The sequence below is a fragment of the Citrobacter sp. Ct235 genome (assembly GCF_030332305.1).
GTDB classification, from domain to species: Bacteria; Pseudomonadota; Gammaproteobacteria; order Enterobacterales; family Enterobacteriaceae; genus Citrobacter_A; species Citrobacter_A telavivensis.
In genome coordinates this window covers 346,029-508,998 of record NZ_JAOWIC010000047.1, presented here as the reverse complement: position 1 = coordinate 508,998, position 162,970 = coordinate 346,029, and the positions used below count along the sequence as shown (strand labels likewise).

At 54.6% G+C, this 162,970-nt stretch carries 152 protein-coding genes and 12 tRNA genes (1 of these 164 running past the window's edge); 96 read left to right on the top strand and 68 right to left on the bottom strand.

Annotation, left to right across the window (positions count from 1 at the left end; genetic code table 11):
* Window positions 1–130: 130 nt before the first annotated feature.
* From OGY35_RS15460 to cydA, 16 genes are all read right to left on the bottom strand, one after another.
* A tRNA-Lys gene (locus tag OGY35_RS15460) sits at window positions 131–206 on the bottom strand.
* A 46-nt stretch (window positions 207–252) separates the two neighbouring features.
* Window positions 253–328, bottom strand: a tRNA-Lys gene (locus OGY35_RS15455).
* A gap of 59 nt (window positions 329–387) precedes the next feature.
* Window positions 388–463, bottom strand: a tRNA-Lys gene (locus OGY35_RS15450).
* 3 nt (window positions 464–466) lie between these two features.
* Window positions 467–542: transfer RNA gene (locus tag OGY35_RS15445), tRNA-Val, on the bottom strand.
* Between the two features lie 136 nt (window positions 543–678).
* Window positions 679–754, bottom strand: a tRNA-Lys gene (locus OGY35_RS15440).
* 164 nt (window positions 755–918) lie between these two features.
* Window positions 919–1,713, bottom strand: coding sequence for a cell division protein CpoB (gene cpoB / locus OGY35_RS15435; protein ID WP_152405410.1), 795 nt, complete (start codon window positions 1,711–1,713; stop codon window positions 919–921).
* A 9-nt stretch (window positions 1,714–1,722) separates the two neighbouring features.
* Window positions 1,723–2,241, bottom strand: a complete 519-nt coding sequence (gene pal, locus OGY35_RS15430) for a peptidoglycan-associated lipoprotein Pal (RefSeq protein ID WP_006685431.1) — start codon at window positions 2,239–2,241, stop codon at window positions 1,723–1,725.
* Between the two features lie 34 nt (window positions 2,242–2,275).
* Window positions 2,276–3,568 carry a Tol-Pal system beta propeller repeat protein TolB gene (tolB, locus tag OGY35_RS15425; protein WP_152406370.1) on the bottom strand — a complete coding sequence of 431 codons (1,293 nt, stop codon included), beginning with the start codon at window positions 3,566–3,568 and terminating at the stop codon, window positions 2,276–2,278.
* 131 nt (window positions 3,569–3,699) lie between these two features.
* On the bottom strand, window positions 3,700–4,932 hold the full coding sequence (gene tolA, locus OGY35_RS15420; RefSeq protein ID WP_286632717.1) for a cell envelope integrity protein TolA: 1,233 nt from the start codon (window positions 4,930–4,932) through the stop codon (window positions 3,700–3,702).
* 62 nt (window positions 4,933–4,994) lie between these two features.
* A complete protein-coding gene (gene tolR / locus OGY35_RS15415; RefSeq protein ID WP_046477596.1) occupies window positions 4,995–5,423 on the bottom strand; it encodes a colicin uptake protein TolR in 429 nt (142 codons plus the stop codon).
* Window positions 5,424–5,426: 3 nt separating this feature from the next.
* Complete coding sequence (tolQ, locus tag OGY35_RS15410) at window positions 5,427–6,119, bottom strand: Tol-Pal system protein TolQ (RefSeq protein WP_178823566.1); 693 nt, start codon at window positions 6,117–6,119, stop codon at window positions 5,427–5,429.
* Window positions 6,116–6,520, bottom strand: a complete 405-nt coding sequence (ybgC, locus tag OGY35_RS15405) for a tol-pal system-associated acyl-CoA thioesterase (RefSeq protein WP_152405413.1) — start codon at window positions 6,518–6,520, stop codon at window positions 6,116–6,118. The genes tolQ and ybgC overlap by 4 nt, the downstream gene beginning before the upstream one ends.
* Window positions 6,521–6,727: 207 nt before the next feature.
* A complete protein-coding gene (gene ybgE, locus OGY35_RS15400; protein WP_152405414.1) occupies window positions 6,728–7,021 on the bottom strand; it encodes a cyd operon protein YbgE in 294 nt (97 codons plus the stop codon).
* Window positions 7,021–7,134 carry a cytochrome bd-I oxidase subunit CydX gene (cydX, locus tag OGY35_RS15395; RefSeq protein WP_042320599.1) on the bottom strand — a complete coding sequence of 38 codons (114 nt, stop codon included), beginning with the start codon at window positions 7,132–7,134 and terminating at the stop codon, window positions 7,021–7,023. The genes ybgE and cydX overlap by 1 nt, the downstream gene beginning before the upstream one ends.
* A 15-nt stretch (window positions 7,135–7,149) precedes the next feature.
* Entirely contained in the window at window positions 7,150–8,289 is a 1,140-nt protein-coding gene (gene cydB / locus OGY35_RS15390; protein WP_152405415.1) for a cytochrome d ubiquinol oxidase subunit II, read from the bottom strand.
* Window positions 8,290–8,304: 15 nt separating this feature from the next.
* Window positions 8,305–9,873, bottom strand: a complete 1,569-nt coding sequence (cydA, locus tag OGY35_RS15385) for a cytochrome ubiquinol oxidase subunit I (protein WP_286632727.1) — start codon at window positions 9,871–9,873, stop codon at window positions 8,305–8,307.
* 1,282 nt (window positions 9,874–11,155) lie between these two features.
* On the opposite strand from cydA, the gene glmS reads away from it, so the two are divergent.
* The 10 genes from glmS to cobO all read left to right on the top strand — a co-directional run bounded on the left by glmS (window position 11,156) and on the right by cobO (window position 22,370).
* A complete protein-coding gene (gene glmS / locus OGY35_RS15380) occupies window positions 11,156–11,605 on the top strand; it encodes a methylaspartate mutase subunit S (RefSeq protein WP_152405416.1) in 450 nt (149 codons plus the stop codon).
* Window positions 11,605–12,993, top strand: a complete 1,389-nt coding sequence (gene glmL / locus OGY35_RS15375) for a methylaspartate mutase accessory protein GlmL (protein WP_152405417.1) — start codon at window positions 11,605–11,607, stop codon at window positions 12,991–12,993. Before glmS ends, glmL begins: the two co-directional genes overlap by 1 nt.
* 18 nt (window positions 12,994–13,011) lie before the next feature.
* Window positions 13,012–14,457 carry a methylaspartate mutase subunit E gene (locus OGY35_RS15370; RefSeq protein ID WP_046477584.1) on the top strand — a complete coding sequence of 482 codons (1,446 nt, stop codon included), beginning with the start codon at window positions 13,012–13,014 and terminating at the stop codon, window positions 14,455–14,457.
* A complete protein-coding gene (locus tag OGY35_RS15365; protein WP_046477582.1) occupies window positions 14,457–15,698 on the top strand; it encodes a methylaspartate ammonia-lyase in 1,242 nt (413 codons plus the stop codon). The genes OGY35_RS15370 and OGY35_RS15365 overlap by 1 nt, the downstream gene beginning before the upstream one ends.
* Before the next feature lie 3 nt (window positions 15,699–15,701).
* Window positions 15,702–17,072 carry an acyclic terpene utilization AtuA family protein gene (locus OGY35_RS15360; protein ID WP_046477579.1) on the top strand — a complete coding sequence of 457 codons (1,371 nt, stop codon included), beginning with the start codon at window positions 15,702–15,704 and terminating at the stop codon, window positions 17,070–17,072.
* Complete coding sequence (locus tag OGY35_RS15355) at window positions 17,069–17,386, top strand: DUF4387 domain-containing protein (RefSeq protein ID WP_042320615.1); 318 nt, start codon at window positions 17,069–17,071, stop codon at window positions 17,384–17,386. The genes OGY35_RS15360 and OGY35_RS15355 overlap by 4 nt, the downstream gene beginning before the upstream one ends.
* Window positions 17,387–17,556: 170 nt before the next feature.
* Window positions 17,557–18,864 carry a dicarboxylate/amino acid:cation symporter gene (locus OGY35_RS15350; RefSeq protein WP_102602246.1) on the top strand — a complete coding sequence of 436 codons (1,308 nt, stop codon included), beginning with the start codon at window positions 17,557–17,559 and terminating at the stop codon, window positions 18,862–18,864.
* A gap of 126 nt (window positions 18,865–18,990) precedes the next feature.
* Window positions 18,991–19,992: a glutaminase A gene (glsA, locus tag OGY35_RS15345; RefSeq protein ID WP_286632716.1), complete on the top strand. Its 1,002-nt coding sequence runs from the start codon at window positions 18,991–18,993 to the stop codon at window positions 19,990–19,992.
* Between the two features lie 113 nt (window positions 19,993–20,105).
* Window positions 20,106–21,758, top strand: a complete 1,653-nt coding sequence (locus OGY35_RS15340; RefSeq protein WP_286632714.1) for a class I fumarate hydratase — start codon at window positions 20,106–20,108, stop codon at window positions 21,756–21,758.
* Between the two features lie 9 nt (window positions 21,759–21,767).
* Window positions 21,768–22,370: a cob(I)yrinic acid a,c-diamide adenosyltransferase gene (gene cobO / locus OGY35_RS15335; protein WP_152405421.1), complete on the top strand. Its 603-nt coding sequence runs from the start codon at window positions 21,768–21,770 to the stop codon at window positions 22,368–22,370.
* Between the two features lie 61 nt (window positions 22,371–22,431).
* Here cobO and OGY35_RS15330 read toward each other — a convergent pair whose 3' ends face one another.
* Complete coding sequence (locus OGY35_RS15330) at window positions 22,432–23,340, bottom strand: LysR family transcriptional regulator (RefSeq protein ID WP_152405422.1); 909 nt, start codon at window positions 23,338–23,340, stop codon at window positions 22,432–22,434.
* Between the two features lie 405 nt (window positions 23,341–23,745).
* Here OGY35_RS15330 and cobA point away from each other — a divergent pair, with 405 nt between their 5' ends.
* Window positions 23,746–24,525 (top strand): uroporphyrinogen-III C-methyltransferase, encoded by a 780-nt coding sequence (gene cobA / locus OGY35_RS15325; RefSeq protein WP_286632713.1) that lies wholly within the window; start codon window positions 23,746–23,748, stop codon window positions 24,523–24,525.
* Here cobA and OGY35_RS15320 read toward each other — a convergent pair.
* Entirely contained in the window at window positions 24,504–25,397 is an 894-nt protein-coding gene (locus OGY35_RS15320) for a PocR ligand-binding domain-containing protein (RefSeq protein WP_152405424.1), read from the bottom strand. The two genes, cobA and OGY35_RS15320, sit on opposite strands and share 22 nt — an antisense overlap.
* Before the next feature lie 372 nt (window positions 25,398–25,769).
* Here OGY35_RS15320 and otnK point away from each other — a divergent pair, with 372 nt between their 5' ends.
* From otnK to OGY35_RS15280, 8 genes are read left to right on the top strand one after another with little or no spacing between them, the layout of a single operon-like run.
* Window positions 25,770–27,035, top strand: a complete 1,266-nt coding sequence (otnK, locus tag OGY35_RS15315; RefSeq protein ID WP_286632711.1) for a 3-oxo-tetronate kinase — start codon at window positions 25,770–25,772, stop codon at window positions 27,033–27,035.
* Complete coding sequence (otnC, locus tag OGY35_RS15310) at window positions 27,032–27,676, top strand: 3-oxo-tetronate 4-phosphate decarboxylase (protein WP_284554212.1); 645 nt, start codon at window positions 27,032–27,034, stop codon at window positions 27,674–27,676. Before otnK ends, otnC begins: the two co-directional genes overlap by 4 nt.
* Window positions 27,677–27,682: 6 nt before the next feature.
* The gene (locus OGY35_RS15305; RefSeq protein ID WP_174349147.1) at window positions 27,683–28,492 is read left to right on the top strand and encodes a DeoR/GlpR family DNA-binding transcription regulator; all 810 of its coding nucleotides are present in this window, start codon (window positions 27,683–27,685) and stop codon (window positions 28,490–28,492) included.
* Window positions 28,473–29,249 (top strand): hydroxypyruvate isomerase family protein, encoded by a 777-nt coding sequence (locus OGY35_RS15300; protein WP_152405433.1) that lies wholly within the window; start codon window positions 28,473–28,475, stop codon window positions 29,247–29,249. Before OGY35_RS15305 ends, OGY35_RS15300 begins: the two co-directional genes overlap by 20 nt.
* A gap of 36 nt (window positions 29,250–29,285) precedes the next feature.
* A complete protein-coding gene (locus OGY35_RS15295) occupies window positions 29,286–30,095 on the top strand; it encodes a beta-keto acid cleavage family enzyme (protein WP_286632708.1) in 810 nt (269 codons plus the stop codon).
* 24 nt (window positions 30,096–30,119) lie between these two features.
* Window positions 30,120–31,466, top strand: a complete 1,347-nt coding sequence (locus tag OGY35_RS15290) for a bile acid:sodium symporter family protein (RefSeq protein ID WP_286632707.1) — start codon at window positions 30,120–30,122, stop codon at window positions 31,464–31,466.
* Between the two features lie 6 nt (window positions 31,467–31,472).
* Window positions 31,473–31,892, top strand: coding sequence for a GlcG/HbpS family heme-binding protein (locus OGY35_RS15285; protein ID WP_178823495.1), 420 nt, complete (start codon window positions 31,473–31,475; stop codon window positions 31,890–31,892).
* Window positions 31,889–32,545, top strand: coding sequence for an aspartate/glutamate racemase family protein (locus OGY35_RS15280; RefSeq protein ID WP_152405437.1), 657 nt, complete (start codon window positions 31,889–31,891; stop codon window positions 32,543–32,545). The genes OGY35_RS15285 and OGY35_RS15280 overlap by 4 nt, the downstream gene beginning before the upstream one ends.
* Window positions 32,546–32,741: 196 nt before the next feature.
* Here OGY35_RS15280 and sucD read toward each other — a convergent pair whose 3' ends face one another.
* The 8 genes from sucD to sdhC all read right to left on the bottom strand — a co-directional run bounded on the left by sucD (window position 32,742) and on the right by sdhC (window position 42,490).
* The gene (sucD, locus tag OGY35_RS15275) at window positions 32,742–33,611 is read right to left on the bottom strand and encodes a succinate--CoA ligase subunit alpha (RefSeq protein WP_152405446.1); all 870 of its coding nucleotides are present in this window, start codon (window positions 33,609–33,611) and stop codon (window positions 32,742–32,744) included.
* Window positions 33,611–34,777 (bottom strand): ADP-forming succinate--CoA ligase subunit beta, encoded by a 1,167-nt coding sequence (gene sucC / locus OGY35_RS15270; protein ID WP_042320639.1) that lies wholly within the window; start codon window positions 34,775–34,777, stop codon window positions 33,611–33,613. The genes sucD and sucC overlap by 1 nt, the downstream gene beginning before the upstream one ends.
* Window positions 34,778–34,921: 144 nt before the next feature.
* Window positions 34,922–36,142, bottom strand: a complete 1,221-nt coding sequence (gene odhB, locus OGY35_RS15265) for a 2-oxoglutarate dehydrogenase complex dihydrolipoyllysine-residue succinyltransferase (protein ID WP_286632706.1) — start codon at window positions 36,140–36,142, stop codon at window positions 34,922–34,924.
* Between the two features lie 14 nt (window positions 36,143–36,156).
* Entirely contained in the window at window positions 36,157–38,958 is a 2,802-nt protein-coding gene (sucA, locus tag OGY35_RS15260) for a 2-oxoglutarate dehydrogenase E1 component (RefSeq protein ID WP_195506045.1), read from the bottom strand.
* Between the two features lie 288 nt (window positions 38,959–39,246).
* Window positions 39,247–39,963 carry a succinate dehydrogenase iron-sulfur subunit SdhB gene (gene sdhB / locus OGY35_RS15255; protein ID WP_286632703.1) on the bottom strand — a complete coding sequence of 239 codons (717 nt, stop codon included), beginning with the start codon at window positions 39,961–39,963 and terminating at the stop codon, window positions 39,247–39,249.
* 15 nt (window positions 39,964–39,978) lie between these two features.
* Window positions 39,979–41,745: a succinate dehydrogenase flavoprotein subunit gene (gene sdhA, locus OGY35_RS15250; RefSeq protein WP_152405450.1), complete on the bottom strand. Its 1,767-nt coding sequence runs from the start codon at window positions 41,743–41,745 to the stop codon at window positions 39,979–39,981.
* Complete coding sequence (gene sdhD, locus OGY35_RS15245) at window positions 41,745–42,092, bottom strand: succinate dehydrogenase membrane anchor subunit (RefSeq protein ID WP_046477550.1); 348 nt, start codon at window positions 42,090–42,092, stop codon at window positions 41,745–41,747. The genes sdhA and sdhD overlap by 1 nt, the downstream gene beginning before the upstream one ends.
* Window positions 42,086–42,490 (bottom strand): succinate dehydrogenase cytochrome b556 subunit, encoded by a 405-nt coding sequence (gene sdhC, locus OGY35_RS15240; protein WP_043001371.1) that lies wholly within the window; start codon window positions 42,488–42,490, stop codon window positions 42,086–42,088. Before sdhC ends, sdhD begins: the two co-directional genes overlap by 7 nt.
* A gap of 695 nt (window positions 42,491–43,185) precedes the next feature.
* Here sdhC and OGY35_RS15235 point away from each other — a divergent pair.
* A complete protein-coding gene (locus OGY35_RS15235) occupies window positions 43,186–44,469 on the top strand; it encodes a citrate synthase (protein WP_152405451.1) in 1,284 nt (427 codons plus the stop codon).
* A 187-nt stretch (window positions 44,470–44,656) separates the two neighbouring features.
* Window positions 44,657–45,703: an AbrB family transcriptional regulator gene (locus tag OGY35_RS15230; RefSeq protein WP_286632701.1), complete on the top strand. Its 1,047-nt coding sequence runs from the start codon at window positions 44,657–44,659 to the stop codon at window positions 45,701–45,703.
* On the opposite strand, the gene nei is transcribed toward OGY35_RS15230, so the two are convergent.
* From nei to OGY35_RS15175, 11 genes are all read right to left on the bottom strand, one after another.
* Window positions 45,700–46,491: an endonuclease VIII gene (nei, locus tag OGY35_RS15225; protein ID WP_286632700.1), complete on the bottom strand. Its 792-nt coding sequence runs from the start codon at window positions 46,489–46,491 to the stop codon at window positions 45,700–45,702. The two genes, OGY35_RS15230 and nei, sit on opposite strands and share 4 nt — an antisense overlap.
* 23 nt (window positions 46,492–46,514) lie before the next feature.
* On the bottom strand, window positions 46,515–47,159 hold the full coding sequence (pcp, locus tag OGY35_RS15220) for a pyroglutamyl-peptidase I (protein WP_286632699.1): 645 nt from the start codon (window positions 47,157–47,159) through the stop codon (window positions 46,515–46,517).
* A gap of 9 nt (window positions 47,160–47,168) precedes the next feature.
* Entirely contained in the window at window positions 47,169–48,164 is a 996-nt protein-coding gene (locus OGY35_RS15215) for a DUF979 domain-containing protein (RefSeq protein WP_046477541.1), read from the bottom strand.
* Window positions 48,161–48,889: a DUF969 domain-containing protein gene (locus OGY35_RS15210; RefSeq protein ID WP_046477539.1), complete on the bottom strand. Its 729-nt coding sequence runs from the start codon at window positions 48,887–48,889 to the stop codon at window positions 48,161–48,163. The genes OGY35_RS15215 and OGY35_RS15210 overlap by 4 nt, the downstream gene beginning before the upstream one ends.
* Window positions 48,890–48,964: 75 nt before the next feature.
* Window positions 48,965–49,699 (bottom strand): 5-oxoprolinase subunit PxpA, encoded by a 735-nt coding sequence (gene pxpA / locus OGY35_RS15205; protein ID WP_286632698.1) that lies wholly within the window; start codon window positions 49,697–49,699, stop codon window positions 48,965–48,967.
* Entirely contained in the window at window positions 49,689–50,621 is a 933-nt protein-coding gene (pxpC, locus tag OGY35_RS15200) for a 5-oxoprolinase subunit PxpC (protein WP_286632697.1), read from the bottom strand. The genes pxpA and pxpC overlap by 11 nt, the downstream gene beginning before the upstream one ends.
* Window positions 50,615–51,271, bottom strand: coding sequence for a 5-oxoprolinase subunit PxpB (gene pxpB, locus OGY35_RS15195; RefSeq protein ID WP_152405458.1), 657 nt, complete (start codon window positions 51,269–51,271; stop codon window positions 50,615–50,617). Before pxpB ends, pxpC begins: the two co-directional genes overlap by 7 nt.
* A 162-nt stretch (window positions 51,272–51,433) precedes the next feature.
* Entirely contained in the window at window positions 51,434–52,177 is a 744-nt protein-coding gene (ybgI, locus tag OGY35_RS15190) for a radiation resistance protein YbgI (RefSeq protein WP_286632726.1), read from the bottom strand.
* Window positions 52,178–52,352: 175 nt separating this feature from the next.
* On the bottom strand, window positions 52,353–53,771 hold the full coding sequence (gene phrB, locus OGY35_RS15185; protein WP_286632696.1) for a deoxyribodipyrimidine photo-lyase: 1,419 nt from the start codon (window positions 53,769–53,771) through the stop codon (window positions 52,353–52,355).
* A 20-nt stretch (window positions 53,772–53,791) separates the two neighbouring features.
* The gene (locus OGY35_RS15180) at window positions 53,792–54,745 is read right to left on the bottom strand and encodes a YbgA family protein (RefSeq protein WP_178826788.1); all 954 of its coding nucleotides are present in this window, start codon (window positions 54,743–54,745) and stop codon (window positions 53,792–53,794) included.
* 94 nt (window positions 54,746–54,839) lie between these two features.
* A complete protein-coding gene (locus OGY35_RS15175) occupies window positions 54,840–55,046 on the bottom strand; it encodes a YbfA family protein (RefSeq protein ID WP_152405461.1) in 207 nt (68 codons plus the stop codon).
* A 308-nt stretch (window positions 55,047–55,354) separates the two neighbouring features.
* Here OGY35_RS15175 and kdpF point away from each other — a divergent pair, with 308 nt between their 5' ends.
* The 10 genes from kdpF to OGY35_RS15125 all read left to right on the top strand — a co-directional run bounded on the left by kdpF (window position 55,355) and on the right by OGY35_RS15125 (window position 67,982).
* Window positions 55,355–55,444 carry a K(+)-transporting ATPase subunit F gene (gene kdpF / locus OGY35_RS15170; RefSeq protein WP_042285393.1) on the top strand — a complete coding sequence of 30 codons (90 nt, stop codon included), beginning with the start codon at window positions 55,355–55,357 and terminating at the stop codon, window positions 55,442–55,444.
* Window positions 55,444–57,123 carry a potassium-transporting ATPase subunit KdpA gene (kdpA, locus tag OGY35_RS15165; protein ID WP_286632695.1) on the top strand — a complete coding sequence of 560 codons (1,680 nt, stop codon included), beginning with the start codon at window positions 55,444–55,446 and terminating at the stop codon, window positions 57,121–57,123. The genes kdpF and kdpA overlap by 1 nt, the downstream gene beginning before the upstream one ends.
* A 20-nt stretch (window positions 57,124–57,143) precedes the next feature.
* Window positions 57,144–59,192 (top strand): potassium-transporting ATPase subunit KdpB, encoded by a 2,049-nt coding sequence (gene kdpB / locus OGY35_RS15160; protein ID WP_152405463.1) that lies wholly within the window; start codon window positions 57,144–57,146, stop codon window positions 59,190–59,192.
* An 8-nt stretch (window positions 59,193–59,200) separates the two neighbouring features.
* On the top strand, window positions 59,201–59,767 hold the full coding sequence (gene kdpC / locus OGY35_RS15155) for a potassium-transporting ATPase subunit KdpC (RefSeq protein WP_152405464.1): 567 nt from the start codon (window positions 59,201–59,203) through the stop codon (window positions 59,765–59,767).
* A complete protein-coding gene (kdpD, locus tag OGY35_RS15150; RefSeq protein ID WP_286632694.1) occupies window positions 59,767–62,454 on the top strand; it encodes a two-component system sensor histidine kinase KdpD in 2,688 nt (895 codons plus the stop codon). Before kdpC ends, kdpD begins: the two co-directional genes overlap by 1 nt.
* On the top strand, window positions 62,451–63,128 hold the full coding sequence (gene kdpE, locus OGY35_RS15145; protein WP_152405466.1) for a two-component system response regulator KdpE: 678 nt from the start codon (window positions 62,451–62,453) through the stop codon (window positions 63,126–63,128). The genes kdpD and kdpE overlap by 4 nt, the downstream gene beginning before the upstream one ends.
* Before the next feature lie 278 nt (window positions 63,129–63,406).
* Window positions 63,407–63,511 carry a leader peptide SpeFL gene (gene speFL, locus OGY35_RS15140; RefSeq protein WP_114149115.1) on the top strand — a complete coding sequence of 35 codons (105 nt, stop codon included), beginning with the start codon at window positions 63,407–63,409 and terminating at the stop codon, window positions 63,509–63,511.
* A 256-nt stretch (window positions 63,512–63,767) separates the two neighbouring features.
* The gene (gene speF, locus OGY35_RS15135; RefSeq protein WP_286632693.1) at window positions 63,768–65,966 is read left to right on the top strand and encodes an ornithine decarboxylase SpeF; all 2,199 of its coding nucleotides are present in this window, start codon (window positions 63,768–63,770) and stop codon (window positions 65,964–65,966) included.
* Window positions 65,963–67,282 carry a putrescine-ornithine antiporter gene (gene potE, locus OGY35_RS15130; protein ID WP_286632692.1) on the top strand — a complete coding sequence of 440 codons (1,320 nt, stop codon included), beginning with the start codon at window positions 65,963–65,965 and terminating at the stop codon, window positions 67,280–67,282. Before speF ends, potE begins: the two co-directional genes overlap by 4 nt.
* 268 nt (window positions 67,283–67,550) lie before the next feature.
* Entirely contained in the window at window positions 67,551–67,982 is a 432-nt protein-coding gene (locus OGY35_RS15125; protein WP_152405469.1) for a nuclear transport factor 2 family protein, read from the top strand.
* A 149-nt stretch (window positions 67,983–68,131) separates the two neighbouring features.
* Here OGY35_RS15125 and pgm read toward each other — a convergent pair whose 3' ends face one another.
* Both pgm and seqA read right to left on the bottom strand, forming a co-directional pair.
* Window positions 68,132–69,772, bottom strand: coding sequence for a phosphoglucomutase (alpha-D-glucose-1,6-bisphosphate-dependent) (gene pgm, locus OGY35_RS15120; protein ID WP_152405470.1), 1,641 nt, complete (start codon window positions 69,770–69,772; stop codon window positions 68,132–68,134).
* 23 nt (window positions 69,773–69,795) lie between these two features.
* On the bottom strand, window positions 69,796–70,341 hold the full coding sequence (gene seqA / locus OGY35_RS15115) for a replication initiation negative regulator SeqA (protein WP_152405471.1): 546 nt from the start codon (window positions 70,339–70,341) through the stop codon (window positions 69,796–69,798).
* Window positions 70,342–70,531: 190 nt separating this feature from the next.
* Between seqA and ybfF the strand changes: the two genes are divergently transcribed.
* From ybfF to tcuC, 8 genes are all read left to right on the top strand, one after another.
* Window positions 70,532–71,305: an esterase gene (gene ybfF, locus OGY35_RS15110; RefSeq protein ID WP_152405472.1), complete on the top strand. Its 774-nt coding sequence runs from the start codon at window positions 70,532–70,534 to the stop codon at window positions 71,303–71,305.
* Between the two features lie 128 nt (window positions 71,306–71,433).
* Entirely contained in the window at window positions 71,434–71,727 is a 294-nt protein-coding gene (ybfE, locus tag OGY35_RS15105; RefSeq protein ID WP_044326665.1) for a LexA regulated protein, read from the top strand.
* A gap of 149 nt (window positions 71,728–71,876) precedes the next feature.
* Complete coding sequence (gene fldA, locus OGY35_RS15100; RefSeq protein WP_046477502.1) at window positions 71,877–72,407, top strand: flavodoxin FldA; 531 nt, start codon at window positions 71,877–71,879, stop codon at window positions 72,405–72,407.
* Window positions 72,408–72,687: 280 nt separating this feature from the next.
* Entirely contained in the window at window positions 72,688–73,134 is a 447-nt protein-coding gene (gene fur, locus OGY35_RS15095; protein WP_046477500.1) for a ferric iron uptake transcriptional regulator, read from the top strand.
* 130 nt (window positions 73,135–73,264) lie between these two features.
* Window positions 73,265–74,191: a tricarballylate utilization LysR family transcriptional regulator TcuR gene (gene tcuR, locus OGY35_RS15090; RefSeq protein WP_286632690.1), complete on the top strand. Its 927-nt coding sequence runs from the start codon at window positions 73,265–73,267 to the stop codon at window positions 74,189–74,191.
* Between the two features lie 97 nt (window positions 74,192–74,288).
* On the top strand, window positions 74,289–75,692 hold the full coding sequence (gene tcuA / locus OGY35_RS15085; RefSeq protein WP_286632689.1) for an FAD-dependent tricarballylate dehydrogenase TcuA: 1,404 nt from the start codon (window positions 74,289–74,291) through the stop codon (window positions 75,690–75,692).
* Entirely contained in the window at window positions 75,679–76,818 is a 1,140-nt protein-coding gene (tcuB, locus tag OGY35_RS15080) for a tricarballylate utilization 4Fe-4S protein TcuB (protein WP_152405476.1), read from the top strand. The genes tcuA and tcuB overlap by 14 nt, the downstream gene beginning before the upstream one ends.
* Window positions 76,819–76,871: 53 nt before the next feature.
* Window positions 76,872–78,167: a tricarballylate/proton symporter TcuC gene (gene tcuC / locus OGY35_RS15075; RefSeq protein WP_286632688.1), complete on the top strand. Its 1,296-nt coding sequence runs from the start codon at window positions 76,872–76,874 to the stop codon at window positions 78,165–78,167.
* A 52-nt stretch (window positions 78,168–78,219) separates the two neighbouring features.
* On the opposite strand, the gene OGY35_RS15070 is transcribed toward tcuC, so the two are convergent.
* The 4 genes from OGY35_RS15070 to nagE form a co-directional block, all read right to left on the bottom strand.
* Window positions 78,220–78,552, bottom strand: coding sequence for a ChiQ/YbfN family lipoprotein (locus tag OGY35_RS15070; protein WP_125368863.1), 333 nt, complete (start codon window positions 78,550–78,552; stop codon window positions 78,220–78,222).
* A gap of 49 nt (window positions 78,553–78,601) precedes the next feature.
* The gene (chiP, locus tag OGY35_RS15065) at window positions 78,602–80,008 is read right to left on the bottom strand and encodes a chitoporin ChiP (protein ID WP_152405478.1); all 1,407 of its coding nucleotides are present in this window, start codon (window positions 80,006–80,008) and stop codon (window positions 78,602–78,604) included.
* Between the two features lie 428 nt (window positions 80,009–80,436).
* Window positions 80,437–82,104 (bottom strand): glutamine--tRNA ligase, encoded by a 1,668-nt coding sequence (gene glnS / locus OGY35_RS15060; protein WP_286632687.1) that lies wholly within the window; start codon window positions 82,102–82,104, stop codon window positions 80,437–80,439.
* 189 nt (window positions 82,105–82,293) lie between these two features.
* Window positions 82,294–84,309 (bottom strand): N-acetylglucosamine-specific PTS transporter subunit IIBC, encoded by a 2,016-nt coding sequence (gene nagE / locus OGY35_RS15055; RefSeq protein WP_286632686.1) that lies wholly within the window; start codon window positions 84,307–84,309, stop codon window positions 82,294–82,296.
* Between the two features lie 326 nt (window positions 84,310–84,635).
* On the opposite strand from nagE, the gene nagB reads away from it, so the two are divergent.
* From nagB to OGY35_RS14995, 12 genes are all read left to right on the top strand, one after another.
* A complete protein-coding gene (gene nagB / locus OGY35_RS15050; protein WP_178827892.1) occupies window positions 84,636–85,436 on the top strand; it encodes a glucosamine-6-phosphate deaminase in 801 nt (266 codons plus the stop codon).
* A gap of 59 nt (window positions 85,437–85,495) precedes the next feature.
* The gene (gene nagA, locus OGY35_RS15045) at window positions 85,496–86,644 is read left to right on the top strand and encodes an N-acetylglucosamine-6-phosphate deacetylase (RefSeq protein WP_286632685.1); all 1,149 of its coding nucleotides are present in this window, start codon (window positions 85,496–85,498) and stop codon (window positions 86,642–86,644) included.
* 8 nt (window positions 86,645–86,652) lie between these two features.
* On the top strand, window positions 86,653–87,873 hold the full coding sequence (gene nagC / locus OGY35_RS15040) for a DNA-binding transcriptional regulator NagC (protein WP_286632684.1): 1,221 nt from the start codon (window positions 86,653–86,655) through the stop codon (window positions 87,871–87,873).
* Between the two features lie 46 nt (window positions 87,874–87,919).
* A complete protein-coding gene (nagD, locus tag OGY35_RS15035) occupies window positions 87,920–88,672 on the top strand; it encodes a ribonucleotide monophosphatase NagD (protein WP_046477474.1) in 753 nt (250 codons plus the stop codon).
* A 255-nt stretch (window positions 88,673–88,927) separates the two neighbouring features.
* Complete coding sequence (gene asnB, locus OGY35_RS15030) at window positions 88,928–90,592, top strand: asparagine synthase B (RefSeq protein WP_152405485.1); 1,665 nt, start codon at window positions 88,928–88,930, stop codon at window positions 90,590–90,592.
* A 224-nt stretch (window positions 90,593–90,816) separates the two neighbouring features.
* Window positions 90,817–90,893 (top strand) — tRNA-Met (locus OGY35_RS15025).
* A gap of 8 nt (window positions 90,894–90,901) precedes the next feature.
* Window positions 90,902–90,986, top strand: a tRNA-Leu gene (locus OGY35_RS15020).
* A 23-nt stretch (window positions 90,987–91,009) separates the two neighbouring features.
* Window positions 91,010–91,084, top strand: a tRNA-Gln gene (locus OGY35_RS15015).
* Between the two features lie 36 nt (window positions 91,085–91,120).
* A tRNA-Gln gene (locus tag OGY35_RS15010) sits at window positions 91,121–91,195 on the top strand.
* Between the two features lie 19 nt (window positions 91,196–91,214).
* A tRNA-Met gene (locus tag OGY35_RS15005) sits at window positions 91,215–91,291 on the top strand.
* 47 nt (window positions 91,292–91,338) lie between these two features.
* Window positions 91,339–91,413: transfer RNA gene (locus OGY35_RS15000), tRNA-Gln, on the top strand.
* Window positions 91,414–91,465: 52 nt separating this feature from the next.
* A tRNA-Gln gene (locus OGY35_RS14995) sits at window positions 91,466–91,540 on the top strand.
* A gap of 99 nt (window positions 91,541–91,639) precedes the next feature.
* Here the strand turns inward: OGY35_RS14995 and ubiF are convergent.
* On the bottom strand, window positions 91,640–92,815 hold the full coding sequence (gene ubiF, locus OGY35_RS14990) for a 3-demethoxyubiquinol 3-hydroxylase (protein ID WP_286632683.1): 1,176 nt from the start codon (window positions 92,813–92,815) through the stop codon (window positions 91,640–91,642).
* A gap of 145 nt (window positions 92,816–92,960) precedes the next feature.
* Here ubiF and miaB point away from each other — a divergent pair, with 145 nt between their 5' ends.
* From miaB to rihA, 10 genes are all read left to right on the top strand, one after another.
* Window positions 92,961–94,385: a tRNA (N6-isopentenyl adenosine(37)-C2)-methylthiotransferase MiaB gene (gene miaB, locus OGY35_RS14985; protein WP_061076834.1), complete on the top strand. Its 1,425-nt coding sequence runs from the start codon at window positions 92,961–92,963 to the stop codon at window positions 94,383–94,385.
* A 210-nt stretch (window positions 94,386–94,595) separates the two neighbouring features.
* A complete protein-coding gene (locus tag OGY35_RS14980; protein WP_042320685.1) occupies window positions 94,596–95,642 on the top strand; it encodes a PhoH family protein in 1,047 nt (348 codons plus the stop codon).
* The gene (ybeY, locus tag OGY35_RS14975) at window positions 95,639–96,106 is read left to right on the top strand and encodes an rRNA maturation RNase YbeY (RefSeq protein WP_152405488.1); all 468 of its coding nucleotides are present in this window, start codon (window positions 95,639–95,641) and stop codon (window positions 96,104–96,106) included. The genes OGY35_RS14980 and ybeY overlap by 4 nt, the downstream gene beginning before the upstream one ends.
* Window positions 96,107–96,204: 98 nt before the next feature.
* On the top strand, window positions 96,205–97,083 hold the full coding sequence (gene corC / locus OGY35_RS14970; protein ID WP_152405489.1) for a CNNM family magnesium/cobalt transport protein CorC: 879 nt from the start codon (window positions 96,205–96,207) through the stop codon (window positions 97,081–97,083).
* 23 nt (window positions 97,084–97,106) lie between these two features.
* Entirely contained in the window at window positions 97,107–98,645 is a 1,539-nt protein-coding gene (gene lnt / locus OGY35_RS14965; RefSeq protein WP_286632681.1) for an apolipoprotein N-acyltransferase, read from the top strand.
* Between the two features lie 426 nt (window positions 98,646–99,071).
* Window positions 99,072–99,980: an amino acid ABC transporter substrate-binding protein gene (locus OGY35_RS14960; RefSeq protein WP_046477456.1), complete on the top strand. Its 909-nt coding sequence runs from the start codon at window positions 99,072–99,074 to the stop codon at window positions 99,978–99,980.
* 163 nt (window positions 99,981–100,143) lie between these two features.
* Window positions 100,144–100,884, top strand: a complete 741-nt coding sequence (gltJ, locus tag OGY35_RS14955) for a glutamate/aspartate ABC transporter permease GltJ (protein ID WP_286632679.1) — start codon at window positions 100,144–100,146, stop codon at window positions 100,882–100,884.
* The gene (gene gltK / locus OGY35_RS14950) at window positions 100,884–101,558 is read left to right on the top strand and encodes a glutamate/aspartate ABC transporter permease GltK (protein WP_152405492.1); all 675 of its coding nucleotides are present in this window, start codon (window positions 100,884–100,886) and stop codon (window positions 101,556–101,558) included. Before gltJ ends, gltK begins: the two co-directional genes overlap by 1 nt.
* Window positions 101,558–102,283 (top strand): glutamate/aspartate ABC transporter ATP-binding protein GltL, encoded by a 726-nt coding sequence (gene gltL, locus OGY35_RS14945; protein WP_286632678.1) that lies wholly within the window; start codon window positions 101,558–101,560, stop codon window positions 102,281–102,283. Before gltK ends, gltL begins: the two co-directional genes overlap by 1 nt.
* A 116-nt stretch (window positions 102,284–102,399) precedes the next feature.
* Window positions 102,400–103,335, top strand: a complete 936-nt coding sequence (rihA, locus tag OGY35_RS14940; RefSeq protein WP_286632677.1) for a pyrimidine-specific ribonucleoside hydrolase RihA — start codon at window positions 102,400–102,402, stop codon at window positions 103,333–103,335.
* A gap of 90 nt (window positions 103,336–103,425) precedes the next feature.
* On the opposite strand, the gene OGY35_RS14935 is transcribed toward rihA, so the two are convergent.
* Complete coding sequence (locus OGY35_RS14935; RefSeq protein ID WP_042320694.1) at window positions 103,426–103,908, bottom strand: zinc ribbon-containing protein; 483 nt, start codon at window positions 103,906–103,908, stop codon at window positions 103,426–103,428.
* A 235-nt stretch (window positions 103,909–104,143) separates the two neighbouring features.
* On the opposite strand from OGY35_RS14935, the gene leuS reads away from it, so the two are divergent.
* Genes leuS through nadD form a run of 4 tightly spaced genes read left to right on the top strand, consistent with a single transcriptional unit; the run spans window position 104,144 to window position 109,005 of the window.
* The gene (gene leuS, locus OGY35_RS14930) at window positions 104,144–106,726 is read left to right on the top strand and encodes a leucine--tRNA ligase (protein ID WP_152405494.1); all 2,583 of its coding nucleotides are present in this window, start codon (window positions 104,144–104,146) and stop codon (window positions 106,724–106,726) included.
* Between the two features lie 14 nt (window positions 106,727–106,740).
* On the top strand, window positions 106,741–107,331 hold the full coding sequence (gene lptE, locus OGY35_RS14925; RefSeq protein WP_152405495.1) for an LPS assembly lipoprotein LptE: 591 nt from the start codon (window positions 106,741–106,743) through the stop codon (window positions 107,329–107,331).
* A complete protein-coding gene (gene holA, locus OGY35_RS14920; protein WP_152405496.1) occupies window positions 107,331–108,362 on the top strand; it encodes a DNA polymerase III subunit delta in 1,032 nt (343 codons plus the stop codon). Before lptE ends, holA begins: the two co-directional genes overlap by 1 nt.
* 1 nt (window position 108,363) lies before the next feature.
* On the top strand, window positions 108,364–109,005 hold the full coding sequence (gene nadD, locus OGY35_RS14915) for a nicotinate-nucleotide adenylyltransferase (protein WP_152406375.1): 642 nt from the start codon (window positions 108,364–108,366) through the stop codon (window positions 109,003–109,005).
* On the opposite strand, the gene cobD is transcribed toward nadD, so the two are convergent.
* Window positions 108,980–110,065 (bottom strand): threonine-phosphate decarboxylase CobD, encoded by a 1,086-nt coding sequence (cobD, locus tag OGY35_RS14910; RefSeq protein WP_286632676.1) that lies wholly within the window; start codon window positions 110,063–110,065, stop codon window positions 108,980–108,982. The genes nadD and cobD overlap by 26 nt on opposite strands.
* Before the next feature lie 97 nt (window positions 110,066–110,162).
* On the opposite strand from cobD, the gene OGY35_RS14905 reads away from it, so the two are divergent.
* From OGY35_RS14905 to lipA, 11 genes are all read left to right on the top strand, one after another.
* Entirely contained in the window at window positions 110,163–110,774 is a 612-nt protein-coding gene (locus tag OGY35_RS14905; protein WP_286632675.1) for an adenosylcobalamin/alpha-ribazole phosphatase, read from the top strand.
* 257 nt (window positions 110,775–111,031) lie between these two features.
* Entirely contained in the window at window positions 111,032–111,349 is a 318-nt protein-coding gene (rsfS, locus tag OGY35_RS14900) for a ribosome silencing factor (RefSeq protein WP_012904988.1), read from the top strand.
* Between the two features lie 3 nt (window positions 111,350–111,352).
* Window positions 111,353–111,820: a 23S rRNA (pseudouridine(1915)-N(3))-methyltransferase RlmH gene (gene rlmH / locus OGY35_RS14895; protein WP_003022725.1), complete on the top strand. Its 468-nt coding sequence runs from the start codon at window positions 111,353–111,355 to the stop codon at window positions 111,818–111,820.
* A gap of 29 nt (window positions 111,821–111,849) precedes the next feature.
* Entirely contained in the window at window positions 111,850–113,751 is a 1,902-nt protein-coding gene (gene mrdA / locus OGY35_RS14890) for a peptidoglycan DD-transpeptidase MrdA (protein WP_152405499.1), read from the top strand.
* 2 nt (window positions 113,752–113,753) lie between these two features.
* Window positions 113,754–114,866: a peptidoglycan glycosyltransferase MrdB gene (mrdB, locus tag OGY35_RS14885; protein ID WP_152405500.1), complete on the top strand. Its 1,113-nt coding sequence runs from the start codon at window positions 113,754–113,756 to the stop codon at window positions 114,864–114,866.
* A 10-nt stretch (window positions 114,867–114,876) separates the two neighbouring features.
* Window positions 114,877–115,992, top strand: a complete 1,116-nt coding sequence (gene rlpA, locus OGY35_RS14880; RefSeq protein WP_152405501.1) for an endolytic peptidoglycan transglycosylase RlpA — start codon at window positions 114,877–114,879, stop codon at window positions 115,990–115,992.
* A gap of 148 nt (window positions 115,993–116,140) precedes the next feature.
* Window positions 116,141–117,352, top strand: a complete 1,212-nt coding sequence (dacA, locus tag OGY35_RS14875; protein ID WP_152405502.1) for a D-alanyl-D-alanine carboxypeptidase DacA — start codon at window positions 116,141–116,143, stop codon at window positions 117,350–117,352.
* A 107-nt stretch (window positions 117,353–117,459) separates the two neighbouring features.
* Window positions 117,460–117,723 carry a DUF493 family protein YbeD gene (ybeD, locus tag OGY35_RS14870; RefSeq protein WP_042320704.1) on the top strand — a complete coding sequence of 88 codons (264 nt, stop codon included), beginning with the start codon at window positions 117,460–117,462 and terminating at the stop codon, window positions 117,721–117,723.
* Between the two features lie 102 nt (window positions 117,724–117,825).
* Window positions 117,826–118,467 carry a lipoyl(octanoyl) transferase LipB gene (lipB, locus tag OGY35_RS14865; RefSeq protein ID WP_152405503.1) on the top strand — a complete coding sequence of 214 codons (642 nt, stop codon included), beginning with the start codon at window positions 117,826–117,828 and terminating at the stop codon, window positions 118,465–118,467.
* Window positions 118,468–118,768: 301 nt separating this feature from the next.
* Window positions 118,769–119,722: a YbeF family transcriptional regulator gene (locus OGY35_RS14860; protein ID WP_178823503.1), complete on the top strand. Its 954-nt coding sequence runs from the start codon at window positions 118,769–118,771 to the stop codon at window positions 119,720–119,722.
* A gap of 208 nt (window positions 119,723–119,930) precedes the next feature.
* The gene (gene lipA / locus OGY35_RS14855) at window positions 119,931–120,896 is read left to right on the top strand and encodes a lipoyl synthase (RefSeq protein ID WP_042320707.1); all 966 of its coding nucleotides are present in this window, start codon (window positions 119,931–119,933) and stop codon (window positions 120,894–120,896) included.
* A gap of 97 nt (window positions 120,897–120,993) precedes the next feature.
* On the opposite strand, the gene tatE is transcribed toward lipA, so the two are convergent.
* Both tatE and OGY35_RS14845 read right to left on the bottom strand, forming a co-directional pair.
* Window positions 120,994–121,197: a twin-arginine translocase subunit TatE gene (gene tatE / locus OGY35_RS14850; protein WP_152405505.1), complete on the bottom strand. Its 204-nt coding sequence runs from the start codon at window positions 121,195–121,197 to the stop codon at window positions 120,994–120,996.
* A gap of 129 nt (window positions 121,198–121,326) precedes the next feature.
* Window positions 121,327–122,115 carry a deaminated glutathione amidase gene (locus tag OGY35_RS14845; protein ID WP_286632672.1) on the bottom strand — a complete coding sequence of 263 codons (789 nt, stop codon included), beginning with the start codon at window positions 122,113–122,115 and terminating at the stop codon, window positions 121,327–121,329.
* A gap of 91 nt (window positions 122,116–122,206) precedes the next feature.
* Here OGY35_RS14845 and crcB point away from each other — a divergent pair, with 91 nt between their 5' ends.
* A complete protein-coding gene (crcB, locus tag OGY35_RS14840; protein ID WP_152405507.1) occupies window positions 122,207–122,590 on the top strand; it encodes a fluoride efflux transporter CrcB in 384 nt (127 codons plus the stop codon).
* Between the two features lie 53 nt (window positions 122,591–122,643).
* Here the strand turns inward: crcB and cspE are convergent, their stop codons facing one another.
* Window positions 122,644–122,853, bottom strand: coding sequence for a transcription antiterminator/RNA stability regulator CspE (gene cspE / locus OGY35_RS14835; RefSeq protein ID WP_000034826.1), 210 nt, complete (start codon window positions 122,851–122,853; stop codon window positions 122,644–122,646).
* Window positions 122,854–123,026: 173 nt separating this feature from the next.
* Window positions 123,027–123,605 carry a lipid IV(A) palmitoyltransferase PagP gene (pagP, locus tag OGY35_RS14830; RefSeq protein WP_152405508.1) on the bottom strand — a complete coding sequence of 193 codons (579 nt, stop codon included), beginning with the start codon at window positions 123,603–123,605 and terminating at the stop codon, window positions 123,027–123,029.
* Window positions 123,606–124,048: 443 nt separating this feature from the next.
* Here pagP and dcuC point away from each other — a divergent pair, with 443 nt between their 5' ends.
* Window positions 124,049–125,434, top strand: coding sequence for an anaerobic C4-dicarboxylate transporter DcuC (gene dcuC / locus OGY35_RS14825; protein WP_152405509.1), 1,386 nt, complete (start codon window positions 124,049–124,051; stop codon window positions 125,432–125,434).
* A gap of 54 nt (window positions 125,435–125,488) precedes the next feature.
* On the opposite strand, the gene dpiA is transcribed toward dcuC, so the two are convergent.
* Together dpiA and dpiB are read right to left on the bottom strand one after the other, a co-directional pair.
* Window positions 125,489–126,166, bottom strand: a complete 678-nt coding sequence (gene dpiA / locus OGY35_RS14820; protein WP_286632670.1) for a two-component response regulator DpiA — start codon at window positions 126,164–126,166, stop codon at window positions 125,489–125,491.
* The gene (gene dpiB / locus OGY35_RS14815; protein ID WP_286632669.1) at window positions 126,135–127,796 is read right to left on the bottom strand and encodes a sensor histidine kinase DpiB; all 1,662 of its coding nucleotides are present in this window, start codon (window positions 127,794–127,796) and stop codon (window positions 126,135–126,137) included. Before dpiB ends, dpiA begins: the two co-directional genes overlap by 32 nt.
* A 389-nt stretch (window positions 127,797–128,185) precedes the next feature.
* Between dpiB and citC the strand changes: the two genes are divergently transcribed.
* From citC to rna, 8 genes are all read left to right on the top strand, one after another.
* Window positions 128,186–129,262 (top strand): [citrate (pro-3S)-lyase] ligase, encoded by a 1,077-nt coding sequence (gene citC / locus OGY35_RS14810; protein WP_178823942.1) that lies wholly within the window; start codon window positions 128,186–128,188, stop codon window positions 129,260–129,262.
* Window positions 129,259–129,555 carry a citrate lyase acyl carrier protein gene (gene citD / locus OGY35_RS14805; protein WP_152405512.1) on the top strand — a complete coding sequence of 99 codons (297 nt, stop codon included), beginning with the start codon at window positions 129,259–129,261 and terminating at the stop codon, window positions 129,553–129,555. Before citC ends, citD begins: the two co-directional genes overlap by 4 nt.
* Window positions 129,552–130,460 (top strand): citrate (pro-3S)-lyase subunit beta, encoded by a 909-nt coding sequence (citE, locus tag OGY35_RS14800; protein ID WP_046477264.1) that lies wholly within the window; start codon window positions 129,552–129,554, stop codon window positions 130,458–130,460. Before citD ends, citE begins: the two co-directional genes overlap by 4 nt.
* A gap of 10 nt (window positions 130,461–130,470) precedes the next feature.
* A complete protein-coding gene (gene citF / locus OGY35_RS14795) occupies window positions 130,471–132,003 on the top strand; it encodes a citrate lyase subunit alpha (RefSeq protein ID WP_286632668.1) in 1,533 nt (510 codons plus the stop codon).
* A gap of 3 nt (window positions 132,004–132,006) precedes the next feature.
* Window positions 132,007–132,558: a citrate lyase holo-[acyl-carrier protein] synthase gene (citX, locus tag OGY35_RS14790; RefSeq protein ID WP_286632667.1), complete on the top strand. Its 552-nt coding sequence runs from the start codon at window positions 132,007–132,009 to the stop codon at window positions 132,556–132,558.
* Complete coding sequence (gene citG / locus OGY35_RS14785) at window positions 132,530–133,438, top strand: triphosphoribosyl-dephospho-CoA synthase CitG (RefSeq protein ID WP_286632666.1); 909 nt, start codon at window positions 132,530–132,532, stop codon at window positions 133,436–133,438. Before citX ends, citG begins: the two co-directional genes overlap by 29 nt.
* Before the next feature lie 25 nt (window positions 133,439–133,463).
* A complete protein-coding gene (citT, locus tag OGY35_RS14780) occupies window positions 133,464–134,927 on the top strand; it encodes a citrate/succinate antiporter CitT (protein ID WP_152405516.1) in 1,464 nt (487 codons plus the stop codon).
* A 111-nt stretch (window positions 134,928–135,038) separates the two neighbouring features.
* Complete coding sequence (gene rna, locus OGY35_RS14775; protein ID WP_152405517.1) at window positions 135,039–135,845, top strand: ribonuclease I; 807 nt, start codon at window positions 135,039–135,041, stop codon at window positions 135,843–135,845.
* Window positions 135,846–135,883: 38 nt separating this feature from the next.
* On the opposite strand, the gene OGY35_RS14770 is transcribed toward rna, so the two are convergent.
* Together OGY35_RS14770 and OGY35_RS14765 are read right to left on the bottom strand one after the other, a co-directional pair.
* Window positions 135,884–136,507 (bottom strand): flavin reductase family protein, encoded by a 624-nt coding sequence (locus tag OGY35_RS14770; RefSeq protein WP_286632665.1) that lies wholly within the window; start codon window positions 136,505–136,507, stop codon window positions 135,884–135,886.
* Window positions 136,508–136,603: 96 nt separating this feature from the next.
* A complete protein-coding gene (locus tag OGY35_RS14765) occupies window positions 136,604–137,440 on the bottom strand; it encodes an alpha/beta fold hydrolase (protein WP_152405519.1) in 837 nt (278 codons plus the stop codon).
* Window positions 137,441–137,713: 273 nt separating this feature from the next.
* Between OGY35_RS14765 and rnk the strand changes: the two genes are divergently transcribed.
* The 3 genes from rnk to uspG all read left to right on the top strand — a co-directional run bounded on the left by rnk (window position 137,714) and on the right by uspG (window position 138,901).
* Window positions 137,714–138,124, top strand: coding sequence for a nucleoside diphosphate kinase regulator (gene rnk, locus OGY35_RS14760; RefSeq protein WP_152405520.1), 411 nt, complete (start codon window positions 137,714–137,716; stop codon window positions 138,122–138,124).
* A 147-nt stretch (window positions 138,125–138,271) separates the two neighbouring features.
* On the top strand, window positions 138,272–138,361 hold the full coding sequence (yldA, locus tag OGY35_RS14755) for a small membrane protein YldA (protein ID WP_284554214.1): 90 nt from the start codon (window positions 138,272–138,274) through the stop codon (window positions 138,359–138,361).
* Window positions 138,362–138,472: 111 nt separating this feature from the next.
* Complete coding sequence (gene uspG / locus OGY35_RS14750; RefSeq protein ID WP_046477250.1) at window positions 138,473–138,901, top strand: universal stress protein UspG; 429 nt, start codon at window positions 138,473–138,475, stop codon at window positions 138,899–138,901.
* Window positions 138,902–138,980: 79 nt separating this feature from the next.
* On the opposite strand, the gene ahpF is transcribed toward uspG, so the two are convergent.
* Together ahpF and ahpC are read right to left on the bottom strand one after the other, a co-directional pair.
* Window positions 138,981–140,546 (bottom strand): alkyl hydroperoxide reductase subunit F, encoded by a 1,566-nt coding sequence (ahpF, locus tag OGY35_RS14745; protein WP_286632664.1) that lies wholly within the window; start codon window positions 140,544–140,546, stop codon window positions 138,981–138,983.
* A gap of 211 nt (window positions 140,547–140,757) precedes the next feature.
* Window positions 140,758–141,321 carry an alkyl hydroperoxide reductase subunit C gene (gene ahpC / locus OGY35_RS14740; protein WP_152405526.1) on the bottom strand — a complete coding sequence of 188 codons (564 nt, stop codon included), beginning with the start codon at window positions 141,319–141,321 and terminating at the stop codon, window positions 140,758–140,760.
* A gap of 376 nt (window positions 141,322–141,697) precedes the next feature.
* On the opposite strand from ahpC, the gene dsbG reads away from it, so the two are divergent.
* The 3 genes from dsbG (at window position 141,698) to OGY35_RS14725 (ending at window position 144,580) form a co-directional block, all read left to right on the top strand.
* Window positions 141,698–142,444, top strand: a complete 747-nt coding sequence (gene dsbG / locus OGY35_RS14735; RefSeq protein WP_152405527.1) for a thiol:disulfide interchange protein DsbG — start codon at window positions 141,698–141,700, stop codon at window positions 142,442–142,444.
* Between the two features lie 310 nt (window positions 142,445–142,754).
* The gene (locus OGY35_RS14730; RefSeq protein WP_286632663.1) at window positions 142,755–143,978 is read left to right on the top strand and encodes a phosphoadenosine phosphosulfate reductase; all 1,224 of its coding nucleotides are present in this window, start codon (window positions 142,755–142,757) and stop codon (window positions 143,976–143,978) included.
* Window positions 143,963–144,580: an IbrB-like domain-containing protein gene (locus OGY35_RS14725; RefSeq protein WP_286632662.1), complete on the top strand. Its 618-nt coding sequence runs from the start codon at window positions 143,963–143,965 to the stop codon at window positions 144,578–144,580. The genes OGY35_RS14730 and OGY35_RS14725 overlap by 16 nt, the downstream gene beginning before the upstream one ends.
* 48 nt (window positions 144,581–144,628) lie before the next feature.
* On the opposite strand, the gene OGY35_RS14720 is transcribed toward OGY35_RS14725, so the two are convergent.
* The 7 genes from OGY35_RS14720 to entC form a co-directional block, all read right to left on the bottom strand.
* Window positions 144,629–144,826 (bottom strand): YbdD/YjiX family protein, encoded by a 198-nt coding sequence (locus OGY35_RS14720; RefSeq protein WP_042320768.1) that lies wholly within the window; start codon window positions 144,824–144,826, stop codon window positions 144,629–144,631.
* A gap of 57 nt (window positions 144,827–144,883) precedes the next feature.
* The gene (cstA, locus tag OGY35_RS14715; RefSeq protein WP_125368887.1) at window positions 144,884–146,989 is read right to left on the bottom strand and encodes a pyruvate/proton symporter CstA; all 2,106 of its coding nucleotides are present in this window, start codon (window positions 146,987–146,989) and stop codon (window positions 144,884–144,886) included.
* A 185-nt stretch (window positions 146,990–147,174) separates the two neighbouring features.
* Window positions 147,175–147,588, bottom strand: a complete 414-nt coding sequence (gene entH / locus OGY35_RS14710; RefSeq protein WP_152405530.1) for a proofreading thioesterase EntH — start codon at window positions 147,586–147,588, stop codon at window positions 147,175–147,177.
* A 2-nt stretch (window positions 147,589–147,590) separates the two neighbouring features.
* Window positions 147,591–148,346, bottom strand: coding sequence for a 2,3-dihydro-2,3-dihydroxybenzoate dehydrogenase EntA (gene entA, locus OGY35_RS14705; protein ID WP_152405531.1), 756 nt, complete (start codon window positions 148,344–148,346; stop codon window positions 147,591–147,593).
* Window positions 148,346–149,203, bottom strand: coding sequence for an isochorismatase (locus OGY35_RS14700; RefSeq protein WP_286632660.1), 858 nt, complete (start codon window positions 149,201–149,203; stop codon window positions 148,346–148,348). The genes entA and OGY35_RS14700 overlap by 1 nt, the downstream gene beginning before the upstream one ends.
* Before the next feature lie 13 nt (window positions 149,204–149,216).
* A complete protein-coding gene (gene entE, locus OGY35_RS14695) occupies window positions 149,217–150,824 on the bottom strand; it encodes a (2,3-dihydroxybenzoyl)adenylate synthase EntE (RefSeq protein WP_286632725.1) in 1,608 nt (535 codons plus the stop codon).
* A 9-nt stretch (window positions 150,825–150,833) separates the two neighbouring features.
* Window positions 150,834–152,009, bottom strand: a complete 1,176-nt coding sequence (entC, locus tag OGY35_RS14690) for an isochorismate synthase EntC (RefSeq protein WP_286632659.1) — start codon at window positions 152,007–152,009, stop codon at window positions 150,834–150,836.
* A gap of 190 nt (window positions 152,010–152,199) precedes the next feature.
* Here entC and fepB point away from each other — a divergent pair, with 190 nt between their 5' ends.
* Window positions 152,200–153,141 carry a Fe2+-enterobactin ABC transporter substrate-binding protein gene (gene fepB / locus OGY35_RS14685; protein WP_286632724.1) on the top strand — a complete coding sequence of 314 codons (942 nt, stop codon included), beginning with the start codon at window positions 152,200–152,202 and terminating at the stop codon, window positions 153,139–153,141.
* 47 nt (window positions 153,142–153,188) lie between these two features.
* Here fepB and entS read toward each other — a convergent pair whose 3' ends face one another.
* Window positions 153,189–154,427 carry an enterobactin transporter EntS gene (gene entS / locus OGY35_RS14680; RefSeq protein WP_286632657.1) on the bottom strand — a complete coding sequence of 413 codons (1,239 nt, stop codon included), beginning with the start codon at window positions 154,425–154,427 and terminating at the stop codon, window positions 153,189–153,191.
* A gap of 111 nt (window positions 154,428–154,538) precedes the next feature.
* On the opposite strand from entS, the gene fepD reads away from it, so the two are divergent.
* From fepD to fepC, 3 genes are read left to right on the top strand one after another with little or no spacing between them, the layout of a single operon-like run.
* Window positions 154,539–155,543 (top strand): Fe(3+)-siderophore ABC transporter permease, encoded by a 1,005-nt coding sequence (fepD, locus tag OGY35_RS14675; protein WP_152405536.1) that lies wholly within the window; start codon window positions 154,539–154,541, stop codon window positions 155,541–155,543.
* Window positions 155,540–156,532, top strand: a complete 993-nt coding sequence (gene fepG / locus OGY35_RS14670) for an iron-enterobactin ABC transporter permease (protein WP_286632656.1) — start codon at window positions 155,540–155,542, stop codon at window positions 156,530–156,532. Before fepD ends, fepG begins: the two co-directional genes overlap by 4 nt.
* Window positions 156,529–157,323 (top strand): iron-enterobactin ABC transporter ATP-binding protein, encoded by a 795-nt coding sequence (gene fepC, locus OGY35_RS14665; protein WP_286632655.1) that lies wholly within the window; start codon window positions 156,529–156,531, stop codon window positions 157,321–157,323. Before fepG ends, fepC begins: the two co-directional genes overlap by 4 nt.
* Window positions 157,324–157,360: 37 nt before the next feature.
* On the opposite strand, the gene wzz(fepE) is transcribed toward fepC, so the two are convergent.
* The 4 genes from wzz(fepE) to fes all read right to left on the bottom strand — a co-directional run.
* Complete coding sequence (wzz(fepE), locus tag OGY35_RS14660) at window positions 157,361–158,494, bottom strand: LPS O-antigen length regulator Wzz(fepE) (protein WP_286632654.1); 1,134 nt, start codon at window positions 158,492–158,494, stop codon at window positions 157,361–157,363.
* Window positions 158,495–158,720: 226 nt separating this feature from the next.
* A complete protein-coding gene (gene entF / locus OGY35_RS14655; RefSeq protein ID WP_286632653.1) occupies window positions 158,721–162,617 on the bottom strand; it encodes an enterobactin non-ribosomal peptide synthetase EntF in 3,897 nt (1,298 codons plus the stop codon).
* On the bottom strand, window positions 162,614–162,832 hold the full coding sequence (locus OGY35_RS14650; RefSeq protein ID WP_152405541.1) for an MbtH family protein: 219 nt from the start codon (window positions 162,830–162,832) through the stop codon (window positions 162,614–162,616). The genes entF and OGY35_RS14650 overlap by 4 nt, the downstream gene beginning before the upstream one ends.
* 30 nt (window positions 162,833–162,862) lie before the next feature.
* Window positions 162,863–162,970, bottom strand: the final stretch of a protein-coding gene (fes, locus tag OGY35_RS14645; protein WP_178823980.1) for an enterochelin esterase. 1,095 nt of this gene lie beyond the right edge of the window; the window shows 108 of its 1,203 coding nt (coding positions 1,096–1,203); the start codon falls outside the window, past its right edge — the gene reads right to left on this strand; it ends in the stop codon at window positions 162,863–162,865.

Here is a 162,970-nt window from a genome sequence, read left to right as displayed (position 1 = left end):
CGCTCGCCCTTCGGGCCGTCGCCGCCAGCGGCTCCGTTGTTTCGCTACGCTCAACACCGAACCTGCTGCAGGTTCGAATCATTAAATTCTGCGCATAGCAAAAAGGCGCCTTTAGGGCGCCTTTTTACACTGGTGGGTCGTGCAGGATTCGAACCTGCGACCAATTGATTAAAAGTCAACTGCTCTACCAACTGAGCTAACGACCCATATGGGGTTTACTGCTTTATTCTTTTCAGGAACCCACTTTGATATTGGTGGGGCGTGCAGGATTCGAACCTGCGACCAATTGATTAAAAGTCAACTGCTCTACCAACTGAGCTAACGCCCCATTCGGGTGTTACCTGAAAGATTTTTTACTCGGCACCAATTCGATATTTAATATTAAATTGGTGGGTCGTGCAGGATTCGAACCTGCGACCAATTGATTAAAAGTCAACTGCTCTACCAACTGAGCTAACGACCCGAGTGGTGGGTGATGACGGGATCGAACCGCCGACCCCCTCCTTGTAAGGGAGGTGCTCTCCCAGCTGAGCTAATCACCCGATACTACGCTGGATACTACTGACTAACTTTACCAGTGATGGTCATGCAGGATGACTCGGCTTCGCCTCGCCCTACGGGCCGTTGCTGACGCAACGTTATCCTTCACGTTTAACTATCGCTTTCCACCGTAACGATTGGTGGGTCGTGCAGGATTCGAACCTGCGACCAATTGATTAAAAGTCAACTGCTCTACCAACTGAGCTAACGACCCACTTTTGCGTTGTTTTCAGGATGTTTGATATCCCGTGGCAACGGCGGCATATATTACTGATTTCAGAATTGAGCGCAACAAAAATTTCGATGCAGATCACTCAACTGCTTAGGAATCGCACGACACGACCAGAAATAATTCGATTTCTGGTCGCATGCTGTGCATTACATCGCACCAAGACGTTTCTGCGCTTGTTTCGCGCCTTCGGTGCCTGGGTATTTGCTGATAACCTGCTGATATACCGCTTTTGCTTTCGCACTGTCACCTTTGTCCTGCATGATCACGCCGACTTTATACATCGCGTCTGCAGCCTTAGGTGACTTCGGGTAGTTCTTCACCACCGAAGCAAAATAAAACGCGGCATCATCTTTTTTACCCTTGTTGTAATTCAACTGACCGAGCCAATAGTTGGCATTCGGCTGATAGGTCGAATCAGGGTACTTTTTGATGAAGTTCTGGAATGCCACAATCGCATCATCCTGGCGGGATTTGTCCTGTACCAGGGCAATTGCTGCATTGTAATCGGTATTCGCGTCACCGCTTTGTACCGGCGCTCCCGACGTCGCAGCACCCGCATCAGGCGCAGGTGTCGCTGCCCCCGCGGCTGCTCCGCTCTGATCGCCGCTTGCAGGCTGCGCGGCAGCGCCACCGCTGCTCAAACTGTCCATCTGCAGCAGGATCTGCTTCTGACGCTCAACGACCTGATTCAGTTGATACTGACTTTCCTGAATTTGACCACGCAGGGAGTCGATATCGGCCTGATTATCAGAGAGTTGCTGCTGGAGTTGGGTTAAAAGCTGGCTGTGAGCGTTAGAAATACGCTCGAGTTGAGTGACACGGTCTTCGACCGAGCCTGAGCCGACACTACTGATTGGCGCCTGAGCAAAAGCGGCCCAGGGGGCCGCTATGCCAACCAGTAACGACAGACTCAACAGATGATGTCTGAAGTTACTGCTCATGCAATTCTCTTAGTAAACCAGTACGGCACGACGGTTTTTGGAGTAAGCCGCTTCGTCGTGACCCAGTACTGCAGGTTTTTCTTTACCGTAAGAAACGATGGAGATCTGGTCAGCAGAAACGCCTTTACCCTGCAGGTACATCTTAACAGCGTTCGCACGACGTTCACCCAGGGAGATGTTGTACTCAGGAGTACCACGTTCGTCCGCGTGACCTTCTACGGTGACTTTGTAAGACGGGTTGCTACGCAGGAAGTTAGCGTGTGCATCCAGCATTGCAGCGAAGTCAGAACGGATATCGTACTTGTCCAGATCGAAGTAAACGATGTTGTTCTGCTGCAGTTGTTGCATCTGCAGACGCGCTTGCTCTTCGGAGGACATGTTGCCGCTGCCGTTTGCATCCATACCAGTGCCGGCACCCAGCATGCCTTCGCTGCCGTCATTGCTGGCGTTCTTGTTAGAAGAACATGCCGCAATAGCCATAACAGGCAGAGCAATCATCAGCCCTTTCAGCACTTTGTTCAGTTGCATTTCAATGATTCCTTTATTAATCAATTATTTATTATCACAGATACGGCGACCAGGCAGGGAATTTAACCTGTCCATCAGTTGCCGGAAGACGCGCTTTGAAACGCCCATCTGTAGAAACCAAATTCAGCACGGATCCCATCCCCTGAGAAGAGCTGTAGATTACCATAGTGCCGTTAGGTGCCAGACTTGGCGTTTCGTCCAGGAACGTTGACGACAGAACTTGTACGCCACCCGCTACCAGATCTTGTTTGGCAATGTGTTGTTGCCCACTATTTGAGCTTACCATTACCATAAATTTGCCGTCGCTGCTGACATCAGCATCCTGGTTTTGTGAACCTTCCCAGGTAATACGCTGCGGAGCACCGCCGTTAACATTAACTTTATACACTTGCGGACGACCCGCCTGATCCGACGTAAAGGCCAGGTTCTGGCTGTCCGGGAACCAGGTCGGCTCCGTATTGTTGCTGCGACCATCCGTCACCTGACGGATCTGACCAGAGCCGATGTCCATCACATACAGGTTCAGGCTCCCGGTTTTAGACAGGGCAAACGCCAGTTTGCTGCCATCCGGAGAAAACGCCGGCGCACCGTTGTGACGCGGGAATGACGCAACCTGACGCACCGCCCCGTTAGACAGCGTCTGGATAACCAGCGCAGAGCGGCCACTTTCGAAGGTGACATACGCCAGTTTTGAACCGTCCGGAGACCAGGCCGGAGACATCAACGGCTGCGGTGAACGGTGAACCACAAACTGGTTGTAGCCATCATAGTCAGACACGCGCAGTTCATACGGGAACTGGCCGCCGTTAGTCTGTACAACATACGCGATACGGGTACGGAATGCGCCTTTAATGCCGGTCAGTTTCTCAAACACTTCGTCACTGGCAGTATGGCCGGCATAACGCAGCCACTGCTTGTTCACTTTGTAGGAGTTCTGAGCCAATACCGTACCTGGTGCGCCACCGGTATCAACCAGTTGATACGCGACATTGTAGGAACCGTCCGGATTCGGCGTCACCTGACCGACCACAACCGCATCAATCCCCAGTGCAGACCAGGCAGCAGGTTGTACTTCCTGCGCAGTCCCTGGTTGCTGTGGCAAACGAGACCGGTCTAACGGATTGAATTTACCGCTGTTGCGCAGGTCTGCGCCAACGATACCACCAATATCTTCAGGTGCAGCACCCGGCCCTGCCCACTGGAATGGCACAACGCCAATCGGGCGCGCCGAGTCCACCCCTTGGGTTATCTCGATACGAACTTCTGCGTGCAGCACCGCTGCCCACAGCATTAGAAAACCAAATGCTACTCGTAATGCCTGCTTCATCATATCTCCCTTATCCAGGCGATCAGCCCACGATAATTTAGCAGAATGTTAACAAACTCAAATACACAAAACTACCAGAACCCAGCGACTACCGCAGATTGTTTTCCCCGCCGTGACGGGGAAAGCTTAGCTTACGGTTTAAAGTCCAGAGGTGCGTTTTTAAACACTTCATATACCGCCTGGCTCGGTGGTTTTGGAATCTTCGCTTGTCGGGCTGCAGCAAGCGCTGCCTGACAAAGCGCGGGATCGCCACCTTCAGACTGGATATCGAGCAGCATACCGTCAGAAGCCAGTTTTATCCGCAGCGTACAGGTTTTACCTGCATAAGACGATGCGTCGTAGAACTTGCTCTCAATGGCAGATTTAATCTGCCCGGCATAGTTGCTGATATCTGCGCCTGATGCGCCATTATTTTTAGTATTACCACTCCCCGCAGGAGAAGCGTTGTTCCCTTTTGCTCCACCGCCGGTTTTCGGCGCATTCTTACCGGAGCTGAGATCGCCAAGCAGATCGTCAACGCCAGATGCCGCAGCCGCTTTTTCCGCCGCTGCCTTTTTGGCCGCTGCGGCTTTTTCTGCTGCTGCTTTCTTATCGGCAGCGGCTTTCTCGGCTGCAGCTTTTTTATCAGCGGCAGCCTTTTCCGCAGCCGCTTTTTTATCAGCGGCGGCTTTTTCGGCTGCTGCTGCTTTGGCCGCTGCGGCTTTTTCGGCTGCTGCTTTCTTCGCAGCGTCCGCCTGAGCCTGCTTAGCGGCCTCTGCCTCGGCTTTCTTCTTCGCGTCAGCGGCAGCCTTAGCCGCTTCTGCTTCCGCTTTCTTCTTCGCATCAGCAGCGGCTTTTGCTGCTTCTGCTTCCGCTTTCTTCTGTGCATCCGCCGCCGCTTTCTTCGCAGCTTCGGCAGCTTCTTTCACCTGCGCGTCAGCTTTCGCTTTGGCATCCGCTGCGGCTTTCTGCGCCGCTTCTTCTGCCTGTTTCTGCTGTTCCTGCGCTTTCTTCGCGTCAGCTTCAGCCTGCTTCTGCTGTTCCTGAGCCGCTAAACGTTCTTTCTCAATCTGCTTAAGCCGTTCCTGTTCGGCAGCCTGCTTCTCACGAAGCTCTTCCGCCTGCTGCTGCTCCAGTTTTTCACGTTGCTCTTTGGCACGCTGCGCACTTGACTGTTGCTGCTGCTGACGTTCGTACTGCTGAACCACGGCACCAGGATCAACCATCACGGCATCGATGGAGGAACCACCGCCGCCGCCAGCTGAAGCCTCTATATGCTCATCGAACGAACTCCAGATCAGGACTGCAAATAGAATGACATGCAGTACCGCTGAAATAATTATCGCCCGTTTGAGCTTGTCGTTTTGTTCGGTTGCCTTTGACACTCTCGGTTCCCAAAAACTGTTCGCCTGTTACACGCTCTCTTTCAAACCAGAGACGCAAATGATCAGATAGGCTGCGTCATTAAGCCAACCGACTTCACACCCGCACTGTGCAACAAGTTCAGCGCTTTAATTATTTCATCGTAAGGCACGTCTTTCGCGCCTCCGATCAAGAAGACCGTTTTCGGATTGGACTCCAGGCGGCTTTTCGCTTCGGCGATCACCTGTTCCGGCGGCAGTTGATCCATACGATCTTTCTCAACCACCACGCTGTACTGCCCCACTCCGGAAACTTCAATAATAACCGGCGGATTGTCGTTACTGCTCACAGCCTGCGACTCGGTCGCATCCGGCAGATCAACTTCCACGCTCTGCGTAATAATCGGCGCTGTCGCCATGAAGATCAGCAGAAGCACCAGCAGGACGTCGAGCAACGGTACGATGTTGATTTCGGACTTGAGTTCGCGACGACCTCGTCCACGCGATCTGGCCATGGTTTACCCCTTGTTACTCTCGGTGCTGGTAAACGCCTGACGGTGCAGAATCGCGGTGAACTCTTCCATAAAGTTGTCGTAATTCAGTTCCAGCTTGTTAACACGCTGATTCAGGCGGTTGTAAGCCATGACCGCCGGGATTGCGGCGAACAGACCGATAGCGGTCGCGATCAGTGCTTCTGCGATACCCGGTGCAACCATTTGCAATGTCGCCTGTTTTACCGCCCCGAGAGCGATAAACGCATGCATGATCCCCCACACGGTACCAAACAGACCGATATACGGACTGATGGAACCCACGGTGCCGAGGAACGGAATATGCGTTTCCAGCGTTTCAAGTTCACGGTTCATTGAGATCCGCATCGCACGAGATGCACCTTCAACTACCGCTTCCGGCGCATGGCTGTTCGCCCGATGCAGTCGCGCAAACTCTTTGAACCCGCTATAGAAGATTTGTTCCGAACCCGACAGATTATCACGGCGTCCCTGGCTTTCCTGATACAGACGAGACAGTTCGATACCGGACCAGAATTTGTCTTCAAACGCTTCGGCTTCACGCGCTGCAGCGTTAAGAATACGGGTCCGCTGGATAATAATGGCCCAGGATGCGATTGAAAAACCAATCAAAATCAACATGATAAGTTTAACCAGAAGGCTTGCCTTCAGGAACAAATCAAGGATATTCATGTCAGTCACTGCTTAAACTCCGCGACAATAGACTTGGGAAGCGCACGAGGCTTCATTTTGAGTGGGTCAACGCAAACAATAAGAACCTCAGCTTCATTGAGCACGGTGTTCTCTGCGTTGACAATGCGTTGCGTGAAAACCAAAGCGGTCCCACGCATTGACGTAATTTCTGTTTGGATTTCGAGCATATCGTCGAGTCGCGCAGGCGCATAATATTCCAGCGTCATTTTACGCACCACGAAAGCAACTCGCTCAGCCAACAGTACCTGCTGGCTGAAGTGATGATGACGCAGCATCTCTGTGCGTGCTCTTTCATAAAAAGCGACGTAACTGGCGTGATAAACCACACCACCGGCGTCGGTGTCTTCGTAGTAGACACGTACCGGCCATCGAAACAGCGTTGTATTCACTTTACATCCCGGTAATGCAATTAAGTTGTGGCCTGCCATTGTTCACGGATGGCGCTGAGCACAATGGCAGGCCACAACCTCAAGTTAGTGCTTTTAAACGTTGCTACTATACGCGCGCGATTGAGGCTTGGGAATGGGAAGAGGTTAAGGGAGAGTAAAAATTTATGGGCTTATGCAAGCCCATAGATCATTAAGGATGTTTCTTATTCAAAAGAAGAAGAAAATCAGACCGACAATAAGCACGATATCGGCGATAAGAGGCGAGAAAATCCCCTGCCAGTGTGTGGCACGAGGACGAAAACCCACGCCATGAATGATGCCCGCACAGACCGCCCACATCAGCAGCAGACCATGCCAGATCTCCAGCCCACTGGTTTTAGCCGCGAAGCGGGAGGGATCCCAAAACATACATCCTGCTAACACTAACGCCATCAGCAAAGAAAGCGCCCGTAACGGGCGCTTGTCCATCGCGTTATATTGCATCGCGATAAGGCTGGTCATCAGTGTTCTTCTTGACCGTCTTTGCTTGCCTCGACGTGCTCAAGGGCCAGCGCGGTGATGATCCCAAATGCACAGGCAAGAAGCGTTCCCAGAATCCAGGCGAAATACCACATAGTTTTGCTCCTTACTTAGTACAGAGAGTGGGTGTTGCTTTCAATATGTTCTTTGGTGATGCGGCCGAACATTTTCCAGTAACACCAGGTGGTGTAGATGAGAATGATCGGTACAAACACCGCAGCAACCCAGGTCATCACATTCAGTGTCAACTGACTGGAGGTCGCATCCCACATGGTCAGGCTCGCGTTCATCATGGTGCTTGAAGGCATCACGAACGGGAACATCGCGATACCGGCAGTCAGAATGATGCAGGCCAGCGTCAGAGAAGAGAACAGGAATGCCCATGCCCCTTTCTCCATACGGGAAGTCAGAATGGTCAGCAGCGGCAGCGCCACACCCAGTGCAGGAACCAGCCACAGGATCGGTGCATTGTTAAAGTTGACCATCCAGGCACCCGCTTCACGCGCGACTTCTTTGGTCAGCGGGTTAGATGCCGCATGATGATCAACCGCAGAGGTCACCACGTAACCGTCGATACCGTACATCACCCAGACACCCGCCAGCGCGAAGCAGACCAGAGTGACCAGCGCTGCAATCTGCGATGTCGCACGGGCACGCAGGTGCAGTTCACCCACGGTACGCATCTGCAGATAGGTCGCGCCCTGAGTAATGATCATTCCTACGCTCACTACGCCTGCCAGCAACCCAAACGGGTTCAGCAGTTGGAAGAAGTTACCGGTGTAGTAAAGGCGCAGATACTCATCGATATGGAACGGTACGCCCTGCAACAGGTTGCCAAATGCCACGCCGATCACCAGCGGCGGCACAAAACTCCCCACGAAGATGCCCCAGTCCCACATGTTACGCCAGCGAGTGTCTTCAATCTTGGAGCGGTAATCAAAACCGACCGGACGGAAGAACAAGGACGCCAGCACGAGGATCATCGCCACATAGAATCCGGAGAACGCCGCGGCATAGACCATCGGCCAGGCAGCAAACAGCGCGCCGCCCGCGGTGATAAGCCACACCTGGTTTCCGTCCCAGTGCGGGGCGATGGAGTTAATCATAATTCGACGCTCGGTGTCGTTACGACCGAGGAAACGGGTGAGCATGCCCACCCCCATGTCGAAGCCATCGGTGACCGCAAAACCAATCAGCAGAATGCCAACCAGCAGCCACCAGATAAAACGTAGTACTTCATAATCGATCATTTGACGACTCCTGTCTTAGTGTGCCGGCTGAGTAGTCGCGGTGGACTGCTCAAAGTGATAGCGACCGGTTTTCAGGCTGCTTGGGCCAAGGCGTGCGAACTTGAACATCAGGAACAGTTCAGCCACCAGGAACAGGGTATACAGGCCACAAATCAGGATCATGGAGAACAGCAGGTCACCGACGGTCAGCGACGAGTTCGCCACTGCGGTTGGCAACACTTCACCGATCGCCCACGGCTGACGGCCATACTCGGCGACAAACCAGCCGGCTTCTACAGCAATCCACGGCAGTGGAATACCGTACAGCGCGGCGCGCAGCAGCCATTTTTTCTCACCGATGCGGTTACGAATCACGCTCCAGAAGGAGAGCGCAATGATCGCCAGCAGCAGGAAGCCACATGCCACCATGATACGGAATGCGAAATACAGCGGCGCAACGCGTGGAATCGAATCCTTCGTCGCCTGCTGAATCTGAGCTTCAGTCGCATCAGAGACGTTCGGGGTATAGCGTTTCAGCAGCAGACCATAACCGAGGTCTTTCTTCATGTTGTTGAACTGATCGCGAACCGCCTGGTCGGTCGAACCGGCACGCAGTTGCTCCAGCAGCTCATACGCTTTCATCCCGCTACGGATACGCGCTTCATGCTGCACCATCAGGTCTTTCAGACCGATAACCGGCGTATCAACAGAACGCGTGGCAATAATGCCCAGTGCGTAAGGGATCTGAATCGCCAGTTTGTTTTCTTGCGACTCCTGGTCCGGAATACCGAACAGAGTAAAGGCAGCCGGAGCAGGCTGAGTCTCCCACTCTGCTTCAATTGCCGCGAGTTTGGTTTTCTGCACGTCGCCCATTTCGTAACCGGATTCATCACCCAGAACAATAACAGACAGCACGGCAGCCATACCGAAACTGGCAGCAATAGCGAAAGAGCGTTTTGCAAAAGCAATGTCGCGGCCTTTCAGCAGGTAGTACGCGCTGATACCGAGCACGAACATCGCACCAGTCACATAGCCAGACGCCACGGTGTGCACAAATTTCACCTGAGCGACCGGGTTAAGGACCAGTTCAGAGAAGCTCACCATCTCCATACGCATGGTTTCGAAGTTGAAATCCGATGCGATAGGGTTCTGCATCCAGCCGTTGGCGACCAGGATCCACAACGCTGACAGGTTAGAACCTAAAGCGACCAGCCAGGTGACCGCCATGTGCTGAACTTTGCCCAGACGATCCCAGCCGAAGAAGAACAGACCTACAAAGGTGGATTCGAGGAAGAAGGCCATCAGACCTTCGATCGCCAGCGGCGCACCGAAGATATCCCCAACGTAGTGGGAATAGTAAGACCAGTTTGTCCCGAACTGGAACTCCATGGTCAGCCCGGTTGCCACACCCAGAGCGAAGTTGATACCAAACAACTTGCCCCAGAACTTAGTCATATCTTTATAAATCTGTTTGCCGGAAAGGACGTAGACCGTTTCCATAATGGCCAGCAAGAACGCCATACCGAGCGTCAGTGGCACAAAAAGGAAGTGGTACATCGCGGTCAAGGCAAACTGTAAGCGCGACAGTTCGACTATATCTAACATCATGACTCCTTGCTCATCGCATGAAGACTCCGAGAGTGACCCCGTTAGAAAGGGTCACACGCATGCCCCAATACAAATTTATCTGCACACTCTCACCGTTAACCGTTTTCCTGAAGAAGGAAACAGAAAGTGCGAAAGGTTACAAACATGTTAATAAAAAACTCAAATTGATCCCGCAATTATATTACGCCGCAAAATCCTTACAATAAACAGGTTTTTATTGAGGAAGATTTGCATTTTTCGACAGTGATCAATTTATAGCGAATTTATCACCTTTCCACCAATTTGATCGGCGACAATTTAACGTGTTTCACACGCTTTTACCAACGTTTAAACATTGATTTAAATCAAAAACAGTGCTTTTTGTTAATCGTGTTTAAATTGAGTGATCGTAGTGAAAAACATGTTGCTAACATGTGTCTTTGCAGGTGGGGATGGTTACTAAGTGAAAATGTCTATATAAAAAGACAGTGCTTTAATTAACGCGGTAACGGCATTTTCCGTGGCCCTGACCCGCTCAATTTAGCGTAGTCAATTTTCAGTTATTTTCCAGAGACGAAGAATCTGCACGTTGTTATTCACAATTATTTTACTTTTACAGAAAAATGAATTAACACCACATTGTTATTATTCCGTTAACAATAAAATGACGCTGTGAGCAGCGCCGATCTGTTTGCTGATTATTCCGCCAGGCATGCTGCTGCCCGTCCAGCAGGTTGACGAAGAATCGTTCTCCTCCCCTGGCATGAACTCTCATTTAGCCAGGTTCAGCGCCCCGTCAATCCGACATGATACGTTTGCGGAACTGACTCACCTGAAACAACAAGAAATGACCAGAATGTGACACGGTGTTGCCTGGAATGGTGTACAGCTTAATTGAATAATACAAACGTACTCGGAACAAATTATTATCTTTTCATTAACAGTTATTTTTATGTCTATATTAAGGGTTCAGTTAATTCCGTTATCTATCTCACACTTCTTCTTCTGAAAATATTTAAAGACGCCTTTCGCTAACAGACAAATAAACAAGATTCAGATCACAAACATGAAACTCCGTTTAATAGATACCTTTTTATTAAAATATTAATGCGTTGAAACTACAATCACAACCATATGAAAGTAAAGAGATTTTAATTTTACTTCATAGAACAGTCATTTTTCGAAAGATATTTTGAAAATAGATCAATTGCATCCATCGCGCCTCCCCACGACACTCCGTCCCTATTAAAACATTCAAAAACATTTTATTTCTTACCCTGAGTCCTGGAGAGGATTACCCATGAAAAAATCAACACTCGTTATTGGCGTCATTGGTGCTGACTGCCATGCAGTAGGCAATAAAGTTCTGGACCGCGTTTTTACTGCCCATGATTTTCGCGTAATCAATCTGGGCGTAATGGTGAGCCAGGATGAATATATCGATGCCGCGATCGAAACCGGCGCCGATGCCATTGTCGTCTCCTCTATTTATGGCCATGGCGACATTGACTGCCTGGGGCTGCGCGAGCGCTGCATCGAACGCGGCATTGGCGATATCCTTCTTTACGTCGGCGGCAACCTGGTGGTCGGAAAGCATGATTTCGCAGACGTCGAAGCCAAATTTAAAGAGATGGGCTTCCAGCGTGTCTTCGCCCCAAGCCACGATCTCGAAGATGTTTGTCAGTTGATGGCAATGGATATCAACAAGCGCCACGGTATCGAACAGCGTTGTCTGGAAGAGGCTATCTGATGCAAACCGTCTCTGTCGATATCGGCTCGACGTGGACCAAAGCTGCCCTCTTCGCAAAGGAGGGGGATGCGTTAACACTGGTTAACCACGTTCTGACTCCGACGACGACCCATCATCTGGCGGACGGTTTTTTCGCCAGCCTGAACCAGGTGCTGAACGTTGCCGATGCGCGCCCACTGCTCAACCGCGGTGAAGTGACACTGAAATACTCCTCATCGGCAAAAGGCGGCCTTGCCGTCGCCGCAATGGGACTGGTGCCGTCGATCACTCTGGAATCGGCAAAAGTCACGGCGCATTCCGCCGGGGCCAAAATCGCCCAGTACTACTCGTATAAGCTGAATCGCCATGACATTAAGGCGCTGGAAGCCACGCCGCCGGACATTCTGTTGTTTACCGGCGGAACCGATGGCGGTGAAGAGAGCTACGGTCTGGCCAACGCGCATGCGCTGGCAGAGTCCAGTCTCGACTGCGCCATTATCTACGCTGGAAACCGCGACATTCAGGACGATGTCCAGGCGATTCTGGGACACAAAGATCTGATCACGGTAGACAACATTCTGCCCGACCTCGATCACCCGAATCCCTTCGCCGCCCGCAAGGCGATTTGTGATGTCTTCCTGTCCCGCATCGTGAAAGGCAAAGGACTGGATGTGATTGTCGGTGAAACCGGCGAAGAACCCATGCCGACGCCCTGGACGGTGTACGAACTGGTCAAAGCCATTAGCGAAGTCGACAGCGCGTGGAAAGAGTTCATGCTCATCGACATGGGCGGCGCGACCACCGACGTCTATTCCGCCAGCGCCAATACCCTCTCGCCCGACACCGTACTGCACGGCGTCCCGGAGCCGTTCGTTAAGCGCACAGTGGAAGGCGATCTCGGCATGCGCGTCTCCGCTGTGGTGGTAGGCGAAAGCACCCATGAACTGGTAAAGGTGGTATTCGCTCAGCAGCCGGCGCGCCAGGAGGCCTTTTATGGCTACCTGCGCCATCTGGTAGCACATCCCGATTATCTGCCGCAGAGCGAGGAAGAGAAATACTTTGATTCTCTGTTAGCCGGACTGTGTGTTGGTTACGCCGCCGAGCGTCACGCTGGCACCAAAAAGCAGGTCTGTACCTGCGTTGGCAACGTCGATTTACAGATGGGACGCGACCTGACCACCGTGCGCAAAGTGGTCGGCTCGGGCGGCTGGCTCTCCCGCGCCAGTCAGTTTGATATCCATCACTGGCTCAAATATCGCGAACTGGACGACGACGGCAGACGCATTCTTTTACCCACTCAGTTTGAGTACTACCGCGATGCAAAAGGTCTGCTCCCGCTGCTGGCAAACGTTGCCAGACTGGATCCCCAGGCCGCTGCGCGCACCAGCATTCACTGTTTAACCCTATAAAACCTAAGGCAGCGACGAATGGAACTTCGAAATAAGAAATTAACCCATGACGAATTTATGACTGAGCGGCATCAGGTGTTGCAGACGTGGCATACCGGCAAAGACGTCGAACATTTTGAAGATGGCGTGAAGTACCAGCAGACCATTCCTGAGAAAAAACGTTTCTCTCATGCCTTGCTGAAGGCTGACCAGGAAGGGAAAACCCTGAGCCAGCCGCGCGCCGGCGTGGCGCTGATGGATGAGCATATTGAACTGCTGAAAACCCTGCAGGCAGAGTGTGACCTGCTGCCCAGCACTATCGATGCCTACACCCGTCTGAACCGTTATGAAGAAGCCGCCATTGGGATCCAGAAATCCATTGAAGCCGGGACGTCGAAGCTCAACGGGTTGCCGGTGGTTAACCACGGCGTGGCGGCCTGTCGCCGAATGACCGAATCGCTGGAGAAACCCATTCAGGTACGTCACGGTACGCCGGATGCGCGTCTGCTGGCAGAGATTGCCATGGCCAGCGGCTTCACCAGCTACGAGGGCGGCGGTATCTCCTACAACATTCCTTACGCCAAGCGCGTCACGCTGGAAAAATCCATTCGCGACTGGCAGTACTGTGACCGTCTGATGGGACTGTATGAAGAACACGGCATTCGCATTAACCGCGAACCGTTCGGCCCGCTGACCGGCACACTGATCCCACCGTTCATGTCTCATGCTGTGGCGATTATCGAAGGTCTGCTGGCGCTGGAACAAGGTGTGAAATCCATCACCGTCGGCTACGGCCAGGTGGGCAGCCTGACGCAGGATATTGCTGCGATCCAGTCACTGCGCGAACTGTCCCACGAGTATTTCCAGAATTACGGTTTCAATGATTATGAACTGAGCACCGTCTTCCACCAGTGGATGGGCGGCTTCCCGGAAGACGAATCCAAAGCATTCGCCATTATCTCCTGGGGCGCAGCGGTCGCCGGCATGTCCGGTGCCACCAAAGTAATCACCAAGAGCCCGCACGAAGCCTTCGGTATCCCGACGGCCGCGGCTAACGCCCAGGGACTGCGCGCATCGCGTCAGATGCTCAATATGGTCAGCGACCAGAAATTCCCGCCGTGTGCCGCAGTAGAACAGGAAGTGGATCTGATTAAGAGCGAAGTTCGCGCGGTCCTGAAGAAAGTGTTTGAGCTGGGCAACGGCGACGTTGCGCGCGGGACGGTGCTGGCCTTTGAAGCTGGCGTTCTGGATGTGCCTTTCGCTCCGGCCTCCTGCAACGCCGGGAAAATCCTGCCGGTTCGCGATAACTCCGGCGCTATCCGTATTCTGGAAGCTGGCTCGGTTCCACTACCAAAAGACATTCTCGCCCTGCACCACGACTATGTGGCCGAGCGTGCGCAATACGAAGGACGTAAACCCTCATTCCAGATGGTTGTTGATGACATCAACGCTGTATCCCACAGTCAATTAATAGGAAGACCATAATGAAAATTAAACAGGCGCTTTTCACCGCTGGCTACTCCTCATTCTATTTTGATGACCAGCAGGCGATCAAAAATGGCGCAGGTCATGACGGGTTTATTTATACCGGCGATCCGGTCACCCCAGGCTTTACCTCTGTGCGTCAGGCCGGTGAGTGCGTTTCCGTACAGCTGATTCTGGAAAACGGCGCGGTGGCGGTGGGTGATTGCGCCGCGGTGCAGTACTCCGGTGCCGGTGGCCGCGATCCGCTGTTCCTGGCTGAACACTTTATTCCGTTCCTCAACGATCACATTAAACCGCTGCTTGAAGGCCGCGACGTGGATGCGTTCCTGCCGAACGCCCGTTTCTTCGACAAACTGCGCATCGACGGTAATTTACTGCATACCGCCGTTCGTTACGGTCTGTCACAGGCACTGCTTGACGCCACCGCGCTGGCTTCGGGTCGCCTGAAAACGGAAGTCGTGTGCGACGAATGGCAATTGCCCTGCGTACCGGAAGCGATTCCTTTATTTGGTCAGAGTGGCGATGACCGCTATATCGCCGTCGACAAAATGATCCTCAAAGGCGTTGATGTCCTGCCGCACGCGCTGATCAACAACGTTGAAGAAAAGCTCGGTTTCAAAGGTGAAAAACTGCGTGAGTACGTACGCTGGTTGTCCGACCGTATTCTCAGCCTGCGCAGCAGCCCGCGCTACCATCCGACGCTGCATATCGACGTGTACGGCACCATCGGTCTGATCTTCGATATGGACCCGGTCCGCTGCGCCGAGTACATCGCCAGCCTGGAAAAAGAAGCACAGGGCCTGCCGCTGTACATTGAAGGCCCGGTCGATGCAGGCAACAAGCCGGATCAGATCCGCATGCTGACGGCCATCACCAAAGAGCTGACCCGTCTGGGTTCCGGCGTGAAAATTGTTGCGGACGAATGGTGTAACACCTATCAGGACATCGTGGACTTCACCGATGCCGGCAGTTGCCATATGGTGCAGATCAAAACCCCGGATCTCGGCGGCATTCACAACATCGTTGACGCGGTGCTGTACTGCAACAAACACGGGATGGAAGCCTACCAGGGCGGTACCTGTAATGAAACCGAAATCAGCGCCCGTACCTGCGTACATGTGGCTCTTGCCGCACGTCCGATGCGTATGCTGATAAAGCCAGGTATGGGCTTCGATGAAGGTCTCAATATCGTGTTTAACGAAATGAACCGCACCATCGCGCTGTTGCAGACTAAGGATTAAGAGATGGCACGCACATTTAAGATCTTATCGCCGACGGCTATCCTGGGTTATGGCTTCCCGGAAGAGAGCTTTCGTAAAGCCATGGAAGAGTCACCGGATCTGATCGCGGTTGACGCAGGCTCCTCCGATCCTGGCCCCCACTATCTGGGGGCGGGTAAACCGTTTACCGACAGGGCCGGGGTGAAACGCGATCTGCGTTATATGATCACGGCGGGCGTTAAGAACAACATTCCGGTGGTGATCGGCACCGCCGGCGGATCCGGTGCTGCACCGCACCTTGAGTGGTGTCGGCAGATTATCCTTGAGATTGCGCAGGAAGAAAAACTGTCCTTCTCAATGGCCCTGATCCCATCGGATGTGAATAAAGAGGTGGTTCATCAGGCGCTGGATAACGGCAAAATCACCGCGCTGGACTTTGTTCCGGCACTGACCCACGAGGCGATCGAAGAGAGCACCTATATCGTGGCGCAGATGGGGATCGAGCCGTTCCAGCGTGCGCTGGAAGCGGGGGCGCAGGTGGTGCTGGGCGGACGGGCTTACGATCCGGCCTGCTTCGCGGCGCTGCCAATTATGCAGGGCTTTGATGAAGGTCTGGCGCTGCACTGCGGCAAGATCCTGGAATGTGCGGCCATTGCCGCCACCCCAGGTTCCGGTTCCGACTGCGCGATGGGGATTATCGACGACAACGGCTTTACGCTGAAGACGTTCAATCCAAAACGCAAGTTCACCGAAACGTCGGCGGCGGCGCACACCCTGTATGAGAAGTCCGATCCCTACTTCCTGCCAGGCCCTGGCGGCGTACTGAACCTGAAAGGGTGCAGCTTCACAGCGGTAAACGATGGCGAAGTGTACGTCAGCGGTTCCCGTCATGAAGAAACGCCGTATGCGCTGAAACTGGAAGGCGCGCGCCAGGTGGGCTTCCGCTGCCTGACCATTGCCGGTACCCGCGATCCGATCATGATTGCCGGCATCGACACCATTCTCGAAGAAGTTCAGGCAAGCGTTGCCCGCAACCTCTCACTGAATGATGACAGCATCCGCATGACGTTCCACCTGTACGGTAAGAACGGCGTGATGGGTAATCATGAACCGATGCAGACTGCCGGGCACGAACTGGGCATTTTACTGGACGTGGTCGCGCCAACGCAGGATATCGCCAACAGCGTCTGTTCGCTGGTGCGCTCTACCCTGCTGCATTACGGCTACGAAAACCGGATCGCCACGGCAGGCAACCTCGCCTTCCCGTTCTCGCCATCCGATATTCAAAGCGGGCCGGTGTATGAGTTCTCAATCTATCACCTGATCGAAGCCAGCGACGCCCTGCGTTTTGACTTCCATATCGAACAGGTGACGCCAGAAGGAGTTCAGGCATGAAACACGCTATTTGCACCCTGGCGCAGGTGATTCGTTCCAAAAACGCCGGACCGTATGAACTGGTGTTAGATATTTTATTTAAAACGCGCGAAGACTATCAGCGGGTAAAACGTTCTGAGCAATTAACTCCGCAGTTAATTGCCCGCTTATATAACGTTGAACCTGATTTTATTCATCGCATCGTCTGGTTTGACCCTGCGAATGCCGTAAAAATCGTGATGCCTCGCGATATTATTTCCGGCAACGTCGGTGACAATGATGTTTATGGTGCGCAGCAGCATGCGCCGTTATTAAGTATTGAGTTCGACCTGTAATTAAAAAAATACAACAACGTCCATTGGCGTACAGGATTTCGCTGTATCACTGTATTCCAGATAATTCATGCGGTTGGTCATAACAGGCGTGCATCTGAGCTGCTGTCCGCGCTCAGGCGCACGCCGCCCTACATTATTTTACAGACTAGCCTTGATCCGATGGAGTAAACATGAAGAAAATAAGTCTAACAAAAATGATCATATTAGGCCTGATACTCGGCATGATTGCCGGGGTGGCTATTAATAATATGGCATCGGCAGATACAGCAAAATCATACGCACAGGATATTTCTATTTTTACCACTATCTTCTTACGTATGGTAAAAATGATTATCGCGCCGTTGGTTATTTCAACCCTGGTCGTTGGTATCGCGAAAATGGGCGATGCCAAAACGCTGGGCCGTATATTCTCGAAAACCTTTTTCCTGTTTATCTGCGCCTCGCTGTTGTCGATTGCGCTGGGTCTGGTCATCGTCAATCTGTTCCAGCCGGGTGCGGGCATTAACTTTGTCGCCCATGACGCTGCGGCAGTGGCTGGCGTGCAGTCAGAACCGTTCACGCTGAAAGTGTTTATCTCTCACGCCGTGCCGACCAGCATCGTGGATGCGATGGCGCGTAACGAAATCCTGCAAATCGTGGTGTTCTCGATTTTCCTCGGTTGCAGCCTGGCCGCCATTGGCGAAAAAGCCGAGCCGATCGTGAAAGTGCTCGACTCGCTGGTTCACGTCATGCTGAAGCTGACAGGTTACGTCATGCTGTTCGCGCCGTTAACGGTGTTCGCCGCCATCTCCGGGCTGATCGCCGAACGCGGACTGGGCGTGATGGTGAGCGCCGGGATCTTCATGGGTGAGTTCTACCTGACGCTGGGCATGCTGTGGGCGATCCTGATCGGCCTGTCAACGGTGATTGTCGGTCCGTGCATCAGTCGTCTGACGAAAGCGATCCTCGAACCGGCACTGCTGGCGTTTACCACCTCCAGTTCTGAAGCCGCATTCCCTGGCACCCTGGATAAACTGGAGAAATTCGGCGTCTCATCCAAGATTGCCAGCTTTGTGCTGCCTATCGGTTACTCCTTTAACCTGGTGGGTTCAATGGCCTACTGCTCGTTTGCCACCGTCTTTATCGCGCAGGCGTGCAACATTGAACTGAGCATGGGCGAGCAGATCACCATGCTGCTGATCCTGATGCTGACCTCCAAAGGCATGGCGGGCGTACCGCGTGCCTCGATGGTGGTCATTGCCGCGACCCTCAACCAGTTCAACATTCCGGAAGCGGGTCTGATCCTGCTGATGGGCGTCGATCCGTTCCTCGACATGGGCCGTTCTGCGACCAACGTCATGAGTAACGCCATGGGTGCCGCCATTGTCGGTCGTTGGGAAGGTGAACACTTCGGTTCAGGCTGCCGGGGCACTGCGCCGGTCAAAACGCCAGAACAGGAGCGTCCTGCAACTGAACCGTCAGAAGTGGTGATGTCCTGATGATATAAGGTTGCCGGGTGGCGCTATTGCTTATCCGGCCTACACATTGAGTATTAACCTGTAGGCCGGATAAGGGGCTTGCGCCGCCATCCGGCAACATGCCAATCACACCAACAAGGTTGCACCATGAACGTAAAATTCTTCGGCGCGAGCATGTTAACCGCCAGCCTGTTTTTTAGCGCCGCCACGCTGGCGCAAACGGCACCGGACTACGCCGCATTGATCGAACAGGCACACCAGAAATACAAAAGTAACCACGACGGCAACGTCGCCGACTATATCCCTGCCCTTGCCGCATACAGCCCCAACAACTTCGCCATTACCCTCGCTACCGTTGACGGCAAAATTTACCAGGCTGGAGACATCAATAAAGCGTTCCCGATGGAGTCGCTGAGCAAAGTCTTCACCCTCGCGCTGGCAATAGAACAACGCGGGCCGCAGGAAGTGCTGGATAAACTCGGTGCGAACGCCACCGGCCTGCCCTTTAATTCCGGCCTCGCCGTCGAACTCACGAAGGGCGCGCCGGAGAATCCGCTGGTCAATGCCGGTGCCATGAGTACCGTCAGCCTGATTGATGCTAAAGACAAAACCGACCGCTGGAACAAAATCCTCGCCAACCTGAACGCCTGGGCCGACGCTACGCTCACGGTTAATGAACCGGTGTTCAGATCGGAAATGGAGACCAATCAGCATAACCAGGCGCTGGCGCAACTGATGGCATCGTACAACAGCTTCTACGGCAATACGCAGGATGCCGTGGAGATCTACACCCGCCAGTGTTCAGTGGATATCACCGTTGAGCAGCTCGCCAAAATGGGGGCTGTGCTGGCCAATAAGGGCAAATCGCCGTTCAACGGCAAACAGTTGCTGAATGAACGCTATGTGCCGCAGGTGCTGGCAGAAATGGCCATCGCCGGCCTCTACGACGGCAGCGGCAAATGGCTGTATACCGTCGGTATTCCGGCGAAAAGCGGCGTCGGTGGCGGGATGGTCGCAGTGGTTCCGGGACAATATGCCATCGCCGTTTACTCACCGCCGCTGGATAGCGCCGGGAACAGCGTGCGCGCCCAGCAGACCATTGAATATGTTGCCCATGCAACGCAGGCCAATCTCTTTATGGCGCATTAAGCAGATGCCGGCGAGCGCTCATGCGCATCCGGCCTACGAATCAGGCATTTTTGTTGGTCGGATACGGCGCGACGCCGTCCTCCGGCGATATCAACCTTAACGTGAGAAGTAACATGTCTAAACCCTTTGTCTGGCAAGAACTCTTTGTACAAAGCAAAGAGAGTACGGAATACGAATTACTGAGCAATCAGCATGTTACGGTGACAGAATTAGATGGCGAAGAGGTCATCAAAGTGGCGCCGGAAGCATTAACGCTGCTGGCTCAACAGGCATTCTATGAAGCATCGTTCTTCCTGCGCACCGGACATTTAAAGCAAATAGCCAGCATCCTGCACGATCCGCAGGCCAGCAGTAACGACAAATACGTCGCCCTGCAACTGTTACGTAATGCGGAAGTGTCGGCGAAAGGCGTGTTGCCGAACTGCCAGGACACAGGCACGGCGACGGTTGTCGCCTGCAAAGGTCAGCAGATATGGACCGGCGGCGATGATGCCGAAGCGCTCAGCAAAGGGATTTATGCCACCTTTAAAGACAATAACCTGCGCTATTCGCAAAACGCCCCGCTGGATATGTACAACGAGGTCAACACCGGTACTAACCTGCCCGCGCAGATAGACATCAGCGCCACGCCGGGTAACGAATACCGCTTCCTGTTCGTCAATAAAGGCGGCGGCTCGGCTAACAAAGCGGCACTGTTCCAGGAGACGAAATCTATCCTGCAACCGGAAAAACTCACCGCATTTCTGATCGAGAAGATGAAATCACTGGGCACGGCCGCCTGCCCGCCGTACCACATTGCCTTTGTGGTCGGTGGTCTCTCCGCTGACCAGGCGCTCAAGGTCGCCAAACTGGCCTCAACCAAGTATTACGACAACCTCCCCACCAGCGGTAATGAACTGGGCCAGGCGTTTCGTGACACGGCGCTGGAGTCCACGCTGCTTAACGCCAGTCGTGAATTTGGCATCGGCGCACAGTTTGGCGGGAAATACTTCGCCCATGACATTCGCGTGATTCGTCTGCCGCGCCACGGCGGCTCTTGTCCGATCGCGATGGCTCTCTCCTGCTCCGCCGATCGCAATATCAAAGCGAAGATCAACAAGCACGGGATCTGGCTGGAAAAACTCGAGCATAATCCAGGCAAATTTATCCCTGAATCCAGCCGCGTCGAGAACAGCGCGCAGAGCGTAAATCTGGATCTGAACCGTCCGCTGCGCGAGATCCTGCATGATTTATCCGCCCTGCCGGTCGGCACACGACTTTCCCTGAATGGTCCGATTGTCGTTGCCCGCGACATCGTGCACGCCAAACTCAAAGAGCGTCTGGACAACGGCGAAGCGATGCCGGCGTATATGAAAGATCACATTGTCTACTACGCGGGCCCGGCTAAAACACCAGACCAGATGGCTTGCGGCTCGCTCGGGCCAACCACCGGCGGGCGCATGGACGGCTATGTCGATGCCTTCCAGGCCGCTGGCGGCAGCCTGGTTATGCTGTCAAAAGGCAACCGCAGTCCGCAGGTGACCGAGGCCTGTCATAAACACGGCGGATTCAACCTCGGCAGTATCGGCGGTGCCGCCGCCTTGCTGGCGCAGCAATATGTGAAAAGTCTGCGCTGTCTCGAATATCCCGAACTGGGAATGGAAGCGGTCTGGATGATGGAAGTTGAAAACCTGCCTGCCTTCGTGCTGGTGGACGACAAAGGCAACAACTTCTTCAGCCAGTTTGAACAACAGCACCGTTGTGCATCCTGCCCGGCAGGACATTAAGGAGCGTTTATGCAAGCGCGAGCCAATAGCGACCGTCATCGTCAGCGCCAGCAAAAGCTGAAAGAACAGGTTGATATCCGCGTGGCTGCCGCCACGGAACAAAAAGGGATTGTGATCGTTTTCACCGGTAATGGAAAAGGGAAATCCACGGCCGCCTTTGGCACCGCCACGCGTGCGGTGGGACACGGAAAAACCGTTGGCGTCGCGCAGTTTATCAAAGGCCAGTGGGATAATGGCGAATACAACACCCTGCATCCGCTGGGCGTTGAGTTTCACATTATGGGCACCGGGTTTACCTGGGAAACACAAAACCGCGAATCAGATATCGCGGCGGCGCTTGCCGTCTGGACAGAGAGCAAGCGTATGCTGGCCGACGCGCATTACGATCTGGTGGTACTGGACGAACTCACTTACATGCTGGCGTATCACTATCTTGATACCGAAGAGGTGATTGCCGCCATCCGGGAACGTCCGGCCCAGCAGAGTGTGATTGTCACTGGACGAGGTTGCCATGCGCAGTTACTGGAGCTTGCCGATACCGTGAGCGAGCTGCGCCCCGTGAAGCATGCGTTTGACAACGGTATTCAGGCACAGGCGGGAATTGACTGGTAGTCACGTAGTTGCCGGATAGCGCACGCGCTTATCCGGCCTACCGTTCGCCTGCCAACCGGCATCAGCGTTCCAGGGGTGACACCACCGATTTTTGCAACAACCACTCGCGGAAGACCTGTAAATGACGGGATTCCGCTTTTTCTTCCCGCCAGGTCATGATGAAACGATTACCTGTACGCATAGGCACATCGCAGGGGATCACCATGTCACCGTTATCCAGATCGTGCTGGATAGCAAAGCGCGGGAGCAGCGCGACCCCCAGATTAGACCGCACCGCCGCGATCAGCATCGACAGCAGATCAAAACGCGGGCCTTTGTTGGCCAGTGGACTACTGACATCCGACAGGGCGAACCACTCCTGCCAGCCGTTAATTCGTGTACTTTGATGCAGCAACGGAAACTCATTGAGCAGCTCTTCGACCGCCAGTTTCTGGTTGGGCTGCGACAGCAGACTGCCGCTACAGACCGGTAGAATTTCCTCTTCGAACAGATACTCCACTTCTGACCACGGCGAACAGAAGTCCTCTCGCATAATGGCCGCATCATATTCACGGTTGAGAAAATCACCAATGTTCGCCAGTGAGTGAATATTGACGATAATATCGGGGTTACGTTTATTGAATTCACGCAGATTGGGGATCAGCCAGTGGGTACTGAACGTCGGATTGACCGCCAGTTCAATGACCTCCACCGTGGGCTGCCAGGTCATAATGGTGTTGGTATCACGCTCAAGTTTATTCAGCGTTTCCTTAACAATGCTCAAATAATGCTTCCCGGCCGCGTTTAAAAAAATCCGCTTTTTGGCATGACTAAATAATGCAGTATGCAGAAAATCCTCAAGTGCATTCACCTGGCGAAATACGGCACTTTGCGTTAATGCTAACTCCTCCGCCGCACGCGTATAACTTTCATGACGTGCCACTACTTCAAACGTCACCAGTAATTCAGTCTTTGGTATCTTTCCTCTCATAACGTCTTCCATATGCCGCGTACAAAAATAGTTTAAATTATAAAAAATAAATGCAACCGACTCCCGATTGGCCTGAGAGTTATATTTTATTTCCTACCTGGATGTCATTGATCCACTCCATGGTTTATTCACACAGAAGGCGAACAAATAATAACCAATAATACGCAAGACTGGCCATAAACACAATTTAATTAAGGTTATTTTGCGACAAATAGCGCCAATAAGTTCTTAATAATTTTTCAAGATAACTTGTTTATCGGAGAAAAAACTTTGCGGGGTTAATCAATATTATTTACTTATTATTTCAGGAGAATTCAGTTCACTTAACGATAAGCAAACGATGGCGTTTTTCCATCCGTTTTTACTCCTTTTACCGTTTTTCCCGACAATAATTAAGGACGACATATGAAAAATTCCGGAAAAGTCTGGCTGGTTGGCGCAGGTCCTGGTGATATCACCTTACTGACCCTCAAAGCCCTGCAGTGCATTCAACAGGCTGATGTCATTATTTACGATCGGTTGGTCAACCCTAAAATACTCGACGAGTGCTCAGTGAACTGTACCTGTATCAACGTCGGCAAAAGTCCGGGCTATCATTGCGTGCCTCAGGAGGAGATCAATGCCCTGCTTATTCAGCATGCGCGGACGCATCGGAACATTGTCCGTCTGAAAGGCGGCGATCCTTACGTGTTTGGTCGTGGTGCCGAAGAGGTGGAGTGTCTGGTCGAGGAAGGTATTGCCTTCGAAGTGGTGCCGGGCATCAGTTCCGCCATTGGCGGGCTGGCCTGCGCCGGGATCCCGGTCACCCACCGCGACCTGGCGTCGGGTTTTCATGTCGTGACGGGACATACCCGCGAAGGCAATCAGCAGCAGGACTGGCGGCAGCTTGCGAAGCTCAACGGCACGCTGGTGATCGTTATGGGGATAGCGAATCTGCCGTTTATCTGTGAAGAGCTATTGATGGGGGGCAAATCACCAGACACGCCCGCCGCCATTGTCATGTCGGCCACCCGGGAAAATCAACGGCGCTTAACCTGTACGCTCGGCACATTGCTCACCAAAGCGCAGGAAGCGAATATTGTGCCGCCGGCGCTGATTGTGGTCGGCGATGTTGTCCGTCTGAGCGACCGACTCTCTTTTATTCCAGAGGTGATGGAACGCGTCTACAGCGAGAGCTGTTCATGACGGAATGACTGCGGAGAAGTCTGGTGAGCCGCCCGGAATACCCGACAAAAGTAGCTGGTCTGCGCATACTGAAGTTTCCGGGCGATACTGTCGATAGAGTTCGTCGGATCGCACAGTAACTCGCTCGCCCGCTGCATTTTTTTCTGACTCACCCAGGTTTTAAAATTCACGCCCTGCCGTTTCTTAAAGAAGCGGCTAAAGTAATTGGCGCTTAAACAGACATGTGCCGCCACCGACTCCAGCGTCAGTTCCTCGTATAAGTGTTCATCGATATAACGCAGTGCGGCGACCAGTTTCTTTTCGTGACGCGAAAGCTCCATTGCCGACAACCGCAGGTCGCTCAACTGGACATCGGCATTGCTCAGCGTTGAACTCTGGACTGGATTGATATTATTAATAATAAAACTAAGCAGGTTTGCCGCCGCCACCAGATGATTATTTTCAACAATGGCAACCTGATTCCAGGCTGATTTAATTTTGGGATCAAAAACCCATTGCCGATCGTCATCAATGACAATCGTTTTATATTCTGGATACTTTGCGCGCACCTGACCACAAATAATAAATCCCAGCAGATGCCCTTGACGAATTAATGGCATCGAGAAAAAACTCAACCCTGCATGACAGCAGAGTATTCTGATTTTTTCTTCTTTCAGTCCTTCAAAAGCACAATATTTATCACATTTCTGACAACTTTTTTGATATCGCGGATCGGTGCGCAGTAATGAACAGAAAGAATTAAAATTATGACAGGCGGAAATTTCCCGACCATTAATGTCCACCACCACGGCGGCAAGCCCTGTCGCCTTAGAAAACACCTCGGCCAGTGAGTAAAAACTGTGTAAGACATCGTCCTGAATATGCTGAGGCACGTTACGCTCCGCCCGTGGTCTGGATAACGTTGCTAATATGCAAAATTTATCCTGGGGAAAGAATGACCCTGACCGCAAAAAATAATCTCATTTATTCAGGTGATTATGATCAAATTGCAAGAGCGGCGTCCCGTCTCCTCTAAACCTGTCCCGCGGCTGTTGTGACAACATTTCCCAAAGATTAACGAATCTTCACATCACTCTGTGAGCATTATTTCAATGTGAATTGAAATTTTATCTATTGTTTTCATAAAGTTATTAAGTATTCATACAATTTTATGATGTGCTTATTTGTGAGAATCATCATGTGAATGTGAAACGTCCTCCTGAATAATAGGCTCAATTACCAGACAATCTGAACGGAGTGGATGTATGCCCGTCACGACAGGTGTTATCGCCGACGACTTTACTGGCGCAACGGATATAGCAAGTTTTATGGCTGAGCAAGGCTGGCGAGTCGCACTGCTGCCCGGTATGCCAGACGCCGCACAGCCGTGGAATGAAGAGGTCGACGCGATTGTCATCTCGCTTAAAAGCCGTTCTCTGGCGGCTGACCAGGCCGTCGATCAATCATTACGCTGCTGGCAATGGCTGCACAACACAGCCGGTGCGCAGCAGATTTACTTCAAATATTGTTCCACCTTTGATTCCACCCCTGCCGGTAATATCGGTCCGGTCAGCGATGCGCTGATGGAAGCCATGCACACGCCGTACATCATTCACTGTCCTGCCCTGCCGCAAAACGGACGGACGGTGATCCACGGCCATCTGTTTGTGAATGGCGTATTGCTGAACGAATCCGGCATGGAGAAACATCCGCTCAACCCGATGACCGACGCGAACCTGATTCGACTGCTCGCGGCGCAAACCCCCCGTACCGTCGGACGCATCGATCTCAGCACGATTCAAAGAGGTGTGGAAGCGGTCACTCACGCCCTGGACCGCTGTCAGTCTGAAGGTGTACGCCACGTGATCGTGGATACGTTCAGTGAAGCCGATCTGCAGACTCTCGCTCAGGCCTTGCGTCATACGCCGCTGCTGGCGAGCGGTTCCGGTCTGGGCGGTGCACTGGCCGCGTGCGCCACCCCGCAGCGTGGACAGGAGGCGGCACATCCTTTCCCGCAGCCTGCAAAAACGGTGGTCTTTTCCGGAAGCTGTTCCACCATGAGCAACCGCCAGGTGAACCGCTATAAAGCGCGGGCCGCGTCCCGTTTACTCGACGTGGCGCGCTGCCTGGCAGACGCAGAAGATTACAGCGATGAGCTGTCGCTGTGGGCGATGGCGCATGTCGATGACGCGCTCGCCCCGCTGATTTACGCCACCCAGCCGCCGGAAGCACTAAAACGCATTCAACAGGAGTATGGCGAGCAGCCTGCCAGCCGGGCGATTGAACATACCTTTGCCAGACTGACGGCCAAACTGCAGGCCGCAGGTGTGAACGGTTTTATCGTTGCGGGCGGCGAAACGTCCGGCACCGTAGTGGAAGCGTTGCGGGTATCGCGACTGGCGGTCGGTAAAGCCATCGCCCCCGGCGTCCCCTGGGTGTTTTCCGCCGAACCACCGTTAGCGCTGGCATTGAAGTCAGGCAACTTCGGTGATGAAGAGTTCTTTTTTACCGCGCAGGAGTACACATCATGAACCCGCTTACCGAACAGCAACTCCGCGAACAGCTGGTGCATTATGGTCGCTCTCTGTTTATGCGCGGCTTCAGCAGCGGCGGCTCGGGCAACCTGAGCGTAAGGCTGCCGGACGGCGGCTATCTGGTCACACCGACCAACTCCTGCCTGGGAGAGCTGGACGCCGCCACGCTCAGTAAACTGGATGCCAACGGCGTTCACCTGAGTGGCGATAAGCCATCAAAAGAGGTGCCTATGCACCTGGCCTGGTATCGCCATCGTCCGGCCTGCGGCGCGGTGGTCCATCTGCACTCGCCGTGGCTGACCGCCCTTTCCTGTCTGCCGTGCAGCACGCCGGAAAACTGTCTTCCGCCGTTAACGCCGTACTACGTGATGCGCGTCGGGCAGTTGCCGCTTCTGCCCTATTTCAAACCTGGTCATGAAGGCATTGCCAGCGCACTTAGCGAAATTGCGGCGGACCATACTGCGGCGCTCCTGGCCAATCATGGCCCGGTAGTCAGTGGTCGCTCACTTCGTGAGGCGGTGTTTAATGCCGAAGAGCTGGAAGACAGCGCCCGCATCTGGCTGACCTTAAAACCCCTCGGTTACGTGCCGCTCACGGCGGAAGCGGTGGCTGAACTCGAACAATCCCAGCGAGCATGAGGTGAAATGATGATCCCCGAACAACGACGTGATTTTATCTACCGCTACGTGCATGAAAAAAACGTCGCCTCGTTTAATGAGCTGGCGGATCTGATGAGCGTGTCACACATGACCGTGCGTCGCGATATTCAGTTGCTGGAAGAAGAAGGCAAAGTCATCTCGATTAATGGCGGGGTGAAACTCAACAATCTGCTGAAATCGGAACTGCCGTGGCGGGAAAAGGCCGAACTGCATCATGAGGTGAAGCGGCGGATGGGACAGCTTGCCGCAATGCTGATCGAACCGGGGCAAACGCTGTATCTGGATGCCGGCACCTCACTGTTTGAAGTGGCGAAAGCGGTCGCCGCCAGCCACTGCTTCAACCTGACGGTGGTGACGAACGATTTTTCCATCAGCCACTACCTGATGGACATGCCGCACATCACGCTGTATCACACCGGAGGTCTGGTGGATCAGCGCAACCGTTCCTGCCTTGGGAAAAGCGCTGCCAGCTTTCTGCGCACGATTAACATCGACGTGGCGTTTCTCAGCTCGTCCTCATGGGATACCGAACGCGGTATGTCGACCCCCAGCGAGGGCAAAGCCTCGGTGAAAGAGGCTGTGCTCACCGTCTCCCGCCGTCGGGTGCTGGTCTGCGACAGCAGTAAATTTGGCAAATACGGGATGTTCCACATCTGCTCGCTGGATCAACTGACCGACATTATTTCGGATAACCAGTTACCCGATGTGGCGCAGGACACCATTGCCAGCCAGGGCGTGAAACTGCATCTGGTTGATTGCCGGGAGGGAACGCACCATGCTGAAGTTAGCGGCTAACCTCGACTGGCTGTTTTGCGAACACCCCATTGCCGGACGCTTTCAGGCAGCTAAGGCGGCGGGTTTCCACGGCGTTGAAGGGCTGTTTCTCTGGCAGCATTCGCTGGACGTTCTACTGGCAGCGCAGCAGGAAACCGGCCTGCCAGTAGCGTTGATGAACGCCCCGGCGGGTAACTGGCAGGCAGGTGAACGTGGGCTGGCGTCCCTGCCTGAGCGTGATGAGGAATATCAGCGCAGTCTGATGATTGCCCGCGATTACGCCACGGCGTTAGGTTGTCGCAAGGTGCACGTCATGGCCGGACTGCGCGTGGACACGCTTTCCGCCAGCGCCCAGCGCGAACGATTGACTGACAGACTGCGTATCGCCTGTGACGTCATGGTCGAGGCCGGAATAGACGTACTGATTGAACCCTTAAATCCGCAAGATATGCCAGGTTATTTCGTCGACAGCTTTCCTCTGGCCGAAAGTCTGATTAACGAAGTGGACAGAAAAAATATCGGCTTACAGTTTGATATTTATCACTGCCAAAAAATACACGGTAATGTTGCGCATTTTATTGAACGCTATTTACCGATAATTAAACATTTTCAGATTGCTTCTGTGCCTGGTCGCCATGAGCCAGGAACGGGAGAATTAAACGAAGCATGGCTCTTTGATTTTATTAAGCAGACAGGTTATCAGGGCTGGATGGGTTGTGAATACAAACCGTCAACACCAGGGCCCGAATCGTTACGCTGGATGACACCGTACTTATAATTTTAATATCTCTGTACCGGAATACCGGAGGAACACATGTCGGATACTGTTATTATCTCGTTGGCACCCGTTGCCGCGGATTGCCCCAGAGTTATACCCGAAGAACTGGCGCAGGAAATATTGGCCTGCGTCGAACATGGTGCGGCAATAGTGCATTTACACGTTCGCGATAAGCAGGGTCGCCTGACGCCGGACACCACGGATTTTCAGGCGACAATCGATGACGTCATGCGCCATTCTGACCTGATTATTCAGGCCTCTACCGGTGGCGTCTCCGCTATGTCGATTGTCGAACGCTGCGCGCCGCTGGATTGTCCCGGCGTCGAAATGGCCTCGCTGAACGTCGGCTCCGTTAACCTCGGCGATGCCGTGTATTTTAATCCCGGACCGGACGTCGAATATTGTTCCCAACAAATTACCCAGCGTTCAATTATTCCTGAATTCGAAGTCTTTGAAATAGGGATGATTAATAACATCCTGGCGCTGGAAGAAAAAATTCAGTTCAGAAAGCCCATGTTATTCAATATAGTGCTCGGCCATCGTGGAAGTTCCCCGGCGACGGTTGATGCGTTAATTGCCTTGCGGAGTATGATTCCACGTGACGCTTTGTGGGGAATTACGCATTTTGGCCGTAAGAACTTCGATATTATTGCAGCAGCGGTCGGAATGGGTGCCAGTGAAGTGAGGATTGGTTTTGAAGACAGCTATTATTTAAGCGCAGAAGAGAAAGCCCAGCATAATTATCAGCAAGTTGCCAAACTCGCCACGCTTATTCGCAGTATGGATAAAAAGGTCGCCACGCCAGATATTGCGCGGCAAATGTTAGCTATTCCACCACGACAGTAATAACGAGAGAAAGGACATTTCATCATGACTATCACGACCGTTATTCACAAAACCGGACTGGGCGTCTGCATCGCCGGTGGCGCACTGGCGGCAATTGGCGCGCTGATGCAGTCTCCCGCCCTCTGGCAGCCGGGGCTGGTGATGCTGACAGCAGGCTTCGCGGCAGGCGCGGGTTATTGGCCTGGTCTTCGCAGCTATCAGTTTACCCTGTGGATCATCGCCGGCTTTGTCGCCGCGATGACCTGGTCAACCGATCTGATCGTCTGGGGCGGATTCAACATCACGCATAAGTGGATCGTCTTCTTAGTGATCCAGGCGACCATGTTCAGTATGGGCACCAAACTCACGATTCAGGATTTTATCGACGTTGCCAAAATGCCATGGGCGGTGTTCATCGGCACCTTCTGTCATTTCGTCATCATGCCTTTGCTTGGTCTGAGCATCACGCTGCTCTTTGACTTCCCGCCGGAAGTGGCTGTGGGCATTCTGCTGATTGGTTCCTGCCCCAGCGGGCTCTCCTCCACCGTGATGGTGTATATCGCTAACGCCAACCTGGCGCTGGCGGTCTCTATCGCCGCCGTCTCGACGCTGGCGGCGACGGTGATGACGCCGCTGTGGGTGAATCTGCTGGCTGGATCGATGATCGACATCCAGCTCACCGCGATGGTGATGGACGTGGTGAAAATCGTGCTGATCCCAATTGGCGCGGCGATTTTACACGACTACCTGAAAACCTATGCCGGTGTGCAGGGGCGTCGTACCGTGCAAATTCTGGCCGGGATCAGCGCCGTCTGGCTGCTGTATATGATTGCCGGCGGTTGGGACTCGCTGTTTGGCAGCGCCAGCGCTGACGCACAAATGTACGCGGTCGTGCTGAACTTTGTGGCAGGCGGGATTATCTGGGCGCTGTTCTACAACTGGCTCTACAGCCGCGTGGACGGCGTTAAGAAAGTCATGCCGACCATCTCAATGATGGGCATCATTTTCTTTACCACCACCGCGGCGGCTGCCGGACGCGACAACCTGGTGCAGGTCGGTTTCCTGCTCTGCTTCGCCATGCTGATGCACAACCTCGGCGGCTTCCTGATTGGCTATCTGATGAGCCGCTGGATCTTCCGTATGGATGTCCAGTCTGCGCGGACGGTGGCCTTTGAAGTCGGTCTGCAAAACGGCGGTATGGCGTCGGGTCTTGCTGCCGCGATGGGCAAACTGGCAACCGTCGGTCTCGCCTCTGCGGTCATGACGCCGCTTGGCAACGTCAGCGGCTCGCTGCTGGCTAACTACTGGCGCAAAAAAGATGCCCGACAAGCACAGGCCCTGAGTCAAAACACGCCTGCTCAGCCAATATCAGAACCTCTGTCAAAAGGATAACCAGCAATGATGACGTTAACTCTGGAACAGGCACGACGCGCGGTAGACTGTGCGCTCGATCTCGCCGATACCCGTTATACGCAACGTCCGCTCAGCGTAGCAGTGTGCGACGCCAACGGTGAATTACTGAGCTTTGCTCGTATGGATAACGCCAAACTGTTAACCATTGAGCTGACACAGCGCAAAGCACGCACCAGCAGCCGTTTAGGCTGCACCACACAGGCGTTCCTACAACGCCTGCAAAAAGAGTCGCTGGATATCAGCTACTTTGCTGACCCCCGTTTTACCGCGCTGCCCGGCGGTGTACCGATTCTTCACAACGGTAAATGCCTGGGGGCCGTCGCGGTCGGCGGACTGTCCGCGCAGGAAGATCACGATGCGGCCATGGCCGTTGCCGAAAGTTTGCTCAAGGAGATCGCAGAATGAAAAAGATCGCTATGCTTCACACCAGTTCCGCCACGCTCGCCATGATGCAGCAACTGATCGGGGACATCATGCCAGAGGCGGAAGTGATGCACCTGGTCGAAGAGTCGATGATCAAACAGGTGATGAAAGCCGGGGGCGTTACGCCGAACATTGCGGCACGCATTGCCGACTATGTTCACATTGCCGAAAAAGCAGACTGTGAGATTTTCATCACCGCCTGCTCGTCCATTGGCACAGCGGTAGAGCAGTGCCAGTTTATGACGCCGCTGCAACTTGCCCGTATCGACTGCGCGATGGTGGAAAACGCCATTAGCCTGGGTGAAAACATTGCCGTACTGGCCACCGTCGCCACCACGATGAAACCGACGCTGGAGTACGTGCAGCGCAAAGTGCAGGCCAGCGGCAAGCCATGCTCGGTGACGCCGATATTGATGGAGGAGGCCTTCCACGCCCTGCTGGCGGGTGATATGGAGACCCACGACCGCATCGTCAGTGAAGGATTACACAGCGCCTATAAACAGGCCGATGTTGTGATGCTGGCACAGGCGTCGATGGCGCGCGTTCTGCAACAGCTTCCTCCTCCGCCCGTCCCGGTGATGACCTCACCAGAAAGCGGTATTCGCTGGCTGAAAACGCTGGCGGAAAGCGCGTGAGCGTCTGATGGCGATGCTGGCGCATCTTATCAGGCCTACACCCGTAGGCCGGATAAGCGACAGCGCCATCCGGCAAACCTGCAGGTAAAAAAAAGGCCATCATCAGATGGCCAACCATGTCGAAACTGGACCAGTCTTTGCCCCTTCATCACGGGTAAATGAAGGGGAGTAGACTGTTTTATTGCTTATTTGAGTCTTACTTAATCACGGCTTTCAGCGCTTCGCCGATATCGGCGAGGCTGCGAACGGTTTTCACGCCAGCAGCTTCCAGGGCAGCAAATTTCTCATCTGCTGTCCCTTTACCCCCAGCGATGATGGCCCCTGCGTGACCCATGCGCTTGCCTTTCGGCGCGGTCACACCGGCGATGTAGCCAACCACCGGTTTGGTGACGTGATCTTTAATGTAAGCAGCCGCTTCTTCTTCTGCGCTACCGCCGATCTCACCGATCATCACGATCGCTTCGGTCTGCGGATCTTCCTGGAACAGTTTCAGGATGTCGATAAAGTTAGAACCCGGGATCGGGTCGCCGCCGATGCCCACACAGGTGGACTGGCCGAAACCGTAGTCGGTGGTCTGCTTAACCGCTTCATAGGTCAGCGTACCGGAGCGGGAGACGATACCCACTTTACCTGGCTTATGGATGTGACCCGGCATGATGCCGATTTTGCATTCGCCAGGGGTGATAACGCCCGGGCAGTTCGGCCCGATCATGCGTACGCCGGCTTCATCCAGTTTCACCTTCACGGTCAGCATATCCAGCGTCGGGATACCTTCGGTGATAGTGATGATGAGTTTGATACCTGCGTCGATCGCTTCCAGAATGGAGTCTTTGCAGAACGGTGCCGGAACGTAGATAACCGTTGCGGTTGCGCCCGTTGCTTCAACCGCTTCACGCACGGTGTTGAACACTGGCAGACCCAGGTGCGTGGTGCCGCCTTTACCTGGCGTTACGCCGCCAACCATCTGCGTACCGTAAGCAATCGCCTGTTCGGAGTGGAACGTCCCCTGGCTACCGGTAAAACCCTGACAGATAACCTTGGTGTTTTTATTGATTAAAACAGACATTATTTCCCCTCCACTGCGGCAACAACCTGCTGAGCTGCATCCGTCAGACTTTTCGCTGCAATAATATTCAGGCCGCTGTCAGCCAGTTTCTTCGCGCCGAGTTCGGCGTTGTTGCCTTCCAGACGAACCACGACCGGTACGTTAACACCCACTTCCGCTACCGCACCGATGATGCCGTCAGCGATCAGATCGCAACGCACAATACCGCCGAAGATGTTAACCAGAACCGCTTTAACGTTGTCGTCAGAGAGGATAATTTTGAACGCTTCGGTCACACGCTCTTTGGTTGCGCCGCCGCCAACGTCAAGGAAGTTAGCCGGTTCGCCGCCGTGCAGTTTCACGATGTCCATGGTGCCCATCGCCAGACCCGCGCCGTTAACCATACAGCCGATGTTGCCATCCAGTGCGACGTAGTTCAGTTCCCACTGCGCAGCCTGCGCTTCACGCGGGTCTTCCTGAGACTGGTCGCGCATTTCACGCAGATCCGGCTGGCGGAACAGCGCGTTGCCGTCAGCGCCCAGTTTGCCGTCGAGGCAGATCAGATCGCCCTGCTTCGTGATAACCAGCGGGTTGATTTCGATCAGTGCCAGGTCGCGCTCAAGGAAAATCGTCGCCAGACCCATGAAGATTTTGGTGAATTGCTGAACCAGTTTGCCTTCCAGACCCAGTTTGAACGCCAGCTCGCGTCCCTGATACGGCATTGGGCCGGTCAGCGGATCGAGCGCAACTTTGTGGATCAGGTGCGGGGTTTCTTCCGCGACTTTTTCAATTTCTACGCCGCCTTCGGTGGAGGCCATGAAGACCACGCGACGGGAGCTACGGTCAACCACCGCGCCCAGGTACAGCTCTTTATCGATATCGGTCGCTGCTTCAACCAGAATCTGGTTTACCGGTTGACCGTTGGCGTCTGTTTGATAGGTCACCAGACGTTTGCCCAGCCAGTGTTCAGCAAAAGCGCGAATCTCTTCTTTGCTTTTGACCACTTTCACACCGCCCGCTTTACCACGGCCACCCGCGTGAACCTGACATTTTACTACCCACGGACCTGCACCGATTTTCGATGCCGCTTCTTCAGCTTCACGCGGAGTAGTACAGGCATAACCCACCGGCGCCGGTAAGCCATAGCGGGCAAAAAGTTGTTTTGCCTGGTATTCATGTAAGTTCATGTGTTCTGTCCATCCTTCAGGTAATCGTTATCTTAAACCGTAGGCCTGATAAGACGCGGTAGCGTCGCCATCAGGCATCTCATCAATGCCGGATGGCGGCGTAAACGCCTTATCCGGCCTACGGGCAGGTGATACTCTTGTTTACTACACGTCCAGCAGCAGACGTGTCGGATCTTCCAGCAGTTCTTTAATCGCCACCAGGAAGCCCACGGATTCGCGACCATCGATCAGGCGGTGATCGTAGGACAGCGCCAGGTACATCATCGGCAGGATTTCCACCTTGCCATCTACCGCCATCGGACGATCTTTAATCGCGTGCATCCCGAGGATCGCGCTCTGCGGCGGGTTGATGATCGGCGTAGACATAAGGGAACTGAACACGCCACCGTTGGTGATGGTGAAGTTACCGCCCGTCAGATCTTCTACCGTCAGCTTGCCATCGCGACCTTTGATTGCCAGCGTCTTGATGTTTTTCTCGATGTCAGCCATACCCAGCGTATCAACGTCACGCAGAACCGGGGTCACCAGGCCGCGCGGCGTAGAAACCGCCATGCTCACGTCGAAGTAGTTGTGATACACCACGTCGTCGCCATCGATAGAGGCGTTCACTTCCGGATAGCGTTTCAGCGCTTCCACCACGGCCTTCACGTAGAAGGACATGAAGCCCAGACGGATGCCGTGACGTTTTTCAAACGCTTCACCGTACTGCTTACGCAGATCCATAATCGGCTTCATGTTGACTTCGTTGAAGGTCGTCAGCATGGCGGTGGAGTTTTTCGCTTCCAGCAGACGCTCGGCAACGCGTTTGCGCAGACGGGTCATCGGTACGCGTTTTTCGCTGCGCGCACCCAGAACTGGCTGTGCAGCAGGCGCTGCTGATGCGGCTTTGGCCTCGGTTTTCGCAGGCGCTTTTGCCAGGTGCTTATCCACATCTTCACGGGTGATGCGACCACCTACACCGGTGCCTTTGATAGCACTGGCGTCGAGGTTGTGCTCAGCCAGCAGGCGACGGATCGCCGGGCTCAGCGCATCGTTGTTTTGTTCTTCCAGAGAGGCCTGCTGACGCTGCGCCGGGGTGGACGCTTTTTCTTCAGACTTGGCGCTGGTTTCTTTACCGGCGCTGTTGCCTTCACGCAGGCGACCCAGGATCTGGCGCGAAGTCACGGTCGTGCCTTCGTCTTCCAGAACCGCATCCAGAATGCCGTCCGCTGATGCCGGTACTTCCAGTACCACTTTGTCAGTTTCGATTTCTACCAGCACTTCGTCACGAACCACTGCATCACCCGGTTTTTTGTGCCAGGTGGCAACAGTCGCGTCCGCTACGGACTCAGGCAGGTCGGGAACAAGAATATCTACGCTACTCATTATTTATCCTTTAATTAATCGACGTTCAGCGCGTCATTAACCAGATCTTGTTGCTGTTTCTGGTGAACGGACAGATACCCTACCGCCGGAGAGGCGGAGGCCGGGCGACCTGCATAACGCAGAGCGGACCCAAATGGAATTACTTCACGGAAATGATGCTGGCTGCAGTACCATGCGCCCTGGTTGAGCGGCTCTTCCTGGCACCAGACAAAATCATGTACGTGAGCGTACTGTTTTAATACTTCCTGCATCGCCTGATGCGGGAAAGGATAGAGTTGTTCGATGCGCACGATGGCGACATCTTTCTGGTTGTTCTTGCGACGCTGTTCCAGCAGGTCGTAATAAACCTTACCAGAACACATCACCACGCGCTTCACGCCTTTCGGATCGAGGTCATCAACTTCGCCGATGGCCGGCATGAAGGTGCCGTTAGCCAGTTCATCCAGACTGGAGACGGCCAGCGGATGGCGCAGCAGCGATTTCGGCGACATGACCACCAGCGGACGACGCATTCCGCGCAGCGCCTGACGACGCAGCATGTGATACACCTGTGCCGGGGTAGACGGTACGCACACCTGCATGTTTTGCTCGGCGCAAAGCTGCAGATAACGTTCCAGACGCGCGGAGGAGTGCTCCGGCCCCTGCCCTTCGTAACCGTGCGGCAGCAGCATCACCAGACCACACATCCGGCCCCATTTCTGCTCGCCGGAGGAGATGAACTGGTCGATAACCACTTGTGCACCGTTGGCGAAGTCACCAAACTGCGCTTCCCAGATGGTCAGGGTACGCGGTTCCGCCGTGGCATAGCCGTATTCGAATGCCAGTACCGCTTCTTCAGACAGCACGGAGTCCCAGACGCGGAAGGAACCCTGTCCGTTATGCACATGCTGCAGCGGGGTATAGGTTGAACCGTTCGCCTGGTTGTGAATGACCGCGTGACGGTGGAAGAAGGTGCCGCGACCTGAGTCCTCACCGGACAGACGAACCGGAATACCTTCGTCAACCAGCGTGGCGTAGGCCAGATTCTCGGCGCCGCCCCAGTCGAACAGCTTCTCACCGGCGGCCATCGCCTGACGATCGCCGTAAATCTTCGCGACGCGTGACTGCATTTCCACCGCTTCCGGCACCGTACTGATGCGTTTCGCCAGTTCCTGCAGACGCTTCATCTCCACCTGGTTCGGGTAGTTTTCATCCCACTCGTGGTTGAGGTACGGCGACCAGGTAAAGGAGTGCATGTTCATCGGACGCCACTCTTTCACCACGCATTCGCCCGCGTCCAGCGCGTCGCGATACAGGTTGACCATTTCAGTGGCATCTTCCAGCGTCGCGACCTTATCCGCTTCCAGCTTATCAGCGTAGATTTTGCGCGGAGTCGGATGCTTTTTGATTTTCTGATACATCAGCGGCTGGGTTGCGCTCGGCTCGTCGGCTTCGTTGTGGCCGTGACGGCGGTAGCACACCAGATCGATGAAGACGTCGCGTTTGAAGGTGTTACGGAAGTCCAGCGCCAGACGCGTCACGAACGCGACCGCTTCCGGATCGTCCGCATTCACGTGGAAGATAGGCGCCTGTACCATTTTACCAATGTCGGTGCAGTACGGGGTGGAGCGGGCATCCAGCGGGTTAGAGGTGGTGAAGCCCACCTGATTGTTGATTACGATGCGAACGGTACCGCCCACTTCGTAACCCCGCGCTTTCGACATGTTCAGGGTTTCCTGAACCACGCCCTGCCCGGTGACCGCGGCGTCCCCGTGAATGGTGATCGGCAGGACTTTGTTGCTGCTGGGTTCGTCCAGTCGGTCCAGACGCGCACGCACGGAACCAATCACCACCGGGCTGACGATTTCCAGATGTGACGGGTTAAACGCCAGCGCCAGGTGAACCAGACCGCCTTCGGTTTCGATATCTGACGAGAAACCCATGTGGTACTTCACGTCGCCGGTGCCGAGATGTTCTTTATGTTTGCCCGCAAATTCGTCGAACAGGTCCTGCGGTTTTTTACCCAACACGTTGACCAGTACGTTCAGACGACCACGGTGCGCCATCCCCAGCACCACTTCACGGGTGCCGCTGTTGCCAGCATGGCGAATCATCTCTTTGAGCATTGGGATTAACGCATCGCCGCCTTCCAGCGAGAAGCGTTTCGCCCCCGGGAATTTCGCGCCCAGGTAACGTTCCAGACCTTCTGCTGCGGTCAGTTCGCTCAGGAAGCGTTTTTTCTCTTCACCGCTGAATGCGGCGCGACCGGATTCGATCCGCTGTTGCAGCCAGCGTTTCTCTTCGGTGCTGGTGATGTGCATGTACTCAGCGCCAATCGGGCCGCAGTACGTTTGTTTGAGCGCAGAAATCAACTCACCCAGCTTCATCGTCTCTTTGCCGCCGGCAAAAGAACCTACGTTAAAGCTTTCCTGGAAATCGGCCTCTGTCAGATCGTGGAAGGAGGGATCCAGATCGGCCACAGTTTCTTGCTGCCACAGTCCCAGCGGATCGAGATTCGCATGCTGGTGACCACGGAAGCGATAAGCGTTAATGAGCTGCAGGACTTTTACCTGCTTCACATTGGTGTCAGGGTCGGAAATTGAAGAAGAGTAACGTGAGGCATCCTTCGCCAGACGACGGAAATAATCACGTGTTTTGGAATGGAATTGATCCGGTTTGACTCCGGTGCCAGGTAACTGCTGGAACGTCGAACGCCAGTTAGCGTCTACCGAGTCAGGATCGGTTAAGAAGTCTTCATAGAGCTGTTCTATCCAGCTCTGGTTTGCGCCAGAGAGGTAAGAAGAGTCCAACCAGGCTTTCAAAGCGCTGTTCTGCATCGTGATCCCTTAAGCATTTATATGCTTACTTCGCCGTGGATACTACCACGCATACGCCGTATGCGTGCCGGGGTTCACTTGTTACGGACTGTCGTGTGATCTGCGTCCGCTAAGGAACCTTTAAAAACTGTCAAACATAGGGGGCAGTTTTTAGAGGTTTCCTGCACTCATTTGCCGGATGGCGACCCCGTAGGCCTGATAAGCGAAGTGCCATCAGGCAAAATGTGCCGGATGGCAACGTAAACGTCTTATCCGGCCTACAGGATTGCCACCGCGGGCAATGCCTACTTACGCACTACGTTGCAACAGCATCGACTTAATATGGCCGATGGCGCGCGTCGGGTTCAGTCCCTTAGGACATACACTGACGCAGTTCATGATGCTGTGACAGCGGAATACGCTGAATGCATCACTTAGCCCTTCCAGACGGCTGTCGGTTTCAGTATCACGGCTGTCGATCAGGAAGCGATACGCTGCTAACAGACCTGCCGGGCCGATAAACTTATCCGGATTCCACCAGAAGGATGGGCAAGACGTTGAGCAGCATGCACACAGGATACATTCATACAGCCCATCAAGTTTTTCACGCTGCTCAGGCATCTGTAAATGCTCGCGAGCCGGCGGATTTTGCCCATTATTCAATAAGTAAGGCTTAATCTTCTCATATTGTGCATAGAATTGCCCCATGTCTACTACCAAATCGCGGACCACCGGCAATCCGGGCAGCGGACGGATAACAATTTTCTTACCAGGCTGAACCAGCGCTGACACTGGCGTAATGCAAGCCAGACCGTTCTTCCCGTTCATGTTCACGCCGTCTGAACCGCACACGCCTTCACGGCAGGAGCGGCGGAAAGAGAGCGTGGGATCTTTCTCTTTGAGCTGCATCAACGCGTCCAGCAGCATCATGTCGCGCCCTTCTTCGCCTTCCAGGGTGTAATCCTGCATGCGCGGAGCATCATCAACATCCGGGTTATAGCGATAAATTGAAAACTCGAGTTTCATTGTCCTGTCTCCGCATTAGTAAGTACGAATCTTCGGCGGGAATGCCGGGCGCAGTTTCGGTTCCATGTTGACTTCACGTCGGGTCATGGATTCCGTCTCTGGCAGATACAGGGAATGGCACAGCCAGTTTGCATCATCACGCTCCGGGAAGTCGAAGCGGCTATGCGCGCCACGGCTTTCGGTACGGAAGTTGGCGGATACAGCGGTCGCGTAAGCCGTTTCCATCAGGTTATCCAGCTCCAGACACTCTACGCGCTGGGTGTTAAATTCGCTGGAGGTGTCGTCCAGACGGGCATTTTTCAAACGCTCGCGGATAGCTTTCAACTCTTCCAGCCCTTTCGCCATCGCATCGCCTTCACGGAAGACCGAGAAGTTATGCTGCATACATTCTTGCAGCGCTTTGCGAATCGCCACCGGATCTTCACCATCACGGTTGTTGTTCCAGCGGTTCAGACGCGCCAGGGAAGCATCGATTTCGTCTTCTGTGGCGTCGCGCAGTTCGCCCTGCTCGGCGATAGATTCCTGCAGATGCAGACCTGCCGCACGACCAAACACCACCAGATCCAGCAGCGAGTTACCGCCCAGACGGTTAGCACCGTGTACCGATACGCAGGCGATTTCACCCACGGCAAACAGCCCTGGGATCACCACGTCTTCACCCTGCTCGTTCACCGTCAGCGCCTGACCGGTCACTTTGGTCGGAATACCGCCCATCATATAGTGACAGGTTGGGATAACCGGAATCGGCTCTTTCACCGGGTCAACGTGCGCAAAGGTACGGGACAGTTCCAGGATACCCGGCAGACGGGATTCAAGAACGTCTTTACCCAGATGGTCGAGTTTCAGTTTAGCATGCGGGCCCCACGGGCCGTCGCAGCCGCGACCTTCACGGATTTCGATCATGATGGAACGCGCCACCACGTCACGACCCGCAAGGTCTTTCGCATTCGGGGCATAACGCTCCATAAAGCGCTCGCCGTGTTTGTTCAGCAGATAACCGCCCTCGCCGCGACAGCCTTCTGTCACCAGAACGCCCGCGCCGGCAATACCGGTGGGGTGGAACTGCCACATTTCCATATCCTGCACCGGCACGCCCGCGCGGATAGCCATACCTACGCCGTCGCCGGTGTTAATGTGGGCGTTAGTGGTGGACTGATAGATACGGCCTGCGCCGCCGGTTGCCAGCACCGTTGCACGGGCTTTGAAGTAGACCACTTCACCGGTTTCGATGCACAGTGCGGTACAACCGACCACCGCGCCATCGGCGTTTTTCACCAGATCCAGCGCATACCACTCGGAGAAAATCGTGGTGTGGTTTTTCAGGTTCTGCTGATACAGCGTATGCAGCAGCGCGTGACCGGTACGGTCAGCCGCCGCCGCGGTACGTGCCGCCTGCTCGCCGCCGAAGTTTTTCGACTGGCCGCCAAACGGACGCTGGTAAATTTTGCCATCGTCAAGACGGGAGAACGGCAGACCCATGTGTTCCAGTTCCAGAATCGCTTCCGGGCCGGTTTTACACATATATTCGATCGCGTCCTGGTCACCGATGTAGTCCGACCCTTTAACGGTGTCGTACATGTGCCATTCCCAGTTATCTTCATGGGTATTACCGAGCGCAACGGTGATGCCACCCTGCGCGGAAACGGTATGGGAACGGGTCGGGAACACTTTGGACAGCAGCGCACAGGTCTGGCCGCTTTGGGAAATTTGCAGCGCTGCGCGCATACCTGCGCCGCCTGCACCAATGACTACAGCATCAAATTCTCTGACTGGCAGTTTCATTACACACCCCACACCACAACGAATCCATAAATCACGTAAACCACCAGTGCAACGACGATAGCCAGCTGCAGCGGCAAACGAATTGCCAGTGGTTTAACGTAGTCGGTCAACACCTGCCACATGCCGATCCAGGCATGAATCAAGATGGAGAAAAGTGCCAGCAGGGTGAAGACTTTGGTGAAAGCCGATGAGAAGAAACCGGTCCAGACTTCCCAGGTGAGTGAGCCGCTTGTAGCGAAGAAACCCACCATATAGATGATGTATAGCGTCAGAACGATAGCGGTAGCACGGACCAGGATGAAGTCATGTACGCCATTGCGTCCTAGTGCGGAGGCGTTGCTTACCATACGAGGACTCCTGCGAGAAGTGAAAGCACGACAGTGATAACAAAAGAGATTTTGGCAGAGCGTTTACCCGCTTCGAATGTTTCTTCCAAATAACCAAAATCCATCATCATGTGACGCACGCCGACCACGACGTGATACGCCAGCGCGGTGAGGATGCCCCACATAATAAATTTAACAAAAAAGCTACCCATGATGGCGGATGCCTGTTGGAATCCTTCAGGGGAAGAGAGGCTGGTGCCCAGTAACCACAACAGGATCCCGACCGCCACAAAGGTGATCACTCCGGAAACGCGATGGAGAATGGACGCTATCGCCGTGATTGGGAACCGGATCGTTTGTAGATCCAGATTGACAGGTCTTTGTTTTTTCACATTTCTTATCATGAATAACGCCCACATGCTGTTCTTATTATTCCCTTTGGACTTCGGGTACAGAGAGTGAATCTCCTGTAGCCTGAAAGACGACGGGATTTCCTTCCTCCGGTCTGCGTGCGGGTCAGACAGCGTCCTTTCTATAACTGCGCGTCATGTAAAACACTGCTTCCAGATGCTAAAACGACACGTTACAACGCTGGGTGGCTCGGGATTGCAGGGGTTTCCGGAGACCTGGCGGCAGTATAGGACGTTCACAAAATCATTACAATTAACCTACATATAGTTTGTCGGGTTTTATCCCGAACAGTGACACAGGTCACGATAACAACATTTATTTAATTTTTAATCATCTGATTTGACAATCATTAAACAAAGTTGTTACAAACAACACCAGAAAAAGCATATAATGCGTAAAAGTTATGGGGTCACTCTTTAACCTGCAAATAAGTTATGCAACAGTAGGAAGATATTGACCGATCCCTTCAGTACAGTTAATAGTGATAGACAGGTTGAATAATTCGGATTGCTAAGTTGTTGATTTGTTGCTAATTCACCATGAGTTAACTGATTTACCTGCAAGCGCCCATTGCTCTGTACCCTGGTTTTCTCCTCTATCCAGAGCGGCGAGCCGAATAACAAACTGGTAACGGTTGATTGATGTATCGATGGCAAATCTCACCTGAGTAGTCTTAAGCAATAAGGCGCTAAGGAGACCGTAAATGGCTGACACAAAAGCAAAACTCACGCTAAATGGTGATACTGCTATTGAACTGGATGTGCTGAAGGGCACGCTAGGTCAAGATGTTATTGATATTCGTAGCCTGGGTTCAAAGGGGATGTTCACTTTTGACCCTGGTTTCACCTCTACTGCATCCTGCGAATCAAAAATTACGTTCATCGACGGCGATGAAGGAATTTTGTTACATCGCGGCTTCCCGATCGATCAGTTAGCCACCGAGTCTAACTATCTGGAAGTATGTTACATCCTGCTGAACGGCGAAAAACCGACGCAGGCAGAATACGACGCGTTCAGAACCACCGTGACCCGCCATACGATGATCCATGAGCAAATCACCCGTCTGTTCCACGCTTTCCGCCGCGATTCACATCCGATGGCGGTGATGTGCGGGATCACCGGTGCGCTCGCCGCGTTCTATCACGACTCTCTGGATGTTAACAATCCGCGCCACCGCGAAATCGCAGCATTCCGTCTGCTGTCCAAAATGCCGACGATGGCGGCGATGTGTTACAAATATTCTATCGGCCAGCCGTTTGTTTATCCGCGTAATGACCTCTCCTACGCCGGTAACTTCCTGAACATGATGTTCTCCACGCCGTGCGAAACTTATGAAGTGAACCCGGTACTGGAACGCGCAATGGACCGTATCCTGATCCTGCACGCCGACCATGAACAGAACGCGTCCACCTCGACCGTACGTACTGCCGGCTCGTCTGGCGCGAACCCGTTTGCCTGTATCGCGGCCGGTATTGCTTCCCTGTGGGGACCGGCACACGGCGGCGCGAACGAAGCGGCGTTGAAAATGCTGGAAGAAATCAGCTCGGTTAAACACATTCCGGAATTTGTTCGTCGTGCGAAAGACAAGAATGACTCTTTCCGCCTGATGGGCTTCGGTCACCGTGTTTACAAAAACTACGATCCGCGTGCGACCGTGATGCGTGAGACCTGCCACGAAGTACTGAAAGAGCTGGGTACCAAAGATGACCTGCTGGAAGTGGCAATGGAGCTGGAGCACATCGCACTGAACGACCCGTACTTCATCGAGAAGAAACTCTACCCGAACGTCGATTTCTACTCCGGTATCATCCTGAAAGCGATGGGGATCCCGTCCTCCATGTTCACGGTTATCTTCGCGATGGCGCGTACCGTTGGCTGGATTGCGCACTGGAGCGAAATGCATACCGATGGCATGAAAATCGCGCGTCCGCGTCAGTTGTATACCGGCTACGACAAGCGTGACTTTAAATCTGACCTTAAGCATTAATCGTCAGACTGCCGGATGGTGACGTTACCGCGTCTTATCCGGCCTACGGTTGTCAATTCGTAGGCCGGATAAGCGTTAGCGCCATCCGGCATCTTCCCTACCTTTTCTTGACCCTCGTTATATTAATCTTCTCTGCCCTTCTCTATGATTTACGGATAGTTTGTTCATTTTCTTCCGGGAGCACAGGATGCCAGTTCTGCAGTGGGGCTTGTTGTTTTTGCTGTCACTCCTTCTGTCCCTGCTCTTTCTCAGTATTCATCTTCCGGCGGCGTTACTGCTCGGCCCGATGATCACCGGTATTCTGTTTAGTCTTCGCGGTATCTCCCTGCGACTCCCTCGCTGTACGTTCCTCGGCGCGCAGGCCATTCTTGGCTGTATGATTGCGCAGAATTTGTCAGGCTCATTATTAACGACGCTGGCGGCAAACTGGGTAGTGGTGCTGGCAGTGCTGCTGGTGACGCTGCTCTCCAGCACGGTCGTCGGCTGGCTGCTGGTGCGCTACAGTTCGCTACCGGGTAATACCGGCGCGTGGGGCTCATCGCCTGGCGGCGCGGCGGCGATGGTTGCAATGGCCCAGGATTACGGCGCGGACATCCGTCTGGTCGCCTTTATGCAGTATCTGCGGGTGCTGTTTGTCGCCGGAGCGGCGGTGCTGGTGACGCGGTTTATCATGGGCGAAAGCGCGGAAGCCGTCAGCCAACAGATTGAGTGGTTCCCGCCGCTGAGCGGCAATTTGTTCACTACGCTGCTGCTAGCGGCGGTAGCCAGCGTGATTGGACGGGTGCTGCGCATTCCCTCCGGTACGATGCTGGTGCCGATGCTGGTCGGCGCAGTGCTGCACGCGAGCGGCGTGATGGTAATTGAACTGCCGGAATGGCTGCTGGCAATAGCCTATATGATTATCGGCTGGCAGATTGGCCTCGGGTTCGACAAACAAGTGTTTTTTATGGCGCTGCGACCGTTGCCGCAGATCCTGGTCTCCATCTTCGCCTTACTGGCGATTTGTGCGGCGATGGCCTGGGGGCTCGCCCACTATATGCAGATTGATTTTTTAACCGCCTATCTCGCGACCAGCCCTGGCGGGCTGGATACGGTTGCGGTGATTGCCGCCGGCAGTCACGCTGATATGACGCTGATTATGGCGATGCAAACCCTGCGCTTGTTCAGTATTCTCCTCACCGGCCCGGCCATCGCCCGCTTTATTTCAGCAAAGGCGCCACGACAGGCGCATTAATGCTGGCAATGTGGACACCAATAAAACGGGCGGGAAGAGAGCGTGGTTTTTGCGATGATCCCGCCGCAGCGCTCGCAGGGTTCACCGTCGCGGTGGAACACCTTAAAACGAAACAGCGCGCCATGATGTTTGTTGTCATCCGCCTGACCGCGCGTGGTATACGACAGGCGCGGAATATCCAACAGCGCATGCGATAACGCTTCCAGTTGCACCTCGCTGAGATCGCGGGCTTTATGCTGACCGGTTAATCCCACCTGCCAGAGGATCTCCACCCGCAGATAGTTCCCCAGCCCGGCAAGAAAGGCTTGATCCAGCAGCAGACCAGAAAACTGGCGGTTGCGAAAACGCGGTGAGAGTAACCGGGTTTTCACCGCCTCAGGCGTCAGGCGCGGGTCCAGCACGTCCGGTCCGACCCGCTGCAGAAAGGGATGGGTGGTCAGTTGCGCCGGCGTCAACATTTCAATATCAGACGCGCTGTAGAGCAGAATGGTTTTGTCCGCCGTTTGCAGTTTAACGCGCAGAACGCGGGTGGTTTGCGGCGTGTCGCCACTGTCCACCACGCGCCAGACGCCATACAGCTGGTTATGGCTGTAGAGCGTCAGGCCATCGGAAAAATGGGTCAGCAGCGCTTTGCCGCGCGTCTCCATCGCCGTGACGGTCTGCCCCACCAGCGGGGATTGATACGGTTTTAACTGCGCAAAGGCAAACCAGACATCCGTCAAGGGTTTGCCTTTGATCGCCGCCTCCAGGTTATCCGCCGCGCGGCGGATTTCCGGGCCTTCAGGCATGGTTCTGTCCTTATCTGAGAAGATTAGTGCGTGGCACCACCCGTCACGGCGATGTCATCGTCGACCTGTAATGCGGTGGCGATCGCCACCTCCAGCGCCAGACGCACCGTTTCCGCCGCCATACTGGGTGCCCCCGGATGCGCCGCCGCCTGCTGCGGCAGATAAGGGATATGGATGAATCCCCCCTTCACCTCCGCACTGCCGCTCAGTTTGTGCAGCAATCCGTACATCACATGGTTGCAGACAAACGTCCCCGCCGTCTGTGATACCGACGCTGGCACGCCGGCTTCACGCATCGCCGCCACCATCGCTTTGATCGGCAGCGTGCTAAACCAGGCCGCAGGCCCGCCGACAACAATCGGCTCATCCACCGGCTGTTGGCCTTTATTGTCCGGGATACGGGCGTCGTCGACGTTGACAGCCACGCGCTCAACGGTGATATCCGACCGTCCGCCCGCCTGACCGATCGCCAACACCAGCGACGGAGAGAGCGTATCAATGGCCGAGTTCAGCACACTGAGCGCGTCGCCAAACACACACGGCAGTTGGCGTGCCACCACGCGACACTCCGCGATGATAGCATTGTCGAGGCGAGAGACCACTTCCCAGGAAGGGTTAACCTGCTCGCCGCCGAAGGGCTCAAACCCGGTAATTAAGACTGTTTTCATCCGTCCTCCTTACAGGAACATCAGGAAATACATCAGGAACACGTTAACGAGCAGTAACAGCACACCGGTCGGCACCTGCGCTTTAATGACCGCGTTTTTATCCGGCAGTTCCAGCAGCGCGGCAGGCACAATGTTAAAGTTCGCCGCCATCGGCGTCATCAGCGTGCCGCAATAGCCGGAGAACATCCCGATGGCCGCCATCACCGCCGGATTCCCGCCGTGCTGGAGCACCAGAATCGGAATGCCAATCCCCGCCGTGACAATCGGGAAGGCGGCAAACGCATTGCCCATCACCATCGTCAGCAGGGCCATCCCAATGGTATACACCGCCACCGCAATGAAGCGGCTGTCGACGGCCAGATACTCTTGCGTAAGATACGAAATTCCGCTGCCGACGCCTGCCGCCGTAAACAGCAGCCCTAACGTCGCGAGGATCTGCGGCAGAATAAATGCCCAACCGATGGAATCCAGCAGGCGGCGCGCTTCCTGGACTGGTTGATGCACCTTCTCATGGGTCATTTTAATCGCCATACCCAGACCAATCAGCGAGCCTGCGGTCATCGAGAACAGCGTCACCAGCGTGGCGTGATTGCCTGGTCCAAACAGGGCATCCTGCAATCCCGGAATATGGTTGAACATCAGCACACCAATCACGGTGACAACCGGAATGGCCAGCGCCGGATAAAACAGGCGGTTCCCCAGACGCGTGGCACTCTCTTCACGCTGCTCGCGGGTACGCTGATGATAACTCCCCAATTTCACGCCGCCAAAGCCGGCGATCAACGCCATTAACACCACCGCGACGCCCACGGCAATGTTAACCGTACGTTTGTCGCCCACCAGTTGATATGTCCAGTCGCCCAGTAAGAACAACAGCCCGTAGACGCCCCAGAATAGCCCCGTCGTCAACCGACGCGGATTGGCTTTGTCCTGCCAGGACATGATGGCGACAATGAGCAGAACGATCCCCGCCAGCCAGTAGAGGTAGCTTTGCTGAAAATTCATTGCGCCTCTCCTTTGCGGGTGTCGACAGAACCGGCTTTCGCCATCTCGCGTTGCAGATAGTTATCCAGTCGCCACAGTCGCGTGCCGTGGATCACAAAGGCGCACAGGGCCGTCGGGATCCCCCACAGGGCAATGTGCAGCGGCTCGGTCTGAATGCCGCCGGACTCCAGCATAAAGTTGTGCATGAAGATAATCGCGCCGAACGCCACGAAGATATCCTCACCAAAAAAGAGTCCCACGTTATCCGTCGCCGCCGACATCGCCCGCAGGCGGTAGCGCACCGCGCCGGGCAATGTCCCGTACGTTTTCTCCGCTGCCCCTTCCGCCATTGGCGCTAACAGCGGGCGCACCATTTGCGGATGTCCGCCCAGACTGGTCAGTCCCAGCGCAGCGGTAGCCTCACGAATGAACAGATAGACAATCAGCAGGCGACCTGACGTGGCGCTTTGAATTTTGGCAATCCACGCCTGAGCGCGTTCTTTCAGACCGTGACGCTCGAGCAGGCCAATAACCGCCAGCGGGATCAGCAGGATAAACGGCAGGTTGCGGGTGTTGAGAAAACCTTCGCCCAACTTTTCGAGGATCGTGGCGAACGGCATTTGCGCCGCCAGTCCAGTGACGATTCCGGCGACAATGACCACCAGCACCGGGTTAAAACGTAAAAGAAATCCAACCACAATGACGGCGATGCCCATCAGTGGCCAGAGAGTTATTGCATCTCCCATAATCCATTCCTGTATGTTGTGTTTTGTTGTGGTGTTTTTATATGCACAGCCCCTCAGTGGGGGCTGCGTCAATTCTTATGCGACAATCTTGATACCGCGTGATTCAAATGCCGAGCGTAAACGGCGGGCGAAGGCCAGCGCGTGTTCGCCATCGCCATGAATACAAACCGTCTGCGCGGTGACGCTTGCCCATTCACCGGTGAGGCTTTTTACGCGTCCGCGCTCAACCATCTCCAGCGTTTGTGCCAGCGACTGTTCTTCGTCTTCAATCAGCGCGCCCGGTTGGCTGCGCGGCACCAGGCTGCCATCCGCCAGATAACCACGATCGGCGAACACCTCCTGACGCGTGGCGAGACCGTAGCGCTCACCCGCGCGGATCAGTTCGCTTCCCGCCAGGCCGACCAGAATCAGCGCCGGATCGCAGGCGTGCACCGCCTTCGCAATAGCATCCGCCAGTTGCGGATCTTTCGCCGCCTGGTTGTAGAGCATGCCGTGAGGTTTCACATGACGCATGACGCCGCCCTCCGCCCGGGTCATTGCCGCCAGCGCGCCGATTTGATACAGCGTTTGTGCGTAGACCGTTTGTGCAGGCAGCGTCATCGCCGTGCGGCCAAAGTTTTCCCGATCCGGAAAGCTCGGATGCGCGCCAATGGCAACGCCATTTTTTAGCGCTTCACGCACGCTTGCCAGCATGGTTTGCGCATCGCCGGCATGAAATCCGCAGGCAATGTTAGCCGATGAGACCAGCGTCAACAGCGCGCCATCGCTGGCGCAGCCTTCACCGAGGTCCGCATTTAAATCAATGTTCATCGTTGAGTCGCCATGTGAGTTGTTGCAGATAGCGCTGTTGGTCCTGACGCGCTTTCAGCGCCTCCTCCAGCGAACACTGAACAAAGTGAATGGGTTGACCGAGCGGGATCTGCGCCAGATGGTACATGTCAGCCTCGATAATACAGGCGATGCGCGGATAGCCGCCGGTCGTCTGGGCATCATTCATTAACACAATCGGCTGGCCGTTGTGCGGTACCTGAACCACACCAGGCAGCAGACCGTGCGACACCAGTTCCCGATCCGTCGTTCGCGTCAGCGGCTGCCCCTGTAAGCGGTAGCCCATCCGGTTACTCTGCGGACTGAGATGCCACGGCGATCGCCAGAACGACTCCTGCGAAACCGCGTCAAATTCGTGGTACTCCGGCCCCGGCAGCGCCCGAATGCGGTTCCCCCACAGCAGCTGTTTTACCCCCAGCGCCTCCCTGAACGCGCGGCGGGGTTTGCCGATGGCCAGCCGGTCACCATCTTTGAGCAGACGACCTTCCAGCCCGCCAATGCCCACTTTGAGATCGGTACTGCAAGACCCCATCACTTCCGGCACGTCGATGCCGCCCGCCAGCGCAAGATAGCTGCGCATACCGTGCTGCGGACGCTTCAGCGCCAGACGCTGGCCCGCTTTTACCGGCAGACGCCAGCCTGTCCAGACGGGGTGATTGTCCAGTCGCGCTTCACATCCCGCACCGGTCAGGGCAAACCAGCCGTCGGTTTCAAACTCCACCACTAACTGCCCAAGGGTAATTTCCAGTACTGGCGCACTGGCCTCATTGCCCACCAACAGGTTGGCGATTTGCATCGCGGGTTTATCCAGCGCGCCGCAGTGGCTGACGCCTGACTGACGAAAGCCGTGGCGACCGCCGTCCTGAACCGAGGTGTACAGTCCCGCGCGAATAATATTCAGCATACCCCCTCCTTCTGCGGGATAAAGCGCACGCTATCGCCGGGGCGCAGGAGAACCGGTTGCTCTTTTTTCGGGTCGAACAGCGGCAGCGCGGTGTGTCCGATCAGTTGCCAGCCGCCGGGTGTTGGCAGCGGATAAATGCCGGTTTGCGGCCCGCCGATACCCACCGACCCCGCCGGAACGATCAGCCGCGGCTCAGCGCGTCTTGGCGTGTGCAGTTGTTCCGGTAAGCTGCCGAGATACGGGAATCCGGGCTGAAAACCTAAAAACCAGACCACGTACTCGACCGACGCGTGCAGTTCCACCACCTGCTTTTCGCTCAGACCGCTGTGGCGGGCAACGTCTGCCAGATCGGGACCGCCAGCACCGCCGTAGGTCACCGGAATTTCGATATAGCGCGAGTCAGGCTCCAGCGCCTCACTCTCCTCCCACCAGCGTTGCAGGCGTTCAATCGCATCCAGCGCCAGCGTTTGCGGGTCACGCAGGATCACGGTGATATTGTTCATTCCAGGAATAGCCTCAACAACGTTTGGTGTCTCAACCAAACGCTGGGCCAGTCGCCAGATACGTTTCTGGCTCGCCAGCGTCACCGGCGGCTCAAGCTCCAGCACCACCGCCGTTTCACCTAACAGATAACAACGCGCTCGTTGCACTTGCGTTCCTCTTGTTCTTACCACCCGCTTCATCAGGCGTTATTGTCGCAGCCAGTCTGGACTCGGGCAGCGCGCGAAAACCGGAGCGTACAGGGAGTACGTGAGGATTTTGAGCACTGCCCAGGGCCAGAATGGCAAGTAAAATAGCCCTTATGAGGCGGGTTATGCAGGGTTGGGAATATCAATAAATGTCACATCCAAATCGGAGTTCTCCGTCAGCCATTCGCTGAGCGCACGGATCCCGCCGCGTTCGGTAGCATGGTGTCCGGCGGCGTAGAAATGCAGCCCCTGTTCACGGGCAGAGTGGATGGTTTGTTCAGAAACTTCGCCGGTGATAAAGGCGTCGACGCCAGCCTGCGCGGCGCTGTCGATGAAGCTTTGTCCACCGCCGGTGCACCAGGCAACGCGTTTAACGGTATCCGGCCCGGTATCACCGCACCACAGCGGCTTGCGTCCAAGACGCGCTTCAATCCACGACGCCAGTTCCAGCCCCGGCACCGGAATCGCCAGTTCGCCCCAGGGAACCAGCGGCTCGATTTCCCCCAACACGGTGATCCCCAGCAGGGCCGCCAGCTGTGCGTTGTTGCCCAGTTCCGGATGCGCATCCAGCGGGAGATGCCAGCCGTAGAGGTTAATGTCATTCGCCAGCAGTGTTTTCAGGCGATTGCGCTTCATCCCGCGAATCACCGGGGACTCGCCTTTCCAGAAATAACCATGATGAACGATGACCGCATCGGCCTGCAAACGCACCGCTTCATCCAGTAACGCCTGACTGGCGGTCACGCCGGTGACAATTTTCTGCACCGTCTCTTTGCCTTCAACCTGTAAACCGTTTGGCGCGTAGTCGCTGATGGCGGCGCTGTTCAGTTTCTCGTTGATCAGTTGCTCCAGTTCGGTGTTTTTCATCATCGATCCCTTGTTTATTTATGCACTCCGTTAACATAGCGTCCCTGTGCCTGTTCGTCGATAGACAATTATTAGCCATATTAAGAAACCATCGCCCCGCATTAAACCATAAAAAGAAGGACGGGTTTACACGCGTCCTTCTGAATATTTATGGCGCCAGACCGCATAGTCACCGTCAGCTTTTTCGCGCGGCCTCATACGCGGCAAGCGTCTCCATGCGCGCCTGTTTGTGATCGACAACAGGCTGCGGGTAGTCGAGCGTGATGCCCGCTTTTGTCGCCCATTTCCACGGTTCGTGTATCGCCTTGCCCGGTACATCGCTCAGTTCTGGGATCCACTGGCGGATAAACTCACCGTCGCAGTCGAACTTTTCACCCTGCGTCGTCGGGTTAAAAATGCGAAAGTACGGCGCGGCGTCGGTTCCGGTGGAGGCCGCCCACTGCCAGCCGCCGTTATTTGCGGCGAGATCGCCATCAATCAGTTGCGTCATGAAATAACGCTCGCCTTTACGCCAGTCGATCAGCAGATCTTTCACCAGGAAGCTGGCCGTGATCATCCGCAGGCGGTTATGCATCCAGCCGGTGGCGTTCAGTTGCCGCATTGCCGCATCGACAATCGGATAACCCGTTTTTCCTTCTTGCCAGGCCTGAAAATGGGCCGCGCTGTCCCGCCAGCGCACGCGATCGGTCCAGAGGATAAAGGGGCGGTGTTTGCACAGTTTGGGATGGTACGTCAGCAGATGACGATAAAACTCGCGCCAGATGAGTTCGTTCAGCCAGACGCTGCCCGTGCCGCCGTCCAGCGCCTGCGGCTGTTCCGCCAGCAGGCGATGCAGGCACTGGCGTGGCGACAAGCCCCCCGTTGCCAGACTGGCGGACAAACGACTGGTGCCCTCAATCGCCGGGAAGTCACGTCGTGCTTCGTACTCGCCCGCGCCCTGCTGGCAAAACTGACGCAGCCGGGCAATCGCAGCTTTCTCGTCTACCGGAAAAAGGGTCTGGTCAAAATCCTGTTGCGGATAGTTAAGGCTAATCGGTGGCAGCGATGTCGAAACCTCATGCCCTTCACGCCGTTCGGGCGCGGGAACACACACCGGCATCCCCTCCTTCAGCCGTTTTAGCCAGGCGTTTTTAAACGGCGTGAAGACTTTATACATCTCATGATTTCCCGTCATCACCGAGCCTGGCGGCAGGATCACGCTGTCATCAAACCCTTCGCAAACCACATCAGGTAACGCGCGTTCCACTGCCGCATCGCGCTCACGCTCATTCACTTCGTACTGGTAGTGGTAGAACAGATGGCTGACGTCGTGCTGTTCACACACCGATTTCACCACGTCGATACTGGCCGCAAAATCATCGACCTCCTGAAACAGTAACGGAATGCCCTTTTCCGCCAGCGCCTTTTGTAAGGCGGTCAACTGGGCCTGGATAAAGGCGGCCTGCCGCGGTGACATTTCATGGTTCGCCCACTGTCCAGGCGTGGAGATAAACAGCGCCACGACGCGCGCGGAGCGGTGGCGACAGGCGGCGGCAAGGGCAAGATGGTCATGCAGACGGAGATCGCGGCGAAACCAGACCAGATGGGTGGACATAACACTCCCGAAAGAAAAAATCAGCTCCCGTAGCGCAGCCGCAGAGCTTCCGGCCAGGGATCAAAATAGCGTTGCCCGGAGAGATACGCATCCGGATATTCCGCCATATAGTGTTTGAGCAGCGTGACTGGCGCAAGCAGTGGTTGCGTAGCGCGTCGGTAGCCGTCAATGAGGGAAGCCAACTCCTGCCGCTGGCGGGCATTGAGCTGTTTGCGAAAATAGCCCTGAACGTGCATCAGGACATTGGTATGGTTACGCCGGGTGGCAGGATGGGACAGCAGTTTCATCAGGCGCAGACGATATTCAATGAAAAACGCCTCCAGGTTTTCCCATTCGTGGATAGCAGCGACAAAGCGCCCCAGTTCGCGGTATTCCGGCTGTGAATGAGCCAGCAGTAACAGTTTATAGCGGCTGTGATAGTTAATCAGCGCGCCGCGCGTCAGTCCTTGTTGGCGAAGACCATGCAATTCATGCAGTGCATAAATCCGCGCGACAAAATTTTCTCGTAACTGTGGATCGTGCAGTCGCCCGTCTTCTTCAACCGGGAGCCACGGAAAGCGCGCCATCAGCACTGCGGTATAGATACCGCGCCCGGCCTTACGGTTGTTTTTTCCTTCCGCGTCATACACGCGTACGCGTTCCATGCCGCAACTGGGGGATTTCGCACAGACAATATAACCACAAAGGTGTTCGAAACGGCTGACACGTTCTTCACTGAACGCGGTCATCATCTGGGTTAAATCGCCCTCCCGCCGATCGCTGAAACGCAATGCCATTGCCTCTTCCATTTTGACTAAACGCAGAGCAGGACGCGGTACCGGCAGGCCGATCGCCATTTCCGGACAAACGGGTTCAAAGTGCACCCACGGTGAAAGTTCTTCGACTGCAAAGGTCAGGCGCTTATGTCCACCATCAAAGCGAACCGCCTCCCCTAACAAACAGGCGCTAATGCCAACAGGGATTTTCTCGCTCATGATGTCTCCTTTTCCATTTCTGAAATAAGTGTAGACACAGAGACATAAAAAAACCGCCACATTGCTGTTGGCGGTTTTTCTGAACGCGATAGTCTTAGTAGAAATCGCCGGTGGCTTTTTCAGCCTGATCCATCCACACCGGTTTATCGCTGGTTTTTGACCACACACGGTGTAAATAGCTATAAAAACGGGCGCGGTCTTTCCAGAACAACATGACCGGTAACGCCAGCACCCCAGCCACGACGGCGAAAGTACGGCGTAACAATACAACATGTGCTGGATATTCTTTGTACAACCCCATGATTCTCTCCCCTTTATCTGGCCGGTAATCATCACCGGTAAAGTCAAATTGGTTATCTGCTGAAAATAGTACCGCTTTGCGTGTAATTTTACTACTCATCCGACCACTTATTTTTAGCTATTTACGCTTTGTTTATCTTTATCGCGTAATTAAGTTACATAAAGGTTAAATTAATACTAATCATTAGTTAAATGATGGTCTTTGCCATTTTTATACTTTTTTTACACCCCCGACGCCGATTTTTGCGAAATCTTTGCAGCCAGATATTTACGCTTTGTTTATCTCATTTATGCCACTGGAGGTGCACTGTGAGTGCAGGCGTGATAATCGGCATCGTGCTGATTTTCTTATTATTAGGTTACCTGGTGTATGCATTAATCAATGCGGAGGCGTTCTGATGGCTGCGCAAGGATTTTTACTCATCTTCAGTTTCCTGGTGATTTTATTCGTACTCGCAAGAGCGTTAGGCACGGGCCTGGCGCGGCTGATCGGCAATAACTCGCTACCCGGTACGGCAGGCATTGAGCGCCTGATCTGGCGCGGGCTGGGCATTTCGTCACGCGAAATGAACTGGAAGCAGTACCTGCTGGCGATCCTCGCGCTGAATATGCTGGGGCTGACCATCCTGTTTCTGCTGTTGTTGTGGCAGAACCTTCTGCCGCTGAATCCACAGCAGCTGCCTGGCCTGTCGTGGCATCTGGCGCTCAACACCGCGGTCAGCTTTGTGGCTAACACCAACTGGCAGTCCTACAGCGGGGAAACCACCTTAAGCTACTTCAGCCAGATGGCCGGACTGACGGTACAAAACTTTTTATCTGCCGCAACCGGGATCGCCGTGGTATTTGCCCTGATCCGCGCCTTTACGCGCCAGAGCATGAGCACGCTGGGCAATGCGTGGGTCGATCTGGTGCGCATTACGCTGTGGATCTTATGCCCCATCGCACTGGTGATTGCGCTGTTCTTTATTCAGCAAGGCAGCCTGCAAAACCTGCTGCCCTATCAACCCTTCACCACCCTTGAAGGCGTGCAACAACTGCTGCCGATGGGGCCAGTGGCCTCGCAGGAAGCCATCAAAATGCTGGGGACCAACGGCGGCGGTTTCTTTAACGCTAACTCTGCGCATCCATTCGAAAACCCCACTGCGCTGACCAACATGGTGCAAATGCTGGCGATCTTTTTAATTCCAGCCGCACTCTGCTTCGCGTTTGGCGACGCGGCAGGCGATCGTCGTCAGGGACGGATGCTGCTGTGGGCCATGTCGCTCATCTTTATCGTCTGCGTTGCGGTGGTGATGTGGGCAGAAGTTCAGGGCAACCCGCATCTGCTGCAGTTTGGCGCAGATTCCAGTCTCAATATGGAAGGTAAAGAGAGCCGCTTTGGCGTGCTGGTGAGCAGTCTGTTTGCCGTGGTCACGACGGCGGCCTCTTGCGGCGCGGTGATTGCCATGCACGACTCGTTGACTGCGCTGGGCGGCATGGTGCCGATGTGGCTAATGCAAATGGGTGAAGTGGTATTCGGCGGCGTCGGTTCAGGTCTTTACGGCATGCTGCTGTTCGTGCTGCTGGCGGTGTTTATCGCCGGGCTGATGATTGGTCGCACACCGGAATACCTGGGCAAAAAAATTGATGTTCGCGAGATGAAAATGACCGCGCTGGCGATTCTGGTCACCCCTGCGCTGGTTTTACTCGGTACCGCGCTCGCCATGATGACCGATGCGGGGCGCAGTGCCATGCTCAACCCCGGTCCACACGGCTTTAGTGAAGTGCTGTACGCCGTCTCTTCAGCGGCCAACAACAACGGCAGCGCCTTTGCCGGTCTGAGCGCCAACACCCCGTTCTGGAACTGCCTGCTGGCATTCTGCATGTTTGTCGGCCGCTTCGGGGTCATCATCCCGGTGATGGCGATTGCCGGCTCGCTGGTGGCGAAAAAAAGCCAACCGGCCAGTCCTGGTACGCTGGCAACCCACGGCGCGCTGTTTATCGGTTTACTGATAGGCACTGTGCTGTTAGTCGGCGCCCTGACCTTTATTCCCGCACTGGCGCTTGGCCCAGTCGCTGAACATCTTTCCTTACGCTGAGCAATGCGGAGCAGAATGTTATGAGTCGCAAACAACTGGCGCTGTTCGAACCCTCTCTGGTCGCTCAGGCGCTGATGGACGCAGTGAAAAAATTAAGTCCACATACCCAGTGGCGCAACCCGGTGATGTTCATCGTCTGGATTGGCAGCCTGCTGACTACCGCTATCGCGCTCGCGATGGCGACGGGACAGATGGCGGGCAGCGCGCTGTTTACCGGGGCAATCAGTCTGTGGCTGTGGGTCACCGTACTGTTTGCCAACTTTGCCGAAGCACTCGCCGAGGGGCGCAGTAAAGCGCAGGCCAACAGCCTCAAAGGGGTTAAAAAAACCGCCTTCGCGCGCAAACTGCGTGAGCCGAAGTACGGCGCGAAGATGGACCACGTCCCGGCCGATGAGCTGCGTAAAGGCGATATCGTGCTGGTGGAAGCAGGCGATATTATTCCCTGCGACGGCGAAGTCATTGAAGGCGGCGCCTCCGTGGATGAAAGCGCCATTACCGGCGAGTCCGCGCCGGTGATTCGTGAGTCCGGCGGCGATTTCGCCTCGGTAACCGGTGGGACGCGCATTCTCTCGGACTGGCTGGTGATCGAATGCAGCGTGAACCCTGGCGAAACCTTCCTTGACCGGATGATCGCCATGGTCGAAGGCGCGCAGCGCCGTAAAACGCCCAACGAGATTGCCCTGACTATTCTGCTGGTCGCCCTGACGATTGTCTTTTTACTGGCAACCGCCACGCTGTGGCCGTTTTCAGTCTGGGGCGGTCACGCGGTCAGCGTCACGGTACTGGTCGCCCTGCTGGTTTGTCTGATCCCGACGACTATCGGCGGGTTGCTCTCCGCCATTGGCGTTGCCGGGATGAGCCGTATGCTCGGCGCGAACGTCATCGCCACCAGCGGACGCGCAGTGGAGGCCGCAGGCGACGTGGACGTACTGCTGCTGGACAAAACCGGCACTATCACGCTGGGCAACCGTCAGGCCTCGGACTTCCTGCCTGCACAGGGCGTGGATGAAAAAACGCTGGCCGACGCCGCACAGCTCTCTTCATTAGCCGATGAGACGCCGGAAGGCCGCAGCATCGTAATCCTCGCCAAGCAGCGGTTTAATCTGCGCGAGCGTGATGTGCAGTCGCTGCATGCCACCTTTGTTCCCTTTACCGCCCAGAGTCGCATGAGCGGCATTAACATCGACAACCGGATGATTCGTAAAGGCTCTGTCGATGCTATCCGTCGCCACGTTGAGGCCAACGGCGGCCAGTTCCCGGCGGATGTTGAGCAGAAGGTGGATAGCGTCGCCCGTCTGGGTGCCACGCCGCTCGTGGTGGCGGAAGGTTCCCGCGTATTAGGCGTGATCGCGCTGAAAGATATCGTCAAGGGCGGGATAAAAGAGCGTTTTGCCCAGTTGCGTAAAATGGGCATCAAAACGGTGATGATTACCGGCGATAACCGTCTGACCGCCGCAGCCATCGCCGCCGAAGCGGGCGTAGATGACTTCCTTGCCGAAGCGACGCCGGAGGCCAAACTGGCGCTCATCCGCCAGTACCAGGCTGAAGGTCGCCTGGTGGCAATGACTGGTGATGGCACCAACGACGCCCCGGCGCTGGCCCAGGCCGATGTCGCGGTGGCGATGAACTCCGGTACGCAGGCGGCAAAAGAAGCAGGCAACATGGTGGATCTCGACTCCAATCCCACCAAGCTTATCGAAGTGGTGCACATCGGCAAACAGATGCTAATGACGCGCGGTTCGCTGACCACCTTCAGTATCGCCAACGACGTGGCGAAGTACTTCGCGATCATTCCGGCCGCGTTCGCCGCGACCTATCCGCAGTTGAATGCGCTGAACATTATGCGTCTGCATTCGCCTGATTCGGCCATCCTGAGCGCGGTAATTTTTAACGCCTTGATCATTGTTTTTCTGATCCCGCTGGCGCTGAAAGGCGTGAGCTACAAACCGCTTTCCGCGTCTGCCATGCTGCGTCGTAACCTGTGGATCTACGGTCTGGGTGGTCTGGTTGTGCCGTTTATTGGCATCAAAGTGATTGATTTACTGTTGACCCTGCTGGGTCTGGTGTGAGGTGTCTGATGAGTGGTTTACGTCCGCTGTTCTCAACAATGATGTTCCTGATGCTGCTAACGGGCGGCGTGTATCCGCTGCTGACCACTGCGCTTGGGCAATGGTGGTTCCCGCATCAGGCCAACGGTTCACTGATTCTGGATGACCACGGGGTGCGCGGTTCTGCGCTAATCGGGCAGAACTTTACCTCTGAAGGCTATTTCCAGGGACGGCCTTCGGCCACCGCTGAAATGCCCTATAATCCCATGGCTTCCGGCGGCAGTAATCTCGCCGTCAGTAACCCGGAACTGGATAAACAACTGCAAAGCCGGATCGCTGCCCTGCGCGCCGCCAACCCGCAGGCTAGTCGTAGCGTACCGGTGGAACTGGTCACCGCCTCCGCGAGCGGGCTGGACAACAACCTGACGCCCGCCGCGGTGGCGTGGCAAATCCCTCGCGTGGCGCAGGCTCGCCATCTCACCATTGAACAGGTGACGCGACTGGTTGCAAAATACACGCAGAAACCGCCGGTGAGCTTTATCGGTCCGTCGGTGGTCAATATTGTGGAACTCAATTTAGCGCTGGACGGGCTCTGATGGTTGATGATGACGTTTTACGCCCCGATCCCGATCGCCTGCTGGAGCAGGCGGTTGCCCCGCATCGCGGAAAACTGAAAATTTTCTTCGGTGCCTGTGCGGGCGTCGGAAAAACCTGGGCCATGCTCGCCGAAGCCCAACGCCTGCGCGCACAGGGACTGGACATCCTGATTGGCGTGGTGGAAACGCACGGACGCAAAGAGACCGCTGCCCTGCTGGACGGTCTCAGCATCCTGCCGTTGAGGCAGCAGGCACGCCACGGACGACATATCAGCGAGTTCGATCTCGATGCGGCGCTCGCCCGTCGTCCGGCGCTGATCTTAATGGATGAACTGGCGCACAGTAATGCGCCAGGCTCACGTCATCCCAAGCGCTGGCAGGACATTGAAGAACTGCTCGATGCCGGTATTGATGTCTTTACCACCGTCAACGTGCAGCATCTTGAAAGCCTGAACGACGTGGTCAGCGGCGTGACGGGGATACAGGTACGCGAAACCGTACCGGATCCGTTTTTTGACGCTGCCGACGAGGTGGTGCTGGTCGACCTGCCTCCTGACGATCTGCGTCAGCGCCTGAAAGAGGGCAAAGTCTATATCGCCGGACAGGCCGAGCGCGCTATCGAACACTTCTTCCGCAAGGGCAATTTAATCGCGCTACGCGAGCTGGCGCTGCGCCGTACCGCCGATCGGGTGGACGATCAGATGCGCGCATGGCGGGGCCGTCCAGGTGAAGAAAAGGTCTGGCATACCCGTGACGCCATTCTGCTCTGCATTGGTCACAACACCGGCAGTGAAAAACTGGTGCGCACCGCCGCGCGACTGGCATCGCGACTGGGCAGCGTCTGGCACGCCGTCTACGTCGAAACGCCGGCGCTGCATCGTCTGCCCGAAAAGCAGCGGCGTAATATTCTGCATGCCCTGCGACTGGCGCAAGAGTTAGGCGCGGAAACCGCCACGCTGTCCGACCCCAGTGAAGACAAAGCGGTGGTCCGCTACGCCCGCGAGCACAATCTGGGAAAAATTGTGCTGGGACGCCCGACCACGCGGCGCTGGTGGCACCGGGATTCGTTTGCCGACCGGCTGGCGAAACGCGCGCCGGAACTGGATCTGATGGTTGTCGCCCTGGACGATCCGCCGGTCAGGGCACTGACGTCTGTGCCTGATACCCGCGCCTTTAAGGACAAATGGCGGGTGCAAATTCAGGGCGGCCTGGTCGCTGTCGCACTCTGCGCCCTTACCACCTTTATTGCCAGCCAGTGGCTGGCCGCCTTTGATGCCGCTAACCTGGTGATGCTCTATCTACTTGGCGTGGTGGTCATCGCGCTCTTCTATGGCCGCTGGCCGTCGGTGTTTGCCACCTTTATTAGCGTGGTCAGTTTTGACCTGTTTTTCATTGCGCCACGCGGCACGCTCGCCGTCTCAGACGTGCAGTATCTCCTCACCTTTGGCGTCATGCTGACGGTGGGCCTGATCGTCGGTAACCTGACGGCCGGGGTACGTTACCAGGCACGCGTCGCGCGCTATCGGGAACAGCGAACGCGCCATCTTTATGAAATGTCGAAAGCGCTGGCGATGGGACGCCGTGCACACGATATCGCCACCACCAGCGAGCAATTTATTGCCTCCACGTTTCATGCCCGCAGCCAGATTTTGTTGCCAGATGAAGAGGGTAAACTGACCGCCCTCACCCACCAGCAGGGAATGACGCCCTGGGATGATGCCATTGCCCGCTGGAGCTTTGATAAAGGGTTACCGGCGGGCGCCGGCACCGATACCCTGCCCGGCGTGCCGTACCAGATCCTGCCTTTACGCAGCGCCGACAAAACACACGGACTGGTGGTTGTTGAACCGGGCAATCTGCGCCAGTTGATGATCCCCGAACAGCAGCGACTGCTGGAAACGTTCACCCTGCTGGTAGCGAATGCGCTGGAGCGCCTGACCTTAACGGCCAGCGAAGAACTGGCGCGGATGGCCAGCGAACGTGAAAGCCTGCGAAACGCCCTGCTCGCCGCGCTTTCTCACGACCTGCGTACCCCGCTAACCGTGCTGTTTGGTCAGGCGGAAATCCTCACGCTCGACCTCGCCAGCGAAGGCTCGCCCCATGCCAGACAGGCCAGCGAAATTCGCCAGCATGTGCTGAATACCACCCGCCTGGTCAACAATCTGCTGGATATGGCACGCATTCAGTCGGGCGGTTTCAACCTCAAGAAAGAGTGGCTGACGCTGGAAGAAGTGGTCGGCAGCGCGCTGAAAATGCTGGAACCCGGCCTGGTTCATCCGGTGAATCTTTCCCTGCCCGCGCCGCTGACCCTCATTCACGTCGATGGCCCGCTGTTCGAGCGGGTGCTGATTAACCTGCTGGAAAATGCCATCAAATATGCCGGACCGCAGGCGGAGATCGGTATCGACGCACACGTGGCAGACAAACATCTGCAACTTGACGTCTGGGATAATGGGCCGGGCATTCCGCAAGGTCAGGAGCAGCGCGTTTTCGATAAATTCGCGCGGGGGAACAAAGAGTCAGCGGTGCCGGGCGTTGGGTTGGGGCTGGCCATTTGCCGGGCGATTGTGGAAGTGCACGGCGGGACAATTGCCGTCTATAATCGCCCTCAGGGCGGTGCCTGTTTCCGTGTTACACTGGTGCAAGAAGCCCCGCCAGAACTTGAAGATTTTCATGAGGATATGTGACAAACGTTCTGATTGTTGAAGATGAGCAAGCCATTCGCCGCTTTCTGCGTACCGCGCTGGAAGCCGATGGTCTGCGCGTCTACGAAGCCGAGACCCTTCAACGCGGCTTGCTGGAGGCGGCAACGCGCAAGCCCGATCTCATTATTCTCGATCTCGGCCTGCCGGATGGTGACGGTATTGATTTCATTCGCGACCTGCGACAGTGGAGCGCCGTCCCGGTGATTGTGCTCTCTGCCCGTAGCGAAGAGAGTGACAAAATTGCCGCGCTGGACGCGGGTGCCGATGACTATCTGAGCAAGCCTTTTGGCATTGGCGAGTTACAGGCGCGCCTGCGCGTTGCCCTGCGCCGTCATTCCGCTACCCCCTCCCCCGAACCGGTGGTGCGCTTTTCCGATGTGGAGGTAGACCTCGCGGCGCATCTGATTCATCGCGGCGAAACGGAAATCCACCTGACGCCGATTGAGTTTCGCCTGCTGGCCGTATTGCTTAACAACGCCGGAAAAGTGCTTACCCAGCGCCAGTTGTTGAACCAGGTCTGGGGACCGAACGCCGTCGAGCACAGTCACTATTTGCGTATTTATATGGGCCACTTGCGACAGAAACTGGAGCATGATCCCGCCCGACCCCGCCATTTCATTACCGAAACCGGCATTGGCTATCGTTTTATGCCCTGAATGGTTATTCATTTATTTTAAATAAAACAAAAATAATATCTTTATTATTTTTTGTGTCACAATAGATATATTTCCCATCACGAGTAAAATCCTAAAAAAATAATAAAATACATTTATACAACATATAAATAACAATGCGATATCTTATCGCACGATATGCATAAACAGCGACTAATTATTTTGAAAATGATCGTTTATTATTGATCCTCTTCACAGAATGATGCCATTTCCTGGATAAAATACCCTCACCTTCCACTCATCCAGTAAAGGTAAGCAAAATGGAAAATAATAGCCGTACAATGCCCCATATAAGGCGGACAACGCATATTATGATGTTTGCCCACCGTAATAGCTTTGACTTTCATTTCTTTAATGCCCGTTAGTCTTTCGACTATGGGCACTCCAGCATACAGGTCTTCCTGACTCGCTGTATCACAGGCTCACGCCTGTATTCCTCAGTGCTCACTCTGCTTAAGCCTTGATTCGCCTGTGACCGGACAGGTAAGGTTTTTTGCATCCTAAAAAAAGCAATTTACTGATTTATTTATCAGGGGACACACTTTGCTTTTATTCCGGAGTTATCAGTTTCTCATTCGAGAAATTGAGGACCTGCTATTACCTGAAAATAAAGAGATGAAAATGTCTGAATTAAAAATTGCCGTGAGTCGTTCTTGTCCTGACTGTTTTTCTACACAACGCACGATTGTGAATGTTGATGAAAGCCATTTTATTGATGTGGCTGCAGTGGTGTTATCTGTCAATGATATTGAACGTGGAAAACTCGATGAAATTGACGCGACCGGCTACGGTATTCCCGTCTTCATCGCAACGGAAGAGGAAGAGCGCGTTCCGGCAGAATATCTACCACGCATTTCGGGCGTATTTGAATGTCACGAAGCCCGTACCGCTTTCTACGGTCGTCAGTTAGAAACGGCAGCCAGCCATTACGAAACGCAATTACGCCCTCCGTTCTTCCGCGCGCTGGTTGACTACGTCAACCAGGGGAACAGCGCCTTCGACTGTCCAGGACACCAGGGTGGCGAGTTTTTCCGCCGTCACCCGGCTGGCAACCAGTTCGTGGAATATTTTGGCGAAGCGCTTTTCCGCTCCGACCTGTGTAATGCCGACGTGGCAATGGGCGATTTACTGATCCACGAAGGCGCGCCGTGCATTGCCCAGCAGCATGCCGCGAAGGTGTTTAATGCCGATAAAACCTACTTTGTGCTGAACGGAACTTCTTCGTCCAACAAAGTGGTGCTTAACGCGCTGCTCACTCCGGGCGATCTGGTGCTCTTCGACCGCAACAACCATAAGTCAAACCATCACGGCGCGTTATTGCAGGCGGGCGCAACGCCGGTCTATCTGGAAACGGCGCGTAACCCGTACGGTTTCATCGGCGGGATCGATGCTCATTGTTTTGAAGAGAGCTATCTGCGTGAGTTAGTTAGCGAAGTGGCACCACCGCGTTCCCGGGATGCGCGTCCGTTCCGTCTTGCCGTCATCCAGTTAGGCACCTACGACGGCACGATTTATAACGCGCGTCAGGTGGTGGATAAGATTGGTCACCTTTGCGACTACATCCTGTTCGACTCCGCCTGGGTAGGCTATGAGCAGTTTATCCCGATGATGGCGGATTGCTCACCACTCCTGCTGGAACTGAACGAAAACGATCCGGGTATTCTGGTGACGCAGTCGGTTCACAAGCAGCAGGCAGGCTTCTCCCAGACCTCGCAAATACACAAAAAAGACAGCCATATCAAAGGCCAGTCGCGTTATGTACCGCATAAACGCATGAATAATGCGTTTATGATGCACGCCTCCACCAGCCCGTTCTATCCGCTGTTTGCGGCGCTGGATATTAACGCCAAAATGCACGAAGGCGTCAGTGGTCGCAATATGTGGATGGATTGCGTGGCGAACGGTATCGACGCCCGTAAGCTGATCCTCGATAACTGCCATCATATTCGCCCGTTCGTTCCGCAATGGATTGAGGGTAAACCGTGGCAGTCTTACCCTACCGCGGAAATTGCGAATGACCTGCGCTTCTTCCACTTCGTCCCAGGCGAACGCTGGCATGCGTTTGAAGGGTACGCCGAGCATCAATACTTTGTTGACCCCTGCAAACTGCTGCTGACCACGCCGGGGATCAACGCACATAGCGGTGAATACGACACCTTCGGCGTCCCGGCAACCATCCTTGCCAACTTCCTGCGTGAAAATGGCGTGGTGCCGGAAAAATGCGACCTCAACTCGATCCTGTTCCTGCTGACCCCGGCGGAAGATATGGCAAAACTGCAACAGCTCGTCGCCCTGTTGGTGCGTTTCGAGCGGTTGCTGGAGTCTGATGCGCCACTGGCTGATGTACTGCCGTCGCTCTACAAACAGCACGAAGCGCGCTATGCCGGTTATACCCTGCGCCAGCTGTGTCAGGAGATGCACGACCTGTACGCACGCCATAACGTGAAGCAGCTGCAAAAAGAGATGTTCCGTAAGTCGCATTTCCCGCGCGTCAGCATGAACCCGCAGGATGCCAACTACGCGTATCTGCGTGGTGAAGTGGATCTGGTGCCTCTGCCAGAAGCCGAAGGCCGCATTGCCGCTGAAGGCGCGCTCCCTTACCCGCCAGGCGTGCTGTGCGTGGTTCCGGGGGAAGTCTGGGGCGGCGCGGTACTGCGTTACTTCAGCGCGCTGGAGGAAGGGATCAACCTGCTGCCCGGTTTTGCGCCGGAACTTCAGGGTGTGTACGTCAAAGAGTGCGATGGTCGCAAACAGGTGTGGTGCTACGTGATTAAACCTCGCGAAGCACAGACTGGCCTGTTGAAAGGAGAAGCATTATGAGTAAAGCCAAATCCAATAAAATGGGCGTGATGCAACTCACCATCCTGACCATGGTCAATATGATGGGTTCCGGGATCATCATGCTGCCGACCAAACTGGCTGAAGTCGGCACCATTTCGATTATCTCCTGGCTGGTTACCGCCGTCGGTTCCATGGCGCTGGCCTGGGCGTTCGCCAAGTGTGGCATGTTTAGCCGTAAATCCGGCGGGATGGGTGGCTACGCGGAATATGCGTTTGGTAAATCCGGCAACTTTATGGCGAACTACACCTACGGGGTGTCGCTGTTGATTGCCAACGTCGCCATCGCGATTTCCGCCGTGGGTTATGGTACCGAGCTATTTGGCGCTAGTCTTACTCCGGTGCAAATCGGTCTCGCCACCATTGGCGTGCTGTGGATCTGTACGGTTGCTAACTTTGGCGGTGCGCGCATTACCGGACAGATCAGCAGTATCACCGTCTGGGGCGTCATCATTCCGGTGGTCGGCCTGTGTATCATCGGCTGGTTCTGGTTTAGCCCAACCCTGTATGCCAACTCCTGGAACCCGCATCACGTACCGTTCTTCACGGCTGTTGGTTCGTCTATCGCGATGACGCTGTGGGCGTTCCTTGGTCTTGAATCGGCGTGTGCTAACGCGGAAGTGGTGGAAAACCCTGAAAAGAATGTCCCAATTGCCGTACTGGGCGGGACGCTGGGCGCGGCGGTGATCTACATCGTCTCCACCAACGTCATTGCCGGGATTGTGCCTAACATGGATCTGGCAAACTCGACCGCCCCGTTTGGTCTGGCGTTTGCGCAGATGTTCACGCCGGAAGTGGGTAAAGTGATCATGGCGCTGATGATCATGTCCTGCTGCGGGTCGCTGTTAGGCTGGCAGTTCACGATTGCCCAGGTCTTTAAATCCTCTGCCGACGAAGGTTATTTCCCCAGCATCTTCTCTCGCGTGACTAAAGTCGATGCGCCCGTTCAGGGAATGCTGACGATTGTGGTCATCCAGAGCGGCTTATCGTTGATGACTATCAGCCCGTCGCTGAACAGCCAGTTTAACGTGCTGGTCAACCTGGCCGTGGTAACGAACATCATCCCGTACATCCTGTCGATGGCCGCGCTGGTGATCATTCAGCGAGTGGCTAATGTTCCGGCGGCGAAAGCAAAATCGGCAAACTTCGTGGCGTTCGTGGGCGCGATGTACAGCTTCTATGCGCTCTACTCGTCAGGTGAGGAAGCGATGCTGTATGGTTCCATCGTGACCTTCCTCGGCTGGACGCTTTATGGTCTGGTCTCACCGCGCTTTGAACTGAAGAATAAGCACGGTTAAAACCCTGTCCGGTGGACGTATTGCTATACGACAGTCATAAAAGGCGCCCTGTGGCGCCTTTTTTTCATTTCTGCAAAAGAAGAAGGTGAGCACAGGAAAGCGTAATCCGATCGGAGCGAGAACGTTTTTCACAGTCTGTGACACTCATCATTAAAACATCATTTTATTTTTAATGAATGCATGTTCTATTTACATCCTGATTGTTTCGACAGAATTTCATTAGGTTCAGGGGCCGACTGAGGCCAAAAATTTCTATCAGGAGATGAACATGAAAAAAGCATTTTGTATGGCGCTCTTGCTGTTAAGCAGCTCTTGCTTTGCACAGAGTACAGACGTTAAAGCGGTGACAGATGCCGTAGAAAGCATGCGTCAGGCGATGCTGAGCGGTGAAAAATCCAGTCTGGAAAAAGTGGGAACCGCCTCCCTGAGCTATGGCCATTCCAGCGGAAGAATTGAAAATAACGCCGAATTTGTTGACGCTATAGTGACAGGAAAATCACAATTCAAGACCTTAAATCTGAACGATCAGACTGTTCAGATTGATGGCGATGTCGCGATCGTCCGCCATATTCTGGAGGCGAAAACAAACGACAGCGGCAAACCAGGCGAAGTGAAAATCGGCGTGATGCTGGTGATGAAAAAAGACAGCGCGGGTGACTGGAAGTTATTAGCGCGTCAGGCGTATAAGCTCCCCCAATAACCACGCGAACTTCCAATATCGTGCGAGCGTAGGCCTGATAAGCGAAGCGCCTTCAGGCAATAAAACCACGCCGGATGGCAGCCTACGGGAAAGCGTGCGGGAATAGAAAGAGGAGCCGATTGGCTCCTTTTTTAATGCGACTTTTCAACTCAGGCGTTTTTCAGCACTTCGCTGACGATTTCGACCGCTTCTTTTTCGATCTGCTTGCGATGCTCTTCACCGAGGAAGCTCTCGCAATAGATCTTGTACGCATCTTCCGTACCGGACGGACGCGCGGCGAACCAGCCGTTGTCGGTCATCACTTTCAGACCGCCAATCGACGCACCGTTACCCGGTGCTGCGGTCAGACGCGCGGTTATCGGGTCACCTGCCAGCGTGCTGGCGCTGACCATCTCCGGAGACAGTTTAGACAGCGCCGCCTTTTGTGCGGACGTTGCGCCTGCCTGTAGACGGTTGTAGCTCGGCGCACCAAAACGGGCAGCAAGCTCGTTGTAATGCTCCTGCGGGTTCTTCCCGGTGACGGCGGTAATTTCCGCCGCCAGCAGGCACATAATGATCCCATCTTTATCAGTCGACCACGGCGTACCGTCAAAACGCAGGAAGGATGCCCCCGCGCTCTCTTCGCCGCCAAAACCGAAGCTGCCGTCAAACAGACCATCAACAAACCATTTAAAGCCCACCGGAACTTCAACCAGTTTGCGACCCAGATCGTTAACCACGCGGTCGATCATCGCCGAAGAGACCAGCGTTTTACCGACGGCCACCTCTTTACCCCATTGCGGACGATGCTGGAACAAGTAGTTGATCGCCACCGCCAGATAGTGGTTTGGATTCATCAGCCCCGCCGGGGTGACAATACCGTGACGGTCATAATCGGGGTCGTTGGCGAACGCCAGGTCGAACTTGTCGCGCAGCGCGAGCAAACCGGCCATCGCACACTCAGACGAGCAGTCCATACGGATCGCGCCATCTTTATCGAGATGCATAAAGCGGAAAGTTTGATCAACCTGATCGTTTACGATGGTCAGATTCAGTTTGTAATGTTCAGCGATACGCTTCCAGTATTCGATACCGGAACCGCCCAGCGGATCCACGCCCAGCGTCAGACCGGCTTTCTGGATCGCCGCCATATCGACGATATCCGCCAGCCCCTCAACGAATGGCTGTACCAGGTCCTGCTCTTTGACATGACCCGACGCCAGCGCCGCATCCAGAGAAATACGCTTCACGCCTTTGAGGTCATCAGCCAGTAGCGCATTCGCGCGGTCTTCCACCACTTTCGTGACGTTAGTATCTGCCGGGCCACCGTTAGGCGGGTTGTATTTAATGCCGCCATCTTCCGGCGGGTTGTGGGACGGGGTAATGACAATACCGTCAGCCAGCGGGCCGCCTTTTTTGTTGTGGACCAGAATTGCATTCGATACGGCTGGCGTTGGGGTAAAACCGTTGTTCTCCTGAACAATCACGTCGACACCGTTCGCTGCGAGCACTTCCAGTACGGAGATAAACGCCGGTTCGGACAGCGCATGGGTGTCTTTACCCACATAGCACGGACCCGTAATGCCGTTTTTCGCACGCTCTTCCGCGATAGCCTGCGCAATCGCCAGAATGTGGGGCTCGTTGAAGCTATGACGACCTGCACTGCCACGGTGTCCGGAAGTGCCGAACTTCACCGCGTGTTCCGCATTTCCTTTTGCGGGCTTCAGTACATAGTATTGTGCCGTCAGTTGAGCGACGTTAATCAAATCACTTTGTTGCGCAGGCTTGCCTGCACGGTCGTGGATTGCCATTGCCTGGTCCTTTTCTGCATGGATTAAATTGTTCCGCAAACCTTTTCAATCAATTCCGCCGGGAATTGCATTGACTGCATGATGTGTTCGATCATGCTGCATTTACGGCCGGTGTTGGTGTTGGTGATCACCCAATAAGGCGTGCCGGGCACGTGTTTTGGTTTGGTTTGATTACCGTTTTTCAGTAGCGTCTGTTCATCAGCCGCAAAATAGACACGCGTACGGCCATGCAACGATTCCGTTGCTTCAGCAAACGCGTGTTGATCCAGTGTATAAAGTGTAGTCAGCACCAGCATAAAGCGGTTAACCGCTTTCTTCTGTTCCGCATATTCATCGGACAGAAGCAGTTCACGCATCGCGCGCACTTTATCTTTGACAAGATTGACGGGTTTCGCCTCTGCAACCACCGGTTGCGCAGTGCGAACCTCTTTTGTCACTGGCGTGACGGGCTGTGATGCGGCGGAAAACTTCAACATACGCCGTAAAATCTCGGATGCGCTCTCGCCGATATGCTTCGTGTGGCTGGCAATATAGCTATAGAGTTCATCATCAACTTCAATCGTTTTCATCTTAATCCAGTGCGGTGTCTTATCTGATCTGAAATACAAATCGTTGGGAGTATAGGGGCAAATCCCAACGGCGAATAGCGTCAAACCTGGCTGAACAAAAAACTCGGAGAAAACCGAAGTGGTTGCAGCCCAGTGGCAGAATGGTCAACATAATACCCTAACCCGACAGAGCGAAAAAAAGAACTTTGCCATGAAATTGAATATCCGAGCGCAATCCGCACAAAACCTGCACAATAATTCTCCCATCGTACTGGTTCACGGTTTATTTGGTAGTCTGGACAACCTGGGCGTGCTCGCACGAGACCTGGTGAACGACCATGACATCATCCAGGTCGATATGCGTAACCACGGTCTCTCTCCTCGCGACCCGGTGATGAACTACCCGGCGATGGCACAGGATCTGCTGGATACGCTGGAGGCACAACACATCGAAAAAGCCACCTTTATTGGTCACTCGATGGGCGGTAAAGCGGTAATGGCGCTCAGCGCGCTGGCCCCGGAACGCATCGATCGTTTAGTGGCAATAGATATCGCCCCGGTGGACTACCCTGTCCGCCGACACGACGAAATTTTCGCTGCCATCAACGCGGTGACGGCATCAGAGGCAAAGACCCGCCAGCAGGCGGCTGCGGTCATGCGCGAATATCTTAATGAAGAAGGCGTGATTCAGTTTTTGCTGAAATCATATGTTGACGGCGAGTGGCGTTTTAACGTGCCGGTGCTGTGGGAACAATACCCGCATATCGTCGGCTGGGAGACGATTCCGGCCTGGGATCATCCGGCGCTGTTTATCCCCGGCGGCAACTCCCCTTATGTCACCGAGGCGTATCGCGCCGATTTACTGGCCCAGTTCCCACAGGCGCGTGCGCATGTGATTGCCGGGGCGGGTCATTGGGTGCATGCCGAAAAGCCGGAGGCGGTGCTGCGCGCCATCCGTCGTTATCTCAACGAGACGGCTAACTGATTAAAAACTCAGCGTCCGTGCGCGATTACACGTACGAACGTTGGCGCGCCTCATCCGCTGATGTATGATGGCGCGCTATCCATCCGGGCAGAGGCCTGGCTGATTGTTTCCCCGAAGTCACCAAAATCATGGCCAAAGAACAAACGGACCGTACGACACTAGATCTGTTCGCGCACGAGCGTCGCCCGGGACGACCGAAAACCAATCCGCTTTCGCGCGATGAACAACTGCGCATTAACAAGCGTAATCAGCTAAAACGCGACAAAGTTCGTGGTCTTAAGCGTGTCGAGCTCAAACTCAACGCGGAAGCCGTTGACGCGCTAAATGAGCTGGCGGAATCCCGGGAGATGAGCCGCAGCGAACTGATTGAAGAGATACTGATGGCCCAACTGGCGGCGCTACGCGGCCAGGATCTCGCCTGAAATCACCCCATTCCCCACTTTCGTGTAGCATGGAGTGCACTCGTATGCGTTTGCTATTTCCGCATACCTGACTGTTCTGCTATGATTGCCGTTATCTGTGGGCAACTCGCCACCACCATTTCAATAAGTTTCAAGAGGTTACTTTACTCATGGCAATCACTGGCATCTTTTTCGGCAGCGACACTGGGAATACCGAAAATATCGCAAAAATGATTCAAAAACAGCTTGGTAAAGACGTTGCCGATGTGCATGACATTGCAAAAAGCAGCAAGGAAGATCTCGAAGGCTATGACATTCTGCTGCTTGGTATCCCAACCTGGTACTACGGTGAAGCGCAGTGCGACTGGGACGACTTCTTCCCGACCCTCGAAGACATTGATTTTAACGGCAAACTGGTTGCGCTGTTTGGCTGCGGCGATCAGGAAGACTATGCTGAATACTTCTGCGACGCGTTAGGCACAATCCGCGATATCATTGAGCCGCGCGGCGCAACCATCGTGGGTCACTGGCCGACCGCAGGCTATCATTTTGAAGCGTCCAAAGGTCTGGCGGATGACGACCATTTTGTCGGTCTGGCGATTGACGAAGACCGTCAGCCGGAACTGACCGCCGAGCGCGTGGAAAAATGGGTGAAGCAGATTTCTGAAGAACTGCACCTCGACGACATCATTAACGCCTGATGTACGGCGGCGCAGACAATGTTTGCGCCGCATCAATAGACAGAACCAATCAAAATAATTGCTACAAATTTGTAACTTTCTTGCCCATCCCTGTACAATGTGCGGGAGTTTTTAGGTGGCGCTCTCATTTCCAGGCAATACCGACTATTTATTAACATTTGCCAGAGGCTTGCGGTTTTCATTTAGACACGGCAGTCCTATAATGAAACGCATTATCTCGAGTGCAATTTCTGTCACTTCTTGTATGAAGTGAATCGTTTAGCAACAGGACAGATTCCGCATGACTGACAACAATACCGCATTAAAGAAGGCTGGCCTGAAAGTAACGCTTCCTCGTTTAAAGATCCTGGAAGTTCTTCAGGAACCGGAAAACCATCACGTCAGTGCGGAAGATTTATATAAACGACTGATCGACATGGGTGAAGAAATTGGTCTGGCGACCGTGTATCGCGTGCTGAACCAGTTTGACGACGCCGGGATCGTTACCCGCCACAATTTTGAAGGCGGTAAATCCGTTTTCGAGCTGACCCAGCAGCATCATCACGATCACCTTATTTGCCTCGATTGCGGCAAAGTGATCGAATTCAGTGATGATTCTATTGAAGCGCGTCAGCGTGAGATCGCGGCGAAGCATGGCATTCGTCTGACGAATCATAGCCTTTATCTGTACGGCCACTGCGCTGAAGGCGATTGTCGCGAAGACGAACACGCGCACGACGCGAAATAATTTGTATTATTCTGAAAAGCCAACCTGCCGGTTGGCTTTTTTTATGCGTGTTATTCCCCACGCCGCGCTTTCTTCTGACAGCATGTTGCTTTAATGTAAAATCTCACCCTGCCTTGTCCGGAGAATCGAAATGGAACTTCGCCAGCTACGTTATTTTGTCCGTATTGTGGAAACCGGGAGTATGGGCAGCGCGGCGCTCGATCTCGACATCGGCGTTTCCGCGCTCAGCCAGCAGATGACACGACTGGAAAACGAACTCGCGATTCGTCTGTTGCAGCGAACCTCGCGTGGCGTAACGCCAACCAACGCCGGTCTGGCCTTTTACTCACAGGCGCAACTGGCGCTGCGTCACGCTGATGACGCCATTCTGGCCGCGCGCGATGCGCGTCTGTCCGGACACGTCAGTGTCGGCATGGCCCCCAGCACGGCCTCTGTCCTGGGAATGCCGTTTATTCATGCTATGCGGGAACATTACGCCGACGTACGCTTGCATGTGGTGGTAAGCCTCTCGGGCAATCTGGAACGGATGATCAACACCCGTCAGATTGATCTGGCCGTCGTTTTTCAAAAAGAGAAGATCCTGCGCTGGAGCGCCAGGCCGGTTCTCGAAGAGCGGCTTTTTCTGATTGGCACGCACGAGCTGCTGGCGGATATTCCGGATGACACCATAACCCCTGCTCAACTGGCGAATATTCCCCTGATCATGCCAAGCCTCGGCCACGGACTGCGCGGCCGACTGGAGGCCATCTGCCAGGAACACGGACTAAAGGTTGATATCGCCACGGAAATTGACGGCCTGACGTTACTGATGCATGCCGTTCGCAGCGGACTCGGTGCCACGCTGCAACCCGGAGCTGCCATTTCGCACCTTGAGAGAGACGCGCTAAGAGTGATCGGTGTCCACAATCCTGTACTTAGCCGCCCCAATTTTCTGGTCAGCCTGTCTGACGATGAACTCACCCCCGCCGGGCTCGCCGCCCGCGTGATGCTCACCAAAGTCATGCGTGAACTTGTTGAAACCGGCTGTTGGCCGGGTGCAACCCTTTACGCTCACTAAACAGGTCTTTAGCTTTTCATCATAGCGCCCATACAACCCGTACGTATACATTTCAATTACAAATTTAACAAATAGTTAAATGGTAATGGAGTATACGATGGTGGATGTACTGGTGATTGGCGGCGGTAATGCCGCGTTATGTGCCGCCTTAACCGCTCGCGAGGCAGGAGCCTCCGTGTTGCTGTTAGAGGCTGCGCCACGGGAATGGCGCGGCGGCAATTCTCAACATACGCGCAATTTACGATGCATGCACGATGCGCCACAGGATGTGCTGGTCGAGAGTTATCCCGAAGAGGAATTCTGGCAGGATCTCTGGCGTGTCACGGAAGGCAACACCGATGAAGCGCTGGCGCGTCTGGTGATCCGCACCTCATCGCAGTGTCGTGACTGGATGCGCCAGCACGGTGTTAACTTTCAGCCTCCACTCTCTGGCGCACTGCACGTGGCGCGTACCAATGCCTTCTTCATGGGCGGCGGTAAAGCCCTCGTGAACGCCTATTACCGCAGCGCAGAAAAGCTGGGGGTTCAGATTCGCTACAACTCGCCGGTACAGGCGCTTGAATTGCACAACGGTGAATTCGTCGCCGCCCTGGCAGGGAACGAGCGCATTGAGGCCAAAGCCTGCGTCCTCGCCGCTGGCGGGTTTGAATCCAACCGCGAATGGCTGCGCGAGGCCTGGGGGGAAAACGCGCGTGGTGAATGGCCGGCCGATAACTTCCTCATTCGTGGCACCCGCTTTAATCAGGGCGTCTTGCTCAGATTTATGATCGATGCCGGGGCTGACATCATCGGCGATCCGTCCCAGTCCCACTGTGTTGCCATTGATGCCCGAGCCCCGCTGTATGACGGCGGCATTTGTACCCGCGTGGATTGCGTCTCGCTTGGCGTGGTGGTCAATCGGGACGCGGAGCGCTTTTACGATGAAGGCGAAGATTTCTGGCCGAAACGGTATGCCATCTGGGGGCGTCTGGTTGCCCACCAGCCCGGCCAGATTGGCTACTCCATTATCGATAGCAAAGCGATCGGCCACTTTATGCCGCCGGTTTTCCCGGGCGCGCAGGCCAACACGCTGGGTGAACTGGCCCGCCAGCTGGGGCTGAATACCGAACGCTTTACCCATACCGTGGAGCAGTACAACCAGGCCTGTCAACCGGGCCAGTTTGATCACACAACGCTGGATAACTGCGCGACGCAGGGCCTGACGCCACCCAAAACCCACTGGGCGCGGCCTATCGATACACCACCCTACTACGGCTATGCCCTACGTCCGGGGATCACCTTTACCTATCTGGGACTGAAAGTGAATGCACACGCTGCGGTCCACTTCGCTGGTGCCCCCAGCCGTAACCTGTTCGTTGCCGGTGAGATGATGGCAGGCAACGTGCTGGGCAAGGGTTATACCGCCGGTGTCGGCATGTCCATCGGCACCACGTTCGGGCGGATCGCAGGGAAAGAAGCCGCACGGGCGGCACGTAAGGAGGCGCGCCATGAAGCAGCTTGAAAAATTGATTATTGAAGCCAAAATTCTCACCGAGCCGGAGGCGGAAGTCGAGCGGGTGATGCAGGTTTGTAACGCCTGCCGCTATTGCGAAGGGTTTTGCGCCGTGTTTCCGGCAATGACTCAACGACTGGAATTCGGCAAAGCCGACATCAACTATCTTGCTAACCTGTGTCATAACTGTGGCGCCTGCTTACATGCCTGCCAGTATGCCCCGCCGCATGAGTTTGCTCTCAACGTGCCGAAAGCGATGGCGGAAGTACGCCTGGAGACCTATCAACATTACGCACAGCCTGCGGCCTTTGGCGCACTGTATCGCCGGGCAGGCGTCACCGTGACGCTGGCGCTGGTCTTTAGTTTGATCCTCTTTTTACTCCTCGCGATGGGGCTGAAAGGATCGCTGCGCCACCCACCGCTGGCCGGTGATTTCTACCAAATCTTCCCGCACAACCTGCTGGCATGGATGTTTGGTTCCGTTTTCGTTCTGGCGATCGGTTTACTGATGGCGGGCGTGATCCGCTTCTGGCGTGAGATATCGCCGGTCGGGCCACGTCCGGCGGAAATTGCCGAAGCTTCGCACAATGCGCTGACGCTGAAATACCTCGACGGCGGACATGGCAAAGGCTGCAACGACGCTGACGACGCCTTTACGCTGATGCGCCGTCGTTTCCATCATTTCACCTTCTACGGCTTTATGCTCTGTTTCGCCGCGACCGTGGTGGCGACCGGCTACCACTATTTTGCCGGATGGGAAGCCCCCTACCCGTTCTTTAGCGTGCCGGTCATGCTTGGCACGCTCGGAGGCGTCGGTTTAGTCGTCGGTCCGGCAGGCCTGCTGTGGCTAAACCTTAAGCGTTCGCCACTGCATGGTGACGCGCGGCAGAAACCAATGGATCGCGGATTTATTTTACTGCTGCTACTGACCAGCCTGACCGGTCTGGGCTTGCTGGCGGGAAGAGACACCTCATGGATGGGGATCCTGCTTGCCATCCATCTTGGCGTGGTCATGGCACTTTTTTTGACCATTCCGTACGGAAAATTTGCCCACGGATTTTACCGCTGCGCGTCTTTACTCAAATGGGCGATTGAGAAGCGACGCGGAAAACAGGCGGGGGTCGCAGGCGACTGACCCGCAAACTCTTACCTCTATAAATATTATGATAAGACAGTGGAGCAACCTCAATGACTCAACAACCATCGCGCGCCGGCACGTTCGGCGCAATACTGCGTGTGACCAGCGGTAATTTTCTCGAACAGTTCGATTTTTTTCTGTTTGGTTTTTATGCCACCTATATCGCAAAGACGTTTTTTCCTGCCGAAAGTGAGTTCGCCAGCCTCATGCTTACTTTTGCCGTTTTTGGCTCCGGCTTTTTAATGCGTCCCATCGGGGCGGTAATACTGGGGGCATATATCGACAGGATCGGCCGGCGTAAAGGGCTGATGGTCACTCTTGCAATCATGGGCTGCGGCACGCTGCTGATAGCCCTCGTTCCGGGTTATCAGACCATCGGCCTGCTGGCCCCCGCGCTGGTCCTGCTGGGGCGCTTGTTACAGGGATTCTCTGCCGGCGTCGAACTGGGTGGCGTCTCTGTTTATCTTTCTGAAATTGCAACGCCTGGCAACAAAGGCTTTTACACCAGTTGGCAATCGGCCAGTCAACAGGTCGCGATCGTTGTCGCCGCGCTGATTGGCTACGGCCTGAATGTCACGCTGGGACACGATGAGATATCTGAATGGGGTTGGCGAATCCCGTTCTTTATTGGCTGTATGATTATTCCGCTGATTTTTGTTCTTCGACGTTCACTACAGGAAACTGAAGCCTTTTTACAACGTAAGCACCGCCCCGACACCCGGGAGATTTTTACCACCATCGTTAAAAACTGGCGCATCATCACCGCAGGTACCTTACTGGTGGCGATGACGACCACGACCTTTTATTTTATTACCGTTTATACCCCTACATACGGGAGAGCCGTTTTGAACCTGAGCGCGCGTGACAGCCTGATAGTCACCATGCTGGTGGGGATTTCTAACTTCATCTGGCTGCCAATTGGCGGCGCCATCTCTGACCGGATTGGGCGTCGCCCGGTGCTGATGGGCATCACTTTGCTCGCCCTGATCACCACCTGGCCGGTAATGAACTGGCTTACCGCCGCCCCGGATTTCACCCGTATGACGCTGGTGCTGCTCTGGTTCTCGTTCTTCTTCGGCATGTACAACGGCGCGATGGTTGCCGCACTGACCGAAGTGATGCCGATTTATGTGCGAACCGTGGGGTTTTCGCTGGCCTTTAGCCTCGCCACGGCGATTTTCGGCGGCCTGACGCCCGCTATTTCCACGGCGCTGGTCCAGTTGACCGGCGATAAGAGTTCTCCGGGTTGGTGGCTCATGTGCGCAGCGCTCTGTGGACTCGCCGCGACCGCAATGCTGTTTGTCCGTCTCAGCCGCGGTTATCAGACGGCAGAGAATAAGCTCTGAAACGCAAACGGGCGGAGAGTTTTCTCCGCCCGTTTTATGCTGTCTCTGACGCTTACTTCGCCGTATTGTTGCTGCGAATTTCCTGCCAGATCTTATCGCAATCGGCTTTCACGGCCTGATCGTTACCGGTGCGCGTCGCCTGAATACACTGCTGGTAATCCAGCACCCTTACACTCTCCTGATTCGCAAACTGCTGATGCTGTTTCTCTTTTTTCAGCACATTCAGCACGCTCTGGCAGGCTTCGATTTTCTCTGGCGATCCCTGCGCCGTATTGATACAGGCGCTGTACGCCTCTTTCAACCGGCTGTCTTCTTTCGGGGCCGTTGACGGCGCGCAGGCCACCAGTCCCGAGGCCATCACGGCGATGAGTATCAGTTTTTTCATAGCATGGTCCTCAACGGTGCGGCAGGCGCAGGGCCTGCCGCTGTTGGCATTAGAAGATGGTGAACGGCGCAATCACGATGAACTTCACGTCGCGCTCATCCTGGAAGATGTTGCCATAACCGCCACCCCAGCTCGGGATGTTGGAGTGGTTGTCATATTCGGTGAAGTGCAGTTTAAACATGGTGCCTTTCGCACGACCGTCCTGCAGCGTATAGACCGCATCCAGGCTATAAGATGACTCTTCGATGGTACGGTTTTTGTCGTAGTACGCATCCGGGCTGCTCTGCCAGGTAGACGGTTTCGCGTCCCAGGCATACACATAAGAAGCCCCGACCGCCCAGCCAGGCAGATTCCAGTTCTTCAGGTCATACATTGCACCGAAGAAGACCGCTTTTTCACCGTTGGCGTTGAAGTCCGAACGGTTATCCCACCAGATATCCAGACGACCGTTGGATGACGCATAGGTCGGTGTCATACGTTGCAGGAAGAACCCTTGCTGACCATCGGCCTTAACCCAGGTCCCTTCCAGACGCAGGTCAACAACTTCCGCCACCTTGTAGCCGAAGGTCAACGCCTGCAGCCAGGCCGTACCGTCATAAATGTCGCTGGCGCTGCGGTCATCGACTTTGTCACGCGCTCCGTAGAACTGGTAGCTGGTGGAGAACGGATTGCCACCTAAATCGAACTTGTAGCTGGCTTTGGCGAAATACTGATCGACATAGCCTTCGGACTGACCAAATGCCGCTTCCAGCACCAGATCATTTTTGAAATCATATTTTGCGCCGACAGAGTGGAGATAATCGACTTTGGTCTTTTTATCGCCCTGGTAGAATTTATCGACTTCGGTGTGCCACGGCGCTTTATATTCATTGGCCCACATGTAGGAGAAGCTCAGTGCGCCCGCGTCACCGTAGTCAAAGTTAGCGCCCGCTTCGGCCCCCTGATAGGTACCCGGCATAAAGCTCCAGTGCGGCGCTAACAGCGTCTGGCCGGTAGGTTGAATATAACCGGCACGTGCCCAGGCGGGACCGTATTTGAATTTCGCGGCGGCCTTATACAAACTAATTCCGCTCTTATCACCGGAGTAGTCTTCGTCATAGCCTTTGTTCTTTTTCGAGAAGGCGATTTCGTTTGGATGTCCGCTGTCGCCGTTTTCCGCCATTTCAATTGCAGTAAACGCCGCCACATCGAGACCGAACATATCCGCCGCATAGCCGGACTGGAAATCCAGGTTGGCGTTCCAGGTCGCGTGAGAGAGGTTAGTTTTGTATTTATCGTCGTCGGTGACATCTTTACGGTCGCGCTCACGCTGCCAGTAATAGATGCCGCCCGTCAGGGTTGAATCATCGAAAAAGCCTTCGGCCTGTGCCTGCGGAACAACGACCAGACCCGACAGTGCTGTGATACCGGCGATAGCCAACGCCAGCGCACTACGTTTGCCACTAAACGTACGCATATGTTAATCCTCTTTGACGTATAAATTGCTGTTGCCAAAGGCAAAACAGCGAAAAAAATAAAAATTTAAAAGTAGCGGTGAGAGAAACCTCACTGACTACAGTGATAGACTATTTTTCGCGACGCGAATTATCAATCTCTTTCTGTAACGAGAATGTAAGAGTATGAGCAACCGCACATATTTCATCGCTTTCTGTTACATTTCATTCATTGGTTAATAAATGACAGTAAATATAAAAATTTTCTATGTTTTCCAGAAAGATGAAAGCTATTTCTTGTCATAAGCGGTTTATTACATAAGTTAGCGAAAACAAGCGTTTGTTAATGGCTTTAATTTTTGAATGGGAATTAATTCGCTTCGCAAAGTGAGATTTATCGGCGAAAAAAAACGCCGCAGAGTGCGGCGTTTGAAAGGGTCGTTGCGACGGCTTATTCGCCGACTTTCGCCCAGGTGTCACGCAGGCCAACGGTGCGGTTAAACACCAGTTTCTCTGCGCTGGCATAACGGCTGTCCAGGCAGAAGTAACCTTCGCGCTCAAACTGGAACGCTTTCCCTGCTACCGCAGCTTTCAGCGACGGCTCAGCAAAGCCCTGTTTGATCACCAGTGATTCCGGGTTCATCACGGACAGGAAGTCTTCCGCTGCCCCCGGGTTTGGTACGCTGAACAGACGATCGTAGAGACGGATCTCTACCGGCAGCGCGTGTGCGGCGCTAACCCAGTGGATAACGCCCTTCACTTTACGTCCGTCGGCCGGATCTTTGCTCAACGTATCCGCATCATAGGTACAGAAGATAGTGGTGATATTGCCTTCAGCATCTTTTTCCACGCGTTCTGCTTTCACCACGTAGGCGTTACGCAGGCGCACTTCTTTGCCCATCACCAGGCGCTTGTACTGCTTGTTGGCTTCTTCGCGGAAGTCAGCGCGATCAATCCAGATTTCACCGCTGAACGGAACCTCACGCGTGCCCATTTCCGGTTTGTTCGGATGGTTAGGCATGGTGACCATTTCGCTTTCACCCTGCGGGTAGTTCTCAATAACCAGTTTTACCGGATCGATAACCGCCATCGCACGCGGCGCGTTTTCGTTCAGATCTTCGCGGATACAGGATTCCAGCGACGCCATTTCGATCGTATTGTCCTGCTTGGTCACGCCAATGCGTTTGCAGAATTCACGGATTGCCGCCGCGGTATAGCCGCGACGACGCAGACCGGAGATGGTCGGCATACGCGGATCGTCCCAGCCTTCTACGTGTTTGTCAGCCACCAGCAGGTTCAGCTTACGCTTGGACATCACGGTGTATTCCAGATTCAGGCGCGAGAATTCATACTGGCGCGGGTGAACCGGAATGGAGATGTTGTCCAGCACCCAGTCGTACAAACGACGGTTGTCCTGGAACTCGAGCGTACACAGTGAGTGGGTAATGCCTTCCAGCGCGTCGCTGATGCAGTGGGTGAAGTCATACATCGGGTAGATGCACCACTTGTTGCCGGTCTGATGGTGCTCAGCAAATTTAATGCGGTACAGAACCGGATCGCGCATCACGATAAACGGCGATGCCATGTCGATCTTCGCACGCAGACAGGCTTTACCTTCTTCAAAGCCGCCGGTACGCATTTTTTCGAACAGCGCGAGGTTCTCTTCGATGCTGCGATCGCGGAACGGACTGTTTTTGCCTGGCTGAGTCAGTGTGCCACGGTATTCGCGGATCTGCTCCGGCGACAGTTCATCGACATACGCCAGACCTTTGTTGATCAGTTCAACCGCATAGGCGTGCAGCTGATCAAAGTAATCTGAGGAGTAGCGAACGTCGCCAGCCCAGTGAAAACCTAACCACTCAACGTCGTTTTTGATCGAATCAACGTACTCGATATCTTCTTTTACCGGGTTGGTGTCATCGAAACGCAGGTTGCACTGGCCCTGGTAATCTTGCGCGATACCAAAGTTCAGGCAGATAGATTTCGCGTGGCCAATGTGCAGATAGCCATTTGGCTCCGGCGGAAAACGGGTATGGATCGTGGTGTGCTTACCACTGGCCAGATCTTCATCGATGATCTGACGAATAAAGTTACTCGGGCGGGCTTCAGCCTCACTCATCGTGGATTCCTCAAAGCGTAAACAACGTATAACGGCATATGATCTTATAAGCCGGACAGACTGACAACCTTTAGTTACTGAAAAAGTGGTGTTGAAGAAAAATAGGAGGGAATTTGCTGCAAAAAAAAGCGGCAGAGGTTTTCCCCCGCCGCTTCATGTTGTCGGATGGCGGCTTACGCCTTATCCGACCTACCCTTTAATTTCATACAGTGGCGTTTGACCGGCAACCACATGACCGTCGGCTTTGATCACCAGGCCGCTGAAGTCGTCGATGTTGCTGCAAACGACAGGACTTATCATGGAGCGCGCGTTCGCGTTCAGGTAGTCCAGATCCATTTCCAGAATCGGCTGACCTGCCGTCACTTCCGCGCCCTCTTCCACCAGACGCTTGAAGCCCTGGCCGTTCAACGCGACGGTATCGATACCCATGTGGACAACGATTTCCGCGCCTTTCTCGGTTTCCAGGCAGAACGCATGGTTGGTGTTGAAGATTTTCACGATGGTGCCCGCTGCCGGAGAAACCACGGTTTTATCCGTCGGTTTTACCGCAACGCCGTCGCCTACCGCTTTGCTGGCGAACGCTTCGTCAGGCACCTGCTCAAGCGCAACCACATCACCGGTCACTGGCGAGACCAGTTCAGCAATGGTCACTGCATTCGGCACCGCCTGCGGTTTGGCCGCCGCCTGGGCAGCAGGCGCAGCAGAGGCTTCAGCCGCCGCAACCGGACCCGTTGTTTTCATCGCGTTAGCGATTTTCTCAGCCACGAAGCCGACGATAATCTGCACGCTGGTTTTGTTCAGACGAATCACACCAGAAGCACCCAGACGTTTCGCCAGGCCTTCATTGACCAGCGACGAGTCTTTTACGCTCAGACGCAGACGGGTGATGCAGGCATCGATACCGGTGAGGTTGTCAGAACCGCCGATGGCTGCGATGTACTGACGCGCCAGGGCTGAAACGTCTTGTTCTTTATCGCTGCTCACATTCAGGTCCTGACCATCCGCTTCGCTGCCAGCCACGGCCAGTTCGCGACCCGGCGTCATCAGGTTGAATTTGGTGATAACGAAACGGAACACCACGTAGTAGATGGCAAAGAACACCAGACCTTGTGGGATCAGCATCCACCACTGGGTTGCCAGCGGGTTACGGGAAGAAAGCACCATATCCACCAGACCCGCACTGAAGCCGAAGCCGGCAATCCAATGCATGCTCGCCGCGATGAATACGGAGATACCGGTCAGGACAGCGTGAATCACATACAGAACCGGCGCAACGAACATGAAGGAGAATTCCAGCGGTTCGGTGATACCCGTAAAGAACGCCGCAAACGCACCGGCCATCATGATACCCAGCACTTTCGCCTTGTTCTCAGGACGCGCGCAGTGGTAGATAGCCAGCGCCGCACCCGGCAGACCAAACATCATGATCGGGAAGAAGCCCGCCTGATAACGACCGGTAATCCCCACAACCGCTTTGCCCGATTCGATAGACTGGGCACCGCCGAGGAAGTTAGGAATGTCGTTAATCCCCGCAACGTCAAACCAGAATACGGAGTTCAGCGCGTGGTGCAGACCCACCGGAATCAACAGGCGGTTGAAGAAGGCGTAGATACCCGCACCGGTTGATCCCAGCTTCTGAATATGCTCACCGAAGTTCACCAGACCATCGAAAATCACCGGCCAGATGTACATCATGATGAACGCGACGATGATCATCACGAAAGAGGTGAGGATCGGCACCAGGCGGCGACCGCTGAAGAAGGAGAGCGCTTTCGGCAGTTCGACGCTGCTAAAGCGGTTGTACAGCTCGGCAGAGATAATACCAACGAGGATACCCACGAACTGGTTGCTGATCTTACCGAAAGCGGCAGGAACCTGGTCAGCCGGGATCTTCTGAATCATGGAAACCGCAGCCGGAGAACAGAGTGTGGTCAACACCAGGAAGCCCACAAAACCGGTCAGCGCCGCAGCACCGTCTTTATCTTTGGACATACCGTAAGCCACACCGATAGCAAACAGCACGGACATGTTATCAATAATGGCGGAGCCGGACTTAATGAAGAACGCCGCAAGTGCGTTATCTCCACCCCAACCTACCGGGTCGATCCAGTAGCCGACCCCCATCAATATTGCCGCCGCTGGCAGCGTGGCGACCGGCACCATTAGCGCACGGCCAACCTTTTGCAGATAACCTAGAATACTCACTTTCTTCCCCCTTTGAGACCCCGTTAAGGCTCGCTTTAAGCTGTGTTTTTATTTTGTCACTAACTTATTGAAATTCAGTTGTTGCTTTACTGGCATTGTGAGTGTGTAAAAATTTAATTCGTATCGCAAATTAAAAGCGTGTTTTTTGTGAGTTTAGTCACCAAATATCGTTATTATCACTCCCTTTTACTGGCTATGTGGGAAAACTTATTTTATCATTCAAAAAATCAAGACAGATTGACCCAACCGATGCATGCCAGGTTACGCTTTACTATGCACCGACGCGCAATCCGTCAACGGCTTACATTTACTTTCTGAGGTGAAGAATGAGACTGATTCCCCTGACTTCCGCTGAACAGGTCGGCAAATGGGCTGCACGCCATATCGTTAACCGCATCAATGCGTTCAAACCGACAGCCGATCGTCCGTTTGTGCTGGGTCTGCCGACGGGCGGCACGCCGCTGACTGCGTATAAAGCCTTAGTCGAAATGCACAAAGCGGGCCAGGTTAGCTTCAAACATGTCGTGACGTTCAACATGGACGAATATGTCGGCCTGCCAAAAGAGCATCCGGAAAGCTACCACAGCTTCATGCATCGTAATTTCTTTGACCACGTTGATATTCCAGCAGAAAACATCAACCTGCTCAACGGCAACGCGCCAGATATCGACGCCGAGTGCCGCCAGTATGAAGAAAAAATCCGTTCCTACGGTAAAATCCACCTGTTCATGGGCGGCGTGGGTAATGACGGCCATATCGCGTTTAACGAACCCGCTTCTTCGCTGGCCTCTCGTACCCGAATCAAAACCCTGACGCATGATACCCGTGTGGCAAACTCTCGTTTCTTTGACGGCGATGTGGCTCAGGTACCGAAATACGCACTGACCGTTGGCGTGGGTACTCTGCTGGATGCCGAAGAAGTGATGATTCTGGTGCTGGGCCATCAGAAAGCACAGGCGCTGCAGGCTGCGGTTGAAGGTAATGTTAACCACATGTGGACCATCAGCTGTCTGCAACTGCATCCGAAAGCGGTTGTGGTGTGTGATGAGCCGTCCACGATGGAACTGAAAGTTAAGACACTGAAATATTTCAACGAGTTAGAAGCAGAGAATATTAAAGGTCTGTAATGTAGTCTCCGCCCTGCCACAGTGTTCAGGGCGGCATTTTTTTGAAATCGGGGGTCGGAATGTATGCTTTAACCCAGGGTCGGATCTTTACCGGCCACGAAATTCTTGATGACCATGCGATTGTTGTCGCCAATGGCCTGATTGACCGCGTTTGCTCTGTGGCAGAACTGCCGCCAGAGATCGAACAACGTTCAGTGAACGGGGCCATTCTTTCCCCCGGCTTTATCGATGTCCAGCTTAACGGCTGCGGCGGCGTGCAGTTTAACGACACCGCAGAAGCTGTCACCGTTGAAACGCTGGAAATCATGCAGAAGGCCAACGAGAAATCGGGCTGTACCAACTATCTGCCTACGCTGATTACCACCAGCGACGATCTCATGAAACAAGGTGTTCGCGTGATGCGTGAATACCTTGCGAAACATCCGAATCAGGCGTTGGGTCTACATCTGGAAGGCCCCTGGCTAAACCTGGTGAAAAAAGGGACGCACAATCCGCGTTTTGTCCGTCAGCCTGACGCTGCGCTGGTCGATTTCCTGTGCGATAATGCCGACGTTATCACCAAAGTGACGCTGGCGCCGGAAATGGTCCCGTCGGAAGTGATCGGTAAGCTGGCGAACGCCGGGATTGTGGTCTCTGCCGGTCACTCGAACGCCACGCTGAAAGAAGCGAAGGCCGGATTCCGTGCAGGTATCACCTTTGCCACGCATTTGTTCAACGCCATGCCCTATATCACCGGACGTGAGCCGGGTCTGGCGGGCGCGATTCTGGATGAAGCCGACATTTATTGCGGCGTGATTGCAGACGGCCTGCACGTTGATTATGCCAACATCCGCAACGCCAAACGACTGAAGGGCGACAAACTGTGCCTGGTGACAGATGCGACTGCGCCGGCAGGGGCAAATATTGAACAGTTCATTTTTGCTGGTAAAACAATATACTACCGCAATGGACTTTGTGTAGACGAAAACGGGACGCTGAGCGGTTCATCATTAACCATGATTGAAGGCGTGCGTAACCTGGTTGAACATTGCGGCATTGCACTCGACGAAGTGCTGCGCATGGCGACCCTCTACCCTGCGCGCGCCATCGGTGTTGAGAAACACCTCGGCAGTATCGCTGCGGGTAAAGTGGCAAACCTGACCGCTTTCACACACGACTTTAAAATCATCAAGACCATCGTTAATGGTGACGAGGTCGTTACTGAGTAAGAGAAAGTATGACACCAGGCGGACAAGCTCAAATAGGTAATGTTGATCTCGTAAAACAGCTTAACAGCGCGGCCGTTTACCGCCTGATTGACCAGCATGGGCCAATCTCGCGGATCCAGATTGCCGAGCAAAGCCAGCTTGCCCCCGCCAGCGTAACCAAAATTACGCGTCAACTGATTGAACGCGGACTGATCAAAGAAGTCGATCAACAGGCCTCCACCGGGGGCCGCCGCGCCATTTCTATCGTCACCGAAACCCGCAGTTTTCACGCCATTGGTGTGCGTCTTGGCCGCCACGACGCGACCATCACCCTGTTTGACCTGAGCAGCAAAGTGCTGGCGGAAGAACACTATCCGTTGCCCGAACGCACGCAGGAAACGCTGGAACACGCGCTGCTCAATGCCATCACCGCCTTTATCGACAACAACCAGCGCAAGATCCGCGAACTCATCGCCATTTCCGTGATCCTGCCGGGACTTGTCGATCCGGAAAGCGGCAAGATCCACTACATGCCGCATATCCAGGTAGAGAACTGGGGACTGGTTGAAGCACTGGAAAAACGTTTTCTCGTCACCTGTTTTGTCGGCCACGATATCCGCAGCCTGGCGCTGGCGGAGCACTACTTTGGGGCAAGTCAGGACTGCGAGGACTCTATTCTGGTGCGCGTCCACCGCGGGACGGGTGCCGGTATTATCTCTAACGGCCGGATTTTTATTGGTCGTAACGGTAACGTTGGCGAGATTGGCCACATCCAGGTTGAACCGCTGGGCGAACGCTGCCACTGCGGTAACTTTGGCTGTCTGGAAACCATTGCCGCGAACGCGGCAATTGAACACCGCGTCCTCAATCTCCTGAAGCAAGGCTACCAGAGCCGCGTTCCGCTGGAAGACTGCACGATCAAAACCATCTGCAAGGCGGCAAATAAGGGCGACAGCCTGGCCTCAGAGGTCATTGAGCACGTTGGGCGTCATTTGGGTAAAACCATTGCGATCGCCATCAACCTGTTTAATCCGCAAAAAATCGTGATTGCCGGTGAGATAACCGAAGCCGATAAAGTGCTGTTACCCGCCATTGAAAGCTGCATTAATACGCAGGCGCTGAAGGCGTTTCGCACAAATTTGCCGGTGGTGCGTTCCACACTGGATCACCGCTCCGCCATCGGTGCCTTTGCGCTGGTAAAACGCGCCATGCTCAACGGTATTTTGCTCCAGCATTTGCTGGAAAACTGATGCGCTCTTATAGTATCGGATTATTAACATATTTCCTGGGTAGTTCATGACCATCAAGAATGTCATTTGTGATATCGACGGCGTGCTGATGCACGACAACGTCGCCGTACCGGGTGCGGCGGAGTTTTTGACTGGCGTTATGGAGAAAGGCCTGCCGCTGGTGCTGCTGACCAATTACCCGTCGCAGACCGGCCAGGATCTGGCAAACCGTTTCGCAACCGCTGGCGTTAATGTACCGGACAGCGTGTTTTATACCTCGGCCATGGCGACCGCCGATTTCCTGCGTCGTCAGGAAGGGAAAAAGGCGTATGTTGTCGGCGAAGGCGCATTGATCCACGAACTGTATAAAGCCGGTTTCACCATTACGGACGTGAACCCGGACTTTGTCATCGTCGGCGAGACCCGTTCCTACAACTGGGACATGATGCATAAAGCGGCTTTCTTTGTGGCAAACGGCGCGCGCTTTATTGCCACCAACCCGGACACCCACGGCCGCGGTTTTTATCCAGCCTGTGGCGCGCTCTGCGCGGGTATCGAGAAAATCTCCGGTCGTAAACCGTTCTACGTCGGTAAACCGAGTCCGTGGATTATCCGCGCGGCGTTAAACAAAATGCAGGCGCACTCGGAAGAGACGGTGATCGTCGGCGATAACCTGCGCACCGATATTCTTGCCGGCTTCCAGGCGGGGCTCGAAACCATCCTGGTGCTCTCTGGCGTTTCCACGCTGGATGACATCGACAGTATGCCGTTCCGCCCAAGCTGGATTTATCCCTCCGTCGCCGAAATCGACGTTATTTAACCCAGACCACGTCCCAGGACGTGGTTTTTCATTTTTGCCCACCAGAAAAATAATCTCATTCAACGAAATCAGCAAAAAACTGATAATTCATCAATGAATATGCTCAAACCATAATCTTTTTTCACTAATCGGCAATGACCATTGCGTTTTTTTCTTTTTCAGACCGCAAACCCCTTGCGCCGCCTGTTCCTTTGCGGCATTTTCTTTAGCAAGCAAACACAAAAAGCATTACGCAACAGGTTAACGGAGAAGGTTATGTGTTCAATTTTCGGCGTATTCGATATTAAGTCAGATGCAGGTGAACTGCGTAAAAAAGCCCTTGAGCTGTCACGCCTGATGCGCCATCGCGGTCCGGACTGGTCCGGCATTTATGCCTGCGATAAGGCCATTCTGGCCCACGAACGGCTGTCAATTGTCGACGTCAACGCTGGCGCTCAACCGCTGTATAACGAAAAGAAAACCCATGTGCTGGCCGTGAACGGTGAAATTTACAACCACCAGGCGCTGCGTGCAGAATATGGCGATCGCTACGCGTTCCAGACCGGTTCTGACTGCGAAGTGATCCTCGCGCTGTATCAGGAAAAAGGCGTGGAATTTCTCGACGATCTGCAAGGAATGTTTGCCTTCGCGCTGTACGACAGCGAACAGGATGCATATCTGATTGGCCGCGACCACATCGGCATCATCCCGCTGTATATGGGTTATGACGAGTTCGGCAACCTGTACGTCGCGTCAGAAATGAAAGCCCTGGTGCCGGTGTGCCGCACCATTCAAGAGTTCCCGGCGGGAAGTTATCTCTGGAGCAAAGACGGTGAAATCCGTCAGTATTATCAGCGTGACTGGTTCGATTTTGACGCGGTAAAAGATAACGTTACCGACAAAAACGAACTGCGTCAGGCGCTGGAAGACTCCGTCAAAAGCCATCTGATGTCTGATGTACCTTACGGTGTGCTGCTCTCTGGCGGCCTGGATTCCTCCGTCATCTCGGCGATCACCAAAAAATTCGCCGCCCGTCGTGTGGAAGATGACGAACGTTCTGAAGCCTGGTGGCCTCAACTTCACTCCTTCGCCGTCGGTCTGGAAGGTGCTCCGGATCTGAAAGCCGCGCAGGAAGTGGCTAACCACCTGGGGACCGTACACCATGAAATTCACTTTACGGTACAGGAAGGGCTGGATGCGATCCGCGACGTGATTTATCACATCGAAACCTATGACGTAACCACCATTCGCGCCTCGACGCCGATGTATTTAATGTCGCGTAAGATCAAAGCGATGGGCATCAAAATGGTGCTGTCCGGCGAAGGGTCTGATGAAGTGTTCGGCGGCTACCTCTATTTCCATAAGGCACCAGACGCCAAAGAACTGCACGAAGAAACCGTACGTAAGCTGCAGGCGCTGCATATGTTTGACTGCGCCCGCGCTAACAAGGCCATGTCGGCCTGGGGGGTGGAAGCTCGCGTCCCGTTCCTGGATAAGAAGTTCCTCGACGTGGCGATGCGCATTAACCCGGAAGATAAAATGTGCGGCAACGGCAAGATGGAAAAACATGTCCTCCGTGAATGTTTCGAATCCTATCTGCCGGCAAGCGTCGCATGGCGTCAGAAAGAGCAGTTCTCCGACGGCGTGGGCTACAGCTGGATCGACACCCTGAAAGAGGTGGCCGCTGAGCAAGTTTCCGATCAGCAACTGGAAACCGCCCGCTTCCGCTTCCCGTACAATACGCCGTCTTCAAAAGAAGCGTATCTGTACCGCGAGATCTTCGAAGAGCTGTTCCCGGTACCGAGCGCCGCAGAGTGTGTGCCGGGCGGTCCCTCCGTCGCCTGCTCTTCAGCTAAAGCGATAGAATGGGACGAAGCGTTCAAAACCATGAACGATCCATCGGGTCGCGCAGTGGGTGTTCACCAGTCCGCTTATCAATAAGCAACACTGATGAAAAAGGGCCTTTCGGGGCCCTTTTTTGATCGTGAAAAACAGTTCAGAAAGCGATTAATAACCAATAATTGCCGAATATTGCGTCACGCTGTTCGCAACCTAACCAAACAGTCACATTCCGGCCGTTTTCGATGAAAAAGGGGTTGACGCTTCAAGGCTCAATACGCATAATGCGCCCCGCAACGCCGATAAGGTAACGCGCGAAAAAAGAGGGCTACGTAGCTCAGTTGGTTAGAGCACATCACTCATAATGATGGGGTCACAGGTTCGAATCCCGTCGTAGCCACCATCTTTTTTGCGGGAGTGGCGAAATTGGTAGACGCACCAGATTTAGGTTCTGGCGCCGCAAGGTGTGCGAGTTCAAGTCTCGCCTCCCGCACCATTCCCATAAAAGCGTTGCACGGATGGGGTATCGCCAAGCGGTAAGGCACCGGTTTTTGATACCGGCATTCCCTGGTTCGAATCCAGGTACCCCAGCCATATTTCTTCGAGTTTGCGGATTGCCGCGACGGTCATTGGGGTATCGCCAAGCGGTAAGGCACCGGTTTTTGATACCGGCATTCCCTGGTTCGAATCCAGGTACCCCAGCCATCGAAGAAATGCAGTATCTGGCTACGTAGCTCAGTTGGTTAGAGCACATCACTCATAATGATGGGGTCACAGGTTCGAATCCCGTCGTAGCCACCATATTCAGAACACGTTAGTGCGTTTAAACGGGTTCAAAAACAATTTGTTGGGGTATCGCCAAGCGGTAAGGCACCGGATTCTGATTCCGGCATTCCGAGGTTCGAATCCTCGTACCCCAGCCAAATTTGCAAGACGTTCACGATGTGAATGCAAGAAGGGCCTGAAATTTTAAATTGGGGTATCGCCAAGCGGTAAGGCACCGGATTCTGATTCCGGCATTCCGAGGTTCGAATCCTCGTACCCCAGCCACATTAGAAAAGCTCGCTTCGGCGGGCTTTTTGCTTTTCTGCGTTTATTGCCTGATGGCGCTACGCTTATCAGGCCTACGATCGTAGGCCTGGATTAAAATTACAACCCTAATGCGTATTTCAGCGCCTGGCGCTTAAGTACCCCGGCGCGTTCTGCCGCCATCAGCCCAAGGTTGCGGATAATCCGCAGCGGCTGCAGGTCATTGCTGAATCCGGCGTAGAACAGATCCATCCCGCTTTGCATGATGAAGTTATCCGCCATACGCCGGGTCTGATAACGCTTAAGCACCGGCTGGCTCGCCCAGGACTCGCCATAACTGCGGGCATTGGTCAGTACATCGAGAAGGGTATCCACATCGCGATAGCCCAGGTTAACCCCCTGCCCGGCCAGCGGATGGATGGTGTGCGCCGCATCACCAACCAGCGCCAGACCCGGTTGCACATATTGCAGGGCGTGACGACGCGTCAGCGGAAACGCGCCTGCTGCGACGGGCATCACCTGTCCCAGACGTGTCGGGAAGTGCTTTGCGATCTCCGTCTGAAGCTGCGACATATTCAGCCCCTGCAACTGACGGATCCGCGCCGGTGAGTCATACCACACCAGCGACGCCCAGTGGTCGAACAAAGGCAGAAACGCGCGCGGGCCGTCCGGGGTGAACTGCTGCCAGGTACTGTCGCCAGGGTCGTTCTCGCACTGCACGGTAATCAGCATGCAGGATTGCGCATACTGCCAGGCGTGAATGCCGATGCCAGCCATCTGCCGCACCTGCGAATTTGCGCCATCCGCGCCAATCACCAGTTTGGCGGTGACTCGTTCGCCACCCGCCAGTTCCAGCTCATGACGATCGTTATGACGATGCAGCGCAATCAGCGAGGCCGGAACCCGCAGCGTCACTTTAGGGTGTACTTCCAGCGCCTGCCAGAGCGCCCGTTGCAGAACGTTGTTCTCGACCATATACCCAAGCAGTGGCAGCTTCAGTTCGCTGGCATCAAACACCACATGCGCGTTTTCCCACTCCCAGGTTTCCAGCCGCCGATACGGATGACTGCGCATCCCCTGCACAACATCCCAGACGCCAAGCCCTTTCAGTAGAGAAACTGAGGCCGCGCTGATCGCCGAAATACGCACATCCGGCTGGCTGTTTGCGACAAACGGCGCAGGCGCGGCATGTTCGATCACGGTGACCGTGAATCCATGCTGTGCCAGCCCCAGCGCCAGCGCGCCACCGACCATCCCCCCGCCGACAATGGCAATTTCCGTTGGTTGATTTGTCATGGTCAATCATCCTGTTACATGTATTGTGTAAGTTTACAGGATTTTTTACCCCTTGAGGCTGATAACGGTCATACTGGTCACCAGGGCAGCAAAGCATTACACTATGCGCCCTGCAATTCAGCCACTATTTCGCAAGAGCAAGTCGATGACCAAAAAACTCCATATTAAAACCTGGGGCTGTCAGATGAACGAATACGATTCATCGAAGATGGCCGATCTGCTGGATGCCACTCACGGGTATCAACTGACCGACGTGGCGGAAGAAGCGGATGTGCTGCTGCTGAATACCTGCTCAATCCGCGAGAAGGCTCAGGAAAAAGTCTTCCATCAGTTGGGTCGCTGGAAACTCTTAAAAGAGAAAAACCCCGATCTGATTATCGGCGTCGGCGGCTGTGTGGCGTCTCAGGAAGGTGACCACATTCGCCAGCGCGCGCACTATGTCGATATCATCTTTGGGCCGCAAACGTTGCACCGCCTGCCAGAAATGATTAACTCCGTTCGCGGCAACCGTAGTCCGGTTGTTGACATCAGCTTCCCGGAGATCGAGAAGTTTGACCGCCTGCCGGAACCGCGCGCGGAAGGTCCGACCGCCTTTGTCTCAATTATGGAAGGCTGCAACAAATATTGTACTTACTGCGTGGTGCCTTACACCCGGGGTGAGGAAGTCAGCCGCCCGTCTGATGACATCCTGTTTGAAATCGCCCAGCTTGCCGCTCAGGGCGTGCGTGAAGTCAATCTGCTCGGCCAGAACGTTAACGCCTGGCGCGGACAAAACTACGACGGCACCACTGGCTCGTTCGCCGACCTGCTGCGTCTGGTTGCCGCCATTGATGGCATTGACCGCATCCGCTTCACCACCAGCCATCCGATCGAATTTACCGACGACATCATCGACGTCTATCGCGATACGCCGGAGCTGGTGAGCTTCCTGCACCTGCCGGTACAGAGCGGTTCGGATCGCGTGCTGAACCTGATGGGACGTACCCACACGGCGCTGGAATATAAAGCCATTATCCGTAAGCTGCGTGCGGCGCGTCCGGACATTCAGATAAGCTCCGACTTCATTGTTGGTTTCCCGGGTGAGACCACCCAGGACTTCGAGCAGACCATGAAGCTGATTGCCGACGTCAATTTCGATATGAGCTACAGCTTTATCTTCTCTGCACGTCCGGGAACGCCAGCCGCCGATATGGTGGATGACGTGCCGGAAGAAGAGAAGAAGCAGCGTCTGTATATTTTGCAGGATCGCATTAACCAGCAGGCGATGGCCTGGAGTCGTCGCATGCTCGGCACCGTTCAGCGCATTCTGGTGGAAGGAACGTCGCGTAAGAGCATCATGGAGCTGTCTGGCCGTACCGAAAATAATCGCGTGGTGAACTTCGAAGGCGCACCGGAGATGATCGGTAAATTTGTCGATGTGGAAATCACCGACGTCTGGACCAACTCACTGCGCGGGAAAGTGGTGCGCACCGAAGACGAAATGGGGCTGCGCATCGCAGAAACCCCGGAATCGGTGATTGCCCGTACCCGTAAAGAAAATGAGATTGGCGTCGGGTTCTGGCAGCCTTAATTCTGCTCAAAACGTCAAAATTCCCGATGGCGCTGCGCTTATCGGGCCTACTGGAGCACGACGCTTCATAGGCCCGATAAGGCTCTTGTATTTCCTCTCTACGCCCCCATCTTGATACCAGTGCTTGCGCCTTTACCCCGTGGCGTGAATAATTTCCTGACAGGCCGGTGAATGTTCATCTTCCGGCTCCCTATGCATAAGAGGAACAGTTTGAACACAGACACTCGCGAAATTACCCTTGAGCCGGCAGATAACGCCCGTCTGCTGAGCCTTTGCGGCCCGTTTGATGACAACATTAAACAGCTGGAACGCCGTCTCGGCATCGAGATTAACCGCCGTGACAACCATTTTAAACTGACCGGTCGCCCGATTTGCATCACCGCTGCGGCGGATATTTTACGCAGCCTGTACGTCGATACCGCGCCAATGCGCGGCCAGACGCAGGATATCGAACCGGAACAAATCCACCTCGCGATTAAAGAAGCACGCGTGCTTGAGCAAAGCGCCGAGAGCGTCCCCGAGTTCGGCAAAGCGGTCAATATCAAAACCAAGCGTGGCGTGATTAAGCCGCGTACGCCTAACCAGGCACAGTACATCGCCAACATTCTCGACCATGACATCACCTTTGGCGTCGGTCCTGCCGGTACGGGGAAAACCTACCTCGCCGTTGCCGCCGCCGTGGATGCGCTGGAGCGTCAGGAGATCCGCCGTATTCTGCTGACCCGTCCGGCGGTCGAAGCGGGAGAAAAACTGGGCTTCCTGCCGGGCGATCTGAGTCAGAAGGTTGATCCGTACCTGCGCCCACTGTATGACGCGCTGTTTGAAATGCTCGGCTTCGAGAAAGTCGAAAAGCTGATTGAGCGCAACGTGATTGAAGTGGCTCCGCTGGCCTATATGCGCGGCCGTACGCTAAACGATGCCTTTATCATTCTTGATGAGAGCCAGAACACCACCATCGAACAGATGAAGATGTTCCTGACCCGTATCGGCTTTAACTCGAAGGCGGTAATTACCGGCGACGTCACGCAGATTGACCTGCCGCGCAACATTAAATCGGGCCTGCGCCATGCCGTTGAGGTACTGGCGGAAGTCGAAGAAATCAGCTTTAACTTCTTCCACAGTGAAGACGTCGTGCGCCATCCGGTGGTTGCCCGCATCGTTAACGCCTATGAAGCATGGGAAGAAGCCGAACAAAAACGTAAAGCTGAGCTTGCTGCAGAGCGCAAGCGTGAAGCTCAGGAACAGGAACAGAAATGAGTCAGGTGATCCTTGATTTGCAACTGGCATGTGAGAACCACAGCGGTTTGCCAGAAGAGAGCCGGTTTCAGACCTGGCTGAATGCGGTCATCCCGCAATTTCAGGAAGAATCAGAAGTGACGATTCGCCTGGTGGATGAAGCCGAAAGCCACGATCTCAATCTGACCTACCGCGGGAAAGATAAACCGACCAACGTGCTCTCTTTCCCGTTTGAAGCCCCGCCAGGTATTGAGCTACCGTTGCTCGGCGATTTGGTCATCTGTCGTCAGGTCGTTGAACAGGAAGCGCAGGAGCAAGGCAAGCCGCTGGATGCCCACTGGGCGCACATGGTCGTCCACGGCAGCCTGCATTTGCTGGGTTACGATCATATCGAAGATGACGAGGCTGAAGAGATGGAAGCCCTCGAGACAGAGATTATGCTTGCTCTGGGCTATGAGGATCCGTACATTGCCGAGAAGGAATAAGCGACCGGGCGAATGCCCGGTGGTTTCCAGTGCTGCCGTGCGCTGAGTTTGCGCGCATTGAGCAAGAGATTAACTAACAAGAGAACCCATACGACGCCATGAGCGACGACAATTCACACAGTAGTGACACGTTAAGCAACAAGAAGGGATTTTTTTCCCTGTTACTGAGCCAACTTTTCCACGGTGAACCGAAAAACCGTGATGAACTGCTGGCGCTGATCCGTGATTCCGGGCAGAACGACCTTATCGATGAAGATACGCGCGACATGCTCGAAGGGGTGATGGACATTGCGGACCAGCGCGTTCGCGACATCATGATTCCCCGCTCCCAGATGATTACCCTGAAACGCAACCAGACGCTGGACGAATGCCTCGATGTCATTATCGAGTCTGCCCACTCGCGTTTTCCGGTGATAAGCGAGGACAAAGATCACATTGAAGGGATTCTGATGGCCAAGGATTTGCTGCCGTTTATGCGCAGCGATGCCGATGCCTTCAGCATGGAGAAAGTGTTACGCCAGGCCGTTGTCGTCCCGGAGAGCAAACGCGTTGACCGTATGCTCAAAGAGTTTCGCTCCCAGCGTTACCATATGGCTATCGTCATCGACGAATTTGGTGGTGTCTCTGGTCTGGTGACCATTGAAGACATCCTGGAGCTTATCGTCGGTGAAATCGAAGATGAGTACGATGAAGAAGATGATATCGACTTCCGCCAACTCAGTCGCCACACCTGGACCATTCGCGCGCTCGCGCCGATCGAAGACTTCAATGAAGCCTTCGGCACCAGCTTTAGTGACGAAGAGGTCGATACCATCGGTGGTCTGGTGATGCAGGCGTTTGGTCACTTGCCCGCACGTGGTGAAACTATTGATATCGATGGTTACCAGTTCAAAGTGGCAATGGCCGACAGCCGTCGTATTATTCAGGTTCACGTCAGAATTCCGGATGACTCCCCCCAGCCAACACTGGACGAATAACACCGAACGGGAAGAAGAACTCAATGGCTTTTGCCTCATTAATTGAACGCCAGCGCACTCGCCTGCTGCTGGCGTTATTATTCGGCGCCTGCGGAACGCTGGCTTTTTCTCCTTATGACATCTGGCCCGCGGCGATTGTGTCGCTGATGGGCTTGCAGGCATTAACCCTGAATCGTCGCCCGCGCCAGTCAGCCGCTATTGGCTACTTCTGGGGACTGGGACTCTTCGGGACGGGAATCAACTGGGTTTACGTCAGTATCGCGCAGTTTGGCGGCATGCCAGGCCCGGTGAACGTTTTCCTTGTCGTGCTGCTCGCGGCGTATCTTTCTCTGTATACCGGGCTGTTTGCCGGCGTACTGGCGCGTCTGTGGCCGAAAACCAGCTGGCTGCGGGTTGCCATTGCCGCGCCGGTGGTCTGGCAGCTAACCGAATTCCTGCGTGGCTGGGTACTGACCGGATTTCCATGGCTGCAGTTTGGCTACAGCCAGATAGACGGCCCGCTGAAAGGCCTGGCGCCGGTAATGGGTGTCGAAGCCATTAACTTCCTGCTGATGATGGTCAGCGGACTGCTGGTTCTCTCGCTGGTCAGCCGTAACTGGCGTCCGCTGGTGGTCGCCGTTATCCTTTTCGCACTCCCCTTCCCGCTGCGCTATATCCAGTGGTACACGCTGGAGCCGGAAAGAATGACCCGGGTGTCGATGGTTCAGGGTGATATCCCGCAGTCGTTGAAGTGGGAAGAAGGTCATTTGCTGAATACGCTTAAGACCTATCTGGATGCGACGCAGCCCGAAATGGGGAAATCGCAGCTGATCATCTGGCCGGAATCCGCTATTCCGGATCTGGAGATCAACCAGCAGCGTTTTCTGGGCATGATGGACGATTTGCTGCGTGCGAAGAACAGCTCGCTGATAACCGGTATTGTCGATGCGCGGCTGAACAAACAGAACCGCTATGACACCTACAACACCATTATCACGCTGGGGAAAGACAATCCTTACCGCTATGACTCAACCAACCGCTACAACAAAAACCATCTGGTACCGTTTGGTGAGTTTGTGCCGCTGGAATCCATTCTGCGCCCGTTAGCGCCGTTCTTTGACCTGCCGATGTCCTCGTTCAGCCGTGGTCCGTATGTTCAACCGCAGCTGCATGCGCATGGTTTAGCGCTGACCGCCGCGATTTGCTACGAGATAATCCTGGGTGAACAGGTGCGCGATAATTTCCGCCCGGATACGGACTATCTGCTGACCATCTCCAACGATGCCTGGTTTGGTAAGTCGATTGGCCCGTGGCAGCACTTCCAGATGGCGCGGATGCGTTCCCTGGAACTGGCGCGACCGCTGCTGCGCAGTACCAATAACGGTATTACGGCGGTGATTGGTCCACAGGGTGAGATTCAGGCGATGATCCCGCAGTTTACCCGTCAGGTATTGACCGCCGATGTGACGCCAACGACAGGCTTAACGCCGTACGCCCGAACCGGCAACTGGCCGCTGTGGTTCATTACCGCGCTGTTCGGTTTTGCCGCCGTGTTAATGAGTTTGCGTCAACGTCGCAGATAACACAGTGCACCATCAAATGTAGGCCGGATAAGGCGGTACGCCGCCATCCGGCGGTTGTGCCACATCGTGCCTGATGGCGCTACGCTTATCAGGCCTACAAACTACCATTCTCCCTCCCTTCTTCCATTCTGGCACGCTCATTGCTTTGTTAAACAAGGCAAACCTGTTTTTGACGTTTAGCGCAACTTAGTCGCACTAAAGCAGTTCACTGGTAGCACCGAAACGGTGCAATGAGAGATTTTTGCCTCTAAACGGTGCGGCGCACTTCGCAAAAATAAACAATAACGCAGCAAAATCTTTACATTAAGCCAGACTAAATGTTAACAAACAGGTAAAACACTGCACGCTTAAGTTGCAGGTGATAACAACACAGACACTCACAATAGGTATCACTGCGTCGACGGCGCAGACGATAAGGAGTTGGATATGCAATTACGTAAGCTAGCCACAGCAATGCTGGTTATGGGACTGTCAGCCGGTCTGGTACACGCGGAAGACGCAGCGCCAGCCGCAGGCAGCACGCTCGACAAGATCGCCAAAAACGGCGTTATCGTCGTCGGTCACCGTGAATCCTCCGTGCCGTTCTCTTATTACGACAATCAGCAGAAAGTGGTGGGTTATTCTCAGGATTACTCCAACGCCATCGTTGAAGCCGTGAAGAAGAAACTCAACAAGCCCGATCTGCAGGTTAAGCTGATCCCGATTACCTCTCAGAACCGTATTCCGCTGCTGCAAAACGGCACCTTCGACTTTGAGTGCGGTTCCACCACCAACAACCTTGAGCGCCAGAAACAGGCCGCCTTCTCTGACACCATCTTTGTCGTCGGCACCCGCCTGCTGGCGAAAAAAGGCGGCGACATTAAAGACTTCGCGGACCTGAAAGGCAAAGCGGTTGTTGTGACCTCAGGAACCACCTCTGAAATTCTGCTGCACAAGCTGAACGACGAACAAAAAATGGACATGCGTATCATCAGCGCTAAAGACCACGGTGACTCTTTCCGTACTCTGGAAAGCGGTCGCGCCGTTGCCTTTATGATGGATGATGCCCTGCTGGCCGGTGAGCGTGCGAAGGCGAAGAAACCAGATAACTGGGAAATCGTCGGCAAACCGCAGTCTCAGGAAGCCTACGGCTGCATGCTGCGCAAAGACGATCCTGAATTCAAAAAGCTGATGGATGACACCATCGCCCAGGCGCAGACCTCAGGTGAAGCCGCGAAATGGTTTGATAAGTGGTTCAAAAATCCGATCCCACCAAAAAACCTGAACATGAATTTCGAACTGTCGAACGAAATGCAGGCGCTGTTCAAAGAACCGAATGATAAAGCACTTAACTAATTAAAACTAAATGGGGCGGGGACTCCTTGCCCTCTCGATTGCTATACAGCACGGACAGACTATAGGCCTGATGGTCGTTCCCCATCAGGCCTGAAAACCGAAGTACGCTGGATAACAATCTTCGAGGGTAGCGCTGCTACCCTTATTTTTTCGGAGTAGATGTATGTCAATAGACTGGAACTGGGGCATTTTTTTACAACAAGCCCCATTCGGCAACACCACCTATCTCGGCTGGCTCTGGAGCGGCTTCCAGGTCACCGTCGCCTTATCCATCACCGCCTGGATCATTGCCTTCCTGGTCGGTTCTTTGTTCGGCATTTTACGCACCGTCCCGAATCGCTTCCTTTCCGGGCTCGGCACCCTTTATGTAGAACTGTTCCGCAACGTTCCGCTGATCGTCCAGTTCTTCACCTGGTACCTGGTCGTGCCTGAACTGCTGCCGGAAGATCTGGGTATGTGGTTTAAAGCGGAACTGGATCCCAACATTCAGTTCTTCGTCTCTTCCATGCTCTGTCTGGGGCTTTTCACCGCAGCACGCGTCTGCGAACAGGTTCGCGCCGCCATTCAGTCACTGCCGCGCGGCCAGAAAAACGCGGCACTGGCGATGGGGCTGACCCTGCCGCAGGCATATCGCTACGTGCTGTTGCCTAACGCCTATCGCGTGATCGTCCCGCCGATGACCTCTGAGATGATGAATCTGGTGAAAAACTCCGCCATCGCCTCCACCATCGGTCTGGTCGATATGGCAGCGCAAGCCGGTAAGCTGCTGGATTACTCGGCGCATGCCTGGGAATCGTTTACCGCCATCACCGTGGCGTACGTGTTGATTAATGCCTTCATCATGCTGGTGATGAGTCTGGTGGAACGTAAAATCCGCCTGCCTGGCAATCTGGGAGGCAAATAATGTACGAGTTCGACTGGAGTTCTATTGTCCCTTCCCTGCCGTATCTGCTGGACGGGCTGCTCATCACGCTGAAGATTACCCTGACAGCGGTGGTCATCGGTATTGTCTGGGGAACGTTGCTTGCGGTCATGCGCCTTTCCAGCTTCGCGCCTGTCGCCTGGTTTGCTAAAGCATACGTTAACGTATTCCGCTCCATCCCGCTGGTGATGGTACTGCTGTGGTTCTACCTGATCGTACCGGGATTACTGCAGGACGTTCTGGGACTGTCACCGAAAACCGATATTCGCCTGATTTCGGCGATGGTCGCCTTTTCGATGTTTGAAGCCGCTTATTACTCCGAGATTATCCGTGCGGGTATCCAGAGCATTTCCCGCGGACAATCAAGCGCGGCGCTGGCGCTGGGCATGACCCACTGGCAGTCAATGAAGCTCATCATTCTGCCACAGGCGTTTCGCGCGATGGTGCCGCTGCTGCTTACACAGGGCATCGTTCTGTTCCAGGATACCTCCCTGGTGTACGTCTTAAGCCTCGCGGATTTCTTCCGTACCGCTTCTACTATTGGCGAGCGTGATGGTACACAGGTCGAAATGATCCTGTTTGCCGGAGCCGTCTACTTTGTTATCAGCCTGAGCGCGTCGTTGTTGGTCAGCTATTTGAAGAAAAGGACAGTTTAATGATTACCCTGAAAAATGTTTCTAAATGGTATGGTCACTTTCAGGTGCTGACCGACTGCTCCACGGAAGTGAAAAAAGGGGAAGTGGTGGTGGTCTGCGGCCCGTCGGGTTCCGGAAAATCCACGCTGATCAAAACCGTTAACGGTCTGGAGCCGGTACAAAAAGGTGAAATCACCGTAAACGGCATTATGGTCAATGACAAAAAAACCGATCTGGCGAAGTTACGTTCTCGCGTCGGGATGGTGTTCCAGCACTTTGAGCTGTTCCCGCATCTGTCGATTATCGAAAACCTGACTCTGGCGCAGGTGAAAGTGCTGAAGCGTGATAAAACCCCGGCGCGCGAAAAAGCGCAGAAGTTGTTGGAACGCGTGGGCCTTGCCGCGCATGCCAATAAGTATCCGGCCCAACTTTCCGGTGGCCAGCAGCAGCGTGTGGCGATAGCCCGCGCGCTATGTATGGATCCTATCGCCATGCTGTTCGATGAACCCACCTCCGCGCTCGATCCGGAAATGATCAACGAAGTACTGGACGTCATGGTTGAACTGGCCAATGAAGGGATGACCATGATGGTGGTGACCCATGAAATGGGCTTTGCGCGCAAAGTGGCGAATCGTGTGATCTTTATGGACGAGGGGAAAATCGTTGAGGACTCGCCGAAAGAGGAGTTCTTCGCCAACCCGAAATCCGAACGCGCAAAAGACTTCCTTGCCAAAATCCTGCATTAACTTTTCCGGCGCGCATGTCAGAATGCGCGCCATTTCACGCTTTCTTGTCTCGCTCCTCGAATCATTTTCATCCCGGCGTTACCCTTGCCGCAAAGTAGCATTCATAAGGAGCAACAATGGCACTGCCAATTCTATTAGATTGCGACCCGGGTCATGATGACGCTATCGCAATTGTTCTCGCCCTCGCCTCACCGGAACTTGACGTTAAAGCCATCACCTCATCCGCAGGCAACCAGACACCCGATAAAACGCTGCGTAACGTATTACGGATGCTGACGTTACTGAACCGCACGGACATTCCGGTAGCGGGCGGCGCAGTGAAACCCTTGATGCGCGAGCTGATCATTGCCGATAACGTCCACGGCGAAAGCGGACTGGATGGCCCGGCGCTGCCGGAACCCGCCTTTGCGCCTCAGGCCTGTACCGCCGTTGAGCTGATGGCGAAGACGCTGCGCGAGAGCACACAGCCGGTCACCCTCGTCTCTACCGGGCCGCAAACCAACGTTGCGCTGTTGCTGAACAGCCATCCTGAACTGCATGACAAAATCGCTCGCATCGTGATCATGGGCGGTGCAATGGGGCTCGGCAACTGGACGCCTGCCGCCGAATTCAATATCTATGTTGACCCAGAAGCCGCTGAGATCGTCTTCCAGTCAGGCATTCCGGTGGTGATGGCCGGCCTGGACGTCACGCATAAAGCGCAAATTCACGTCGAAGATACCGAACGCTTCCGCGCTATTGGCAACCCGGTTTCCACTATCGTTGCGGAGCTACTCGATTTCTTCCTTGAGTATCATAAAGACGAGAAATGGGGATTCACCGGCGCGCCGCTGCATGACCCGTGCACCATCGCCTGGCTGCTAAAACCCGAACTGTTTACCACCGTCGAACGCTGGGTTGGCGTGGAAACGCAGGGGAAATATACCCAGGGGATGACCGTGGTGGACTATTACTTCCTGACGGGCAAAGCACCCAACGCCACGGTAATGGTGGATGTGGATCGCCAGGGGTTTGTTGACCTGCTGGCAGAACGGCTAACGTTTTACGCGTGATCAATGCCGGATGGCGCTGACGCTTATCCGGCCTACATAATAAGTCACCGTAGGCCGGATAAGATGCGTCAGCATCGCCATCAGGCTATATTACGGTTCAAACGGTCGACGCTGGAACTGGTCGTGTCCGCATTTTGGGCACAATGGCAGCACGTCCGGCGTATACACTGCCAAGTGAAAATGGCACTTCTCGCAGACCAGATTGCCCAACCCCACCACTTCGCCACTGTGATAGACCCCGTGATGACTCAGGTCCTGAAAGACTTCGCGCCATTCAAGCTGCGTTTTGTCCGTGATATCCGCCAGCTCCTGCCACAGGCTCTCTTTGATCACCCGCATAAAGACGCTGTCGGATTCCTCTTCCTGACTCTCCTCATAGCTCACGGCGAACTCTTCCAGGTCACGCCTGACGGCGCGTGTCAGTTCGTCCACTTCGGTTCGCGTTAACTCCCCGGCCTGCAAAACCCGCTGCCGCGCCTGTTCCACCAGCGCATCGATATCGCGCTCGCCATTGCGCAGACGTTCACTTAATGACGCCACCAGTTCACGGTAATATTGAGCAACCTTGTTCATCGTTTCGCCTCCTGGGTCGTTAACTGTCTATAATAATAGACGTTATTTAGGCCGCGCTTTGCAAGACTGCCCACAGAGTGTGTAAATTCGTGCAAGGATTGTCATGGCGTGAATTCGAACCTGAATGCGCGAAAGGCTGTTTTGACGCGGGCGTTTGGGCTATGCTATGCGGATCTGAAACACCACATCGAAAGCTACGTTTGTAGCTGTATTGAAAACAGGACCACTGGCTGCCATGCAAGAGCAATACCGCCCGGAAGAGATAGAATCCAAAGTACAGCTTCACTGGGATGAGAAGCGCACATTTGAAGTTACCGAAGACGAGAGCAAAGAGAAGTATTACTGCCTGTCTATGCTTCCCTATCCTTCTGGTCGACTACACATGGGCCACGTACGTAACTACACCATCGGTGACGTGATCGCTCGTTATCAACGCATGCTGGGCAAAAACGTGCTGCAGCCTATCGGCTGGGACGCCTTCGGCCTGCCTGCAGAAGGCGCGGCGGTGAAAAACAACACCGCGCCGGCACCGTGGACCTACGACAATATCGCCTACATGAAGAACCAGCTCAAAATGCTGGGCTTTGGCTATGACTGGAGCCGTGAACTGGCGACCTGCACCCCGGAATACTATCGCTGGGAGCAGAAATTCTTCACTGAGCTGTACAAAAAAGGTCTGGTCTATAAGAAAACCTCAGCAGTCAACTGGTGCCCGAACGATCAAACCGTACTGGCGAACGAACAGGTTATCGACGGCTGCTGCTGGCGCTGCGACACCAAAGTTGAGCGTAAAGAGATCCCGCAGTGGTTTATTAAAATCACCGCCTATGCCGACGAACTGCTCAATGATTTGGATAAGCTGGACCACTGGCCTGACACCGTGAAAACGATGCAGCGCAACTGGATTGGCCGTTCTGAAGGCGTGGAAATCACCTTTAATGTGAACGGTTATGACAACACGCTGACCGTCTACACGACCCGCCCGGACACCTTTATGGGTGCCACCTATCTGGCGGTTGCCGCCGGTCACCCGCTGGCGCAGAAAGCGGCAGAGAGCAATCCTGAACTGGCGGCCTTTATCGACGAATGCCGTAACACCAAAGTGGCCGAAGCCGACATGGCGACCATGGAGAAAAAAGGCGTCGACACCGGCTTTAAAGCGGTTCACCCCTTAACCGGCGAAGCGATCCCGGTCTGGGCGGCTAACTTTGTGCTGATGGAATACGGCACCGGCGCGGTCATGGCCGTACCGGGTCACGATCAGCGCGACTACGAATTTGCCACCAAATACGGCTTAACCATTAAGCCGGTTATCCTGGCAGCCGACGGCTCTGAGCCGGATCTTTCCGAACAGGCGATGACCGACAAAGGCGTCCTGTTTAACTCCGGCGAGTTTGACGGTCTGGCTTTCGAAGCGGCCTTTAACGCCATTGCTGATAAGCTGGCAGCGAAAGGTGTCGGCGAGCGTAAGATCAACTACCGTCTGCGCGACTGGGGCGTTTCTCGTCAGCGTTACTGGGGCGCACCGATCCCGATGGTCACACTGGAAGACGGCACCGTGCTGCCGACGCCGGAAGATCAACTGCCGGTGATCCTGCCGGAAGATGTTGTGATGGACGGTATTACCAGTCCGATCAAAGCCGATCCTGCGTGGGCAAAAACCACCGTTAACGGCCAGCCTGCGCTGCGTGAAACCGACACCTTCGACACTTTTATGGAGTCCTCCTGGTACTATGCGCGCTACACCTGCCCGCAGTATCAGGAAGGGATGCTGGATTCCAACGCAGCAAACTACTGGCTGCCGGTAGATATTTACATTGGCGGTATCGAACACGCCATCATGCACCTGCTCTACTTCCGCTTCTTCCACAAACTGATGCGCGATGCCGGCATGGTGAACTCTGACGAACCGGCAAAACAGCTGCTGTGTCAGGGAATGGTACTGGCGGATGCGTTCTACTATGTCGGCGAAAGCGGCGAGCGTAACTGGGTTTCCCCGGTGGATGCGATCGTTGAACGCGACGAGAAAGGTCGCATCGTGAAGGCGAAAGACGCGGCGGGCCATGAACTGGTGTATACCGGCATGAGCAAAATGTCCAAGTCGAAAAACAACGGTATCGACCCGCAGGTGATGGTTGAACGTTACGGCGCGGATACCGTGCGTCTGTTTATGATGTTCGCCTCTCCGGCTGATATGACGCTGGAATGGCAGGAGTCCGGCGTGGAAGGCGCTAACCGCTTCCTGAAACGTGTCTGGAAACTGGTGTACGAACACACTTCCCGTGGCGATGTTGCGCCGCTGAACGTTGACGCGCTGACGGAAGATCAGAAAGCGCTGCGTCGCGATGTTCACAAGACTATCGCCAAAGTGACCGATGATATCGGCCGCCGTCAGACCTTCAACACCGCGATTGCCGCCGTGATGGAGCTGATGAACAAGCTGGCGAAAGCCCCGCAGGATGACGAGCAGGATCGCGCGCTGATGCAGGAAGCCCTGCTGGCGGTGGTGCGGATGCTTAACCCGTTTACCCCACACGTTTGCTTTACGCTGTGGCAGGCGCTGAAGGGCGAAGGCGACATCGACAACGCGCCGTGGCCGGTCGCGGACGACGCCGCAATGGTCGAAGACTCCACGCTGGTTGTAGTCCAGGTTAACGGCAAGGTGCGTGGCAAAATCACCGTTCCGGTGAATGCGACAGAAGAACAGGTTCGTGAACGCGCGGGCCAGGAACATCTGGTCGCAAAATATCTTGATGGCGTTACCGTACGTAAAGTGATTTACGTGCCGGGTAAACTCCTCAATCTGGTCGTTGGCTAAGCGCGGGAGGAAGCGTGCGATATCTGGCAACATTGTTGTTATCTCTGGCGGTGTTAACCACCGCCGGGTGTGGCTGGCACCTGCGCAATACCACGCAGGTTCCGGACACAATGAAAACCATGATTCTGGACACGGGGGATCCGAATGGTCCGTTAAGCCGTGCAGTGCGTAATCAACTGCGTCTGAATGATATTGAGCTACTGGATAAGAGTACGCTGCGTAAAGACGTACCGTCTTTACGTCTGGGTCGGGTCAGTATTTCGAAAGATACCGCGTCTGTCTTCCAGAATGGTCAGACTGCGGAATATCAGATGATTATGACGGTCAGTGCGTCGGTGTTGATTCCTGGTCACGATATTTATCCTATCAGCGTCCGGGTATTCCGTTCGTTCTTCGACAACCCGCAGATGGCGCTGGCGAAAGATAACGAGCAGGATATGATCATCAAAGAGATGTACGACAGAGCGGCGGAACAGTTGATTCGTAAACTGCCAAGCGTACATGCTGCCGATCGTCTCTCATCGCAAGAAGAGGTTGCCGTTGACGATAAAGAAGCGGCTCCCGCTTCCTCTTCAACGCGTGTCTCCAGCACGCTGGGTAACTGATGATTCGGTTGTACCCTGAACAACTCCGCGCGCAACTCTCTGAAGGGTTGCGCGCGGCGTATCTGCTACTCGGAAACGATCCTCTGTTGTTGCAGGAAAGCCAGGACGCCATCCGTCAGGTTGCGGCAACTCAGGGGTTCGACGAACACCATACTTTTACTCTCGACAATAATACCGACTGGAACGCGTTGTTCTCGCAATGTCAGGCAATGAGTCTGTTTGCCAGTCGTCAGACGCTGCTGTTGTTACTGCCCGAAAATGGCCCGAATGCCGCCATTAATGAACAACTGGTTACGCTGGTTCAGTTGCTGCATGACGATCTGCTGCTGATCGTGCGCGGAAATAAGCTCAGTAAGGCGCAAGAAAATGCCGGCTGGTTCAGCGCACTGGCCGAACGAAGCGTACAGGTCAGTTGCCAGACGCCGGAACAGGCGCAACTTCCCCGTTGGGTAGCGGCGCGCGCAAAGCAAAATAATTTGCAACTGGACGACGCGGCGAATCAACTATTGTGCTATTGCTATGAAGGTAACCTGCTGGCTCTGGCGCAGGCGCTGGAACGTTTATCCTTATTGTGGCCAGACGGTAAGCTCACCCTGCCCCGCGTCGAGCAGGCCGTTAACGACGCCGCCCACTTCACCCCGTTCCATTGGGTGGATGCGCTGGTCATGGGCAAAAGTAAGCGCGCACTGCACATTCTTCAACAGTTACGTCTGGAAGGCAGCGAACCGGTTATTTTGCTGCGCACCCTGCAACGTGAGCTGTTGCTGCTGGTTACGCTAAAACGCCAGTCGGCCCACACCCCGCTGCGCACGCTCTTTGATAAGCACCGCGTCTGGCAAAACCGCCGTGGCATGATTGGCGATGCGCTGAACCGGCTTAGTCCGGCGCAGTTACGTCAGGCGGTGCAATTACTGACACGTACGGAATTAACGCTGAAGCAGGACTATGGCCAGTCGGTCTGGGCAGAGCTTGAAGGGCTCTCACTGCTGATTTGCCACAAAGCGCTGGCTGAAGTTTTTATTGATGGCTGATATGAAATCGTTACAGGCTCTCTTTGGCGGCACCTTTGATCCGGTGCACTATGGTCACCTCAAGCCCGTGGAAACGCTGGCCAATCTGATTGGTCTGTCGCGGGTCATCGTGATGCCCAATAATGTTCCCCCTCATCGCCCGCAGCCGGAGGCGACCAGTGCACAGCGAAAAACCATGCTTGAACTGGCGATTGCCGACAAGCCGCTGTTCATCCTCGATGAGCGCGAACTGCGGCACGACACGCCCTCCTATACGGCGCAAACGCTGAAGGCCTGGCGTGAAGAACAAGGCCCGGATGTCCCGCTGGCGTTTATCATTGGCCAGGACTCATTACTGACCTTTCCGACCTGGCATGACTACGAAACGATTCTCGACAATACCCATCTGATTGTCTGCCGCCGTCCCGGCTACCCGCTCGAAATGGCGCAGGAACAGCATCAGCATTGGCTGGATCAGCATCTGACGAATACGCCGGACGATCTGCACCTGCTGCCAGCCGGGAAAATTTACCTCGCCGAAACGCCGTGGTTCAATATTTCCGCCACGATCATCCGCGAACGGCTGGAAAACGGCGAGCCGTGCGACGACCTGATGCCACAAGCCGTGCTGGACTATATCAATCAGCACGGGTTGTATCGCTAAGCGCCTCGGTTAACGCCGCCAGCAGGCGGTTGTTCTCTTCACGACTACGTATTGCCACACGGAAATAGCGTCCATCAAGACCCGGGTAATTGGCGCAACTGCGGATCAGAATATGCCGCGCCAGCAAAGCACGCTGAAGATCGGTTTCACTGCGCAGCAGGAGATAATTCGCCTGGCCGGGATACACCGTCAGCCCTGGCAGCGCGCGCAGTTGCTGATAAAAGCGTCCACCCTCTTCCCGCAGCCACTGCCATGTCGCTTGTTGATAGGCGGTATCCTCCAGAACCTGTTCCCCTGCCAGCGCGGCAAAGGCGTTGATCGACCACGGCATCTGTCGCGCCCTCATCGCCGCCACCGCCTGCTCATCACTGTTGATGAGATACCCCAACCGCAGCCCCGGGATAGCATAGAATTTTGTCAGCGAACGCAGAACCCAGATATGCGGGTTATTCTGTAGCAGTGGAATAAACCCCGCCTCGTCGGCAATAAAATCGATAAACGCTTCATCAAGAATCAGCGCAATATTCAGCGCCCGGCAGCGCCCGGCAATCGCTTCGAGTAACCCCCGTTCCGGCAGTAATCCGGTGGGATTGTTAGGTGTGCACAAAAACAGACAGTCCAGTTCTGCCGTCAAGGCATCGAGGATCGCCCCGGTCAACTGCCAGCCGTCCTCTTCACGCAGCGCGAACGTATCGATGACGCATTCACCCCACTGTAACGCACGTTGGTATTCGGCAAATCCTGGTGTGACGATCATCGCCCGACGCGGATGCAAACCGTTCACCAGGGTAAAGATTGACTCGGTCTCACCGTTGCCAGCGAGGATCCAACCGGCTGGCACCTGATGATGTCGGGCCAGCGCCTGGTGCAAATGGCGGTAATCGACGTCGGGATAACGCTCGGCAAGATGTAAATTGTCGACGATGGCGCGTTTTACCGTTTCGGGCATACCCAGTGGATTAATATTCGCGCTAAAATCCAGCAGCTTCTCGGGCGATATCCCGAGGAGTTCGGCAGCCTCACGGATGTTACCGCCGTGGGCGCTTTTGAATAGAGACATTGTGCCGCTCCTGGCAAAAGAGGCTATTTTAGAGAAAATAGCGCGCGCATTCAGGGCGAATATCATGTTTTGCGCGAATACGTATCACGAGGGGAAAATGCGACTCTGGTTAGTTCGTCATGGTGAAACCGAAGCCAATGTGGCGGGATTGTACAGTGGTCATGCTCCCACGCCGTTGACCGGGCGCGGCGTTGCGCAGGCGCAAACGCTGAATACACTGCTCAGCCAGGTTCCCTTTGAGCAGGTGCTGTGTAGCGAGCTGGAGCGCGCTCAGCACACGGCGCGTTTAGTGCTTCAGGGGCGTGAACTGCCGCTGCAGGTGAAACCCGAGCTCAATGAGATGTTCTTTGGCGATTGGGAGATGCGCCATCACCGGGATCTGACCCACGAAGATGCCGAGAACTATGCGGCCTGGTGCAACGACTGGCAAAATGCCGTTCCCACCAATGGAGAAGGGTTTCAGGCCTTCGCCCGGCGCGTTGAGCAGGCGATCGCATTTCTTGCCGATTATCAGCACCATGCGCATGTGCTAATGGTCAGTCATCAGGGCGTCCTCAGCCTGTTGATTGCCCGGCTGCTTGCCTTACCCGCCGCCGCGATGTGGCATTTTCGCGTTGAGCAAGGCTGCTGGAGCGCCATTGATTTTACTGGCGATTTTGCCACGCTTCGGGTTCTCAACAGCAGAGCGATATGGACACCTGGCGAGTAAAATGTCTGTTTTTTATCGCCAGAAACGCTCCGCCCATTGACACGCCAGGACAGGCTGCTATTCTCCGCTGCCAGACTTTCCCCGCCCTTCAGCGTTTTGCAGAAATTGTTTTACAAAAATGGCGATGCATTCTGTTGCATGGGGTGGGATGATAGCCCACTTTCAAAAACCGTCGGTGACATTTGTCCCGAAAGGACGGTGGGTTCAGGTATACTGACAGGCTTATTAATACTCATTCATGCACCCAGGGGGAAAACTTGCAGGGTAAAGCACTCCAGGATTTTGTAATCGACAAAATTGATGACCTTAAAGGTCAGGACATCATCGCCTTAGACGTTCAGGGCAAATCCAGTATCACCGACTGCATGATCATCTGTACCGGCACTTCCAGCCGTCACGTCATGTCTATTGCTGACCACGTCGTTCAGGAATCTCGCGCTGCGGGAATGCTGCCGTTGGGTGTGGAAGGTGAAAGCGTCGCCGACTGGATCGTCGTTGACCTGGGTGAAGTGATTGTCCATGTTATGCAGGAAGAGAGCCGTCGCCTGTATGAGCTGGAAAAACTCTGGAGTTAATGCGTGAAGCTTCAACTTGTCGCGGTAGGCACGAAAATGCCCGACTGGGTACAAACCGGTTTTACCGAGTACCTGCGGCGTTTTCCCAAAGACATGCCTTTTGAGCTGATCGAAATTCCGGCCGGCAAACGCGGCAAGAACGCGGACATCAAGCGTATTCTCGACAAAGAGGGTGAACAGATGCTGGCTGCCGCAGGCAAAAATCGCATTGTCACCCTGGATATTCCCGGTAAGCCCTGGGACACGCCGCAACTGGCAACCGAACTGGAACGCTGGAAACTGGACGGTCGTGATGTCAGCCTGTTAATCGGCGGGCCGGAGGGATTATCCCCTGCCTGTAAAGCAGCGGCAGAACAAAGTTGGTCGCTCTCTGCGCTAACACTTCCTCATCCGCTTGTCCGGGTGCTGGTGGCAGAGAGCCTGTATCGGGCGTGGAGCATTACCACTAATCACCCTTATCACCGTGAGTGATCACTGAGCTTGAGTAGACTAAGCAGCGGATGAAATTACAGAATTCTTTTCGCGACTATACGGCTGAGTCCGCGCTATTTGTGCGCCGGGCGCTGGTCGCTTTTTTGGGTATCTTACTGCTCACCGGCGTGCTTATCGCCAACCTGTATAATCTGCAGATTGTCCGTTTTACCGATTACCAGACTCGCTCGAATGAAAACCGGATTAAGCTGGTGCCCATCGCCCCCAGCCGCGGCATCATTTATGACCGTAACGGCATTCCTCTCGCCCTGAACCGTACCATTTACCAGATCGAAATGATGCCCGAGAAGGTCGATAACGTGCAGCAAACGCTGGATGCGCTGCGCAGCGTCGTCGACCTGACCGATGACGATATTGCGGCATTCAAGAAAGAGCGCGCACGTTCGCACCGCTTTACCTCTATTGCCGTCAAAACTAACCTGACCGAAGTCCAGGTTGCGCGTTTTGCCGTTAACCAGTACCGCTTCCCCGGTGTTGAAGTAAAAGGCTATAAGCGCCGGTTCTACCCGTACGGTTCTGCGCTCACCCATGTCATTGGCTACGTGTCGAAGATTAACGATAAAGACGTTGAGCGACTGGATAAAGATGGCAAGCTGGCTAACTACGCTGCCACCCATGACATCGGGAAACTGGGGATTGAGCGCTACTACGAAGACGTGCTGCACGGTCAGACTGGCTACGAGGAAGTCGAAGTCAACAACCGTGGCCGCGTTATCCGCCAGCTCAAGGAAGTTCCGCCGCAGGCCGGACACGATATCTACCTGACGCTGGATCTCAAACTGCAGCAGTATATCGAAACGCTGCTCGCCGGCAGTCGCGCCGCCGTGGTGGTCACCGACCCGCGTACCGGCGGCGTGCTGGCGCTGGTCTCTATGCCAAGTTATGACCCGAACCTGTTCGTCGACGGCATCTCCAGCAAAGATTACGCCGGTCTGCTTAACGATCCGAACACGCCGCTGGTCAACCGCGCAACGCAGGGGGTTTATCCGCCAGCATCAACGGTGAAGCCGTATGTCGCGGTGTCTGCGTTAAGCGCGGGCGTCATCACCCGCAATACCAGTCTGTTTGACCCAGGCTGGTGGCAGTTGCCCGGTTCAGAAAAACGTTATCGCGACTGGAAGAAATGGGGTCACGGGCATCTGAATATCACTAAATCGCTGGAAGAATCTGCAGATACTTTCTTCTATCAGGTCGCCTATGACATGGGAATCGATCGCCTCTCTGAGTGGATGGGCAAATTCGGTTACGGTCACTATACCGGCATCGATCTGGCGGAAGAGCGTTCCGGCAACATGCCTACCCGCGAGTGGAAGCTCAAACGCTTCAAAAAGCCCTGGTATCAGGGCGATACCATCCCGGTCGGTATTGGTCAGGGCTACTGGACGGCAACGCCGATTCAGATGAGTAAGGCGCTGATGATTTTGATTAATGACGGCGTGGTGAAGGTGCCTCATCTGCTGATGAGCACCGCAGAAGACGGCAAAAAAGTACCCTGGGTGCAGCCGCAGGAGCCACCGGTTGGCGATATTCACTCTGGCTACTGGGAACTGGCGAAAGACGGTATGTATGGCGTCGCCAACCGTGGCAACGGGACCGCGCACAAATATTTTGCCAGCGCACCGTATAAAATTGCCGCTAAATCCGGTACCGCGCAGGTCTTCGGTCTGAAAGCCAACGAAACCTATAACGCGCATAAAATTGCCGAGCGCCTGCGTGACCATAAACTGATGACTGCATTTGCGCCGTACAACAACCCGCAGGTAGCGGTCGCCATCATCCTGGAAAACGGGGGGGCTGGCCCGGCGGTGGGGACCATTATGCGTCAGATTCTTGACCACATCATGTTGGGCGATAACAACACCGATCTGCCAGCTGAAAACCCGGCGGTTGCAGCGGCGGAGGATCAATAACCATGACGGATAATCCGAACAAAAAAACATTCTGGGATAAAATCCATATCGATCCCACCATGTTACTGATTTTACTGGCGCTGCTGGTTTACAGCTCAATGGTTATCTGGAGCGCCAGCGGCCAGGACATTGGCATGATGGAACGTAAAGTCGGTCAAATTGCGATGGGTCTGGTGATCATGGTGGTCATGGCGCAGATCCCGCCCCGCGTCTATGAAGGCTGGGCGCCGTATCTCTATATTTTCTGTATTATTCTGCTGGTGGCGGTCGATGCCTTCGGCGCGATCTCCAAAGGCGCACAGCGCTGGCTGGATCTCGGCATCGTACGTTTTCAGCCTTCTGAAATCGCCAAGATTGCGGTTCCTTTGATGGTCGCACGTTTTATCAACCGCGACGTCTGTCCGCCGTCCCTGAAGAACACGGCCATCGCGCTGGTGCTGATTTTTATGCCCACGCTGCTGGTGGCGGCGCAGCCTGACCTTGGAACGTCGATTCTGGTCGCGCTTTCCGGACTGTTCGTGCTGTTCCTTTCAGGTCTGAGCTGGCGTTTGATTGGCGTCGCCGTGCTGCTGGTTGCGGCGTTTATCCCGATCCTGTGGTTCTTTCTGATGCATGATTATCAGCGTCAGCGGGTGATGATGCTGCTTGACCCGGAAACCGATCCGTTGGGTGCCGGTTACCACATCATTCAGTCTAAAATTGCAATTGGTTCCGGCGGTCTGAGCGGCAAGGGGTGGCTACACGGTACCCAGTCACAGCTCGAATTTTTACCCGAGCGCCACACCGACTTTATCTTCGCCGTACTGGCGGAAGAGCTCGGTCTGATCGGGATACTGATCCTGCTGGCGCTGTATATTTTGCTTATTATGCGTGGTCTGTGGATTGCCGCCCACGCGCAAACCACCTTTGGTCGCGTGATGGCCGGTGGCTTAATGTTGATTTTATTCGTTTATGTCTTCGTTAATATTGGTATGGTGAGTGGGATTTTGCCTGTTGTAGGCGTTCCGCTTCCGTTGGTCAGTTACGGAGGCTCAGCACTGATCGTGTTGATGGCCGGGTTCGGGATTGTCATGTCGATCCACACCCACAGAAAAATGTTATCGAAAAGCGTGTAAGGGGTGCGCAATGCGTAAGCAATTGCCTGGAGTCTGCGTCGCAGCAGGAATTATGCTGCTCGCGGCATGTACGAGTGATGATGGTCAGCAACAGAATACCGTCGCGCCACAGCCAGCAGTATGTAATGGGCCCGTCGTTGAAATCAGCGGGGCCGATCCGCGTTTTGAACCGCTCAACCCGACCGCTAATCAGGATTACCAGCGGGACGGTAAGAGCTATAAGATTGTGCAGGATGCCTCACGCTTTAGTCAGGCAGGATTCGCGGCGATCTACGATGCCGAACCCGGTAGCAATCTGACCGCCTCAGGTGAAGCGTTCGATCCAATGCAGCTCACCGCAGCACATCCGACGTTACCGATCCCGAGCTATGCGCGAATCACTAACCTCGCCAACGGGCGGATGATCGTGGTGCGCATTAACGATCGCGGGCCCTATGGCAACGATCGCGTGATTTCACTGTCACGTGCTGCTGCCGACCGTCTGAACACCTCCAATAACACCAAAGTACGCATCGATCCCATTATTGTTGCGCAGGATGGATCGCTGTCCGGTCCGGGTATGGCCTGTACCACCGTGGCCAAACAGACTTATGCCCTGCCCTCACGTCCGGATCTGAGCGGGGGGATGGGCAGCGCCTCCTCCGCACCGCAAGCGATGCAGCCACAGGGTGACGTTCGCGCCATCAGCAATTCCACGCTGCAAAGTGAAGATAACGCTGGCGCACCCGTTCAGAGCAGCGGCTTCCTCGGTGCACCGACGACCCTGGCCGCAGGCGTACTGGAAGGCAGCGAACCGACGCCAGCACCACAGCCTGCGGCTGCAACTCCCGCTAGCGCGCCAGTCAGTGCACCGGCAGCAACACCCGCCGCGACGGCTGCGCCTGCCGCAGCGTCCGCCAGCGGCAGTTACGTAGTGCAGGTGGGGGCGGTGAGCGATCAGGGGCGCGCCCAGCAGTATCAGCAGCGCTTAGGCCAGCAGTTTGGCGTGCCGGGACGCGTCACGCAGAACGGCGCCGTGTGGCGTATTCAGCTCGGGCCGTTCGCCAGCAAAGCACAAGCCAGTGCGCTACAGCAGCGTTTACAATCTGAAGCCCAATTACAGTCCTTCATTACCGGCGCGCAATAACGTAACAAGGGCATCTGAAGTGTCAATTTCTGTAAATGACGTTAACTACGTTAACAAAGTCGTGCGGAAAGTCAGATGCCTGCCGGTATTGCATTTGCTATAGTAGGGCACTTTTTTTAATTCCATCACGGACGTCGTAGTTCAGACCATGAAGACCACTTTTTCCGCTCGTTTCCTGCAGCGCATGGCGCTCACCACGGCTCTTTGTACAGCCGCTATTTCAGGCGCGCATGCCGATGACCTGAACATCAAAACCATGATCCCGGGTGTTCCGCAGATCGACGCGGAGTCCTATATCCTCATTGACTATAACTCCGGTAAAGTGCTGGCGGAACAGAACGCCGATACGCGTCGTGACCCGGCCAGTCTGACCAAAATGATGACCAGTTACGTTATCGGTCAGGCAATGAAAGCGGGTAAGTTCAAAGAAACGGATTTGGTCACTATCGGTAATGACGCCTGGGCCACGGGTAATCCGGTCTTTAAAGGTTCATCGCTGATGTTCCTGAAACCTGGCATGCAGGTTCCGGTGTCGCAACTGATTCGCGGGATTAACCTGCAGTCCGGTAACGATGCCTGTGTCGCGATGGCTGACTTTTCTGCCGGCAGCCAGGATGCGTTTGTCGGGCTGATGAACAGTTACGTGAACGCGCTGGGCCTGAAAAACACCCACTTCCAGACGGTTCACGGTCTGGATGCCGACGGTCAGTACAGCTCCGCCCGTGATATGGCGCTGATTGGTCAGGCGTTGATCCGCGACGTTCCTAACGAGTACTCCGTCTACAAAGAAAAAGAGTTCACCTTTAACGGCATCCGTCAGTTGAACCGTAACGGCCTGCTGTGGGACAACAGCCTGAAGGTGGATGGTATCAAGACGGGTCACACTGACAAAGCTGGCTACAACCTCGTTGCTTCGGCGACTGAAGGTCAGATGCGTTTGATCTCAGCGGTCATGGGCGGACGCACCTATAAAGGGCGTGAAACAGAAAGCAAAAAACTGCTGACCTGGGGCTTCCGTTTCTTCGAAACGGTTAATCCGCTGAAAGCAGGCAAAGAATTCGCATCTGAACCGTCCTGGTTTGGTGATACCGATCGCGCCTCCTTAGGGGTCGATAAAGATGTGTATCTGACCATCCCGCGTGGCCGTATGAAAGACCTGAAGGCCAGCTATGTGCTGAACAGCACGGAGTTGCATGCTCCGTTGCAGAAAAATCAGGTGGTCGGTACCATCAACTTCCAGCTTGACGGTAAAACCATTGAGCAGCGTCCTCTGGTCGTACTGCAGGAAATCCCCGAAGGCAACTTCTTCAGCAAAATCATTGATTACATTAAGTTAATGTTCCATCACTGGTTTGGTTAAAAATTGAACACTTGAAAGTGTGATTTCCATCCCCATATACTAAGCATCAGTAAAACTCCCGCCCTCTGGCGGGAGTTGTTATTTATTTACGTTACGCCGGAGCTGACATGAAAACCAAACTTAACGAACTGCTTGAATTCCCTACTCCTTTTACTTACAAAGTCATGGGGCAGGCGTTACCTGAGCTGGTTGAACAGGTGGTTGAAGTGGTACAGCGCCATGCGCCAGGTGATTACTCCCCGACGGTAAAACCCAGCAGCAAAGGCAATTACCACTCGGTTTCAATTACCATCAACGCGACCCATATTGAGCAGGTTGAAACCCTGTACGAAGAGCTCGGTAACATCGAAATCGTCCGTATGGTTCTGTAATACAGGTTCGGGCCCCGACCTTGTTCGGGTGCCCACCTCGCCTTCTCTTCGCTGTGATATACTTCTCTCCCCCATTGGTTACTTCTCTACGGAGATGCTGTTTTGTCTCAGGATAAAATACTGGTCCGCCAGCTCGGTCTTCAACCCTACGAACCCGTCTCCCAGGCCATGCACGACTTTACCAACACCCGCGATGAACATACCGCCGATGAAATCTGGCTGGTTGAGCACTACCCTGTTTTCACTCAGGGTCAGGCAGGGAAAGCAGAACATGTTTTAATGCCAGGGGATATCCCGGTCATTCAAAGCGATCGCGGCGGACAGGTGACTTACCACGGACCGGGTCAGCAGGTCATGTATGTGCTGCTAAACCTGAAGCGGCGTAAACTGGGCGTACGGGAACTGGTCACGCTGCTGGAACAGACCGTGGTGAATACCCTGGCAGAACGGGATATTGACGCCCACCCGCGTGCGGATGCCCCTGGCGTTTATGTCGGTGAAAAGAAAATATGTTCTCTCGGTTTGCGCATTCGTCGCGGTTGTTCTTTCCACGGACTGGCATTAAACGTTAATATGGATCTTTCACCTTTCCTACGAATTAATCCATGTGGCTATGCAGGTATGGAAATGACAAAAATATCTCAATGGGATAACGAGGCCACGACAGATAATATCCGACCACGATTATTAGCCAATATTTTAGCGCTGCTAAATAATCCCCCTTACGAATATATCCCTGCTTAACTCATTGAATGCAATGGCCCAAAAATTCGCGGGCCATTCCCTCCTTCCCGCTCAAATGCTTTACAATGCCTCCGGGTTTCTATATTTTCTGTCTATCTTAGCTTGAATTTTTAACGCCTTTACTCCGTCATTAAAAAAAATGACGTAGGATTTTTCTTTATACAAACGTTAAACCTTCAATCAATTGCCATAAAATGGTTATCGATACCGCGAGATGAACAATAGTGGTGAAAAACGCATACTCATAACAAATACAAAACACCACTATTATTTATAATGTGAATTAAATTGGAGTTAGAACGTGAGTGAGAAAAGTAAGCCGAAAGGACATTTCTATGAACATCGCCCCGAAGATAAGCCGCAAATTTTCAGAACGCTGAGAAATATAGACCTGAACCTGCTGACTATTTTTGAAGCCGTTTATGTTCATAAGGGGATCGTCAATGCCGCGAAAATTCTTAATCTGACACCCTCCGCGATCAGCCAGTCTATTCAAAAATTACGCACAATATTTCCCGACCCTTTGTTTATCCGAAAAGGCCAGGGCGTGACACCCACTACCTATGCCACTCATCTACACGAGTATATTAGCCAGGGGCTGGAGTCCATTCTCGGGGCCCTGGACCTCACCGGCAGCTACGATAAACAACGGACGATTACTATCGGGACCACACCGTCTATCGGCGCGCTGGTGATGCCGACCATTTATCACGCTATCAAAACGCGCCATCCGCAACTGCATCTGCGTAACATCCCCGTTCATGACGCCGAAACGCAACTCAGCCAGTTTCAGAGCGATTTGATTATCGATAATCACATCTACAGCAACCGTGCGGTAGAGAATCATGTTCTGTTTTCTGACAAAATCGAACTGGTCTGTCGTCAGAACCACCCTTCCCTGACGCGCTCCCCGGCCCCTGAGGCCCTCGATGGCGCAGAACATAGTTTGTTAATGATCGAAGGGCAAAGCTTCACGCTCCTGCGCCAGCGTATCCAGGAACTGTTTCCCGACAGGCAAATCAGCTTTAGCAGTTACAACATTTTCACGCTGGCGTCGCTCATTGCGCACAGCGATCTGGTGGGTATTATGCCTGCGCGCTTCTTTACGCTGTTCAACCACTGCTGGCCGCTTCAGCGGATCCCTCACTCGTCCCTGAACCAGGAAAAAATCGACTTCTCACTGCATTACAACAAGTTGAGCTTACGCGATCCGGTACTGGAGAATGTCATCACGGCGATCCGCGACGCATTCTGAAAAAGAAATGTTGCGACCTGGTCAAAACTGATGCTGAGCAAATGGCACAAAACAACAACTATTTTACATTTTGCCGGCCACTCAGGCTGCTTTAAGACCCGTTTCAATGATATACTGCGTGTCGTTAATTCAAAAATAGTTGATAAATACAACATTCCCTTGAATTGAAACGCTTTCCCTCGTTATTCGCAACTGGAACATGCACGCTATGAGTAAACCCATTGTGATGGAACGCGGTGTTAAATACCGCGATGCCGATAAGATGGCCCTTATCCCGGTCAAAAATGTGGCTACAGAGCGCGAAGCCCTGCTCCGCAAGCCGGAATGGATGAAAATTAAGCTTCCAGCAGACTCCACTCGTATCCAGGGTATCAAAGCGGCAATGCGTAAGAATGGCCTGCATTCTGTTTGTGAAGAAGCCTCTTGCCCAAACCTTGCGGAGTGTTTCAACCACGGTACCGCCACATTTATGATCCTCGGCGCCATTTGTACCCGTCGTTGCCCGTTCTGCGATGTGGCCCATGGCCGCCCTGTGGCACCGGACGCCAACGAACCGGTTAAGCTGGCGCAAACTATTGCCGATATGGCCCTGCGCTATGTGGTGATCACCTCCGTTGACCGTGATGACCTGCGTGATGGCGGCGCTCAGCACTTTGCCGATTGCATTACCGCTATTCGTGAGAAAAGCCCAACGATTAAGATTGAAACGCTGGTGCCCGACTTCCGTGGCCGTATGGATCGCGCTCTGGAAATTCTGACCGCCACTCCGCCGGACGTTTTCAACCATAACCTTGAAAACGTACCGCGCATTTATCGTCAGGTGCGCCCGGGTGCAGACTATAACTGGTCACTCAAATTACTGGAACGCTTTAAAGAAGCGCATCCGGAGATCCCAACCAAATCTGGTCTGATGGTCGGTCTTGGCGAGACGAATGCCGAAATCATTGAAGTCATGCGTGATTTGCGTCGTCACGGCGTGACCATGTTGACGCTGGGCCAGTATTTGCAGCCAAGTCGCCACCACCTGCCGGTTCAACGCTATGTCAGCCCGGACGAATTTGAAGAGATGAAAGCGGAAGCGATGGCGATGGGCTTTACCCATGCTGCCTGCGGACCGTTCGTCCGTTCGTCTTACCACGCTGACCTGCAGGCAAAAGGGATGGAAGTAAAGTAATTTCGAAATAAATACTTACATTTCGCCCATAAAAAACCCGCTTAATCGCGGGTTTTTTCACGTCAGAGTAAGACGGATGAGCCTTTAGCTCCGGGTATTACTCTTTATGAGAGAGTTTTTCAGCCTGAATGTTGCCGTCTGCGTCTTTTTTCGCGCCCGCATCTTCATCATTCATCGCTTTTTTGAAACCCTTAATCGCCGTGCCCAGGTCTCCACCCAGTGTACGTAACTTCTTGGTACCAAACAGCAGAACGACCAGTGCAGCCACCACCAGCAGTTTGGTAATACTAATCTCACCCATAGATACCTTCTTAACTTAAAACAGGCGGCGTAGCGCGCCCTTAGTAACCTGAGAATATTAACGGTCATTTGACGCGCGCACACAATAGCAATCTGTAACGAGGTGAATCAAGCAGTGTTTAAAAAAACGTCATAATAATTGCGGTGGCACAAATCTGCGGTTACGTAATACCGGTAACTGTGCCCGCACCTGGTGGATCCGCTGTGCGGAAATCTCCGCCATAACAAGCGTCGGAACTTCTGCCGCAGCCGCAATTGTCACGCCAAAGGGGTCGATGATACGACTCTGACCAATGTTTTTGTTACCGCACTCCCCTGCGGCAATCATATAACAGGTGGTATCAAGAGCGCGGGCCGCCAACAGTGTTGACCAGTGGTGTTCCTTCAGCGCCCCTTTGACCCAGGCTGCCGGCAACACCAGGACTTCCGCGCCCTGCAACGCAAGCGCCATCGACAATTCGGGAAAGCGCAGGTCATAGCAGGTCATCAACCCTACCCTGAACCCCTCAACGTCAAGCAGTGGCGCGATGGCGTTGCCAGCGTCAACGTTACGGGACTCCTGAATGGAGAAGGCATCATAAAGATGCAGCTTGCCGTAGCTTGCCACGATTTTCCCCCCGCGCAGTGCCACCAGCGTGTTCACCGCACGACCGGGTCGCGAAGGGACATGAAGTGTGAGAATGGTGGTCATCGTATTCGATGCGCTTTCCCGCAACAGCTGTTTCAGAAAATCCCCCTCTAAATGCTGGGCGGATTTCACCGACAGGTCGGGATCCGAATCGTCTCGCGCCAGCAATGCCTCCGGCAGAACCAGCAGCGATGCGCCGTTTTCCGCCGCCTGCGACATGAGCGCGACGCAGGTATCTGCGTTCTTTTCCCACACAGGACTGACGGCAAATTGCCCAGCAGCAACTAACATAACTCCTCCGGTCAGGTTTATCACACTCGCCAACAATGATTATTCAGCGTTACACTTATCTTATATACCAACCAAATAGCAGGATTATGCAGTGTTACAACTTCTTTTAGCGGTTTTTATTGGCGGTGGCACAGGAAGTGTAGCGAGATGGATGCTCAGTATGCGGTTTAACCCTATGCATCAGGCGATTCCGATGGGAACCCTGACCGCAAATTTACTTGGCGCGTTCATCATTGGTATGGGTCTGGCATGGTTTAGTCGCATGACCAACATCGATCCCATGTGGAAGGTGCTGATCACAACCGGCTTTTGTGGCGGCCTGACAACATTCTCTACCTTTTCGGCGGAAGTGGTCTTTCTGCTTCAGGAAGGACGACTGGGCTGGGCAATGCTAAATGTGTTGGCCAACCTGTTGGGATCCTTTGCGATGACGGCGTTGGCGTTCTGGCTGTTTTCCGCCTCCAGCGCGCACTAGAGACCAAAAAAAACCCGCTAATAAGCGGGTTTTGAAATCTTGCTGACGTAAGCTTACAGAGCAGTTACGTTTGCAGCAGAAGGGCCTTTGGCACCGTTAGTGATTTCGAACTCTACACGCTGACCTTCAGCCAGAGTTTTAAAACCATTGGTCTGGATTGCAGAGAAGTGTACGAACACATCTTTGCTGCCATCTTCCGGAGTAATGAAACCGAATCCTTTGGACTCATTAAACCACTTAACGTTACCTTTAATCTTAGACATCAAAATTACCTTTACATGAAAAATAGACACAAATGCTGTGTCGGGTACCAGTACACCAATTGTGGTTCACTTTGTCCAGTCGAACTTTGGCAAAAAGTGATAAAAGTCGCGTTATTTTTTAGCATAAGCTTATAACGCTATGTTTTATATTATGTTTATTGCCATTCATCAGTTCAGAACTGAAAACGCATCCACGCAAAGTAGACGTTACCGTTGTTATAGGTACCAGGGATATAGGTCATCTGAAACGTCGCAGGACCGTAGCCAATGGAAGCTAACGGCAGCAGGACCGGAAGAGGAATGTAGTTCCAGTTGTCACGTGCCGTCACCCCGGCGGTAAAACCGAGTCCCAGATGGAAATTGTCATCCGGCAGAGGTCGCCAGGTACTCTCCCAGCCATAACCGCCAATCGGTTCCCATTTATTCCAGGAATCTTTGAAGGCCATAATGTACAGGCCGTGCCAGTTTCCCTTTTCATCCCAGCGCGACTGACCAAAACCGCCGCCCCACGGACGCTCGTTATAGCGGTCCGTTTTTTCCTTATCATAGGCAAAACGCGCGTGCCACGTAATAGCGGGAATATACAAATCATAATGCTCAGGCTGCTGCCAGGTTTCGGCAACATTGTCGGTAAAGGTATTAAACCACCCTTTTTCTTCCGCCACCGCCTGTGGCAGCATCGCTAACTGAATAAAAAGAAATGAAAAAAAGAGAAAATATTTTTTAGCTGCGCTCACAACATTTATTACCATTCTTAAGTTCAGTCTTTATTGTATCAAAAATAACTTGAATGAAACCTTAACAGCGGCAGCACTGACATGAATCAGATTGTTCTAAGATTTTGAATTCATCAATTAAACCACGCTCTTTGTAATGTTATTTATCGCTGAATTATCAGTCAGATATTGTCTGACTTTAACACAATTGCGGTAAAAGCACTCTTTAACCCTCACTAATTAACAACGAAGAAACAAAAACAAAACAAATCACAAACAACCAAGCATTTTCCGGAAAACAGGAAAATAAAATATTCCGTCTTCATCACCCTAACGTAAAAATAGCCGCTTACCGACAGTTAATCGTTCTGTTTATTGATTTTAATCAGCAAGTAGCACGCACTTATTCGGCACATTTTCACACCAACAATTGGCATTTTCTTAATTTTACTTCTGGTGTCCACGCGACAGGGGAAACAATGTTGACTTTTATCGAACTCCTTATTGGAGTTGTGGTTATTGTGGGTGTAGCGCGCTACATCATTAAAGGGTATTCGGCTACCGGCGTGCTCTTTGTTGGCGGTCTGGCGCTGCTGATTATCAGCGCCCTGATGGGCCATAAAGTGCTGCCCTCCAGCGAAACGTCTACGGGCTATTCCGCAACGGATATCGTTGAGTACGTCAAAATCCTGCTGATGAGCCGTGGTGGCGATCTCGGTATGATGATCATGATGCTCTGCGGTTTTGCCGCCTACATGACCCACATCGGCGCGAACGATATGGTCGTGAAACTGGCTTCTAAGCCGTTGCAGTACATCAATTCACCTTATCTGCTAATGATTGCCGCCTATTTTGTCGCCTGTCTGATGTCCCTGGCTGTCTCTTCCGCCACCGGGCTCGGCGTGTTGTTGATGGCAACGCTTTTCCCGATCATGGTTAACGTGGGAATTAGCCGGGGGGCCGCTGCGGCCATCTGTGCCTCGCCTGCGGCGATTATCCTTTCCCCCACCTCCGGTGATGTGGTGCTGGCTGCAAAAGCGGCCGAAATGCCGCTGATCGATTTTGCCTTTAAAACCACGCTGCCGATTTCCATTGCGGCGATTATCGGGATGGCGATTGCGCACTATTTCTGGCAGCGCTATCTGGATAAAAAAGAGAATGCTGCCCATGAAATGCTCGACGTGAATGAAATCACCACCACGGCACCGGCGTTCTACGCCATTCTGCCGTTTACGCCGATTATCGGGGTGCTGATTTTTGACGGCAAGTGGGGGCCACAACTGCACATCATTACGATTCTGGTGCTCTGCATGCTTATCGCTGCGGTACTGGAATTCGTCCGGGGTTTCAACACTCAGAAAGTGTATTCAGGACTCGAAGTGGCGTATCGCGGCATGGCCGACGCTTTTGCAAACGTGGTAATGCTGTTAGTCGCGGCAGGCGTGTTCGCGCAGGGTCTGAGCACGATTGGCTTCATCCAGAGTCTGATCTCCATCGCCACCTCGTTTGGATCGGCGAGCATCATCCTGATGCTGGTACTGGTGATTCTGACTATGCTGGCAGCAATGACTACCGGCTCCGGTAACGCGCCGTTCTATGCCTTCGTTGAAATGATTCCTAAGCTGGCGCAATCATCGGGCATCAACCCGGCGTACCTGTCGATTCCAATGCTGCAGGCGTCCAACCTGGGCCGTACGATCTCCCCGGTCTCCGGCGTGGTCGTGGCGGTGGCGGGGATGGCAAAAATCTCGCCGTTCGAAGTGGTAAAACGCACATCCGTACCGGTCATGGTCGGGCTGTTGATCGTTATCATCGCGACTGAAGTGATGGTTCCAGGTTCATCTTCCGCGGTGACGGGAGGCTGATTCAGGGCCAATGCCGGATGGTGGCGCTGTGCGTCTCATCCGGCCATACCGTCATTAACCGTGGTAAATACGCTGCGGTCTCCCCACTTTACCATGCACAATTTCCGCAATAATCAGATGCCGACTGGCGCAGTATTCGAGATACCGTCTGGCGGTCGTACGGCTGATGGTCAGCGCCTGCGCGACGGTTTCAGCAGTGTGCTGTACCTGCGGGTCAGCAAACAGCTTTTTAACCGCATTGAGCGTTAAGGCATCAATACCGGTGGGTAATTCATCTTTCGGCTCACCTCGCGCGTAGGCATTAAACATCTCATCAATTTGTCGCTGGCTGGCACTGTCGTTTTCTGCCAGCATCCGTCTACGCTGTTGATAACGGGTGAGCGTCTGTCCCAGGCGCTCATAAGCGATAGGTTTGATCAGATAATCAAACGCCCCGCTGCGCACGGCGTCCGCCACCGTTTCCATATCGCTGGCTGCGGTGGTAAAGACCACCCCGCCGGGATAATGCGACTCCGTCAACTCATGCAGCAGCGAGATCCCCTTCCCGTCCGGAAGGTAGTTATCCAGCAAAATGAGACCCGGTTTGAACCGTTCAATCATCATTCTTGCCTGCGCCAGATTACCGGCTAACCAGATCTGATGAAAACCAGGAATATGGCGGATGTACTCGGCATGCATCTCAGCAAGCAACATTTCATCTTCAACGATTAATAGGGTTAATGGTTCCGTCATTGTTCTTTTTCACTTTCGGAATAAAAAGAGAGAATAAGGTGCCGCAGGGATTATTATCTTCCAGAGTAATCATTCCGCCACAGCGCCCCACATAACTTGCAATCAGATACAGTCCGATGCCGTGCTCACCTGGCTCATCGGAACGGGTGCTCACACCTTGTTCGAATATTTTTTCGCGCAATGCTTCAGGGACACCGCATCCCTGGTCGGCAACTTCGATCACCACATCATCGCCTTCATCGCTCAGGTACAGTTCCACAACCTTATTCCCTTGCTCGGTACGCAAGCTGGCTTCAAACGCGTTATCAAGAAGATTCCCGACAATCGCCGCAAACTCGGTACTGTCCAGCCCTTCCGGCAGTTGCTGAAGCTGGCTTCCGGGAACGATCGTCATTTTGAGACCCAGTTCGCGCGCGCGCTGAACCTTACCAAACAGCAGACCCGCCACCTGGCGATCGGCAAACGCCTCGCGCAGGCTGTCGATCAGCTGCTGCTGCGCCTGCGACTCCCCCTGTACCATCTCCCTGACCCGATCGTATTCTTTCATTTGCAGCAGGCCATTGAGCGTTGACATCCAGTTCAGATGTTCATGTCGTAACGTTCTGAGGCTCTCTACATATTGCCTAATCTGTGTCAGTTGCGCGTTCAGGGTGGCGATTTCGTCTTTGCTGCGGAAACTGATGATCGCCCCCAGCAGTTCATTGCCTGAGCGGATCGCCTCGCGGTTGGCGATAACGCTCAGGCCATTGAAGTTCACCATTGCGTCCACACGCCTTTCAGCAATCTGCTCGGTAAAGAAATCCGACGGGCTCACCACTTCATGAATCGGTTTACCCAACCATTGTCGACCCGGCGAACGCAGACCGAGCATCTTTCTCGCACTGCGGTTAATAGCCGTAATATAGCCGTCCGGATCGACGGCTATCAGCCCTTCATATACTGAGCTGAACAGCGCTTCCTGCTGACGAACCACCCGGGCAATTTGCTTCGGTTCCATCCCCATCATCTGGCGACGGATGTGGGCGGCAAAAAACCAGGAGAGTAGCATCAGAACCACCAACAGCAGAACAAACACGCCAGCCATCGGCAGAATGAAGTCCAGCCGCCAGCTGTCAATTTTGCTGATCAGATAGCCAATGGAGACCACGCCGATGATGTTACCGCCATCATCAAAGATGGGCGTTTTTGCCCGCATCGCCAGCCCAATCGACCCCGTCCCGGTAATGAAATAACTCTCCCCTCTCTCCAGCGCGCCCGGTTTAGTGAATTGCATCGGGTAACCGATTTTCTCCGGATTAGGGTGATAAAGTCGAATAGAGTGACTATCGCCAATCACCACATAATCAAAATCGGTATCGCTCTGCAGTTTACCGGCAATGGTTGCCAGCCGTTGGTAATCGCGTGCCTTCACTGCCGCAATGACGCTGTCGTTGGCGGCAATAATCTTCGCCTGGTTCATCGCCATATCGCGGACATGTGTACTCAAATAATCCTCAAAACTGGCGGAAAAATACTGTGCCAGTGCGGCAATAATGAACACTGAGAAAACGAGAATAAGCAGAAAAATGCGTAACGGAAATGCCAGTCGGCGAAAAAAAGAAAACGGCTTTTTATTTTTTTGAACCAACATGACTGTTCCTTAATGGGCATTATTCGGTATAGTTAGCCAGCAAATGTAATAAAAATGTTCTATCCAAACACAGAAATAATAAAGACGATCGTTACAGATTCACCACATTAAATCAATTAAGTCATTTAACTCCACGTCACAATCTGCAATAAGAATAATTAAAAAACTTAAAACCATTAAACTCATAAAAACCATCTAAGCCTTTGTGAAATAAATCAAAATTTATCTCCAAAATACTCCTTACGATGTATGCGTTCGGGAAAAAAAGAAATAGACCTTTGCAAAATCGTCTTTTTCCCGGAATGAAAACAAAACGTTATCAAATAGTATTCTCATACAACATACGCACAATACTGGCAACAACAATATATCTTCAGGACTCATCCACTATGTTTGGTAATAATGTGTTCACGCGCGTCAAACGCTCAGAAAATATAAAAATGGCGGCGATCACGCAATTCCTGAAAGAAAATGATCTGAGCGTCGATACCACCGTTGAGGTTTTTATTACCGTTACCCGCGACGAAAAACTCATCGCCTGCGGCGGTATTGCCGGAAATATCATTAAGTGCGTTGCCATTAGCGAATCGGTACGCGGTGAAGGTTTAGCGCTCACGCTGGCGACAGAACTGATCAATCTCGCTTACGAAAGACACTGCACGCATCTCTTCATTTATACCAAAACAGAGTACGAAACGTTGTTCAGGCAGTGCGGATTTTCCACCCTCACCAGCGTTCCCGGCATCATGGTGCTGATGGAAAACAGCACCACGCGTCTGAAACGCTACGCGGAGTCGTTGAGCAAACTGCGTCATGACGGAAAGAAAATCGGCTGTATCGTAATGAATGCCAACCCGTTCACCAATGGTCACCGCTATTTGATCCAGCAGGCAGCGGCGCAGTGTGACTGGCTTCATCTGTTTCTGGTGAAAGAAGATACCTCGCGTTTCCCGTATGAGGACCGACTCGATCTGGTGCTTAAAGGCACGTCGGATATTGCGCATCTCACCGTCCATCGCGGTTCGGAATACATCATTTCGCGTGCCACATTCCCGTGCTACTTCATCAAAGAACAGAGCGTCATCAACCATTGCTACACCGAAATTGATTTAAAAATTTTCCGTCAGTATCTGGCACCCGCTCTGGGGATCACCCATCGCTTCGTCGGTACGGAACCGTTTTGCGGCGTAACCGCCCAGTATAACCACGATATGCGTTTCTGGCTGGAAACGCCGACCCTCCCCGCCCCGCCCATTGAACTGGTGGAAATAGAGCGACTGTGTTTCCAGGAGACGCCGATCTCCGCCTCTCTGGTGCGCAAACTGCTCGTGAAAAAAGATCTCACGGCTATCGCGTCGCTGGTGCCTTCAGCCACTTTGCAGTACCTGCAAAGCATGCCTGAACGCGCGCCCGCTCCCGCGACAGTCCGCCAAAAGACCCCCGCATTAGTAACAGGTGAAAAATGAAAATAAATCAGGCTGCCGTCGCAGGCACACTTGAGTCCGGTGATGTGATGATACGCATCGCCCCTCTCGATACGCAGGATATTGATCTGCAGATCAACAGCAGCGTTGAGAAACAGTTTGGCGAGGCCATTCGCGCCACCATTCTGGATGTTCTGGCGCAGTATGACGTGCGCGGCGTGCAATTGAATGTCGATGATAAAGGCGCACTGGACTGCATTTTACGTGCACGACTGGAAGCATTACTGGCACGCGCCAGCGGCATCCCGGCCCTGCCCTGGGAGGATCGCCAATGATTTCCGCTTCTTTACAACAGCGCAAAACGCGCACGCGCCGCAGCATGCTGTTTGTTCCCGGCGCCAATGCCGCAATGGTCAGCAACTCTTTCATCTATCCGGCAGATGCCCTGATGTTTGACCTGGAAGACTCCGTCGCACTGCGTGAAAAAGACACCGCGCGTCGCCTGGTCTACCACGCGCTGCAGCATCCGCTCTACCACGACGTCGAAACCATTGTGCGCGTTAATGCGCTGGATTCCGAATGGGGGATCAACGATCTGGAAGCAGTCGTTCGCGGCGGTGCTGACGTGGTTCGGCTGCCGAAAACCGATACCGCTCAGGATGTTATCGATATCGAAAGCGAAATTCTGCGTATTGAAAAAGCCTGCGGTCGCGAACCGGGCAGCACGGGTCTGCTGGCCGCCATCGAATCGCCCTTAGGTATCACCCGCGCCGTAGAAATTGCCCACGCCTCCGAGCGTCTGATCGGGATCGCCCTGGGAGCGGAAGACTACGTACGCAACCTGCGTACAGAACGTTCACCAGAGGGCACTGAATTACTGTTTGCCCGCTGCTCGATTTTGCAGGCCGCACGCTCCGCCGGGATTCAGGCGTTCGATACCGTCTATTCCGATGCCAACAACGAAGCGGGCTTTCTGCATGAAGCCGCCCACATCAAACAGTTGGGCTTTGACGGCAAATCGCTGATCAACCCACGCCAGATTGAACTGCTTCACAACCTGTATGCCCCGACGCAAAAAGAAGTGACGCATGCGCGTCTGGTCGTGGAAGCCGCAGAAGCCGCCGCCCGCGAAGGCCTCGGGGTGGTCTCCCTGAACGGCAAGATGGTCGACAGCCCGGTGATCGAGCGCGCACGTCTGGTGCTCTCCCGCGCAGAACTTTCCGGCATCCGCGAAGAATAAGGCAAAAACAATGACCCAGAAAAACGAACAGTTTCAACGACAGGAACGGGTAGCAGCCTGGAGTCGCCAGGCCGAAAGTGACCTTTCCACCTATACGAGCACCGCGAAACAAACTCTGCAGGCACAAAAACCGCGTGACCAAAAACTGTGCGCGAGTCTTGAAGAGGCGATCCGCCGTTCCGGTTTACAGGATGGCATGACCATCTCCTTCCACCACGCGTTTCGCGGCGGCGACCTGACCCTCAACCTGGTGATGGCAACCATTGCCAGCATGGGATTTAAAAACCTGACGCTGGCCTCCAGTTCCCTGAGTGACTGCCACGCACCGCTGGTCGACCATATTCGTCACGGCGTCGTCAGCCGCATTTATACTTCCGGTCTGCGCGGACCGCTGGCAGAAGAGATCTCTCGCGGCCTGCTGGCAGAGCCCGTCCAGGTTCACTCCCACGGCGGGCGCGTGCATTTGGTACAAAGCGGCGAACTCAGCATTGACGTGGCCTTCCTCGGCGTCCCGTCCTGCGATCCTTTCGGTAACGCCAACGGCTATACCGGTAAAGCGTGCTGCGGCTCACTCGGCTATGCCCGCGTTGACGCGGAAAGCGCCAACCAGGTGGTGCTGCTGACGGAGCAACTGCTGCCTTATCCACACAACCCGGCCAGCATCACCCAGGATCAGGTTGATCTGATAGTGCAAATAGACCAGGTCGGTGATGCCGATAAAATCGGGGCCGACGCCACCCGAATGACCACTAACCCGCGTGAACTGCTGATTGCCCGCAGCGCGGCAGAGGTCATCGCCCATTCCGGCTATTTCAAAGAAGGCTTTTCACTGCAAACCGGTACCGGCGGTGCCTCGCTGGCGGTCACTCGCTTCCTGGAAGACAAAATGCGCAGCCGCGATATCCGCGCAGATTTCGCCCTGGGCGGCATCACCGCCACTATCGTCGACCTGCATGAAAAAGGTTTGATTCGCAAACTGCTGGACGTACAGAGCTTTGACCGCAGCGCCGCTGAATCTCTGGCGCGCAACCCGAATCACATCGAAATCAGTGCAAATCAGTATGCCAACTGGGGTTCAAAAGGGGCCTCCGTTGACCGTCTGGACGTGGTCGTGCTGAGTGCACTTGAAGTCGACACCCAGTTTAACGTCAACGTGCTGACCGGTTCTGACGGCGTCATTCGCGGCGCGTCCGGCGGTCACTGCGATACCGCCGTCGCCGCTGCGCTGTCAATCATCGTCGCACCGCTGGTACGTGGCCGTATTCCAACGCTGGTAGATAACGTGCTGACCTGCGTCACACCGGGTTCCAGCGTCGATATTCTGGTTACCGATCATGGTATTGCGGTTAACCCGGCGCGTCCGGAACTGGCAGAACGCCTGAAAGACGCGGGGATGAAGGTCGTCTCAATTGAGTGGTTACGCGAACGTGCACAGCAACTCACTGGCGAACCTCGTCCAATCGAATTCACCGACCGCGTGATTGCCGTAGTGCGCTATCGCGATGGTTCAGTGATCGACGTTGTTCATCAGGTGAAGGAATAAGCCATGCACCTGCTCCCTGAACAGGCCACCCGCCACGCAGTTTCAATTCCCGAGCTACTCGTCAGTCGGGATGAGCGACAGGCACGGCAACACGTCTGGCTGGCGCGCCATCCTATTCCACTGGTCTCCTTTACCGTGGTAGCGCCTGGCCCGATTAAAGACAGCGAGCTCACCCGTCGCCTCTTTAATCATGGCGTGACCGCCCTGCGTACGCTGGCGGCGCAGGCGGACTGGCACATCAGGGAGCAGGCTGCACTGGCCTCAGCCAGCGGGCCGGAAGGCATGCTCTCGATTGAGGCACCGGCCCGTGACATCAAGCTCGCAACCATTGAGCTCGAACAGACTCATCCTCTGGGACGTTTGTGGGACATCGATGTGCTCACTCCCGGAGGCGAAATTCTCTCCCGCCGCCATTTCGCGCTTCCCCCTCGCCGCTGTCTGCTGTGCGAACAGAACGCGGCGGAATGCGCGCGTGGGAAAACCCATACGCTCTCCTTTCTGATCAACCACATGGAGGCGCTGCTGCATGCTGCCGATTCCCGATATGCCCGTTGAAACCACCGCCCTTCCCCACACGCTGGTTGACGCGTACGGCCATCTGGCGTGGCGCGCAATGCTGACGGAAGTCAACCTGACGCCAAAACCCGGGCTGGTCGATCGTCTGAACTGTGGCGCGCATAAAGACATGTCGTTGACGGATTTTCACCGCAGCGCGCTGGCCATTCAGGCCTGGTTGCCGCGTTTTATTGAATACGGTGCCTGCTGCGCGCAAATGCCAGCCGACGCCGTATTAAACGGCTTACGCCCGTTAGGTATGGCCTGTGAAGCCGACATGTTTCGGGCCACTGCGGGTGTGAACACCCATAAGGGCAGCATTTTTTCTCTCGGCCTGCTGTGTACCGCCATTGGCCGTCTACATCAGCAACTGCAACCCGTTACCCCGGAAACGATCTGTACCACCGCCGCCAGCTTTTGTCGCGGTCTGACCGAGCGCGAACTGCGCAATAACAATCAACAAATCACGGCAGGTCAGCGACTTTATCAGCAACTGGGATTAACCGGCGCACGTGGCGAAGCCGAAGCGGGATATCCATTGGTTATCCGCCATGCGCTTCCACACTATCGCGCCCTGTTAGCTGAGGGGCGCGATCCCGAACTGGCACTGCTCGACACCTTACTTCTGCTGATTGCGCGCAACGGCGACACCAACGTTGCCTCGCGTGGCGGTGCGGCAGGACTGCGCTGGATACAGCAGCAGGCAAACGCATTGTTACAACAAGGGGGCATCCGAACCCCCGCCGATCTCACTCATCTGCATCAGTTCGACAGCCACTGCATTGAACGCAATCTCAGTCCTGGCGGCAGTGCCGACCTGCTGATCGTAACGTGGTTTTTGGCCCAGATTTCTCAAATTAAACATTTACACAATTATTGAAAAGATCCTTTCCGGAGAATCACTTATGTCTTTATCGAAAGATACTATATGGAAGTTGTTTGCCCCCTTGATAATCATGGGCGTCATGTTTCTTATCCCCGTCCCGGACGGCATGCCCCCTCAGGCATGGCACTACTTCGCCGTTTTCGTGGCGATGATCGTCGGTATGATTCTGGAGCCCATTCCGGCTACCGCAATCAGCTTCATCGCGGTCACCATCTGCGTGATTGGCAGCAACTACCTGTTGTTTGATGCCAAAGAGCTGGCGGATCCGGCATTTGACGCCGGTAAACAAGCGCTGAAATGGGGTCTGGCAGGTTTCTCCAGTACCACCGTCTGGCTGGTGTTCGGCGCGTTCATCTTCGCTCTCGGCTATGAAGTCACCGGTCTCGGCCGTCGCATCGCGCTGTTTCTGGTGAAATTCATGGGTAAACGTACCCTGACGCTGGGCTATGCGATTGTCATCATCGACATTCTGCTGGCGCCGTTTACGCCATCCAACACCGCGCGTACCGGTGGCACCGTGTTCCCGGTAATCAAAAACCTGCCGCCGCTGTTTAAATCGTTCCCGAACGATCCGTCCGCACGTCGTATCGGCGGTTACCTGATGTGGATGATGGTCATCAGTACCAGCCTGAGTTCTTCGATGTTCGTCACGGGTGCGGCGCCAAACGTGCTGGGTCTGGAGTTTGTCAACAAAATCGCCGGTGTGCAGATAAGCTGGCTGCAGTGGTTCCTCAGCTTCCTGCCGGTCGGTATCATTTTGCTGATCGTTGCGCCGTGGCTCTCTTATGTTCTCTACAAACCTGAAGTCACACACAGTGCGGAAGTCGCCGCCTGGGCGGGTGATGAACTTAAAACCATGGGCACTCTGACGCGCAAAGAGTGGACGCTGGTCGGTCTGGTTCTGCTGAGCTTAGGCTTGTGGGTCTTCGGCGGCGAGGTGATCGACGCCACCGCCGTCGGTTTGCTCGCCGTTTCTCTGATGCTGGCACTACACGTGGTGCCGTGGAAAGACATTACCAAATACAACAGCGCCTGGAACACGCTGGTGAACCTTGCCACCCTTGTGGTGATGGCAAGCGGTTTAACCCGTTCCGGGTTCATCGACTGGTTCGCGGGTACCATGAGCACCCATCTGGAAGGTTTCTCGCCTAACGCGACGGTGATTGTGCTGGTGCTGGTGTTCTACTTTGCCCACTACCTGTTTGCCAGCCTGTCGGCGCACACGGCGACAATGCTGCCGGTTATTCTGGCGGTCGGTAAAGGTATCCCGGGCGTGCCGATGGAACATTTGAGTATCCTGCTGGTGCTGTCCATCGGGATTATGGGTTGTCTGACGCCATACGCAACGGGTCCTGGGGTGATCATCTACGGCTGCGGCTATGTGAAATCCAAAGACTACTGGCGTCTTGGCGCCATCTTCGGGGTTATCTACATTGCGATGCTGCTGCTGGTTGGCTGGCCGATTCTGGCGATGTGGAGCTAGTCCTGACGTAAAACGCTGAATGGATCAAGGCCCGCGGGGTAAACACACCTCGCGGGCTTTTTTTATGGTTAAATAGATACTATTCAGATTTTATATAAGTTCAGAACCATCATGAAACCGACCTGGCAAAAATGGGGGTGGCTCGCCGCCTCACTCCTCCCTCTTTCTTCGGCAACCGCCAACGAATTACAGCCCACGCAGTACGGCGATTTCGACCGTTACGTGCTGGCACTCTCCTGGCAGACGGGATTTTGCCAGAGTCAGCATGAGCGCGACCGCCGCGAGCCTGATGAATGTCGCCTGCAAAAAGAGACCGCTAACAAAGTCGATTTCCTGACCGTTCACGGTTTGTGGCCAGGATTGCCGAAATCCATCGCGTCGCGCGGGGTCGATGAACGCCGGTGGATGCGCTTTGGCTGCGCCACGCGTCCCATCCCTAATCAGCCAGAAGCGCGCGCCAGCCGTAAATGCGCGGCACCCGAAACGGGCCTGTCGCTGGAAACGGCCGCCAAACTCAGTGACGTGATGCCGGGTGCAGGCGGACGTACTTGCCTTGAGCGCTACGAATACGCAAAACACGGTGCCTGTTTTGGCTTCGACCCGGATGCGTACTTCGGCACGATGGTGCGGTTGAACAAAGAGATCAAGGCCAGCGAGTTAGGGGTATTTCTCGGTGAAAATTACGGCAAGAGCGTGAGTCGCCGCGCCTTCGATGCGGCGGTGGCCAGGCGCTGGGGAAAAGAGGCCGTCAGCGCAGTGAAACTGAGCTGCCACGGTAATCCGGCTTACCTGACGGAGATCCAGTTCTCACTGAAGGCCACGACCATCAACGCGCCGCTCTCCGCTGACTCGTTCGCCCCGCAACCCCATCCGGGGAACTGTGGTAAACAGTTTATCATCGACAAAGTGGGTTACTGATTCACTGTCCCGGCGCGAAATCCGCGCCGGCGACAACGTCAACGTTTCGCGCGAGCATCCGGACGCACCAGGTCAAAGCGGTGCGACTCGCTGATCGCATAGTAGGCCGTCGGGCCACCGGCGCGCAGCACGGGCTGCGCTTTTGCGGTCTGGTAAACGCCTTCTTCCAGCAGCGTTTCAGCGATGTGAATCCCCACCACTTCGCCCAGAATCAGCCAGGTTTCGATGGCTTCCCCTTGCGCGGTCGTGAGCTGAATACTCTGCGACAGGCGACATTCAAAATTCACCGGACTTTGTGCAACGCGTGGCGCTTTCACCAGACGACTTTCCGCCTTCGTCAGCCCGGCGGCAAAAAATTCATCTTCGCCATGTGGCAGACTGGCGGAGGTTTCATTCATCGCGCTGGCTAACTCTCGCGTGGTCAGGTTCCAGACAAACTCGCCGGTTTCCATGATGTTACGTACGCTGTCTTTCCAGCCGGTGCTGGCAAAACCGATAATGGGCGGATGATAATTGAAACAGTTGAAGAAGCTGTAGGGTGCCAGGTTATCCCGACCAGCGGTATCCTGAGAGGCGATCCAGCCAATAGGCCGTGGACCAACAATGGCATTAAGCGGGTCGTGTGGCAGGCCGTGTCCCTGCGAGGGTTGATAGAAATACATAGTATTCTCTGATGAATGTGACGTCGGCGAAGCACGAATTGCGCTCCGCTCATCCCCCTAATAGAAGAGGATCAGCGTAGAGTAATCCGTTAAAGATTACGACTGAATAAAGTTAAGCAGATCCTGATTTATCTGCTGTTTATGGGTGGTGCAAATGCCATGGGAACCGCCCGCATAGACCTTCAGTTGCGCGTCAGGCAGTATTTCCGCCGCGACTTTGCCACAGGTCTCAAATGGGACAATTTGATCGTCATCACCATGAATAACCAGTGTTGGGATAGTCATTTTGCGCAAGTCTTCACGCAGGTCCGTTTCCGAGAACGCCTTGATGCAGTCGTACAGCGCTTTTATTGAGCCCTGTAATCCCTGCTCCACAAAGCTTTCCCGCACCGCTTTCGACTCTTTCGCGCCCGGACGGTTATAGCCATAGAATGCAGCGGTCAGCTCATAGAAAAAGGCGGCACGGTCATTGACAACCCCTTCACGAATGCCGTCGAAAACCGCTTCCGGCACACCGTTTGGGTTGAACTCGGTTTTCACCATAATGGGCGTCACCGCGCCAATCAATACCGCTTTTGCCACCCGCTGCGTCCCGTGTCGCCCGATATAACGCGCCACTTCGCCACCGCCGGTTGAGTGACCAACGTGCACCGCATTTTGCAGATTCAGGTGTGCGGTCAGTTCAGCCAGATCGTCCGCATACTGGTCCATATTGTGCCCCTCCCACGGCTGGGCTGAGCGACCATGTCCGCGCCTGTCGTGGGCTATCACCCGAAATCCTTTCGAGCCAAGAAAAAGCATCTGATCTTCAAAGGCATCAGCCGTTAACGGCCAGCCGTGGCTGAAGACAATCGGCTGGCCACTGCGGTTACCCCAGTCTTTAAAATACAGATAACTGCCATCTTTGAGAGTAATTTTGTCGTACTGGCTCATGAGATCTCCTGTAATAGAACACTGAGAGAGTGACGCGCCGCGGCGCGTGCTTAAAAAGCATAATGCAAATTTGAGAACGATCACGTTTATCGAATAAAATTCATACTAGTGATGCTTTTTTAGCTATTTACCCGAATGTGAACTAAATCACTTCAAACCCGGGGTAAGTCTCAGTATCATCTGGAGAGTTAAACCCTTGCCGCCAGACGGTGAGGGTTTTCTTTTGGGAATATTACCTGCGGCAAAACGCAGTACTGACGACATGGAGTAAAAATGTCCAGACCAACTATCATCATTAACGACCTTGATGCAGAACGCATCGATCGCTTACTGGAACAACCCGCGTATGCAGATTTACCCATTGCCGACGCGTTGAATGACGAGCTGGATCGTGCCCAAATGTGTTCGCCGGAAGCCATGCCGCATGACGTCGTGACCATGAACAGCCGCGTTAAATTCCGCAATCTCAGCGATGGCGAAATTCGCGTGCGTACGTTGGTGTATCCTGCGGCGATGACCGACAGCAATACGCAACTTTCAGTGATGGCCCCCGTCGGTGCTGCGCTGTTAGGCGTGCGTGTGGGCGACACCATTCACTGGGAACTTCCGGGCGGCGCATCCACCCACCTCGAAGTGCTGGAGCTGGAATACCAACCCGAAGCAGCAGGCGACTTCCTGCGTTAATCCCATCTGCATAAGCGACTTTCCGCTTTACCCAGAGGATGCGTTCGCATCCTCTTTCCGCCACTTTGCGTAAAATCACCCATTCTTCCTGGTTCGCCTTTCGCCTGACTCATCCACACTGAATCGGTTTCATTGACAGGTGCGGTCATGAACGAAACATTCAGCATATTACTGGGATTCCTCATCATGGCGGCGATCATCGTCGGGGCCGTGCTTTACCTGGAGAATCACTGGTAGCGAATGCACAAGGAATCGCCGCACAATGCGAAAAATCCCCTGCAGAAAGCAGACAGAATTATTATTATATGCTTGAATGATTTGAGTATTAATTAACAGGGAGAAACGGGTATGTATAAGACAATCATTATGCCGGTTGATGTTTTTGAAATGGAACTCAGCGATAAGGCGATTCGCCACGCTGAATTTCTGGCGCAGCAGGATGGCGTCATTCATCTTCTGCATGTGCTACCAGGTTCTGCCAGCCTGAGCCTGCATCGCTTCGCCGCCGACGTTCGTCGTTTTGAAGAACATTTACAGCATGAAGCCGAAACCCGACTGCAAACGATGGTCGGTCACTTCAGTATCGATCCTGCCCGCATCAAGCAGCATGTCCGCTTTGGCAGCGTCCGCGACGTGGTCAATGAGCTCGGCGAAGAGCTGAATGCAGACGTGGTGGTCATTGGCTCACGTAATCCGTCAATCACCACACACCTGCTGGGTTCTAACGCCTCAAGCGTGGTACGTCATGCGACACTGCCGGTACTGGTTGTGCGCTAACAGATGCTGATTAAACGGTAAAAAAGAGGCGCCTTATCGGCACCTCTTACATTTTGCAGGTGTAGTCTTACTTTCTTTTTTATACCGTTTTCGTACGAATCAGGTAATCAAAGGCGCTCAGAGACGCTTTCGCTCCTTCGCCGGTCGCGATGATAATCTGTTTGTACGGCACGGTGGTACAGTCGCCCGCGGCGAATACGCCCTTCACGCTGGTTTCGCATTTCGCGTCGATGATGATTTCACCCATCCGGTTGCGTTCAATCGCCCCTTCCAGCCAGGTGGTGTTTGGCAACAGACCAATCTGAACAAAGATGCCCGCCAGCTCCACGTTGTGAACATCGCCACTCACGCGGTCGCGGTATTCCAGACCGACCACTTTCGTGCCATCGCCTTTCACTTCCGTCGTCTGGGCGTTCAGGATGATGTCGACGTTTTTCAGGCTGCGGACTTTATCCTGCAAAACCTGGTCGGCCTTCATTTCTGGGGCAAATTCCAGCAGGGTTACGTGTTCCACGATCCCGGCGAGATCAATCGCCGCTTCCACGCCGGAGTTACCGCCGCCGATCACTGCCACGCGCTTACCTTTAAACAGCGGGCCGTCGCAATGCGGGCAATAGGTTACGCCTTTGGTACGATACTGGTCTTCACCCGGTACGTTCATGTTGCGCCATTTCGCACCGGTGGCGATGATAATGCTGCGCGCTTTCAGTACCGCCCCGGACGCCGTTTCAATCTGATGTAAACCGCCTTCGCTGGCCGCTGGCACCAGTTTACTGGCGCTCTGGCTGTCTATCACATCGACGTCATAATCATCGACGTGGGCCTTGAGTGCGCCGGCCAGTTTCTGCCCTTCTGTTTTCGGTACAGAAATGTAGTTTTCGATATCCACGGTATCGAGCACCTGACCGCCGAAGCGCTCGCCCATCAGGCCGGTACGAATGCCTTTACGCGCGGAGTAGACCGCCGCTGCCGCGCCCGCAGGGCCGGAACCGACGATCAGAACATCATAGGCATCACGCTGACTCAGTTCTTCGGCGGCGCGTTTTTCAGCACCAGTATCCACTTTCGCCACGATTTCCGTCAGCGTCATGCGACCCTGACCAAACTCTTTACCGTTAACGTACACGGCCGGAACGCCCATCACATTACGCTCGGTGATCTCGTTCTGGAACGTGCCGCCATCAATTGCCGTATGCTTAATGCGCGGGTTCAGCACCGCCATCAGGTTCAGCGCCTGCACCACGTCCGGGCAGTTATGGCAGGAAAGTGAGTAATAGGTTTCAAACTCAAAATCACCGTCAATATCGCGGATCTGCTCAAGCAGAGACTGCGCTTCTTTTGACGGGTGTCCACCGGTCCACAGCAGTGCCAGAACCAGTGAGGTAAATTCGTGGCCCAACGGGGAACCCGCAAAGCGCGGCCCCTGATTTGAACCCGGATTGGTAATCAGGAAAGAGGGCTTACGTACGGCTAAGCTGTTGTCTTCTTTAAAGGTGACTTTCTCTGACAGTTCGGCGATTTCAGCCAGCAGTTCCTTGATTTCTGCCGATTTAGCGCTGTCATCCAGCGTAGCAATCAGCTCAACAGGTTTGGTCAGTTTCTCAAGATAGGCCTTGAGCTGGGTTTTCATATTTGTGTCGAGCATTCTTCTTCCCTCTCTGAAAACATCATCATGCAAGCTGCCTTAATCGGGCTGCGTGAATGCAACTTGCATCATGGGGTTTGGAATAAAACGGGTGCGTAATGCACCCGTTTGTTGCCGGGTGGCACTTCGTTTACCCGGCCTACGATGTTGTAGGCCCGATGTGTAGGCCGGATAAGCGCAGCGCCATCCGGCTTCGAAGCGCCTTAAAGGCTTAGATTTTACCAACCAGGTCTAAAGACGGTGCTAAAGTCGCGTCGCCTTCTTTCCACTTAGCCGGGCACACTTCGCCTGGGTGAGAAGCGACATACTGAGCGGCTTTGATTTTACGCAGCAGGTCAGAAGCATCACGGCCGATACCTTCAGCGGTAACTTCGATCGCCTGGATGATACCCTGCGGGTCAACAACGAACGTTGCGCGGTCTGCCAGACCTTCATCTTCACGCATGTTGTCGAAGTTACGGGTCAGGGCGCCAGTCGGGTCACCGATCATCGCGTATTTGATTTTGGCGATGGTGTCAGAGCTGCTGTGCCATGCTTTGTGGGTAAAGTGGGTGTCGGTAGAGACAGAGTAAACGTCTACGCCCAGTTTCTGCAGCTCTTCGTAATGGTCTGCAACGTCGCCCAGTTCGGTCGGGCATACGAAAGTAAAGTCAGCCGGATAGAAGAAGAAGACGCTCCAGCGGCCTTCAGTATCTTTCTCGGTCACTTCAATGAATTCACCGTTTTTGAACGCCTGGTTTTTAAAAGGTTTAATTTTTGTATTAATCAAAGACATCTGTACTTCCTCCGTGTTTTCGTTGAGGGATACGTTACCGAAGATTGACCGACAGGGCTAATGCGTTTCCTTTATCAAATCAATAAGCGTTAACTAACAAACCTCTCAATTCAACGTTGTGAACGTGCGATGACGCAAAGTAAAAAGGGCCGCCTTTGCAGGCAGCCCCGTTACCTGAACTACCCGTGGGTAACTTCAGCGCCAGTGAAACTGGCTATGTGTTGCGCTCTACATTACCTTAACAAAGGCTGTAACAGCGAGAAGGATTACACCACCCCACTCCTGAAAGGGCAATGTTCCTGGCTGAGGTCTTACCTATGGCTGTGATAGGTTTTCTCACCTCACTCGCAATCGCTCTGATTTATAAGGATAAAAGATGTTAAAACGTACGTTTTTGCTCTCCCTCTTCCCCCTCTTTGCCTGGGCCGAAGACCTGCCTGCGCCGGTCAAAGCGATAGAAAAACAAGGCATTACTATTATCAAGTCGTTCGATGCGCCCGGCGGGATGAAAGGTTATCTCGGGAAATACCAGGATATGGGCGTCACTATCTACCTGACGCCTGATGGCAAACAGGCCATTTCAGGCTACATGTACAATGAAAAAGGGGAAAACCTGAGCAATCAGTTGATAGAGAAAGAGATCTATGCGCCCGCCGGGCGAGAAATGTGGCAGCGCATGGAAAAAGCCAACTGGTTACTGGATGGCAAGAAAGACGCCCCGGTGGTGCTCTATGTTTTTGCTGACCCATTCTGCCCGTACTGTAAACAGTTCTGGCAACAGGCGCGTCCGTGGGTGGAGTCGGGTAAAGTACAATTACGTACGCTACTCGTCGGCGTCATCAAGCCAGAGAGTCCTGCCACTGCCGCGGCCATTCTGGCGTCGAACGATCCGGCGAAAACCTGGCATGATTACGAAGCCTCTGGTGGAAAAATGACGCTCAATGTGCCCAAAGCGATTTCGCCGGATCACATGAAAACCCTCAATATGAACCAGAAAATCATGGATGATTTAGGCGCGAACGTCACACCCGCGATTTATTATATGAGTAAAGATAACGTCCTTCAGCAGGTCGTTGGTTTACCCGAAAAAGCGCAGCTGGATGCCATGATGGCGCAACCATAATTAATATGGGTAATTATATTCAATAAAATATAATTACCCTGAATAATTTTAACCGCAAAATTTAACTCTTCTCGTAACGTAAACACGGCATAAAGAAATTTTCTTTTGTATAAACCCCTTTTGTTAACCACGTCGACTCACATAGCGGACTTTTGATATCAATTACAATATATTCATAATTAATATATTAATTATGAATTAATTAACTTATTGAATTTATTTAACCATTGCGCGCATACAAAAAAGACTTATATTATAGAGGGATATCTATTCCAGACGTACGACTTTAACGTTTAAGGATAAGCGATGCATGTCTGTTTATAAAATATCATTAAACCAAAATGTTCTGGAAGCCGCTGAAGAACGCATCATCTGGACTCTCGAAAATCTTCCCCGCGTGTGTGTTTCCTTTTCCGGTGGCAAAGATTCCGGACTGATGTTGCATCTGACGGCAAATCTTGCACGTAAGCGACACAAAAAAATCAGCGTATTGTTCATTGACTGGGAAGCGCAATTTTCCTGTACCATTAGTTATATTAGCGCCTTGCGCGAAATGTATGCCGATGTCATCGACCATTTCTATTGGGTTGCCCTTCCGCTTACCACCCAAAACTCACTGTCTCAGTTTCAACCTGAATGGCAGTGCTGGGAACCCGATACCCAGTGGGTTCGCCAGCCGCCGCCAGACGCTATCACCGATCCGGGCTATTTTTCCTTTTATCAACCCGGCATGACCTTCGAACACTTCGTGCGTGAATTTGCCGACTGGTTTTCGAATAAACGCCCGGCGGCCATGATGATAGGCATCCGGGCGGATGAGTCTTACAACCGTTTTGTGGCGATCGCCAGTTTACGCAAACAGCGTTTTGCCGATGACAAACCCTGGACGACCGCCGCACCTGGTGGACATACCTGGTACATCTATCCGCTGTATGACTGGAAAACGGCCGATATCTGGACCTGGTTTGCTCGCACGAATCTGCCCTGTAATCCGCTCTACAATCTGATGTATCAGGCCGGTGTCCCGGCCCGTTACATGCGCATTTGTGAACCATTTGGTCCCGAACAGCGTCAGGGATTATGGCTCTATCACGTTGTTGAACCCGAAAGGTGGGCGGCAATGTGCGCACGTGTCAGTGGCGTCAGAAGCGGTGGGATCTACGCAGGGCAGGATAATCACTTCTATGGCCATCGAAAAATACTCAAGCCCGACCATTTGAGCTGGCAGGATTACGCCATGATGTTACTGCTCAGCATGCCGGATAACACCGCTGAGCATTACCGTAACAAGATCGCCGTCTATTTACAGTGGTACAAGAAAAACGGCCTCGGAGAGATCCCGCAAACGCAGCCTGGCGATATTGGTTCGAAAGATATCCCCTCCTGGCGACGCATCTGCAAAGTGCTACTGAACAATGATTACTGGTGCCGGGCACTCTCTTTCAGTCCAACCAAACCGAAAAGTTACCAGCGTTATAGCGAACGCATGAAAGCGAGACGCAAGGAGTGGGGAATTTTATGCAACAACGATTGACACAGGATCTCATTGGCTTTCTCTCTGGCCTGTCTGAAGAAGAAAAAATCAAGGCTATCAATGATTTCAGAATGGCGATTCACAGCGTCAGTCCGTTTCGTGACGAACCGGTTGATTGTGTGCTGTGGATAAAAAACGAGCACATTTCACCTAACGATTACAACCCCAATAACGTTGCTCCGCCGGAGAAAAAGCTACTGCTGAAATCCATCGAAACGGATGGATTTACCCAGCCTATTGTTGTCACCCAGTCCAGCCCGGAAGAGTACGAGATAGTCGATGGCTTTCATCGCCATGAACTGGGGAAAGGCAAAGCTTCGCTCAGGTCCCGTCTCAAAGGCTATTTACCCATTACCTGTCTGGAGGGAAGTCGTCACGACCGCATGGCAGCGACCATTCGCCACAACCGCGCCCGTGGACGGCATCAGATCCACGCGATGTCTGAAATCGTGCGTGAACTGGCGTTGCAGGGATGGGAAGACGAAAAAATCGGTAAAGAACTGGGGATGGACGAGGATGAAGTCTTGCGCCTGAAACAGATCAACGGTCTTCAGGAACTGTTTGCCAGTCGGCGGTTTTCAAAAGCCTGGACGGTAAAATAATCGGCTTGTGCCGGATGACGCGCTTATCCGGCCCGAATTTTCTCACACTTAACAGCAGCGCGCCCCACCTTTTCCGCCATAGCGAGCATCCTGCCGCTCGCGGAAAAACTCCTCGTAGGTCATTGGCGTCTGATCCGGATGGGTCATCCGCATATGCTCAACGTAGTTGTCATAGTCAGGCACACCGATCATCAGTTTCGCGGCCTGGCCCAGATATTTCCCGGCTTTCGAAAGCGTATCAAACATCATTACCACCTGTCAGAAAACCCCTCTCCCGGCAGGAAGAGGGGGAATGATTACACGTTAATGCGCGCCTTTGGCCTGCGCAACGATCTCTTCCACATTTTCCGGCATCGGCTCATACGGCGTCTCTTTCGCCGTTGGCTTGTCCTCTTTAAGTGCGGCAAGCGCCGTCTTAATGGAGAATAGCGCCAACACCACGACCACCACCATGAAGAAGATAGTCAGGCCCGCATCCAGACGGTTGTTAAACACCAGTTGCGCCAGCTGCGATTCGGTGTACTGCGGCGGGATATTACCGCTGTCGATCATCGCCTGGAACTTATTGGCAATCGCCAGGAAGCCCACTTTTGTATCCGGGCTGAACGATTTCTGCCAGCCCGCCGTCAGAGTACAAATCAGCAGCCATGCGGTCGGCACCAGTGCCACCCACGCATAACGCTGACGTTTCATCTTGAACAGGACAACCGCACAGAGCATCAGTGCCATACCCGCCAGCATCTGGTTGGCGATACCAAACAGCGGCCACAGGGTATTAATGCCGCCTAATGGATCCACCACGCCCTGATGCAGGAAGTAACCCCACGCCAGCACGCACAATGCGGTCGCCAGCAGGTTGGCAGGCAATGAGTCCGTACGTTTAAGGCCAGGAGATACCACGCCCAGCAGGTCCTGAAGCATAAAGCGCGCCGCACGCGTCCCCGCATCGACCGCCGTCAGAATAAACAGCGCTTCGAACAGAATGGCGAAGTGATACCAGAAGGCGACATCCATCATGCCGCCCAACGCGCCGTGCAGGATATAGGCCATCCCCACCGCCAGCGTTGGCGCACCACCCGCACGAGAGATAATCGACTGCTCACCCACTTCGTTGGCAATCTGATGCAGCGTATCCGGCGTAATGGCAAAGCCCCAACTGCTAACCACCTGAGCGGCAGAAGCCACCACGTCAGTGGTGCCGGCAGGAGCCAGCACGGCCATTGGGCTGTTCATGGCAAAATAGACGCCCGGATCGATGATACAGGCAGACACCAGCGCCATAATGGCGACGAACGATTCCATCAACATCCCGCCGTAGCCGATAAAGCAGGCCTGGCCTTCGTTCGCCAGCATCTTCGGCGTAGTCCCGGAGGAGATCAGCGCGTGGAAACCCGAAACGGCGCCACAAGCGATGGTGATAAACAGGAACGGGAACAGGTTACCCGTCCACACCGGTCCGGTACCATCGACAAATTTAGTCAGCGCAGGCATCGTCAGCGTCGGGCGCATGATCAAAATACCCACCGCCAGACCGACAATCGTACCGATTTTCAGGAACGTAGAGAGGTAGTCGCGCGGAGCCAGCAGCAGCCACACCGGCAGTACCGCCGCCACGAAACCATAGCCCACCAGCATCCAGGTTAACTGGACGCCGGTGAAGTCAAAGTACGGTGCCCAGGTTGGACTTTCCGCGACCCAGCCGCCGGAAATAATGGCAAAAACGAGGAACACCAGACCGATAACCGACACTTCGCCGATACGCCCCGGACGCAGGTAGCGCAGATAGATCCCCATAAAGATCGCCAACGGGATGGTGAACGCGACGGTGTAGGTTCCCCACGGACTGTGGGTCAGCGCTTTCACCACGATCATCGCCAGCACCGCGAGGATAATCACCATGATCATGAAACAGGCCACCAGCGCAATTACCCCTGCGGTTGGCCCCATCTCTTCTTTGACCAGTTCACCCAGCGAGCGGCCATCGCGACGGGTTGAAACAAAGAGCACCATAAAATCCTGAACCGCCCCGGCTAAGACCACGCCGGCCAGCAGCCAGATCATGCCCGGCAGATAACCCATTTGTGCCGCCAGTACCGGTCCGACTAACGGACCCGCGCCGGCAATCGCCGCAAAATGGTGACCGAACAACACTTTCTTGTCGGTGGGCACATAGTCAAGCCCGTCGTTATGGCGTACCGCAGGCGTCATACGCGTCGGGTCAACCGCCAGCACATTTTTGGCAATGTACAGACCGTAGAAACGATAGGCGATGAGATAAACACAGACCGACGCCACGACTATCCACAGCGCGTTGATCTGTTCCCCACGGTTTAGCGCAATATAGCCCAGAGCAAATGCACCCATTACCGAGAGCACTGTCCAGATGAGGTATTTCCCTGATTTATTCATGGTTGTTATCCGTTTGCGTGTTCCAGAGAATAGAGATGTTACATTTTGTTTCTATAACATCTTTTCTGGCTTTAACAACCTGACAACCCGATAAACCTGAAGTATCACCGACTATTTACATTGCATTGTTAACTGGATCACTTCATTCACCAGCTAACGCTGCAATCTCATGACATTACGCGCGCTCAGCCCAGTACCATCGTTCCCAGTCGGCAGGTACAGCACCGCCGACCTTGTTCATCAAACACCGCGATTTCCCAGCTTTGGCTTTGCCGCCCCAGATGCAGCGGCTGACAGACTCCGCGCACCTTGCCTTGCGAAACCGCCCGGTGATGAGTGGCATTCAGTTCTGTCCCGACGACGCACTGCCCGTCGCGAGTCATCAGATAACCTGCCATTGAGCCTAACGTTTCGGCCAACGCCGCCGAAGCCCCGCCGTGCAGTAAACCAAACGGCTGATGCGTGCGGGTATCCACCGGCATTTCCGCCTCCAGCACGTCATCACCGAGTCGGGTGTAGACAATGCCCAGATGCGCCACCATCGTGTTCTGGCTGGTGGCGTTCAGTTCGTCGAGCGTTAAGTGACGTTTCCAGATCATCGTTACGCTCCCAACGTGGAGCCACCGTCCACTACGATATCCTGCAACGTAATGTGGCTGGCCAGATCGGAAGCGAGGAACAGAATAGTGTTGGCGATTTCCTGAGGCCGGGCAATCTTGCCCAGCGGAATACCGAGCTTGAACTGCTCACCAAAGCCGCGAATACGCTGCTGTTCCGCGTCATCACTGACCCACAGCGTGCGCTGCATGTCGGTATCCGTGGAGCCGGGTGACACCAGATTACAGCGTACCCCGCTGCCCGCCAGCTCCAGCCCGACGGTCAGCGCCAGACTTTTCAGTGCTGCCTTCGACGCGCCATAGGCGCTCATGCCGATGCGTGGCGTATGGGCGGCATCAGAAGCCACAGTCACTATCGCCCCGCCCTGCTGACGGCGAAATTGCGCCATTGTCTGCTGGAACAGATTAAAGGCGCCGCCGACGTTAACCGCAAACGTCTGCTGCCAGTCATGCGGGCTCAGCGCGTCAGTTGCGCCCATACGTAAAATCCCGGCAGCGTTTACCAGCACATCCAGCCGTTCGGTGTGCGCCAGCACGCGCTGGCATACCTCAGCCACCTGTCCGGCGTCTGCCACATCCATCACTTCAGTGGTAAACGGATAATCCTGCAAAGCGAACTCACGATCGAAGCCCGTGACCTGCGCCCCGGCCTCGACAAACGCCAGCGCCGTTGCGTAACCAATGCCTTTACCTGCGCCAGTGACCCACACCGTTTTGCCGCGAAAATCGAATCCGGCCATTAACGCACCTCACGGGAAAGCAGTGCCCACCAGGCATCAATGGTCGGATTTTTCGCCAGCATCACAAAGTCGATATCGCCATGCACTTTACGCCAGCGCGCCGCCAGCGCCATCATCCGCACGGAGTCCAGACCGTAGTCGATCAGGTTCTCATCATCCATCGGTTCATCAGACTCATCGAGCAGCGGTAAAATCTGCGCCCGCAGTTCATCTTTGCTGGCCGGTACCGGCGAGGGCAGTAGCTCCTGAGTCATCACGACGCGACCTGAACGTCCTGCAACATACTTCAGCGACATGAGGTGCTCCTCACGGCTGAAATCAGCCAGCGCATCCGCCACCATAAACGGCTTGATATCGCGCATAAAGGCGTCCGTCGCCGTGGTCATGCAGCCGATGTGCGCATACACCCCGGTGATAATCAACTGGTTGCGTCCGGTCTCTTTCAGCATCAGTTCAAGCGGGGAACGGTGAAAGGCGCTGTAGCGCCATTTCACCAGCACGTTATCGGCTTCATCGGGTGCCAGCGCGGCGACCACTTTTTGCTGCTCCGGCGAGCGCGTGAGTCCCGGTCCCCACATGTCGTTAAGCAGGGCGCGATCTTCGTCGCTTTGATCCTTCGGCTGCGCGGTGTAATAAACCGGAATGTTGTGCGCTTTACAGTAACTGCGCAGGGCGGCGATATTGGCGATCACCTGCGCCATCATCGGACAGTTTTCACCCCAAAAGCTGACGAAGTAGTCCTGCATATCGTGGATCAGCAGCGCCGCACGCTCCGGGTCAAACGCCCAGTTGACTTTATTAACCGGAACATCAAGCGCGGTTGGCAGCGCGTAAGCCTGCAGTTTAGGAATTGCCATTGCGTGTTCTCCTTCAGGCCGAACGTATTGCCAGCCACTGACGTAATTGTTTTTTATCGACTTTCCCGACCGGGGTCAGAGGCAGCGCCTCAACGGTTTCCACCCGGTCCGGTAACTTGAATTCAGCAACGCCCTGCTCACGCAGGAAACGGCGCACCTGTACCGCGCGTAGCGGTTCTTTTACCACCAGATACGCGCAGCTTTTCTCACCCATCAGTTCATCTTCCATACTCACCAGCGCCGCATGGATCACCGCCTGATGACGCAGTAACAGGTTTTCTATCTCTTCGGCTGCGATCTTCTCGCCGCCGCGGTTGATCTGATCTTTCTCCCGTCCCTGCACGGTGATGTAGCCATCCTCGTCGATAGAGATAAGATCGCCTGAGCAGTAGAAACCGTTGGCGTCAAAGGCGCTGGCGTTATGCTGCGGGCTCTTGTAGTAGCCACGAAAGGTGTACGGGCCGCGCGTCATCAGCCGCCCGATTTCTCCCTGTGGCAATGGGTTGCCATCGGCATCCGCCACCCACACTTCATCATCCGGACACATCGGACACCCCTGGGTATTAACGATCCGCTCCAGGCTGTCGTCGAGACGGGTGTAGTTCACTAAGCCTTCCGCCATGCCGAAGACCTGCTGCAGCTGGCAGCCAATTTCGGCCGGGATCCGCGCCGCCAGCGAGGCTGACAGGCGCGCACCGCCAACCTGCAACAGCGTCAGCGAAGCCAGTTGCGCGTTACTGCCCCACTCGTTAATCGCCTGTAACCACAGGCTGACCGCAGGCGGCACCAGCGCCGTCGCGTTAATCTGATGTTTTTCAATCAGCGGGAAGCACAGCGTGGCGCTCGGATCCGCTGCCAGTACCACGGTGCCACCGGCGAGAAATACCCCCAGCGAGCCGGGAGAACTCATGGCGTAGTTATGCGCAGCAGGGATCGCACATAAAAAACGCGTATCGGCAGTGAAGTGACAGATTTCATTACTGCGGCGTACGCTGTAGTAGTAGTCGTTGTGGGTTCGCGGGATAAGCTTCGGCGTCCCGGTCGTGCCGCCGGAAAGCTGGAAGTAGGCCACTTCATCCGCGGGCGACGGCGTGGCGACAAACGCGTCTGCCGGTTGATTTATCGCCGCTTGCAGGCAGTGCTCACCGCTGTCATTGAGCAGATGCACCACCCGAATAGTCTTATGTTGAGTAATGAAGGCGTTCAGAAAATCATTGTCGGCAAACAGCGCGTGCTGGCGATCGGCAATCAGCAGCGCGGGTTCAATTTGCGTCGCATACGCGGTAAGTTCAGTGCGTTGATGGCTGAACAGGGCGAGAACGGGCGCGACGCCAAGCTTCAACAGCGCAAAGAACGTGATGTACAACTCCACCACATTGCCCAACTGCACCAGCGCGGTTTCACCGGGTTTGATCCCCTGGCGGCGCAGCGTACAGGCGAGGTTGTCCGCTGCCTGGTTCAGTTCACGGTAGCTCAACTGACGCTCGCCTTCGATGACCGCCATATGGTCGTTTTCCGCATGGCGGGTCAAAATGTCCGTTAGCGGCAGATCCTGCCAGTAACCTTTTTCACGGTAACGACGGGCAAATTCGTCAGGCCACCGGGTGAAAGGGATGTTCATCATCGCTCCTTAATGCAATCCAAAAACGTTCAACATGGTGGAAAGTTTGACGCCGGTTTCACGCCACTCTCCCACCGGCGAAGAGGCCGGGACGATCCCTGCACCCGCAAACAGGCGGACCTGGTTTTTACGTAACGTCGCACAGCGGATGGTCACCACCCATTCACCGTTGCCTTCGGCGTCGCACCAGCCGACGATGCCGCCAAACAGTTCGCGATCGAACGGCTCCAGTTCAGCAATCAACTGTTTCGCCGCCTGATGCGGGAAGCCGCTCAGCGCAGGCGTCGGGTGCAGCAGACAGGCCAGCGTCAGGGCGTTTTCTCCGGCATTGGCTTTGCCTTCAAACGGTGTGCCGAGGTGCCAGAGCGTTGGCGTGGTGATGAGCTGCGGAGAAGACGGCAGTTGCAGACTCTGACTGCGACCGCGCAGCACGGTTTTCATCGCCTGCGTAACCAGCTCGTGTTCATGGCGATCTTTCTCAGAGGCCAGTAGACGGTTTCCGGCTTCCCGGTCCAACACATCATCAGGCTGACGGCGCGCGGAGCCCGCCAGCGGCAGAGAACTAAAGCGATCGCCCTCTTTGCGCAGCAGCAGTTCCGGGCTCGCGCCGAGCAGAACGCCACCATCGTGCAGCGGGACATGGAAGTTGTAACTAACCGGGTTTTGCGCCACCAGACGCTCAAGCAGCGCACCGCTGTCGATCTCGGCATCGGTGGTGATATCAATCAGTCGCGACAGCACCACCTTGTCGACTTCCGGCGTCGCCGTCAGCGCGGCAGCGCGCGCGACCATCTCTTCAAACGTCTCCTGCTCTGGGATCGCTTTGCGCGCCGTAACGTTCAGCGCCTGATGGTCGGTGAAGTAACGTGATGACTGTTGTTTTTCCTGGCGAGAAAAGGGCTGCCAGCATTGGGGAATAAACAGTGACGATGGCTGACGGGTGTCGAACGGAATAGCCCCCACCATGACCGGGTTTGCGATACCCTGCGCGTTGGCATCGGCGAACATTTTTTGTAATTTTTGTTGGAAGGGGCTGTCTGGCGAATCGCCGTTCACGGCAGGTTCATCGAAGCGGGCGAAGCATCCTGACGTCGTAAAGCTCCGATACGGCGACATAAAGAAAAAGCGATGGGGTGCAAGTGTTGCCATAGTCTGCTGAACTTCCTCGGCCAAAGACGTATCCATATCATCCTCCAAAAATGATAAAGGTTTTAATAATGATTATCATTTATATTTTCGGGCGCTAACCTAAAAGCAAACAGGCGACATGTCAACTCTTGAGGTAGCACAAAGTGCGACTAACGCTTGCATCCCTTACGCTTAATAATGAAAATGAGAAGCATTAATAACTCAGCACAGGAACTGATTTGTGAGACTGCCTTCCCTGCCCGGCCTGCTCGTTACGCTCTTCGTTTTCGGATTCTCCTCAGCCCACGCCGCGGACTGGCCGCGTCAGGTGACTGACGTTCGCGGCAGCCACACGCTGGAACACAAACCTGAACGCATCGTCTCTACCAGCGTCACGCTCACTGGTTCATTGCTGGCGATTGATGCGCCGGTGATCGCCAGCGGGGCAACGACGCCAAACAATCGCGTGGCTGACGATCAGGGATTTTTGCGTCAGTGGGGCGACGTGGCAAAAGCACGCAAACTGACCCGCCTTTATATCGGCGAGCCGAACGCCGAAGCCGTGGCTGCGCAGATGCCCGATCTCATTCTGATTAGCGCGACCGGCGGCGACTCCGCGCTGGCCCTGTACGATCAGCTCTCCCCTATCGCCCCGACGCTTATCATTAATTACGACGATAAAAGCTGGCAGTCGCTGCTGACGCAGTTGGGCGACATCACCGGCCAGGAGAAACAGGCCGCCGCGCGTATTGCGGAATTCGATAAGCAACTGACCGTCGTTAAACAGCAGTTGGTACTGCCGCCGCAACCGGTGAGCGCGCTGGTTTACACCGCTGCGGCCCACAGAGCCAATCTGTGGACGCCAGAGTCCGCGCAGGGACAAATGTTGGAACAACTCGGCTTTACGCTGGCAACGTTGCCTGGCGGACTGCAGGCCAGTCAAAGCCAGGGGAAACGTCACGATATCATTCAGCTTGGTGGTGAGAATCTGGCGGCCGGACTGAACGGCGAAGCGCTGTTCCTGTTTGCCGGTGACGAGAAAGACGAGCAGGCAATTTACGCCAACCCACTGCTGGCGCATCTGCCGGCGGTACAGAACAAGCGCGTTTACGCCCTGGGCACCGAATCTTTCCGCCTGGATTATTACAGCGCGATGCGAGTGCTCGACCGTCTCTCCACGCTGTTCTAATCGCCATTGCCGGATAGCGGTTAACGCCTTATCTGGCCTGCCTCACATTATGCCGGTTCCGGCGGCGTCTGCCGGAATCGACGTAACTCACTGAGCAACAGCAGTAGTAGCAGTCCCACAATGACCAGGCCGAAACCGCTAATGCTCGCCGAAGCCACCGGCGTCATGACGGCTCCCAGACCGCCTAACAACGCCGCACCGATGGCATCTCCCGTGACGTTCTGCGCTGTCCACAGACCGTTGATGCGCCCTAACATATTTTCCGGCGTCTGCGTTTGCAGCATCGTGTACTGCAACAGCGAGCTGATGGCGCTCAGCCAGCCGAACAGCGCCAGACAGACCACTCCTAACCCCCAGACAGGCATCAGGGCAAACACGCCAATCGCCAGAAACGCCCCCACGCTCGAGGCCAGCATGATCAATCCCGGACGCACGCTGTGCGCCAGTTGCCCGCTGGTGAGTGCGCCAATCGCCGCTCCGAGCGGAATAGCGGCGTACAACATACCAATCTGCGCCGCCGACATCTGCCAGTTAATTGCCAGCGCCGGATAGAGCACGCGCACGGCGCTTGCCATCGTCAGCAGACCGCCAAGCAGCGCAATGCCGCCGATCAGCGGACTGGCAAGCAGGAAGCGAAACGCCGCCAGCAGCGATTTCAGCGGATGTTCACGTTGCTGTGGTGGAGGCGGCAGCGCCGGAAGGCTCAACAGCGGCAGTAAGGTGATAAAAGTGCCCGCCGCCGCCAGACCGTAGTTCCAGACCACGCCACCGGTGGCGAGCAGCAGTCCGCCCAGCATAGGCGAAATCACCGAGCCCAGACGTACCGTCAGCATGGTAATTGCCCCCGCCTGCATCAGATTTTCACGTCCCACCAGCGCAGGCGTCGCCGCCAGCAATGCCGTCACGCCCAGCGAGGCAAAAAAGCCGTCCCACAGGCCCAGCAGATAAATGGCGATCAGTGAGGGTTCTGGCAGCATCGCGTTCAGACACAGGCCGATGAAGCCAATGCCGCAGGTGCCGCGTGCCAGCAGGATCACTTTTTTGCGTTCATAGCGATCGGCCAGTACGCCGCCTACCATTAGCCCGACAAACATCGCGCTGCCGGTCAGCGTCACCGAGAGACCCACCTGCCAGGTGGAATGCGTCATCATCTGGATTTGTACGGGAACCGCAACGCCGAGCAGTCCGAGCGAGACAATAGAGATAAAACGGGCGAGGAAGACAGCGCGAAATGCCGGGTGTGTCTTCAGCAAACTGAGGTTGAGCAGCCAGGATTGTCGATTCATTACAACGCCTTAATGCGATCTTTTTTTCATTATCCATTCAATGGCTGCACATGCTAACATAATCAAATAAGATCGATAACGATAATTACTATCATTATCAGGGAAGTTGATATGTCATGTTCTGTTTCCGTGACGCGTGCCATTGCCGTGCCCGGATTGTTGTTATTACTGGTTATCGCCACGGCATTAAGTCTGATCATCGGCGCAAAATCCTTGCCCATCTCCGTGGTTGCACAAGCGCTCACCGGTACCTGTCAAAGTGCTGATTGCACTATCGTGCTGGATGCCCGTCTGCCGCGAACGCTGGCGGGACTGCTGGCGGGCGGTGCGTTGGGACTTGCTGGCGCGTTGATGCAAACGCTCACCCGTAATCCGCTGGCCGACCCGGGTCTGCTTGGCGTGAACGCCGGAGCCAGTTTTGCCATTGTGCTGGGCGCGGCGCTGTTCGGCTTTTCCACACCGCAGGAACAACTGGTGATGGCCTTTATCGGCGCGCTGGTGGCATCGCTGGTTGTGGCATTTACCGGCAGCCAGGGCGGCGGTCAGTTAAGTCCGGTGCGCCTGACGCTGGCGGGCGTTGCGCTCGCCGCCGTTCTGGAAGGTCTCACCAGCGGTATCTCCCTGTTAAACCCGGACGTCTACGATAGTCTTCGCTACTGGCAGGCCGGTTCACTGGATATCCGCAACCTGCAGACGCTCAAAGTGGTTATTGTGCCGGTACTGATTGCCGGTGCCACTGCGCTGATGCTCAGCCGGGCGCTGAACAGCCTGAGTCTGGGAAGTGATACCGCCACGGCGCTTGGCAGCAAAGTCGCACGCACGCAGCTCATCGGCCTGCTAGCCATCACCGTCTTATGCGGCAGCGCCACGGCGATTGTCGGACCGATTGCGTTTATCGGCCTGATGATGCCGCACATGTCGCGCTGGCTGGTCGGCGCCGATCACCGCTGGTCGCTCCCCGTGACGCTGATCGCCACTCCTGTTCTGCTGCTTTTTGCCGATATCATTGGCCGCCTGATTGTTCCCGGCGAGCTGCGCGTGTCGGTAGTGAGCGCCTTTATTGGCGCCCCGGTACTGATCTTTCTGGTTCGTCGTCGTCCGCGAGGTGCCGCATGATGTACGTATCGCGTCGCCTGCTGGTAGCGTGCCTGTTACTGACGGTCGGCTGCCTGTTCTTCGCACTCTGGGGCCTGCGTAGCGGTGCCGTGCCGCTGGAAATTCCTCAAATTATTGCCGCCTTAACCGGCGATGCGCCGCGCAGTCTGACGATGGTCGTGACCGAATGGCGCCTGCCGCGCGTGTTGATGGCGCTGCTGATTGGCGCGGCACTCGGCGTCAGCGGCGCGATTTTTCAGTCCCTGATGCGCAACCCGCTCGGCAGCCCGGACGTGATGGGTTTTAACACCGGAGCCTGGAGCGGCGTGCTGGTCGCAATGGTGCTGTTTGGTCAGCATCTGACCGCTATCGCGTTGGCGGCGATGGCCGGCGGTATTCTGACGTCTCTGGTAGTCTGGCTGCTGGCCTGGCGCAACGGTATTGAAACCTTCCGCCTGATCATTATCGGCATCGGCATTCGCGCCATGCTGTTTGCGTTTAACACCTGGCTGTTGTTGAAGGCTTCGCTGGACACTGCACTGACCGCCGGATTGTGGAACGCCGGATCGCTTAACGGCCTGACCTGGGCGAAAACCTGGCCTTCCGCACCGATCATTATCCTCATGCTGGTAGGTGCCGGACTGCTGGTGCGCCGCATGCGTCTGCTGGAGATGGGTGATGACAGCGCCTGCGCGCTGGGCGTCAGCGTGGAGCGCTCGCGACTCGCCATGATGCTGGTCGCCGTGGCATTAACCGCGGCAGCCACCGCACTGGCCGGCCCCATTTCCTTTATCGCGCTGGTTGCGCCACATATCGCCCGTCGCCTGAGCGGCACCGCGCGTTGGGGATTAACCCAGGCCGCACTCTGCGGCGCGCTATTACTGCTGGCGGCCGATCTGTGCGCGCAGCAACTGTTTATGCCTTATCAGCTTCCGGTGGGTGTAGTCACCGTGAGCATCGGCGGTATTTACCTTATCGCCTTGTTAATTCAGGAGTCCCGCAAAAAATGACCGAATCAGTAGCCCGTTTGCGTGGCGACCAGTTAACGCTGGGTTATGGAAAATTCACCGTTGCCGAAGACCTTAACGTCACCATTCCCGATGGTCATTTCACGGCCATTATCGGGCCAAACGGCTGCGGGAAATCGACGCTGTTGCGGACCCTCAGTCGGCTGTTGACGCCGACAAACGGTCACGTCTGGCTGGACGGCGAGCCTATCCAACGCTATCCGAGTAAAGAAGTGGCCCGGCGCATCGGCCTGCTGGCGCAAAATGCCACGACGCCGGGCGATATCACCGTGCAGGAACTGGTGGCGCGCGGACGCTATCCGCATCAACCGCTTTTTACTCGCTGGCGTAAAGAAGATGAAGATGCCGTGACGCAGGCAATGCGCGCCACCGGCATTACGCATCTGGCCGGTCAAAGCGTGGATACGCTGTCCGGTGGTCAGCGCCAGCGCGCATGGATAGCGATGGTGCTGGCGCAGGAAACGTCGATCATGCTGCTTGATGAACCGACGACCTGGCTTGATATCAGCCATCAGATTGATCTGCTGGAATTACTGAGCGAACTGAACCGCGAGAAAGGCTATACCCTCGCCGCCGTGCTGCATGACCTCAACCAGGCCTGCCGCTACGCCACCCATTTGATCGCGTTGCGGGAAGGAAAAATAGTCGCTGAAGGGGCACCAAAGGAGATCGTCACGGCGGAATTGATTGAGAAAATCTATGGGTTACGCTGCATGATTATCGACGATCCGGTGGCGGGCACACCGCTGGTGGTGCCGCTGGGCCGTCGTTAACCGATCGCCGGAAGGTGCTGAACCTTCCGGCCGTCTGTCAGACCAGACGTTCTTTGACAGTGGCGTCATCCATTTTACGCGCGGCCATTGCATGCTGGAGAAGCACGCCAGCACAGGCCGTAATTCCTCCCATGATTGCCGCCAACACGACCACGATCGTTCTACCCGGCCCCTGTTTTTTCACCGGTAATGATGGCTCAAGCTGGTATTTGAACGGCGAGAACTTCACGTCGTGGATATCGACGGATTCCAGTTGCTCAACATAATACTGCCGGTTTTTTAATTCAGCATTCAGTTCAGCCACATCCGTTACCGATTTTTCAATTTCCAGCTTTCGCTGGATCCCATCGGCGCCCAGAGAAATAGAAAAATCAGGATCGTCTTTCACCGCCTGGCCATTGCTGTAAACCGGTTTTTTAATTCCGGCTGCATTGGCAATCTCCAGTGAATAATTGAGTCGTTGAATATTGGTATCCAGTTGATTTTTAAGTTTCACGCGGTCCAGTGCCAGACGTTCTTTCTCAAAACGTGTTTTGACCTCCAGCTGATTGCGGATATTTTCCAGCGAATCCTGCACCACAATATCAGCAATAAACCGGATATATCCCGCCAGAACCTGCTGTGCCTCTTCTTTGGTAGGTGCCGTAAAACTCAACACCCAGGACGTATACAGCGCCGTTTCATTTTTCTTTCCGGCCTTGCTGTCCACCGCGTTCATCTTTTCACTCAGCGCGACGATGGCCCGATGCAATTCCAGTTCATTGATTTCCGCGCCTTTTAATTGATCCATTACATAGGGAGATGAGCGTAAATATTGCTCCAGTAGTGAAGACGACTGAAATTTCTTGATAAAGAGATTGAAGGTGTTACTACGATCGACTTTGATATCAAGGTCCAGAACACGTAATCCCGTCAGCGTTCTCTGCAGATCCTGCCACTGGATTGATTCGGCAGGCGTCACCACGGCTTCACTGGTCCAGCGCTGCGGTAAAAAAAACGTGACGAATAACCCCACGCACGCAAACGCGAGCGTACACGCAATAATACGTTTTTTAGCCTGCCATAAAATATCAATCAGTTTTAATAAATCGATTTCATTACTCTGAGAGTGGGGCAACGGAAAACCAGTAAACTCCGTATTTTTACTCTGCTTAATATTAAGTGACGGCATACTGTACGTCCTGTTGCATGTTCCATGAAAGCTAATTCCAGCTAACAGCGTAACAAACCCCCATAATATTCCGAAACACTAATGCATGGCTAAAGCTAAATTCAGAAGTTACCCTCCTGAAGGTAATATTCTTAATACAAGGAATTATCGCAATAAAAGATCCCCCGTAACTATGACGCGTTGTTGGCGCGTTGTTACGAGGGATGCTTAGAAGACGAATTATTAATCAGCTATGCTTATATTTATCACAGCATGCGGCGATGACAGGGCCGATATTTTCAAAGGCGGATGGGGAGATAATCTCCACATGCGCGCAGTCCTGACGATACACCTCCAGCTCCGCAATCCACGGCGCCCAGCTGCGTTCCGGGCTTACGCCATCCGGCAGAGTACGCTCGGCAACAAACAGCGTCGCGCGGCCATCAAAGGGGACGCTGTGCGCGCTGGTGAGTAAGCGGACGGCATCAGCGTAATTCCCTTCAATGGTGCTAAACAATTCGCCTGACGCGTTCCCCTGCTGCGCGGCCAGAAACGCCTCCCGCTCACGATCAATTTCCGCCAGCACTTCCGGGTCGAGTCCATTGGCCTCTTTTTCTGACCAGTTTTGCGTTTCCGGCGGCCAGGTATCCAGCAGACCGAGGAAAGCGACCGCTTCACCCCGCGCCCGCAGACGTGCGGCAATACCCTGCGCCAGCGTGCCGCCAAGCGAATAGCCCAACAGGTAATACGGGCCATGCGGCTGTTGTTCAAGGAGCGTCGCCAGATGGTGTTCGCAGACCGCGTCCAGATTGGCTGACGTCTGCATCGGCCCCTGTGGACGCGGCGACTGAATCCCCGTAATCGACCACTGTGGACTGAGATAGCGCGACAGTACGCTGAACTGCCAGGCAAATCCCGATGCCGGATGGAAGCAAAACAGCGTCGGGCCGTCGCTTTTACGCAGCGGCAGCAGCGTTTCAAACCCAAGACGCTGCGTCTGTGCGTCATCGTCCGCATCCAGCAGCGCCGCCAGCTGCGCCACCGTTGAAGCCACCATGACCTGCCCCGGCGTCACCTGACGGGCGAAGGTCCGGCTCAGTTGCGCTGCCAGCTTCATGGCCAGCAGCGAATGCCCCCCCAGCGCGAAGAAATCAGCCTCAACGTCGTTGACGTCACAGCCCAGCAGTTCACTGAATGCCTGAGCCACCGTCGTTTCGCTGCCCGGCTGCGGGGCTCTCCCTCTGGCACGCGGCGTTAATTCCGGCATCGGCAACGCTTTACGATCCAGCTTGCCGTTGGCGCTGAGCGGCAGTTGCGCCAGTTGCAGTAACACCACGGGTACCATATGCAACGGGAGTTTCTCACGCAACTTCGCCTGGAGAGTGGGAATATCGAGCGGAAGGCCTGACTGCGAGACCAGATACCCTACCAGTTGGCGGGCATCGCCCCCCGTTGCCGCCGCCTGATTAAAGACACAGGCGTGAACCACCGCCTGTTCAACGTCAGGCAATGCCTGCATGACACGATCGATCTCGCCCAGTTCGATACGCTGACCGCGGATCTTAAGCTGATCGTCACTGCGTCCCAGATACTCCACCGCCCCGTTTTCCAGCCAGCGTGCGACGTCTCCGGTGCGGTACATCCGCTCTCCTGGCGCAAACGGATCGGCGATAAAGCGACTCGCCGTGAGGTCCGGTCTGCCAAGGTAACCCTGAGCGAGCTGGATGCCGGTCAGGTAGAGATCCCCCGCCACGCCGATGGGGACCGGATGCATCATCGCATCCAGGATCCGCAGTCCGGTATTCCACACCGGGAAGCCAATCGGTACGCTACTGCCAGTGACCTTTGCCAGTTCATCGCCCCAGGCCGGATACCAACTGACATCAACCGCCGCCTCCGTTGGGCCATACAGATTATGCAGCGGGGCATGCGTCAGTTGCTCCCACTCGCGGCATAAATCGGCGGGTAAGGCTTCGCCGCTGCAAAAGACATGCTGTAACGTTGCACAGCTTTCACCGGCGCGCTCTGGCGTCAGCGAAGCGACGAATGCCGCCAGCATCGACGGCACAAAGTGGGTCGTTGTCACCCCGTAGTGGGCAAAAAAGCGCTGCATGGCCAGCGGATCGCGGTGCGCTTCGGGTTCAGCCATCACCAGCTTCGCCCCGGCAATAAACGGCCAGAAGAATTCCCACACCGAGACGTCAAAGCTGCAGGGCGTTTTTTGTGCCACCACGTCCTGCGCCGTCAGTCCGTACTGGTTTTGCATCCACAGCAGACGGTTAACGATGGCGGTTTGCCCGACCATCACCCCTTTCGGTCTGCCCGTTGAACCAGAGGTAAAGATAATGTACGCCGTATGCTGCGGTTGCGATAACCCCAGCGGCGCGCTATCGCCTGCCGCCAGCGGTTCGTTATAGCAGAGGCTTTCCAGTCCCGGAATGTCGCTAAAGCGCGATAGCTGTTCCGCCGTAGCGATCAGCAGCTTCGGCTGCGCGTCTTCCAGCATCATCCGTAGACGATCGTCTGGATAACCGGTGTCTAATGGTAACCAGGCCGCGCCGGCTTCAACAATCCCGTGCAGCGCCAGCGTCAAAAATACGGAACGCGGTAAGGCCACCGCGACGCTGTCGCCCGGTTGCACACCGCGTTCGCGCAGCACACCGGCGAGCGCCACCACCTGTTCGCGCATTTCGCGGTAGCTGAACTGATAGCGGGCATCCGCCAGCGCGGGAGCGTCCGGCGTTCTGCTCGCCTGTTCCGCTACCAGCGCACTCAGCGTCGTGGAAGGGATATCAACCGCCGTGGCATTAACCTGCGCAATCTGCTGATATTCAGCCGGAAGCAGCAGATCGGCATCACCGCAGCACAGAGCAGGGTTGGCGGCAAACTGTTCGACTAGCGCCATCAGACGTGACGCATGCTGTTTGAGCGTCGCTTCATCATAACGTTGCTGGTTGGCGAGAAGCTCAATGCTCAGGCCCCCCTCTTCATCCGGGAACAGTGCCAGTTCCAGATCGTTCACCGGCCCCGTCGCCAGCGTATGGGTTTGCGCTGAAACCCCCGGCATGTCCAACTGATAGTCGAAGACTTTGACGTTAAGCACCGGGCCAAACAGCGGTTCTTCCCCCGCAGCCCGTCCGCTGTCGCGGACGATTTGCTCTGCATCATAACGCTGATGACGGCGCATTTTCTTAAGCTGCGCGGACAGTCGTTTTGCCAGTTCTGCCAGACTTTCTGTGGCATCAATACGCACGCCCAGCGGTAACACGTTGAGTACCGGTCCGGTGGCGGTCAGCGCTGCCGATCCCATGCGGCGCATAAAGATAAAGCCTGCCGCATACTCCACCCGGCTGCACAGGCGTCCCAGCCAGAGCGCGACCAGCGCCAGCGCCAGATCGGTTCGCTGTACGTCAGGCAGTTGCGCTGCCAGGTGGCGAAACGCGCCTTGTGGCGCATTCAGCTTCATACGGTAAATTTCTGACGTTGCCGCGCGCCCGGGCAGCGGAGTCGGTGAAAGCGATGCCGGTGGCGGAAGCTGTTTACGCTGCTCGGCCCAGAACGCGGCGTCACGCTGCCAGGCTTCACTCTGGCGATATTGCTGATACTCTTCCACGACCTCGGCAAACGGCGTGAAGGGGGAATCAGGTGTTGCTTCACCCCGACGCCATGCGCTGTAAATCGCGGTGATTTGGCGGGTAATCGCCGGGAAACTGAAGCCATCAACCAGTAAATGATGATAGCGCTGATACCAGTACCACTGGCGATCGCCGACCTGAATCAATTGATGATGCGCCAGCGGCTTACCGCCGTCGACGCGCAGATTTTGCTGGAGATCGGCCTGCATCAGCGCCAGCGCGGCGTCATGCGGGTTCGCTGCAGTGCGGAGATCGAGAATCAGCGGTTCGGCAAACGTAAAAGATTCATCCACCCATTGCCAGACGTCGCCGTTATCCTCGGTAAAACGCATCCGTAACGTATCGGCCTGCTGCATGCCGGCGACCACCGCGCGCGCCAGCATCTGCGCATCCAGTTCGCCAGTTAATGCCACATAGTGTGCGACGCTCCAGGCGGAAGGTAATGTGGAGAGTTTTTCGGCCATCCAGATGCCAGGCTGTGCGGCGACAAGCGGTAAACGTGGGCTCATTGCGCCTCCTGAGAAACGGCATAATGGCCGGGAATTAACGTGGTCCAGTGACGCGCCAGCCACTGCTCGCAAGCTTCCTGAGACTGCGGTTCGCACGCCACCTGCCAGCCGGCAGGTAATGCGCAGTGCTGCGGCCAGAGGCTAAACTGCTGCTGCGAATTTTGCAGAATGTAGAACTGTCCCTGCGGATTATCGAAGGGATTACTGAATTCCATACTCAACTCCTGTCGTGGAAAATCGCTCGCTCAGAGCAGCGGCTTCCAGAGGTCAATCAACCCCTGCATCAGACCGCCACGCCAGCAAAGCGCATCATGTCCGCCGTCAACCTGACGCCAGAAAACCGACTGCTGTGT

Bases quoted from the DNA above. Each gene is read 5' to 3' on its own strand.
- citD (WP_152405512.1), top strand. From the start codon at position 129,259: ATGAAAATAAATCAGGCTGCCGTCGCAGGCACACTTGAGTCCGGTGAT.
- OGY35_RS14720 (WP_042320768.1), bottom strand. From the start codon at position 144,826: ATGTTTGATACGCTTTCGAAAGCCGGGAAATATCTGGGCCAGGCCGCG.
- rnk (WP_152405520.1), top strand. From the start codon at position 137,714: ATGTCCAGACCAACTATCATCATTAACGACCTTGATGCAGAACGCATC.
- miaB (WP_061076834.1), top strand. From the start codon at position 92,961: ATGACCAAAAAACTCCATATTAAAACCTGGGGCTGTCAGATGAACGAA.
- OGY35_RS15300 (WP_152405433.1), top strand. From the start codon at position 28,473: ATGCTGAAGTTAGCGGCTAACCTCGACTGGCTGTTTTGCGAACACCCC.
- cstA (WP_125368887.1), bottom strand. From the start codon at position 146,989: ATGAATAAATCAGGGAAATACCTCATCTGGACAGTGCTCTCGGTAATG.
- OGY35_RS15305 (WP_174349147.1), top strand. From the start codon at position 27,683: ATGATGATCCCCGAACAACGACGTGATTTTATCTACCGCTACGTGCAT.
- tcuA (WP_286632689.1), top strand. From the start codon at position 74,289: ATGGTGGATGTACTGGTGATTGGCGGCGGTAATGCCGCGTTATGTGCC.
- nagB (WP_178827892.1), top strand. From the start codon at position 84,636: ATGAGACTGATTCCCCTGACTTCCGCTGAACAGGTCGGCAAATGGGCT.
- OGY35_RS14845 (WP_286632672.1), bottom strand. From the start codon at position 122,115: ATGTTAGTTGCTGCTGGGCAATTTGCCGTCAGTCCTGTGTGGGAAAAG.
- OGY35_RS15365 (WP_046477582.1), top strand. From the start codon at position 14,457: ATGAAAATTAAACAGGCGCTTTTCACCGCTGGCTACTCCTCATTCTAT.
- entE (WP_286632725.1), bottom strand. From the start codon at position 150,824: ATGAACATCCCTTTCACCCGGTGGCCTGACGAATTTGCCCGTCGTTAC.
- sdhA (WP_152405450.1), bottom strand. From the start codon at position 41,745: ATGAAACTGCCAGTCAGAGAATTTGATGCTGTAGTCATTGGTGCAGGC.
- kdpC (WP_152405464.1), top strand. From the start codon at position 59,201: ATGAGTGGTTTACGTCCGCTGTTCTCAACAATGATGTTCCTGATGCTG.
- dpiA (WP_286632670.1), bottom strand. From the start codon at position 126,166: ATGACGGAACCATTAACCCTATTAATCGTTGAAGATGAAATGTTGCTT.
- OGY35_RS15175 (WP_152405461.1), bottom strand. From the start codon at position 55,046: ATGGGGTTGTACAAAGAATATCCAGCACATGTTGTATTGTTACGCCGT.
- dcuC (WP_152405509.1), top strand. From the start codon at position 124,049: ATGTTGACTTTTATCGAACTCCTTATTGGAGTTGTGGTTATTGTGGGT.
- fur (WP_046477500.1), top strand. From the start codon at position 72,688: ATGACTGACAACAATACCGCATTAAAGAAGGCTGGCCTGAAAGTAACG.
- gltK (WP_152405492.1), top strand. From the start codon at position 100,884: ATGTACGAGTTCGACTGGAGTTCTATTGTCCCTTCCCTGCCGTATCTG.
- fldA (WP_046477502.1), top strand. From the start codon at position 71,877: ATGGCAATCACTGGCATCTTTTTCGGCAGCGACACTGGGAATACCGAA.
- citT (WP_152405516.1), top strand. From the start codon at position 133,464: ATGTCTTTATCGAAAGATACTATATGGAAGTTGTTTGCCCCCTTGATA.
- OGY35_RS14935 (WP_042320694.1), bottom strand. From the start codon at position 103,908: ATGAACAAGGTTGCTCAATATTACCGTGAACTGGTGGCGTCATTAAGT.
- speF (WP_286632693.1), top strand. From the start codon at position 63,768: ATGTCTGAATTAAAAATTGCCGTGAGTCGTTCTTGTCCTGACTGTTTT.
- gltJ (WP_286632679.1), top strand. From the start codon at position 100,144: ATGTCAATAGACTGGAACTGGGGCATTTTTTTACAACAAGCCCCATTC.
- mrdA (WP_152405499.1), top strand. From the start codon at position 111,850: ATGAAATTACAGAATTCTTTTCGCGACTATACGGCTGAGTCCGCGCTA.
- glnS (WP_286632687.1), bottom strand. From the start codon at position 82,104: ATGAGTGAGGCTGAAGCCCGCCCGAGTAACTTTATTCGTCAGATCATC.
- ubiF (WP_286632683.1), bottom strand. From the start codon at position 92,815: ATGACAAATCAACCAACGGAAATTGCCATTGTCGGCGGGGGGATGGTC.
- entH (WP_152405530.1), bottom strand. From the start codon at position 147,588: ATGATCTGGAAACGTCACTTAACGCTCGACGAACTGAACGCCACCAGC.
- OGY35_RS15070 (WP_125368863.1), bottom strand. From the start codon at position 78,552: ATGAAAAAACTGATACTCATCGCCGTGATGGCCTCGGGACTGGTGGCC.
- OGY35_RS14765 (WP_152405519.1), bottom strand. From the start codon at position 137,440: ATGAGCCAGTACGACAAAATTACTCTCAAAGATGGCAGTTATCTGTAT.
- glsA (WP_286632716.1), top strand. From the start codon at position 18,991: ATGAACGTAAAATTCTTCGGCGCGAGCATGTTAACCGCCAGCCTGTTT.
- holA (WP_152405496.1), top strand. From the start codon at position 107,331: ATGATTCGGTTGTACCCTGAACAACTCCGCGCGCAACTCTCTGAAGGG.
- sdhB (WP_286632703.1), bottom strand. From the start codon at position 39,963: ATGAAACTCGAGTTTTCAATTTATCGCTATAACCCGGATGTTGATGAT.
- tatE (WP_152405505.1), bottom strand. From the start codon at position 121,197: ATGGGTGAGATTAGTATTACCAAACTGCTGGTGGTGGCTGCACTGGTC.
- OGY35_RS15340 (WP_286632714.1), top strand. From the start codon at position 20,106: ATGTCTAAACCCTTTGTCTGGCAAGAACTCTTTGTACAAAGCAAAGAG.
- citF (WP_286632668.1), top strand. From the start codon at position 130,471: ATGACCCAGAAAAACGAACAGTTTCAACGACAGGAACGGGTAGCAGCC.
- OGY35_RS15360 (WP_046477579.1), top strand. From the start codon at position 15,702: ATGGCACGCACATTTAAGATCTTATCGCCGACGGCTATCCTGGGTTAT.
- nagC (WP_286632684.1), top strand. From the start codon at position 86,653: ATGACACCAGGCGGACAAGCTCAAATAGGTAATGTTGATCTCGTAAAA.
- cobO (WP_152405421.1), top strand. From the start codon at position 21,768: ATGCAAGCGCGAGCCAATAGCGACCGTCATCGTCAGCGCCAGCAAAAG.
- leuS (WP_152405494.1), top strand. From the start codon at position 104,144: ATGCAAGAGCAATACCGCCCGGAAGAGATAGAATCCAAAGTACAGCTT.
- ahpC (WP_152405526.1), bottom strand. From the start codon at position 141,321: ATGTCTTTGATTAATACAAAAATTAAACCTTTTAAAAACCAGGCGTTC.
- sucC (WP_042320639.1), bottom strand. From the start codon at position 34,777: ATGAACTTACATGAATACCAGGCAAAACAACTTTTTGCCCGCTATGGC.
- citE (WP_046477264.1), top strand. From the start codon at position 129,552: ATGATTTCCGCTTCTTTACAACAGCGCAAAACGCGCACGCGCCGCAGC.
- odhB (WP_286632706.1), bottom strand. From the start codon at position 36,142: ATGAGTAGCGTAGATATTCTTGTTCCCGACCTGCCTGAGTCCGTAGCG.
- tcuB (WP_152405476.1), top strand. From the start codon at position 75,679: ATGAAGCAGCTTGAAAAATTGATTATTGAAGCCAAAATTCTCACCGAG.
- OGY35_RS15295 (WP_286632708.1), top strand. From the start codon at position 29,286: ATGTCGGATACTGTTATTATCTCGTTGGCACCCGTTGCCGCGGATTGC.
- ahpF (WP_286632664.1), bottom strand. From the start codon at position 140,546: ATGCTCGACACAAATATGAAAACCCAGCTCAAGGCCTATCTTGAGAAA.
- seqA (WP_152405471.1), bottom strand. From the start codon at position 70,341: ATGAAAACGATTGAAGTTGATGATGAACTCTATAGCTATATTGCCAGC.
- nagA (WP_286632685.1), top strand. From the start codon at position 85,496: ATGTATGCTTTAACCCAGGGTCGGATCTTTACCGGCCACGAAATTCTT.
- uspG (WP_046477250.1), top strand. From the start codon at position 138,473: ATGTATAAGACAATCATTATGCCGGTTGATGTTTTTGAAATGGAACTC.
- citG (WP_286632666.1), top strand. From the start codon at position 132,530: ATGCTGCCGATTCCCGATATGCCCGTTGAAACCACCGCCCTTCCCCAC.
- OGY35_RS15350 (WP_102602246.1), top strand. From the start codon at position 17,557: ATGAAGAAAATAAGTCTAACAAAAATGATCATATTAGGCCTGATACTC.
- yldA (WP_284554214.1), top strand. From the start codon at position 138,272: ATGAACGAAACATTCAGCATATTACTGGGATTCCTCATCATGGCGGCG.
- OGY35_RS14725 (WP_286632662.1), top strand. From the start codon at position 143,963: ATGCAACAACGATTGACACAGGATCTCATTGGCTTTCTCTCTGGCCTG.
- citX (WP_286632667.1), top strand. From the start codon at position 132,007: ATGCACCTGCTCCCTGAACAGGCCACCCGCCACGCAGTTTCAATTCCC.
- ybeD (WP_042320704.1), top strand. From the start codon at position 117,460: ATGAAAACCAAACTTAACGAACTGCTTGAATTCCCTACTCCTTTTACT.
- entC (WP_286632659.1), bottom strand. From the start codon at position 152,009: ATGGATACGTCTTTGGCCGAGGAAGTTCAGCAGACTATGGCAACACTT.
- ybfF (WP_152405472.1), top strand. From the start codon at position 70,532: ATGAAATTGAATATCCGAGCGCAATCCGCACAAAACCTGCACAATAAT.
- tcuC (WP_286632688.1), top strand. From the start codon at position 76,872: ATGACTCAACAACCATCGCGCGCCGGCACGTTCGGCGCAATACTGCGT.
- pgm (WP_152405470.1), bottom strand. From the start codon at position 69,772: ATGGCAATCCACGACCGTGCAGGCAAGCCTGCGCAACAAAGTGATTTG.
- cobD (WP_286632676.1), bottom strand. From the start codon at position 110,065: ATGTCTCTATTCAAAAGCGCCCACGGCGGTAACATCCGTGAGGCTGCC.
- pcp (WP_286632699.1), bottom strand. From the start codon at position 47,159: ATGAAAACAGTCTTAATTACCGGGTTTGAGCCCTTCGGCGGCGAGCAG.
- tcuR (WP_286632690.1), top strand. From the start codon at position 73,265: ATGGAACTTCGCCAGCTACGTTATTTTGTCCGTATTGTGGAAACCGGG.
- lnt (WP_286632681.1), top strand. From the start codon at position 97,107: ATGGCTTTTGCCTCATTAATTGAACGCCAGCGCACTCGCCTGCTGCTG.
- OGY35_RS14650 (WP_152405541.1), bottom strand. From the start codon at position 162,832: ATGGAATTCAGTAATCCCTTCGATAATCCGCAGGGACAGTTCTACATT.
- sucD (WP_152405446.1), bottom strand. From the start codon at position 33,611: ATGTCTGTTTTAATCAATAAAAACACCAAGGTTATCTGTCAGGGTTTT.
- OGY35_RS15230 (WP_286632701.1), top strand. From the start codon at position 44,657: ATGCCAGTTCTGCAGTGGGGCTTGTTGTTTTTGCTGTCACTCCTTCTG.
- cydX (WP_042320599.1), bottom strand. From the start codon at position 7,134: ATGTGGTATTTCGCCTGGATTCTGGGAACGCTTCTTGCCTGTGCATTT.
- nagD (WP_046477474.1), top strand. From the start codon at position 87,920: ATGACCATCAAGAATGTCATTTGTGATATCGACGGCGTGCTGATGCAC.
- OGY35_RS15215 (WP_046477541.1), bottom strand. From the start codon at position 48,164: ATGAATTTTCAGCAAAGCTACCTCTACTGGCTGGCGGGGATCGTTCTG.
- OGY35_RS14770 (WP_286632665.1), bottom strand. From the start codon at position 136,507: ATGTATTTCTATCAACCCTCGCAGGGACACGGCCTGCCACACGACCCG.
- OGY35_RS15210 (WP_046477539.1), bottom strand. From the start codon at position 48,889: ATGGGAGATGCAATAACTCTCTGGCCACTGATGGGCATCGCCGTCATT.
- ybeY (WP_152405488.1), top strand. From the start codon at position 95,639: ATGAGTCAGGTGATCCTTGATTTGCAACTGGCATGTGAGAACCACAGC.
- pal (WP_006685431.1), bottom strand. From the start codon at position 2,241: ATGCAACTGAACAAAGTGCTGAAAGGGCTGATGATTGCTCTGCCTGTT.
- ybfE (WP_044326665.1), top strand. From the start codon at position 71,434: ATGGCCAAAGAACAAACGGACCGTACGACACTAGATCTGTTCGCGCAC.
- nadD (WP_152406375.1), top strand. From the start codon at position 108,364: ATGAAATCGTTACAGGCTCTCTTTGGCGGCACCTTTGATCCGGTGCAC.
- asnB (WP_152405485.1), top strand. From the start codon at position 88,928: ATGTGTTCAATTTTCGGCGTATTCGATATTAAGTCAGATGCAGGTGAA.
- cpoB (WP_152405410.1), bottom strand. From the start codon at position 1,713: ATGAGCAGTAACTTCAGACATCATCTGTTGAGTCTGTCGTTACTGGTT.
- ybgI (WP_286632726.1), bottom strand. From the start codon at position 52,177: ATGAAAAACACCGAACTGGAGCAACTGATCAACGAGAAACTGAACAGC.
- chiP (WP_152405478.1), bottom strand. From the start codon at position 80,008: ATGCGTACGTTTAGTGGCAAACGTAGTGCGCTGGCGTTGGCTATCGCC.
- entF (WP_286632653.1), bottom strand. From the start codon at position 162,617: ATGAGCCCACGTTTACCGCTTGTCGCCGCACAGCCTGGCATCTGGATG.
- tolR (WP_046477596.1), bottom strand. From the start codon at position 5,423: ATGGCCAGATCGCGTGGACGAGGTCGTCGCGAACTCAAGTCCGAAATC.
- nei (WP_286632700.1), bottom strand. From the start codon at position 46,491: ATGCCTGAAGGCCCGGAAATCCGCCGCGCGGCGGATAACCTGGAGGCG.
- OGY35_RS15370 (WP_046477584.1), top strand. From the start codon at position 13,012: ATGGAACTTCGAAATAAGAAATTAACCCATGACGAATTTATGACTGAG.
- rna (WP_152405517.1), top strand. From the start codon at position 135,039: ATGAAACCGACCTGGCAAAAATGGGGGTGGCTCGCCGCCTCACTCCTC.
- OGY35_RS15330 (WP_152405422.1), bottom strand. From the start codon at position 23,340: ATGAGAGGAAAGATACCAAAGACTGAATTACTGGTGACGTTTGAAGTA.
- cobA (WP_286632713.1), top strand. From the start codon at position 23,746: ATGAAAAATTCCGGAAAAGTCTGGCTGGTTGGCGCAGGTCCTGGTGAT.
- OGY35_RS15285 (WP_178823495.1), top strand. From the start codon at position 31,473: ATGATGACGTTAACTCTGGAACAGGCACGACGCGCGGTAGACTGTGCG.
- kdpA (WP_286632695.1), top strand. From the start codon at position 55,444: ATGGCTGCGCAAGGATTTTTACTCATCTTCAGTTTCCTGGTGATTTTA.
- otnK (WP_286632711.1), top strand. From the start codon at position 25,770: ATGCCCGTCACGACAGGTGTTATCGCCGACGACTTTACTGGCGCAACG.
- entS (WP_286632657.1), bottom strand. From the start codon at position 154,427: ATGAATCGACAATCCTGGCTGCTCAACCTCAGTTTGCTGAAGACACAC.
- otnC (WP_284554212.1), top strand. From the start codon at position 27,032: ATGAACCCGCTTACCGAACAGCAACTCCGCGAACAGCTGGTGCATTAT.
- OGY35_RS15180 (WP_178826788.1), bottom strand. From the start codon at position 54,745: ATGAGCGAGAAAATCCCTGTTGGCATTAGCGCCTGTTTGTTAGGGGAG.
- ybgE (WP_152405414.1), bottom strand. From the start codon at position 7,021: ATGACCAGCCTTATCGCGATGCAATATAACGCGATGGACAAGCGCCCG.
- potE (WP_286632692.1), top strand. From the start codon at position 65,963: ATGAGTAAAGCCAAATCCAATAAAATGGGCGTGATGCAACTCACCATC.
- OGY35_RS14960 (WP_046477456.1), top strand. From the start codon at position 99,072: ATGCAATTACGTAAGCTAGCCACAGCAATGCTGGTTATGGGACTGTCA.
- OGY35_RS15235 (WP_152405451.1), top strand. From the start codon at position 43,186: ATGGCTGACACAAAAGCAAAACTCACGCTAAATGGTGATACTGCTATT.
- rlpA (WP_152405501.1), top strand. From the start codon at position 114,877: ATGCGTAAGCAATTGCCTGGAGTCTGCGTCGCAGCAGGAATTATGCTG.
- lipA (WP_042320707.1), top strand. From the start codon at position 119,931: ATGAGTAAACCCATTGTGATGGAACGCGGTGTTAAATACCGCGATGCC.
- dsbG (WP_152405527.1), top strand. From the start codon at position 141,698: ATGTTAAAACGTACGTTTTTGCTCTCCCTCTTCCCCCTCTTTGCCTGG.
- cydA (WP_286632727.1), bottom strand. From the start codon at position 9,873: ATGTTAGATATAGTCGAACTGTCGCGCTTACAGTTTGCCTTGACCGCG.
- pagP (WP_152405508.1), bottom strand. From the start codon at position 123,605: ATGGTAATAAATGTTGTGAGCGCAGCTAAAAAATATTTTCTCTTTTTT.
- sdhD (WP_046477550.1), bottom strand. From the start codon at position 42,092: ATGGTAAGCAACGCCTCCGCACTAGGACGCAATGGCGTACATGACTTC.
- kdpD (WP_286632694.1), top strand. From the start codon at position 59,767: ATGGTTGATGATGACGTTTTACGCCCCGATCCCGATCGCCTGCTGGAG.
- fepG (WP_286632656.1), top strand. From the start codon at position 155,540: ATGATGTACGTATCGCGTCGCCTGCTGGTAGCGTGCCTGTTACTGACG.
- OGY35_RS14700 (WP_286632660.1), bottom strand. From the start codon at position 149,203: ATGGCAATTCCTAAACTGCAGGCTTACGCGCTGCCAACCGCGCTTGAT.
- mrdB (WP_152405500.1), top strand. From the start codon at position 113,754: ATGACGGATAATCCGAACAAAAAAACATTCTGGGATAAAATCCATATC.
- gltL (WP_286632678.1), top strand. From the start codon at position 101,558: ATGATTACCCTGAAAAATGTTTCTAAATGGTATGGTCACTTTCAGGTG.
- sdhC (WP_043001371.1), bottom strand. From the start codon at position 42,490: ATGTGGGCGTTATTCATGATAAGAAATGTGAAAAAACAAAGACCTGTC.
- phrB (WP_286632696.1), bottom strand. From the start codon at position 53,771: ATGTCCACCCATCTGGTCTGGTTTCGCCGCGATCTCCGTCTGCATGAC.
- OGY35_RS15290 (WP_286632707.1), top strand. From the start codon at position 30,120: ATGACTATCACGACCGTTATTCACAAAACCGGACTGGGCGTCTGCATC.
- speFL (WP_114149115.1), top strand. From the start codon at position 63,407: ATGGAAAATAATAGCCGTACAATGCCCCATATAAGGCGGACAACGCAT.
- pxpC (WP_286632697.1), bottom strand. From the start codon at position 50,621: ATGCTGAATATTATTCGCGCGGGACTGTACACCTCGGTTCAGGACGGC.
- corC (WP_152405489.1), top strand. From the start codon at position 96,205: ATGAGCGACGACAATTCACACAGTAGTGACACGTTAAGCAACAAGAAG.
- glmS (WP_152405416.1), top strand. From the start codon at position 11,156: ATGAAAAAATCAACACTCGTTATTGGCGTCATTGGTGCTGACTGCCAT.
- OGY35_RS14905 (WP_286632675.1), top strand. From the start codon at position 110,163: ATGCGACTCTGGTTAGTTCGTCATGGTGAAACCGAAGCCAATGTGGCG.
- citC (WP_178823942.1), top strand. From the start codon at position 128,186: ATGTTTGGTAATAATGTGTTCACGCGCGTCAAACGCTCAGAAAATATA.
- dpiB (WP_286632669.1), bottom strand. From the start codon at position 127,796: ATGTTGGTTCAAAAAAATAAAAAGCCGTTTTCTTTTTTTCGCCGACTG.
- kdpB (WP_152405463.1), top strand. From the start codon at position 57,144: ATGAGTCGCAAACAACTGGCGCTGTTCGAACCCTCTCTGGTCGCTCAG.
- fepD (WP_152405536.1), top strand. From the start codon at position 154,539: ATGTCATGTTCTGTTTCCGTGACGCGTGCCATTGCCGTGCCCGGATTG.
- sucA (WP_195506045.1), bottom strand. From the start codon at position 38,958: ATGCAGAACAGCGCTTTGAAAGCCTGGTTGGACTCTTCTTACCTCTCT.
- fepC (WP_286632655.1), top strand. From the start codon at position 156,529: ATGACCGAATCAGTAGCCCGTTTGCGTGGCGACCAGTTAACGCTGGGT.
- rihA (WP_286632677.1), top strand. From the start codon at position 102,400: ATGGCACTGCCAATTCTATTAGATTGCGACCCGGGTCATGATGACGCT.
- OGY35_RS14730 (WP_286632663.1), top strand. From the start codon at position 142,755: ATGTCTGTTTATAAAATATCATTAAACCAAAATGTTCTGGAAGCCGCT.
- OGY35_RS15125 (WP_152405469.1), top strand. From the start codon at position 67,551: ATGAAAAAAGCATTTTGTATGGCGCTCTTGCTGTTAAGCAGCTCTTGC.
- entA (WP_152405531.1), bottom strand. From the start codon at position 148,346: ATGGCCGGATTCGATTTTCGCGGCAAAACGGTGTGGGTCACTGGCGCA.
- OGY35_RS15355 (WP_042320615.1), top strand. From the start codon at position 17,069: ATGAAACACGCTATTTGCACCCTGGCGCAGGTGATTCGTTCCAAAAAC.
- pxpA (WP_286632698.1), bottom strand. From the start codon at position 49,699: ATGAACATTGATTTAAATGCGGACCTCGGTGAAGGCTGCGCCAGCGAT.
- cspE (WP_000034826.1), bottom strand. From the start codon at position 122,853: ATGTCTAAGATTAAAGGTAACGTTAAGTGGTTTAATGAGTCCAAAGGA.
- dacA (WP_152405502.1), top strand. From the start codon at position 116,141: ATGAAGACCACTTTTTCCGCTCGTTTCCTGCAGCGCATGGCGCTCACC.
- OGY35_RS15280 (WP_152405437.1), top strand. From the start codon at position 31,889: ATGAAAAAGATCGCTATGCTTCACACCAGTTCCGCCACGCTCGCCATG.
- glmL (WP_152405417.1), top strand. From the start codon at position 11,605: ATGCAAACCGTCTCTGTCGATATCGGCTCGACGTGGACCAAAGCTGCC.
- cydB (WP_152405415.1), bottom strand. From the start codon at position 8,289: ATGATCGATTATGAAGTACTACGTTTTATCTGGTGGCTGCTGGTTGGC.
- tolB (WP_152406370.1), bottom strand. From the start codon at position 3,568: ATGAAGCAGGCATTACGAGTAGCATTTGGTTTTCTAATGCTGTGGGCA.